The organism is Microterricola viridarii, assembly GCF_900104895.1.
In the GTDB taxonomy this organism is placed as follows: Bacteria; Actinomycetota; Actinomycetes; order Actinomycetales; family Microbacteriaceae; genus Microterricola; species Microterricola viridarii.
On sequence record NZ_LT629742.1, the window covers coordinates 1819027 to 2045251 of the forward strand.

219 protein-coding genes, 11 tRNA genes and 1 riboswitch (2 of these 231 running past the window's edge) are annotated in these 226225 nt (G+C 69.1%); of the genes, 145 read left to right on the plus strand and 85 right to left on the minus strand.

Annotation, left to right across the window (positions count from 1 at the left end):
* From BLT62_RS08230 to BLT62_RS17640, 10 genes are all read left to right on the plus strand, one after another.
* Window positions 1-310, plus strand: the 3' end of a protein-coding gene (locus tag BLT62_RS08230) for a DeoR/GlpR family DNA-binding transcription regulator (RefSeq protein ID WP_083363613.1). It extends 476 nt beyond the left edge of the window; the window shows 310 of its 786 coding nt (coding positions 477-786); the start codon falls outside the window, past its left edge; it ends in the stop codon at window positions 308-310.
* Between the two features lie 204 nt (window positions 311-514).
* Window positions 515-1675, plus strand: a complete 1161-nt coding sequence (solA, locus tag BLT62_RS08235) for an N-methyl-L-tryptophan oxidase (protein WP_083363614.1) — start codon at window positions 515-517, stop codon at window positions 1673-1675.
* Window positions 1672-2556, plus strand: coding sequence for an ABC transporter substrate-binding protein (locus tag BLT62_RS08240; protein ID WP_083363615.1), 885 nt, complete (start codon window positions 1672-1674; stop codon window positions 2554-2556). The genes solA and BLT62_RS08240 overlap by 4 nt, the downstream gene beginning before the upstream one ends.
* A gap of 42 nt (window positions 2557-2598) precedes the next feature.
* Complete coding sequence (locus tag BLT62_RS08245) at window positions 2599-3384, plus strand: amino acid ABC transporter permease (RefSeq protein ID WP_083363616.1); 786 nt, start codon at window positions 2599-2601, stop codon at window positions 3382-3384.
* On the plus strand, window positions 3377-4246 hold the full coding sequence (locus BLT62_RS08250; RefSeq protein ID WP_083363617.1) for an amino acid ABC transporter ATP-binding protein: 870 nt from the start codon (window positions 3377-3379) through the stop codon (window positions 4244-4246). Before BLT62_RS08245 ends, BLT62_RS08250 begins: the two co-directional genes overlap by 8 nt.
* A 108-nt stretch (window positions 4247-4354) precedes the next feature.
* Entirely contained in the window at window positions 4355-5443 is a 1089-nt protein-coding gene (locus tag BLT62_RS08255) for a Gfo/Idh/MocA family oxidoreductase (protein ID WP_083363618.1), read from the plus strand.
* A gap of 215 nt (window positions 5444-5658) precedes the next feature.
* Window positions 5659-6099: a hypothetical protein gene (locus BLT62_RS08260; RefSeq protein WP_156786284.1), complete on the plus strand. Its 441-nt coding sequence runs from the start codon at window positions 5659-5661 to the stop codon at window positions 6097-6099.
* A 65-nt stretch (window positions 6100-6164) separates the two neighbouring features.
* On the plus strand, window positions 6165-6416 hold the full coding sequence (locus tag BLT62_RS08265; protein ID WP_083363620.1) for a hypothetical protein: 252 nt from the start codon (window positions 6165-6167) through the stop codon (window positions 6414-6416).
* A 108-nt stretch (window positions 6417-6524) separates the two neighbouring features.
* Entirely contained in the window at window positions 6525-6842 is a 318-nt protein-coding gene (locus tag BLT62_RS08270; protein WP_083363621.1) for a hypothetical protein, read from the plus strand.
* Between the two features lie 27 nt (window positions 6843-6869).
* On the plus strand, window positions 6870-7094 hold the full coding sequence (locus BLT62_RS17640; RefSeq protein WP_156786285.1) for a hypothetical protein: 225 nt from the start codon (window positions 6870-6872) through the stop codon (window positions 7092-7094).
* A gap of 10 nt (window positions 7095-7104) precedes the next feature.
* On the opposite strand, the gene BLT62_RS08275 is transcribed toward BLT62_RS17640, so the two are convergent.
* The 4 genes from BLT62_RS08275 to BLT62_RS18325 form a co-directional block, all read right to left on the minus strand.
* Window positions 7105-7671 (minus strand): zeta toxin family protein, encoded by a 567-nt coding sequence (locus BLT62_RS08275; RefSeq protein WP_083363622.1) that lies wholly within the window; start codon window positions 7669-7671, stop codon window positions 7105-7107.
* Window positions 7672-7674: 3 nt separating this feature from the next.
* Complete coding sequence (locus BLT62_RS08280) at window positions 7675-8241, minus strand: TA system antitoxin ParD family protein (RefSeq protein WP_083363623.1); 567 nt, start codon at window positions 8239-8241, stop codon at window positions 7675-7677.
* Between the two features lie 196 nt (window positions 8242-8437).
* The gene (locus BLT62_RS08285; RefSeq protein WP_231919401.1) at window positions 8438-9349 is read right to left on the minus strand and encodes a DUF4352 domain-containing protein; all 912 of its coding nucleotides are present in this window, start codon (window positions 9347-9349) and stop codon (window positions 8438-8440) included.
* Window positions 9350-9420: 71 nt separating this feature from the next.
* The gene (locus BLT62_RS18325; RefSeq protein ID WP_269457801.1) at window positions 9421-9543 is read right to left on the minus strand and encodes a hypothetical protein; all 123 of its coding nucleotides are present in this window, start codon (window positions 9541-9543) and stop codon (window positions 9421-9423) included.
* 1148 nt (window positions 9544-10691) lie between these two features.
* Between BLT62_RS18325 and BLT62_RS08290 the strand changes: the two genes are divergently transcribed.
* From BLT62_RS08290 to BLT62_RS08310, 4 genes are all read left to right on the plus strand, one after another.
* Window positions 10692-11315 (plus strand): hypothetical protein, encoded by a 624-nt coding sequence (locus BLT62_RS08290; RefSeq protein ID WP_156786286.1) that lies wholly within the window; start codon window positions 10692-10694, stop codon window positions 11313-11315.
* 222 nt (window positions 11316-11537) lie between these two features.
* Window positions 11538-11837, plus strand: a complete 300-nt coding sequence (locus BLT62_RS08295) for a hypothetical protein (RefSeq protein ID WP_083363625.1) — start codon at window positions 11538-11540, stop codon at window positions 11835-11837.
* A gap of 148 nt (window positions 11838-11985) precedes the next feature.
* A complete protein-coding gene (locus BLT62_RS08300; protein ID WP_231919402.1) occupies window positions 11986-13191 on the plus strand; it encodes a Fic family protein in 1206 nt (401 codons plus the stop codon).
* A gap of 635 nt (window positions 13192-13826) precedes the next feature.
* Window positions 13827-14363, plus strand: coding sequence for a DUF1643 domain-containing protein (locus BLT62_RS08310; RefSeq protein ID WP_172829665.1), 537 nt, complete (start codon window positions 13827-13829; stop codon window positions 14361-14363).
* 24 nt (window positions 14364-14387) lie between these two features.
* On the opposite strand, the gene BLT62_RS18115 is transcribed toward BLT62_RS08310, so the two are convergent.
* The 17 genes from BLT62_RS18115 to BLT62_RS08390 form a co-directional block, all read right to left on the minus strand.
* Window positions 14388-14906: a hypothetical protein gene (locus BLT62_RS18115; protein WP_083363629.1), complete on the minus strand. Its 519-nt coding sequence runs from the start codon at window positions 14904-14906 to the stop codon at window positions 14388-14390.
* 208 nt (window positions 14907-15114) lie between these two features.
* The gene (locus BLT62_RS08320) at window positions 15115-15921 is read right to left on the minus strand and encodes a hypothetical protein (RefSeq protein WP_083363630.1); all 807 of its coding nucleotides are present in this window, start codon (window positions 15919-15921) and stop codon (window positions 15115-15117) included.
* Window positions 15922-16030: 109 nt separating this feature from the next.
* Complete coding sequence (locus tag BLT62_RS08325; protein WP_156786287.1) at window positions 16031-16696, minus strand: helix-turn-helix domain-containing protein; 666 nt, start codon at window positions 16694-16696, stop codon at window positions 16031-16033.
* A 107-nt stretch (window positions 16697-16803) separates the two neighbouring features.
* The gene (locus tag BLT62_RS08330) at window positions 16804-17157 is read right to left on the minus strand and encodes a hypothetical protein (RefSeq protein ID WP_083363632.1); all 354 of its coding nucleotides are present in this window, start codon (window positions 17155-17157) and stop codon (window positions 16804-16806) included.
* Window positions 17158-17191: 34 nt separating this feature from the next.
* Window positions 17192-17542 (minus strand): hypothetical protein, encoded by a 351-nt coding sequence (locus tag BLT62_RS08335; RefSeq protein WP_083363633.1) that lies wholly within the window; start codon window positions 17540-17542, stop codon window positions 17192-17194.
* Window positions 17542-18090: a hypothetical protein gene (locus BLT62_RS08340; RefSeq protein WP_083363634.1), complete on the minus strand. Its 549-nt coding sequence runs from the start codon at window positions 18088-18090 to the stop codon at window positions 17542-17544. Before BLT62_RS08340 ends, BLT62_RS08335 begins: the two co-directional genes overlap by 1 nt.
* Complete coding sequence (locus BLT62_RS08345; protein ID WP_083363635.1) at window positions 18083-18994, minus strand: metallophosphoesterase family protein; 912 nt, start codon at window positions 18992-18994, stop codon at window positions 18083-18085. The genes BLT62_RS08340 and BLT62_RS08345 overlap by 8 nt, the downstream gene beginning before the upstream one ends.
* Window positions 18995-19032: 38 nt before the next feature.
* A complete protein-coding gene (locus BLT62_RS17650) occupies window positions 19033-19914 on the minus strand; it encodes a hypothetical protein (RefSeq protein ID WP_156786288.1) in 882 nt (293 codons plus the stop codon).
* Window positions 19915-20117: 203 nt separating this feature from the next.
* Window positions 20118-20648: a hypothetical protein gene (locus BLT62_RS08350; protein ID WP_156786289.1), complete on the minus strand. Its 531-nt coding sequence runs from the start codon at window positions 20646-20648 to the stop codon at window positions 20118-20120.
* 292 nt (window positions 20649-20940) lie between these two features.
* On the minus strand, window positions 20941-21108 hold the full coding sequence (locus BLT62_RS17975) for a hypothetical protein (RefSeq protein WP_197675187.1): 168 nt from the start codon (window positions 21106-21108) through the stop codon (window positions 20941-20943).
* Between the two features lie 239 nt (window positions 21109-21347).
* Window positions 21348-21581 carry a hypothetical protein gene (locus BLT62_RS08360; protein ID WP_156786290.1) on the minus strand — a complete coding sequence of 78 codons (234 nt, stop codon included), beginning with the start codon at window positions 21579-21581 and terminating at the stop codon, window positions 21348-21350.
* 154 nt (window positions 21582-21735) lie between these two features.
* Entirely contained in the window at window positions 21736-23280 is a 1545-nt protein-coding gene (locus tag BLT62_RS08365; protein ID WP_083363638.1) for a relaxase/mobilization nuclease domain-containing protein, read from the minus strand.
* A gap of 3 nt (window positions 23281-23283) precedes the next feature.
* Window positions 23284-23802 (minus strand): hypothetical protein, encoded by a 519-nt coding sequence (locus tag BLT62_RS08370; protein WP_083363639.1) that lies wholly within the window; start codon window positions 23800-23802, stop codon window positions 23284-23286.
* Window positions 23803-24104: 302 nt separating this feature from the next.
* A complete protein-coding gene (locus tag BLT62_RS08375) occupies window positions 24105-24485 on the minus strand; it encodes a hypothetical protein (protein ID WP_083363640.1) in 381 nt (126 codons plus the stop codon).
* 135 nt (window positions 24486-24620) lie between these two features.
* Window positions 24621-25619: a DUF2637 domain-containing protein gene (locus tag BLT62_RS08380; RefSeq protein ID WP_083363641.1), complete on the minus strand. Its 999-nt coding sequence runs from the start codon at window positions 25617-25619 to the stop codon at window positions 24621-24623.
* Window positions 25619-25978, minus strand: a complete 360-nt coding sequence (locus BLT62_RS08385; protein WP_083363642.1) for a hypothetical protein — start codon at window positions 25976-25978, stop codon at window positions 25619-25621. The genes BLT62_RS08380 and BLT62_RS08385 overlap by 1 nt, the downstream gene beginning before the upstream one ends.
* A gap of 512 nt (window positions 25979-26490) precedes the next feature.
* Window positions 26491-27990, minus strand: coding sequence for a recombinase family protein (locus tag BLT62_RS08390; RefSeq protein WP_083363643.1), 1500 nt, complete (start codon window positions 27988-27990; stop codon window positions 26491-26493).
* Between the two features lie 78 nt (window positions 27991-28068).
* On the opposite strand from BLT62_RS08390, the gene BLT62_RS08395 reads away from it, so the two are divergent.
* Window positions 28069-28416: a DprA-like winged helix domain-containing protein gene (locus BLT62_RS08395; protein WP_083363644.1), complete on the plus strand. Its 348-nt coding sequence runs from the start codon at window positions 28069-28071 to the stop codon at window positions 28414-28416.
* A gap of 25 nt (window positions 28417-28441) precedes the next feature.
* On the opposite strand, the gene BLT62_RS08400 is transcribed toward BLT62_RS08395, so the two are convergent.
* Window positions 28442-29086, minus strand: coding sequence for a TetR/AcrR family transcriptional regulator (locus BLT62_RS08400; protein WP_083363645.1), 645 nt, complete (start codon window positions 29084-29086; stop codon window positions 28442-28444).
* 490 nt (window positions 29087-29576) lie between these two features.
* Here BLT62_RS08400 and BLT62_RS08405 point away from each other — a divergent pair, with 490 nt between their 5' ends.
* The 9 genes from BLT62_RS08405 (at window position 29577) to BLT62_RS08445 (ending at window position 39826) form a co-directional block, all read left to right on the plus strand.
* Window positions 29577-31238: an ABC transporter substrate-binding protein gene (locus tag BLT62_RS08405; RefSeq protein WP_083363646.1), complete on the plus strand. Its 1662-nt coding sequence runs from the start codon at window positions 29577-29579 to the stop codon at window positions 31236-31238.
* Window positions 31239-31341: 103 nt separating this feature from the next.
* Window positions 31342-32214 (plus strand): ABC transporter ATP-binding protein, encoded by an 873-nt coding sequence (locus BLT62_RS08410; RefSeq protein WP_172829669.1) that lies wholly within the window; start codon window positions 31342-31344, stop codon window positions 32212-32214.
* Window positions 32211-33023: an ABC transporter ATP-binding protein gene (locus BLT62_RS08415; RefSeq protein WP_083363648.1), complete on the plus strand. Its 813-nt coding sequence runs from the start codon at window positions 32211-32213 to the stop codon at window positions 33021-33023. The genes BLT62_RS08410 and BLT62_RS08415 overlap by 4 nt, the downstream gene beginning before the upstream one ends.
* 3 nt (window positions 33024-33026) lie before the next feature.
* A complete protein-coding gene (locus BLT62_RS08420; protein WP_083363649.1) occupies window positions 33027-34010 on the plus strand; it encodes an ABC transporter permease in 984 nt (327 codons plus the stop codon).
* 3 nt (window positions 34011-34013) lie between these two features.
* Window positions 34014-35030: an ABC transporter permease gene (locus tag BLT62_RS08425; RefSeq protein ID WP_083363650.1), complete on the plus strand. Its 1017-nt coding sequence runs from the start codon at window positions 34014-34016 to the stop codon at window positions 35028-35030.
* 100 nt (window positions 35031-35130) lie between these two features.
* Window positions 35131-37413 (plus strand): exo-beta-d-1,3/1,6-glucosidase, encoded by a 2283-nt coding sequence (locus BLT62_RS08430; RefSeq protein WP_407937561.1) that lies wholly within the window; start codon window positions 35131-35133, stop codon window positions 37411-37413.
* 55 nt (window positions 37414-37468) lie between these two features.
* Window positions 37469-38401, plus strand: a complete 933-nt coding sequence (locus BLT62_RS08435) for a metallophosphoesterase (protein ID WP_083363651.1) — start codon at window positions 37469-37471, stop codon at window positions 38399-38401.
* Window positions 38398-39315: a tyrosine recombinase XerC gene (locus BLT62_RS08440; RefSeq protein ID WP_231919403.1), complete on the plus strand. Its 918-nt coding sequence runs from the start codon at window positions 38398-38400 to the stop codon at window positions 39313-39315. The genes BLT62_RS08435 and BLT62_RS08440 overlap by 4 nt, the downstream gene beginning before the upstream one ends.
* A 55-nt stretch (window positions 39316-39370) precedes the next feature.
* Window positions 39371-39826 carry a GNAT family N-acetyltransferase gene (locus BLT62_RS08445; protein WP_083363652.1) on the plus strand — a complete coding sequence of 152 codons (456 nt, stop codon included), beginning with the start codon at window positions 39371-39373 and terminating at the stop codon, window positions 39824-39826.
* A gap of 56 nt (window positions 39827-39882) precedes the next feature.
* Here BLT62_RS08445 and BLT62_RS08450 read toward each other — a convergent pair whose 3' ends face one another.
* Entirely contained in the window at window positions 39883-40434 is a 552-nt protein-coding gene (locus tag BLT62_RS08450; RefSeq protein ID WP_172829670.1) for a murein hydrolase activator EnvC family protein, read from the minus strand.
* 264 nt (window positions 40435-40698) lie between these two features.
* Here BLT62_RS08450 and rpsB point away from each other — a divergent pair, with 264 nt between their 5' ends.
* The 9 genes from rpsB (at window position 40699) to BLT62_RS08495 (ending at window position 47329) form a co-directional block, all read left to right on the plus strand.
* Window positions 40699-41616, plus strand: coding sequence for a 30S ribosomal protein S2 (gene rpsB / locus BLT62_RS08455; protein WP_083363654.1), 918 nt, complete (start codon window positions 40699-40701; stop codon window positions 41614-41616).
* Window positions 41617-41627: 11 nt separating this feature from the next.
* A complete protein-coding gene (tsf, locus tag BLT62_RS08460; protein WP_083363655.1) occupies window positions 41628-42455 on the plus strand; it encodes a translation elongation factor Ts in 828 nt (275 codons plus the stop codon).
* Window positions 42456-42619: 164 nt separating this feature from the next.
* Window positions 42620-43336 carry a UMP kinase gene (gene pyrH / locus BLT62_RS08465; RefSeq protein ID WP_083363656.1) on the plus strand — a complete coding sequence of 239 codons (717 nt, stop codon included), beginning with the start codon at window positions 42620-42622 and terminating at the stop codon, window positions 43334-43336.
* A 41-nt stretch (window positions 43337-43377) separates the two neighbouring features.
* On the plus strand, window positions 43378-43932 hold the full coding sequence (gene frr, locus BLT62_RS08470; RefSeq protein WP_083363657.1) for a ribosome recycling factor: 555 nt from the start codon (window positions 43378-43380) through the stop codon (window positions 43930-43932).
* A gap of 8 nt (window positions 43933-43940) precedes the next feature.
* The gene (locus tag BLT62_RS08475; RefSeq protein WP_083363658.1) at window positions 43941-44960 is read left to right on the plus strand and encodes a phosphatidate cytidylyltransferase; all 1020 of its coding nucleotides are present in this window, start codon (window positions 43941-43943) and stop codon (window positions 44958-44960) included.
* Between the two features lie 38 nt (window positions 44961-44998).
* Window positions 44999-45550, plus strand: a complete 552-nt coding sequence (locus BLT62_RS08480) for a DivIVA domain-containing protein (protein ID WP_231919404.1) — start codon at window positions 44999-45001, stop codon at window positions 45548-45550.
* Between the two features lie 39 nt (window positions 45551-45589).
* Window positions 45590-46252 (plus strand): aggregation-promoting factor C-terminal-like domain-containing protein, encoded by a 663-nt coding sequence (locus tag BLT62_RS08485; protein WP_083363660.1) that lies wholly within the window; start codon window positions 45590-45592, stop codon window positions 46250-46252.
* Between the two features lie 31 nt (window positions 46253-46283).
* Window positions 46284-46583, plus strand: coding sequence for a hypothetical protein (locus BLT62_RS08490; protein WP_083363661.1), 300 nt, complete (start codon window positions 46284-46286; stop codon window positions 46581-46583).
* Window positions 46580-47329 carry an alpha/beta hydrolase gene (locus BLT62_RS08495; protein WP_083363662.1) on the plus strand — a complete coding sequence of 250 codons (750 nt, stop codon included), beginning with the start codon at window positions 46580-46582 and terminating at the stop codon, window positions 47327-47329. The genes BLT62_RS08490 and BLT62_RS08495 overlap by 4 nt, the downstream gene beginning before the upstream one ends.
* A gap of 12 nt (window positions 47330-47341) precedes the next feature.
* On the opposite strand, the gene BLT62_RS08500 is transcribed toward BLT62_RS08495, so the two are convergent.
* Window positions 47342-48406 carry an AI-2E family transporter gene (locus BLT62_RS08500; RefSeq protein ID WP_083365389.1) on the minus strand — a complete coding sequence of 355 codons (1065 nt, stop codon included), beginning with the start codon at window positions 48404-48406 and terminating at the stop codon, window positions 47342-47344.
* A 47-nt stretch (window positions 48407-48453) separates the two neighbouring features.
* Complete coding sequence (locus BLT62_RS08505) at window positions 48454-50067, minus strand: DivIVA domain-containing protein (RefSeq protein WP_083363663.1); 1614 nt, start codon at window positions 50065-50067, stop codon at window positions 48454-48456.
* A gap of 263 nt (window positions 50068-50330) precedes the next feature.
* Between BLT62_RS08505 and BLT62_RS08510 the strand changes: the two genes are divergently transcribed.
* The gene (locus tag BLT62_RS08510; RefSeq protein ID WP_156786292.1) at window positions 50331-52166 is read left to right on the plus strand and encodes a hypothetical protein; all 1836 of its coding nucleotides are present in this window, start codon (window positions 50331-50333) and stop codon (window positions 52164-52166) included.
* Window positions 52163-53149 carry a tetratricopeptide repeat protein gene (locus BLT62_RS08515; RefSeq protein ID WP_083363665.1) on the plus strand — a complete coding sequence of 329 codons (987 nt, stop codon included), beginning with the start codon at window positions 52163-52165 and terminating at the stop codon, window positions 53147-53149. Before BLT62_RS08510 ends, BLT62_RS08515 begins: the two co-directional genes overlap by 4 nt.
* A 141-nt stretch (window positions 53150-53290) precedes the next feature.
* Here the strand turns inward: BLT62_RS08515 and glgB are convergent, their stop codons facing one another.
* The 4 genes from glgB to glgX form a co-directional block, all read right to left on the minus strand.
* A complete protein-coding gene (gene glgB / locus BLT62_RS08520; RefSeq protein WP_083363666.1) occupies window positions 53291-55519 on the minus strand; it encodes a 1,4-alpha-glucan branching protein GlgB in 2229 nt (742 codons plus the stop codon).
* Window position 55520: 1 nt separating this feature from the next.
* Complete coding sequence (locus tag BLT62_RS08525) at window positions 55521-57656, minus strand: alpha-1,4-glucan--maltose-1-phosphate maltosyltransferase (RefSeq protein WP_407937562.1); 2136 nt, start codon at window positions 57654-57656, stop codon at window positions 55521-55523.
* A 61-nt stretch (window positions 57657-57717) separates the two neighbouring features.
* Window positions 57718-58215, minus strand: a complete 498-nt coding sequence (gene ybaK / locus BLT62_RS08530; RefSeq protein ID WP_083363668.1) for a Cys-tRNA(Pro) deacylase — start codon at window positions 58213-58215, stop codon at window positions 57718-57720.
* Between the two features lie 28 nt (window positions 58216-58243).
* Entirely contained in the window at window positions 58244-60307 is a 2064-nt protein-coding gene (glgX, locus tag BLT62_RS08535) for a glycogen debranching protein GlgX (protein ID WP_083363669.1), read from the minus strand.
* Window positions 60308-60326: 19 nt separating this feature from the next.
* Here glgX and BLT62_RS08540 point away from each other — a divergent pair, with 19 nt between their 5' ends.
* The 9 genes from BLT62_RS08540 (at window position 60327) to BLT62_RS08580 (ending at window position 72752) form a co-directional block, all read left to right on the plus strand.
* Window positions 60327-61544 (plus strand): cysteine desulfurase family protein, encoded by a 1218-nt coding sequence (locus tag BLT62_RS08540; protein ID WP_083363670.1) that lies wholly within the window; start codon window positions 60327-60329, stop codon window positions 61542-61544.
* Window positions 61545-61605: 61 nt separating this feature from the next.
* Complete coding sequence (gene mnmA, locus BLT62_RS08545) at window positions 61606-62715, plus strand: tRNA 2-thiouridine(34) synthase MnmA (RefSeq protein WP_083363671.1); 1110 nt, start codon at window positions 61606-61608, stop codon at window positions 62713-62715.
* A 231-nt stretch (window positions 62716-62946) separates the two neighbouring features.
* Window positions 62947-65268, plus strand: coding sequence for an NAD-dependent DNA ligase LigA (ligA, locus tag BLT62_RS08550; protein ID WP_083363672.1), 2322 nt, complete (start codon window positions 62947-62949; stop codon window positions 65266-65268).
* Window positions 65269-65467: 199 nt separating this feature from the next.
* Window positions 65468-66760, plus strand: a complete 1293-nt coding sequence (locus BLT62_RS08555) for an alpha/beta hydrolase (protein ID WP_172829671.1) — start codon at window positions 65468-65470, stop codon at window positions 66758-66760.
* Between the two features lie 9 nt (window positions 66761-66769).
* The gene (locus tag BLT62_RS08560; RefSeq protein ID WP_083363674.1) at window positions 66770-68539 is read left to right on the plus strand and encodes an alkaline phosphatase family protein; all 1770 of its coding nucleotides are present in this window, start codon (window positions 66770-66772) and stop codon (window positions 68537-68539) included.
* Window positions 68540-68635: 96 nt separating this feature from the next.
* Window positions 68636-68935, plus strand: a complete 300-nt coding sequence (gene gatC / locus BLT62_RS08565; RefSeq protein WP_083363675.1) for an Asp-tRNA(Asn)/Glu-tRNA(Gln) amidotransferase subunit GatC — start codon at window positions 68636-68638, stop codon at window positions 68933-68935.
* Window positions 68932-70476 (plus strand): Asp-tRNA(Asn)/Glu-tRNA(Gln) amidotransferase subunit GatA, encoded by a 1545-nt coding sequence (gatA, locus tag BLT62_RS08570; RefSeq protein WP_083363676.1) that lies wholly within the window; start codon window positions 68932-68934, stop codon window positions 70474-70476. The genes gatC and gatA overlap by 4 nt, the downstream gene beginning before the upstream one ends.
* Window positions 70476-71990 carry an Asp-tRNA(Asn)/Glu-tRNA(Gln) amidotransferase subunit GatB gene (gene gatB / locus BLT62_RS08575; protein ID WP_083363677.1) on the plus strand — a complete coding sequence of 505 codons (1515 nt, stop codon included), beginning with the start codon at window positions 70476-70478 and terminating at the stop codon, window positions 71988-71990. Before gatA ends, gatB begins: the two co-directional genes overlap by 1 nt.
* Window positions 71991-72137: 147 nt before the next feature.
* Window positions 72138-72752 carry a hypothetical protein gene (locus BLT62_RS08580; RefSeq protein WP_231919477.1) on the plus strand — a complete coding sequence of 205 codons (615 nt, stop codon included), beginning with the start codon at window positions 72138-72140 and terminating at the stop codon, window positions 72750-72752.
* Between the two features lie 26 nt (window positions 72753-72778).
* Here BLT62_RS08580 and BLT62_RS08585 read toward each other — a convergent pair whose 3' ends face one another.
* Window positions 72779-73552, minus strand: coding sequence for an SDR family NAD(P)-dependent oxidoreductase (locus BLT62_RS08585; protein ID WP_083363679.1), 774 nt, complete (start codon window positions 73550-73552; stop codon window positions 72779-72781).
* A gap of 225 nt (window positions 73553-73777) precedes the next feature.
* On the opposite strand from BLT62_RS08585, the gene BLT62_RS08590 reads away from it, so the two are divergent.
* The 6 genes from BLT62_RS08590 to BLT62_RS08615 all read left to right on the plus strand — a co-directional run bounded on the left by BLT62_RS08590 (window position 73778) and on the right by BLT62_RS08615 (window position 79467).
* A complete protein-coding gene (locus BLT62_RS08590) occupies window positions 73778-74827 on the plus strand; it encodes an ABC transporter ATP-binding protein (protein WP_231919405.1) in 1050 nt (349 codons plus the stop codon).
* Between the two features lie 17 nt (window positions 74828-74844).
* Window positions 74845-76029 carry an ABC transporter substrate-binding protein gene (locus BLT62_RS08595; protein WP_083363681.1) on the plus strand — a complete coding sequence of 395 codons (1185 nt, stop codon included), beginning with the start codon at window positions 74845-74847 and terminating at the stop codon, window positions 76027-76029.
* 75 nt (window positions 76030-76104) lie between these two features.
* Window positions 76105-77028, plus strand: coding sequence for an ABC transporter permease (locus BLT62_RS08600; RefSeq protein WP_083363682.1), 924 nt, complete (start codon window positions 76105-76107; stop codon window positions 77026-77028).
* 8 nt (window positions 77029-77036) lie between these two features.
* Window positions 77037-77837: an ABC transporter permease gene (locus BLT62_RS08605; protein ID WP_083363683.1), complete on the plus strand. Its 801-nt coding sequence runs from the start codon at window positions 77037-77039 to the stop codon at window positions 77835-77837.
* A 43-nt stretch (window positions 77838-77880) separates the two neighbouring features.
* Entirely contained in the window at window positions 77881-79101 is a 1221-nt protein-coding gene (gene dinB, locus BLT62_RS08610; protein WP_083363684.1) for a DNA polymerase IV, read from the plus strand.
* 9 nt (window positions 79102-79110) lie between these two features.
* Entirely contained in the window at window positions 79111-79467 is a 357-nt protein-coding gene (locus BLT62_RS08615; RefSeq protein ID WP_083363685.1) for a spore germination protein GerW family protein, read from the plus strand.
* 53 nt (window positions 79468-79520) lie between these two features.
* On the opposite strand, the gene BLT62_RS17655 is transcribed toward BLT62_RS08615, so the two are convergent.
* A complete protein-coding gene (locus BLT62_RS17655) occupies window positions 79521-79676 on the minus strand; it encodes a hypothetical protein (protein WP_156786293.1) in 156 nt (51 codons plus the stop codon).
* A gap of 48 nt (window positions 79677-79724) precedes the next feature.
* A riboswitch (TPP riboswitch) is annotated at window positions 79725-79834 on the plus strand.
* 39 nt (window positions 79835-79873) lie between these two features.
* On the opposite strand from BLT62_RS17655, the gene BLT62_RS08620 reads away from it, so the two are divergent.
* Genes BLT62_RS08620 through BLT62_RS08635 form a run of 4 tightly spaced genes read left to right on the plus strand, consistent with a single transcriptional unit; the run spans window position 79874 to window position 83364 of the window.
* The gene (locus BLT62_RS08620; protein WP_083363686.1) at window positions 79874-80515 is read left to right on the plus strand and encodes an ECF transporter S component; all 642 of its coding nucleotides are present in this window, start codon (window positions 79874-79876) and stop codon (window positions 80513-80515) included.
* 29 nt (window positions 80516-80544) lie between these two features.
* Window positions 80545-82017 (plus strand): ABC transporter ATP-binding protein, encoded by a 1473-nt coding sequence (locus tag BLT62_RS08625; RefSeq protein ID WP_083363687.1) that lies wholly within the window; start codon window positions 80545-80547, stop codon window positions 82015-82017.
* On the plus strand, window positions 82014-82796 hold the full coding sequence (locus BLT62_RS08630) for an energy-coupling factor transporter transmembrane component T family protein (RefSeq protein WP_083363688.1): 783 nt from the start codon (window positions 82014-82016) through the stop codon (window positions 82794-82796). The genes BLT62_RS08625 and BLT62_RS08630 overlap by 4 nt, the downstream gene beginning before the upstream one ends.
* Window positions 82797-82800: 4 nt before the next feature.
* On the plus strand, window positions 82801-83364 hold the full coding sequence (locus tag BLT62_RS08635; protein WP_231919406.1) for an AAA family ATPase: 564 nt from the start codon (window positions 82801-82803) through the stop codon (window positions 83362-83364).
* A 15-nt stretch (window positions 83365-83379) separates the two neighbouring features.
* On the opposite strand, the gene BLT62_RS08640 is transcribed toward BLT62_RS08635, so the two are convergent.
* The 5 genes from BLT62_RS08640 to BLT62_RS08660 form a co-directional block, all read right to left on the minus strand.
* The gene (locus tag BLT62_RS08640; RefSeq protein WP_083363689.1) at window positions 83380-84633 is read right to left on the minus strand and encodes a D-alanyl-D-alanine carboxypeptidase family protein; all 1254 of its coding nucleotides are present in this window, start codon (window positions 84631-84633) and stop codon (window positions 83380-83382) included.
* 265 nt (window positions 84634-84898) lie between these two features.
* Window positions 84899-86329: an HNH endonuclease signature motif containing protein gene (locus BLT62_RS08645; RefSeq protein WP_083363690.1), complete on the minus strand. Its 1431-nt coding sequence runs from the start codon at window positions 86327-86329 to the stop codon at window positions 84899-84901.
* Window positions 86330-86821: 492 nt separating this feature from the next.
* The gene (locus tag BLT62_RS08650) at window positions 86822-88414 is read right to left on the minus strand and encodes an ABC-F family ATP-binding cassette domain-containing protein (protein WP_083363691.1); all 1593 of its coding nucleotides are present in this window, start codon (window positions 88412-88414) and stop codon (window positions 86822-86824) included.
* Between the two features lie 92 nt (window positions 88415-88506).
* Window positions 88507-89211, minus strand: coding sequence for an organomercurial lyase (gene merB, locus BLT62_RS08655; protein WP_197675188.1), 705 nt, complete (start codon window positions 89209-89211; stop codon window positions 88507-88509).
* A gap of 27 nt (window positions 89212-89238) precedes the next feature.
* A complete protein-coding gene (locus tag BLT62_RS08660) occupies window positions 89239-90171 on the minus strand; it encodes a LysR family transcriptional regulator (protein WP_197675189.1) in 933 nt (310 codons plus the stop codon).
* 84 nt (window positions 90172-90255) lie between these two features.
* Here BLT62_RS08660 and BLT62_RS08665 point away from each other — a divergent pair, with 84 nt between their 5' ends.
* Complete coding sequence (locus BLT62_RS08665; RefSeq protein WP_083363692.1) at window positions 90256-91203, plus strand: DMT family transporter; 948 nt, start codon at window positions 90256-90258, stop codon at window positions 91201-91203.
* On the opposite strand, the gene BLT62_RS08670 is transcribed toward BLT62_RS08665, so the two are convergent.
* The 3 genes from BLT62_RS08670 to BLT62_RS08680 form a co-directional block, all read right to left on the minus strand.
* Window positions 91160-93439: a cellulase family glycosylhydrolase gene (locus tag BLT62_RS08670; RefSeq protein WP_172829672.1), complete on the minus strand. Its 2280-nt coding sequence runs from the start codon at window positions 93437-93439 to the stop codon at window positions 91160-91162. The genes BLT62_RS08665 and BLT62_RS08670 overlap by 44 nt on opposite strands.
* Before the next feature lie 166 nt (window positions 93440-93605).
* A complete protein-coding gene (locus tag BLT62_RS08675; protein ID WP_083363694.1) occupies window positions 93606-94163 on the minus strand; it encodes a phosphorylase family protein in 558 nt (185 codons plus the stop codon).
* 392 nt (window positions 94164-94555) lie between these two features.
* Window positions 94556-94628, minus strand: a tRNA-Arg gene (locus BLT62_RS08680).
* An 83-nt stretch (window positions 94629-94711) separates the two neighbouring features.
* Between BLT62_RS08680 and orn the strand changes: the two genes are divergently transcribed.
* The 4 genes from orn (at window position 94712) to BLT62_RS08700 (ending at window position 96493) form a co-directional block, all read left to right on the plus strand.
* Window positions 94712-95332 carry an oligoribonuclease gene (orn, locus tag BLT62_RS08685; protein WP_083363695.1) on the plus strand — a complete coding sequence of 207 codons (621 nt, stop codon included), beginning with the start codon at window positions 94712-94714 and terminating at the stop codon, window positions 95330-95332.
* 48 nt (window positions 95333-95380) lie between these two features.
* Window positions 95381-95456: transfer RNA gene (locus tag BLT62_RS08690), tRNA-His, on the plus strand.
* 22 nt (window positions 95457-95478) lie between these two features.
* The gene (locus tag BLT62_RS08695; protein ID WP_083363696.1) at window positions 95479-95832 is read left to right on the plus strand and encodes a metallopeptidase family protein; all 354 of its coding nucleotides are present in this window, start codon (window positions 95479-95481) and stop codon (window positions 95830-95832) included.
* Between the two features lie 7 nt (window positions 95833-95839).
* The gene (locus BLT62_RS08700) at window positions 95840-96493 is read left to right on the plus strand and encodes an IMPACT family protein (protein ID WP_083363697.1); all 654 of its coding nucleotides are present in this window, start codon (window positions 95840-95842) and stop codon (window positions 96491-96493) included.
* A gap of 100 nt (window positions 96494-96593) precedes the next feature.
* On the opposite strand, the gene BLT62_RS08705 is transcribed toward BLT62_RS08700, so the two are convergent.
* Window positions 96594-97811 (minus strand): cation:proton antiporter, encoded by a 1218-nt coding sequence (locus tag BLT62_RS08705; RefSeq protein WP_083363698.1) that lies wholly within the window; start codon window positions 97809-97811, stop codon window positions 96594-96596.
* Between the two features lie 104 nt (window positions 97812-97915).
* Between BLT62_RS08705 and nadE the strand changes: the two genes are divergently transcribed.
* Window positions 97916-98740 carry an ammonia-dependent NAD(+) synthetase gene (gene nadE, locus BLT62_RS08710; protein ID WP_083363699.1) on the plus strand — a complete coding sequence of 275 codons (825 nt, stop codon included), beginning with the start codon at window positions 97916-97918 and terminating at the stop codon, window positions 98738-98740.
* A gap of 28 nt (window positions 98741-98768) precedes the next feature.
* Here the strand turns inward: nadE and BLT62_RS08715 are convergent, their stop codons facing one another.
* From BLT62_RS08715 to BLT62_RS08730, 4 genes are all read right to left on the minus strand, one after another.
* Entirely contained in the window at window positions 98769-99611 is an 843-nt protein-coding gene (locus tag BLT62_RS08715) for a hypothetical protein (protein ID WP_083363700.1), read from the minus strand.
* A gap of 96 nt (window positions 99612-99707) precedes the next feature.
* A complete protein-coding gene (locus BLT62_RS08720) occupies window positions 99708-99977 on the minus strand; it encodes a hypothetical protein (protein WP_083363701.1) in 270 nt (89 codons plus the stop codon).
* A 77-nt stretch (window positions 99978-100054) separates the two neighbouring features.
* Complete coding sequence (locus BLT62_RS08725; protein ID WP_083363702.1) at window positions 100055-101011, minus strand: DMT family transporter; 957 nt, start codon at window positions 101009-101011, stop codon at window positions 100055-100057.
* A gap of 5 nt (window positions 101012-101016) precedes the next feature.
* Complete coding sequence (locus BLT62_RS08730; RefSeq protein ID WP_083363703.1) at window positions 101017-102024, minus strand: aldo/keto reductase; 1008 nt, start codon at window positions 102022-102024, stop codon at window positions 101017-101019.
* A 237-nt stretch (window positions 102025-102261) separates the two neighbouring features.
* On the opposite strand from BLT62_RS08730, the gene ssb reads away from it, so the two are divergent.
* The 5 genes from ssb (at window position 102262) to BLT62_RS08755 (ending at window position 106403) form a co-directional block, all read left to right on the plus strand.
* Entirely contained in the window at window positions 102262-102768 is a 507-nt protein-coding gene (gene ssb / locus BLT62_RS08735; protein WP_172829673.1) for a single-stranded DNA-binding protein, read from the plus strand.
* A 137-nt stretch (window positions 102769-102905) separates the two neighbouring features.
* The gene (locus tag BLT62_RS08740) at window positions 102906-103343 is read left to right on the plus strand and encodes a DUF6993 domain-containing protein (RefSeq protein ID WP_231919072.1); all 438 of its coding nucleotides are present in this window, start codon (window positions 102906-102908) and stop codon (window positions 103341-103343) included.
* 177 nt (window positions 103344-103520) lie between these two features.
* Window positions 103521-104003: a hypothetical protein gene (locus tag BLT62_RS08745; protein ID WP_156786295.1), complete on the plus strand. Its 483-nt coding sequence runs from the start codon at window positions 103521-103523 to the stop codon at window positions 104001-104003.
* Window positions 104004-104192: 189 nt separating this feature from the next.
* Entirely contained in the window at window positions 104193-105875 is a 1683-nt protein-coding gene (gene ettA / locus BLT62_RS08750) for an energy-dependent translational throttle protein EttA (protein WP_083363706.1), read from the plus strand.
* A 42-nt stretch (window positions 105876-105917) separates the two neighbouring features.
* Window positions 105918-106403 carry an acyl-CoA thioesterase gene (locus BLT62_RS08755; protein WP_083363707.1) on the plus strand — a complete coding sequence of 162 codons (486 nt, stop codon included), beginning with the start codon at window positions 105918-105920 and terminating at the stop codon, window positions 106401-106403.
* Here the strand turns inward: BLT62_RS08755 and BLT62_RS08760 are convergent.
* The 5 genes from BLT62_RS08760 to BLT62_RS08780 are packed head-to-tail and all read right to left on the minus strand — an operon-like array spanning window position 106400 to window position 111118.
* The gene (locus BLT62_RS08760; RefSeq protein ID WP_083363708.1) at window positions 106400-107314 is read right to left on the minus strand and encodes a DUF4862 family protein; all 915 of its coding nucleotides are present in this window, start codon (window positions 107312-107314) and stop codon (window positions 106400-106402) included. The genes BLT62_RS08755 and BLT62_RS08760 overlap by 4 nt on opposite strands.
* Window positions 107311-107997, minus strand: a complete 687-nt coding sequence (locus BLT62_RS08765) for an N-acetylmannosamine-6-phosphate 2-epimerase (protein WP_083363709.1) — start codon at window positions 107995-107997, stop codon at window positions 107311-107313. Before BLT62_RS08765 ends, BLT62_RS08760 begins: the two co-directional genes overlap by 4 nt.
* A gap of 10 nt (window positions 107998-108007) precedes the next feature.
* Entirely contained in the window at window positions 108008-109021 is a 1014-nt protein-coding gene (locus tag BLT62_RS08770) for an ROK family protein (protein ID WP_083363710.1), read from the minus strand.
* Complete coding sequence (locus BLT62_RS08775; protein WP_083363711.1) at window positions 109014-110138, minus strand: Gfo/Idh/MocA family protein; 1125 nt, start codon at window positions 110136-110138, stop codon at window positions 109014-109016. Before BLT62_RS08775 ends, BLT62_RS08770 begins: the two co-directional genes overlap by 8 nt.
* A gap of 8 nt (window positions 110139-110146) precedes the next feature.
* Entirely contained in the window at window positions 110147-111118 is a 972-nt protein-coding gene (locus tag BLT62_RS08780) for a dihydrodipicolinate synthase family protein (protein ID WP_083363712.1), read from the minus strand.
* Window positions 111119-111360: 242 nt separating this feature from the next.
* On the opposite strand from BLT62_RS08780, the gene BLT62_RS08785 reads away from it, so the two are divergent.
* From BLT62_RS08785 to BLT62_RS08815, 7 genes are all read left to right on the plus strand, one after another.
* A complete protein-coding gene (locus BLT62_RS08785) occupies window positions 111361-112977 on the plus strand; it encodes an ABC transporter substrate-binding protein (protein WP_172829674.1) in 1617 nt (538 codons plus the stop codon).
* Between the two features lie 73 nt (window positions 112978-113050).
* Complete coding sequence (locus tag BLT62_RS08790) at window positions 113051-114010, plus strand: ABC transporter permease (RefSeq protein ID WP_156786296.1); 960 nt, start codon at window positions 113051-113053, stop codon at window positions 114008-114010.
* A complete protein-coding gene (locus tag BLT62_RS08795; RefSeq protein ID WP_083363714.1) occupies window positions 114010-115974 on the plus strand; it encodes a dipeptide/oligopeptide/nickel ABC transporter permease/ATP-binding protein in 1965 nt (654 codons plus the stop codon). Before BLT62_RS08790 ends, BLT62_RS08795 begins: the two co-directional genes overlap by 1 nt.
* On the plus strand, window positions 115971-116978 hold the full coding sequence (locus tag BLT62_RS08800) for an oligopeptide/dipeptide ABC transporter ATP-binding protein (protein ID WP_083363715.1): 1008 nt from the start codon (window positions 115971-115973) through the stop codon (window positions 116976-116978). Before BLT62_RS08795 ends, BLT62_RS08800 begins: the two co-directional genes overlap by 4 nt.
* The gene (locus BLT62_RS08805) at window positions 116975-117982 is read left to right on the plus strand and encodes a Gfo/Idh/MocA family protein (RefSeq protein WP_083363716.1); all 1008 of its coding nucleotides are present in this window, start codon (window positions 116975-116977) and stop codon (window positions 117980-117982) included. The genes BLT62_RS08800 and BLT62_RS08805 overlap by 4 nt, the downstream gene beginning before the upstream one ends.
* The gene (locus tag BLT62_RS08810) at window positions 117979-119037 is read left to right on the plus strand and encodes a Gfo/Idh/MocA family protein (protein WP_083363717.1); all 1059 of its coding nucleotides are present in this window, start codon (window positions 117979-117981) and stop codon (window positions 119035-119037) included. The genes BLT62_RS08805 and BLT62_RS08810 overlap by 4 nt, the downstream gene beginning before the upstream one ends.
* Before the next feature lie 80 nt (window positions 119038-119117).
* Window positions 119118-119786, plus strand: a complete 669-nt coding sequence (locus BLT62_RS08815) for a FadR/GntR family transcriptional regulator (protein WP_231919073.1) — start codon at window positions 119118-119120, stop codon at window positions 119784-119786.
* A gap of 18 nt (window positions 119787-119804) precedes the next feature.
* Here BLT62_RS08815 and BLT62_RS08820 read toward each other — a convergent pair whose 3' ends face one another.
* From BLT62_RS08820 to BLT62_RS08830, 3 genes are read right to left on the minus strand one after another with little or no spacing between them, the layout of a single operon-like run.
* Entirely contained in the window at window positions 119805-120299 is a 495-nt protein-coding gene (locus tag BLT62_RS08820; RefSeq protein ID WP_083363719.1) for a hypothetical protein, read from the minus strand.
* 10 nt (window positions 120300-120309) lie between these two features.
* Entirely contained in the window at window positions 120310-120786 is a 477-nt protein-coding gene (locus BLT62_RS08825; protein ID WP_083363720.1) for a QcrA and Rieske domain-containing protein, read from the minus strand.
* A 50-nt stretch (window positions 120787-120836) separates the two neighbouring features.
* Window positions 120837-121712 (minus strand): acyl-CoA thioesterase, encoded by an 876-nt coding sequence (locus BLT62_RS08830; protein ID WP_083363721.1) that lies wholly within the window; start codon window positions 121710-121712, stop codon window positions 120837-120839.
* 81 nt (window positions 121713-121793) lie between these two features.
* On the opposite strand from BLT62_RS08830, the gene BLT62_RS08835 reads away from it, so the two are divergent.
* Window positions 121794-122477, plus strand: a complete 684-nt coding sequence (locus BLT62_RS08835; protein WP_083363722.1) for a hypothetical protein — start codon at window positions 121794-121796, stop codon at window positions 122475-122477.
* Window positions 122478-122490: 13 nt separating this feature from the next.
* Here the strand turns inward: BLT62_RS08835 and BLT62_RS08840 are convergent, their stop codons facing one another.
* The 8 genes from BLT62_RS08840 to pepN (BLT62_RS08875) form a co-directional block, all read right to left on the minus strand.
* Complete coding sequence (locus BLT62_RS08840) at window positions 122491-124146, minus strand: FAD-binding dehydrogenase (protein WP_083363723.1); 1656 nt, start codon at window positions 124144-124146, stop codon at window positions 122491-122493.
* A gap of 54 nt (window positions 124147-124200) precedes the next feature.
* Window positions 124201-126555, minus strand: coding sequence for an arylsulfatase (locus tag BLT62_RS08845; RefSeq protein ID WP_083363724.1), 2355 nt, complete (start codon window positions 126553-126555; stop codon window positions 124201-124203).
* Window positions 126556-126696: 141 nt separating this feature from the next.
* Window positions 126697-127143 (minus strand): globin, encoded by a 447-nt coding sequence (locus BLT62_RS08850; RefSeq protein WP_083365395.1) that lies wholly within the window; start codon window positions 127141-127143, stop codon window positions 126697-126699.
* Complete coding sequence (locus tag BLT62_RS08855) at window positions 127144-128274, minus strand: mechanosensitive ion channel family protein (RefSeq protein WP_156786297.1); 1131 nt, start codon at window positions 128272-128274, stop codon at window positions 127144-127146.
* Window positions 128275-128409: 135 nt separating this feature from the next.
* Entirely contained in the window at window positions 128410-129246 is an 837-nt protein-coding gene (locus BLT62_RS08860; RefSeq protein WP_083363725.1) for an ABC transporter permease, read from the minus strand.
* Window positions 129243-130154: an ABC transporter ATP-binding protein gene (locus BLT62_RS08865; protein ID WP_083363726.1), complete on the minus strand. Its 912-nt coding sequence runs from the start codon at window positions 130152-130154 to the stop codon at window positions 129243-129245. Before BLT62_RS08865 ends, BLT62_RS08860 begins: the two co-directional genes overlap by 4 nt.
* Before the next feature lie 143 nt (window positions 130155-130297).
* A complete protein-coding gene (gene pepN / locus BLT62_RS08870; RefSeq protein WP_083363727.1) occupies window positions 130298-132838 on the minus strand; it encodes an aminopeptidase N in 2541 nt (846 codons plus the stop codon).
* Window positions 132839-132840: 2 nt separating this feature from the next.
* Window positions 132841-135393: an aminopeptidase N gene (gene pepN, locus BLT62_RS08875; RefSeq protein WP_083363728.1), complete on the minus strand. Its 2553-nt coding sequence runs from the start codon at window positions 135391-135393 to the stop codon at window positions 132841-132843.
* Between the two features lie 211 nt (window positions 135394-135604).
* On the opposite strand from pepN (BLT62_RS08875), the gene BLT62_RS08880 reads away from it, so the two are divergent.
* Entirely contained in the window at window positions 135605-136057 is a 453-nt protein-coding gene (locus BLT62_RS08880) for an SRPBCC family protein (protein WP_083363729.1), read from the plus strand.
* Between the two features lie 11 nt (window positions 136058-136068).
* Here the strand turns inward: BLT62_RS08880 and BLT62_RS08885 are convergent, their stop codons facing one another.
* Window positions 136069-136305 carry a hypothetical protein gene (locus BLT62_RS08885; protein WP_083363730.1) on the minus strand — a complete coding sequence of 79 codons (237 nt, stop codon included), beginning with the start codon at window positions 136303-136305 and terminating at the stop codon, window positions 136069-136071.
* 52 nt (window positions 136306-136357) lie between these two features.
* On the opposite strand from BLT62_RS08885, the gene BLT62_RS08890 reads away from it, so the two are divergent.
* The gene (locus BLT62_RS08890) at window positions 136358-136774 is read left to right on the plus strand and encodes an ASCH domain-containing protein (RefSeq protein ID WP_083363731.1); all 417 of its coding nucleotides are present in this window, start codon (window positions 136358-136360) and stop codon (window positions 136772-136774) included.
* Window positions 136775-136909: 135 nt separating this feature from the next.
* On the opposite strand, the gene BLT62_RS08895 is transcribed toward BLT62_RS08890, so the two are convergent.
* Window positions 136910-138409 (minus strand): SDR family oxidoreductase, encoded by a 1500-nt coding sequence (locus BLT62_RS08895; RefSeq protein WP_083363732.1) that lies wholly within the window; start codon window positions 138407-138409, stop codon window positions 136910-136912.
* Window positions 138410-138448: 39 nt separating this feature from the next.
* On the opposite strand from BLT62_RS08895, the gene BLT62_RS08900 reads away from it, so the two are divergent.
* From BLT62_RS08900 to BLT62_RS08925, 6 genes are all read left to right on the plus strand, one after another.
* Window positions 138449-138940 carry a ribose-5-phosphate isomerase gene (locus tag BLT62_RS08900; protein WP_083363733.1) on the plus strand — a complete coding sequence of 164 codons (492 nt, stop codon included), beginning with the start codon at window positions 138449-138451 and terminating at the stop codon, window positions 138938-138940.
* 18 nt (window positions 138941-138958) lie between these two features.
* Entirely contained in the window at window positions 138959-139948 is a 990-nt protein-coding gene (locus tag BLT62_RS08905; RefSeq protein WP_083363734.1) for an Fpg/Nei family DNA glycosylase, read from the plus strand.
* 228 nt (window positions 139949-140176) lie between these two features.
* A complete protein-coding gene (locus BLT62_RS08910) occupies window positions 140177-141157 on the plus strand; it encodes a hypothetical protein (protein WP_083363735.1) in 981 nt (326 codons plus the stop codon).
* A 46-nt stretch (window positions 141158-141203) separates the two neighbouring features.
* On the plus strand, window positions 141204-141836 hold the full coding sequence (locus BLT62_RS08915; protein ID WP_083363736.1) for an FMN-binding negative transcriptional regulator: 633 nt from the start codon (window positions 141204-141206) through the stop codon (window positions 141834-141836).
* Window positions 141837-141931: 95 nt separating this feature from the next.
* Complete coding sequence (locus tag BLT62_RS08920; RefSeq protein WP_083363737.1) at window positions 141932-143296, plus strand: sensor histidine kinase; 1365 nt, start codon at window positions 141932-141934, stop codon at window positions 143294-143296.
* 9 nt (window positions 143297-143305) lie between these two features.
* On the plus strand, window positions 143306-143983 hold the full coding sequence (locus tag BLT62_RS08925) for a response regulator (RefSeq protein ID WP_083363738.1): 678 nt from the start codon (window positions 143306-143308) through the stop codon (window positions 143981-143983).
* Here the strand turns inward: BLT62_RS08925 and BLT62_RS08930 are convergent.
* From BLT62_RS08930 to BLT62_RS08940, 3 genes are all read right to left on the minus strand, one after another.
* Window positions 143980-144669 carry a hypothetical protein gene (locus BLT62_RS08930; protein WP_083363739.1) on the minus strand — a complete coding sequence of 230 codons (690 nt, stop codon included), beginning with the start codon at window positions 144667-144669 and terminating at the stop codon, window positions 143980-143982. The genes BLT62_RS08925 and BLT62_RS08930 overlap by 4 nt on opposite strands.
* A gap of 42 nt (window positions 144670-144711) precedes the next feature.
* A complete protein-coding gene (locus BLT62_RS08935) occupies window positions 144712-148599 on the minus strand; it encodes an SCO7613 C-terminal domain-containing membrane protein (protein ID WP_156786298.1) in 3888 nt (1295 codons plus the stop codon).
* 66 nt (window positions 148600-148665) lie between these two features.
* Window positions 148666-149589 (minus strand): alpha/beta fold hydrolase, encoded by a 924-nt coding sequence (locus BLT62_RS08940; RefSeq protein WP_083365396.1) that lies wholly within the window; start codon window positions 149587-149589, stop codon window positions 148666-148668.
* Window positions 149590-150444: 855 nt separating this feature from the next.
* Here BLT62_RS08940 and BLT62_RS17660 point away from each other — a divergent pair.
* Together BLT62_RS17660 and BLT62_RS08950 are read left to right on the plus strand one after the other, a co-directional pair.
* Window positions 150445-151191 (plus strand): hypothetical protein, encoded by a 747-nt coding sequence (locus BLT62_RS17660; RefSeq protein ID WP_156786299.1) that lies wholly within the window; start codon window positions 150445-150447, stop codon window positions 151189-151191.
* On the plus strand, window positions 151191-152327 hold the full coding sequence (locus BLT62_RS08950) for a DNA cytosine methyltransferase (RefSeq protein WP_083363742.1): 1137 nt from the start codon (window positions 151191-151193) through the stop codon (window positions 152325-152327). The genes BLT62_RS17660 and BLT62_RS08950 overlap by 1 nt, the downstream gene beginning before the upstream one ends.
* Window positions 152328-152632: 305 nt before the next feature.
* Here BLT62_RS08950 and BLT62_RS08955 read toward each other — a convergent pair.
* Window positions 152633-152703 (minus strand) — tRNA-Gly (locus BLT62_RS08955).
* A gap of 173 nt (window positions 152704-152876) precedes the next feature.
* On the opposite strand from BLT62_RS08955, the gene BLT62_RS08960 reads away from it, so the two are divergent.
* From BLT62_RS08960 to clpX, 7 genes are all read left to right on the plus strand, one after another.
* Window positions 152877-152953 (plus strand) — tRNA-Pro (locus BLT62_RS08960).
* A 50-nt stretch (window positions 152954-153003) separates the two neighbouring features.
* The gene (gene tig, locus BLT62_RS08965; RefSeq protein WP_083363743.1) at window positions 153004-154488 is read left to right on the plus strand and encodes a trigger factor; all 1485 of its coding nucleotides are present in this window, start codon (window positions 153004-153006) and stop codon (window positions 154486-154488) included.
* Window positions 154489-154583: 95 nt separating this feature from the next.
* Window positions 154584-155075 (plus strand): tetratricopeptide repeat protein, encoded by a 492-nt coding sequence (locus BLT62_RS08970; protein ID WP_083363744.1) that lies wholly within the window; start codon window positions 154584-154586, stop codon window positions 155073-155075.
* 119 nt (window positions 155076-155194) lie between these two features.
* Window positions 155195-155788: an ATP-dependent Clp protease proteolytic subunit gene (locus BLT62_RS08975; protein ID WP_083363745.1), complete on the plus strand. Its 594-nt coding sequence runs from the start codon at window positions 155195-155197 to the stop codon at window positions 155786-155788.
* 43 nt (window positions 155789-155831) lie between these two features.
* Complete coding sequence (locus BLT62_RS08980; RefSeq protein WP_083363746.1) at window positions 155832-156500, plus strand: ATP-dependent Clp protease proteolytic subunit; 669 nt, start codon at window positions 155832-155834, stop codon at window positions 156498-156500.
* A 24-nt stretch (window positions 156501-156524) separates the two neighbouring features.
* Window positions 156525-157295, plus strand: coding sequence for an AAA family ATPase (locus tag BLT62_RS08985; RefSeq protein ID WP_083363747.1), 771 nt, complete (start codon window positions 156525-156527; stop codon window positions 157293-157295).
* A gap of 161 nt (window positions 157296-157456) precedes the next feature.
* On the plus strand, window positions 157457-158731 hold the full coding sequence (gene clpX, locus BLT62_RS08990) for an ATP-dependent Clp protease ATP-binding subunit ClpX (RefSeq protein ID WP_083363748.1): 1275 nt from the start codon (window positions 157457-157459) through the stop codon (window positions 158729-158731).
* Here the strand turns inward: clpX and BLT62_RS18415 are convergent.
* A complete protein-coding gene (locus tag BLT62_RS18415; RefSeq protein ID WP_407937544.1) occupies window positions 158728-158928 on the minus strand; it encodes a hypothetical protein in 201 nt (66 codons plus the stop codon). The genes clpX and BLT62_RS18415 overlap by 4 nt on opposite strands.
* Between BLT62_RS18415 and BLT62_RS08995 the strand changes: the two genes are divergently transcribed.
* Window positions 158846-159961, plus strand: a complete 1116-nt coding sequence (locus BLT62_RS08995; RefSeq protein ID WP_407937564.1) for a benzoate/H(+) symporter BenE family transporter — start codon at window positions 158846-158848, stop codon at window positions 159959-159961. The genes BLT62_RS18415 and BLT62_RS08995 overlap by 83 nt on opposite strands.
* Here BLT62_RS08995 and sepH read toward each other — a convergent pair.
* Window positions 159958-161181, minus strand: coding sequence for a septation protein SepH (sepH, locus tag BLT62_RS09000; protein ID WP_083363750.1), 1224 nt, complete (start codon window positions 161179-161181; stop codon window positions 159958-159960). The two genes, BLT62_RS08995 and sepH, sit on opposite strands and share 4 nt — an antisense overlap.
* 202 nt (window positions 161182-161383) lie before the next feature.
* On the opposite strand from sepH, the gene BLT62_RS09005 reads away from it, so the two are divergent.
* Window positions 161384-161677, plus strand: coding sequence for a DUF4193 domain-containing protein (locus BLT62_RS09005; protein ID WP_083363751.1), 294 nt, complete (start codon window positions 161384-161386; stop codon window positions 161675-161677).
* On the opposite strand, the gene BLT62_RS09010 is transcribed toward BLT62_RS09005, so the two are convergent.
* The gene (locus BLT62_RS09010) at window positions 161674-162162 is read right to left on the minus strand and encodes a DUF3093 domain-containing protein (RefSeq protein WP_083363752.1); all 489 of its coding nucleotides are present in this window, start codon (window positions 162160-162162) and stop codon (window positions 161674-161676) included. The genes BLT62_RS09005 and BLT62_RS09010 overlap by 4 nt on opposite strands.
* A 38-nt stretch (window positions 162163-162200) precedes the next feature.
* Between BLT62_RS09010 and dut the strand changes: the two genes are divergently transcribed.
* The 5 genes from dut to BLT62_RS09035 all read left to right on the plus strand — a co-directional run bounded on the left by dut (window position 162201) and on the right by BLT62_RS09035 (window position 167434).
* Window positions 162201-162674: a dUTP diphosphatase gene (dut, locus tag BLT62_RS09015; RefSeq protein WP_083363753.1), complete on the plus strand. Its 474-nt coding sequence runs from the start codon at window positions 162201-162203 to the stop codon at window positions 162672-162674.
* Complete coding sequence (locus tag BLT62_RS09020) at window positions 162671-163297, plus strand: DUF3710 domain-containing protein (RefSeq protein ID WP_083363754.1); 627 nt, start codon at window positions 162671-162673, stop codon at window positions 163295-163297. The genes dut and BLT62_RS09020 overlap by 4 nt, the downstream gene beginning before the upstream one ends.
* An 11-nt stretch (window positions 163298-163308) precedes the next feature.
* A complete protein-coding gene (locus tag BLT62_RS09025; protein ID WP_231919075.1) occupies window positions 163309-164061 on the plus strand; it encodes a DUF3159 domain-containing protein in 753 nt (250 codons plus the stop codon).
* A 174-nt stretch (window positions 164062-164235) separates the two neighbouring features.
* Window positions 164236-167046 (plus strand): aconitate hydratase AcnA, encoded by a 2811-nt coding sequence (acnA, locus tag BLT62_RS09030; RefSeq protein WP_083363755.1) that lies wholly within the window; start codon window positions 164236-164238, stop codon window positions 167044-167046.
* A gap of 79 nt (window positions 167047-167125) precedes the next feature.
* The gene (locus BLT62_RS09035) at window positions 167126-167434 is read left to right on the plus strand and encodes a 4a-hydroxytetrahydrobiopterin dehydratase (RefSeq protein WP_083363756.1); all 309 of its coding nucleotides are present in this window, start codon (window positions 167126-167128) and stop codon (window positions 167432-167434) included.
* A 54-nt stretch (window positions 167435-167488) separates the two neighbouring features.
* Here BLT62_RS09035 and BLT62_RS09040 read toward each other — a convergent pair whose 3' ends face one another.
* From BLT62_RS09040 to BLT62_RS09050, 3 genes are read right to left on the minus strand one after another with little or no spacing between them, the layout of a single operon-like run.
* Window positions 167489-167953, minus strand: coding sequence for a hotdog fold thioesterase (locus BLT62_RS09040; protein WP_083365398.1), 465 nt, complete (start codon window positions 167951-167953; stop codon window positions 167489-167491).
* Between the two features lie 44 nt (window positions 167954-167997).
* The gene (locus BLT62_RS09045; RefSeq protein WP_083363757.1) at window positions 167998-168669 is read right to left on the minus strand and encodes a class I SAM-dependent methyltransferase; all 672 of its coding nucleotides are present in this window, start codon (window positions 168667-168669) and stop codon (window positions 167998-168000) included.
* A 48-nt stretch (window positions 168670-168717) separates the two neighbouring features.
* Complete coding sequence (locus BLT62_RS09050) at window positions 168718-169749, minus strand: alpha/beta fold hydrolase (RefSeq protein ID WP_083363758.1); 1032 nt, start codon at window positions 169747-169749, stop codon at window positions 168718-168720.
* A 158-nt stretch (window positions 169750-169907) separates the two neighbouring features.
* Between BLT62_RS09050 and BLT62_RS09055 the strand changes: the two genes are divergently transcribed.
* From BLT62_RS09055 to BLT62_RS09075, 5 genes are read left to right on the plus strand one after another with little or no spacing between them, the layout of a single operon-like run.
* On the plus strand, window positions 169908-170627 hold the full coding sequence (locus tag BLT62_RS09055; RefSeq protein ID WP_083363759.1) for a GntR family transcriptional regulator: 720 nt from the start codon (window positions 169908-169910) through the stop codon (window positions 170625-170627).
* A gap of 20 nt (window positions 170628-170647) precedes the next feature.
* On the plus strand, window positions 170648-171388 hold the full coding sequence (locus BLT62_RS09060; protein ID WP_083363760.1) for a BtpA/SgcQ family protein: 741 nt from the start codon (window positions 170648-170650) through the stop codon (window positions 171386-171388).
* Window positions 171385-171885, plus strand: a complete 501-nt coding sequence (locus BLT62_RS09065; protein WP_083363761.1) for an ureidoglycolate lyase — start codon at window positions 171385-171387, stop codon at window positions 171883-171885. The genes BLT62_RS09060 and BLT62_RS09065 overlap by 4 nt, the downstream gene beginning before the upstream one ends.
* On the plus strand, window positions 171882-172853 hold the full coding sequence (locus BLT62_RS09070) for a carbohydrate kinase family protein (RefSeq protein WP_083363762.1): 972 nt from the start codon (window positions 171882-171884) through the stop codon (window positions 172851-172853). The genes BLT62_RS09065 and BLT62_RS09070 overlap by 4 nt, the downstream gene beginning before the upstream one ends.
* A gap of 8 nt (window positions 172854-172861) precedes the next feature.
* Entirely contained in the window at window positions 172862-173767 is a 906-nt protein-coding gene (locus BLT62_RS09075; RefSeq protein ID WP_083363763.1) for an ABC transporter substrate-binding protein, read from the plus strand.
* Window positions 173768-173835: 68 nt separating this feature from the next.
* On the opposite strand, the gene BLT62_RS09080 is transcribed toward BLT62_RS09075, so the two are convergent.
* Entirely contained in the window at window positions 173836-175356 is a 1521-nt protein-coding gene (locus tag BLT62_RS09080) for a carboxylesterase/lipase family protein (RefSeq protein WP_083363764.1), read from the minus strand.
* A gap of 61 nt (window positions 175357-175417) precedes the next feature.
* The gene (locus BLT62_RS09085) at window positions 175418-176116 is read right to left on the minus strand and encodes a DedA family protein (protein ID WP_083363765.1); all 699 of its coding nucleotides are present in this window, start codon (window positions 176114-176116) and stop codon (window positions 175418-175420) included.
* A 187-nt stretch (window positions 176117-176303) separates the two neighbouring features.
* Between BLT62_RS09085 and dxs the strand changes: the two genes are divergently transcribed.
* Window positions 176304-178220 (plus strand): 1-deoxy-D-xylulose-5-phosphate synthase, encoded by a 1917-nt coding sequence (gene dxs / locus BLT62_RS09090; RefSeq protein ID WP_083363766.1) that lies wholly within the window; start codon window positions 176304-176306, stop codon window positions 178218-178220.
* Window positions 178221-178223: 3 nt separating this feature from the next.
* Here dxs and BLT62_RS09095 read toward each other — a convergent pair whose 3' ends face one another.
* Window positions 178224-178754 carry a dihydrofolate reductase family protein gene (locus tag BLT62_RS09095; RefSeq protein WP_083363767.1) on the minus strand — a complete coding sequence of 177 codons (531 nt, stop codon included), beginning with the start codon at window positions 178752-178754 and terminating at the stop codon, window positions 178224-178226.
* Between the two features lie 42 nt (window positions 178755-178796).
* Window positions 178797-179462, minus strand: a complete 666-nt coding sequence (locus tag BLT62_RS09100; RefSeq protein WP_083363768.1) for an NUDIX hydrolase — start codon at window positions 179460-179462, stop codon at window positions 178797-178799.
* 217 nt (window positions 179463-179679) lie between these two features.
* On the opposite strand from BLT62_RS09100, the gene BLT62_RS09105 reads away from it, so the two are divergent.
* Entirely contained in the window at window positions 179680-180654 is a 975-nt protein-coding gene (locus tag BLT62_RS09105) for an aldo/keto reductase (protein ID WP_083363769.1), read from the plus strand.
* A 74-nt stretch (window positions 180655-180728) separates the two neighbouring features.
* Here the strand turns inward: BLT62_RS09105 and BLT62_RS09110 are convergent, their stop codons facing one another.
* The 4 genes from BLT62_RS09110 to BLT62_RS09125 form a co-directional block, all read right to left on the minus strand.
* Complete coding sequence (locus tag BLT62_RS09110; protein ID WP_083363770.1) at window positions 180729-182867, minus strand: 3-hydroxyacyl-CoA dehydrogenase NAD-binding domain-containing protein; 2139 nt, start codon at window positions 182865-182867, stop codon at window positions 180729-180731.
* Window positions 182868-182880: 13 nt separating this feature from the next.
* Entirely contained in the window at window positions 182881-184095 is a 1215-nt protein-coding gene (locus BLT62_RS09115; RefSeq protein ID WP_083363771.1) for a thiolase family protein, read from the minus strand.
* 78 nt (window positions 184096-184173) lie between these two features.
* Window positions 184174-185376, minus strand: coding sequence for an HRDC domain-containing protein (locus BLT62_RS09120; RefSeq protein ID WP_083363772.1), 1203 nt, complete (start codon window positions 185374-185376; stop codon window positions 184174-184176).
* Window positions 185369-185965 (minus strand): DUF3000 domain-containing protein, encoded by a 597-nt coding sequence (locus BLT62_RS09125; RefSeq protein WP_083363773.1) that lies wholly within the window; start codon window positions 185963-185965, stop codon window positions 185369-185371. Before BLT62_RS09125 ends, BLT62_RS09120 begins: the two co-directional genes overlap by 8 nt.
* A gap of 73 nt (window positions 185966-186038) precedes the next feature.
* Here BLT62_RS09125 and BLT62_RS09130 point away from each other — a divergent pair, with 73 nt between their 5' ends.
* Window positions 186039-187232, plus strand: a complete 1194-nt coding sequence (locus tag BLT62_RS09130; RefSeq protein WP_083363774.1) for an alpha/beta hydrolase family protein — start codon at window positions 186039-186041, stop codon at window positions 187230-187232.
* A gap of 12 nt (window positions 187233-187244) precedes the next feature.
* Here the strand turns inward: BLT62_RS09130 and BLT62_RS09135 are convergent, their stop codons facing one another.
* Together BLT62_RS09135 and BLT62_RS09140 are read right to left on the minus strand one after the other, a co-directional pair.
* On the minus strand, window positions 187245-187694 hold the full coding sequence (locus tag BLT62_RS09135) for a SufE family protein (protein WP_083363775.1): 450 nt from the start codon (window positions 187692-187694) through the stop codon (window positions 187245-187247).
* A 4-nt stretch (window positions 187695-187698) separates the two neighbouring features.
* Window positions 187699-188616: a sulfurtransferase gene (locus tag BLT62_RS09140; RefSeq protein ID WP_083363776.1), complete on the minus strand. Its 918-nt coding sequence runs from the start codon at window positions 188614-188616 to the stop codon at window positions 187699-187701.
* A gap of 138 nt (window positions 188617-188754) precedes the next feature.
* Between BLT62_RS09140 and zapE the strand changes: the two genes are divergently transcribed.
* From zapE to BLT62_RS09280, 28 genes are all read left to right on the plus strand, one after another.
* Window positions 188755-189795 (plus strand): cell division protein ZapE, encoded by a 1041-nt coding sequence (gene zapE / locus BLT62_RS09145; RefSeq protein ID WP_083363777.1) that lies wholly within the window; start codon window positions 188755-188757, stop codon window positions 189793-189795.
* A 127-nt stretch (window positions 189796-189922) separates the two neighbouring features.
* On the plus strand, window positions 189923-191143 hold the full coding sequence (locus tag BLT62_RS09150) for an ammonium transporter (RefSeq protein WP_083363778.1): 1221 nt from the start codon (window positions 189923-189925) through the stop codon (window positions 191141-191143).
* 81 nt (window positions 191144-191224) lie between these two features.
* Window positions 191225-192292, plus strand: a complete 1068-nt coding sequence (locus BLT62_RS09155; protein WP_083363779.1) for an ammonium transporter — start codon at window positions 191225-191227, stop codon at window positions 192290-192292.
* Window positions 192293-192297: 5 nt separating this feature from the next.
* Window positions 192298-192795, plus strand: coding sequence for a type II toxin-antitoxin system PemK/MazF family toxin (locus BLT62_RS09160; RefSeq protein WP_083363780.1), 498 nt, complete (start codon window positions 192298-192300; stop codon window positions 192793-192795).
* 43 nt (window positions 192796-192838) lie between these two features.
* Complete coding sequence (locus BLT62_RS09165; RefSeq protein ID WP_083363781.1) at window positions 192839-193483, plus strand: SOS response-associated peptidase; 645 nt, start codon at window positions 192839-192841, stop codon at window positions 193481-193483.
* Window positions 193484-194417: 934 nt separating this feature from the next.
* Window positions 194418-195884, plus strand: a complete 1467-nt coding sequence (locus tag BLT62_RS09170) for an HNH endonuclease signature motif containing protein (RefSeq protein ID WP_083363782.1) — start codon at window positions 194418-194420, stop codon at window positions 195882-195884.
* Window positions 195885-196100: 216 nt separating this feature from the next.
* Window positions 196101-196173 (plus strand) — tRNA-Val (locus BLT62_RS09175).
* Between the two features lie 139 nt (window positions 196174-196312).
* The gene (locus BLT62_RS09180) at window positions 196313-196606 is read left to right on the plus strand and encodes a hypothetical protein (protein ID WP_083363783.1); all 294 of its coding nucleotides are present in this window, start codon (window positions 196313-196315) and stop codon (window positions 196604-196606) included.
* An 85-nt stretch (window positions 196607-196691) separates the two neighbouring features.
* Window positions 196692-196763, plus strand: a tRNA-Gly gene (locus BLT62_RS09185).
* 52 nt (window positions 196764-196815) lie between these two features.
* Window positions 196816-196886, plus strand: a tRNA-Cys gene (locus BLT62_RS09190).
* Window positions 196887-196921: 35 nt separating this feature from the next.
* Window positions 196922-196996: transfer RNA gene (locus tag BLT62_RS09195), tRNA-Val, on the plus strand.
* 70 nt (window positions 196997-197066) lie between these two features.
* Window positions 197067-197138: transfer RNA gene (locus BLT62_RS09200), tRNA-Gly, on the plus strand.
* Between the two features lie 92 nt (window positions 197139-197230).
* A tRNA-Val gene (locus BLT62_RS09205) sits at window positions 197231-197305 on the plus strand.
* 32 nt (window positions 197306-197337) lie between these two features.
* A tRNA-Gly gene (locus tag BLT62_RS09210) sits at window positions 197338-197409 on the plus strand.
* A gap of 150 nt (window positions 197410-197559) precedes the next feature.
* Window positions 197560-199527 carry a threonine--tRNA ligase gene (thrS, locus tag BLT62_RS09215; protein ID WP_407937545.1) on the plus strand — a complete coding sequence of 656 codons (1968 nt, stop codon included), beginning with the start codon at window positions 197560-197562 and terminating at the stop codon, window positions 199525-199527.
* On the plus strand, window positions 199528-200091 hold the full coding sequence (locus BLT62_RS09220) for an HIT family protein (protein WP_083363785.1): 564 nt from the start codon (window positions 199528-199530) through the stop codon (window positions 200089-200091). It begins immediately after the preceding gene.
* Window positions 200092-200129: 38 nt separating this feature from the next.
* Entirely contained in the window at window positions 200130-201209 is a 1080-nt protein-coding gene (locus BLT62_RS09225) for a DUF4232 domain-containing protein (RefSeq protein ID WP_083363786.1), read from the plus strand.
* A gap of 54 nt (window positions 201210-201263) precedes the next feature.
* The gene (gene pdxS, locus BLT62_RS09230; protein WP_083363787.1) at window positions 201264-202166 is read left to right on the plus strand and encodes a pyridoxal 5'-phosphate synthase lyase subunit PdxS; all 903 of its coding nucleotides are present in this window, start codon (window positions 201264-201266) and stop codon (window positions 202164-202166) included.
* A 9-nt stretch (window positions 202167-202175) separates the two neighbouring features.
* Window positions 202176-202769: a pyridoxal 5'-phosphate synthase glutaminase subunit PdxT gene (gene pdxT, locus BLT62_RS09235; RefSeq protein ID WP_083363788.1), complete on the plus strand. Its 594-nt coding sequence runs from the start codon at window positions 202176-202178 to the stop codon at window positions 202767-202769.
* Window positions 202766-203335 carry a DUF1697 domain-containing protein gene (locus BLT62_RS09240; RefSeq protein WP_231919077.1) on the plus strand — a complete coding sequence of 190 codons (570 nt, stop codon included), beginning with the start codon at window positions 202766-202768 and terminating at the stop codon, window positions 203333-203335. The genes pdxT and BLT62_RS09240 overlap by 4 nt, the downstream gene beginning before the upstream one ends.
* A 56-nt stretch (window positions 203336-203391) precedes the next feature.
* Window positions 203392-204150 (plus strand): YebC/PmpR family DNA-binding transcriptional regulator, encoded by a 759-nt coding sequence (locus BLT62_RS09245; RefSeq protein WP_083363789.1) that lies wholly within the window; start codon window positions 203392-203394, stop codon window positions 204148-204150.
* A gap of 10 nt (window positions 204151-204160) precedes the next feature.
* Complete coding sequence (gene ruvC / locus BLT62_RS09250) at window positions 204161-204763, plus strand: crossover junction endodeoxyribonuclease RuvC (RefSeq protein ID WP_172829773.1); 603 nt, start codon at window positions 204161-204163, stop codon at window positions 204761-204763.
* Window positions 204764-204772: 9 nt separating this feature from the next.
* A complete protein-coding gene (gene ruvA / locus BLT62_RS09255) occupies window positions 204773-205399 on the plus strand; it encodes a Holliday junction branch migration protein RuvA (protein WP_083363791.1) in 627 nt (208 codons plus the stop codon).
* Window positions 205396-206442: a Holliday junction branch migration DNA helicase RuvB gene (ruvB, locus tag BLT62_RS09260; RefSeq protein WP_083363792.1), complete on the plus strand. Its 1047-nt coding sequence runs from the start codon at window positions 205396-205398 to the stop codon at window positions 206440-206442. Before ruvA ends, ruvB begins: the two co-directional genes overlap by 4 nt.
* Before the next feature lie 75 nt (window positions 206443-206517).
* Entirely contained in the window at window positions 206518-206904 is a 387-nt protein-coding gene (gene yajC, locus BLT62_RS09265; RefSeq protein ID WP_083363793.1) for a preprotein translocase subunit YajC, read from the plus strand.
* A gap of 66 nt (window positions 206905-206970) precedes the next feature.
* Window positions 206971-208719, plus strand: coding sequence for a protein translocase subunit SecD (gene secD, locus BLT62_RS09270; protein ID WP_083363794.1), 1749 nt, complete (start codon window positions 206971-206973; stop codon window positions 208717-208719).
* The gene (gene secF / locus BLT62_RS09275) at window positions 208719-209735 is read left to right on the plus strand and encodes a protein translocase subunit SecF (protein WP_083363795.1); all 1017 of its coding nucleotides are present in this window, start codon (window positions 208719-208721) and stop codon (window positions 209733-209735) included. Before secD ends, secF begins: the two co-directional genes overlap by 1 nt.
* A gap of 39 nt (window positions 209736-209774) precedes the next feature.
* Entirely contained in the window at window positions 209775-212027 is a 2253-nt protein-coding gene (locus BLT62_RS09280) for a RelA/SpoT family protein (protein ID WP_172829676.1), read from the plus strand.
* 12 nt (window positions 212028-212039) lie between these two features.
* Here the strand turns inward: BLT62_RS09280 and BLT62_RS09285 are convergent, their stop codons facing one another.
* The 3 genes from BLT62_RS09285 to BLT62_RS09295 form a co-directional block, all read right to left on the minus strand.
* Window positions 212040-212591: a hypothetical protein gene (locus BLT62_RS09285; protein ID WP_083363797.1), complete on the minus strand. Its 552-nt coding sequence runs from the start codon at window positions 212589-212591 to the stop codon at window positions 212040-212042.
* 106 nt (window positions 212592-212697) lie between these two features.
* Window positions 212698-213930: a DUF349 domain-containing protein gene (locus BLT62_RS09290; protein ID WP_407937546.1), complete on the minus strand. Its 1233-nt coding sequence runs from the start codon at window positions 213928-213930 to the stop codon at window positions 212698-212700.
* A 124-nt stretch (window positions 213931-214054) separates the two neighbouring features.
* Window positions 214055-214846, minus strand: coding sequence for a peptidylprolyl isomerase (locus BLT62_RS09295; RefSeq protein WP_083363799.1), 792 nt, complete (start codon window positions 214844-214846; stop codon window positions 214055-214057).
* Window positions 214847-214943: 97 nt separating this feature from the next.
* On the opposite strand from BLT62_RS09295, the gene BLT62_RS09300 reads away from it, so the two are divergent.
* From BLT62_RS09300 to BLT62_RS09355, 12 genes are all read left to right on the plus strand, one after another.
* Entirely contained in the window at window positions 214944-216278 is a 1335-nt protein-coding gene (locus BLT62_RS09300; RefSeq protein WP_083363800.1) for a replication-associated recombination protein A, read from the plus strand.
* A gap of 181 nt (window positions 216279-216459) precedes the next feature.
* Window positions 216460-217089 carry a 30S ribosomal protein S4 gene (gene rpsD / locus BLT62_RS09305; protein WP_055842670.1) on the plus strand — a complete coding sequence of 210 codons (630 nt, stop codon included), beginning with the start codon at window positions 216460-216462 and terminating at the stop codon, window positions 217087-217089.
* 98 nt (window positions 217090-217187) lie between these two features.
* On the plus strand, window positions 217188-217562 hold the full coding sequence (locus tag BLT62_RS09310) for a DUF948 domain-containing protein (protein WP_083363801.1): 375 nt from the start codon (window positions 217188-217190) through the stop codon (window positions 217560-217562).
* A 48-nt stretch (window positions 217563-217610) separates the two neighbouring features.
* Window positions 217611-217808 carry a hypothetical protein gene (locus BLT62_RS09315; protein ID WP_083363802.1) on the plus strand — a complete coding sequence of 66 codons (198 nt, stop codon included), beginning with the start codon at window positions 217611-217613 and terminating at the stop codon, window positions 217806-217808.
* 69 nt (window positions 217809-217877) lie between these two features.
* Window positions 217878-220544 carry an alanine--tRNA ligase gene (gene alaS, locus BLT62_RS09320; protein WP_083363803.1) on the plus strand — a complete coding sequence of 889 codons (2667 nt, stop codon included), beginning with the start codon at window positions 217878-217880 and terminating at the stop codon, window positions 220542-220544.
* A complete protein-coding gene (gene ruvX / locus BLT62_RS09325) occupies window positions 220544-221038 on the plus strand; it encodes a Holliday junction resolvase RuvX (RefSeq protein ID WP_083363804.1) in 495 nt (164 codons plus the stop codon). Before alaS ends, ruvX begins: the two co-directional genes overlap by 1 nt.
* Before the next feature lies 1 nt (window position 221039).
* Window positions 221040-222227, plus strand: coding sequence for an endolytic transglycosylase MltG (gene mltG / locus BLT62_RS09330; protein ID WP_083363805.1), 1188 nt, complete (start codon window positions 221040-221042; stop codon window positions 222225-222227).
* Window positions 222228-222238: 11 nt separating this feature from the next.
* Window positions 222239-223108 carry a shikimate dehydrogenase gene (locus tag BLT62_RS09335; RefSeq protein WP_231919079.1) on the plus strand — a complete coding sequence of 290 codons (870 nt, stop codon included), beginning with the start codon at window positions 222239-222241 and terminating at the stop codon, window positions 223106-223108.
* Between the two features lie 5 nt (window positions 223109-223113).
* Window positions 223114-224322 carry a chorismate synthase gene (gene aroC, locus BLT62_RS09340; RefSeq protein WP_083363807.1) on the plus strand — a complete coding sequence of 403 codons (1209 nt, stop codon included), beginning with the start codon at window positions 223114-223116 and terminating at the stop codon, window positions 224320-224322.
* Window positions 224323-224344: 22 nt separating this feature from the next.
* Window positions 224345-224884 (plus strand): shikimate kinase, encoded by a 540-nt coding sequence (locus BLT62_RS09345; protein WP_331710495.1) that lies wholly within the window; start codon window positions 224345-224347, stop codon window positions 224882-224884.
* Window positions 224877-225956, plus strand: a complete 1080-nt coding sequence (aroB, locus tag BLT62_RS09350) for a 3-dehydroquinate synthase (protein WP_083363808.1) — start codon at window positions 224877-224879, stop codon at window positions 225954-225956. Before BLT62_RS09345 ends, aroB begins: the two co-directional genes overlap by 8 nt.
* 98 nt (window positions 225957-226054) lie before the next feature.
* On the plus strand, window positions 226055-226225 hold the 5' portion of the coding sequence (locus tag BLT62_RS09355; protein WP_083363809.1) for a hypothetical protein. It continues 30 nt past the right edge of the window; 171 of the gene's 201 nt are visible here — the first part of the coding sequence; it begins with the start codon at window positions 226055-226057; the stop codon falls past the right edge of the window.

Here is a 226225-nt window from a genome sequence, read left to right on the forward strand (position 1 = left end):
CAGTGTGGACGCGTTAGCCATTCGTAACTTCCAGGACTTGTACGTAGACGTTGCCTTTCTGGGCACGAACGGGGTCAGCGTTAAGAGAGGTTTGACGACGCCCGACATCGCCGAGGCGGAAACCAAACGCGCGGCGCTGCACTGCTCGAACCGGCGAGTCCTCCTCGCCGACCACAGCAAGGTCAATCGTGTTTCATTTTGCAGATACGGAGAGTTGAGCGAGATTGATCTTCTCCTGACGGACACAGGGCTCGAGGAGCACTTGAAAGAGGAGCTTTCGTCTGCGATCGGTCGGATCAAGCGGGTCTAATAGCTCCTCTCCGTCCTTCGCCGCAGCGCTTAGCTTTGTAACGTTCTGATTAACTCGTTTTTACTCTTGACTGCTTTTGGTTTCCTGTGATTTACTTTCGGTACTTCGCAACCGGAAGACTCCACTGGAGATTTTCTTCCTTCTACTGGGAAGTCGTCGCTCTTCGAGTTGACGCCGGAAAGCAAACGGTCTACGAGGAGCCATATGGACGCGAAAATTGGAGTAATCGGACTCGGGGCGGCAGGTAGCGCGGCGCTCTGGCGTCTGGCAGAGCGCGGTGCGGACGTACTGGGTTTCGAGCAGTATGAGGCAGGTCACGACCGGGGCTCATCTCACGGATACTCACGTGCGTTCAAGGAGGTCACTCCGCAGGGGCCTCAGGAGTCAGCACTCTCGCAGCGGGCCACCGGCTTGTGGCGCCAGCTCGAAGCCGAGAGCGGCGAATCCGTGTTGGAAATGACGGGAGGCCTCTCGATCGGTCGGCCAGATGGCTCCCTCATAACGGGGCTACAGCGGGTAAGCGCGGACACCGGCCTCGCACTCGAGTACCTGGATGCTGCTGATCTGCGCCGCCGTTTCCCGCAGCACCTACTGGCCGAAGGTGACATCGGGGTCATCGACCCGATGTCCGGCTTCCTCAAACCGGAACTGGCCATCCGTACTGAGTGGCAGCTCGCTCGTGAGAAGGGTGCGCGCGTGATCGCAGGAGAGGTGCTCGAAGTCATCCCCACCGAGAATTCGGTGCGAGTCGTCACGGCAGAGCGCACCTACGAAGTCGAAACCGCGATTATCGCGGCCGGCGCGTGGCAGAACACGCTCCTTCCCAACCTGCAGCTGTATCTGAAGCCGCGACGGGCGACGCTGTCTTGGTTCCGACCCAAGGCCGGGAGGGATTCGGCCTTCGCAGTGGGCGCCTTCCCGGTCTTCACTCACGAGTTCGGGGGTCAGACCGGTTGGGGTCTACCGTCGTTCGACAAATGGGGTGTCAAGATCGGGCTCGACTTCACCGAGGGCTACGAGATTGGCGACCCTGCGCTGAACCGGCCCGAGGTGGAAGCCTGGGAGCTGGAGAATGTGCAGGCGTTCGTGGCGGCAACGCTTCCCGACCTAGAGCCAGAGCCAACCTACTCTCGCGGTTGCATGATCACGATGACTCCAGACCAGGAGTTCAGCATCGGGATCCCCGCTGAGCATCCCCGACTCGTCGTCCTCTCGGCGTGCTCTGGCCGGGGATTCAAGATGTCCGCCGCAGTGGGCGACGTCGGAGCAGACCTTGCCCTGACCGGATCGACAACAGCAGATATCAGCACTTTTTCACCCGATCGATTCATCGACACCAACAACGAAAGAGATGTATTCGCATGAAGAAAATGACCAAAGTCAGCCTCAGTGCCGCGGTAATGGCGGTCACACTTCTCGCAGCCGCGGCGTGCTCCAGCGCACCGGCAGCCGTGGAGGAGTCCGCATCGAAACCGGACAGCAAGACCTCCCAGTTCGAGACCATCAAGCCAGGCGTCCTCACCATCGTGACGAGCAGTGACCTCACGCCGTTCGCATACATCAAGGACAATGAATGGCAGGGTGTCGACGTGGCCCTCGTCAAACATGCCGCGAAGAACCTCGGTCTGACCGTCGAGATCACGGCTCACGAATTCGACACCCTCATTCCGCTCGTGGCCGGCGGTCAAGCCGACCTCACCATGGGATCCATCGCCGACACCGATGTGCGACGTGAGACCGTTTCGTTCACGCTTCCCGACATCATCGGTAACAACGCCCTCATTGTTCCGAACGAATCCAAGATCGCGGATGAAGACGACGTGAAGGGTAAGAAGATCGGAATTTTGCAGGCGAGCCAGGCGCTCGAATACGCGGAGAAGTACTGGACAGAGTCGGAGATCGTGACTTTCCCGTCGAACAACGCGGCGAGGCTGGCGTTGTCAGGCGGCGGACTCGACGGCATCCTCGTCGATCCCCAGTCTGCCAAGCAGTTCACCGATCAGTTCCCCCTCAAGTTCGTTCTGTCCGCAGTGAACCCCGACGACCGCGGCGGCGCATGGATTCTGAATCAGGACGCCGACAAGCTGCGTGAAGCTCTCAATGAGGAGCTTCGGACCGCGCTCGAAGACGGCACGACGCAGAAGATCCTCGACAAGTGGAACCCGGCAGACAACTCGCAGCCGGTCATCGACTGGCTGACGGAGTACTACGAGGCAAACCCGTCGAACCTCTACTCGGAAGAGTAGGCCGACGGCCCACTTTGACGGACTGATCACAAGGACTCACTGATGAACATTATTGACAGCTTCTTCAACTGGGATCAGATATTGGCGGTCCTTCCCGACCTGATTTTGATCGGGCTACCGAATACGCTGATCCTGGCCTTCAGCGCGATGGTCCTGGGCACGTTCATCGGTATTCTGATCGCCCTTGCCAGCGTGTCCAAGCGAAAGCTCCTGCGCATCCCGGCACGGATCTACGTGGATCTGCTCCGCGGGCTTCCGGTCATCTTGACGATCTTCCTTCTCGGACAGGGTTTGCCCCTGATCGGGTTGCGGATCTTTGGAACCAGCTCATATCCGTATGGGGTCATCACTCTCGGACTGATTGCGGGTGCCTACATCGCCGAGATATTCCGGTCGGGGATCGAGGCGCTGCCAGGCGGGCAGTTAGAGGCTGCGCGGGCGTTGGGCATGTCGCACGGCAAGGCCATGCGGCTCATCGTCATTCCGCAGGGAGTGAGAAACACACTGCCCGCGCTGACGAACCAGTTCATTGCGACGATCAAGGATTCGAGTCTTGTATACCTGCTCGGGTTCACCATCTACGAGCGGGAACTGTACCGCATCGGTCAGGATGCCGCGCAGCAGACGGGCAACCTATCCGCGCTGGTCGCAGCAGGCATCATGTACCTGATCATCACCATCCCGCTGACATACATCGTGAACTACATGGACAAACGGTTCAAGACCGGCCGCCGACCGGAGACCATGATGACCGGGGAGGCCGAAGCGGCGAACCTGTCCGCACCGATTCTTCGGTCGACCGTGGCAGGCAGGGTACCCAATGAGTGAGCGTAACCAATCCATGACGGTTATTGAGGAGGCAAATGAAATGACCGACCTGCCACTGCACAGTAGCAAGCATCGCGAGTCGTCAAGCGAAGTACCAGCGGTCTCCGTGGCGGTCGTTTCGGGCAATGCGGGTGCCGGAAGCGTGCGGGTCGAAGGAGTCCGTAAGTGCTTCGGCCCAGTCGAGGTGCTCAAAGGAATCGACCTGCGTGTGGCTCCTGGGGAGGTTGTCTGTATCATCGGCCCTTCCGGATCCGGCAAGTCGACGCTACTCCGCGTGATCAACCGTCTTGAGGAGCCCGATGGTGGTCGGGTCTTTATCGATGACGAGGAGATCACCGGCAAAGGCGTTGATATCAACGCCGTCCGCAGCCGGCTGGGAATGGTGTTCCAGAACTTCAACCTTTTCCCGCACATGACCGTCCTGGCGAACGTCACCATCGCACTCCGACAGGTGAAAGGCATCAGCAAAGCGGAGGCCGAGCGGATCGCTCGCGACCGCCTGGAGGACGTTGGGCTCGCCGAGAAGGCGAATTCACGACCGGCCCAGCTTTCGGGCGGGCAGCAGCAGCGAGTGGCCATTGCCCGTGCACTCGCAATGCAGCCCGAACTCATGTTGTTCGACGAGGTCACATCGGCCCTCGACCCCGAGCTCGTCAAAGGTGTGCTTGACGTCATGACGAACCTCGCAAAAGGTGGCATGACCATGGTCGTCGTCACTCATGAAATGGGATTCGCGCGGAGAGTGGCAGACCGAGTGGTTTTCATGGACCAGGGGAAGGTCGTCGAGGCGGGAAGCCCCGAGCAGCTCTTCGACGACCCACAGTCGGATCGGCTCAAGAAGTTCCTCGCCGAGGTTCTCTAGAGCGGCGCGTGAAGCCTGTGGCCTGGACGGACTGGTCGACGAAGATCGACCAGCCCGTTCTGGCCCGATCTGCGCGTTGTTTCTGCTCTCACCTACGGTAAGGATCTCATGCCCGCTGACTCGCGCATCGTTTTCGCAATCGTCGGCAGCGGCTGGCGAGCGGAGTTCTATCTCCGCGTAGCCCAAGCGTTACCCAACCGGTTCGAAGTTTGCGGCGTGGTGGCGCGTACCGAAGAGCGCCGCGCCGAGATCGTCGGGAGCTGGCACGTGCCAGCATTCGCGACAATCGATGATTTGTTGCGCGCGCGGACGCCCGATTTCGTCGTGGTAGCTGTGGTCCGCCCTGCAGCTCCCGGTATCGTCGAAGACCTTGCGGGACGAGGAGTCCCGGTTCTCGGTGAAACCCCACCGGCGGCCGATATGCCAGCCCTGGAACGCTTGCACCAGCTCAATCGTCGTGGTTCACGCATCCAGGTAGCCGAGCAGTACCACCTCCAACCGATGCTGCTCGCTCAGCTTGCGATCGCGAAATCAGGGGAGCTCGGCATGGTGAGCCAGGCTTCCCTGTCGATCTGTCATGACCATCATGCGGTCAGCCTCGTGCGGAAGTTCCTCGATGTGGGGTTCGAAAACGCGCTGATCACGGCAAACGAGTTCGTGTCGCCCCTCGTCGCGGGACCCGACAAGGTTGGGGATCCGGACGAAGAGCGGATTGTGAAATCCAGCCGGGTGACAGCTCGTCTCGAGTACGATGGCAGGCTCGGCCTTATCGATTTTGCCAAGGAACAGTACTTTTCGTGGATCCGGGCCAACCGACTGCAGGTGAGGGGAGACCGGGGCGAGATCACGGACGAGCGCGTGGCTTCACTGACAGACTTCCGCACGCCGTCGTGGTATCCGATTGAGCGTGTTGATCTGGGACACGGCACCAATCTTGAAGGTCTCACCCTACGCGGGCTGATGGCTCGCGGCCGCTGGGTCTACACGAACGACTTCGCTCCCGCCCGCCTCACCGACGACGAGCTTGCGATTGCCTCGTGCCTCGTGAAGATGTTCGAGTATGCCGGCGGTGGGGACTCGTTTTATGGATTGGCGGAAGCGGCTCAGGATCAGTACACGAATTTGGTGATCCGCAGATCCATCACTGAGAAGCGGGCGATACGCATGACAAAGCAGGTCTGGGCTCCTTCGTTCTAGAAGGGAGCCGAACTCCGTCGGCAATGTGGTCCACCGAGCAACCTCACCTTGCGTTCGCCTTGGAAAGCGCTGGAAGCGGCATGGTTGGACCTTACTGAGTGGTTCCGACGTTGGGATCTAAGTGTCGACGAGACTGTATCGCTCTGCTTCACGAACCAGCGCGCCCGCGCATGCCAGACTGGGCATTTCTAAGGGAAGGTGGGGGAATGCGCTCAATGGTGTTCGCGGCTGGGCTGTTGGTAGCCGGGGTCGCCTTGACCGGATGCAGCTCGGGGACAGCGAGTACTGCCGATGAGGCAGAATCCGTCGACAGCTCGGAGGAATCGAGTTCGGCAGAGGCGGACGAGACCGAGGGCGCGATCCATCAGGCATGGGTCGTCTTGGGCGGCGACTACACCTACGACGAACTGAAGGACGCTACGGATATTGCGCTCATGGCCGGCGGCGAGAGTTTGACTGAATCGGCCCGACGGAGTGTCTGGGACTCGATCCTTAGTGTGAAAGACGGTCTGGTGGAGAAGGGGTATCCCGGACCAGACTCGATGGTCGTGATGCAGTGCATCCCCGACTCAATCTCGTCCCGTGGTGTGGCGATCACGGAGGCAGTTGCGTACTGCTCACTCGAAACCGCGGGGATCCCAGAATCCTTGTGGTAGCGCCTTCGCTATGAGCGTCGGCCATGGGCCGGCATGACGACCGCAGAAGCCCCTAGAATCAGCGCATGATTGCACTCGCCATAATTGGATGGGAAGCCTTGGCTTGGGGGCTTTTCTACGTCACCTGGGACAACGGAGAGGGCAGCTCAACCTGGGCTTTCATTTTCGGGGCTGCTGCCTTCATCGGCCCGATCATTTTCGTCCCGATGATGTCGAAAGTGCGGCCGAGCAAAGGGACCTACGGCGACAGGATGCGCAGAGATGCCGCGCTCGAAGAGAAGAAGCGCAAGAGGCAGCAGCGTTCCACCATTAATTGATGGACTGCAGCTGTTCCATTTTTGTTGAGTTCTCGACAAATGGAACAGATGTGTTCCATAGGAGCTCTTGCGCTTCGCCACGGCGAAACGTCGCAAAGCGTTGAACCCATGGCCACCCTCACCCCGGAGCCGCGCACAGCGCAGCGGGAGATCGTTGGCATGCTGTCCCTCAAGGGCGACATGTGGTTCCAGCCCAACGGCGAGTTCTGCATCTCGCGAGACCAGCAGGCGTCCGCGGAGCGGGGCGCGGGGATTCCGGGAGTCAGCAAGTACTTCGACACGTTGGAGATTCCGTATGTCGTTCGAGTCGAGCGTCAGACCGTCGGGAAGCGGAACATGTCGGGATTCACGCTGGCGGTGCGTTGGGACGATCCTCCCTCGCTCACACGCATCGACGACGTTCGGGCAGAGATCGAGGCGGCTTAACGGCCGCCGAGCAGTAACCTTGGCGGCATGGCCATGAATGAGGCGAAGTGGATGCGCTATCTCATCGACGCCATCTTCGTGCTCGGTGTAACGGGCGCGGTTCCCTCAGGTAGCAAGCATCCGGGGCCATGGGTCACGGCGCAGCGCGAAGCCGCTCGGAGCGGTCGGAGCTGGATGAATAGCAAGCGGCAAGCCCTGCTTGATGAGCAGTTGCCGGGATGGCGGGAGTCGCAGCCGCGATCACACGGCTGATCCGCAGCACTCAGGCGGTGAGTTCCGCCGGCGCCCAGGCTGGCCACGAGGGCGTGCCGATGAGCAGACCGTTCTGGTAGGACGCGGCGGGGCGGAAAGGTTCTCTGGCGGAGCTGTTGTCGAAGAATGTCGTGGTGTGTGCCTTAGTACGGGCCTTCGCGACGTACCCCCACAAGCGTTCGTAGCGCTCGCGGATCTTGTGTTCGGGCACGCGATGACCGCCGTCCTTCACGCGCTCGTGGACTCGGTTCACTGCGAGTTCGACGGGAACAAGGATTACGTGTAGTTCGACGAGGTATCCGAGATCGACTGCCTCGGTGACGAGCTCGAGTTTGCTGATGTGGCTGAACACGGTCTCAGTGATGAAGGATGAGCGGTTTGCCATCAATTCTGCGCGTTCGTCAGCTGCCGCCATAGAGGCATCGCCCGCATGCTCGGCCTGTGCATCCGGCCAGCGTTCCGCTGCGATCATGTCGGCGTTCACAAAAGGCAGTTTGGTTGTCGGGTCGAGAAGGTGGGAGACGTAGGTGGACTTTCCTGCGCCGTTCGGCCCGGCGAGGAGGTAGAGGATAGGCAAGTGTTACGAGTTGCTTCTCGCGCGCGCAGACGTCGGCGCGCCTGCGTCTTTCACCACGATGGTGACTTTCGATGCACTTGCGTTACGCAAGGCCCTCGATGCGGCCGAGGCTTTCACCACGCGTATCGTTCCCGATGCGCTCTTCTGCCTCGAACCGCGTGTAGCCTTTGCGGCGCCTGTGGCCTTCGGTTCTGCTTTGAGGGCTGCTTCCGCGACGCTGCCGTGCTTGACGACTCGTCCCTGGGCATCGGCCTCGGTCCATGATCGACCAGCTCTCGTGAATTCCTCGGCGAAGTTGAGGCTGGCGCGACGCTTCTCGATCTGCTCGTTCCAGCTCGCTCGAACCACGGCTTGGTCGCGCTCTTCGAGGTCGTCGTACTCGTAGCCGGCTTCTCCGGCGAGAACACGCTGAATGTCGCGGTGGTTCGTGCCAGGAGACGTCTCGAGCTCACGCCCGATCCGTGCCCAGTGGCTGAGCTGCTGCGTCGCACTGCGGCTTTCCAGCGCTCCAACGGATTTGGCGGCGTCGACGAGGTCGACGTCTACGCGCATGGGGGTGGTGGTGCTCATGACTCGATTGTAGCAAGTTGCTACAGTGCGTGGCCAGAGGTTGGGAGAGGCAAGGGCTCCGAGGCGGCCCGGCCTGGGTTACTGCCTGCCGAATTTGAGCAGCTATGGGTATGCGGCGAGGTGTGTGCGTGACCGGGCGCAGAAGCGCAACGCCCCCGGTGCGTCACCGGGGGCGTTGCTGCGTTGCTCGGAGAAGTTACTGGACTGCGACGAAGACCTTGTCGCCGAACATGCCCGGCGTGATGGCGAGGACGCCCTGGCCAGCGGTGTCGCTCGGGACCTCGAATGCGGTGTTGCCAGTCGCGGTGGCGTCGGTGTAGAGCGTGCTCATCGAGTCGATCGGGTCCGGCGCGGTGACGATCTTGTCGAGGCCGCTGACGGTGGTTCCGTCGGCCCGGACGTACTCGACAGAGACGAAGGCGGGCATCTGGCCATCAGCGTCGTCACCGATGTAGGTGGCCGAGTAATTCACGATGATGTACTCGGTACCTTCGGCCGGTGCCTCGTTGAACTGGTTGGCGCCCATGACTGCGTCGGTTGCGGCGAGCGTGACCGAGTTGACGACGACGCGCCACTCGTCGTTCTCGATTACCGAGCCGATCGGGAACGGGCTCTCGCGAGTTCCGGCGTCGGCGGCGTCCTCATCAGCTGCCGCTGCCTCGTCGCCAGCAGCTGCATCATCAGACTCCTCGACAACGGTGGTCTCACCAGCGCCGAACGATTCATCGAAAGACGCTGCGACGACGGAGAAGAAGACGGCGAACCCAACGATCGTGCCGATGATGGAGAGGATCAGCGCTGTGACGCCCATCCACTTGACCTGGCCCTTGAGGAAGAGCGAGACGAGCCCCAGAACGAAAGCGATCGGCAACAGGATCCAGCCGACGATGAGGGCGCCGGGGATGCAGGCGAAGATGAAGCCGACCGCGGCTGCGATGAGCGCGATGAGGCCGATGGTGTTCCGGCGCGGCTTCTCTTTCACGGGCTGGGCCGGCGGCCCCGGCGGTGTCTGAACGGGCGCGGCGTACTCTGGCTGCGTGAGCGGCGGTTGCTGCGGCTGAGGCGTGGTCTGCTGTGGCCCGGGAGTCGGGAGCTCTGGTGTAGCCATGTCTCGGAGTATGGCAGAGTCCTGTGACTTTGCTGAAAGACACGTCGCCTATGGTTCGGTGACGTGTAAGTTCAGCCGTCGAACGCGTCGTCGACCACTGCCAGTGCGGCGCGGCTGACGTCGTCCAGATGACCCTTGCGGATCTCGTTCATCGGGGTGTCGTTCTCGCGTCCTTCGATGGCGTGCGAGCGCAATGTCAGGCATCATGAGGTCATGATCCTTGCGCAACCGGATCCGGGCATTACTGGTGGCCCGCCGACCGGGCTTCTGGGCCTCATTGCGATCGTGGGCGGAACCGCAATCGTTCTCGCGTTGGGCTGGTTGGTCCGGGAGCGACCTGCCAAACAGCAGACGCAGCAGACGCCGCAGTCCGCGAGTTCGGGATCGCGTGTCGACGGTAACCGAGGTTGGCACCCTGCACGTCAAGCGCGGGCGCGTGAGCGGAGGAAGCGCAGGATGCAGAGCAACCCCACGTACTCGGAAGTCCAGTGGCGAGCGGCCGTGCTTGCGACTTGCTGCCCACGCTGTCACGAAGGTGTCGGAGTCCCTTGCGACCACACCTTTGATCTAGGACGGGCGTCTGACGATCACCAAGAGCGGGAGAGGGCGACACCACCAGTCGGCTCTCGCCGATGAGCTGCTCGATGATCGAGTCCTGGTTGGGGGCGCACTGTCATACCGGATGCAACACCCGGGAGAACCCGCCACCAGGATGGTGACGGGCTCTCGACTGGATAGAACAGCCCAGTCCACCACTCGCGAGTGAATGTGATGACTGCGTGGAGAGCCGCCTTATCAGCAGTCGTCACGGACCCAGGTTCCGCATGCGCGGCATCCGTGCACGTCGTCGGTCGCCTCGCCTGTCGTTGCAGCTCGACTCCTTGTCACGATGCGGGCCAGTGCCGCTTGGAGCTCCTGTTCGGCACCTTCGGCGCTGAGGTCACCGGAGCGCCTTCAGCCGTGATGTGGTCCCCGTGCGATTGCCCCAGCGTTAGTGCCAGCTTTCAGGACAGAGGGGCTCGCAGCCCGCGCCGGGCCAGCGGGCTCGATGTGTTCGCGTGGGGAGAGTGTGGTGCGAGGCATGCGTGGGCCTTCCTGGGGATTTGGTTACGGGGTGGGCGTGAGTGTGGGCGAGGTGGGCGACTGCTCTCTGCGCCCGGCTGCCCGGTGTGTGACTCGAACTGGAGGCTGGCTGGGGTCAGGGAGTCGCCATAGGCTGAAACGCTGGGGGCGGTGTCTGGTCTAAAACCAGATCCAATCTCGGGCGGAGCGCCGCGGCCGTTGCGTCGCTGTGACGCATGAGTCGGCAATTCGCGCCCTGTCCCATCAGAAAGGAACCACCGTGCGCATTCCCGTGTCCGCTCTGCTTGCTACCGCCATTGGCTCTGTCGTTCTCCTCAGCGGCTGCACTGGCCCCGTAGAGGGTGAGATTAAGCCCAAGGCCAGCGCCGAGCCGTCTACAGAAGCCACTGCCGAGGCTACGGCCGAAGCGCCGGCCGCTAAGCCGGGCACCCGCGCCAACCCGTTCCCGGTTGGCACCGCGGGCAAGCACGCTGCCGACTCTGTGTGGACGTACAGCCTCGGCGAGACTGATTCGGATGCGTGGCCCGAGATCATGGCTGCCAATGAGTTCAACGAGGCGCCGGCCGAAGGCAACGGATACATCACCGCTCCTGTGACGGTGCAGGTTGAAGACGTCGAGGCAGTGGCCGAGGGTGCTGACCCGTGGAACTCGTTCGATGTCTCGTACGTCACCGCGTCGGGCAACACGTACGACAGCGTCACATGCTCGGTGGTGCTGCCCGCTCCCGGCGAGCTGCACAGAGTTGGCTTGATGTACGGCGGAGCGCAGGCTGAATTCCTCAACTGCGCCCAGGTTCCCACTGCGGACATTCCAGGAGGCGCCTGGGTCGTCGCCTCGATGGTGTCTGATAGCAGCGTGTTCTTCGCGGGGGCGGCTTCCTAGATGGGCGTGTCACGATCGCGGAGAGCTGTCGCCGCTGCTGCGCTTTCATTGCTCACTCTCGCCGCAGTTACTTCCTGCTCGAGTTCGACCTCGAGCTATTCGGCACCCGAGTCACCGGCTGAAGCAGCTCAAGAGCTGCGTGACCAGAACGCCGAGGCCCTGCTCACCTATGTCGAAGCAGAGAGAGCCACGCTGCCACAGGTCATCGCGCAGACTCCGGGTATGTACTCTGAGGCCCGCGTTGAAGGGACAATGGAAGACTCCAATGGCGACCGCGGTCTCCCGGCCGGGACCTATTCCGTTGTGTGGTTCTATTACACCTACGCAAATTCGGTGGACTGGCCGACTGCCACCGAATTGCTCGATGCCCAGCGTCCGGCCATCGACGAACTCTGTGATTCGGCCGTCTTTCCAGCGATGAGGGCCTCGGGTCTCTCAGGGCCGGTCAGCGCCGTGTACTCCTACGATGACGGAAGAAGCGAGTTCGGGCCGATGTGGGAACACACCTGTTCCGACTATTAGAGAGGCACGCCTGAGCTGGATCGAGCCTATCGAGGGTCGCGGAACGAGTCGCTAGTCACGTGTTGAGGTGCGCATAGCCACCACTACGCCAACAAATTATTGTGGTTAGTGGGCGTAAACACCACTTAGACGAAGTAGAATCGTGGTTATGCACATCGATGTCACCAATCAGGCTTGGCCTTCGCACGGGGTTGAGACTCTGCCCTGGCGTCAGCAGGTGCGCGGTGGCACGCGCGAAGATCGGATGCTTAGTTCGGTCGACGCGACAATCCCGCCGCTGATCAAGACGCTCGACTACGTGCCGCCGCTGCCTGTGCTGCTTGCAACTGAGAAGGCCCTCCTCGCCGTCGCCCAGGCTGATACCGATGCCGAACGTCACTCCGCGGCGCTCAGCCGCTTTATGATGCGTTCGGAATCTGTGGCCTCCTCGAAGATTGAGCGCATCACCGCAACCGCGGTTGACTACGCCAAAGCGATCGCCGGCAATCGGGGCAACGCCTCTGCGGTGAGCATGGTCGCAGCCTCGTCCGCGCTGCATGAGCTCATCACGACTGTCGATGAGTGCGGGCGCTTCGAGCTTGAGCACATCACGAGCGCGCACCGCGCGCTGATGGCCGACGACCCAGACGAGGCCAGCTACGCCGGCCTTCTGCGTGACATGCAGAACTGGATAGGCGGGAGCGACTACTCGCCCCGCGATGCTCTCCATGTGCCGCCGGCGCCCGAGCGAGTCGCTGAGCTGATGACGGATCTCGTGGCCTACCTCAACCGCGACGACGTTCCGGTGATGGTGCAGGCCGCGATCGGTCATGCCCAGTTCGAGTCGATCCACGCCTTCACCGACGGCAACGGTCGCATCGGGCGCGCGCTGGTCTCTGCTGTGCTGCGTCGTCGCGGAGTCACTCGTAATGCCGTCGTTCCGCTCGCCAGTGGTCTGCTTGCCCGCCGTGACGAGTATTTTGCATCGCTTGGCGATTACCGCCGCGGCGACCCCGCGCCGCTCATTGACCTTTTCGCGCGCTCGGCGCGTGCTGCCGCCGAGTGCTCGCGTGACACCATCGCTCGCCTGAAGGCGATGCCCGATGAGTGGGCCGCAGAGCTACGCCCACGCGCCGGGTCGGCTGCCGCCGCGCTGATTCAGGCGTTCTACGACCACCCGGTGATGAGCGCTGACGAGATCGAGACCCGTTCCGGCTCAGTTGCATCCCAGGCCTACCGCGCCATCGACCAGCTCGTCGAGAAGGGGTACCTCACGGAGATCACGGGGCGCAAGAAGAACCGTGTCTGGGCTGCGTCTGAAGTGTTGGCCGAGCTCGACGATCTCGACCGGCGCATCCAAGCCGCGATGGAGTGAGGTCCGGCTCGCGGGGCTGATCAATAGCGAATCCATCGAGGCACCAGGGCTAGTTGCTCAGCTCGCTGGGGGCTCGCTTGATTACGCCACCGTGCGCGTCTGCCTCGGTCCATGATCGCCCGGCCTGTGTGAATTCTGCGGCGAGGTCTAGTCGCGCGATGCGTTCGGTGACCTGCTCATCCCAGATTGCCCGCACTGTTGCTTGGTCTCGTTCATCGAGAGCGTCGTAGCGGATCTCATTCGCGAGCACGCGTTGGATGTCGCTCTGATTCCCGGGGGTCAAGCCTCGAGCGTAGTTACTTGTAGCGAGTGAGGCTATCGGTCGGTTCCCAGACGGAGTCGATCGCTATGCGTCGTCGATCAAGCAGTGAGCAACGCGAGCGGAACGACCGCCTCGAAGAATTCGCCGAGGCGAGTGCTGTCTCCGTTGCTGAAGCCTCCGGTTGTCGTGGCTACTTTACCTTTTGCCACCTACCTACTCTACTTTTTGCGCAGGTGCGTCCAGCTGCTGAATCCTGCGAGCATGAGCGTCGGGCATGGTCCGGTGCGACCACTTCAGAAGCCCGCTCGCCGCACTATTCGTCGGAGCGCTCTCGTCCACTATGGGATAGTCGCAGGAGCAGATGGGGGACAGCGTGGATCAGAGCCAATGGGTCTATGAGCGGGCGGCCGACGGTTCGGCGCGATTCGTGCTGGGAACGGTCGGTGAGAATCCGCTCGTCTGCTTCGGGATCAATCCGAGCACCGCGACGCCGGATGCACTGGATCGTACGGTCAAGCGCGTGAGCAGTTTCGCGGCCGACAACGGCTACGACAGCTGGACGATGCTGAACGTCTACCCGCAGATCTCTACCGACCCGAAGGGTCTCGATCGCATGCACCGGGCCGATCTCAAGGCCGAGAATGAGCGGAACATCGCGAAGGTGCTGGGTGGCCGGCCGAGCGACCAGCCGCGCACTCTCCTCGCCGCTTGGGGCGGGCTCATCGAGTCCAGGGCCTATCTGCCCATGTTGCTTCGGGACATCGTGCAGCTGACTGCGGATGCTGGTTGCGAGTGGATGTCACTGGGCCAACCGACCAAGGACGGCCACCCGCGTCATCCGCTGTATGTCCGGGGCGACACGGCTCTCCAGCCGTTCAGCGCCGATCGGTTCGTGCAAGCGTCGCTCTGACGGGCGACATACCTCGAACGCTTGTCAGGGGCGCTCGACCGGCCTAATGCCCTCATTCAGTTCGATCGGGTCGCTCGAGAAGCCGGCGGCAATCGCTGTTGCGGTCTCCCGCCAGGCGGTGAGCTCGGCGATGACGAGATGCGGCTGCTCCGTAGCGAGTGACGCTCGAGCAGCGTCGACGAGGTCCTGAGCGCACGTTGCCTGGTCCTCTGGAGACAGCTCCAGCATCCACTGGAACCGGTCAGTCATTCGTGATGCGAGAGTGCCCTCGTCGTCGAGTGTGACCGTGATGAGGCCCGCTGCCAATTGCAGCGGAGCATCGCGCTCGACCAGGAGCATCGTCCCGGCTCGATGGATGAGGTTGAAGCGGCGGCCGAGCTCAGGGCCGCCGGGAGTAGCGACTTCCACGAGCGTGTTGAACCGAATGACCTTTCCCGAGGCAGAGGGTGTCACCTCGCGCACTCGGTAGCCGGTTCCGTCGTACCTGGTGATCAGGTCACCGATTCGGACATCGGCAGCGGGGAGGTGCGCGGCTTTGCTCATGCGCCAAGCATGCCCTGTCTTACGGGTGTCGTTCTGCGTTGAACCGGCGGGCGGCGCCCTTGGTCAGTGCCCACCAGACTTCAGGGCGCTGTCGGAGCCTGAGTGAAAGGGCTGTTGAGGGGTGCGCTTGATAAAGTTATCAAGGATGGGTTCCGTTGATAACTTTATCAAGCGTGCGTCTGCCCTGAGTGGAGCGCAGTGCCGGGCGTCAGTCGAATGCCACGCGCGACTTGGTAACGAACCGCTCGAGGTCGATGCGGTAGACCACGACGCCGTGCTCCGGGCACAGCCCCAAGGTCTGGCCACGTATCCAGCCTTCGAACGCAGGCAGCCGATCACCAAGGATTGCTCGGAGCTCGTCCGAGGTGATGCCGAGGGTGCAAGCTCCGGTGTGGAACGACACAGCGAATCGCTCCATAGCGGCGACATCGTCCACGGTGAGCCCTACAGTCGGTGCCGGTTCGAACATCAAGTTCGGCACAGCGAAGATCGGGTCTTCGTCGAAGTCCGACCAAGTGCGACCGATCGCGATCTCCTCATCGTCGGCCCAGATCCATGGCTGTCCTGTGGTCTCGATCCGGGCGCGGAGGGCCGTTCGTTTCCATTCCGCAGGTACAGCGCCGCGGTATCGCGGGGGCTTCTTGGCCAGCACGAATCCTCCCGACAACTTCCCGTCGAGTGCCTGCTCGATGAACGCACGCACGTTCGGTCCCCAAGTGGTGAGCCAAGCGAGCTCGACGTTGTGGGTTCTGACGAACGCGTCGAGGGCGAGGATCACTTGAGGGTCGATGTCCACCCAGTACTTGTCGCCGTGGGCGGTGCGGATGTGACGGCGTTCAAAACCGTCAGCCGCAGGCGGCATCGCCTCCTGGAGCGACTGCCCGGTCCTGCGGTTGCGCTCCCACTGGTCAACGTCGATGGTGTTCAGCACGCCGTCGACGTCGACAGCGAGCAGGATTCCGGCGCCGGGGACTGCGTCTGAGGGCAGCAGAGTTTCATGCGGCAATTCGTTCATGGTGCTTTCACCTCGCTTTCGGGGTGTGTGGCTGAGTGCCCGGGCTCAGCTCTATGCGCGGCTGCCCGGATGGTCGATGTCGGGCTCTGTCTTCGAACTCGCCGAAGCTTCACGCAACCGTTCCAGCTGCTCGAGCGATCGCTTCGAGTCGTTCCTCCTCCGGAAGCACCCCAATGAAGGGTGACATCTGTCGCATCTCCTTCGCGTGTTCGTCGTCTGCAAGCATGACGTTGATGATGTCGCCGACCGAGGCATGCGTGAGTTCGATCCACTCATCAAGGAGGGCGTGTGCTCCGCCCACCGCGTCTGGGCGCATGCGCTCGACCTGCTCGGGAACGCGCGATATGACCGCGTCACTATCTTCGATCAGGCGCTTCGCCACGGCCCGATGAAGCTCGTACGTGACGCGCTCGATGCGATGCTGGAACGGCGCGTTCGGTCGCGGACTCACGGACCGACCAGCCGGAGCAGGCGCGAGCGGCTGGTCGGCCATTCCGATGTGCTCGTCCATCAGGGCTCGTCCTGCGGTCGAGTTCCAGGGGCTCGAGCTGGCGACAACCGTGTTGGCCATGCCAAGCGATGTGAGCACAGCGAGGAGCGAGTCGATCTTCGGGGTGCCAGTGCCGGTCTCGATGTTGCGGAGCGTCTCGCGGGTGACGTGGGCTCGGAGAGCGAGCTGTGAGGCGCTGAGCCCTTGGAGCTTGCGCCAGCGGGTGATGTTCGTGCCCAGTTCTTGGAGCATCCGGGTTCGTGCTGGTGAACGTCTCGCGACCATGGGCGCACCTCCTAATTGATAGCTGTACCTGCCGAGAGTTGGTCAAGTTGTGCGGTTTAGCTACCTTCGTAGGCTGCGCCGACTTGCGGGGAACCTTGCCGGGGCGCTCAAACGTCGAGCTCTGAGAAGAGCTCATCCAGGCCGACGTGCTCTCCGTCATCCACGGCCTTTGCGTCACGGAAGTCAGCGACGTCGCGCAGCATGTCCAGTTGTTCAAGAAGCTTGAAGTCCTCGGGACCGCGCTCGACCAGGAGCGTCGTCCCTGCTCGATGGCTGAGGTTGAAGCGGCGTCCGAGCTCGGGGCCGCCGGGCGCAGCGACTTCGACGAGGGTGCTGAACCGGATGACCTTTCCCGAGGCAGAGGGCGTCGCGTCGCGCACCCGGTAGGCGGTACCGTCATGCCGGATGATCAGGTCACCGGCTAGGACGTCTACGGCGGGGAGGTGCGTGGCTTTGCTCATGCGTTCAGCATGCACTGTTTGCTCCGGCTCAGGATCAGCCACTGAAGGAGTCGTCGACGAGGGCCTGAGCGGCGTTGCCGACTTCCTTGTACAGACCCTCGCGGATCGCGTTCACAGGCGTGTCGTAGTCGAGCCAAGGGTTGGCGCCGATGAACCAGAGGCGTGCGACATGCTCGCCCTCAGCCTCGTCGACCTTCTGCCATTGCTCATAGGCGAACGCCAGTCGACGGACTGCCTCGGCGCGCGGCGCGGGGCCACCGTCCTTCGCCCACGTGTGGGAGATCTTGGTGTCCTTTGACCCGGCGAGAGTGGCGACAAGCGTGCCGCCGAGGGCGGCGTTAAGGCGTCGGGTGAGCTCGCGGACATCGAGTCGGTCGTCGGCCACTACTCGCTCTCCAACGTCGACGCTTGAATCAAGATGCCGCCGCGGAGGAACTCGACTGGGACCTGGGCTAAATCAACCGGGGAGTTGTAGCGACTAAACGGCGGCACCCAGGGAGTCTGCTGGTTGCCGTTCCTATTGCTTACCCAGTCGGGGATCGGGAGCGAGCCAGAGTTGAGACGGTACGCGCAGAGCGCGGCGATCGCGGTGTCCCAGCGCGCCGACCCAGTCGGGGCCGGCTCGGTTAGCGTGAAACTGAATCGAGTTGCGCCGGATTCAGCTGCGAGGTTTTCGTCGAGCTGGATGAAGCGGCGGAATGCCGTGCCGTCACTGTCGACGTCGGCGCGCACGAGAGCCGCGGCAATCTCCGATGCGATGAGTGCCGCGTCGCCGGGCATTGTGGGCGCATCGCGCTCAGAAAGAAGTTCGCCCAGGCTGATCCGCTCGCCGTTATCTGATGCTTTGGCTGCGCGGTACGCAGCGACGTCGAGGTGTATTTCCCGCGGTTCGGATGAGGAATCGATCACCTCAGAGAGTTCCGGCTCAGCCATCTTTTTCCTCGATCTTTGGTCTTGTCATGAACTGGGTCTCCCAGTCTCTTGTGCGCCGAACACCTGGCGGCTTCGGTGCACCATTCAGCCATTGCCAGTCCAGAGTCGACAGTTCAAGGAGAGCGAGATTCTTGGCCTGGCCGTCACGCCCGAGCGAAACCACCTGCTGGCCAGAGACGAGTCTGGTCGCATCTGCAACATGCATGTGGCCGTGAAACAGCAGCTTCGGTGCGACTTCTTCCCAGACGCGGGTGACGAGTGCACGCGACTGGATTGAGTACTCGAGCGCTTTTGGGCTCCAGCGCATCGGGTTGTTGCTGAGTACCAACTCTGTAGCTGGGGTGCCCCCGTCGATCGTTTCATGCGTGAGTAGGACATCTACAGGACCACCGCTGATGGCATGCAGTACGTCCTGTTCCGTCGGCAACTCACCGGGGAACCAGTCGATACCCGGTTTCCGCAAATCGAAGTCGACGGAGGCTGCACCGCCGAATGAAACGAGTATCCGGTTGCCAATCTCGAATCGGTAGCCGCGGGGGAGCACCTCAACTGTCGTGCTCAGCTCTACCGGCTTGCCCGGCTGCGCACTGAACTCTCTGTCGAGCCAATCCCAGTCCTCATGGTTCCCTGGGGTTACCAGTACCCGGGCAATCCCTGCCCTGTCGCACCAGAAGTCAATGGCGTCGAGGTATTTGCGACCTCGCACGCCGGACCAGATGCCGAAATCGCCAGCGTGCAAGATCGTTCTGACGCCCGAGGTCTCGCGGGCAATCGACGGGATTGCTTTGCCGATCCAGTCGGTGTTGCCGTGCCAGTCGCCCGCCATCACCACATGAGTTTCGTCGTTCGAGAACGGCAGGGCTGTGGATTGCAGCCTGTTGCTCAAGAGTTTCTGCTCATGCATGGGCCAACCCTCGTTCAACCAGATTCCTGCGGCCACGCTTAGGTCCTCTTCGCAAAGGACCAGGAATCGCGCGAGGGCCGCGGATGGTGCTCGAGCCGAACCTCAACGGAGTGGCCGCTATCGGGCATCGAGAGTTCAAAATAGGCCCTCCCTGAGTCTCCGCGTGGTGCTTCGAAGCGATCGAGGGTGAGTTGCGGTGTGAGGTGCTTGGACATCAACTCAGTCCTCAGGAACTCGGCTTGTTCTTTGGTGACTTTTTGCTCAAATGCGATTTCGATTGCGTGGCTTGATGGCCACGCTGTTCGCCAAGTGTGGGCACTCCAAGCACCTGCAGCCCGAAAGATGCCGAGCCGTCTGAGCATTTCACTTTCGATATCTAACCCGAGGGAGAGCGGATACCTCTTCTCGAAGTCGAGCTCTTGACGAGACCAGGAGTCAGGGTGGATGTCACCTAGATAGAAGGTGTGATCGCGGGGAGCGATATCGAGGTCGCTTGGTCGTACTCTTGCAAGAATTAGCTCCGCTGAAATGCCTGGACGGTATAGACGTGTCCCTGCCGGGTGAGCGCTCATTCGAAGGCCAGGGATACCGTAAATTTCGACGTCGGACGGAGGCTCTGGCGTTGATTCGTCAACGAATTTGGGAAGGATGAGCTCGCCGACATCGCCAAGTCGAGTATCTCGGCCAAGGTGAACGGTCAGACTCGAATGGCGTGGTTCGACGCTGACGATTCCGGACGAGGATTCCTGCTCTGGAGCGGGCTCGTACCAGAGTGTACCGAGCGTGCGGAGAAAGAGGCTCTCGAGCTCTCGCTGGGCAGAGGTCGGTTCCACATAGGGTGACTCAAGGGCAACTTGATAGCTCTGGCCAGTGGCCTTCGCGCGGATCCGTACGGCACGAGTTCGTTCGGTCTGAGACATGACGCTCCTAAGTGCATAATCTGCCGACTCAGCATGCTTAGGGCGTTGGAATTCAGAACGAGAAGTGGTGACGCGAGTGCGAGCTGGAGCGCTGCTCCTTCGAGGTTGAGAGATCTAGTCGGAGATCCTCACCGCAGGGCATTCACTACGCGACCCTTGCACGATCATACATCTAGCCTGCGGTCAGGCTTGGTTGGGATTGCTCACCAGTCATCAGACTCAATAAGCTGCGTCACCTCGTTGACGTCGCCTCCGTCGCGCAGCCATTCGACCGGAGTCTTGCGCCCCTCGGCGACGAGGCTTGACTGGGGTGTCGCCACGAATGCAGCAGCAATTTGCCAATGCCATCGCGGAGAGATGACGCTGAAGATTTTGGTGAGACCGGGAAGGAGATTGGTGGGCGACGCGGCGTGGAACTGCCAAGTGGGGAAGCGAAGCCGACCTGATATTTCGACCGCGTACAGGCGACCTGCGGAAACGGCAGCGCGAACGGCGTCTTCGTTCCAGCCCAGGAAGTCGGTGACGGTCTCCATCGACTCGGTTTCGAAAAGCGCCAACAGTCGACCCTCAGCGGCGCCAAGTTGCAAGCTTCCTCGGTTCACCGATGCCGAAGTCTCGGCCCACTCTTCGGTAGTAAATGCGCCCGATTCGATCAGGAAGCGCACTTCGTTCTCGGTGAGTTTTTGCATCGACATGGGCGCCATCGCAAGAAGCATGTCAGTGAGGGCGTTCACGATGAAGGTCGAGTCGCGCCCCCGGACGGGATACCGCTTCTCCAAAGCGGCGCAGGTCACCGTCCGAGACCTGCTGGCCGGGTCCTCCTTCGATGCCGTCAGAGGTGGGTGACGTAAGGCTCATGAGCAGCAGACTAGAGCAGCTTTCTCCGCCCTGATGTTGGCGTGCAAACGAGCCGCAGGGACGTTCTCTGCGTTTCCGAGCTGCAGCTTTTGCTCAGAGACGAGGAGATATGGCTTCGGGCCGCACGTCTCTTGGAGCTCCATTTTTGAGACTTCGCTCCCAACGGATTCACAGGTTGCTGCTGGCCGCGGTGCCCGGCGGCAGTTCGTCGAGGATTCGCCCGACGGCCTTCCGCTGTCGAGGTGTCATCTCGTCGATGCTGCGCTTCTCGATCGCGATCGCCCACCACACAGTGTTCTTGATGGTGCAATTTGGGCAGGTGCGTGGAGAGACCACACCCCAAGTTCCCATGTTTGGAGGGAAGTCCCAGCCTGCCTCATAGGCGCGTTGCGACTCGAGCAATTCTTCACGTCCACACGACTCGCACCAATGCACGAATGCGTCGGTCGGGGAGTCAGAATTGCGGGCAGGGTTCATGCCTCTGACCTTAGTCGTGCCTTTCGCGATGCCAGCTGAGGAACGGTTAGAACGTGACAGATCGGCGACTGCGCAGAGCAGTCAGCCGTAGGACGGCATCAGTCGATGATTCGTTTCTGCCCGAATTGCCCTGACAGTTGCAAGCACGGGGCCACGAGGTGCAGGTTCAACGCGGCGCTAGGGTCACGCTGGTGGGTGCTGTCGCTGACTCCGACCAGGAAGTCCGCATCGCCGAAGTCGCGAGCCGCATTGCAAGCCAAGGCAGGCAGGGCAAGCAAGGCAAGCAAGGCAAGCAAGGCAAGCAAGGCAAGCAAGGCAAGCAAGGCAAGCAAGGCTTGTGTTCTTGCGCCCAATTCGGTCGTGGTCGTGGGGCAGGGCCCATCACCGCGCAGTCGGTGCCCGATGTATTTGCGACGACGCTCTGGGCCGCCTGCGCGGCGACGATGCGCACGCAGGCCTCACCCCGATGCCGATCCGTGGCAGGCGTCAGTCGCCGAGTTCGGGGCCATGCTTGCTAAGCGCGGTGGCGGGCGTGGCGTCGTCGAACCACGCGGCACGTTCGAGTCTCCGCTTGCGTTGCTCAGGTGTCAGCGCTTTGCGTTCTGCGTGTTGCGCAGCCGACACCGGCGGTAGGCCTAAGCGACGGCTACGCGCGTTGATCTTGCGAAGCTTGTCTGAGTTGTCTGAGTTGTCTGAGTTGTCTGAGTCGTCTGGGGCGTCTGGGGCGGCCAAGACAGTCGTGGTGGCGTCACCCGCACCTGAGACCCAGAGAGTCGATTGGGCGACTTCCTGGGCTTCGTCAGCTTCGCCGGTATTCGAAGGCGATGGAGTGTCGGGAAGCTGCTCGGCGGACTGCGGAGGGGTGACGGCGGGCTTCTGCACCGCCGTCGCCGAAGTCTTATCCATGATGTAGTCAGCGATCATGCGTTGTGTGTTGGCCTCAGCTTGTTTGCCGACCTCCTCCAGCGCGGCCAGCATCCGCTCATTCATCGATGTCATCCGCGCCGCCGGCTTGTGCTGTGGGGTTGGCGGGACCGACGGCGACACTGTGGCAATGACAGGCACGAGCAAAGCCTGTGCTTGCACCAACGCACCATTGCGCGCCAGAGCCTCCTCCACAGCGTCCATCTCGAAGTCTGCGCCGAGCGTTGCGCACCGTCGCCGGGCGCTCGATGAGGGTTCGGCGAGTGTGCCGTCGGGCTGCTCGCGGAGCATGCCATAAGAGATTCCACGGCCCTTCTTGCCTCGCTGCTCAATGCGCACGCCGTAAGTTCGGCCGGCCTCGACGAAGCTAGCCCAGTCAGTCGCAGCAGGATCCGTAAGAGCCCGCCCGATGCAGTGCTTGAGAACTGTCGCGCTGAACGGCTCTGGATCGTGTGGAAACCCGAACTCGTCGGCGATCTCGTTGTTGACCTCCCACTGGATGTGGCGCTGGAACTCGCGAAGCTCGCTGTGCTGAACAGAGTGCGCTCTTCGCATGCCACTCGGCTCGCCGCGCTCTCGGCGCTCGGTTGCGTCAGAGAACGCCTGCTTGAGATCTGCGCGCTGCTCGAACCCTTCGGACTCGAGAACTCGCTCATGAGCTTCGACGAGGCGGGAATGCATGACGATGCTGCTGTTGAGGCTCTTGCCCGTCTTGGTTTCGATGCTGTTAATGACCAGATGATTGTGAATGCACCCGGTCTTGCCATCACGCTGAGTGACAACGAGCACTTGCCGTCCAGGGAACCTGTCTTCGGCGAGAGCCCTCCCGAGTTTTTGCGCGGTCAGCCAGGAGTCGGGTGAGTCGGGCAGGAGCTCGTCCTTGCCGAACGATTCGATCACGTGGTACGCCTGCACGTAGGCGCCGGCTTTGTCCTTGTTGAACTTCTTGCGCACATCGCGCATCTGCTTGTCAGCAACTGACACGAGCAACCCGCCGACACCGGAAGCCATGACGTATCGCTCGCCCCGCTGGTCCTTCTTGTCGGCGAGGACATAGTTGACTAGTGCAGCGCTGCTGCGCGTTGGGCTCGCCATGATGACCGCCATGGCTCAACCCTCGCCGTGGCGAGGGAACCCGCGAGCGACCAAGAGTGCGATCCTGTGCTCGATGTCATCGGGCACGGCGCGAAGCGCTGCGACGCCTTCGAGCGCTGCGGAAATCTCCGCCGCAATGACTGGGTCACCCATGTTGAGCCTTTTGGAAATCTGATTCAGATTGCCGCTCAGGTGGGCAGCATGATTGCGTATCGGGCCGAGCTCGTAGCCGAGTCGGTCGGAGATCGCGTGCAAGCCCCAGCCGGTTGAAGCTGTGCCGCTGCGCTCGATCGCAAGCGCCCTAGATTCGACGTCGGCCGCACCCAGCTTGTCGGTGATGAGCAGCCGAAGTGCCTCGCTGAAAGTGACCGCGTCGAGGTCGCGACCGCTCGTCTCGGCCAACGCTCGCCGCACGTCTTCGACCGCTCGTTCCTCATCGTCGCTGAATCTCAACGTGCGGCGCTTCGCGAAGTTGACGGCCTTCTTCCTCGGACGCTTCGGCGTCGCTTCGCTCGCCTCATCGTTCCTCGTCATCAGTCCGCCCCCTTCGCTCGGTCTCTCTTGCAGCCTGGTCCTGTGTTTCCCACGCTCCGCGAGGGTGGTACCAGCCTACAAGAGAGACGGCAAGCAGTTTATCCGTCAGACATATCGCTTCGCTCTTGTCTTCCGCACAACGGCTTGGTCAGGCCTCCGGCCCGACACCCGGGGGAGCGCTGGTGCCTCCCCCCGCCTGCGCCGGGTCCCCCCTCCGAGACGACGAAACCCCGCCGCACCGTACGGTACTGACGGGGTTTCGTCGTGCGCATCGCCACAGCCATGCTGTGACTCCTCAACGGTCATCCAATCGGGCGGAAGCCCGTCGTTTGACCGGAAGCAGTCGACGCCGCGCCAAGCGCGGTCGCCGCCTGTGGCCGCTGCTGGGACCCGGCAGCGCGCAAGTCTCGCTCGCCGACGAGCAGCGCAACTGCCTCGACAAGACGGGCGCTTCGTTTGGTCTCGTCCTTGTCGGTCGAGACCTGCACTGGTCCGTTCTTGCCCTCCCGCGTCGCCGGCTTCTCGGGTTCGATGCGGAGCATCTCGTAGAGCTCCTCGGCCGCCGCGCAGCGCGCGAACGCTGCGGTCTTCACGGACTCCTTTACTCGCCTGTCGTACGCTTCTTGCTCGGCATGGAGCTTGGCGATCTGTTCAGCTCGGATCTGCGACTTTGTTCGCCTCATGTTCGTTCCTTCGCGTCATGTGTCTGTTGTAGTGGTGAGCGGTGTGCCACACGCAGCTCTTGCCTGCGCTCAGCTCGGTCGGTTTGATGGACGCGGTCAGCTCCATTTCTCGTTTTCACGTGGTTCGGAAACTACTCACCCGCTGGCGCGCAACATGTCAGGAGCTTGCTTGCGAGCATCGGCGAGACGACGCAACACTGTCCGGTCGTTCAGGGGCTTCCCTGCCTCCTCGAAAAGCTGCGACAGAGTTGCCTTTGTCACGTCACGCCCAGTGGCGGCTCGCGAAACGATCCAATTGACCTGTCCTGCCCGGTCAGCCGGGATCGACTCCACTGCGTGCAGGCGCGCTACCGGATCCGTAGGCGTGACAACGTGAGTCGCGCCCGTAATAAGAGCGACAGTCACTGCGTCAGGTGTTGTGTCAGGGGTGACAGCAGCAGCGACAGGTTTGTCGTGGATCGCGACAGTCGCGCCAACCCTTGTCGTGCCAGTGTCGGGGGCGGTGACAGCTGCGACAGTGGCCGCGACAGCAGCGCTATTCTCTACCTTTGAGCTGACTGGTACAGGTGACGCTGGCATGACAACGTCGTCGATTGACACGAGTTTCGCGACCGGCGGTTCGGTCGGTGTCAACAGGCGCACGAGCATCTCGCTGGATAGCAGCAGCCCAACCGGTGGGATGGCACCCACGAAGATTGCGAACCCCATCGAGATGCCTTGGCTGGGGTCGTACAGGGCTGCTGTGTGCACACCGTTTCCAACAACTGACACGATGGCGAATCCCGACAACGTGACCCACGGCCACACTGTCGCACGGCGTGAACGACCGCGCCAGGCGAAGATCACGAGCATCGCGGTGACGATGCTGCCATCCACGATCAACGGCCACGCCCACGCAATACCCGCGGGAATACCCGAGCGGGACGCGAGGTCACGCAACACCTCAAACGAGAGGACGAAGGCCAGCATAGATATTCCCGCCACTAACGCCGCAGCCACAGCGGTTAGCAAACGCGGGACGCGAGCCGGAGCTGAATTGGTAGAGCTCTTGGTGGTGCCGGCAAACGTTCTCGGATCCGCCCCGCCTTCCGTGGGGTGGATTCTTGTTTCTGGGGAGTGTGAGTCTACGGTCATCACGCAGCCCCTTTGAGACGGGCCGCGATGCGGTCGCACTGCTCGTCGGAGAGCGGGCCGCTGAAGGCAAGTACGCGATTGGCCGCGATTTCCAGCTCCGCGAGGGCGGCGGTTGCTCGGTCAGTCGAGACCTTCACTCTCTCGAGCGCTTCGAGCGCGGAGAGGCGTACGTAGTACTTGATGCCGACGCGCTCGTAGGGGAGCGTGCCGTCCTTAACGCGGCGCCGGATGGTGTACATGGATCCGAAGCGGCGCTCGCCGCGCTCATTCCGGATCTCGGACGCCTCGGAGAAGTCGAGGAGGACATCCTCGGTTGGCGCTGCGAAAGGTCGCAGGTGGGTGATGGGGGCAAGGGGCATAGTCAACCTCGAAAGTGTCGAAACTTTCGAGGGACCGATTCGCCTAACCTATTACCGGTCGTCTGGCGGTCGTGCACCGACGGTGCGCGTCCTCTCGTCGAACTTCGAGGTGATGTTGCCAGTGCACTTCGAGGGTGTTCTTGCCCTTATATCATTTGGGCCGTGTCCATTATACCGAGGCACGCCTAGCTCTGCCCGAGATGTTGGTTAGTCGGCGTGTCGCTGCACTCCGGGGCAGTACCCGTTTCTCTATCTAGTCAAGAAACCTGTCACATTGTCACCCATGCGTCGGATCCCGCAAGATCTCGCAGCAGAATCGGGTGACAAGTTGGATGACGGGCGGATGACAGAGGCCGACACAATGTCACTCTCGCCATGACCCCACGGGGCTCGTTGCTGGCGAATGCGCTACGACTTTGATTCTCCGGGCGTGCTGCAGCATCTACGTCCTTATTAGCTACTCCGCGCCGGCAATGCAGGCCTGTCGCTGTGGTCCGCCGTCCAGTGATATCTCAGCCTTCGGGCAACTCCCACGCGATGCGCCGCAGCGCCCACGCGCGTTCGGTGTACTTCTCCCCGGTCTCAGGATCGACGCTGCGCACACCTCTGCTCGCCGGATTGATCGTGAGCTGAAGGCCGAGGTCAGCGATGATCCTTCGCTTCTCGAGCACCGCCAGCGCGTCCCATTTCTCGGGGAGCGACTCGGACAGTCGAATGTCGCTCAACGGAGACTCCTCCCTAATCGCAGTCAGCTTCGCTTGGGCGCGCTCCAGGCGCTCGCTCAGATCGGCGAGTTTCTCGCGGGCCTTTGCTTTATCCATCAGTCCCTCGCCCACAAGTTCCGTAACGTCATCGCGCCGCCGTTGCAGGTCGGCGATCTCATTCTGCAGAGGGAGGGCGTCGTCGCTCGGTCGCATCGCTTTCACGACGCGCTCGTCTGCCAACTTTTTCAGCACGACTGTCCTCACGAGTGCATCTACGTACTCCCCCCGGATCGACGCGCAGTGCTTGTTGAAGCAGACGTACGCGGTCGTCTTTGCGCGGGTACCATCCTCGCGAAAGACTGGCACTCGGATGGGATGGCCCTTCGCGTTCACGGTGTTCGTCCGAGCCTTTAAGTCTTGCAAGTGGGTGAACATCTGTCCGCCGCAGGTGCCGCACGAGAGCATTCCACTCATCAGATGCTTCGGCGTCACCGCCCACGAGCGCTTTCGTTTGCGGTTGAGCTTCAACTCTCTGAAATCCTTCCACTGTCGCGGCGTTAGGATCGGAGCCCACTGGATCTTCTTGCCCTCGTCGAGGTCAACCTCCTCGTCCTTGTAGCTCGAGATACCACCGTAGTGAGAGTTCTCAAGCATTCGCTGGACGCGTGAGCCTTTCCACTGTTCACCTAACAAAGGCTTGATGCCGCGTCTGTTCCAGTCCATCGCAAGCTCCCGGTAGCTTGCACCCTTGAGAACACGCTCGTAGCCCTCGAGGATGATTTCGGCTTCTTCGGGCACTTGCACGATCGTCCCGTTGACCCGTTGATAGCCGTAGGGTCGGAGGCTGAATTGCCAGTGGCCGTGCTCCGCGAGCTGTTGGTTCTTGGAAATCTGGCGAAGCCGCTTTTGTTCGCCTTCATACTGCGACCATGCAGCAACTGTTCGGGCGACTGCGCGTCCAGCGGGCGAGGACAGATCCAAGCCATTCTCCGCAGAAGTCACGAAATACACAGGGACGCCCACGTCGATGACGCGCTCCAAATCCTTCGTTAGGCGCAAGAGACGATCCTGGTGCCACGCGACAATCGCCTTCGGCTTCGCCGCGAGCATGGCCTCGAAACCTGGACGCGGTTTGCCTGTCGTCGCACTCTGGTCATTGTCGCTGTAGACATGCTCGACATTGAGATTCAGCTTCTTTGCAAGCTTTCGGCAGTCCTTCTCGTGTCGCTCGACGCCCAGTTCCTCGCCGCTGCGATCCTGTGACATACGCACGTATATAACGCAGCTTGCTTGACCAATTGTTGCCATGGCAAAAGGATATCTAAGAATAACCCTGCCGGGCACGCGGCGGCGGCCGGTCGCCCGCTCGGCGCGGTCCCCGGCCCGGTGACGAGCCCGGCCTCCGCCGGCTGCCACCGGCTGCTCCGCGACTACGACGCACGCTGTGTGACGAATGCGGCCGAGATGGCCGAGCTGCTGGAGCCGGATGCCGCGAGTCCGGAGACGAGCTCGGCGCCGGGCCCGGCCGCGGCGGGGCGCAGCCGGGTGCAGGCCGCCCCGGATCAGCTGCGCGTGCTCGACGCGCTCAGCACCCGGAGCGCGCGCGGCGTGAGCGATATCGCCGTGCGCAGCGGGATGGCGCCGAACGCCGTCATCGCCACGCTGGGCGTGCTGGAGCTGGAGGGCAGGGCGCGGGAAGACGAGCGCGGCTGGCTGCGCCGGCAGCCCGGCTAGCCGGCTAGCCGGCGCGGGGGCTGATCTAGTCCGCGTGTTCCCCGAGCACTGGCGGCCGCGGGTCCAGCACAGCGGAGACGATCGCCTCGATGGCGAATTCGCTGGCCTTCGCCAGGTCGACCTCGTCCGGCGTGAGCAGCCACTGCACCTGCAGACCGTCCATGACGGCCATGATGCTGGCCGAGGCGTGCGCGATGGCCGCCGGTGTCTCGACGCCCCGCTCGGCGCACATGACCTGGAAGGCGTGGACCGCCTCGTCGCGCAGCGTCTCGTAGCGCTGCTCGAAGTATTCGCGCGCCGGGTTGCCATCGGTCACGGACTCCGCCGACAGCACCGCATAGGCCTGCACGACGCCCGCGCGCCGCGCGTTCGCGCTGGCCGTGCGGATCAGGTGTCGGAAGAACTCGATGCCGTCCGGGATGTGCTGCTCTTCGAGATCCTCGACGTCGCTCTCATCGCGATACTTGAGAACCTCCAGGAGCAGCTGATTCTTGGACCCGAAGTGGTGCAGGATCCCGGCGTGCGTCATCTCCACATGCTCGGCGATGTCGATGAGCGTTCCGTTCGCATACCCCTTGCTGCCGAACACGTCGAGCGCGGCGCGGAGGATCTCCTGGCGTCGCGCGATCGTCTCCGGGCGTTGTCGCGGCTGTCGTTTTGTCGTGTTCATGTGTGTTCGCACTCGGTTCGGCGTAGGAGGTGGGGCTGGCCAGCGGTACGCGGCTCAAGTGTTTCCTGAGCACAGTGTATGGAGTCTGCGCAGGATTTCGGGGCCAGCGACCGTGTTCGGCGAGCCGCGAAATCCACTCTGGAGAAGATGGCTTGCCAACTTGCTGACAGGCCAGTAAGTTAAACCCTAGCGCGTTCGACACTCGATGATGAGGAGCACCATTCGTGACACCGAAGTCCGTAGTCGCGACCCAGAGCTGGGCCGCGAGCACTGCTTCCTCCCCGTGTCATCTCTGCTCATCCTCGTTTCGCGCTGTGAGTGAGTGTGCCATCGGCCCGTCCGTTGACACCGCGGTCACACGGATGGAGCCCACACAGAAGGGCGACGTCACACCTCGCGGTCACCAGGCCTGCACCATTGCGCCTGTATTCATGTTGAGTCACCGCGCGGGGGATCCGCTCCGCCGCGCCACAGCACTGAGGAGAAAGTAATGAGATTGAAGCCATCGTTGGTGGCCGTCGGATTGGCGGCCGCTCTCGTGTTGACCGGATGTGCGGCGGGGGCGGGCGGCCAGGAAGGCTCGGCCAGCTCTGCATCCCTGACGATCGCCAAGCCGGACGGGGCCATCGCCACGGAGTCGAACAACCCCTGGGTCGGCGACTCCTCCGGCCTGAAGCTCGGCTACATCAACGCGATCCTCGAGCCCCTCGGTATCGTCAACCTGATCGACCCGAGCGCGGACGTCAAGCCCTGGCTCGCCTCTGAGATCGTCTGGGCCGACGACTACAAGTCGGTCGTGCTCACCGCCCGCGACGGCGTCAAGTGGAACGACGGCGAGGACTTCAGCGCCGACGACATCGCGTTCACCTTCAACCTCTTCATGTCCAACCCCGAACTCGACACGGCCGCACTCGGCCTGACCGATGTCGCTGTGGACGGCAACACGGTGACCCTGTCGTTCGAGAACGCGATGTTCGTCAAGCAGGACAAGGTTCTGCACAAGCAGATCGTGCCCGAGCACATCTGGAAGGATGTCGCAGACCCGGCCACCTTCGAGAACCCGGAGCCCGTCGGCACCGGCCCGTACGTGTTGGAGAGCTTCAGCACCCAGAGCGTCGAGCTCACGGCTCGCGATGACTACTGGGGCGGCGAGCTCGCCGTGCCGACCCTGTACTACGTCTCCTACAACGACAACACGGCGCTGACCACCGCCCTCGCCAATGGCGACGCGGACTGGGCGCAGGCCTTCATCCCGAACGTGCAGTCGGCGTTCATCGACAAGGACCCGGAGCACAACGTGTTCTGGGCCGCCGCGGGCCTCGGCATCGACGCGATGTTCGTCAACACGCAGACCAAGCCGTTTAACGACCTCGCATTCCGCCAGGCCGTGAACCTCGTGGTCGACCGGGAGAACCACGTGCAGATCGCGCGTGAGGGCAGCGTTCCGCTGCTCAGCTCCGTCACCGGCCTGCCGACCCCGGCCGGCGACGCGTTCATCTCGTCCCAGTTCGCCGGCAAGGAGCTCTCCGTCGACGTCGACGCAGCCAAGGCCGTGCTGACGAAGGCTGGCTACACCTGGAACGGCGAGACGCTGGTCGACCCGAGCGGCGAGACCGTCACCTTCACGATCGAGGTGCCGCAGGGCTGGAACGACTACGTCACGGGCATCAGCCTGATCGCGGACTCCGTGCGCGCGCTCGGCGTCGAGGCCACCGTCAACACCCCGGATGCCGACACGTGGTGGGCGGCGAAGGGCAACGGCGACTTCCAGGCGATCCTGCACTGGACCGACACCGGGGCAACCCCGTACGACCTCTACAGCGACATCATGGATGGCCGCTGGCTCCTGCCGATCGGCGAGAGCGCCAACTTCAACTTCGGCCGCTTCGACAACGCCGAGGCGACCGCAGCCCTGGCGGAGTACGCCAACGCAACCGACGCTGACACCCGCGCGGCCGCGCTGGAGACGGTGCAGAGCATCTTCGTCGACCAGGTCCCGGCCATGCCGCTCGGCACCCGGCCGTTCATCGCCTCGTACAACACTCGCAACTTCGAGGGTTGGCCGGGCGAGGAGAACCCGTACATCCCGGCCGACCCGACCCAGCCGACGGCCGTGCTGATCCTGACCGAGCTGACCGCAGCCGGCAAGTAGGGTCCGGACGTACTCAGCGCTCCGTCTTCGGAGCCTCGGGGGTGGGGCAGCCCAGGCCGCCCCACCCCCGTGCACTCGCACCCCAGAGAAGTGGAATTGAGCAGTGACTAGCCAGAAATTGCTGACGGTCTCGAACTTCAGCGTGACCTACGACGTCGACCCGCCTGTGCAGGCGGTGCGTGATGTGTCGATCGAATTGGAACGCGGGGAGATCCTCGGCCTGGCCGGGGAGTCCGGCTGCGGCAAGACCACACTCGCCTACGGCATCCAGCGGCTGCTCAAGCCGCCCGCCGTGATCACCGGCGGTTCCGCGATCTTCCACGACAGCTCCGGCGAGGACATCGACCTGAACGCCCTGAGCGACAGCCAGATCCAGGCGTTCCGCTGGGACAAGGCGTCCATGGTCTTCCAGGGGGCGATGAACGCCCTGAACCCGGTCATGAACGTCGGCAAGCAGCTCGGCGACGTCTTCACGACCCACCGCCCGCGGATGTCGCGCTCAGAGCGCATCGAGGAGTGCGGCAAGCTCCTCGACATCGTCGGGGTCGGCCGCGACCGGTTGCGCTCCTTCCCGCACGAGCTCTCCGGCGGCATGCGCCAGCGGGTGATGATCGCCATGGCCCTCGCCCTCAAACCGCAACTGATGATCATGGACGAGCCGACGACGGCCCTGGACGTGCTGGTCCAGCGGGAGATCCTCCAGCAGATCTCCGAGTTGCGCCGCGTGTTCGGCTTCTCCGTGATCTTCATCACCCACGACCTCCCGCTGCTGTTGGAGATCTCCGACCGGATCGCGGTGATGCGCGAGGGGCGCATCGTCGAGATCAACACCGCGGCGAACATCTACCACGACCCCCAAGACGAGTACACCCGCAAGCTGCTCGCCTCCTTCCCCAGCCTGACCGGGGAGCGCGGGGACTTCGTGCGCGGTGCCCGCGGGAACCAGATCGAGAAGCAGAGCGAGATGGCGCTATGACGACGCTGGAATTCAAGAACGTCAGCAAGCGCTACCGCGTGCGCGGCTCGGGCGAGATGCTCGCGCTGGATGACGTGAGCTTCACGCTCCGCTCCGGCCAGACGCTCGCCCTCGTCGGGCAGAGCGGCAGCGGCAAGTCGACCATCGCGAAGATCCTCACCCAGCTGGAGCGCGCCTCCAGCGGGCAGATCCTGCTGGACGGCAAGCCGATCCCACGCGGCGGGCGCGCACTGCGCAGCTACCGCCAGCAGGTGCGCATGGTCTTCCAAGACCCGTTCGCCTCGCTGAACCCGTACCACACCATCCGCCACCACATCGAGCGCCCGCTGCTGCTCGACAAGGTCGTCCCGCGTGCCGACGTCGAGGACGAGGTGCTCCGCCTGCTGGAGCGGGTGCGGCTCGACCCGGAACAGACCATCGACCGCCGCCCGCACGAGCTCTCCGGCGGCCAGCGCCAGCGCGTGGCCATCGCCAGGGCGCTCGCGTCCCGGCCGTCTCTGCTCATCGCCGACGAGCCCGTCTCCATGCTCGACGTGTCGATCCGGCTCGGCGTGCTGAACCTGCTGGCCGACCTGCAACGCGAGTCGAACCTCGGCGTGCTCTACATCACCCATGACCTGGCGACGGCCCGGCACTTCAGCGACGAGATCATGGTGCTCAACCACGGCGTCGTGGTGGAGCGCGGGCCAGCCGACGACGTCATCCTGCACCCGCAGAACGAATACACCCGCGCGCTGCGCGATGCCTCGCCCGACCCAGAGAAGCACTTCGGTGCCCTGGGCTCCCCGACCACGTCCGCCAGGAGCTGATCCGTGATTTTCCTGCTTCGCCGCATTGCGTTCTACCTCTTCACCGCGTGGGCCGCGATCACCATCAACTTCTTCCTGCCGCGGATGATGAAGGGAGACCCGATCTCCGCCTATCTGCAGAAGAACCAGGGCAAGATCAGCCCGGATGCGATCGAGTCGCTGACCACCCTGTTCGGCCTCGACTCCGACCGCTCACTGTGGGAGCAGTACATCGACTACTGGCAGCTGCTCTTCAGCGGCGACCTCGGCCGGTCCTTCTCCCGCGGGCTCGCACCGGTCACCGACGTCATCGCCTCTGCTCTGCCGTGGACGGTTGGCCTCGTCGGCATCGCCACGATCCTCTCCTTCCTCATCGGTACCTCCATCGGGGCGTACATCGGCTGGCGCCGGGGGAGCAGGGCCGACCTCGTCGTCCCGTTCGCCACCTTCTTCTCCACCGTTCCGTACTTCTGGATGGGCCTGATCGCGATCGCGGTGTTCTCCTCCGCCCTCGGCTGGTTCCCGGCCTCGCACGCCTACGGCAAGGGAACGCGGCCCGGCTTCACCCCCGAGTTCATCGGCGAGGTGATCGCCCACGGGACGCTCCCCGCGCTCACGATCGTGGTCGCCTCACTGGGCGGCTGGATCCTCGGCATGCGCAACATGATGGTGACCGTTCTCGACGAGGACTACGTGACGGTGGCCCAGGCCAAGGGCCTGAAGCCCCGCCGCGTGCTTGTCAACTACGCGGCCCGCAACGCCATGCTCCCGCAGCTGTCGAGCTTCGCCCTCTCACTGGGGTTCATCGTCGCCGGCACCATCGTGATGGAGCTGGTCTTCTCCTACCCGGGCGTCGGCAAGCTCTTGCTCGATGCGACGACGGCCAAGGACTACCCGTTGATGCAGGGGCTGTTCCTCGTCATCACGCTGACGGTGCTCGTGGCCAACATCCTCGCCGACATCGCCTACGCGGCACTCGACCCACGCACACGCCAGATGGAGGCCTAGGCCATGACCTTCCCCACCACCGCACTGAACGCGGTCACGCCCCCCGCCAAGAAACCCCAGACGCGCCGCGCGGGCTGGTCGAAGCTCACCCAGTCCTTTGCGATGTTCCGCAACGGCAAGTCGATCACCGGCCTGGCGATCCTCGGCTTCTTCGTTCTCGTCGCCGTGTTCAGCGATGTCATCGCGCCCTACGGGCCGCTGGACAAGGACTTCACGGCTCTCCGCCAGCCGCCCTCCCTCACCCACCTGCTCGGCACCACCCACATGGGCGAGGATGTGCTGAGCCAGCTCATCTACGGCACCCGCGGAGTGCTGGTCGTCGGCTTCCTGGCCGGCATCATCGCCACCGTGATCGCGGTCGCGATCGGTGTGACGGCGGGGTACGTCTCCGGCGTGCGCAGCGAGTCCCTCTCCGCGCTCACCAACGTGTTCCTGGTGCTGCCCGGCCTGCCGCTCATCATCATCATCGCCTCGCAGTACGACAACCCGAGCCTGCTGCTGATCTCCGCGGTGCTGGCGATCACCGGCTGGGCGTGGGGGGCGCGCGTGCTGCGGGCGCAGACGATGTCGCTGCGCAACCGCGACTTCATCCAGGCCGCCCGCGCCAACGGGGAGCCGCTGCACCGCATCATCCTCGTCGAGATGCTGCCGAACCTCACCGCCATCATCGCCTCCAGCTTCGTCGGCACCGTCACGGCCGCCGTGCTCGGCCTGACCACACTCGCCTTCATCGGCGTCATCCCGATCACCAACCTCAACTGGGGCACGATCCTGTTCTGGGCGCAGCAGAACGGCGCGTTCCCCGACTTCTGGTGGTGGTACATCCCCGCCGGTCTCTGCATCGCGGTGCTCGGCATGGCCCTGTCCCTGATCAACTTCGGCATCGACGAGTACGTGAACCCGCGGCTGCGCTCGGCCGGCGAGCGGGCGCGCGCGCTCCGCAAGAAGGGCGTGAAGTTCACCGACAGCGTCACCGCGGTGCGGACGCCGTCCGCTGCGGAGCCAGCCCGCACCGAGTAGCACCGCACCCACCGCCTCATTAGACCGGCCAGCGCAGAGCGGCCGAAGAACGACCTCGCGCCCAGCACATGAGCCGCGCGCGAGAACTAGGAGACTGACCGTGAGCACCGACTCGCACTACCTCGACCACACGCTTCCCACCGCCGCACGGGTCGCCGACCTGCTCGGCAGGATGAGCGTCGAAGACAAAGTCGGCCAGATGCTGCAACTGGACGCGCGGGACGACCTCGCCGACCAGGTGCTGCAGAAGCACGTCGGCTCCATCCTGCACGCCTCACCGGAGCGTGTGATCGAGGCGCACGCGCTCACCGCGCGCACCCCGCTCGGCATTCCGCTGCTCGTGGCGGAGGACTGCATCCACGGCCACTCATTCTGGGGCGGGGCGACCATCTTCCCCACCCAGCTCGGGATGGCCGCCTCCTGGGACGCCGAGCTCGTCGAGCGCGTCGCGCGGGCGACGGCGGTCGAGGTCGCGGCCACGGGCATCCATTGGACCTTCTCTCCCGTGCTCTGCATCGCCCGCGACCTGCGCTGGGGCCGGATCAACGAGACCTTCGGCGAGGACCCGTTCCTGATCGGCGAGCTGGCCTCCGCCATGGTGAGGGGATACCAGGGCGACGGGCTCGCCGACCCGACCGCGATTCTCGCCACGGCCAAGCACTTCGCCGGCTACTCGGAGACCCAGGGCGGGCGGGACGCCAGCGAGGCGGACATCTCGCGGCGGAAGCTGCGCTCCTGGTTCCTGCCGCCGTTCGAGCGCGTCGCCCGGGAGGGCTGCAGCACCTTCATGCTCGGCTACCAGAGCACCGACGGTGTGCCGATCACCGTCAACGACTGGCTCCTGAACGACGTGCTGCGCGGGGAGTGGGGCTATACCGGAACGCTCGTCACCGACTGGGACAACGTCGGCCGGATGGTGTGGGAGCAGCAGGTGCAGCCGGACTACGCGCACGCGGCCGCCGCGGCCGTCAAGGCCGGCAACGACATGATCATGACCACGCCCCGGTTCTTCGAGGGAGCGCTGGAGGCCATCGAGAGCGGCCTGTTGCAGGAGGGCGACCTGGACGCTGCGGTCTCGCGCATCCTCACCCTGAAGTTCGAGCTCGGCCTGTTCGAGAACCCCCGGCACCCGGACGCCGCGCGCCAGCAGGCGGTCATCGGCAGTGCCCCGCACGCGGAGTTGAACCTCGAGGTCGCCCGACGCTCGCTGGTGCTGCTGCGAAACGACGGCATCCTGCCGCTGGATGGCGGCCTCGCCGCCGCCGACGGGCGCGCCGTCGGCACGGGCCCGGCGCGTCGCATCGCCGTGATCGGCCCGGTCGCCGACGACGCACAGAACCAGCTCGGAGACTGGGCAGGCAACTCGGGCCAGGCCGGCTGGCTGCCGGACGGCCACCCGCGCGAGATGATCACGACCGTGCTCGACGGGCTGCGCCGCTTCGTACCGCAGGACTGGGCCGTGAGCCACGCGCGCGGTGCCGACATCCTCGAGCTCGCGGTCGACCCGGAAGGCGAGTTCTTCCCCGACGGCCAGCCGCGCCCGCAGGTCGTCATCCCGGCCGAACCCGATCAGGCCATGATCGACGAGGCCGTGCGGGCGGCCCGGGACTCCGACGTGATCGTCGCCGTCGTCGGCGACCACATGGAACTCGTCGGCGAGGGACGCTCGACCGCGACGCTGGAGCTGATCGGCGGCCAGATCGCCCTGCTGGACGCGCTCGCCGCGACGGGCACGCCGATGGTCGTGGTGCTGCTGGCATCCAAGCCGCTCGTCCTGCCGCCCTCCGCGCTGGACGCCGCCGCGCTCCTCTGGGTGGCAAGCCCCGGCATGCAGGGCGGTCGGGCAATCGCCGAGTTGATCCTCGGACTGATCGAACCCTCCGGGCGCCTGCCGATCTCCTTCGCTCGTCACGTCGGGCAGCAGCCCACGTACTACAACCAGATCCGCGGGCAGCACGGCAGCCGCTACGCCGACCTCACCCAGGCCCCGGCGTTCGTGTTCGGCGACGGGCTCTCCTACACCGAGGTGGAGTACTCCGGGCTGCGGGTGCTCCACGACGAGCTGGCGCCCGGCGACGTCGTGCGGGCCGAGCTGGAGCTCCGCAACACCGGCTCGCGGCCGGCGCGGGAGACCGTGCAGCTCTACGTCAGCGACACGGTGACCTCCGTCAGCTGGGCAGACAAGGAGCTGAAGGCCTTCCGGAACGTCGAGCTGGCGCCGGGTGAGTCCCGGACGGTCGCCTTCTCGCTGCCCGTCGCGGAGTGCACCATCGTCGACGCGGCCGGCGAGCGCATCATCGAGGCCGGCCGGTTCGAGCTGCTGGTGGGGCCGTCCTCGCGGTCGGAGTCGCTGCTGCGGGCGCCGTTCACCGTCGTGGCCTAGTCGGTGGGCCGTCGTAAGGTGGTGACCGACGGCGTTCAAACGGTGAGGAGTCAGCATGACCGGCATCCAGATGGGGCAGTACCCGCCCGCGCAGTTCCTGATCGCGCATCTCAGCGACACGCACTTCCTGGGCGCGGATGCCGCCGGCAGCCCCCGGCCGCTCTACGGCCGGGTCGACACGGACAGCCAGGCCGCGGCCGCGATGCGCAGGCTCCGCGGCCTGGGGGTGCCGCTGGACGCGATCGTCGTCACCGGTGACATCGCCGACCTTGCGGAGGACGCCGCCTACCGGCGGGTGCGCGCGCTGGTCGAGCCCGTCGCGGAGGAGCTCGGCGCCGCGCTCGTCTGGGTGATGGGCAACCACGACGAGCGGTCGGCGTTCCGCCGCGAACTCCTGCGTGCGGCTCCATCCGCCGGGGACGCGCCGGTCGACAGCGTCGACGACGTCCGCGGGCTGCGCATCATCACCCTGGACAGCACCGTGCCCGGCTACCACCACGGCGAGATCACCCCCGAACAGCTGGGCTGGCTGCGCGGCGTGCTGGCGACGCCCGCCCCGCACGGCAGCATCCTGGCCCTGCACCACCCGCCGATCCCGACGCCGCTCGCGGCGATGACTGTGCTCGAGCTGCAGCAGCAACAGGCGCTCGCCGACGTCATCCGGGGCAGCGACGTCCGCGCCATCCTGGCCGGCCATCTGCACTACTCCAGCACCAGCCTGTTCGCCGGCGTCCCCGTCTCCGTCGCGGCGGCCACCTGTTACACGATGGATGTCGCGGCCGCCGACCGGGAGCTCGTCGGCGTCAACGGCGGGCAGTCGATGAATCTCGTGCACGTGTACGCCGACCGGGTGGTGCACTCCGTCGTGCCGCTCGCCGAGGCACCGGTCGTGACCCACTTCGAGGCCGGCTTCCTCGCGCGTCTCGAGGCGCTCGACGACGCCGGGCGCCGGGAGCTCTTCTCCCGGAAGACCGCCGAGCAGCCGTGAGCGCCCCCTTTGACGAGGCGATCGAGCAGTTCGCGCTCTACCTGCGGGTGGAGCGCGGCTTCTCGCCCAACACCGAGCGGGCCTACCGACAGGACCTCCGCTCGCTCGCGAGCTTTGCCGAGGCGCGCGGTGCCGCCGGGCCGGAGGGAGTCGACCTCGCGCTGCTGCGGGACTGGCTCTGGGTCGGCACCGAGGCGGGGCTCGCCCGCGCCAGCATCGCCCGCCGCGCCGCATCCGCCCGCGGCTTCACCGCGTGGCTGACCCGCACCGGCCGGGTCGAGAACGACCTCGGACTGCGGCTGCGCGCGCCGAAGCCCGGCCGCGCCCTGCCGCGGGTCCTCGCCCAGCCGCAGATGAGCGACCTCCTGGGCGGTCTGACCGCGCGGGCCGCGGAGGGCGAGCCGCAGGCCCTGCGCGACCTGGCCCTGATCGAACTGCTCTACGCCTCCGCGCTGCGCGTCTCCGAGCTCGTCGCCCTCGACGTGGACGCGCTGGACCTGGACCGGCTCACGGTGCGGGCGCTCGGCAAGGGCAACAAGGAACGGGTGGTGCCGTTCGGCGTTCCCGCGCTCTCCGCCCTCGTCGACTACCTGCGCCGCGGCCGCCCGGCGCTGCTGCCGGGGGAGGCGCCCGCCCCGCGGGCGCTCTTCCTCGGCGCCCGGGGCGGCCGGCTCGGCACCCGGGCCGTGCACACCCTCGTCGCCCGGCTCCTCGCCGATGTGCCTGGCGCGGGCCCGGCCGGCCCGCACGCCCTGCGGCACACCGCCGCGACCCACCTGCTGGACGGCGGCGCCGACCTCCGCGCCGTGCAAGAGCTGCTCGGTCACGCCAGCCTCGGCACGACCCAGATCTACACACACGTCTCGACAGAGCGGCTGCGCGAGAGCTACCGGACGGCACACCCGCGCGCCTGAGCACCTGGTCTCGGCCACAACCGCCAGGGGTTGCCGGGGGTCGTAGAGTGACCGGATGAGCTATCTCGTCGACGACTCCCGCGAACGCATCGACCCCGACTTCGTCTGGGGCGCGCTGCGCGAGGCGTACTGGGCGAAGTGGCGCAGCCGTGAGGACGTCGAGGCGCAGATCCGTGGAGCGTGGCGGGTGATCGGCGTCTACGACGAGCGCACGGGGGAGCAGGTCGGCTTCGCGCGCGCGGTGTCCGACGGTCTCGGCTTCGCGTACCTCGCCGACGTCATCGTGGCCGAGGCACACCGCGGCAACGGCCTGGGCGCGAGGATCGTGCAGGCGATGATCGACGACGGCCCCGGCGCGCACTTCCGGTGGACGCTCTTCACGAGCGACGCGCACGGCCTGTACGAGAAGTTCGGGTTCACGGACCCGGGGCCGACAGCCCTCGTGCGCCCGGCCGCCGAGCGGCCGGAGCACCCGACCCAAGCGTCGCCCTCGCCCGCACGCCCCCGCTAAGGCGCGCCGCCGAGCACGCCGTTCAGCCGCGCACGCCGTTCAGCCGCGCAAGCCGTTCAGCCGAGCGGCAGCAGCACGGCCCGCTGCAGGCCGCCGAGCAGGAGCATCGGCGACACGTACGCGCCGCGCTGGCGCACCCCGAAGTGCAGGCAGCCACCGTCGCAGTGCCCGCCCGTCGCGACGACCCCGATCCGCTGGCCCGCTGCGACCGTGTCGCCGGCGACCAGGTCGCTCTCCAGCGCCTCATAGGAGCTGACCAGCTCGCCGTCGTGGCGGATCGCGAGCACGGGCCGGTCGACGACGACGCCGGCGAAGGACACGCTGCCGGCGGCCGGGGCGAAGACGGCGGTGCCGACGGCCGCCTCCAGATCGATGCCGCGGTGCCCGGCCGCATATCGGGTCGCCGGCGCCTGGAACCCGCGCACCACGATGTGCGGGATCCCCAGCGGCCAGTCCCACCGGGCGGGCTCGCGTGCCGTGGGGTTGACAGGGCCGGAGGGCGCGTGCGCGGGCGCGGCGGGCGGGGGCGCTGGCGGGGTCGCGCCGGCGCCGAGCGCGAGCGCGGCCAGAAGCGGGATCAGCAGCACGCGGCGGGTCGAAGTGGGCATGGATCGAGCCTGTCGCGGCGCCGGAGCGCCAGGGAGCAGGCGCCCGGATCTGTGGACAAGCGCCCGGGTTGCGGCGGTGTGCAGGGGAGGCATCGATGCTGTTAGACTTTCCCGAGCAGTGCTGTGTGCACTGACTACGCGTGCCCCTCAGGCAACACTTCCCTTCGGTCCTTACTTCGTGAGAAGCGGGTCGGTCGTGTGCCGGGCACCAGGAGTGGTGATCGACCGGTCACCACGGAAACCGAGAACAAGGAGACCGCCACCATGGCCGTCGTAACCATTCGCCAGCTGCTCGACAGCGGCGTGCACTTCGGGCACCAGACCCGCCGTTGGAACCCGAAGATGAAGCGCTTCATCCTCACGGAGCGCTCGGGCAGCCACATCATCGACCTCCAGCAGTCGCTGACCTACATCGACCGCACCTACGACTACGTCAAGGAGACGGTTGCCCACGGTGGCACCATCCTCTTCGTCGGCACCAAGAAGCAGGCTCAGGGCTCCATCGCCGAGCAGGCTCAGCGCGTCGGCCAGCCGTACGTCAACCAGCGCTGGCTCGGTGGCCTGCTCACCAACTTCCAGACGGTCAGCAAGCGCCTCGCACGCATGAAGGAGCTCGAGGAGCTCGACTTCGACGACACGACCAAGGGTTTCACCAAGAAGGAACTCCTCATCAAGAAGCGCGAGCTCGACAAGCTTCACAAGTCGCTCGGCGGAATCCGCAACCTCACCAAGACGCCTTCGGCTCTGTGGGTTGTCGACACCAAGAAGGAGCACCTCGCCATTGATGAGGCGCGCAAGCTCGGCATCCCCGTCATCGGCATCCTCGACACCAACTGCGACCCGGACGAAGTCCAGTACCCGATCCCGGGCAACGACGACGCCATCCGCTCCGTTGGCCTGCTCACGCGCATCATCGCCGACGCAGCAGCCGAGGGCCTGATCCAGCGCCACCAGAAGCCCGAAGAGGGTGCAGAGGTCGAGCCTCTCGCCGCGTGGGAAGCCGAGCTTCTCCAGGCTTCTGAGACCGCCGCTGACGAGACCGCTCCTGCGCAGTCCTCCGCCGAGACCGAGAAGGTTGCCGACGTCGCGCTTGCCGCCGTCGAGGCCGACTTCGTCGAGGGTGAAGTTGCTGCGGTTGTTGCCGAGGTTGCTGCAGAAGACGCAGCCGCCGAGACCAAGTAAGGACCCCACGTATGGCTAACTTCAACATTGCCGACCTGAAGGCGCTGCGCGAGCAGCTTGGTACCGGCATGACCGACACCAAGAACGCTCTGGTCGAGGCTGAGGGCGACGTCGCGAAGGCGACCGAGATCCTGCGTCTCAAGGGTGCAAAGGGTAACGCCAAGCGTGCCGACCGCTCCACCAGCGAGGGCCTCGTCGCCGTCCAGGAGACCCCGGGCGCCGTCACGATGATCGAGCTCGCGTGCGAGACCGACTTCGTTGCGAAGAACGAGAAGTTCATCGCCCTGTCGGAGAAGGTGCTCGAGGCTGTTGCAGCCGCGGGCGCCGGCACCGTCGAGGAGGGCCTCGCGGCCCCCGTCGACGGCGGCACCGTTGCAGACCTGATCGACCAGCAGGCCGCAACCCTCGGCGAGAAGGTGGAGCTGCGCCGCGTCGTGTCTCTGACCGGCGACGCCGTTGCCGTCTACCTGCACCGCACGTCCAAGGACCTGCCGCCGCAGATCGGTGTTGTCGTCTCCTACAGCGGTGACGACGCCGAGACCGCTCGTGCGATCGCTCAGCACATCGCGATGTTCGACCCGCAGTACCTGACTCGCGACGAGGTTCCGGCCGAGATCGTCGAGAAGGAGCGCGAGATCGTCACCGAGATCAGCCGCAACGAGGGCAAGCCGGAAGCGGCTCTGCCCAAGATCGTCGAAGGCCGCCTCACCGCGTTCTTCAAGCAGGTTGCCCTGCTCGAGCAGGACTACGCTCGCGACAGCAAGATTCAGGTCAAGAAGGTACTCGAAGACTCCGGTCTGAACGTCACGGGCTTCGCCCGCTTCAAGGCCGGCGCCTAGTACGCCATGGAGGAGTCCGGATCACCTATGTGATCCGGACTCCTTTTCTGTGCCTGAACCGATTGGTTCGGGGGCCGCGGCCCGGGCTGAAGCCACGCCGCCCTGCCCAAAGCACAGCGCAACACACTAAGTTTTCAGATACGCACTCGGAAGGATCCACTCGCATGACTACGACGGAAAAGAAGCGCAGGGTTCTCCTCAAGCTCTCGGGCGAGGCATTCGGCGGCGGCTCGCTGGGCGTGAACCCGGATGTCGTCAGCAGCCTGGCCCGCGAGATCGCAGAAGCGGCGAAGACCGTTGAGGTCGCAATCGTCGTCGGCGGCGGCAACTTCTTCCGCGGCGCCGAGCTCTCCCAGCGCGGCATGGACCGCGGTCGGGCCGACTACATGGGCATGCTGGGCACCGTCATGAACGCCCTCGCCCTGCAGGACTTCCTCGAGCAGGCCGGCGCGGAGACCCGCGTGCAGTCCGCCATTTCGATGACCCAGGTCGCCGAGCAGTACATCCCGCGCCGTGCAGAGCGCCACCTGGAGAAGGGCCGCGTCGTCATCTTCGGCGCCGGCGCCGGGCTTCCCTACTTCTCCACCGACACCGTCGCCGCACAGCGCGCGCTGGAGATCTATGCCGACGTCGTGCTCGTCGCCAAGAACGGCGTCGACGGCGTCTACTCCGACGACCCCCGCACCAACCCGGACGCGCACAAGATCGAGCACATCACCTACCAGGAGGCGCTGCAGAGCGGCCTCAAGGTCGTGGACTCGACCGCGTTCAGCCTGTGCATGGACAACGGCATGCCGATGCAGGTCTTCGGCATGGCCCCGCAGGGCAACGTGACGGCGGCGATCCTGGGCTCGGACCTCGGAACCATCGTCAGCAACTGACAACAACTAAGCTTGAACCACCATTACCTGAAGGAGTCACCGTGATCGCGGATGCCCTGTCCGATGCCGCCACCCGTATGAGCAAGGCTGTTGAGGTCGCCAAAGACGACTTCGCCAGCATCCGTACCGGCCGTGCCAACCCTCAGCTCTTCCAGAAGATCATGGTCGACTACTACGGCACGCCCACCCCGCTGGCCCAGCTGGCGTCGTTGGCGAACCCCGAGGCGCGCACGCTCCTCGTCACGCCCTACGACAAGGGTGCGCTGCGCGACATCGAGCAGGCCCTGCGCAACGCCCCGAACCTCGGCGCCAACCCGTCCAACGACGGCAACGTCATCCGGGTGACCCTGCCCGAGCTGACAGAGGAGCGCCGCAAGGAGTTCGTCAAGATCGTGCGCACCAAGGCCGAGGACGCCAAGGTCGCCGTGCGCAACATCCGCCGCAAGGCCAAGGACGAGCTCGACGCGCTGAAGAGCGAGGTCGGCGACGACGAGGTGGCGCGCGGCGAGAAGGAGCTCGAAGCTGTGACGAAGACGCACGTCGACGCCATCGACGAGGCGTTGAAGCGCAAGGAAGCCGAACTGCTCGAGGTCTAGGGCTTCCCATGCAGAGTGTTCCGGATGCCGACCCATCGCCGCCCAGCGCGCCGAACGGTCGAGGGGCGAAAGCCGAGTTGCGGGCGCAGGTGAAGGCCAGGAAGGCCGAGCTGCGCGCGCAGGCGCAAGCCACCAAAGCCGATATTGAGCGTGGGCTCGATGGGGCCAGGGCGCATCTGGACGCCACCAACGAGCGGATCAAGGCCCGCACCGGGCGCAACCTCATCCTGGCGATCCTGATCGGGCTCGCGCTCGGCACGGTGACGCTGTTCAGCCTCATCGTCGTCAAAGAGATCTTCATGATCTTCGCGATCGTCCTCGTGCTGTTCGCCAGCTACGAGTTCGCCTCCGCGCTGCGTGCGGGCGGGCGGCAGGTGCCGCGCATCCCCACGGTGATCGCGGCCATGGCCGTGGTGCCCGCCGCGTTCTACGGGGGAGCGGCCGGCCAGTGGGTGTCCATCCTGCTCGGCACGCTCTTCGTCGTGCTCTGGCGGCTCGTCGAGCAGGCGGTGCCGTCCCGGCGCACGCCGGGCCCGGCGCTGCTGCCCGACCTCGGCGCCTCCGTCTTCGTGCAGATCTACGTCACCTTCCTCGCCAGCTTCGCCGTCGTGCTCGTCGGCCAGGACGGCGGCGAGTGGTGGACGCTCGCGTTCCTGATCGTCGTGATCGCGGCGGACACCGGTGCGTACGCCAGCGGGCTGATGTTCGGCAAGCACCCGATGGCGCCCGTGATCAGCCCGAAGAAGACGTGGGAGGGCTTCGCGGGCGGCGCCGTGGCGACCATCATCGCCGGTGTGCTGCTCGGCCTGTTCATGCTCGGCCAGCCCTGGTGGTTCGGCCTGATCTTCGGCGTCGCCATGCTGCTGAGCGCGACGCTCGGCGACCTCGCCGAGTCGCTGATCAAACGCGACCTCGGCATCAAAGACATGAGCTCGTGGCTGCCCGGCCACGGCGGCTTCCTCGACCGGCTGGACTCGATCCTGCCGTCGGCGGCTGTCGCCTTCGTGCTCTACCTGATTTTCGTGTGATGACCGCGAAGCGCAACGACACAGAGGAGAAAAGTTCGGTGAGTACGACCTTTCCCCGGGCCCGCCGCCCCAAACTCGGCTACAAGGTCGAGCAGGTTGAGGAGTTCCTGCGGCTCGCCCGCGCCGTCTACGACGGCACGGCCCCGGCCGACACCACGCTGAGCGCCGACGGCATCCGCCGCACCGCCTTCGCCATGGCGAAGAATGGCTATTCGACCGCGCACGTGGATGCCGCCCTGGAACGCCTCGAGGACGCCTTCGCCGCCCGCGAGCGCGAGCAGGCCGCGCAGGCGATGGGTGACGCCGCCTGGTTCCAGGAGGCCCGCAGCAGCGCGCAGGAGATCCTGAACCGGATCGCGCGCCCCGCGAAGCACCGCTTCCAGCGGGTGAGCTTCCTGACCATCGGCTACAGCGTCGAGGACGTCGACAAGTTCGCCACGCGCCTGGCCTCGTACTTCGAGAAGGGCACGCCGATCACGGTCGACGATGTGCGCACCGTGGTGTTCCGCCCGCAGCGCGGCGGCTACCGCGAGGTCCAGGTCGACATCGTGCTGGACGCCGTTGTCGACGTCATGCTGGCCGTGCGTTGATGGACTCCCGTCGCGATTCTCCGCTAGCATCGGGGGATCGTGGGTAGACACACCGGAATCCTCCAGCCCGTCCACAGCGGCATCGCGCCCAGGGCCCGCTACCAGAGACCCCGAACCCGCGGCCGTGCGGCACTGTTCAGCTTCGCGTTCACCGCCGCCGTCGCCTTCGTCCTGGTCAGCATCGTCGACCCGTACTCCGGCGCCGTCGCGTCCCCGTACTTCCAGCTCGGCGACCGCTTCGGCGGGCAGCCGGCGCAGGCCGTCGCCATCTCCGGCGACTTCACGAACACCGTCGTGCACGACAGCTATGACGCGGAGGCGCCCGCGCCGCCGCCGCCCGCCGCCGTCGAGACCGCATCCAGCTCGTCAGGCTGGGCGCCTCCCGCCGTCAGCCCGGACCCCGGCTCGGCGCAGGCCTACGCCCAGGGCGCCGTTGCCGCCCGCGGCTGGGGCTCCGGCGAGTTCGACTGCCTGGTCGCCCTGTGGAGCCGCGAGTCCGGTTGGCGGGTCAACGCCTACAACGCGTCCAGTGGCGCCTACGGCATCCCGCAGTCGCTGCCCGGCTCCAAGATGAGCTCGGCCGGCTCGGACTGGGAGACCAACGCCGGAACGCAGATCGAGTGGGGCCTCGGCTACATCAGCGGGCGCTACAGCTCGCCGTGCGGCGCGTGGGCCCATTCGGAAGAGTCCGGCTGGTACTAGGCCGGGCCCGCCCGCTGCCTAGAATGGGTGCATGCCCCGCAACAACCGCCCCTCCCGCCGTGCCTCAGGGCAGCCGGACGACGAGCAGAACGGCCTCGGCCGGCTGCTGTCGGGGTGGAAGCGCGTCGAGCAGAAGCGCGACGGCGAGTGGTGGGTGCAGCCCGTCGGCGGCTCTCAGGCCGGCAAGGTCTATCTCTGCCCCGGATGCCGGCTCGACATCACCCCCGGCGTCGCCCATGTGGTCGCCTGGCGCGCAGACGGCCTGATGGGCGACGACGCATCGCTGGCTGACCGCCGGCACTGGCACAGCCACTGTTGGAGGCTCAAATGACGCACACCGCCGAGATCGCACCGGGCTCGCCCATCCGCGGCGCCATCGAACTGCCCGCGCTCCGCGAGGAGATCGAGCTGCACACCAGCGACGGTCTGACGCTCGTCGGCGAGCTGGCGCTGCCGGTCGACCGCCCGCCCGTCGCCACCCTGGTCACGCTGCACCCGCTGCCAACGGCCGGCGGCTTCATGGACTCCCACATCCTGCGCAAGGCCGCCGCCCGGCTGCCCGCGCTGGCCGACCTCGCGGTGCTGCGCTTCAACACCCGCGGCACCTCGTCGCCGCGCGGCACCAGCGACGGCCACTTCGGCGAGGGCCTGAGCGAGCAGGCGGATGTCGCGGCGGCGATGGCCTTCGTGGCCGAGCGCGGCCTGCCGAACCCGTGGCTGCTCGGCTGGTCGTTCGGCACAGAACTGGCCATCAAGTACGGCCTGGAGCACCCCATCGCCGGGGCCATCCTGCTCTCACCGCCGCTGCACCGCGCCAGCAGCGAGGAGATCGGCGCCTGGGCGTCTGCCAGCGTTCCGCTGATCGCGCTGATCCCCGAGTTCGACGACTACCTCCGCCCGGTCGAAGCCGCCGAGCGGTTCGCCGTCGCCCCGGCCACCCGGGTGATCCCGGTCGAGGGCGGCAAGCACCTCTGGGTGGGGGAGAAGCAGACCGCGCGGGTGCTCAACGAGATCGTCGAGGCCGTCAACCCCGCCGCGGGCCCGCTGCCGGAGGTCTGGCCCGGCTACGCAGCCTGAGCGGAATGCCGCCTAGAGCGCATTCTGCCGAGGGATGACCACCTGCTTGATGATGAGCAGGATGGCGGCCGCGGTGGGGATCGCGATCAGCGCGCCGAGCAGGCCGAGCAGTGAGCCGCCGGCCAGCGCCGCGATGACGACGACCGAGGCGGGCACCGCCACGGCCTTGTTCATGATGCGCGGGCTCAGCACGTATGCCTCGACCTGCATGTAGATGATGTAGTAGATGGCCGCGACGAGCGCCGTCAGCGGCGAGCCGAGCCCGGGGATCAGGCAGACCAGCACGATGATCACCGAGCCGGTGATGGTGCCGACCAGTGGCACGAGCGAGAACGTGAACGCCAGCAGGGCCAGGACCGCCGGGAACGGCGCCTGGATGATGCTGAGGAAGATGAAGCTCAGCGCCCCGTTGACGAAGGCGAGTGTGACCTGGCCGACGACGTAGCGGCCGACGGACTGCGTGATCTGCTCGCTGAGGTCGGAGAAGCGCTCCCGCTTGCTCGCCGGGACGAGCTGGTAGAGGCCCCGCTTCATCGACGGCAGGCTGCCGGCGAAGTACAGCGTGAGGATGAGCACGATCACGACGCCGAACACGCCGGAACCGAGCACGGCGGCGAACTGGAGCACGCCGCCGAACAGGCCGGCAAGCTGGTCCGGGTTCGTGACAAAGTCGTTGACGGCCTTGGTGACCGCCGCGACGATCTCCTCGACCTGCAGGTTGGGGAACGTCTCCTGCAGCGCCGTCACCAGCTCACCCGAGAGGAAGCGTCGGGTGAGCTCCGGCACGAACTGGATCAGCTGGTCGACCTGCTGGCTGATGATCGGGATGACGGCGAAGACCACGCCCGTGAGGGCCGCCACCACGGCGCCCAGCACGCTGAGGATGGCCGCCCACCGCGGGAAGCGGTGCCGCTCCAGGAATGCGATCGCCGGGTCGAGGCCGAGCGAGAGGAACAGCGCGGCCCCGACATAGGTGAGGATCGTGGAGAGGGAGGCGATCGAAGAGAGGATCAGGATGCCGAGGCCGACGCCGAGCGTCGCCACCAGCCCCAGCCGAAAAGCGTTCTGGATCCTCATCGGCTCCGCCATCACCCGCACCCCCATCGATGGCGGCGAGCCGGAGGTTACTCCGTGTCTGACGCCACCTGCTCAGCCTGCTTCAGCACACCGCGCAGGCTCTCGAAGTAACCGGCGACGGCGTCGCGCTCAATCCTAATCTGGGAGAGGCGGTCCTCGGCGTCCGCCACGAGCGCCTTGGTGCGCTCGGTGGTCTCGGCCAGGCGCGCCGCGGCGGTCGCCTCGGCGTTGCTGATGCTGCGGGCGGCCGTCTCCTCGGCGTCCTCCAGGATGGCGCGGGCCTCGTCGCGGGCGCCGTTGCTCAGCCTGTTGGCCTCCGCCCGGTTCTCCGTCGCCCGGCTGATCGCCTCGGCGAGCTGGGCGTTGGCGTCGTCCAGGAACTTCTGGGTCTGGGCGACGGCCTCCTGGTGGCGCTGCAGGTGATCCTGCTCCGCCTCGTCCCGGCGGGCCTTCAGCTCGACGTCGAGGTCAATGCGGGCCTGCTCGATCTCGCGGCGCATCTTCTGCACCTCGTGGCCGGTCTTCTTGCGGCTGGCGGTCAGCTGGTTCTCCAGGTCGATGCGGGCCTGCTCGGCATCCGCTTCGAAGTCGGCACGGGCCTGCTCCTGCTCGAGGGCCAGGTCGGCGCGGGCCTGCTCGGTGTCACCGTCGTGGCGGGCGCGGGTGCGCTCCAGCTCGTGGCTGAGCTTGAGGCGGGCGGTCTCGATCTCGCGGGCGAGGTCGGTCTTCTCCTGCTCACGCGTCTGCGCGATGTCGGCGCGGCTCTGCTCCAGCTCGCGGGCGAGATCGGTGCGACCCTGCTCCAGCTCGATCGCCAGTCCGGCACGGGCCTCGGTGATCTCGGCGGCGAGGGCCTGCCGGGATTCCGCGCTCTCGCGCTCCAGGTCCAGGCGGGCCTGCTCGTTGTCGCGGGCCAGGTCCAGGCGGGCCTGCTCGGTCTCGCGGGCGAGATCTGCGCGGGCCTGGTCGAGTTCGAGGGCGACCTCCGAACGGGTCTGCTCCGTCTCCTGGGCGAGCCCGGCGGCGGCGGCGCGGGCCTCGGAGGCCTCCCGGTTGGCGACGACGACGACCTCGGCGGCCTCGCGCTCCGCCTCGGCGCGGATGGCGGCGGTCTCGCGCTTGGCGGTGGCGCGGAGCTCGGCGGCCTCGGTGGCGACGGCGCCGCGGATGGCGGCGGCATCCCGCAGCGCCTCCTGGGTGATGAGCTCCTGCTCGTCGTGCACGCGGGCGACGATGTCGTCGGCCTCGAGCCGGGCGGCCTCGAGCAGGCGCGCGGCCTTGGCCCTGGCGTCGCTCACGGTGCGCTCGGCCAGCGATGCGGCCTCCGTGCGCAGCTTCTCCACCTCGCCGGCAGCGGAGCTGCGCAGCTTCTCGGCGTCGATGTCGGCCTGGGCGATGAGGCGGGTGGACTGCTCCTCCGCCACGCGCAGGGTGTTCTCCAGCTTGGTGCCGAGGCCGGAGAACGTCGGGCTGCCGACCTCTTCCAGCTCGGCGGAGAGCTCGTCGATGCGGATGCCGAGGCGCTTGATCTCCTTGGCGGCATCCACGCCGTGCGCATTCGACTTGATCAGGTCACGGCGCAGGCCTTGGATGGCCTTGTCGACCTCGTCCTTGTCGTAGCCCCGGAATACCTGGGTGAACTCGGTCTCGTCGGTTGCCACGATCGCTCTCCTTATAAGTCGGTCAGAGCAGCGCAATGAGGATCACGCTGCGAGCCTCACTGATTTTAGCGGCATTTTCTGGGGGTTGCCGACGGCCACACAGCACTATTGGATGGCTGGTTGGGGTTGCTTTCAGCTAGTACCGATAGTCTCAAATGTCTTTGGCTGTTGCCATTTCGACCTGTGAGCGGCGCATTCGCGCTGTTGCACGGCGCCCCCGCGCCTGTGCGGTCGTGGTTTCAGGCAACAGAAAAGGAGAGTTCGTGCGCTTTGTTCTTGCGATTGTGGCGTTTGTCGCCGCGGCCTGCATGATTGCGCTGGGCATTGCCCAGCGCACCGTTTTTCTTGAGCCGGCGAGCGTCTCTGTTGGCACGACCGTGGAGGGCAATGGCCCGTTCACCGTCATCGACAGCGACGCGCTGCTGGCACACGAGGGTGCCCAGACGGTCTCGATCCGCGGTTCCGGCGACACCTTCATGTCGTACGGGCGCACCGCCGACATCGAGGCGTGGCTCGGCGACATCGACTTCACCCGGGTGAGCTACGACGAGGACGCCAAGGAGCTCGCCACCACGGTCGTGCGCGGGCAGACGGTCAACCCGATGGACCAGGCCCGCGTGCCAGAGGTGAACTCGAACGGCCTCCCGGCCACCGCGCCCAACCCCAACCCGCGCGGCTCTGACCTCTGGCTGGAGGAGTGGTCGGGGGAGAACTCGATCTCCGCCACCGTCAACGTGCCGGACGGCATCTCGGTGCTGGTCGCCACCGACGGCACCGCGCCCGCCCCGAAGAACATCCGCCTCTCCTGGCCGCTCGACAACTCCACGCCGTGGGCCGGACCGCTGATCGCCGGCGGCGCCCTGCTGCTGCTGGTCGGCCTGGTTCTCTACCTGTTGGCGCTGCTGCACCTGCGCCGTTCCCGCGGCCCGCGCCGCAACCTGCCGAAGGGCCCCAGGATGCCGAAGCTGCCCCGCGCGCCCAAGCCGAAGATGATCAAGGCCAACCAGATCACCGGTGCCCAGCGCAAGTCGATCGGGCGGTCCTCCCGCATCGCCGTCCTGCCCGTTCTGCTGATCTCCGGCCTCGCGCTCTCCGGTTGCTCCGCCTCGTTCTGGCCGGACATGTCGGCCCCGTCCACCGCGTCGGCGACGCCGACACCGGACGTGACCGCTGCGCAGGAGGAGTTCGACGAACTGCCGCCGCCCGCCGTCACCGTGCCGCAGCTGGAGCGGATCGTGCGCAACGTCGCCGTCACCGCCAACGAGGCGGACAGCACGATGAACGCCGAGCTGTTGCCCGCGCGCTTCACCGGTCCCGCACTGCTCGAGCGCCAGATGAATTACCAGATCCGGGCGGGCTTCCCCGAGCAGGCGCTGCCGGCCCCGATCCCGGCGTCGCCGCTGGAGATCATCCTGCCGCAGCAGAACTCGAGCTGGCCGCGCACGGTGCTGACCGTCATCCTGAACGAGGAAGACCCGACCATCGCGCCGATGACGCTGGTGCTCACGCAGAACAGCCCGCGGGAGAACTACCAGGTCGAGTACGCGATCACCCTGGCCGCCGACGCCGTCTTCCCGGAGGTCGCGCCGGCCAGCATCGGCGCCCCGCCGGTGGCACCGGACACCAAGTTCCTGGTGATGGAGCCGGACAAGCTCGCTGCCGCCTATGGCGACGTGATCCTCAAGGACACGGAGAGCGAGTACTACACGCTCTTCGACATCGAGCACGACAGCTTCGTGCCGCAGGTGGGCGTCGCGGCCACGGCCGAGCGCCGTGCCGCGCTGCCCGCGACGACCGACCTGACCCTGACGAATGAGCCGGGACCGGGCAACACCGTCGCGCTCGGCACCATCGATTCCGGCGCCGTCGTGGCCGTCAACCTGTACCAGATGGAGAGCGCCACCCCGAACGACAACGGCACGGTCGAGTTCAAGGCCAGCCCGACGAAGTCGCTCTCCGGGGTGGAGAAGACCACGAAGGGTCTCACCTCGACCCGCAGCGACCAGTTGTTGTTCTATGTTCCCGCCCAGGGCTCCGACGAGAAGATTCGCCTCCTCGGCTTCGCCCACAGCCTCATTGCCGCATCGGAGATCCCGTGACCAACGTTCCCCCCTCAGCAGCCAGCCTCCGCGGAGCCGTCGACCTGAGCTCGCTCGTGCAGCGGGCCAACGCCCCGACACCGGCGCCCGGCCAGGCGGCCGGCGCGCCCGGCCAGCCGGGTGCGCCCGTGCAGATTCCGAGCCTCGTGCTGGAGGCCGGCGACGCCAACTTCGGCGAGGTGCTCGAGCTCTCGCAGCACGTGCCCGTGCTCGTGGACCTCTACGCCGACTGGGCGGAGCAGAGCACGGCGCTCAGCGACGTGCTGCGCCGCGTCGTCGCGGGCCTCCGCGGCCGGCTGGTGCTGGTGCGGGTCGCCGTCGAGGCGAACCCGCAGCTGGCGCAGGCCTTCCAGGCCCAGTCGGTGCCGACCGTCGCCGCCGTGATCGCCGGCCAGCCGGTTCCGCTGTTCGCCGGCTCCATCCCGGAGGCGCAGCTGCTGGACATCGTCGAGCAGCTGCTCGAGCTGGCCGCCCAGAACGGCGTGACCGGCAGTGCCGTCGCCGCCGACGCGGGCGCCGAGGGCGTCGACGGGGCAGCGGCTGAGCCCGCGGAACCCGTCGAGGAGCCCCTGCCGCCGCTGCACGCCGAGGCGTACGAGGCCATCGAGCGCGCCGACTACCCGGCCGCCATCGCCGCGTACAAGACGGCGATCGCGCAGGATCCGCGCGACGAGCTGGCCGTGGCCGGCCTGGCCCAGGTCAGCCTGCTGCACCGCCTGACCGGGAAGACCGTGCAGCAGATCCGCACGGCCGCCGGCGCCGCACCGGACGACCTGGACGCCCAGCTCGACGTCGCCGACCTCGACCTCTCCGGCGGCCACGTCGCCGACGCGTTCGACCGGCTGCTGACGCTGTTCCCGAAGCTCGACGCCGACGGCAAGAACCGGGTGCGCGAGCGGATGCTGGAGCTGTTCGAGGTTGTCGGCACGACCGACCCGCTCGTCATCGCCGCCCGCCAGCGCCTGGCGATGCTGCTCTACTAGGCCGCTCCGGCGACCAGCCGTCGAAGCCCCGGATCCTGTTGGCTCCGGGGCTTCGCTCGTTCCTCGCTCAGCCGACGTGGGGATTCACGTTGGCTCGAGGGAGCGCCAGCGACCGAAGCCAACAGCACCGTCAGCGGGACGCTAGCCCTCGTGCAGCAGCCAGATCGCGCCGAGCGGCGGCAGGGCGATGCTGGCGGATGCCGGCCGGCCCGCCCACGGGGTGTCCACCGCTGTGACGCCGCCGAGGTTGCCCACCCCGGACCCGCCGTACTCGGCGGCATCCGTGTTGAGCAGCTCGCGCCAGCGCCCGGCCAGCGGCAGGCCGACCCGGTAGTCGCCGTGCGGCACCCCGGCGAAGTTCACCAGGCAGGCGATCGTCTGCCCGGCCCCGTCGCGGCGGAGGAACGAGACGACGTTCTCTGCGGCCGCGCCGCCGTCCAGCCACTCGAACCCGGCCGAGTCGTGGTCGAGCGCCCAGAGCGCCGGGTGTGCCAGGTAGGCCCGGTTGAGCTCCGCGACGAGGTCGAACACGCCGCGGTGGCTCGGCTGGTCCAGCACCCACCAGTCCAGCCCGCGCTCCTCGCTCCATTCCGACGGCTGGGCGAACTCCTGCCCCATGAACAAGAGCTGCTTTCCCGGGTGGCACCACATGAAGGCCAGGTAGGCTCGCACGTTCGCCAGCTTCTGCCAGTGGTCGCCGGGCATCTTGCCGAGCAGCGAGCCCTTGCCGTGCACGACCTCGTCGTGGCTGATCGGGAGCAGGAAGTTCTCGCTGAACGCGTACAGGAACGAGAAGGTGATCTCGCCGTGGTGGTGTGAGCGGTACATCGGGTCGACCTGCATGTACTGCAGCGAGTCGTGCATCCAGCCCATGTTCCACTTCAGCCCGAAGCCGAGCCCGCCGCTGACGGTGGGGGCGGTGACCCCGCCCCAGCTGGTGGACTCCTCGGCGACCATGACGATGCCGGGGTTGCGCTTGTAGGCGGTGGCGGTGACCTCCTGCAGGAAGGCGATGGCCTCCAGGTTCTCGTTGCCGCCGTGGACGTTCGGCTCCCACTCGCCGGCCTCACGCGAGTAGTCCAGGTAGAGCATGGAGGCCACGGCGTCCACCCGCAGGCCGTCGACGTGGAACTCCTCCAGCCAGAACAGGGCGTTCGCGACGAGGAAGTTGCGCACCTGGCGCTGCCCGAAGTCGAACACCAGCGTGCCCCAGTCCTTCTGCTCGCCGCGGCGCGGGTCCGGGTGCTCGTACAGCGGCTCGCCGTCGAAGTTCGCCAGCGCCCACTCGTCCTTCGGGAAGTGGCCGGGCACCCAGTCCATCAGCACGCCGATGCCGGCCTGGTGCAGCCGGTCGATCAGGTAGCGGAGGTCGTCGGGGGAGCCGAAGCGGCTGGTCGGCGCGTAGTAGCCGGTCACCTGGTACCCCCAGGAGCCGCCGAAGGGGTGCTCGGCCAGTGGCATGAACTCGACGTGGCTGAAGCCGAGCTCGTGCACGTACTCGATCAGCTGGTCGGCGGCCTCCCGGTAGCCGAGGCCCGGCCGCCAGGATCCGAGGTGCAGCTCGTAGACGCTCATCGGCCCGCTGTGCGGGTCGGTGGCGGCGCGGCGTCCCATCCAGTCGCCGTCGGCCCAGATGTGGTGGCTGCTGGCGACGACGGATGCCGTCTGCGGCGGCTGCTCGGCGGCCGCCGCCATCGGGTCGGCGCGCGTCACCCAGTGGCCGGCCGGGGTGAGGATCTCGTACTTGTACACGCTGCCGGGCTCCACCGCGGGCACGAACAGCTCCCAGACGCCGACGGCGCCGAGCCGGCGCATCGCGTGGCCGATCCCGTTCCAGCCGTTGAAGTCGCCGACCACTCGCACCGCGTGCGCGTGTGGGGCCCAGACGGCGAAGGCGGTGCCGTGAGCGCGGCCGGTCACCCCGGCGTGCTCGCGGCAATGCGCGCCGAGCACCCGCCAGAGCTCCTCGTGCCGGCCCTCGGCGATCAGGTGCAGGTCGAGCTCGCCGATCGTCGGCTGGTAGCGGTACGGGTCGTCGCTCCGCCACTCGGAGCCGTCGGAGTAGCGGGCCTCGATCTCGTAGTCGTGCGGTCCGATGATGCTGAGCCCCTGCCACACCCCGTGCCCGATGTGGTGCAGCTCGATCCGGGCGTCAGTGGAGAGCACCGCCTGCACCTCGGCGGCGAGCGGGCGGAGCGCGCGGATCACGGTGACCGGGTCGGCGATCCCGTCCGCCACGAGGTGCTGGCCGAGCACGGTGTGCGGGTCGGGGTGGCTGCCGGATGCCACGCGCTCCAGGGTCTCCTCCGGCAGGGCGGGGAGGTCGATGCCGGGGCCGGCACCGTCGGGGGACTGCTCGCGCGCGCTCATGTCAGGATCCGTTCTGGCTCGGTCGTCGCGGGGCCCGGCGCGCCTTCGGTGCCGGCGCTGCGGCATCCGCCGGCGCCTGCTGCGCCCGCACCGCCAGGATGTGCACGGGCTCGGTGAAGGCGTCCAGCCGCACGTAGTTGTGCTCGCCCCAGTTCCACAGCTCCCCGGTGACGAGGTTCTCCACCTGGAAGGCGGCGCCGGCGCTCAGGCCGAACAGTTCGGGGTCGAGGTGCACCGTGGTCTCGCGCACCGAGTGCGGGTCGAGGTTCGCCACGACGATGACGGCGTCCTCCCGCCCGTCCGGGCTGTGCGCGGCCGCCAGGTGCTTGCTGTACACGAGCACGGCGTCGTCCTCGCTGGAGTGGAAGCGGATGTTGCGCAGCTGCCGGAGCGCGGGGTGCTCCGCCCTGATCCGGTTCAGGATGCCGAGGTAGAGCGCCAGAGAGCGGTCTGCTGCGGCGGCCCCGGCGAAGTCGCGCGGCTTGTACTCGTACTTCTCGTTGTCGATGGCCTCCTCCGCGCCCGGCCGGGCGACGGACTCGAACAGCTCGAACCCGGAGTACACGCCCCAGCTGGGCGCGGCCGTCGCGGCGATCGAGGCGCGGATGGCGAACGCGGCCGGCCCGCCGAACTGCAGGTACTCGGTGAGGATGTCCGGGGTGTTCACCCAGAGGTTCGGCCGGAGGTAGTCGGCCGTGTCGGTGGCGAGGCCGCCCAGGAACTCCTCCAGCTCCGACTTCGTGTTGCGCCAGGCGAAGTACGTGTACGACTGCTGGAAGCCGACCCGGGCGAGGGCCTTCAGCGGGGCGGGGCGGGTGAACGCCTCGGCGAGGAAGACGACATCCGGGTGCTCGGCGTTGACGACGCCGAGCAGCCACTCCCAGAGCGCCAGCGGCTTGGTGTGCGGGTTGTCCACGCGGAAGATTCGGATGCCCTGGTCGATCCAGTGCCGCACGACGCGCAGCACCTCGGCCCGGATGCCGCTTGGGTCGTTGTCGAAGTTGATCGGGTAGATGTCCTGGTACTTCTTCGGCGGGTTCTCGGCGAAGGCGATGCTGCCGTCCGGCAGCGTCGTGAACCACTCCGGGTGCTCGGCCACCCACGGGTGGTCGGGGGAGGCCTGCAGCGCGAGGTCGAGGGCGACCTCGATGCCAAGCTCCCCGGCGCGCGCCGTGAAGGCGCGGAAATCTTCCAGCGTGCCGAGGTCCGGGTGCACGGCGTCGTGCCCGCCGGCGGCCGAGCCGATCGCCCAGGGCGAGCCGGGGTCGTGCGGGCCGGCCTGCAGCGTGTTGTTCGGCCCCTTGCGGAAGGACTCCCCGATCGGGTGGATGGGCGGCAGGTAGAGCACGTCGAAGCCCATCGCGGCCACCGCGTCGAGCCGGAGCGCGGCGGTGCGGAAGGTGCCGCTCTGCCAAGAGCCGTCCGGGCGGCGCAGCGCGCCCTCCGAGCGGGGGAAGAACTCGTACCAGGAGCCGACGCCGGCCCGCTCCCGCTCGACCCGCACGGTGCGCGGCTCTGTGCGGCTCTCCAGACCGGCCGGCGGCTGCGCGGTGAGCAGCGCGGCGACGGGGCCGCTCGCCCCGCGCTCCAGCCGCACGTCCACATTGACGCCGGTGTCCAGGAGGTCGGCGGCGGCGCTCTGCAACAGATCCTGATCGGATGCCGGCCGCCCCGGCTCCGCGGCGGCACGCTCCAGCAGTGCCGCGCCGGCGGCGAGCATCAGTTCCTCGTCGACGCCCGCGGCGATCTTGACGGCGGCGTTGTGCCGCCAGGTGGCGTAGTCGTCGGCGTAGGCGCGCACCACGTAGCTCCACGCGCCGGGCGCGTCCAGCACCAGCTCCACCTGCCAGCGGTCGGTGCCGGGGGAGACCTCGCGCATCGGATGCCGGCTCTCCGCGCCGCCCGGCCGCCGCAGCAGCAGCTCGACGCCGATCAGGTCGTGCCCCTCGCGGAACGCCGTCGCGGCGAAGGGGACCACCTCGCCGACGTACGCCTTGGCCGGCCAGAGCTCGCCCGGTTGCACCGGCGACGGGTCGAGGACGGGGATCCGGCCCACGCGTGTCGGGGCGGCGGGATCCGCGGACGGCTCTGCCGTCCTCCGGGCCGCGCTGTCGGTGGGCACGCTGTTCTTGGGCACAGTGCGACCGTAGCGCGAATCAGCCCCCGCGTGCGGAAGAAAATGTCACAATCGCGACCGGCTAGGGCCGCCCGATCGGGGCGAAGCTGCCGGAGGTGACGGTGGCCAGATCGTCCGGGCTGAGCTCGATGTCGAAGCCGCGCCGCCCGCCGGAGACGAACACGGTGTCGAACAGGATCGCGCTCTCGTCGATGACCGTCGGGTGGGCGTTCTTCTGGCCGATCGGGCTGATGCCGCCGACGACGTAGCCGGTCTTGCGCTCGGCCAGCTTCGGGTCGGCCATGACGGCCTTCTTGGCGCCGAGCGCGAGGGCGAGCGCCTTGAGGTCGAGGGTGCCGGTGACGGGCACGATGCCGACGACGAGCTGGCCGTCGGCATCCGCCAACAGCGTCTTGAACACGCGGTCCGGGTCGAGCTCGAGCTTCTCAGCGGCCTCCAGGCCGAAGTTCGTCGCGGCGGCGTCGTGCTGGTAAAGGTGCGGGGTGAAGTGGATGCCGGCCTGGCCGAGTGCCACGGTGGCCGGGGTGCCCGCCCCGCTCTCGCTCGTCTTCTTCGCCACGAATGAAACTCCTTGTCGGTGTGTGTTCTCAGTGTGCGCGCAGCAGGCGCATGGAGGTGCCGGCCATGCGCAGCACGGCGCCGGGGGCGTGGTTCTCCAGCCGGGTCGCCCCCAGGCTGTCGTCGGCGGAGTCCCAGAGCGTCTCGTACCAGCCGACGCCCTCGTGGATGGGCAGGGCGACGTCCCGCTCCGACTCGGTGGCGTGCACGACGAGCAGGATGCGGTTGAACTCCTCCTCCACCGGAGTGCTCGCCGCGAGGTACTGCAGGGTGCGCTGTTCTGGCGCGTTCCAGTCCTCCTCACTCATCGGCAGGCCGTCGGCGTCGAACCAGTCCATCTGCGAGGCGCCCGGCACGTGCTCGCCCAGCCGGGCGTAACGCTGGGGGCGGAGGGCCGGGTTCGCGCGGCGCAGGGCGATCAGCCGGGCGGTGACGGAGCGCAGCTGCTCCTGCCAGGGCTCGCGCACCCAGCCCAGCCAGCCGAGCTCGGTGTCGTGGCAGTAGGCGTTGTTGTTGCCGTGCTGGCTGCGGCCGAACTCGTCGCCGGCGGTGAGCATGGGCACCCCGGCGGAGAACAGCAGCGTGCCGAGCAGGTTGCGCATCGCCTTGCGCCGGTCTGCGAGCACCGCCGGGTCTTCGGAGGGGCCCTCCTGGCCGTGGTTGAAGGAGTTGTTGTTGTCGCTGCCGTCGCGGTTGCCCTCGCCGTTGCCGAGGTTGTGCTTCTCGTTGTACGCGGTCAGGTCGGCCAGGGTGAAGCCGTCGTGCGCGGTCACGAAGTTGAGCGAGGCGAGCGGCCCGCGCTCGCCGGAGAAGGTGTTCGAGGATCCCGCCAGCCGGGTCGCGAAGCGGCCGATGCCGCTGCCGGCCGAGCCGCTGCCGCGCTCCCTGGCGATGTCGGTGAGCCAGAAGTCGCGCATGCGGTCGCGGTAGCGGTCGTTCCACTCCGTCCAGCCGTCGGCGAAGTTGCCCGTCTGCCAGCCGTTGATGCCGACATCCCACGGCTCGGCGATCATCTTGACGCCCTGCAGGGCCGGGTCGTCGAGGATCGCCTCGAGCAGCGGGTGCTGCCGGTCGTACGCCACGTTGGCGTCGCGGCCGAGGGTGGCCGCCAGGTCGAAGCGGAAGCCGTCGATCTGCACCTCGTTCGCCCAGTAGCGCAGAGAGTCCAGCACCAGGCGCGCCGGGCCGCCGGCGTCGGAGGGGGCCGTGTTGCCGAAGTCGACCGTGTTGCCGCAGCCGGTCGTGTCGATGTACGCCCCGTGTGCGTCGACCCGGTAGTAGTTCGCGTTGTCCAGGCCGCGGAAGCTCGTGGTGGGGCCGTGCGGGCCCTCCTCGGCGGTGTGGTTGTAGACGACGTCGAGGATCACCTCGATCCCGGCTTCGTGAAGGAGCTTCACCATTCCCTTGAACTCGCGCAGCACGGCATCCGGGCCGGCCGCCTGCGCCGCCGCGGTCGCGTAGCCCGCGTGCGGGGCGAAGAAGTTCAGCGTGTTGTAGCCCCAGTAGTTGCGGAGGCCCTGCTCCAGCAGGCGCTGCTCGCTGAGCAGGGCGTGCACGGGCAGCAGTTCGACGGCCGTCACCCCGAGCTCGCGCAGGGCCGCGATGGATGCCTCGTGCGCCAGGCCGGCGTAGCTGCCGCGCAGCTCGGCCGGCACCGCCGGGTTCAGCTTGCTGAAGCCGCGCACGTGCATCTCGTAGATGACGGACTCGTCCAGCGGGGTGGCCGGCTTGACCGCGCCGTTCCAGTCGAAGCCGTCGTCGACGATGACGCTCTGCCAGAGCCCGTCCGTGCGGGAGAGCCCGCGGGCGTACGGGTCGACGAGCAGCCGGTCCCGGTCGAAGGCGTGCGGCGCTGCGCCCGGCCCGTCCGCGCGCAGGGCGTAGCGGCGCCCGGGGACGAGGCTCCGGCTGCGGCCGTGCCAGATGTCGTGGCCGCCCCTGACCATCGGGATCGACTTCAGCACCCGGCCGGGCTCAGCCTCGTCGAAGACCACGATCTCCATCGCGGTCGCGCTGGCCGACCAAACCCGCAGCTCGCCGCCGCCACTCGTGGCGCGGAAGCCCGGGCCTGCGGCGATTCTCCCGGGACTCATGCGATCTACAGTAGTGAGTATGGCTGTGTATCTGGATCACGCGGCGACGACACCCATGCTGCCGCTCGCCATCGACGCGTACGCCCATGCCATGGCACTCGTCGGCAACCCGGCGTCCATCCACTCGATCGGGCAGAACGCCAAACGGGTGCTGGAGGAGGCGCGCGAGCAGGTGGCCGCGACCCTCGGCTGCGAGAGCATCGAGGTGGTCTTCACCGGTGGGGGCACGGAGGCCGTGAACCTGGCCATCAAGGGCCTGTTCTGGGCGCGGCCCGGCACCCGAATCCTCGTCGCGGCGGGGGAGCACCACGCCACCATCGACACGGTGGAGTGGCTGGCCGCCCGGGAGGGCGCGACGATCCAGTGGCTGCCGCTGGACGAGGCCGGGCGGCTCAGCCTGCCCGATCTGGAGGCGGCGCTCGCCGAGGACCCGGAGGACATCGCCCTCGTCAGCGTGCTCTGGGCCAACAACGAGGTCGGCACCGTGCAGCCGATCACCGAGATCTCCGCCCTCGCCGCGCGGGCCGGGGTGCCGCTGCACGTGGACGCCATCGCCGCCTACGGCCAGCTGCCCATCGACGTCAGCGCCGTGCGCGCCGACTCCGGGGCGGGTGCGGGCACCGGGCTCGTGGCGCTCAGCGTCTCCGCGCACAAGATCGGCGGCCCCGTTGGCATCGGCGCGCTCGTGCTCAGCCGGAGCGCCACCATTGAGGCCCTCATCCACGGCGGCGGCCAGCAGCGCCAGGTGCGCTCCGGCACGCAGGACGCGGCCGCCGCCGTCTCCTTCGCCGCCGCGGCATCCGCCGTGCACGCCGCCCTGCCGGCCGAGTCCGTGCGCCTGGCCGCGCTCCGGGACCGGCTGGTCGCGGGGGCGCTGACGGCGGTGCCGCAGGCGGTGCTGAACGGCGCCGGCGGCGACGCCACCGTGCGGCTGCCCGGCAACGCGCACTTCAGCTTCCCGGGCTGCGAGGGCGACTCGCTGCTGTTCCTGCTCGACATGGCCGGGGTCGCCGTGTCGACCGGCTCGGCCTGCCAGGCCGGCATCCCGGAGCCCTCCCACGTGCTGATCGCGATGGGGCGGAGCGTGGAGGAGGCCAGGGGTGCCCTGCGGGTCACCCTCGGGCACACCTCGACGGATGCCGACGTCGACGCCTTCCTCGCGGCGCTGCCCGCCGCATACGCCCAGGCGGCCACCGCCGGCCACGCCGACCGGCAGACCTCCTTCGACCTGCGCTGAGCCCCGCCTGCCCGCATCCGGCCGAGGCGTTCGCCCAGAGAGCCGCGTTTACACTGGGACCATGAAGGTTTTGGCAGCAATGAGCGGCGGCGTTGACTCGGCAGTGGCGGCGGCCCGCGCCGTCGAGGCGGGGCACGAGGTCGTCGGCGTGCACCTGGCGCTCAGCCGGATGCCCGGCACCCTCCGCACCGGCGCCCGCGGCTGCTGCACCATCGAGGACTCGATGGACGCCCAGCGGGCCGCGAACATGATCGGCATCCCGTACTACGTCTGGGACTTCTCCGAGCGCTTCAAGGCCGACGTCGTCGACGACTTCGTCGCCGAGTACCAGGCAGGCCGCACCCCGAACCCGTGCATGCGCTGCAACGAGCGGATCAAGTTCGCCGCGCTGCTGGAGAAGGCGATCGCCCTCGGCTTCGACGCCGTCTGCACCGGCCACTACGCCAGCATTGTGCTGGACAAGGACGGCAACAAGGAGCTGCACCGGGCCAGCGCCTGGGCCAAGGACCAGAGCTACGTGCTCGGCGTCCTCACCGCCGAGCAGCTCGAGCACGCCTACTTCCCGCTCGGCGACACCCCGTCCAAGGCGGAGGTCCGCGCGGAGGCCGCCGAGCGCGGCTTCAGCGTCGCCAGCAAGCCGGACAGCCACGACATCTGCTTCATCCCCGACGGCGACACCCGCGGCTGGCTCGCCGACCGCGTCGGTGCCGAGACCGGCGACATCCTCGACCGCACCGGCGCCGTCATCGGCAGCCACGAGGGCGCGGCCGCCTTCACCGTCGGCCAGCGCCGGGGCCTCCGCCTCGGCATGCCCGCGGATGACGGAAAGCCCCGCTTCGTGCTCGAGGTGCGCCCCAAGGACAACACGGTCGTCGTCGGCCCGAAGGAGGCGCTGGCGATCGCCGAGATCGCCGGAAACCGTTTCACCTGGGCGGGCGTCCCGCAGCAGAGCCCCGAGACGCCGTTCGACATCGAGGTGCAGATCCGCGCCCACGCCGACCCGGTCCCGGCCGTGGCCGTTGTGCGTGACGGCGAGCTCATCGTCACCCCGGAGACGCCGCTGGACGGCGTCGCCCCCGGCCAGACGGCCGTGATCTACGTCGGCACGCGCGTGCTGGGCCAGTTCACCATCGACCGCACGGTGAGTGCCGTGCCGGTCGGCGCCGCCTAGGACGCTCGAGACCTCCCCGTCCGGAGCGGATCGGGAGGCCGACGGCGGATCGGGAGGCGACTTCTGGTCGAAAGTTGCCGCCCGATCTCCCGATTGCCGCCGCATCCGGCGTCTCTGCCGCTGGCTGGAGGGAGCGCCAGCGACCGAAGTCCTGACACGGCGTGAAAGTGGGAGGCTTTCGACGGCCTCGACTCGCTGGGCTGTGTCTGCGGGTACTCCTAGACTTGTTCTGTGAGCGAGACGGCTGAAGTTTTTGACATCGCGGACTTCGAGTCTGCCCGCGCCGAGTCGGAGGCGCTCCGCGAGCGCATCGAGCGGCACCGGATCGCCTACCACTCGGAGGGCGTCAGCCTCGTCAGCGACGCCGAGTACGACGCCGACATGCACCGGCTGGAGGCGCTGGAGCGGGCGTTCCCCGAGCTCGCCGGCCAGGACAGCCCCACCCAGCAGGTGGGCGCCGCGCTCGTGGACAGCGGCTTCCCGCCGCACGAGCACGCCGAGCGCATGCTCAGCCTCGACAACGTCTTCAGCATCGAGGAGTTCGAGGAGTGGGCAGGCAAGACGCTTGAGGCGGCCGGTCGCCCGGTGCGCTGGCTCAGCGAGCTGAAGATCGACGGCCTGGCGATCAGCCTCGCCTACCGCGACGGCGTGCTCGAGACCGCGACCACTCGCGGCGACGGCCGCACCGGCGAGGACATCACCGAGAACGTGGACTGGATCCCCGTCATCCCGCGCACCCTGCAGGGCGAGAACTTCCCGCCGTTCTTCGAGGTGCGCGGCGAGGTGTTCATCCGCACCGAGGACTTCGCCGCCATGAACGAGCGCCAGCACGAGCTGCAGGCGGCCTACGCCGCCGATCAGCGCGCCAAGGGCAAGGCGGAGGAGGAGATCACGACCCGCTACGCCGAGTTCGCCAATGCCCGCAACGCGGCCGCCGGCAGCCTGCGGCAGCGCCGCTCCAAGAAGACGGATGCCGAGCTCGCCCTCATGCGGGAGCGTCTCGGCCGCCTCTCCCTCTACCTGCACGGCATCGGCGCCTGGCCGAACCCGCCCGTCGCCGCCCAGTCAGAGGTGTACGAGCTGCTGGCCGGCTGGGGCCTGCCCGTCTCCCCGCACAGCCGGGTCTGGGACACAGCCGGAGAGGTGGCCGCGTTCATCGCCGACCGCGGCGAGCACCGCCACGACATCGAACACGAGATCGACGGCATCGTCGTCAAGGTCGACGAGCTCGAACTGCACGCTGAGCTCGGCGCCACCAGCCGGGCCCCGCGCTGGGCCATCGCCTACAAGTACCCGCCGGAGGAGGTGCACACCACGCTGCTCGACATCGTCGTCGGCGTCGGCCGCACCGGCCGGGCCACCCCCTACGCCGTGATGGAGCCGGTGAAGGTGGCTGGCTCCACCGTGCGCCAGGCCACCCTGCACAACCAGGAGGTCGTCAAGGCCAAGGGGGTCATGATCGGCGACACCGTCATCCTCCGCAAGGCCGGCGACGTCATCCCCGAGATCCTCGGCGCCGTCATCGAGAAGCGCGACGGCACCCAGCGCGAGTGGCAGATGCCCGCGAACTGCCCGGAGTGCGGCACGCCGCTGCGCCCTATGAAGGAGGGCGACATCGACCTCCGCTGCCCGAACGCCCGCGGCTGCCCCGCCCAGGTGCGCGGCCGGGTCGAGCACATCGGCTCCCGCGGCGGCCTCGACATCGAGGAGCTCGGCGAGGTCTCCGCGGCCGCCCTCACCCAACCGCTGGTGCCCGCCGTGCCGCCGCTGCCGACCGAGGCAGGGCTGTTCGAGCTGACCATCGAAGACCTGGTGCCGATCGAGGTCGTCGTGCGCGACGCAGAGACAGGCCTGCCCAAGACGGATGACGACGGCAACGTCAAGGTGCGTGCGCCGTTCCGGCGCAACCCCACCCCGGTCGAGAAGAAGTCCGGGGCAGAGCGCCTATTCGCCTCCAAGTCCGCGGCCAACCTCATCGCCGAGCTGGAGAAGGCCAAGACCAAGCCGCTCTGGCGGATCCTCGTCTCGCTGAACATCCGCCACGTCGGGCCCGTCGCGGCCCGCGCCCTGGCCGACCACTTCGGCTCGCTCGACGCCATCCGCGCCGGGACCGCCGAGGAGCTCGCCGAGGTCGAGGGCGTCGGCGGCATCATCGCCGAGTCGGTGCTGGAGTGGTTCGAGCACGACTGGCACCGCGACATCATCGACCGCTGGGCGGCCGCCGGCGTGCAGTTCGCCACCCCCGGCCACCCTGGGCCGGGCGCCGCCGCGGCCGCCGGGGGAGTGCTGGCCGGGCTGAACGTCGTCGCAACGGGCAGCCTGGACGGCTTCACCCGGGAGGGCGCCCAGGAGGCGATCATCGCCGCCGGCGGCAAGTCGGCATCCAGTGTCTCCAAGAACACCGACTTCGTGGCGGCCGGCCCCGGCGCCGGCTCCAAACTGGCCAAGGCCGAGGCGCTCGGCATCCCGGTGCTCGACGCCGACGGCTTCCGATTGCTCCTCGCACAGGGCCCGGCCGCGTTCTCACAGGCCACGGAACAACCCGAGGAATAATCACCCCCGTTCAGGGGGTGTACTGGCAGGATCAGTTCGGCCCGTCGTCGCCTACGATGATGGATAGCGTTTGCCGGAACAAGCGTCTGATTCTGAGCGCTGAGGGGACTTGCCGGGCATGCTCGCCGTCGTCATGTTCATAGCCTCGGCCAACGCTGCATTGAGCGGCGTGGCCGAGGGCTTTGTCATGCACGAACCCGTGAATGTCATTCAGAATGTTGTTTCCTCCGAGCCCGCCACCCCCCTCGATGCCGGGCTCGACCGCCGCGGGCCCGCCGCCGAGTCCCCGCGCATGGTGGCCTTCGACGAGGCGGCGCTGAACCGCATCGGCGGCATGAGCCTGCTGCGCGGTGTCTCCCAACTCAGCCCCCGCGAGATCATCCGCTATGCGGAGCGAAACCCAACCGAACTGGATGCCGTGCGCGACGCGCGCATCGCGCCGAGTGAGGTCGGGGCCTGGTGGCTCAGTACCCCGGGGCAGGCGCAGGCGGCGCTGGCCGAGGCCGCCCCACAGTTACTCGGCTCCCTGGACGGGGTCCCGGCCGCAGTCCGCGGCCCGGCCAACGAGCGCGCGCTGCAGCGGGCGATCGTCGACACCAGGGAGCGGGCGGCATCCGGCATCGGCAAGGGCGAGCGTCGAAGACTGGGCCAGCAGCAGCGCATGCTCGAGGCCATCTCCGGGGCGCTGGAGAGCAAACCGGGGGAGCCGGAGCGAACACTGCTGGAGTTCGACGAGCGGGAGTCGGGCCGTGCCGTCATCGTGATCGGCGATCTCGACACGGCCGACTACATCAGCTACCTCGTCCCCGGCATGTACTTCTCGGTCCAGCAGCAGATCCGCGACTGGACGGACACGGCCGCCTCCCTCGCCGTCGAGCAGCTGCACTGGCTGCAGGATCAGCCCCAGGGCGATGGGCCGCCCCGGGTCGCCACCGTCGCCTGGCTCGGCTACCAAACCCCAGACCTGCTGACCATCGGCAGCCTCGAGCTCGCGGAGCACGGCGCCGATGCGCTGGAATCCTCCTGGCAGGGCATCCGGGCCACCCGCGGCGAGCGGCAGCCCTACCTCACCGTCCTCGCCCACTCGTACGGCTCCACCGCCGCGCTCATCGCGCTCGAGCGGCACAGCGAGCAGATCGACGCCCTGGCCCTGATCGGCTCGCCCGGCAGCGCCACCCAGAACGCCCGCGACCTCGGCGTCGCCGGCGACAACGTCTTCGTCGGGGAGGCTCGCTGGGACCCGATCGTCGACACCGCCTTCTACGGCAGCGACCCGGGGTCGCCCTCCTACGGCGCGGTGCGGATCGGCGTCGGCGGGGGCGTCGACCCGCTCACCCAGAAAGAGCTCGCCGGGTCCGTCGGTCACAACGCCTACTTCGCCCCCGGCAGCGAGTCCCAGCGCAATCTCGCGCTGATCGGCATCGGCCGTGGCGACTGGGTCACGGATGGCGGAACGCTGCCTCCCGGCACCATGCTGGCGACGGCGCGCTAGCCTGTCCGCATGAGCGACAAAGCTCCGAAGAAGCCGGCCCGCGACACCGCGGGGCAGGAGACGACCGGCCCGTCACGCCGGCGGTTCCTGCAGGCGACGGGCATCGCGGCCGCCGGATTCGCCGTCGGCGGTGCGACGGGCGGCGCGATCGGCGCCTCCATCGGTCTGGCCGCCGGCGCTGAGCGCGACAGCGACGATTTCACGCCGCTCGACGCCCGCAGCGCGCCCGGCTTCGACCACCTCGTGGTGGTGATGGGGGAGAATCGCTCCTTCGACAACCTGCTCGGCTTCCTCTACACGCCGGGCACCCTGCCGCAGGGCCAGACCTTCGACGGGCTCGCCTTCGGCGACTACTCGAACACGGCGCCAGGCGGCACGGTCATTCCCGCGCACGTCTACACGGGCAGCACCGACGAGATCATGGGCTCGCCGTCGCCGGACCCTGGCGAGGAATACCCGCATGTGAACACGCAGCTGTTCAACCGCATCGACCCGGCGGGCAACGCCGAGAAGCCGGTCGGCGACATGCAGGCGCCCTACAACGCACCGGCCTCCACCGCGAAGCCAAGCATGGACGGCTTCGTCACCGACTACGACGTGAACTACCGCCGGCTGCAGAAGGGCAAGGCGCCGTCGGCAGACGAGCTCGGCACGATCATGGGCTCGTTCAGCCCCGAGATGCTGCCCGTGCTCAGCACGCTCGCCCAGGGCTTCGCCGTCTACGACAACTGGTTCTGCGCCGTGCCGTCGCAGACCTTCTGCAACCGCTCCTTCTTCCACGCCTCCACCTCGCACGGCTTCGTCACCAACAAGGAGGGCGGCGGCTACAAGAAGTGGCTGGACGCCCCGCCGACGCCGACCATCTTCAACCGGCTGCAGGATGCCGGGGTCGACTGGCGGGTCTACTTCGACGCCCTGCAGATGGTGTCCTTCACCGGCGTGCTGCACGCCCCCGCGCTGCAGAAGTACTGGGCCACCGGTCACTTCGCGACCATGGACGCCTTCTACGCGGATGCCGCAGCCGGCACGCTGCCCGCCTACTCCTTCATCGAGCCGCGCATGGTCTACAACCACAACGACTTCCACCCGCCGTTCGGCACGCTCAAGGAAAGCGACGTCGACGGCCAGGAGGTCATCGACAGTGCCGTCTCCGACGTGCGCGCCGGCGAGGCGCTCATCCACCAGATCTACTCGGCGGTCAGGACCAGCGCCAGCGCCCACGGCTCCAACGCGCTGAACACGCTGCTCCTGATCACCTTCGACGAGCACGGCGGGACCTACGACCACGTCGCCCCGCCTGCCGCGATCAAGCCGGACGACGGCGGGGCGGGCGAGATGGGCTTCGAGTTCGACCGGCTCGGCTGCCGCGTGCCCGCCATCGCGATCTCCGCCTACACGCGGGCGGGAACCGTGCTCAACGACGAGATGCACCACGGCGCGCTCAGCGCCACCCTCGCCAGGGTGCACGGGCTCAAGCCGCTGACCGCGCGGGACGCCGGCGCGAACACCCTGTTCAACGCCATCAACCTGCAGACGCCCCGGCAGCCGGTCAACTGGCCGACCACCAGCCCGCAGTTCCTGCCGCCGAACCCGCAGGCGGAGGCGCCGCATCCGGGCAACAGCCACAAGGACAAGCCGCTCAGCCCGCCAGCGCAAGGCCTGCTCGGCCTGCTGATCGCCAAGTACGCGCCGGCCGGCACCCCGGTGCCGAAGACATACGGGGAGGCCTACGAGAACTTGGAGAAGTACGGCAACTCCTTGTTCGGCGTGCCCAAGTAAGATTGTCCGGAGCGCTCTCACCACCGAGCGACCCCTATGAGCGAACCCCATGAGCGAAGCCCATGAGCGAACCCCACGATCGACACACGGAGACCCATGTCCGGAATCAGCGCAGAGCAGGTTGCACACCTCGCTCAGCTCGCCCGCATCGACCTGAGCCCAGAAGAGATTCTGAGCCTCACCACCGAACTCGACCAGATCGTTGACTCGGTCGCCAAGGTGACCGCCGTCGCCACGCCCGACGTCCCAGCGACGAGCCACCCCATCCCGCTGCAGAACGTCTTCCGCCCCGACGTGGTCGGCGAGACGCTCACCCTCGAGCAGGCCCTGCAGAACGCGCCGGCCCACGACGGTTCGCGGTTCAAGGTTTCGGCAATTTTGGGAGAAGAGCAGTGAGCGACAACGCCCGCGACATCATTCGGCTGAGCGCCGCAGACCTCGGCGCCCAGATCGCCTCAGGCGCCGTCACCTCGGTGCAGGCCACCCAGGCCCACCTCGACCGCATCGACGCGGTCGACGGCGCCGTCCACGCGTACCTGCACGTCGCCCCGGAGCTGGCCCTCGCCGCCGCGGCTCGCGTCGACGCCCAGATCGCCGCCGGCGAGAAGCTCGGCCCGCTGGCCGGTGTGCCCATCGCCGTCAAGGACGTGCTCGTCACCACCGACATGCCCTCGACCAGCGGATCCAAGATCCTCGAGGGCTACCTCTCGCCCTTCGACGCCACCGTCGTGAAGAAGGTGCGCGAAGCCGGCCTGATCCCGCTCGGCAAGACCAACATGGACGAGTTCGCCATGGGCTCCTCCACCGAGCACTCGGCCTACGGCCCCACCCACAACCCGTGGGCGCTCGACCGCATCCCCGGCGGCTCCGGCGGCGGCTCCGCCGCGGCGGTGGCCGGCTACGAGGCATCCATCGCCCTCGGCAGCGACACCGGCGGATCCATCCGCCAGCCCGCGCACGTCACCGGAACGGTCGGCGTCAAGCCCACCTACGGCGCCGTGAGCCGCTACGGCGCGATCGCCCTGGCGTCCTCGCTCGACCAGATCGGCCCGGTCAGCCGCACCGTCCTGGACTCGGCCATGCTGCAGGACATCATCGGCGGCCACGACCCGCGCGACTCCACCTCGCTCCGCACCGAGTGGCCCTCCATGGCGGATGCCGTGCGCGGCGCGAACGTGCAGGGGCTGAAAATCGGCGTCATCAAGCAGCTGCAGGGCGACGGCTTCCAGGCCGGCGTGCTGAACCGCTTCACCGAGGCCCTCGAGCTGCTCGTCGCCAACGGCGCAGAGATCGTCGAGCTCGACGCCCCCAGCTTCGAGCACGCGATCGCCGCGTACTACCTGATCCTGCCCGCCGAGGCATCCAGCAACCTGGCCAAGTTCGACTCCGTGCGCTTCGGCCTGCGGGTGAACCCGCAGGGCGGCGGCACCGTCGAAGACGTGATGAGCGCCACCCGCGACGCCGGCTTCGGCCCGGAGGTCAAGCGCCGCATCATCCTCGGCACCTACGCGCTGAGCGCCGGCTACTACGACGCCTACTACGGCAGCGCCCAGAAGGTGCGCACGCTCGTGCAGCGCGACTTCGCGGCCGCGTTCAGCCAGGTCGACGTCATCGCCTCGCCCACCGCGCCGACCACGGCGTTCAAGCTCGGCGAGAAGCTCAACGACCCGCTGGCCATGTACCTCAATGACATCGCCACCATCCCGGCCAACCTGGCCGGCATCCCCGGCATCACGCTGCCGGCCGGCCTGGCAGATGAGGACGGGCTGCCCGTCGGCATCCAGTTCCTCGCCCCGGCCCACGAGGACGCCCGCCTCTACAACGTCGGCGGCGCACTCGAGCAGTTGCTCGTCGCCCAGTGGGGAGGCCACCTGCTGGAGCAGGCGCCCGACCTGCTCGAACTCATCGCGGCCGCGGCCGAGGAAGGTGCCCGCTAATGGCCCGCGCAGAATTGATGGACTTCGACAAGGCGCTCGAGCTGTTCGAGCCGGTGATGGGCTTCGAGGTCCACGTCGAGCTGAACACCAAGACCAAGATGTTCTCCGAGGCCCCGAACGTGTTCGGCGCGGAGCCCAACACCGGCCTGACCCCGCTCTGCCTCGGCCTGCCCGGCACCCTGCCCGTCGTCAACGAGCAGGCCGTGCGCTACTCGATCAGCCTGGGCCTCGCGCTCGGCTGCTCGATCGCCGAGTCGAGCAGCTTCGCCCGGAAGAACTACTTCTACCCGGACACCCCCAAGAACTACCAGATCTCGCAGTTCGACGAGCCGATCGCGTTCGAGGGCTCCGTGCAGATCGAGCTCGCCGACGGCACCCTCATCGACATCCCCGTCGAGCGCGCCCACATGGAGGAGGATGCCGGCAAGCTGACGCACGTCGGTGGCTCCAGCGGTCGCATCCAGGGCGCGGACTACTCGCTGGTCGACTACAACCGCGCCGGCGTCCCGCTCGTCGAGATCGTCACCAAGCCGATCTACGGCGGCGAGCACCGCTCGCCCGAGATCGCCAAGGCCTACGTGTCGGCGATCCGCGACATCGTCGTGTCGCTCGGCATCTCCGACGCCAAGATGGAGCGCGGCAACCTGCGCTGCGACGCCAACGTGTCCCTGCGCCCGCGCGTTGCAGAGGGCGTGGAGACGCCGCCGCTCGGCACCCGCACCGAGACGAAGAACGTCAACTCGCTGCGCTCGGTCGAGCGCGCGGTGCGCTACGAGATCCAGCGCCAGGCCGCCATCCTCGCCAAGGGCGGCAGCATCACCCAGGAGACGCGCCACTGGCACGAGGACACGGGCGAGACGAGCGCCGGACGCCCCAAGAGCGACGCCGACGACTACCGCTACTTCCCGGAGCCCGACCTGCTCCCCGTCGTGCCCTCGGCCGAGCTGATCGCGGAGCTGCGCGCAGCCCTGCCAGAGCAGCCGGCCGTGCGCCGCCGCCGTCTGAAGGCCGAGTGGGGCTTCACCGACCTCGAGTTCCAGGACATCCAGAACTCCGGCCTCCTCACCGAGGTCTCCGAGACGGTCGCCGCCGGTGCGACGCCGGCCGCCGCCCGCAAGTGGTGGACGGGCGAGATCGCCCGCCTGGCGAACGCGGCAGACGCCGACGCCGCCAGCCTGATCTCGGCTGCGGATGTCGCAGCGCTGGCCGTCCTCGTCGAGGCCGGCACCCTCACCGACCGCCTGGCCCGCCAGGTGCTCGAGGGCGTCATCGCCGGCGAGGGCACGCCGCAGCAGGTCGTCGACGCCCGCGGCCTCGCCGTGGTCTCCGACGACGGTGCCCTGATCGCCGCCATCGACGAGGCCCTGGCCGCCCAGCCGGACGTGCTCGAGAAGATCCGCGACGGCAAGGTGCAGGCCGCCGGCGCCGTTATCGGTGCCGTCATGAAGGCGATGAAGGGGCAGGCCGACGCCGCCCGCGTGCGCGAACTCGTCCTGGAGCGCGCCAGCGCCTAGACCCTCTGCGCGAAACCCCGGCCCCCTCACTTTCCGGTGAGGGGGCCGTTTCGCGTCCTGCGTGTGCACGGCCCGTGTACAGAAAACCGAAAGCATCGCCGCTTAGGCTGTGCAGCACCACACGACAGGGAGAACACCATGGGATTCATGGACTGGCTTTTCGGCTCGCAGACCCCGGCTGACGCAGCGCAATCGGAGCAGCAGCGCCGGGCCGCGATCCCGCGCGAGCGGCACCCCGACGAGGTGGCGGTCGAGCGCTACCGGTACCTGCTTCGCACCGCACCGCCAGAGACGATCGAGCAGGCGCACGCCGAGGCGTTCGCCCAGCTCACCCCCGAGCAGCGCGCCCTGGTCTTCCAAGAACTGAGCGCCGGAGCCTCCCCAGGGGAGCAGCCCCGCGCCGACGACCCGCGCTCGCTCGCCCAGGCGGCCACGCGGCGCGAGCTGCAGGCGCCGGGAACCCTTGAGCGCTCCTTCTCGCCGCAGCGTGGGGCGGGCGGCCTGGGCTTCGGCGGCATGCTCGGCAGCTCGATGCTCGGCTCCATCGCCGGCGTTGTGATCGGCTCCGCCATCGCCCAGTCATTCATCCCGTCCGGGATCGGCGAGGCGACCGGCGCTGAGGGCACGGATGCCGGCACAGATGCGGGCACAGATGCGGGCACAGACGCCGGCGCGGACGGCAGCGTCGAGGCCGGCGGCGGCGGGTTCTTCGACGGTGGCGACAGCTTCGGTAGCGACAGCTTCGGCGACTTCGGCTTCTGAGCCACGCCGGCTCATTGTCGGGCGCGCTAGTCCGGGCTCATCCCGCACGTCAGGTTCAGCACCGCGCCGTTCATCGAGCGCGCACCGCCCTCGGCCAGGAACACCGCCATCTCGGCCACCTCGTCGAGCGAGGGGAGCGAACGGCTCGTGGTGAGGGATTCGAGGAACCCGGCGAACTCCTCCAGCGGCATCGGCAGGTCGGGGATGTCGCCGATCGTCTCCAGGATGCGCTGCATCCGGAGGCAGACCACCCGCACGCCGGACGGGCCGAGCTCGGCGGCGAAGGTGCGGGTGAGCGCCTCGACGGCGGAGCAGGCCGCGGCGAAGCCGCCGACTCCTGCGATCGCCACCCGGGCCGGCGAGGCTGACAACGTCAGGATCGTCCCGCCTCCCCGCTCCGCCATGTGCCTCCCCGCGGCCTGAGACGTGATGAACTGGGTGCGCAGCCAGCTGGTGGCGGGGGCGAGCGCGTCCTCGAGGCCGAGCTCGAGCAGCGGGACGCCCTGAACCAACGGGATGCTCACGGCGTTGAGCATCACGTCGATCCGGCCGGCGGCCTCGAACACGGCGTCGGCGTGGGCGTTGACGGCTGCCGGGTCGAAGGCGTCGACCTCGGCGACGTGCACGCGCGCCGGCGACTCCGCGCGAATGCGCTCCGCCGTCGCCTCGACGCTCTGCCCGCGGTGGCCGGCCAGGAACAACTCGGCGCCGTGGCGCGCGAACTGCCGGGCGACAGCCGACCCGATCGCACCGCCGGCGCCGTGCACGATGACGCTCTGCTGCTCTGTCTCCCTCGACATTCGGTTCTCCCTTTCGATGTGTGGCCGGGTGGTCGATGGCGCAAGTTGTGACTGGACCGTAACATCGCACGCCCACGGCCGGCATCCGTGACCCTATGATTTTCCTCAGAGCGGGATTCTGAGCTTTCCTCATGCGGGGCGCATCGGATCGTGCGCCTCGGCGCAGCCGCCGTGTGAGAGGGAGCGAGAGTGTCCACAGAAGCGCCGGCTATTCGCCTCAGTGAGGTGACGAAGACCTTCGGCGCGGTGAACGCCGTCGACGGGCTCAACCTGGACATCGCGGCCGGCGAGTTCTTCTCCATGCTCGGGCCCTCCGGCTCCGGCAAGACGACGGTGCTGCGCCTGATCGCCGGCTTCGAGCTGCCGACCGCCGGCACGATCGAGCTGTTCGGGCGTGACGTCACCGGCACGGCGCCGTTCGACCGGGACGTCAACACCGTCTTCCAGGACTACGCGCTGTTCCCGCACATGAGCGTGCTGGACAACGTGGCCTACGGGCTGCGGGTGCGCGGCATGGGCAAGGCCGAGCGCCGGGAGCGCGCCAGAGCGGCGCTGGAGAAGGTGCGGCTCGGGTCCTTCGGCGACCGCCGGCCGGCCCAGCTCTCCGGCGGCCAGCGGCAGCGCGTCGCGCTGGCCCGGGCCACCGTCGTCGAGCCGAAGGCGCTGCTGCTGGACGAACCGCTCGGCGCCCTCGACCTGAAGCTCCGCGAGCAGATGCAGGTCGAGCTCAAGGAGATCCAACGCGACCTCGGCATCACCTTCATCTTCGTCACCCACGACCAGGAGGAGGCGCTGACCCTCAGCGACCGGATCGCCGTGTTCAGCGACGGCAGGATCGAACAGCTCGGCACCCCGGCCGAGATCTACGAACGGCCCCGCTCGCCCTTCGTCGCCGCCTTCGTCGGCACCTCCAACATCTTCGACGACGCCCTCTCGCGCCGCCTGCTCGGGCGGCCCGGCGCGCACTCGCTGCGCCCGGAGAAGCTCTCGCTCGCGGCGGGGGAGCCGCCGGCATCCGCCGGTGGGCCGGCCACCGGGGAGCACGTCGCCGCGGGAACCATCGCCGAGCTCGTCTACGTCGGCAGCGTCACGCGCATCTTCGTCGACCTGGACGCCGGCATGAGGGTCGTGGTGGTGGAGCAGAACGACCGCCACCGCGGCATTCCAGAGGAACGCGGGCGCCGGGTGAGCGTGACCTGGCGCGACAGCGACCTGGTCGCCCTGGGACGAGCGAATGCGGCGGCACCGAACGACACCACAACCATGACGCACTGAAACGGATGGAGACGGCAATGAAGCACACCATGCCACCAACGCGGCGACGGGCGGCGCTTGCGCTGCTCGCGGCTGCCTCCCTCGCGGCGCTCACCGCGTGCGGAACGAGCGGGGGTTCCTCCGGCGGGGAGACCGCCGCGACCGAGCTCGGCGAGATGGAGGGGGCCGTGTCGATCCTCGCCTGGCCCGGATACGTCGAGGACGGCAGCAACGACCCCGCCGTCGACTGGGTCACCCCCTTCGAGGAGCAGACCGGTTGTCAGGTGACGAGCAAGACCTACGGCACCTCGGACGAGGCGTTCAGCCTGATGAAGACCGGGGACTACGACGTCGTCGCCGCCTCCGGCGATGCCTCGCTGCGCCTGGTCGCGGCCGGAACCGTCGCCCCGGTGAACACCGACCTGATCCCCAACTACGCCGGCGTCTACGACTTCCTCAAGATGCAGTCCTGGAACAGCGTCGACGGTGTCTCCTACGGGGTGCCGCACGGCTACGGCGCCAACCTGCTCATGTACAACACCGACGTCGTCACCCCGGCGCCGACCTCGTGGGACGTGGTCTTCGACAAGGGCAGCGAGTTCCAGGGCAAGGTCACCGCCTATGACTCGCCGATCTACATCGCGGATGCCGCCATGTACCTGATGACGCACCAGCCCGACCTCGGCATCGAGAACCCGTACGCTCTCGACGAGGAGCAGCTGGCGGCATCCGTCGCCCTGCTCAAGGAGCAGCGCGCGAACATCGGCGAGTACTGGTCCGACTACCTGAAGACCATCCAGTCCTTCGAATCGGGGGACACCGTCGTCGGCACCACCTGGCAGGTGATCGCGAACTCGCTGGCCGAGGGCACCCCGGCGGCGGTGACCGTGCCGTCGGAGGGCGTGACCGGTTGGTCGGACACCTGGATGATCGCGTCCGCGGCGAAGAGCCCGAACTGCGCCTACGCCTGGCTGGACTACATCGCCAGCCCGGAGGCCAACGGGCAGGCGACAGAGTACTTCGGCGAGGCGCCGTCCAACCAGGCCGCCTGCGAGTTCCGCTCAGAGGGCTCCTGTGAGGCCTACCACGCCGGCGACGCCGACTACGCGTCGAAGATCTGGTACTGGTCGACGCCGATCGCGGAGTGCCTGGACGGGCGCACCGACGTGCAGTGCACCGACTACGCCGCCTGGACGACGGCGTGGCAGGAGATCAAGGGCTGATCCACCCTCGCGCGGCGGCCGACCGGCTGCCGCGCGAGGAGCCCGACCGCACCCGTTCCGAGCGAGAGCAGCCAGATGAGTAGTGCAGCCGCCCCGACGCAACAGCGTTCGGGCGTGCCCGCGCCCCGGCACGGGCTGGCGCGGCGCGGCTCGGCCTTCTTCAGCCGGCACCCGCGGCTGCGGCTCGGCTTTCTGATCGCCGCCCCGCTGCTCTGGCTGGGCATCGTCTACGTCGTGGCCCTGGCCGCGCTGCTCGTGACCGCGTTCTGGAGCGTCGACAGCTTCACCGGCGAGATCACGCAGAGCTGGACGCTGGACAACATCATCACGGTGCTCACCGGTTCGCTCTACCAGGTCGTGACGCTGCGCACCGTGGGCGTCGCGCTGCTCGTGACGGTGATCGACGTGCTCATCGCCCTGCCGATCGCCTTCTTCATGGCGAAGGTGGCCGGCCCGCGGATGCAGCGCATCCTCGTGATCGCCGTGCTCATGCCGCTCTGGGCCAGCTACCTGGTCAAGGCGTACGCCTGGCGCAGCGTGCTCTCCCAGGACGGCATCCTGCAGTGGCTGCTCACCCCCTTCGGCGGGAGCACCCCCGGCTACGGGCTGACGGCCACCATCATCACGCTCAGCTACCTCTGGCTGCCCTACGTCATCCTGCCCATCTACGCGGGGCTCGAGCGGGTGCCGGACTCGCTGCTGGAGGCGTCCGGCGACCTCGGCGGCAGGACGTGGATGACGCTCAGGCTGGTCACGCTGCCGCTGATCTGGCCGGCGATCATCGCCGGCTCGATCTTCAGCTTCTCGCTCTCCCTCGGCGACTACCTGACGGTCAACATCGTCGGCGGCGCCAACCAGATGCTCGGCAACCTCGTCTTCACCAACGTCGGCGCGGCGAACAACCTGCCGCTGGCGGCGGCCATCGCCCTCATCCCGATCGCGATCATCTTCGGCTACCTGGCCCTCGTGCGGCGCACGGGCGCCCTGGACAACCTCTAGGAGCCCGGATGCGACTCAGCCGCCTCTCCCGCACGGTGCTCGGCGTCGTCACCGTCCTCATCCTGCTCGCCATCTACCTGCCGCTCGGAGTCGTCTTCATCAACTCCTTCAGCACGAGCCAGAGCCTGAGCTGGCCGCCGCCCGGCTTCACCCTGGAATGGTGGGGCAAGGCGTTCCAGAGCGCGGGCGCCATCGACGCCGTGCTGACCAGCGTGCAGCTCGCCATCATCGCCACGATCGTCTCGCTCGTGCTCGGCACCCTGATCTCGTTCGCGCTGCAGCGCTTCGCGTTCTTCGGCCGCGACACGGTCAGCCTGCTCGTCATCCTGCCCATCGCGCTGCCCGGCATCATCACGGGCATCGCCCTGAACAACTTCTTCCGCACCATCCTCGGCGTGCCGCTCTCCATCTGGACGGTCGTCATCGCCCACGCCACCTTCTGCATCGTGACGGTCTTCAACAACGTGATCGCGCGGCTCCGCCGGCTGGGCACCAACTTCGAGGAGGCCTCGGCCGACCTCGGCGCCGGCATCTGGACGACATTCCGGCTGATCACCTTCCCGCAGCTGCGCTCGGCCCTCTTCGCCGGCGGGCTGCTGGCCTTCGCGCTCAGCTTCGACGAGATCATCGTGACGACGTTCACCGCCGGCTCCGGGGTGACCACCCTGCCCATCTTCATCCTGAACAACATGTTCCGGCCGAACCAGGCGCCCATCGTCAGCGTGATCGCCGTCGTGCTGGTGCTCGTCTCCATCGTCCCCATCTACATCGCGCAGCGGATCGCGGGGGCGGAGCGGGACGACCGCTGAGCGCGCCGGGCCGGGTGTCAGCGGCGGGCGGTACCCTCGAGAGGTGAGCAAACAAGACGGTTCGACGCGGCAGGTGAGCGCCGCCGACGCCGACGACTCGCGCACCCCGTTCCTGCACGTCGATCTCGACGCCTTCTTCGCCTCCGTCGAGCTGCTGGACAACCCGGCGCTCGCCGGCAAGCCCGTCGTCGTGGGCGGGCTGGGCCCGCGCTCCGTGGTCTCCGCCGCCAACTACGAGGCCCGCCGCTACGGCGTGAACTCGGCGATGCCGATGGCGCTCGCGCTGCGCCGCTGCCCGAACGCCGTCGTCGTGCCGGTGCGGATGGCCCGCTATGCCGAGCTCTCCCGGCAGGTCATGAGCATCTTCGACGACATGACGCCGCTGGTGGAGCGCCTCGGCATCGATGAGGCCTTCCTCGACGTCTCCGGCGCCACCAAACTGCTCGGCTCGCCGCGCACCGTCGCCCAGCTGCTCCGCGCCCGGGTGCTGACCGAGACGGGGCTCACCTGCTCGGTGGGCGTGGCCTCGACGAAGTTCGTCGCCAAGCTGGCCTCCGGCCGCTCCAAGCCCAACGGCCTGCTGGTGGTTCCGGCCGACGAGACGCTGGAGTTCCTACATCCGCTGCCCATCAGTGCGCTCTGGGGCGTCGGCCCCGCCACGGAGGCGCAGCTGAAGCGGCTGGGCCTGAACCGGGTCGCCGACGTCGCCCAGACGCCGCTCGACGTGCTGCAGGGAGCTCTCGGCCCGGCGCTCGCCCTCAAACTGCACAGCCTGGCCAACGGCATTGACCCGCGCAGCATCAGCCTCGAGCGCGAGGAGAAGAGCATCGGCCACGAGACGACGTTCAGCTTCGACGTCACCGACCAGCTCGAGATCCGGCGGGCGCTGCTGCGCCAGGCGGATGACGTCGCCGCGCGCCTGCGCCGGGCGGATGTCGTCGCGCGGACGGTCGTGCTGAAGCTGCGGTACAGCGACTTCAGCACCGTGACCAAGTCGCGCACCCTGGCCGAGCCCACCAATGTGGGCCGGCGCATCTACGAGGAGGCCCTCGCCGCCTTCGACGCGCTCGGCGCCGCCGGCAAACGGGTGCGATTGATCGGGGTGCGTGCGGAGCAGCTCGGCGCGGGCGGCGGCAGCCTCGGGCTGTGGGACCCGGACGAGGAGTGGCGGGAGGCCGAGCTCGCCGTCGACGAGGTGACCGCACGCTTCGGCAAGGGCATGCTGCGCCCGGCCGCTCTAGTCAAGCCGCCGACTGCGGGGTAGCGTATCCGCATGAGCAATATTGCTGTGCAACTTGCCGAATCTGTCCGAAATGCCGGAGCCTCCACGGTCTACGGCGACCCCGTCGAGGTCGACGGGCAGGAGATGGTGCCGGTCGCGCTGGCTTGGTACGGCTTCGGCGGCGGCGGTGGCGAGATGCAGTCGAAGAACTCTGTCGCGCCCGGGCCAGGGGACGAGGCCGGCGGCGGTGGTGGCGGCGGCGTCTCGATCCCGATCGGGGCCTACATCAAGCGCGACGGCGTGCTCCGCTTCGAACCGAACGTGATTGCCCTTCTGGCGGTGGCGACACCGTTCGTCGGCGTCTTCGGTTGGGCGGTGTCGCGGTTCATCAAGGTGCTCAAGCACTAAGACCCGGCGACACTCCGCTCTGCGCCCCTCCCCGCATCATCTCGATGCGGGCGCTAGCGGCGGCGCCACAGCTGCCACAGCGCGCTGAGCCGATCCGAGAGGGGCACGCGCACCGGGAGCCCAGCCGCGAGGCGGCGGCGCCGGCGGAGCGAGAGCCAGAGCAGCACGAGCATCAGCGCCGCCAGCGGCAGCAGAATCAGAATGCCCATGCTCTGATGCTAGCGGCGGTACCGGCCACGCCCGCTCGGGCTATACTCGGTGACGAACACGGGAGTCCGGTGAGCCGGGCTGAGAGGAAGCTGATCAAGCTTCGACCGTCGAACCTGATCTGGATCATGCCAGCGCAGGGAGGCCGAAACAATCTCATACCCGTGCCCTCTTTTCACCGATCGAAAGGGCACGAACAGTGCATGCAACACTCGCACCACAGAACACCTCCAACACGAGCGGAACGGCGCCGGCGCGCATCGGCAACTGGCGCGTCGTCGACATCGTCGTCGCCAGTGTGCTCGGCGTCGCCGCCGGCGTCGTCTTCTGGGCCTGGGGGCTCGCCTGGGAGACCGTCAGCTCCCCGCTGAAGGCCGCCCTGCCCGGCGTGCAGGCCGGCCTCGCCGCCGTCTGGCTGTTCGCCGGCGTGCTCGGCGGCCTCGTCATCCGCAAGCCGGGCGCGGCGATCTACACCTCCACCCTCGCCGCCGTCGTCTCGGCCCTCGTCGGGACCCAGTGGGGCGGCTTCCTCACCATCGAGGCCGGCCTGGTGCAGGGCCTCGGCGCCGAGCTGATCTTCCTGCTCTTCCTCTACCGCCGCTGGACCCTGCCCGTCGCGATCCTGGCGGGGGCGAGCGCCGGCCTCGGCATGGCGATCAACGACCTGCTGCTCTGGTACCCGGGCGCGGCCACCCAGTTCCTGCTCATCTACACGGTCTCCGCCATCATCGGCGGCGCGGTCATCGCCGGCGCGCTGTCCTGGTTCGCCGTGCGCGGGCTTGCCGCCACCGGCGCGCTCAGCCGCTTCGCCTCCGGCCGCCAGGCCCGGATCGCCGCGTAGGGCGTGGGACGCAGGGCGTAGGCACAAACATGGCAGTGCAACAGGGCGCGGCGCGCGTCGACGTGCAGGGCTGGGGCTGGCGGCATGCCGGGCGCAGCTCCTGGGCGGTCAGCGACGCCGAGTTCACGATCGAGCCGGGGGAGCGGGTGCTGCTGCTCGGCGCGTCCGGCGCCGGCAAGTCGACCCTGCTGCACGGCCTCGCCGGCGTCCTCGGCGGCGACGAGGAGGGCGAGCACCGCGGCTCCCTGTCGATCGACGGGATGCCGGCCGCCGCTGCGCGCGGCCGCAGCGGGCTCGTCCTGCAAGACCCCGACTCGCAGGTGATCCTCTCCCGCGTCGGCGACGACGTCGCCTTCGGCTGTGAGAACCTGGGCCTCGCCCGGGAGGAGATCTGGCGGCGCGTGGCCGAGTCCCTGGATGCGGTCGGCCTCGACGTGCCTCTGGATCGCAGCACCTCCGCCCTCTCCGGCGGGCAGAAGCAGCGCCTCGCCCTCGCAGGCGTGCTGGCGATGCGCCCCGGCCTGCTGCTGCTGGACGAGCCGACCGCGAACCTCGACCCGCACGGCGTTGCCGAGGTGCAGCACGCCGTCACCCGTGTGCTCGCCGACCGCGGGGCGACGCTCGTCGTCGTCGAGCACCGGGTCGAGGTGTGGCTGCCGCTCGTCGACCGGGTGATCGTGCTCGCCGCCGACGGCGGCGTGCTGGCCGACGGCGAACCGGGCCGGGTGCTCCGCGAGCAGGGCGCGAGCCTCGCCGCCGCCGGGGTGTGGGTGCCCGGGCACCCGCCGGCCGTGCCGGAACGGCGTCGCCCCGCCGGGGCCGAGGTGCTGCTTGAGGCGCGCGACCTCTCCGTGGCGCGGATGCCGCGGCATCCGGTCGCCACCGGCATCGAGCTGGACGTGCGCGCCGGCCGGGCCCTGGCCCTCACCGGGCCGAACGGCGCAGGCAAATCCACGCTCGCGCTCACCCTGGCCGGGCTGCTGCCGCCGGCCGGCGGCACGCTGCAGGCCAGCGCCGGCCTCGCCGCCGGCGCCGGCCCGTCCCCCATCCGCTGGAAGTCGCGGCAGCTGCTCGGCCGCATCGGCACCGTCTTCCAGGATCCAGAGCACCAGTTCCTGACCGCCCGGGTGCGCGACGAGCTCGCCGTCGGGCCGAAGGCCCTCGGCCGGAGCGCCGCCGAGATCGCGGCCGTCACCGAGGAGCTGCTGCAGCGGCTGCGCCTCAGCCGCCTCGTCGACGCCAACCCCTTCACCCTCTCCGGCGGCGAGAAGCGCCGGCTCTCGGTCGCCACCATGCTGGCCGCGAAACCCTGCCTGCTGGTGCTGGACGAGCCGACCTTCGGCCAGGACGCCCGCACCTGGGCGGAGATGCTCGCCCTGCTCTCCGAGCTCGTCGAGGAGGGCCACTCGGCGCTTGCCGTCACCCACGACGCCGCCTTCGTGCACGCCCTCGCCGACGAGGAGTACGCGCTCACCGCCGCGGAACAGGCGGTGCCGCGATGAGCGTGCTCGCCCCCGTCGCCACCGGCAGCGCGCTCGGCCGGCTCAACCCCGTCGCGAAGATCGCCGCGACCATCCCGATCACGCTCGCCCTCGTGCTCACCCTGGACTGGGTGTCCGCCACCGTCGCCCTGCTGCTGGAGATCGCGCTGCTCACCGCCGGCGGCCTCGGCCGCGTCGTCTTCAGCGCCCGCACCCTCCCGGTCTGGCTGGCCGCCCCGCTCACCGGCTTCAGCATGGTGCTCTACGGGCAGGCGTCCGGCGAGACCTACTTCCAGTTCTGGCTGATCCACGTGACAGAGGGTTCGCTCGAGATCGGCTTGGCCACCTGCATGCGGGTGCTGGCGATCGCCCTGCCCGCAGTGGTGCTGTTCATCACCATCGATCCCACCGAGCTCGCCGACGGGCTCGCCCAGGTGGCGCGGCTGCCCAGCCGCTTCGTGCTCGGCGCCCTGGCCGCGCTCCGCCTGGTCGGCCTGTTCATCGACGACTGGCGCAGCCTGCAGTTGGCCCGGCGCGCCCGCGGGGTGGCCGACCGCGGCCTGCTGCGGCGGCTGCTCGGCCAGGCCTTCGCGCTGCTCGTGCTCTCCATCCGGCGCGGCAGCAAGCTGGCCACCGCCATGGAGGCGCGCGGCTTCGGTGGCGACACCCCGCGCAGCTGGGCCCGTCCCTCTGTGTTCGGCGGCGCCGAATGGGTGGCCATCGCCCTGGGCTGCGCCGTCGCGGCGGTCTCCGTCGCCGTGGCCGTCGCGACCGGAAGCTGGAACTTTGTGCTGCGCTGAGGCCGTGCCCGCCGAGCCCGTGCCCGCCGAGCCCGACATCACGGCGGTGCTCGCGGCCATCGCCGACGCCCCGCGCAACGCCGTCGTGCTGATCGACGGGCCGAGCGGCTCCGGCAAGAGCACCTTGGCCGACCGGCTGCTGGCGGCTTGGCCGACGGAGGCCGCCCCACAGTTGCTCCGGTTGGACGACGTGTACCCCGGCTGGGGCGGGCTCGCCGCCGGGGCGGAGCAGATGCGCACCGGGCTGCTGGAGGCGCGCGCGGCCGGCCGCCCGGCCGGGTGGCGGCGCTGGGACTGGGCCAGCCTCGCCCCCGCCGAATGGCACGAGGTGGCCACGGACCGGCCCGTGATCGTGGAGGGCTGCGGCGCCCTGGCCGGCGACGCGGCGGCGCACGCCGACGTGACGGTCTGGGTGAGCGCCGACGACACCGTGCGCAAGCGCCGGGCGCTGGAGCGGGACGCGGGCGGCTTCGACGCCCACTGGGACGAGTGGCAGGCGCAGTGGGAGCGCTACGAGGCCGCCGAACACCCGCGGGGCCGCGCCCAGTTCGTGCTCGAGGCGGCCTGAGCCCCCGAGTCCGCGCTAGGAGCCCTGCACCTCGGCGAGCAGCGCGGTGATCATCGGCACCGGGTTGAGCAGGCGCCAGGCCGGCCCCGGGTCGGTGATGGCCCGGTCCAGCTCCAGTCGGGAGCGGTGCTCGCCGCCCGGAGTGCTCACGCTGACGCTGCCGACGATGCGGCCCAGCTGGGCGGTGCTGAGCTCGTCCAGCTCGACCAGCAGGCTGGCATCCTGAGCTGCCCAGGCCCGCCGGCTCTGCGCCGTGATCGCGACGGCGGATGCCGTGGCGCCCCACGGCGCGGTGAACTCGCCGTATCGCTCGCCCTGCGCGATCAGCGGCACCGTGCCCGCGCCCGCGACGGCGCTCTCCATCAGCGCGCGCACATCGGACTCGAGGGTGTCGTAGCCCGGTGAGCCGAGGAACACGGCCGAGAAGGCGAGCGGCTCGCCGCCTGGCTCCGGCGCCGGCACGCTCGCGGTGAACAGCAGGCAGACGCCCGCCTCATCCGTGTAGCTGCGCGAAATTCCGGTGATGCCCTCCTCCGCCAGGTAGGCGGTGGTGTTGCTGACGCCGCGGTTGTTCACGAGCGCCGACGGCGGGTTCGCCAGGATCTCGGCGATCGCCGGCTCGGCCTGCACCAGCGCGGCCAGGCGGGTGACGTCGGCGGCGGTGCCGCGGCTGTCGGGGGAGAGGCCGGTGGCGTCGGCGACGGTGATGCCGTCCAGGCCCTGCTTCTTGAGCCAGGCGGATGCCGCGGCGAGGTAATCGTCGACGCTGCCGTAGGCCCAGCGGGCGAGCGTGTCGGCGTGGTTGTTGCTGGAGCCGAGGATCAGGGCCTGCAGCATCTCCCGCTGCGTCCACTGCTCCTTCGGGAACACGACGACGGTGCGGGCCCCGCCGCCGCTGTAGTCGATGTAGTCCTGGTAGTCCGGGGTGCCGATGGTGTGCGCCTCGCCGCTCTCGCCGGCGGCCAGCGGCTTCGCGTCGAGCACGACGAGGGCGGTGACCAGCTTGGCGATCGAGGCCAGCGGCAGTGCCTCGGTGCTGCCGCCCTGGGCGAACGGCGCGGTGTCGCCGGCCAGGATGACGGCGCTGGCGCCGTCCGCGGCGAGCACGGGTGCCGCGGCATCCGTCTGGCCCGGCAGCTCGCTCACCGTGGTCGCACTGGCGGCGGGCAGCGGCCCGAGCAGCGTGGCCGGGGCGTACACACCCACCGCGAGGATCGCCACCGTTCCCGCCAGCACCCCGAGGAACCGCCCCACCCTGAATTTCGCCATGTCCTCAGGCTATGCGCCGCCCGGCGGATGCCGCGGAGCGCGCGCCGTGGCATCCGCCAAACGGGCTGCAGTGGCGGCAGTCGGGCGGGGTTTCCGGGTGTGCGCGGATGTTGAGACGGGCCGCCGCGCAGTCAGCGCTGTGGCTACACGCTGCCTCGCGGTTAGCGTGGCGCGCCACCTCACGTTGGCTAGAGGGAGCGCCAGCGACCGAAGCCCTGAGCGTGTGCCTGATCGGTTTGGACGGGTTTCGTTCTGGCCGAAGCTCCTACTCGACGAGCACGGGCTGGCGCTCGCGCTGCCGTTCGAGGAGGTCGGCGAGCTGGGTGCGGGACTTCGTGGATCTTCGCCACGGCGTCTCGGCGTCGGTGCGTCCGTTCCGGAGCCAGGGTGGCGGTTTCACGTGTGGGACGCCGTCGATCATCAGGATCCGCCAGCCGCTCGTCTCAATCGTGCGGTGGTGGAACCAGCAGAGGAGGACCCCGTTGCAGACCTCGGTCTCTCCGCCGTCTCGGTACGCGATCACGTGGTGGATCTCCGACCAGGCCGCCGGGATGGAGCAGCCGGGGATGATGCAGCCGCCGTCGCGGAGGCTGATCGCCCGCCGCTGCTGGGCGTTGAACACCCGGTCGGTGCTGCTCAGGCTGACCAGGCGCCCGTCGCCGTCGATCAGCACGTGCTGCTGCCCGCCCGCACACACGAACTGCTCGACCGCCCGCAGGGAGATCGGGGCCTCGCAGCCCTCGATGAAGCCGGCGCCGCTGCCGGCGGCGAGGTCGGCCTGCCGCACGGAGACGAGCACGGTCGGGGCGGCCCCGCCCATCGTCGGGGCCGCGGCACTGCGGGCGGCGCCGTCGATCAGGCTGGCGAAGACGTCGTGGCGGGCCTGCGCGGTCGCCCGCGGATCCTTCGGCTGGTCCGGGTCGGCATCGTTGAAGGTGGGCTTCGAGCGCGGGCTCAGGTAGGCGTTCAGCAGGGTCTCGAACTTCGCGTCGACCTCCGGCAGCAGCGCCATCTTGCGGTGCACGAGGCCGTCCCGGGTGAGCCCGCCGCTGATGCCGCGGGCGGCCATGGCCCGCTCCTCGGCCGGGATGCTGCCGTCCTCGTCGAGGACGTTCTCCCAGACGCGGGCCTGGCCGCGGACCTCGTCGGCCGCGAACGGCAGCGCGGACTCGAGGGTGGGGCCGGTGGCGGCGGCGACGAGGGCGGTCTCGGCGAGCTCGACGTTGAGGTCGCCGACCCGGCCCCGGATCGGGTCCAGGGTGTCGACGATGGCCAGGGCGCTGTCGTAGCCGAGCGAACCGGCACGGAGGCCCTCGGCGACCTGCTCGAAGCGGGCGGGCATCGTGTCGCCGGTGAGTGCGACCCGTGCGCGGGTCGCCGCCCCGAGCCGCATCCGCTGGGTGATCGTCCGCTCGGACGCGAGCGTGGTCCGGGCGAGGAGTTCGACCCCGTTGCGGCAGCCCTTCTTGGCCGAGAGGCGGTCGTCGCCGAGCTCGCGGCGGGAGCGGGCGCCGACCTCGCCGGCCAGGCGCACCCGCCAGGAATCGACCAGCATGCCGACCCTCTCTATGGCAGCCGTCAGCTGCAGGAGCGGGTCGTCGTGCAGCAGCCGTTCGTCCACCCCGGCCAGCGCCTCGGCCAGCCCGAGGTGGGCGGCGGCGACCTCTTCTGTGGCTTCCGGGATGGCTGTTCGCATACCACAATTCTACGGAAGAATGGGTGCCCCAAACGGATTAAATCCCTGATGTGGATAACTTTTCGGCGTGTCAGTGGGGTGCGGTAGCGTCGGAAGTGGCACCGTGTTCGGGCTGGAAACCGGGCTTCGGTCGCTCGTACCTCGCTCCCTCAGCCGACGTGGGGAGAGGTGCGCGGGAGATGCACGCTGGCTGGAGGGAGTGCCAGCGACCGAAGCCCTGACACGGCGTGAGGCTGGCGACGGTCGCGGAAGACTCAACCAGCGGTGTTCATCCGGGTGGTCGGGCTGGAAACCGGGCTTCGGTCGCTCGTTCCTCGCTCCCTCAGCCGACGTGGAGAGAGGGGCCCGGCGCGACGTGGGCCGAGGCGCCTGTCGGCGTGGGCGCGGGGAGGGGAGCTCGGTAGGCGTGGGCGCGGGGGTGGGCCGCGCCGGCAACGGGGCCCGGCCGGCGGGCCGCGCCGGCTACGTGGCCCGGCCGACGGGCCGCGCCGGCTAGGCGGCCCGAACGGCGACCGCGCTGGGAGCGGCGGCATCCGCCCCGAACACCAGGTAGCGGTTGGCGATCTTCTCGCTGAAGAAGCGGTCGTGGCTGACGGTGACGATGGCGCCGGGGAAGTGCACGAGGGCGCGCTCCATCACCTGGGTGCTGGACATGTCGAGGTGGTTCGTCGGCTCGTCCAGCAACAGCACGGAGGCGCCGGAGAGCAGGCACTGCGCCATCGCGACGCGGGCCCGCTGGCCGCCGGAGAGGGCGCCGATCTTCTGCTTGAGGTCGGCCTCGGAGAACTGGAACATGGCGAGGAACCGATTGACCGACTTGCGGGTGGCGGAGAAGGCGAGGCTGCCGGGCAGGGCGTTCACGGCGTGGCTGACGGTGTCCTCCGGGTCGAGCTCGTCGAGCATCTGGTTGTAGGAGACGATGCTGACGCCGCCGGCCCAGTTGACCTTGCCGGCATCCGCCCTCTCCTCGCCGGTGAGCACCTTGAGCAGGGTGGACTTGCCGCTGCCGTTCGCGCCCAGCACGACGTAGCGGTTGCCGCGGCGGATCTCGAAGCTCAGGTCCTCGAACAGGGTGCGGTCGCCGTAGGACTTGCCGATGCCCTCCACCCGGCAGAGCACGTCCTTCACATGCAGGGCGCGGTAGATCTCGGTGATGATCTCGTCGACGGGGCGCGGGGCGCGCGACTTCTTGACGGATGCCAGCTTCCGATCGAGCCCCTTGCTGCCTGCCTTCGCGGCCTCCCGCCGGTCGGCGATGCCCTCGGACTCGAAGGCGAGCAGCTCGGATTCGTGGACGAACTGGGACTGCAGGTTCTTCAGGCGGAACTGCTTCTGCACGACGTACTCGCCGAAGTTACCCGGGTACTCGTGCAGGTGGAAGTTCTCCAGCTCGATGATGCGGGTGACCACCGAGTCCAGGAACTTGCGGTCGTGCGAGACGATGATCGCCGCGCCGCGGAAGTCGCGGAACCAGGATTCCAGCCACTCCACGCCGGCGACGTCGAGGAAGTTCGTCGGCTCGTCCAGCAGCAGCACGTCGGGGCGCTCGAGCAAGATCTTGGCCAGCGCAGCGCGGTTGCGCCAGCCGCCGGAGAGCTGGTCGATCGGGCTGGTGCGGTGTGCCTCGTTGAAGCCGAGGGTGGTGAGCGCAGTGTCGATGTGGCGCTTGTAGTCCCAGCCGTCGACGTGGTCCATCTGCTCGAACAGCGCGGCCTGCCGGTGGATCAGGCGATCGAGCTCCGCGGCATCCGGCCCGGCGGCGATGGCGGCGTCGATCTCGGCCAGCTCGGCCTCGATCTCGGCCACGTGCGCGAACAGGCCGTCCAGAACCTCGAGGATGGTGGCGCTGCCGTCCAGCTCGGAGAACTGCGAGAAGTAGCCGATCTTCACGCCCTGCTCGAGCGTGACGGTGCCGGTGTCCGGGGTCACCTGCTCGAGGATGAGCTTGAGGATGGTGGACTTGCCGGAGCCGTTCTTGCCGATCAGGCCGATTCGCTCCCCGGTGTCCAGGCGGAGGAAGGCCTCGCGCAGGATCTGGGTGTTCTCCAAGCGGACGGCAACATCGTGCAGCCTGATCAGGCTCATGCGGGGGCTCCAGCAGTTGGGGCGCGCGGTCTGGCCGCGCAGAAAAGGTCGCCTTCGACTCTAGACGCGCGAGACAGCCCCGTTCGCCAGTCCTAGCCCTCCGCGCCAGCGCCGAGTCCCCAGAAGGAGCCGCTCAGGCCGACACTGCGGAAGTAGTCGGCGGCCTGTGTGGGCTCCCGGCGCTCGTACGGCGTGTCCAGGCGCCCGTCGTACCAGTGGGCGGCGAGGCGCCAGAGAGTGGTCAGCGAGAGCACGGAGCCGCGGGTGTTGCCGGTGCGCTCCAGCCAGTGGGCGATGCACTGCTCGGAGCAGAAGATCTGCTGGTTGGCGCAGGCGTGGGCGGCATCCGGCCAGATCCGGTCGACCGGCACGAGGAAGTGGGCGAGCTGATCGCCGACCGGCGGGGCCTCGTTCGTGACCGTCCAGGCGTGGGCGGTGGAACAGGCCGGGCAGGTGGTGGCGACGAGCACCGCGGGGGAGCCGGGAACCAGGTTCGGGATCGCGAAGGCGTCCCAGGCGCAGCCGCCCCACCAGAGGGTGCGCGGTCCCATCACCGAGAAGCGGAAGGAGCGGGTGGCGAAGGGGTGTGCCAGCACGACCTCGCCGCCGTCCAGCACGACGTGGTGGGCATCGGCGAGCTCGGCCAGTGCCCCCTCGTACTCGGCCGGGGTCAGGCCGAATTCGGCGGCGAGCGCGTCGCGGGTCTGCAGGGTGCCGTGTTCGGCGAGCTGCATGTAGATCGCGTGGCGGAGGCGTTCGGCGCGGGGGCTGATCGGCATGGCGGTCTCCTTCGGCATGGCGGTCTCCTTCGTGTGGGGGTGTGCTCAGCGCCGCAGCCGGGCGCGCTCGGCAAGGCGGTCGGTCGCCGCGTCCTCGATGACGGCGGCGATGCGACGGATGCCGGGTTCGGCGGCGGAGGGGGCGCGGACGGCAATGGCGATGCTGCGCTCGATTGCGGCATCCGGGCGGACCAGCTCGACGCCGTCCGGCACCCGGTCGACGGTGAGGTCCGGGACGAGCGCGACGCCCATGCCGGCGGCGACCATCTCGAGCTGCACGCCGAAGTCCAGGGACTCGGCGACGACGCGCGGGCGAAAGCCGGCCAGCCCGCAGGCCCGTTCGACCATGTCGGCGCAGGTGTAGCCGGCGGCGGGGACAACCCACGGGTGCGCGGCGTAGTCCTCCAGCCGCGTCGAGGGCGGTGCGGCATCCGGACCCCCGGAGCGGCGCACCGCGAGCCAGACGGGCTCCCGCCCGATGGTGCGGGTCGTCACCCCGCGCGGCAGCTCGCGCGGCACATTCGAGTAGGCGTGGATGAGGGCGAGGTCGACCGCGCCCGTGTGCAGCGCGGCGAGTGCCTCGTCGGGCTCGTCGGTGCGGACCCGGAGGTCGAGCGCCGAATCCCCCTCGGTGATGAGCCTGCGGCAGGCGTCGGCGAGGATCGTGCGGGCGGCGGAGGGGAAGGCGCACAGGGTGTAGCGGCCAACCGTGCCGCTGCGGAGGGCGTCCAGCTCCAGCTCGGCGAGGGTGATCCGGTCGAGGATCTCGTGCCCGTGCGCCGCCAGCGCCCGGCCGGCCGCGGTGAGGGCGACGCGGCGGCCCTGGCGCTCGGTCAGCTGCATGCCGAGTTCGCGCTCGAGCGCGCTCAGCTGCATCGAGACGCCGGGGGCGGTGAGGCTGAGTTCCTCCGCGACGGCCGCGATAGTGCCCAGCCGCTCGAGGGCGGAGAGCATCCGGAGCTTGCGGACGTCGATCACGGCACCCCTCCCATAAGCATTGCTGAGGTATTAAGTCAGAACAATTCAATTGTGCTGCCGTGTTCAGTTTGCCAGCATGGGGCCATGAAGGTCAACGCCCCCGGGGGTCATCGCGCACTGTTCGCCGGTCTGCTCGTCGTCGTGCTCTGGGCAAGCGCCTTCCCGGCGATCCGGGTGGCCGCGCCGGAGCTCGGCGTGATCGGGTTGTCCTTCGCCCGCCTGCTGGTCGCCACGCTCGCCCTGCTCGTGTTCGCCGCGCTCGCCCGGGCCCGGATGCCGCGCGCCCGCGACCTCGGCTGGATCGCCGCCTGCGGCTTCTTCGGGATGACGGCGTACCAGCTGCTGCTCAACTGGGGCGAGCTGCACGTCCCGGCCGGCACGGCGAGCATCATCGTCGCGGCGGCGCCCCTCGTCTCGGTCGCGGTCGCCCGGCTGCTCTTCAGCGAGCGGATCAGCGCGGTGACGATCGTGGGCAGCGCCATCGCGCTCGCCGGGGTCGCCTTCGTCTGCCTGGCCCGGGCGGGCGTCTCGCTGTCGGCATCCGTCTGGATCGTCGTCGCCGCCATGGTGGTGCAGGGCGTGTACCACCCGCTGCAACGGCCGTTGCTGCAGCGGTACACGAGTGTGGAGGTCGCCTGTTACGCCATGGTGGCGGGAACCGTCATGACGCTGCCGTTCGTGCCGCTCGGCTGGGAGGAGATGCTCGGTGCGGGGGCCGGGCCGTGGCTGGCCGCTGTGTACCTCGGCCTGCTGCCTTCCGCGCTCGGCTTCGTGCTCTGGGCGTACGCCGTCGCCCGCATGCCGGTGGCGGTCTCCACCTCGCTGCTCTACCTGGTGCCGCCCGTCGCGGTGCTGATCGCGTGGCTGTGGCTCGGCGAGCTGCCGATCCCCGCCGAGCTGCTGGGCGGCGCCGTGGTCATCCTGGGCGTGCTGATCATCGCCCGGGCGCCGAGGCCGGCGCCGAGGCCGGCCGCCGCAGCCCCGGCCGCTAGCGGGTCGACAACGAGTACTCGCCCCCGGCGCAGCCCGTGACAATCCAACCGCCGGGCACCGCGGTCGCCTCGATATCCGTGATGCCCGTCGCCTCGACCGCGGGCTCGGCCGTGCCAGGCACCCAGACGCGCAGGCCGCAGCTGCGCGCGTCGGTGCGGCCGGCCAGTTGGACGGCCGCACCCTCCGCCTCAAGCGCGGTGAGCGTGCCGGGCGCCTGCTGCGGGTAGGCCCGGCTCAAGACCTCGAGCAGGTCCGCCTTGGGCGGCGCATCCCCGCCGGTCGCGCAGTCCTGCATCATCAGGGCGTTGCCGAACTCCTGGATGCCGTTCTGCGGGTCGCCGCAGGCCTGCTTCCACACCCAGTAGGCGCTGCCGAGCAGGTGGGCGTCCTCGGCATCCGCATAGCGGGTCAGCCGGGCCAGCACGTCGGCGTCCTCGCCCCAGTAGCCGTACTCGCCCGACCAGAGCGGGGCGTCGTACTCGGCGGCGACGCGCTGGGCCAGGTCGAACTGGCGCTCCAGGCCGACGATCGGGGGGATGCCGAGGCTGCGGTCCATGGTGATCGACTCGGCGTACAGGTGTGGGGAGAAGACGATGTTGCGGTCTGTCGTGAAGCCGGCGGACGGGCCGGTGTCGAAGCCGAGGCCTGACCAGAAGATGCTCGGCTCGACGAACACGATCTGCGGGGCGCCGGCCGCGCGGATCTGCTCGATCGCCTTCCCGTAGAAGGCGCCGAGCATGTGCGAGGTCGTCACGGGCGCCGTCTCGCCGAACCCCGGCTCGTTGAGCAGATCGAAGCCGGCCACCATCGGCTCGTCGCGGAACTCTGCGGCCAGCGTGCCCCACGTCTCGGCGAGGGCGCTCTGCACGCCGTCGGTGTCGAAATAGAAGTTCTGGAACGCCCGGTTGCCGGCGGGGGAGATATCGCGGCCGGTGAACTGGCAGCGCGGTGCGGCATCCGTGATCGTCGCCCACTCCGGTGCGCCGTCATAGCCCCACATGGTCTCGGTGCCCGGCCGGCACGCGGTGCCCTCTGCGGTGGCGCCGTTCCACCAGCCGTCCTGGTGCATGTCGAGCACGGTGTAGATGCCGTTGTCGGCCGCCCAGCCCACCGCGTCACGGATCTGCGCGAGGTACGCGGGGTCGAGGGTGCCGCGCTCGGGCTCGAGAGCCGACCAGGAGATGTTCAAGCGGGACACGGTGAAGCCGTACTCCGCCATCCCGGCGAAGTCGGCCTCCGTCAGCGGGGTGGTCGCCGGCACCTCGGGGCGCGGTTGGTAGAAGTCGACGAGGTTGTTCACGTTCACCCCGCGCAGCAAGACCTGGTTGCCGGCTCCGTCAGCGATGGCGGATGCCTCGGCACGCAGCATCCCGGCCGGCGGTGTCGCCTCGGCGCTCGCCGCAGACGCTGTGCCCACGCTCGGCAGCACCAGCGATGCGGCCAGTGCGAGCACAGCGACCGAGGCGGCGGCGATCAGCGGGACCCGGGACGAGCGCGCCGCGCCGACCCGGTCGGTGACGACGGCGCCGATGCCCACCGCCCAGCCGGCGCAGGCGCCGAAGGCGAGCCCGTCGGCGACCGCGATGTAGGCGGCCATCAGCGGCCACATGTCTCCGGCGAAGCCGCCGTCCGCGATCAGCCCGATCGTGGCCTGCACGACGCCGACCAGCCCGCCGGCGAGGAGCGCGGCCAGCCAGCCGCCCAGCACGCCGGGCACCCGCGTGCGCATCCAGCGCAGGCAGAGGGCCGTGGCGGCGGCGATGAGCAGCATGGCGACGATCACCGAGAGGATGCCGCGGTCGGGGCGCGCCGCGGGGATGCCGGGGGCGTACACGGCACCGGTCCACCACAGCCCGGCCAGCAGCGGGGCGAGCGCGGCGAACAGCACAGCGGGCGGCCAGACCAGGCCGGGCGCGAGGGTGCGGGGCTTGCGCGGGCCGCCGAACAGACGGGTGAGCGCGGCGACGATGAGCGCCGCGGGGATCGCCTTGCCGGCGACGAAGCCGGCCGCGTAGCCGGCGGCGGCCAGGTCCCCGGTCATGACGAGCGTCGTGGCGGCCTGGGCCAGGAGCACCGCCAGCACGATGCCGGCGGTGTGCGTCCAGAAGCGCTCACCGGCGCGCGCGGTGGCCCACCAGAGCACGCCGAGCAGCACCGGCACGAACACCAGGTATGGCGCGAACGTCCACGCGCCGGCGGCGAGCGAGGGGAGCGCCCCCGACCAGCCCACCAGCGCGAGCAGGCCCGTCGGATCGGCGGCGGCCTGGAGCGCCACCAGTGCCAGCATGGTTGACAGGGCGACTACGGGACGTCGAACCGATTTCATGACACTCCATCGTGACAAGCTTCTGGTGGCGGGACAGCCCGTTCAGCATCAGCCACACGCTCGCGCGTGTCAAATCCAAGCGGTGCTCGGGTTTATCGGGCGGATGCCCGTTGGATCAGACGCCGTACTCCTCGCGCACCGTCTCGCGCAGCTGCTCGCTGCACGCGGCCACGGTGGCGCGCCAATCCGTGATGGCGCCGTCCTTCGCGCGGTCGGAGACGGACTTGAGCACGCGGATCGGCACGCCGAACTGATTGGCCACCCAGATGTACGCGTACGTCTCCATGTCGACGAGCCCGGCGCCGAGCGGGAGGATGACGCCGACGGCCTCCTCGTCGTCGACGAAGTGGTCGCCGGTCGCGATCGTGATGCCCTCGCGGCCGGTCTCGACGCGGGCCGGCAGGGACACGTGCTGCCCCACGATCCCGTCGACATCGGTGACGTCGTGCTGGATGGCGGCATCCACGTCGTACACCCTGGACGTGAGGAGGGGGTTGATCGCGCCCGCGGTGCCGACCACGAGGATCTCGTCGTAGTCGCCGGCGTCCAGCGCACGGGTCAGCGCGAAGGTCGCCTGCAGCTTGCCCGGGCCGGTGACCAAGCGGTCGAAGCCCGGGAGCTCGGCGGGGAATGCGGTCAGTTCGGCCTCGAGGGCGGCAACAAGAAGTTTCACGCTTCCATTGTCGCCTGACTGAGTGAAGTGCCACCGCGAAAGGGTTTCAGAGGCGTGCCCCCCCCGGCAGGATTCGAACCTGCGACCAAGAGATGAGAAGCACCGCGGGTGGGCGGTTCAGAGGGTGCCCCCGGCAGGATTCGAACCTGCGACCAAGAGATGAGAAGCACCGCGGGTAGGCGGTTCAGAGGGTGCCCCCGGCAGGATTCGAACCTGCGACCAAGAGATGAGAAGCGCCGCGGGTAGGTGGTGTCAGTGGTGCCCCGGCAGGATTCGAACCTGCGACCAAGAGATGAGAAGCACCGCGGGTAGGTGGTGTCAGTGGTGCCCCCGGCAGGATTCGAACCTGCGACCAAGAGATGAGAAGCACCGCGTGTGGGGGTTGTGAGGGGTGCCCCCGGCAGGATTCGAACCTGCGACCAAGAGATTAGAAGGCTCCTGCTCTATCCCCTGAGCTACGGAGGCGCACCATGACTACGATACCGCAGCAGCCTCGGCGCAATTGCAAGCGGGGGAGGGTGTCGGTTCGCCTCGGTAGACTCAAGCCCATGACGAATGCGAGCGACCGTCTGGTCTGGATCGACTGTGAAATGACGGGCCTCGATCTCGAGGTCGACGAACTGGTAGAGATTGCGGTGGTGATCACCGACTACGACCTGAAGGCCGTGGACGAGGGTTTCAGTATCGTGATCAAGCCCGACGACTCTGCGATGGAGTCGATGAACGATTTCGTGCGCAACATGCACACCACCTCGGGGTTGATTGAGGAGATTCCGCAGGGCGTGAGCGTCGCGGAGGCCGAGTATCAGGTGCTGGAGTACGTGCTCAAGCACGTTCCCACCGAGCAGAAGGCTCCGCTGGCCGGCAACACCATCGGCACCGACCGGGCGTTCTTGGCCAAATTCATGCCGCGCCTGGATGGACACCTCCACTACCGCAACGTCGACGTCTCCTCAATCAAGGAACTTTCGCGCCGTTGGTTCCCCCGGGTGTACTTCAACGCGCCGAAAAAGGACGGTGGACACCGGGCTTTGGCAGATATTTTGGAATCAATTCGAGAGCTGGAATATTACCGACGCGCCGTGTTTGTCGCGGATCCTGGGCCCACGACGGAGCAGGTGCAGGCGGTGTCGGCGAGCGTTGTGTCCGATTTCGCTCCGCGGATGTAATACACTCATTGAGTTGCCTTCTTCGAGTTCGCGAGAAGCAGGCGCATGGTGGGTATAGCTCAGCTGGTAGAGCGCCTGGTTGTGGTCCAGGAGGTCGCGGGTTCAAGCCCCGTTACTCACCCCAAGTTGTTTCAGAAGGGCATCCGATGCCAGTCGAGATGAGCGAAGAGGACTTCGAAGCCCTCGTCGCAGATGAACTCGATCTGCTCCCGGATGACATGATGGCCGGCCTGGAGAACGTGCAGTTCTCGGTCGAGGATCGCGCAGAAGACGGCTCGATGAGCCTGTTCGGCCTGTACCACGGCATCGCTTTGACGCACCGTGGAAACTACGGATTCGGCGAGCTGCCGGACCTCATCACGATCTACCGTGACGCCCACCTCGCCCACTGCAACGACATCGACGAGTTGCGAGACCAGATCCACGTGACTTTGGTGCACGAGATCGGCCACTTCTACGGCATGGACGACGACCAGCTGCACGAGCTCGGCTGGGGTTAGGCACCGGATGCCGGACCTCACGCTGCGCGGCGGAGTCGGTGCCCGCATCGACACCGAGATCGAGATCAAACGCTCGCGCTTCCTCTGTCGGCTGGTCCGCGTCGAGGATGAGGCGGCCGCGCGCGCCGAGATCGACGCGGCCCGCCGCGAGGAGTGGAACGCCAGGCACCACTGCTCGGCCTTCGTGCTGGGCCCGGCATCCGCCCCCGACCAGGTGCGCCGCTCGAACGACGACGGCGAGCCGTCCGGCACAGCGGGCCGTCCCATGCTGGAGGCGCTCAGCGGCCGCGAGTTCATCGACACCGTCGCGGTGGTCAGTCGGTACTTCGGCGGCGTCCTGCTGGGCGCTGGCGGCCTCGTGCGCGCCTATTCGGATGCCGTGCTCGCCGCCGTCGACGCGGCGCATGCCGAGGACGCCGTGGTCGCGCGTGAGCGGCGCGAGCTCTACACGCTGGCACTCGCGCACGCCGACGCCGGCCGGATCGAGGCCGAGCTGCGCCAGCGGGGCGTGAACATTCTCGGAACCGAATATGGCAGCCGCGCCGTCGTGAAGCTGAGTGGCCCGGACGAGGCCGCGCTGCGCGCTATCGTTGCCGGTGTCACCGCCGGTGGAGGCCTACTCGAGTCCGCCGGGTACGAGCTGATCGACGTCGAGCTCTAGCCCGCCCCATCCGCGGCGCGGCCCCCTCCAGCCGGCGGGATCCTCCGATGGCCGCCCGGCGGCCGGAGCACACGACTACTCCGCCCAGCAGTCAGCGGCCCTACGCTTCCTCCGCCACGGCCTCCTCGTCCGACGGGCGGGCCGTGTAGTCGCGGGAGCGCTTGCGCAGCGCGAGACCGGTGAGCGGGAACAGCAGCACCGAGAACATCCCGGCGGCGACGAGGGCAGCCGCCGTGCCGGAGTCCAGCGCACCCGTGTCGATGCCGATCGCGGTGACCGCAACGATGATCGGCAGGCCGGTCGCCCCGAACAGCAGCAACGCGCCTCGATCGGCGAGGGTGCTGCCGCGCGGGGCGGCGAGCGTGCTCGGCAGGCCGCGGACGACGAGCAGCGCCAGCACGAAGATCGGCAGCAGCAGAAGCGCCTGCGGATCACCGATGAGGCCGTCCAGATCGAAGGTGACCCCCGTGTTGATGAAGAAGATCGGCACCAGGAAGCCGAAGCCGATGGCCTCGATCTTGGCCTCGACCAGTGTGGCGTCCGCTTCCGGCGCCCCGGTGAGCAACACCCGGTAGAGCACCCCGGCCGCGAACGCGCCGAGCAGCATGTCGATGCCGAGCGCCACGCTCAGCCCCACGAGTGAGACGAGCACCAAGATCACGAGGCGCACCGCGAACTGGCCGCTGGTGTGCAGCGTCGCAGTGATCAGGGCGTGCATGCTCCGGCCGGCACCGATCGCCGCCAGCCAGATCGCGGCCCCCGTGATGAGCGCGAAACCGATGAGCACGATGGTGGCGTGCAGAGGAGTGGTTCCGGAGAGGAACAGCGTGATCGCGAGCAAGGGGCCGAACTCGCCGACGGCCCCGACCGCGGTCGTCGCGATCCCGAACGGGGTGCGCAGCTCACCGGCATCCCGCAGCACCGGCATGATCGTGCCGAGCGCCGTCGACGTCAGCGCGATGCCGATGAACACGCCCGCACCGACGGTGGGCGAGAACAGGATGCCGGCGGCGACCCCGACGGCGAGCGAGAGCAGCCAGCCGAGCCCAGCCCGCATCATGGGGCGGCCGGCGATGCGGGCGAAGTCGATCTCGTTGCCCGCGAGGAAGAACAGCATGGCCAGGCCGAAGTCGGCCAGCGTCTCGGTGAAGGGGCCCGGCTGCACCCAGCCGAGCAGCGACGGCCCGAGCAGGATGCCGAGGACGATCTCGAACACCACCAGGGGGATCTTGACGAATCGCCCGAGGCCCCGGCCGAGCAGAGGTGCGGCGACGGCGATCGCGGCAATCAGGATCAGCGAGGGGATTGAGATGTCCATTCGGCTCCTGCCTGCAGCGCTCGCACGGCGCGTTCTGCAGGCGATGATAGCGAAGCGCGCCTTCCGTGCGCAGCCCCGCGCGGCTCGCGCGGTAGATTCGACGCATGCACGCGCTTCAGTCTCAGATCATCGCCGAGCTCCACGTGAGCCCGAGCATCGACGCCGCCGCCGAGATCCGCCGGCGCATCGAATTCCTCACCGCATACCTGCGCCGCACCGGCGCGCGCGGTCTGGTGCTCGGCATCAGCGGCGGTCAGGACTCCACGCTCGCCGGCCGGCTGTGCCAGCTCGCCGTGGACGAGATGGCCGCGGATGGCGGGGACGCCCCGGTGTTCGTCGCCGTGCGCCTGCCCTACGGCGTGCAGCGCGACGAGGACGACGCCCAACTGGCGCTGGAGTTCATCCAGCCGGCGCAGACCGTCACCTTCAACATCAAGGGCGGCGTCGACGGTATCCAGGACGAGTACGCCCGCGCCCTCGGCGAGCCGATCAGCGATTTCAACAAGGGCAACGTCAAGGCCCGCATGCGCATGATCGCGCAGTACGCGATCGCCGGAGGGCACGGCTACCTGGTGGTCGGCACCGACCACGCCGCCGAGGCCGTCACCGGCTTCTTCACGAAGTACGGCGACGGCGGCACCGACCTGCTGCCGCTGGCCGGGCTGACCAAGCGGCAGGGGCGTGCGCTGCTCGAGCACCTCGGCGCGGCGGAGCGGCTCTACCTCAAGCCGCCGACGGCCGACCTGCTCGATGAGACCCCCGGCCAGACCGACGAGGCCAACCTCGGGCTCAGCTACACCGAGATCGATGACTATCTCGAGGGCAAGCAGGTGTCGGATGCCGCGGCGGCCGCGATCGAGGGCCGCTACCTGGCCAGCGAGCACAAGCGCCGCACGCCGGCATCCCTGTTCGACGAATGGTGGCGCTAACGCCCCAGAGCGCCCCGCGCGGGCGCGGCTACGCCTCGGGCGTTGCCGGTGACGACGGCGCCGGCGGGAACAGCGCCGGCGCAGCGTGCGACGGTGCGGCCTGCGTCGGTGCGGCCGGTGTCGGTGCTGCCTGCGTCGGCGAGACAGGGGCCGGTGCGGCCTGAGCCAGCGGGAACAGCGACGCGCTCTGCTGCGCGGGCATCGGCTCGGCCGCGGCGGGCTGGCGCAGCGCGTCCACGTCGGCGAGCAGTTTCTGGGTGTCGACGGGCTCGTTCGGCACCGGCGGCTGAGCGAACAGGGGCGAGTTGTACTGGGCCCGGTGCTGCTGGGCGACCCAGGCGTCCTGGTCGGCGAGCAGTGTGCGATCGCTCTCGGTGGTGGTGCTCTTCCACTGCTCGAGGTCGCTGGCGAAGGCCTTGCGGGCGCGGCTCGGCTTGGCCTGCCACTCGATCAGACGGTCGCGGAACTCGGTGACCGCCGGCTCCGACTGGTAGCCGAAGGTGGCCGACGCGCGCTTGAGCTCGTGCAGGCGGTGCGCCGCCCAGTCTGCTGCAACGCCCGAACCGCGGATCGGCAGCATCCGCACCTGGATGTCAGCCTGACCGACGGCCCGGTCCGAGAGCACCTGCTCCTGCGGGGTGAGCGAGTTCCACACCGAGGCCTCGACCGACGCGTCGACGAGGGCGGCGATCGCGGCGATTTTGATCTCGGTGTTGCGCTGGGCGATGACCCGCTTCATCGCGCCGCGGGCGATCCAGGCGGCGAGGAGGCCGGAGGCGAGGAGAGCGATCGCGATGACGGCGGCGGTGAAAAGCACCGGTTGCGCGTCCGCGGAGAAGAACCAGTCAGAGAAATCTGTCAACCACTGCATGTGCGGCACTCTACCGGCGTGCGGCGAGGCCGAGGGGGAGTCGTCCCGGCGCGCCTCAACTCGGGCTCCGGATGCGCCGATATCGAGCGTGGCCGGTCACCGGAAGCAGTCGGCGGCGGCCACCGCGGTGCCGAAATCGCCGAGTGTGCTGTGCCGCACACCGTCGGAGTGCAGCGCGCGTGCGGTGAAGCGTGGCTCGGCACCCGCATCCTGTGAACACAACTCGATCTGCCCGAGGATCGTGCCGCGCACGGATGCGACGCGCCAGAGGCCTCCGCGCACCGGGAGGAACTCCAGGCCGGCGACGCTGACGCCCAACGGTGTCGCGGGCGGACGAATCAGTGTGCTGGTGCTGTTGTGTGCCATGGTGCCCCTTCGCCTTCTGCCGTCGGTGTGCCGCGTCTGCGGTGTGATTCACACGGTAGACGGCAGCACCGACACGGCTATCTGGCGTGCGGTGCGGGGGCCAGGAGTGCAGCGGCGGCCAGCTCGGGGTCGACGATCTTCTCGGCTCGCGCGGTCTGCGCCAGCACGATCCCGGCCGCCACGATCGCGACGCCGATCAGCTGCGCCAGGTCCAGCGCCTCGCCGAGCCAGAGCCACGCAACGGCGAATGCGAACAGCACCTCGGCCGAGGAGGTGATGCCCGCCGCGGTGGCCGTCAGGTGCTTGAGCGCCAGGAAGGAGAGCAGGAACGCCACGAAGCTGCCGACGACGGCGGTGACCGCGAGTGGCATCCACACGGGAAGCACGATCGCCGCGAGCGCACCGCCCAAGGAGACGGGGGAGCCGAGCAGCGCGACATCCATCTCCCACCACCCGCTGAAGGCGAGCCAGAACAGGGTCGCGAAGCCCATGGCCCAGAATGCCACGGCCAGCGGGGAGCTGGCGGTCAGCTGTCGTTCGCCGACGAGGAAGTAGACGGTGAGGCTGGCGGCGGCCGCGAGGGCGAACAGCACGCCGGGCACGGACACGGTGCCGCTGCCGATCTGTGCCACCAGGGTCAGCCCGACCAGCACGAGGGCGATCGCCAGCCAGAGGCGCGCCTTCACCCGCTCCTTGAACACGACCCGGGCGATCACAGCCACCGCGACGACGGCGAGGTACTCCAGCAAGAGGGTCAGCCCGACGGGGAGCATCGTCAGCGCCACGGCATAGAACCACTGCAGCAGTGCGACGCCCACGACACCGAGGAAGGCCAGAACGCCCAGCTGGCGCCATCCGATGCGGAACGCCGAGCGGTCGCTGATGAGCAGCCAGACGCCGGCGATCACCGTCACGGTGAGCACGCGCACGAAGGTGAGCTGGGCCGGGGTCACCCCCGCCTCCAGCACAACCTTGGCGAGGGACCCGTTCGCTCCGAACAGCAAGGCCGCGAGGAGCGCGTAGAGGTAGCCCACCGGGTTTAGCGCAGGCCGGTGCCGTGCACGGCGAACGGCTCGATCGCCGCGATCTCCTCGGGGGTGAGAGGCGCCGCATCCAGTGCCGCCACGTTCTGCTCCAGCTGGGTGACGCTGCTCGCGCCGATCAGCGCGCTGGTCACGCCGGGCTGGCGCAGCACCCAGCTGAGCGCCAGCTGCGCCAGCGACTGCCCACGGCCGGCAGCGATCTCGTTCAAAGCGCGGGCGCGCTCCAGGTAGACCGGGCTGATCTGCTCCGGATTGAGGAACCGGCTGGTCGCGGCGCGCGAGTCGGTGGGGATCGCGCCGTCCAGGTACCGGTTGGTCGCCAGACCCTGCGCGAGAGGCGAGAACACGATGCAGCCGGCGCCCACCTCCTCCAGAACGGGGAACAGCCCGTCTTCGACATGGCGGTTGAAGATCGAGTAGCTCGGCTGGTGGATCAGCAGGGGCACCTTGTGGGCGGCGAGGGCGGCCGCGGCGGCCCGGGTCTGCTCCGGGCTGTAGTTGGAGACGCCGACGTAGAGGGCCTTGCCCTGCTGCACGGCGGTCGCAAGCGCCCCCATGGTCTCTTCGATCGGGGTGTTCGGGTCGGGGCGGTGCGAGTAGAAGATATCGACGTAGTCCAGGCCCAGCCGTCCGAGGCTCTGGTCGAGCGAGGAGAGCAGGGTCTTGCGGGAGCCCCATTCGCCGTAGGGGCCAGGCGCCATGTCGTAACCGGCCTTGCTGGAGATGATCATCTCGTCGCGGTGGCCGCGGAAGTCCTCGGCGAAGATCCGGCCGAAGTTCGTCTCGGCCGCTCCGGGGGGAGGGCCGTAGTTGTTGGCGAGGTCGAAGTGGGTGATGCCGAGGTCGAAGGCCCGGCGCAGCACGGCACGCTGCGTCTCGATGGGGCGCTCGTGGCCGAAGTTGTGCCACAGCCCGAGCGAGATGGCCGGCAGCAGGAGGCCGCTCCGCCCGGATCGGTTGTACCGCATCGTGTCATACCGGTTGTCTGCTGCGACATAGCTCATGGCATCACTCTAGGGGCAGAGAACCCGCCGTTCGCGCTTCGTGTCGCCCTTGTTGTGCACAGCCGGTCCCGGCGGGGCCGCAGTGCACAGATTGCACGTCCCCGGCTGCCGGGGCGCGCCGGCGGCGCACACTCGATGCATGTGGTCACGGCCCGGATGACGGGCACGAGCGCCGGAGCCGTGGCCACAGCCCGCGCAGCGGCGACGGGCGGCACACGAACCGAGAGGACGATTCCCATGCGTGAATCGAATGACATCATCACCGTGCTGGGTGTGATCGGAAACGACCCGGAGGAGAAGGTCACGCCGAGCGGCGTGCCTCTGATCAAGTTCCGGATGGCGTCTACCCAGCGCAAGTACGACAAGAACACGAACACCTGGTCCGACGGCAACACCAACTGGTACACGGTGAGCGCGTTCCGCGGCCTCGCGAAGAACGCCATGGCGAGCCTGCACAGGGGCGATCCCGTCGTCGTGACCGGGCGGCTGCACCTGCGTGCCTGGGACACCGGCGAGCGGCGCGGCACGTCCATTGACCTGGAGGCAGACGTGATCGGGCTGGACCTGCAGTGGGGCACGGCCAGCTTCCGGCGCACAACCAGGGCCCTGCCCCTGGACCAGGGGCAGCCGAGTACCGGAGACAGCGACGGCTCCACGGCCGGCGAGGCGACAGAGCCTCCGGCTGAGCACTGGTCGGTTCCGGGTGCGGAGCGGGTGAGCGAACTGGAGGCGACCCCGTTCTAGCCGGTGTCGGCTCGCCCATAGACTCGTTCGCAGTAGTGAACCCGTCAGAGAGGCGAGAGATGTCGAGCGAGAGTTCCGCCACCGGCCGAGCGATGCCGCGGAGGCCGCGGCTGTTGTTCGCGACACTGGCAGCGTCCATGATGCTCGCGCTCGCCGCATGCTCCTCTCCCGCGCCGGCCACCCCGGCCCCGACGCAGACGGCCAGTCCGGCGCCGAGCGCGACGGAGGAGCCGGTCGAGCCACTCGTCTTGCTCCCGGACGGCACAGCCCAGGACAACCTCGCCTACTTCGACTCGATCGCGGCCGCGGTGCTCGCCGCCAACCCCTCGGCGGGCGGGGAGGCGTTCATCAACGCCCTGGTCGCCGGTGGCTTTAGCAAGGCCGACATGGAGGTCGGCTTCGACCGGACCTCCGTCGACCTGGCCGCCGACTCCGTGCCGTGGGCCGTTCGGTTCAACGGGGAGTGCTTGCTCGGCCAGTTCGGCCCGTCCAGCGGCGGCTACCAGAGCGCGGTCACGGCGATGCTCTCCACGGGCAGTTGCCTGATCGGCTCCACCCGGGCCATCGACTGGTAGCAATCGGGCAGGCCAGCCCATAGACCGGCGCGGCTCGCGGGACTAGCGTGAAATCCATGCGAAGCAGAGCCCCCGGGGCGGACGGCCATGGCTGGCGAGCCTGCCGATCCGCCTGAGAAATCAGTCACGCCCGGCTCCGGCTGGCTCGATCGGGCCGCGCAGAGCAGCGTCCGATCGGTGGAAGCCGTCGCCGGCGTCTACGCGACCGAGTACGCCATCTACGGCACGGTGCTGGTCAGCGCGCTGATCGCGGTCGGATGGAACTACGACACCGATCTCGAAGTCTTCTTCTTCACCCTCGGCACCGTCGGCGTCTTCTGGCTGGCGCACATCTACTCCGCCGTCGTCGCCGTGCACGGCTCGCCCGACGCCGCCCATCGGAAGCTGTGGGTGTTGGTGTTGGACTCCGCCCGCCACTCCATCGGCATGGTGCTCGCGATGCTGGTGCCGGCCGCCTTCCTGCTGCTGTCCGCGGCCGGGGTGCTCGACGAGTACGTCGGCTACTACATCGCCCTCTGGGCCGGCGTCCTGACGCTTGCCGCACTGGGTTTCTGGAACTCGGTGAAAAGGCGCAGGGGATGGCCGCGGCGAATCCTCAACGCGGCAATCACGGCGTCGCTCGGCGTCGGCATCATCTGGTTGAGCGCCATCGTGCACTGACGATCAGCCTGGCACCGGTTTTGCCGGTATCCTCGACCGTAGCGTCGAATTGCCAGCCCTCACGCTCCGCGAGGGCGCAGAGGTCGGCATTCAGGCCCTCGAAGCACGTCGAGACTGCGCGTTATCGCGCGAACGATGAGCGTCGTGCACGGCGCGGGGCCCAGGCATACAGAGAATTTAGGAAAAATAGTGGCTGAATACATCTACTCCATGGTTCGCGCCCGCAAGGCGGTGGGCGAGAAGCTCATTCTCGACGACGTCACGATGTCGTTCCTGCCCGGCGCCAAGATCGGCGTCGTGGGCCCGAACGGTGCCGGAAAGTCCACCATCCTCAAGATCATGGCCGGGCTGGACACCCCGAGCAACGGAGAGGCCAAGCTGACGCCGGGCTACACCGTCGGCATCCTGATGCAGGAGCCGGTGCTGGATGAGACCAAGACCGTCCTGGAGAACGTGCAGGAGGGTGTCGGCCCGATCAAGGCCAAGCTCGACCGCTTCAACGAGATCTCGCTGGCCATGGGCGAGCCCGACGCCGACTTCGACACCCTGCTCGCCGAGATGGGTGTTCTGCAGGAAGAGATCGACCACGCCGACGCCTGGGACCTCGACTCCCAGCTCGAGCAGGCCATGGACGCGCTGCGCTGCCCGCCGGCCGACGAACTCGTCACCCACCTCTCCGGCGGTGAGAAGCGCCGCGTCGCACTCTGCAAGCTCCTGCTGCAGAAGCCCGACCTGCTGCTGCTCGATGAGCCCACCAACCACCTCGACGCCGAGAGCGTCCTCTGGCTCGAGCAGCACCTCAGCCAGTACCACGGTGCCGTCCTCGCCGTCACCCACGACCGGTACTTCCTCGACCACGTGGCCGAGTGGATCGCCGAGGTCGACCGCGGCCGCCTCTACCCCTACGAGGGCAACTACTCCACCTACCTGGAGAAGAAGCAGGCCCGCCTGGAGGTGCAGGGCAAGAAGGACGCCAAGCTCTCCAAGCGCCTCGCCGACGAGCTCGACTGGGTGCGCTCCAACGCGAAGGGCCGTCAGACCAAGTCGAAGGCCCGCCTCGCCCGCTACGAGGAGATGATGAACGAGGCCGAGCGCACCAGGAAGCTCGACTTCGAGGAGATCGTGATCCCCGTCGGCCCGCGCCTCGGCTCGCAGGTCATCGACGCGAAGAACCTGAAGAAGGGCTTCGGCGAGCGAATCCTCATCGACAACCTCACCTTCACCCTGCCGCGCAACGGCATCGTCGGCATCATCGGCCCGAACGGCGTCGGCAAGACCACGCTGTTCAAGACGATCGTCGGCCTCGAGCCCCTCGACAGCGGCGACCTGAAGATCGGCGAGACGGTCGACATCTCCTACGTCGACCAGAGCCGTGGCGGCATCGACCCGGAGAAGAACCTCTGGGAGGTCGTCTCCGACGGGCAGGACTACATCGTCGTCGGCAAGACGGAGATCCCCTCGCGTGCCTACGTCTCGCAGTTCGGCTTCAAGGGGCCGGACCAGCAGAAGAAGGCCGGCGTGCTCTCCGGTGGCGAGCGCAACCGCCTGAATCTGGCGCTGACCCTCAAACAGGGCGGCAACCTGCTGCTCCTCGATGAGCCGACAAACGACCTCGACGTCGAGACCCTCGGTAGCCTCGAGAACGCGCTGCTCGAGTTCCCCGGCTGCGCCGTGGTCATCACCCACGACCGGTGGTTCCTCGACCGCACCGCGACGCACATCCTCGCCTACGAGGGCACGGAGGAGGACCCGGCGAACTGGTACTGGTTCGAGGGTAACTTCGAGGCGTACGAGGCCAACAAGGTCGAGCGCCTGGGCGCGGATGCCGCCAAGCCGCACCGTTCCACCTACCGCAAGCTCACGCGCGACTAGTCGCCGGCTGAGCACGACGACGCCTGGGGCATCGAGGTTCCGATGAGATTGCATGTGCCGATCCGGCTGCGCTGGTCGGACCTCGATGCCTACGGGCACGTCAACAACGCCGAGATGCTGCGCCTCCTGGAGGAGGCGCGCATCCAGGCGTTCTGGGCGGATGACGCCGATCTGGGCGGCCAGGGCGCCGTCGGCGCCAGCACCGCCGTGCTGGACGCCCGGCCGGGCGCGGCCACGCTCAGCCTGATCGCCCGGCAGGAGATCGAGTACCTGGCGCCGATTCCCTACCTCCGTGCGCCGCTGGACGTCGAGCTGTGGATCGGCAACCTGGGCGGCGCCAGCCTCGAGGTCTGCTACCAGGTCTGGTCGCCGGAATCCACCGAGGCGCAGACGCTCTACACCCGTGCGGCGACGACGATCGTGCTCGTGGACGCGGTGACCGAGCGGCCGCGGCGCATCAGCGCAGAGGAACGGGCCGCCTGGACTCCGTACCTGGAGGACCCGGTGCAGTTCGCCAAGCGCCGCTAGCGACGACTCGGCAGCACGAGCTGGTGCGAGCGCACCGTGTCGACCACCTGGTCGATGGAGTTCTCGCCGTGGTGCGGGGACAGCTTGAGCCCGAGCCACTCCACGCCGGCCGCCGCCTCGAGCGCGGCCTGCACGCGCTCCGCGGTGAGGATCGAGCCCTCCACGCCGCGGCGGTCGAACGGCAGGTGTGCGTCGACCCAAGCTGGGCCGTACGCACTGGACCTGGGCGACACGCTGGAGAAGGCGAGCCCGGCCAGCAGGCCGGACTCCGCTGCCGTTCGGACAGCGCCCGCGACGGCATCCGGGTCGCGCAACTCGATCGCTGAGCGCGCCCAGTTCAACCACAGCTGAACGGGGGCGGCCGAGTCGCGGATCGCCCGGATCTCCTGCTCGAGCGAGAGGAATCCCTTCTCGAACGCGTGCGTGCCCGTGTCGCTGTCGCAATGCTCCAGCAGCAACTCGGCGCCCTGCCAGTCCCAGGAGGCGATCTCGGTCAGCGAGCGCTCGAGGGCGAGCGCCGTGCCGCCTCCGCGGGGCGCACTGTGCAACTCGACGAAGAGCACCGGACCGATGCCCCTGCCGTGCAGAACGGCGACGTCGTCGCGCAGGCGCGCCATGTCCTCGAGCGCCGCACGGCGGCCGTCGGCGTCGGGCGAGGCCAGGCCGTAGCGCTGGCTCTCCCCGCTCCGGCGCATCACGAACGGCAGCGGGGTGATCGCGAGGCCGATGCCCCGCGGGAAGGCGCGCAGCATCCAGTCGTCGTCGTGCGGGTGGATGCGGCCAAGCCAGGGGATCTCGATCGCGTCCACCCCGGGGAGGGCGCTCAGCCGGCCGAGGAACTCCTGCTCGACCGCCTCGTCCCAGTGCGCGTGTGCGGGGGAGAGCGTGTAGGAGCTGACGAGGAGCCTCATGCGCTGGCCACGGCGGCGGCGAACCAGGAGGTGATCGTGGACGGGTGCGTGATGGCGGTGCCGACGACCACCGAGTCCGCGCCCGCCTGCAGGGCTGCGGCCGCGTGCGCCGGTGTGTGGATGCGTCCCTCGGCCACGAGCACCGCCTCCGGGAGGGCGGCTCGGATCTCCGCGATCAGCTCCAGGTCTGGTCCGTCGACCTTCTCGCGCTCGCCCGTGTAGCCGGAGAGCGTGGTGCCGATGATGTCGGCCCCCGCAGCGGCCGCGGCAACGGCGTCGCCGAGGCTGCCGCAGTCGGCCATGACGAGGGCGCCGGACTGCGTGTGGATGCCCGCGACGGTCTCGGCGACGTCGAGGCCGTCCGGACGGGGGCGGCGCGTGCCGTCGATCGCGACGACCGCGGCGCCCGCCTCGGCGACGGCCAGCGCGTGTCTCAGCGTCGGGGTGATGAACACGCCGTCGCTCCCGTCCTTCCAGAGCCCGATGATGGGCACGTCCAGACGTGCGCTGCCGAGTCGGATGTCGCCGATGCCCTGCAGTCGAATGGCCGCGGCGCCGCCGGCGACAGACGCCTCGGCGATCTGCACCATGGTCTCCGGGTGGCGCATCGGCTCTCCGGGGTAGGCCTGCGCCGAGACGATGAGGCGGCCGCGCACGGCGGCGAGGAAGTCTTCGATGGTCATGGTGGTCCTTCTAGCTGAGGGGGCGGTGGGGCGGGGTGTCGACCTGCGCGAGGAGCTCGAGCCAGAGGCGCTCGTCCCAGAGCGATGCGGCACCCCGGCAGGCGGCGGCCGCGCTGCGGCCGAGGAGCAGGTCGACCCCGCGGGTGCGGGGGAGCAGCTCTGCACGGGCGGCACGCTCGAAGGGCTGCCACCAGAGCGGGCCGATGCCCGGCACGCCGCCGGAGAGGACGACGTTGTGCGGGTCGAGCGTGTTCACGAGACCGCCGACGAGCTCGCCGACGGTGCGTGCCGAGCGCTCAATGGCGTCGCGCGCGCGCTGCTCGCCGGCGCCCGCCCGCTCGACGATGGCGGGGCCGTCCAGCGCCTCGCCGCCGGAAGCGAGGTAGTTCGCCGCGATGCCGGTGCCGGAGCCGCTGCCCTCCGCATGGCCGAGCGCGCCGCAGGAGCAACGGATGCCGGCGGCGGCCGGGGTCGGCACGTGGCCGATGTGCCCACCGACGGAGTGCGCGCCGAGCAGCGGGACGCCGCCGACCAAGAAGCTGCCGCCGATGCCCGTGCCGACGGCCACGAGCAGCGTCGAGTGCGCAGTGGGGATGTCCAGCGCGCGCTGCTCGCCCAGGGCGTGGGCGTGGACGTCGTTGATGACGCGCACGGGGAGCCCGGTGGCCGCGGTGACCCGCTCAGCGAGCGCGGTCCCGCGCCAGCCGGGAATCGCCTCCGTCGCGTCGAGGATGGCGCCCGTGGCGATGTCGACGACTCCGGCCGATCCGATGCCGATCGCGTCGACGTCTGCCGCGGCGTGATCGGCCTGCAGGGTCGTGCGCAGCGACTGGGCGAGCCCGATGACGGCGGCGACGATCAGGTCGGCGCCGGCCGGAGTGGGCGTGCGGGCCTCGGCGAGCACCTCGCCGGCCCCCGAGAGCAGGGCGCCGGCGATCTTCGTGCCGCCCAGGTCGATGCCGATGTGGAACGGGCGCCGCGCTGACAGCAGCGCGGCGCCCGTTCCGAGGGGGGAGTTAGACATTCGCGGGGGCGCCCGCGGTGATGTCGGTGACCGCCGCCTTGCGGCCCTCGCGCTGCGAGAGCATCATGGCGTCGGCCGTGGCCAGCGAGGCGAGGGCCGCGCTGCCATCGGTGAGTGAACGGAACTCCTCGCGGACCTCCCCGCCGCGCATGAGCGCGTGGAAGTAGTCCGTCTCCTCCTCGAGGATGCCCGCCATCCACAGCGGGACGTCGGCGTTGGGCGTGCCGAACAGCGCGCTCGCGTCGCGCTCACCGCGGTTGTAGAAGGCGGCGCGGCTCTCCTCCTCCTCCGGCGTGCGGTGCAGCGGGAAGCGCTCGACGCGGTCGGGGGTGCGCAGCTCGCAGCCGTCGCCCTGCATGCCCAGCCGGATCGCGCCCTGCGTGCCCTCGATGAGCACGTAGTGCTCGGTCCAGCGGAACGCCGAGCCGTACTCGATCGCGGCGAAGCGCGTGCCGTCGTACTCGAGGAGCGCGGCCAGCACGTCGTCCTCGCTGCCCTCGCCGACGCCGCGGTGGGCGACGTTTCCGCCGACCATCGTGACGGTGCTGGCCTCGCCGAGGAGCGAGAGCACGAGGTCGAGCTCGTGGATGTGGTGGTACAGGTGGCCGCCGGAGAGCGCCTGCTGCTTCTTCCAGCTGGAGCCGTCCCGCTGGCCCTCCCAGGTGTTGCGCACGGCGCGGCAGAACACGATGTCGCCGATGGCGCCCTCCGCGATGAGCTCCTTCGCGCGGCGCACGCCGCTCATGAAGTGCGTGACGTGGCCGACCATGAACAGGGAGCCGGATGCCTGCGCCGCCTCGACCATGTTGACGGTGTGCTCGTAGGAGAGCGCGACCGGCTTCTCGCAGAACACGGCCTTGCCGAGGCGCGCCGCCTCGACGACCTGCTCGTGGTGCGCCCAGTTCGGCGAGGCGACGATGACGGCGTCGACGTCGTCGGCCGCGCAGAGCTCCTTCCAATCGGCGTAGACCGTCGCACCGAACTCGGCGGCGAACGCGTCACCGGTGAGCGGGTCGAAGATGGCGGTGATCGTGGCGTCGTCGTGGCGGTTCAGCGCGCGCACGAGCGCCTTGCCGAGGTATCCAGCGCCGATGAGGCCGTATCGAATGGTGGACATCGCTGTTCCTATTCTGCGAGGAGGCCGGTGGAGACGAGGATGCCGCGGATGCGCGCGGTCTCCTCAGCGTTGAGGGAGAGCATGGGCTCGCTCATGCGGTTGTTGTCGATGACGCCGAGCAGCGCGAGCGCGGTCTTGAACGCGCCGAGGCCGGCCGCTCCGCCGGACACGCGCCCGGGGGTCGGTGCGAAGACGATCTCGAACAGGCGAGCCAGGCGGTCCTGCTCGGCCCTGACCGACGCCCAGTCCCCGGCGCGGGCCGCCTCGTGCATGCGCACGTAGCCGGCGGGGTCGACGTTGGCGAGGCCGGGGACGGCGCCGTGCGCGCCTCCGAGCAGTGCGCCGTCGACGACGACCTCGTGGCCGGTGAAGACGCGGAAGTCCGCCAGGTGGGCGGTCGCGAGCAGGAGCTGGCGGAAGGAGACGTCGTCGCCGGAGGAATCCTTGACGCCGGCGATGACGCCGTCCTCCGCCAAGGCCGCCAGGAAGGCGGGGGAGAGCTTGCGGTGCGTGCGCACCGGCACGTCGTAGGCGTAGAGGGGGAGCGCGAGGGCTTCCTTCACGGAACGGAAGTGGCTGGCCACCTCGTTGTCGTCGGAGATCGCGTAGTACGGGGTCGTCACGACGAAGCCCTCGATGCCGCGGTCGAGGAGCCGGCGGCCCTCGTCGATGACGCGGTTCGTCGTCTGCTCGTTGACGCCGGCCAGCACGGGCACCCGGCCGCGCACGGCGGCCACCGTCGCGTCGGCGACAACGTCGCGCTCGGCGTTGGTGAGGTAGGGAACCTCGCTGGAGGAGCCCAGGATGAACAGGCCGCTGACGCCGCCGTCGATGAGGTGGTCGACGACCCGCGCCAGCGAGGCAGTGTCGATGTTCCCCGCAGCGTCGCGGGGGGTGATGACGGGCGGGACGATTCCGCTGAGCGCCGTCGTTGGCGCGTTGTCGGTGGTCGTTTCGGTGGTGCTGAGAGGGGTGCTCACGGTGCTCCTGGTCTGTCCGCGCCCTGGCCACAACGTAGTGATAGGACGTGGGATGTCTGGTCGTAGATTTCAGAGTATGGCAAACGGCCGAGTCGCGAGTCAAGGGTCGGCTTCGTTATTTTTCGTTACCGAGATCGATGTTGACCACCGCAGGGATTTTCACTACGGTAGGCATCCTACGAAGACGTGGGACGTCCTATGTGGGCTCTCTTGGGTACTTCGCGATCGAAAGGAACGAGCAGTTGGACAATAACAATTGGGCGGGCAAAGATGCTCGCCGGTTCAAGCGCATCGCCATGGCGACCGTCGCCGTCGGATCCGTTGCGCTGATGACCGCGTGCAGCGGCCCGCAGTCCAGCACCAGCGTTGGCGTTGAGGAAGCCGCAGGGCACATCGAAGTTGCCATCGGATACAACAACAACAGCTCCTGGGACCCGCTGAACACCGGATCCGCGTTCGCCATGTCGGCGCAGAACCACATTTACGAGGGCCTGTGGGATTCGTCCCCCGTCGACCGCACGCCGTTCGCCGCACTCGCGAGCGCCCTGCCGGAGGACACCTCCGCGCTCGAGTGGACCGTCGACCTCCGCGAGGGCGCGGCCTTCAGCGACGGTGAGCCCGTCACGGCAGACGACGTCGTCTTCTCCGTCAACCGCGTCCTGAACCCCGACAAGCCCGTCATCACGAGCGCCTTCTTCAACAGCTGGCTCGACTCCGCAGAGAAGATCGACGAGGACAGCGTCAAGCTGACGCTCAAGTACGGCTTCCCCTACGCGCTCGACCGCTTCTCGATCCTCAAGATCATGCCCGCGCACGTCTTCGAGGGCCAGGCCGATGAGTTCTATGCCGACCCGGCCAACGCCGTCGGCTCCGGCCCGTTCAAGATCTCCGGCACCGAGCCGACCTCCTTCACCGCGTTCGAGACCAACGAGAACTACACCGGCCCGCTGGCGCCGAAGGTGAGCTCGATGCAGTGGAACGTCTCCGTCGACGCCGCCGCACGCACCAGCCTCCTCACCTCGGGTGTCTCCGGTGTGCCGATCTCGGACAACATCCCGCAGGACGCCATCGACACGCTGAAGGGTGCCGGCCTCACGGTTGAGGCCGCGGACAGCATGAACATGCTGGGCCTCGCCTTCAACACCGCCAAGGCGCCGTTCGACAACAAGTACGTCCGCCAGGCGCTGCGCATGGCCATCGACTCGCAGAAGCTGATCGACGTGTCGATCGCCGGACAGGGCACGCCCTCCTCCAGCTTCCTGCAGGAGTCCAGCCCGTACTACACCAAGGCGGCCACGCAGTTCGACTACAACCCGGAGAAGGCGAAGAAGATGCTCGCCGACGCCGGCGTGACCGACCTCAAGCTGACGCTCCTCTCCACCAACATCTCGTGGACCGCCGCCGCGGTCAACGCGATCAAGCAGGACTGGGACGCCGTCGGCGTCGACACGACGCTCGACGTCGTCGAGACCGCCACCTTCAACTCGCGGGTTGCCGCGGGCGACGCCGCCGACGTGCTGACCTTCTCGGGCAACCCGAACCAGTTCGGCACCGACGCAGACCTGAACGTCCGGTGGTTCTACTCCACCACCAACACCTTCATGCTGTGGAACAAGTGGGCGGAGACGCCCGAGTACGGCGCGCTCAACGAGCTCCTCACGGATGCCGAGCAGGCCGACTCGGCCGAGGTCACCGATGCGAAGATGAACGACGCGCTCGACGTCATCGCCGAGGAGGCCGTGATCTACCCGGTCATGCACATGAAGCTGTTCACCGCATGGGACCCGAAGAAGGTTGAGGGCCTGAAGGCGCTGAACATCCCCGGTGTCTACATGATGGACGCGAAGCTCGTCGACTAATCCCCACCCCCTCAGCGGGGCGCCGGCCCACCCGGCGCCCCGCACCCCCTCATACCAACGAAGGTAGGAATCTGTGACCGTCGTGCTCAGAATGATCGGCCGACGACTGCTCGGGCTCATCCCACTCATGCTGGGAATCGTCCTGTTCGTCTTCACCATCATGCAGTTCTCGTCGACCGACCCGGCCGTCGCCGTGTTCGCCGACGCCCCCGTGAGCCCGGAACAGCTCGAACAGTTCCGTGAGGAGCACGGGCTCAACGACCCCTTCTTCGTGCGCTACATCGGATTCCTCGGCCTGCTCGTCACCGGGAACCTGGGGAAGAGCCTGGCGACCGGCCAGGAGGTGACCGGCCTCATCGCCACGGCGCTGCCGCTGACCCTGCAGCTGACGTTCCTCGGCCTCATCATCGCCGCCGTCATCGCATTCGCGCTCGGAACGCTCTCCGCGGTGTACCGCGACCGCTGGCCGGACCACGTGATCCGCATCACCACCCTCGGCGGCGTCGCCGCCCCGTCCTTCTGGGTGGCGCTCCTGCTCGTGCAGTGGCTGTCGATCAACCTCTCCATCTTCCCCTCGAGCCGCTACGTCAACCCCAACGACTCCATCGTCGGCTGGATCATGACCATGACGCTCCCGGCGCTCGCCCTCGCACTCCCGCTCGCCGCTCAGCTGACCCGCATCGTGCGCACCTCCATGGTGGAGGAGCTGGACCGCGACTACGTCCGCACCGCCCGCGGCGGCGGCCTGCACCCGTTCGTCGTGGTCGGCCGCAACGTGATGCGCAACGCCCTGATCAACCCGCTCAACGTCCTCGGCCTCCGCATCGGCTACCTCCTCGGCGGTGCCGTCGTCATCGAGCAGATGTTCAACCTGCCCGGCATGGGCCAGCTCATGATCGAGGCCGTCAAGAACAACGAGCCGGCCGTCGTGCAGGGCGTCGTCCTCACGATCGCCCTCGGATTCGTCGTGGTGAACCTCCTCGTCGACGTCCTCTCCCTCCTCGTCAACCCGCGACTGCGAACGAGCCACTGATGCGCAAGAACCTCGCCCTCCGCCTCTCCCAGCCCGGCCGAATCGGCCGCCTCAGCATCGGCTCGTGGATCGCCATCGCCGTGCTCGCGTTGATCATCCTCGCGGTGATCTTCGCGCCCCTGCTCACCCCCTACGACCCGAACGCGCAGACCGTCGCGCCGGACAAGGGCCCCAGCCCCGAGCACCTGCTCGGTCTGGACAGCCAGGGCCGCGACATCCTCTCGCGCCTGCTCTACGGCGGCCGCTGGTCGCTCGCCATCGGCCTGGGCGCGACCGGCATCGCCCTCGTGGCCGGCGCGGCCATCGGCGCGTTCGCGGCCACCAGCAGGCGTGCCGTCGACGAGTTCGTGATGCGCGTGCTCGACGTGATCATGGCGTTCCCCGGCATCGCCCTGGCCGCCGTGCTCGTCGCGGTGTTCGGGCGCGACGTCGTCGTGCTGATCCTCGCGATCGCCTTCCTCTACACGCCCTCCATCGCCCGCATCGTGCGCGCCAACGTGCAGGCGCAGTACGAGGAGGACTACGTCAGCGCGATGCACATCATCGGTGCGCGCCGCGTCTACATCATCGTCAAGCACGTCGCCGTGAACATCGCGGCCCCGATCCTCGTCTTCGCCACGGTGATGGTCGCCGACGCGATCGTGTTCGAGGCGTCGCTGTCCTTCATCGGGGCCGGCGTGCAGCCGCCGAACCCGTCCTGGGGAAGCGTCATCTCCGATGGCAAGAACCTGCTGCTGATCGGCGGCTGGTGGGCGACACTGTTCCCCGGGCTTATCATCTTCGTGACCGTGCTCTGCCTGAACCTCCTCGCCGAGGGCCTCACCGACGCCATCGCGGCGCCGTCCTCCCGCTCCAGCAAGGCCAGCGCCGCCGCCGCCCAGGTGGAGAGCGCAGAGGTCGAGCGCGGCAGCGCGGCCATCATCACCGACATCCCCGGCCTCCGCGAGGCGGGGGAGCGGATCCGCCGGCGCACGAACAAGGAGTTCACGGGGGAGCCGGTGCTCGCCATCGAGGGCCTGACGATCTCCTTCCCCGATCGCCACAACGGCGTCAACGTCGTCAACGACATCGGCTTCTCCGTGCGCCCCGGCGAGGTGCTCGGCCTGATCGGCGAGTCCGGCTGCGGCAAGTCCCTGACCAGCCTCGCGATCATGGGGCTGGAACCGCGCGGCGCCCAGATCGGCGGCAGCATCCGCTTTGCCGGGCGCGAGCTCAACGGCATGAAGGCGCGCGATCGGCGCGCGCTCATGGGCACGGGCATGTCGATGATCTACCAGGACGCGCTCAGCTCGTTGAACCCGGCCATGACCATCAGGCAGCAGATCACCCAGCTCACCAGGCGCGGCGGGCACCGCACGCCGGCCGAGCTGCTCGAACTGGTCAACCTCGACCCAGAGCGCACACTGGGCGCCTACCCGCACGAGCTCTCCGGCGGCCAGCGGCAGCGCGTGCTCATCGCCATGGCGCTCTCCCGCGACCCGAAGCTCATCGTCGCCGACGAGCCGACCACGGCGCTGGACGTCACCGTCCAGGCCCAGGTCATGCAGCTGCTCATGCGGCTCAAGGACGAGCTCGGCTTCGCCCTGATTCTCGTCTCGCACGACCTGGCGCTCGTCTCGGACATCGTCGATCGCGTGGTGGTCATGTACGGCGGCCAGATCGCCGAGTCCGGCAAGATCGCCGACGTCGTCGGCGCGCCGGAGCACCACTACACCCGCGGGCTGCTCTCGGCCGTGCTCTCGCTCGAGGCGGGCGACACGGAGCTCACCCAGATCAAGGGCGTCGTGCCGTCGCCGGCCAACTTCCCGATCGGATGCCGCTTCTCTGACCGCTGCCCGGCAGCCACCGCGCTCTGCCGCACCACCGACCCGCAGCTCTCCGGCGAGAGCGGCACACACGAGGTCGCCTGCCACTTCCCCGCCCGCACCGTCGAGGGCGCCGCCCGAGAGGAGATCTCCGCATGACCGAGCCTGTTCTCAAACTGAGCGATGTGCACGTCCAGCACCGCATCAACGGCAGCAAGCTGCTGCAGAAGGACACCGTCTACGCGCTGACCGGGGCCGACCTCAGCCTGCACGCGGGGGAGACCGTCGGTGTCGTCGGCGAGTCCGGCTGCGGCAAGTCCACCCTCGCCAAGACGATCGTCGGCCTGCAGAAGCCCACCATGGGCGAGATCAGCTTCCGCGGCCGCTCGCTCTGGGCGATGACGAACGCCGAGCGGCGCACCGAGTTCGGGCGCAACGTCGGCATGATCTTCCAGGACCCGTCGACGGCGCTGAACAGGCGCATGGCGGTGAGCGATATCCTGCGCGACCCCCTCGTCGTGCACAAGGTCGGCGACACCGCCTCGCGGGAGGCACGCGTGCGGGAGCTGATGGACTTGGTCGGTCTGCCGACCAGCGCGGCCGACGCCCTGCCGACGCAGCTCTCCGGAGGCCAGCGCCAGCGCGTCGCCATCGCCAGGGCCCTCGCCCTCGGCCCGGCCGTGCTCGTCGCCGACGAGCCGACGAGCGCGCTCGACGTCTCGGTGCGCGCCCAGATCTTGAACCTCCTGCTCGACCTGAAGAAGGAGTTCAACCTGGCGATGCTCTTCATCTCGCACGACATTCAGACCGTGCGGCGCATGAGCGACCGCATGGTCACGATGTACCTCGGGCGCATCGTCGAGGAGGCCCCGGCCGAGGCGGTGCCCGGTTCTGTCCGGCACCCGTACACGGAGGCGCTGTTGTCGGCGACCCCGAGCCTGATCGAGGACATTGAGCCGATCACCCTCGACGGCCCCGTGCCGTCGGCGGTGCGCCCGCCGTCCGGCTGCCCGTTCCGCACCCGCTGCTGGCGGGCGACGGAGGCGTGCGCGGTCGAGATGCCTCCCGCCGTCCGCTTCCTCGAGATCCCGACGCACACGGCGCGCTGCTTCCACCCCCTGGACGTCGGCGAGGCGCTCGTGGGCAGCGGGGCCGCCGTATGAGCGCCCCGATCCGGGTCGCGGTCGTCGGCACGGGCTCGATCGCCCGCGAGCACGTCACCGCCCTCGCCTCCATCCCCGGGGTGGAGGTCGCCTTCGTGTGCGGCTCCGACCTCGCCCGCGCCGCGGCCGTGGCCTCCCTCGCGCCCGGCGCGGAGGCCACGACCGACCTGGCCCGCCTGCTGGCGGACCCGAGCATCCTCGGGGTCGACGTCTGCAACGCGACCCCGCAGCACGCCGCCTCGACGATCAGCGCGGGGCGGGCGGGCAAACACGTGCACGTCGAGAAGCCCGCCGCGCTGACAATTGCCGACTTCGACGCGATGGTCGCCGCGACAGAGGGCAGCGGCACCAGCCTGATGGTGGGCCAGACCGTGCGCTTCCAGCCCGCGGTCGCCGCCCTCGCCGAGCGCGTCCACGCCGGTGACATCGGCACGCCGCGGCTGGCGCACGTGAGCTGGTACACCGGCTACGTGTGGCCGGGCGGATGGCGCGGCTGGCAGCTCGACCGGGAGAAGTCCGGTGGGCACCCGGTGCACAACGGCACGCACAGCCTCGACGTCGCCGTCTGGCTGATGGGCCGGCGGCCGGTGCGCGTGTTCACACGCTCCTTCCCGAGCTTCGCCGCCGACATGCCCGTCGACGACTCCTTCCACATGACGGTGCGGTTCGAGGACGGCTCGCTGGCGACGCTGGAGATCTCCTACGCGCTGGCCGAGCCCGGTGACATGTTCCGCCGCATCATGGTCGCCGGAACCGCCGGCAGCATCGAGCACTCCACCGACAGCGAGCCCCGCCTCCGGGCCCCGGGGGTGCGCACCGCCCCGGCATCCGTTGAGGGCGCCATGCGTCTGCAGCTCGCCCACTGGATCGAGCTCATCAGCGGGCGGGCCGAGCCGATCGTCACCACCCCGCAGGTGCGCGCCGCGCTGCGCACGGCACTGGCCGCCCAGGAGTCCCTGGACACCGGCAGGCCCGTCGACATCGTCTGGGAGGATGACAAATGATCACCGTCGGGTTCCTGTCGGCCGTGCGCCACGCCGACTCCTACATCGACATCTTCGCGAACGACCCGCGCGTGCGGGTCGTCGGCGTCAGCGAGTACGCCGACGCGGCCGAGTGGAAGCTGGCCGACTCCCGGCGCATCGCCGAGCGCTACGGGGTCCCCTTCCTCAGCCCGGACGAGCTCCTCGCCGACCCGGACTGCGACGTCATCGTGGTGTGCAGCGAGCCCACCCGCCACGCGGAGCTCGCCATTCGGGCGCTGCAGGCAGACAAGCACGTGCTCATCGACAAGCCGCTCGCCGTCACCACGGCGGAGGCCGACGCGATCATCGAGGCCGAGCGGGCCTCGCGCGGCACGGCGACGGTCATCAACCGGCTGCACTCGCCCGCGATCCGCAGGCTCCGGCGCTGGGTCGACGAGGGCCACTTCGGGCTGCCGCGCCACGTCGACATCGAGTGGTTCGCCTCCGGCGCGTTCTTCTCCACCTCGGTGGAGCGCCCGGAGCTGGTCACGGATGTCGCGCTCTCCGGCGGCGGGGAGATCCTCAACTTCCTGCTGTACCCGATCGACTACCTGAGCCACCTGACCGGACTGCAGGTCGTCGAGGCCTACGCCGAGGCGTCCACGCTGTTCCAGAGCACGCACGCCGAGGCCGGCGTCGAGGACACGGCCGTCGTCTCGCTGCTGCTGGAGCACGGCGTCACCGCCACGATCACGCTGGGCCGCGTCGCGTCCGCCCCCGGGCACGGCCCCGTCTCGTCGAGCGTGCGGCTGATCGGCTCGCGCGGGTTCGCCACGGCCGACGACGACCAGCCGGCGGTCAGCATCTTCGGCACCGACGGGGCGCAACGGCGCAGCACCATCGGCGGGGCCAGCTCCGAGGCGATCGTGCGCTCGTTCCTCACGGCCTACATCGACCGCCTCGAACTGGGGGCGGCACCGGAGTACACCGTGCGTCAGGCTCGAGAGACACTGCGCGTCGTCGAGGCGTGCGCCGAGGCCGCGCGCACCGGCTTGCCCACTATATTGATTCACAAGCAACCTGAGGAGGGTTAGCCATGGCACAGGACAGTGCCCCCGCGCGGCCGGCGAGCCTAGGAGCTCAGCGCAGACTGCGGAGCCTGCAAGGCGACATCATGGACCTGATCTTGGACCGCAACCTCGATGTCGGCGACCCGATGCCGACCGAGGCCGAGCTGTGCACGGCGCTCGGCGTCGGCCGCAACACGGTGCGTGAGGCCCTCAAGGTGCTCCAGGCGTTGGGCGTCGTGGAGATCCGCCACGGCTTCGGCACCTTCGTCGCGGCCGCCGGCTTCGAATCGCTGGCCTCGAGCCTCGCCTTCCGCGGCCGGCTCTCGCTCCGACACGGCGGGCACGAGGCGATGGAGCTCGCCGACGTGCGGCAGGCGCTCGAGGCCGGGCTCATCGGGATGGCCATCGACCGGATGACGTCGGAGCACCTCGAAGAGCTCGAGAGGCTCGTCGAGGAGATGGAGGGGCTCGCCGCGGCGGGCACGAACTTCTCCGTCGCCGACCAGGAGTTCCACCGGCAGCTGTACACGCCGCTGCACAACGAGCTGCTGACCAACCTGCTTGACGTCTTCTGGAGCGCCTATGCGCAGATCCACCGCGAGACGGGCTTCGAGGTCGCCAGCCTGCAGGACAACGCCCACCAGCACCGGCTCATCTTCGAGGCTGTCCGGGACAAGGACAAGGAGTTGGCCGCCCGCCGCGTCAGCTCGCACTTCGACGGTATCCGCGACCACCTGAACGCCCTGACCGGCCCGGCCCCCGTCGCCCCGTAGCGGGCGGGGCGCCGCGCCCTAGCGAAGCGGCTGCTCGCTGAAGCTGCCGTCCCAGAGCGCCCGCGCTCCCGACTCGCCGATCTGCACGACGACGACGGTGGAGCCCACCGCCGTGACCAGCGCGGCGACCACGCAGGCCGCCCAGACCAGGCGGCGGAGCAGCCGCGCGTCCGGGGCGGTGCGCGGTGCGAGCAGGCGGAACCACGCCCACTGCAGCACGGCGACGGCGGCCAGCGCGATCACCCACCCCAGGAGGGTGGTGCCGAGGCTTGCGTGCACCGCGATCAGCGGGGCCTCACCGACCCGCGCCTGCAGCCATTCCCCGGCGTTCGTCGTGATCGGCACGAGCACCACGAGCGCCAGCGCGAACACGGGCGGCACGACCCCGAGCCAGCGGCGGGCAGCCGGCCAGACGGCGGCAGCGAGCACGGCCAGCGCGGTGACCGGCACGAGCACGACGACCAGGTGCACGATCAGGACGTGAACGGGCAGCCCGTTGAAGACGTAGTCCATTCGGTCGGTCTCAGCCGGCCTTGATCGAGTCGCCGTCGACGGTCACCGGCACCGGCGTGAGCGGGCTGAGGGCCGGGCCGTTCAACACGTCCCCGGTCGCGGCATCGAAGCGCGAGCCGTGGCACGGGCAGTGGAACTCCGTCTTGGCCGGGGCCACGATGCACTGCTGGTGCGAGCAGACGGCGCTGAACGCGACGACGTCCCCGGCGGTCGGCTGGGCGACGAGCAGAGTCGCGCCGGCCACGGTGACGGAGATGCTGTCTCCGACCGCGACGGCGCTGAGCTTGGCGATCTCGGTGCCGCTGGCCGGGGGAGTCGCCGAGGCGGAGCCGCCTAGAGCCGGCGCGCTGGGCTGGCCGGCGTCGCCACCGCCCGTTCCGTTGCCGCCGGCCGGGGCGCAGCCGCTGAGCGCGAGAGCCGCCGCGGCGACTCCGGCCCCGCCGAGGCCCACAAAGGTGCGCCTGGCCATGTCAGTCGAGTCGTTCATGCACTGTCTCCTCGTCGCTGGATGGGTCACGTGGGAATGACACTAGCGCCTCAGCGCGCTCTGTCCGGGACCCGCACCATGCCCTCTTGGGCGACGGTCGCCAGCAACACACCGCTGCGCGAGAAGATGCTGCCGCGGGAGAGCCCGCGCCCGCCGCTGGCGCTCGGGGAGTCCTGCACGTAGAGCAGCCAGTCGTCGACGCGGCCGAAACGGTGCCACCACATCGCATGGTCGAGGCTGGCGATCTTGAGGCCCGGGGTGCCCCAGGCGATGCCGTGCCCGCGCAACACGGGCTCCAGGATCGAGTAGTCGCTGGCGTAGGCGAGCGCGGCGCGGTGCAGGTTGGGGTCGTCGGGCAGCCGGCCCATCGCCTTCATCCACACGGCCTGGTGCGCCGTGCGTTCGCCGTCGACGCTCAGGTAGATCGAGGAGGGGATGTGGCGCACGTCGAAGGCGCGCTCGGCCGCCCAGAACCGGGCCACGTCGTTGTCGATGCCCTGCAGCACCTCTGCAGTCGTCGGCAGGCTCTCCGGCTCCGGCACGTCGCTCGGGATCTCGATCTGGTGGTCGAGCCCGGCGTCGACATCCTGGAACGAGGCGATCATCGAGAGGATCGGCACGCCCTCCTGGTAGGCCTGGGTGCGCCGGGTGGAGAACGAGCGCCCGTCATGGATCCTGTCCACCGAGAACGTGATGGGCAGCCGCACGTCGCCGGGGCGGAGGAAGTAGGCGTGCATGGAGTGCGCGACCCGGTCGTCCGGGACGGTGCGCATCGCGGCGGTGATGGACTGCGCCAGCACCTGGCCGCCGAAGATGCGGCCGAGCGGCATCCATTCGGAGGGGCCGGTGAAGATGTCCTCGCTGGTGCGGGCGCCGGTGTCGGTGAGATCGAGTGTGCTGAGAAGGCCTTCGATGAGACTGCTCATGCGTGCTCCTTTGTGGTGCGCCCGGAGTGGGGGTGGCCGCGGCAGGAATAGCTACCGTCTCTTAGGTAGTTTAGACAGGAGATGACTGAGTCCTTTTCCCTCGTCGACCGCTACGCGCTCGGCGACCTGCAAACCTACCTGGCCCGGGCCGGGCGTGTCGAAGACGGCTCCGTCCGGCTGATTGCGGCCGGCGGGGTGCTCGCCGCGTACACGGCGATCTTCTACCCGCGCGGCATCCTCGATGAGAGCCCGACCGTGCTGGGCCTGCGCACCTTCGCCCTCGCCGACGCGCCGATCTTCGACGCCGTCGTGCCGGCGCGCTCCCTGCTCGAACGGCTGGCGCGCGCGGAGGCGACGATCGGCACCGGCGAGGATGCCGGGCCCGTTCCGCTCTCGCTTCCGCACCAGGTGAGCACCGTCACCTGGGCGGGCATCTCACCGCCCAAGAGCGGCTGGCACGGCCAGGAGCCCGCGGATGCCGCGCTGTTGGAGTCCGTCGCCAAGGCAGGCATCGACGAGGTGGCGGCCGCCGTGCCGAGCGGCGTGGGGGAGCAGATCGTGCAGCGGGTGCGCACCGAGGTGTGGGGCCGCCCGATCGAGGGCCTCGAGCACGTGCCGGCCGGGGCGGCCTTCGCCGCCCTCAGCCTCGGCTTCCTGGCCGGCGGCGAGCCGGTGCAGGTCTTCGAGACCGGGCCCTGGACCCGCCTGAGCACGAGCCGCGGTCACGTGCTGGTGCGCCGGAAGCCCTGGACGCTCCGCTCCTAGCTCGCCCTCCCGCTCAGCGGGGCAGCGCCGCGACCGCGCGCCCGGCCTGGCGCCCGCTGAACAGGCATCCGCCGAGGAAGGTGCCCTCCAGCGCGCGGTAGCCGTGCATGCCGCCGCCGCCGAAGCCGCTGGCCTCGCCGACCGCGTACAGCCCGCCGATGGGCTCGCCCGCGGCATCCAGCACCTGCCCGTCGAGGTTCGTCTGGATGCCGCCGAGGCTCTTCCTGGTCAGGATGTGCAGCTTGACGGCGATCAGCGGCCCCGCCTTCTGGTCGAGGATCTTGTGCGTGCTGGCCACCCGGATCAGCTTGTCGCCGCGGTAGTTGCGCGCCCCGCGGAGCGCCGTCACCTGCAGGTCCTTGCTGAAGTCGTTGTCGATCTCGCGGTCGCGCGCCTCGACCTCCGCGCGCACCCCTGCCGCGTCGATGGGGACGTCGGGGGTGAGCGCCTGCATGCCGGCGAGCAGCTCGTCGAGCGTGTCGGCCACGACGAAGTCGACGCCGTTGCGCTTGAACGCCTCGACCGGGTCGGGCGCGCCGGGCGCGACCCGCTTGGCCAGCAGCTTCACGTCCTTGCCGGTCAGATCCGGGTTCTGCTCGCTGCCGGAGAGCGCGAACTCCTTCTCGATGATCTTCTGCGTCAGCACGAACCAGCTGTGGTCGTGCCCGGTGGTGCGCAGGTGCTCCAGGGTGCCGAGCGTGTCGAAGCCGGGGAACAGGGGGACGGGCAGGCGCTGGCCGCGCGCGTCGAACCAGAGCGAGGACGGCCCGGGCAGGATCCGGATGCCGTGCAGCGGCCACACCGGGTCCCAGTTCGTGATGCCCTCGGTGTAGTGCCACATCCGGTCGCCGTTGATCAGGCGGGCGCCCGCCGCCTCGGCGATGCCCAGCATCCGGCCGTCGACGTGGGCGGGAACACCGCTCAGCATGTGCTCCGGAGGGGTGCCGAGCCGGGCCGGCCAGCTCTTCCGGACCAGCTCGTGGTTGCCGCCGATGCCGCCGGAGGCGACGATGACCGCGGGCGCCCGGTGCTCGAACGCTCCGACCACCTCCCGGCTGCTGGACTCGCCGCGGGCGGCGCTGCTCGGGGCGAGCACGCTGCCGCGCACGCCGACGACCCGGCCGTCCTCGACGATCAGCTCGTCGACCTGGTGCCGGTGCTTGGCGGTGACGAGCCCGGCCTGCACGCCGTCCCGCACGCGGGCGATGAAGGGCGCAAGGACGCCGGGGCCGGTGCCCCAGGTGATGTGGAAGCGGGGCACCGAGTTGCCGTGGCCCGTCGCCGTGCCGCTGCCGCGCTCGGCCCAGCCGACCACGGGGAAGAAGCGCACCCCCTTGGCGTGCAGCCAGTCCCGCTTCTCATTCGCGGCGAAGTCCAGGTACGCCTCGGCCCAGCGGCGCGGCCAGGCGTCCTCCTCGCGGTCGAAACCGGCGGTGCCCGCCCAGTCCTGCCGGGCGAGCTCCGCGGTGTCCTTCACGCCCATCCGCCGCTGCTCGGGGGAGTCGATGAGGAAGAGCCCGCCGAAGCTCCACCAGGCCTGCCCGCCGAGGGATGCCTCCGGCTCCTGCTCGAGGATCAGCACCCGCTTGCCGGCCTCCACCAGCTCGGCGGCGGAGACGAGCCCGGACAGCCCGGCTCCGATGATGATGGCGTCGACGGTCTCTGGCATCGCGGTGTCTCCCTCGTCACAGTGTGTGTTCCCACCGTAGTGGCGAGCGCGTCTTCACTCGCGCATCAACATCGCCTGCGCCTCGCGTTCCAGGTCGAGGTAGGGCTCGCCGCTGACATCGACGCGCACCCGGTGCAGCGTCCCACCGGTGAAGCGCCAGGGCGCGCTGCCCGGGTAGTCCTCGGTCACCGGGGCGCCGCTGTCGCGGCCCACCGTGAGCCCCTCGCCGGCGATGGAGAACTTGCCGGGCTGGGTCTTGATGCGTCCCGATCCGAGCATCTTGTCTCCGCAGAACAGGCTGAGGATGCCGGTCGCGACGCCGGGGGCGTCCTCCCCGTCCTTGGCGAATGACGCGCCGACGATCAGCTGCTCGCCGACGGGCAGGTCCTCTGTGGCGTCCACCCGCTGCTCGACGATCCCGACGAAGTTGTTCGCGTAGTGCAGGCGGCCGCCCTTGACGTACAGCGCGTGCCCGCCGAAGCGGGACCCCTGGGCGAACAGCACGCCCTCAGCGCCCTGGCTCAGGTCGACGAGCGCGCCGATGGAGAAGGAGCGGTTGCGGAGGTTGACGGACTGCGACTCCGGCACGTCCGCTGTCCCGGGAAAGTAGACGTAGCGCTCCCGTGCCCCCGCGAGCACGGGGCGCGGGGTCAGCATGATCTCGAGCGCCGAGCGGTCGTCGAGCGGGAACGCCTGGTTGGCTCCGGCCTCGGCGAACCACAGCGAGATGAGCTCCTGCAGCTTCGCCGGCTGCTCCTGTGCCAGGTTGTGCGTCTCGGCGCGGTCCACATCGGTGTGGTAGAGCTCCCACTCGTCGTCTCCGAAATGGCTCCAGCCGCTCAGCGTCGGGTGGGTGGTGATCGCCTTCCACCCGTCGTGCCAGATCGCCCGGGAGCCGAGCATGGAGTAGAACTGGGTGCGCCGCGTGGTCGGGGACTCAGCGGCGTCGAAGGAGTAGCGCATGCTGACCCCGTCGATCCGGCTCTGCTCGTGGCCCTTGATGTGGCTCGGGGCCTCGACGCCGAGAACGTCGAGCACCGTCGGGACGATGTCGATCGCGTGGTGGTACTGCTCCCGCAGCTCGCCGCGGGCGCTCATGCCGGAGGGCCAGGAGATGATGCACGGGTCGCAGATGCCGCCGTTGTACTCGTAGCGCTTCCACATCTTGAACGGGGTGTTGAAGGCCATCGCCCAGCCGTTCGGGTAGTGGTTGTAGGTGCGCACGCCGCCGAGCTCGTCGAGCATGGCGAGGTTGTCGGAGATGTCGTCGACCAGCCCGTTCGCGAACTTCATCTCGTTCACCGAGCCATTCGGGCCGCCCTCGCCGCTCGCGCCGTTGTCGGAGACGACGATCACGAGCGTGTTCTCCCGCTCGTCGATCGACTCCAGGTAGTCGAGCACCCGGCCGATCTGGTGGTCGGCGTGCGAGAGGAACCCGGCGTAGACCTCGGCCATCCGGCTGAACAGGCGCTTCTCGTCCGCGCTCAGGGAGTCCCACGGGCGGGTGTCGTCCATCACGGGGAACGGGATGCCGGTGCCGCTCTGCCTGGTTGTGGAGGTGCCGAGGGGGTTGACCGGGGGGAGCTCGGTGTCCGCCGGCACGATCCCGAGGGACTTCTGGCGGGCCAGCGTCTCGGCGCGCATCGCCTCATACCCGGCGTCGAAGCGCCCGGCGTAGCGGTCGGCCCACTCCTTGGGCGCGTGGTGCGGGGCGTGGGCCGCCCCGGGGGCGTAGTAGAGGAAGAACGGCTTGTCCGGCGCGATCGCCTTCGCGTCCCTGATGAACTCGAGCGCCTTGTCGGTGATGTCCTCGGAGAAGTGGTAGCCCTCCTCGGGGAGCCGCGGCTGATCCGTCGGGTGGTTGTCGTAGACGATGTCCGGGTACCACTGGTTCGTCTCGGCGCCGAGGAAGCCGTAGAAGCGCTCGAAGCCGCGCCCGCTCGGCCAGTTCCGCCTGGTCGACGCGACATTCATCTCGTCGTCGGGGCAGAGGTGCCATTTGCCCACGATGTAGGTGTTCCAGCCCGCCTCGCCGAGGATCTCGGAGAGCATCCCGTTCGCCGGCGGGATCGTGCCGCTCGCATTCGGGAAGCCGATCGCCGCCTCGGTGATGCACGCCATGCTGTTGTTGGTGTGGTTGCGCCCGGTGAGCAGGCACGACCGGGTCGGCGAGCACAGCGCGGTGGTGTGCCACTGGGTGTAGCGCACCCCGTCGGCGGCGACCCGCTCGATGTTCGGGGTGTCGATCGGACCGCCGTAGGCGGACATCGCCGAGTACCCGACATCGTCGAGCACGATGTAGACGACGTTGGGCGAGCCGGGGGGAGCCTTCACAGGCTCGAACGGGGTCCAGTCGGGCTCTGAGTCCCGGATGTCGATGCCAACGGTTCCACGGAATTGTGCGGCCACGGTGCCACTCCTGCCAGCTCGGGTCGTCCGGCTCGCTCGGCATGTGGGGCGGTCGAACGGGGTGTGCGCAAAACACATGCCGCCGCTCAAGCTACGCCGTGGCGTACGTCACCGCAATGGGGGACAGGACGCCGGCCGGGGTCACTCCTCGAAGGTGTTCACCAGGGAGTGCGCCGCCCGCTGCAGGTAGTCCCACAGGGTGGCCTCATGCAGCGGAGAGAGCTCGAGCGTGTCGAGCGCGTCGCGCATGTGGGAGAGCCAGCGGTCCCGCGCGTCCGGGTTCACCTTGTAGGCCACGTGCCGCATGCGCAGGCGCGGGTGGCCGCGCCGCTCGCTGTACCTGCCGGGCCCGCCCCAGTATTGCTCGAGGAACTGGGTGAGGCGTTCGGCGGCCGGGCCAAGGTCGTCCTCCGGGTACATCGGCTTGAGCACCGGGTCGCCGGCCACGCCGCGGTAGAACTCGGCGACGAGCTTCTCGAAGGTGGGCCGTCCGCCGACCTGCTCGTAGAAGCTGACGAGGGCGGCCTCGCCGTGCTCGCTGCTGCGCAGGTGCACGGGGCTGGCGGGGAGGTTCTGTTGCTCGGTCATTCAGGCGTCCGGTTTCGTGCTGCTGGGCTTGCTGGGCTTTCTGGGCGGGGTGGTGGGCGGGGTGCTGGGGGGAGTGGTGGGCTGCGCGGGGGCGTTCTTGCGCGGCCGCGGCGCCCGGGGCGCGTGCGGCGCCAGGTTCTCGACAATCTTCACCGGGCGGGTGCGCGGCGGGTGGGCTCCCTTCACGCTGGCGGCGCTGTCGAAGCCGCTGAGCACGATCGAGTTGAGCGCGGGGAGCTTGATGCCCGCGGCATCCAGCGCCGCCTTCAGCCGGCTGCGCAGCTCGCGGGAGACGTCGTCCTTGGCCACGGTGCGCGTCTTGGCCACCAGACGGATGACGAGGGCGTCGTCCGAGATCGACTCCAGCCCCCACACCTCGGGCTTCTCCAGCATCCGGGAACGCCACCGGGTGCTCGTGGCCATCTCGGTCGCGGTGCTGAGCAGCAGCGCCTCGACGGCCTCGATGTCGGTGTCGTAGGGCACGGCGAGGTCGATGATGACGCGCGCCCAGCCCTGTGACATGTTGCCGACGCGCAGGATCTCGCCGTTGCGCACGAACCAGAGGGTGCCGTTGACGTCGCGGATCTGCGTGATGCGGATGCCGACGGCCTCGACGACACCGGTCGTCGGGCCCACGTCGACGACGTCGCCGACGCCGAGCTGGTCCTCCATCACCATGAACAGGCCGTTCAGGGCGTCCTTGACGATGTTCTGCGCGCCGAAACCGAGGCCGGCACCGACGGCTGCGGTGAGCAGCGCGAAGGAGCCGAGCACCGTCTGGTCGATCTGGTTGATGATCAGCAGCACCGTGACCGTGAAGATCGTGACGTTGATGATGTTCGTGAGCACAGAGCCCAGGGTGCGGGTGCGCTGCACGAGCCGGACGGCGGCCAGCGGGGAGGCGGCGGCGATCGCCTGGGTGTCGTCGACGTTCTGGGTCTTCTTGACGCCGGAGACGATCTGGCGCACGACGCGCTGCACGACGAAGTGCAACGCCCAGCGGATGACGAAGGCGAGGACGATGATGATCGCGATGTTGACCAGCGTGCCGAGGAACGTCCGCGGATCGTTCGCCAAAAAGTCGTTGATCCCCTTGAAGAATCCGCCGACGGCCGCCCAGAAGTCGTTCATAGGGTCTCAGTCTACCGAGCGGCACTTGGCGCCAGCTGGGCGGCACGCCCGCAGCCCGCGGTGCCAGGCACAGAGAATTCTCCCCCGGCTGCCGAAGCCTGGCAGCCGGGGGAGAAGTGGTGGGCCGGGAGGGTGTCAGGCGTCCCGGCGCTTGAGGGAGAGCGCGGCGCCGACGACGGCCGCGGCGACCCAGGCCAGCACGATGAGCAGGTTCTTCAGCACGGCGTCGGGCTCCCCGCCGCCGACGCTGGGGTCGAACAGGCCCATGCCGGCGACGGAGAGCAGGTACGGGATGAGATCGCTCGCCCACTCGGCCGGGATCATCTGCAGCACGGTCGGCAGCAACAGCAGGATGCCGAGCGCCGCCGCGATGCCGCCTGCGCTGTTGCGCAGGATGGTGCCGAGGCCGAGCGCGAACAGGGAGATCAGTGCGAGGTAGAGTGCGCCGCCGAGCAGTGGCAGGAACACCTCGGGCTCCGCGAGGCTTGCGGTCACCCCGTGGGAGGCGAAGACCGCCGAGGCGATGAGGAACGCGCCGACACTGCCGAGCAGGCCGACGACGAAGGTCGACACGAACAGCACGATGGCCTTGGCCGCCAGGGCGGGCAGGCGCCGCGGCACCGCCGTCAGAGTGGAGCGGATCATGCCGGTGGTGTACTCGCCGCTGATGACGAGCACGCCGAGCACGGCCACGACGAGCTGGCCGAAGAACACGCCGAAGGTCGAGGCCATGAGCAGCATCCTGAGCTGCTCGTCGGCCGATCCCGATGCGGCCTGGTCGATGTAGTCGGTCATGCTGGTCGACATGACGAGGGCCATGCCGAGCGAGATCGCGAACACGAGCAGGTAGGACCAGACCGTGGAGCGGAGGCTGCGCAGCTTGATCCACTCCGAGCGGATGACGCCGCCGAAACGGAGGCTTCCGCCCACGGTGGACAGAGCGGTTGTCGGGGTGAGGGTGGCGGTGCTCATCGGGTGGCCTCCGTGCGGTATTCGACGGCATCCTGGGTCAGGGCCATGTAGGCCTCCTCGAGGGAGGCGTTCTGCGGGGTGAGCTCGTGCAGCACGAGGGAGTGGGCGGCGGCGAGCTCGCCGATCTGCGCGGCGGCGACGCCGGTGACCTGGAGCAGGCCGTTCTCGGAGCGGAGCACCGCGACATCCGGGGCGGAGAGCAGCTCGGCCAGCTGGCTGGCGTGCGGGGTGCGCACGGTGACGCTGGCGAGCGAGGCCCCGGCGACGATGTCGGCGACGGGCGCATCGGCGATGATCTGGCCGCGGCCGAGGACGATGATGTGGTCGGCTGTCTGCGCCATCTCGCTCATCAGGTGTGAGGAGAGGAAGACGGTGCGGCCCTCGGCTGCGAGGCTGCGCACCAGCTGGCGCACCCAGAGCACGCCCTCCGGGTCGAGGCCGTTCACCGGCTCGTCGAGGATGAGGGTGGCGGGGTCGCCGAGCAGCGCGGCGGCGATGCCGAGGCGCTGGCCCATGCCGAGGGAGAAGCCCCCGACGCGCTTCTTCGCCACGGACTGCAGGCCGGTCAGCTCGATGACCTCTTTCACGCGCTTCGCACCGATGCCGTGCGTCGCGGCCATCGCGAGCAGGTGGTTCTCGGCGCTGCGGCCGGTGTGCACCGCCTTGGCGTCCAGCAGGGCGCCGACCTCGCGCAGCGGCGCTGCGTGCGCGGCGTACGGCTTGCCGTTGACGCTCACGCTGCCGGCGCTCGGCCGGTCGAGGCCGACGATCATGCGCATGGTGGTGGACTTGCCGGCGCCGTTCGGGCCGAGGAACCCGGTGACCTGCCCGGGGCGCACGGTGAAGGAGATGTCGTTGACGGCCGTCTTGGCGCCGTAGCGCTTGCTCAGGCCTTCTGCTGTGATCATGCCTCAACGCTACGAGGCGACGGATGCCGGGCACATCGGTCCACGGAATGGTGCCGTGTACTCCCGAGGGATGACATCCGGCGGCGTTGGCTTCGGTCGCTGGCGCTCCCTCGAGCCAACGAGGGAGCGCCAACGGGTGCCGGCTAGGCGCGGTCGCGCTCCTGCGCGGCGAGGGCGCGCTCCACGCGGGAGAGCTCCTCCACCACGATGCGGCGGAGCGCGGGCGGGCCGTCGTTGCCGGCCAGCCAGGCCCGGGAGGCCGCCACCAGCTCCGCGTTGGCCAGCGGTGCAGGGTAGAGCCCGCGGATGATCGCGGCCGCCATGTTGTAGCTGCGGGTCGACCACACCTCTTGGAGCATCGCGAAGTACGGCTCCAGCTGCGGCGAGAGCAGCTCGCTCGGCCGCGCCCGGCGCCATCCCAGCGCGTAGGCGCGCACGTAGTCGTTGGACAGGCTGGTGTCGGTGGCGGCCGCCGTCCACGCGGCGAGCTTGCCGGCGGCATCCGGCATCGCGGCCTTCGCCGTGATCGCCGACTGCCGGCCCTTGGCGGTGTCGTCGGTGGCGAGCACGTCGTCGATGTCCTCGGCCGCGGCCCGGCCGCCGGCCGCGAGCGAGATGACGATCTCCCAGCGCAGCTCGGTGTCCACGGCGAGGCCGGGCAGCAGCGCCTCGCCGGCCAACAGCTCGACGAGGACGTCGAGCTGGCCCGGCGCGGAGGCGATGGCGATGAAAGCCCGCAGCAGCTGCAGCTGGGCGTCCGAGCCGGCGTCGGCCGACTGGGTGAGCGCCCAGAGGGCGTCCCCGGCCTCCACGACGGTCTCGGCCCGGTGCTCCGGCGCCACGTACTGGCCGAGCACGAGCTCGAGCAGGCGCAGCGACAGCGCGCGCTGCGCCGACTGCGTCTCCGCTGAGATGTTGCGCAGAACCAGCTTCACGAAGTCGCGCGGGCTGGCCTCGGCATCTCGCGTGGCGTCCCAGACGGCGCCCCAGATCACGGCGCGGGCCAGGGGGTCGGCGATCTCGGCGAGACGGTCGATGGCGACCGCGTGCGAGGCGGCGTCCAGCCGGATCTTGGCGTAGGCGAGGTCGTCGTCGTTGAGCAGAACCAGCTCGGGGCGGGCGAGCCCGACGAGCTCGGCCACCTCGGTGCGGTCGCCGTCGACGTCGAGCTCGACGCGGTGGGCGCGCACCAGCGCGCCGTCGACCGTGTTGTAGAAGCCGATGGCGAGGCGGTGCGGGCGGATCGTCGGCTGTTCGGATGCCGCGGACTGCAGCACCGCGAAGCCGGTGATCGTGCCGTCCGGCGTCGTCTGGATCTCGGGCCGCAGCGTGTTCACCCCGGCCGTCTCCAGCCACAGCCTCGACCACTCGGTGAGCTCGCGGCCGCTCGTGACCTCGAGCTCGTCGAGCAGGTCGCGCAGCGTGGCGTTGCCGCCGGCGTGCTTCTGCAGGTAGGCCGAGATGCCCGCGTAGAAGGCGTCGAGGCCCACCCAGGCGACGAGCTGCTTGATGACGGAGGCACCCTTCGAGTAGGTGATGCCGTCGAAGTTCACCTCCACGTCCTCCAGGTCGTTGATCGTGGCGACGATCGGGTGGGTGGAGGGCAGCTGGTCCTGCTCGTAGGCGTGCGTCTTCTCGGTGGAGGCGAACGTCGCCCAGGAGTCGGCGTACTCGGTGGCGCTGGCGGCCGCGATCGTCGACGTCCAGGTGGCGAAGGACTCGTTCAGCCAGAGGTCGTTCCACCACTTCATGGTGACGAGGTTGCCGAACCACATGTGCGAGAGCTCGTGCAGCACGACGAGCGCGCGCTGCTCCTTGCGGGCATCCGGCACCTTGGAGCGGAACAGGTAGCCCTCGTTGAAGGTGACCGCGCCGACGTTCTCCATCGCGCCCCAGTTGTACTCGGGCACGAAGATCTGGTCGTACTTCTCATACGGGAAGCCCACGCCGTAGCTGGCCTCGTAGTAGGCGAGGCCCTGCCGGGTCTTCTCGAACATCACCTCGGGCTCGACGGCCTCGGCGAGGGATGCCCGGGCGAAGAGCCCGAGCGGGATGGTGCGGCCGTCGGCGGTCACCGCCTCGCTGTGCCACTCGCTGTACGGGCCGGCGATGAGCGCGGCGATGTACGTGGAGATGTGCGGGCTGGGCGGGAAGGCCCACTCGGCAGCGTCCCCACGCGGGGACGGGGCCGGCGTCGTCGAGTTGCTGATCACATGCCAGTCGGCCGGCGCGACGACCGTGAACCGGTAGCTCGCCTTGAGGTCGGGCTGGTCGAAGCAGGCGAACACGCGGTTCGCCTCGGCCACCGCGAACTCCGTGTACAGGTAGGGCTTGCCATCCACCGGGTCGGTGAAGCGGTGCAGGCCCTCGCCCGTGTTCGTGTATGCAGAATCTGCTACAACGTGAAGCTCGTTCACGGCTTGCAGGCCGTCCAGGCGGATGCGGAGGCCGTCGCTGACGGCCGACGGGTCCAGGGCGACGCCGTTCAGCGTCACGCTGTGCACCGCGCGAGTGTTGGCCTCGATGAAGCTCGAGGAGCCCGGCTCCGCTGTGAAGCGCACCGTGGTCGCACTGCCGAAGAGCTCCTCGCCCCGGGTCAGGTCGATCTCGATCTCGTAGTTCGGCTCACGGATGACGGCCGCGCGCTCGACGGCCTCGACGCGGGTGAGGTTCGACTCGGCCACGGCTAGACCGCCGCCGCTGCGTCGACCGCCTGCGCGGCGAGGGCCCGCTCGACGCCGGCCAGGTTCTCGCCGACGAGGCGGCGGAGGGCCGGCACATCGGGGTTCGCGTCCAGCCAGGCACGGGTGGCCCCGGCCAGCTCGGCGCTGGCCAGCGGCGCCGGGTAGAAGTCGACGACGAGGGTCTCGGCGATGGCGTAGGAGCGCTCCTGCCAGAGCGACGCGATCGCCGCGAAGTACGGCGCGACGAGAGCCTCCAGCGTGGCGGGGTCGTTCGTGTGCAGCAGTCCGAGGCCGGTGTGGCGCACGATCATGTTCGGCGCGGAGTCGCTCTCGACGAGGGCGTTGAACGCGGCGAGCTTGGCCGCGGCGGTCGGCACGGTGGCGCGGGCGCGCGCGGCGGCCTGGGCCCCGTTGGCGGTGTTGTCGGCGGCCAGGGCCGCGTCGATCTCGCCGGCGCCGGCCGCGCCGTTCAGCACGAGGCCCTCCAGCAGCTCCCAGCCGAGGTCGGTGTCGATCTCCAGCCCGGCGAGGGCGATGCTGCCGTCCCGCAGCCCGGACAGCGCCTGCACGTGCGCGGGCGTCGAGGCGAGGCTGGCGAAGGCCTTGACGAGCTGGAACTGCAGGTCGCTGCCGGCTGCGGCATCCTGCGCCAGGCCCCAGAGGGCGTCGCCGACGCTCTCCACGGTCGCGGCGCGCTTCGCCGGGGCCACGTACTGCTTGGCGGCGAGTGCCAGCTGGCCGAGCACGGTGCGCACCGTGGTCGACTCGGTCTCGGCTCCGATGTTGCCGAGCACGAGGCGCACGAAGTCGCTCGCCGGGCTCTCGCCGTCGCGGGTGGCGTCCCACACCGAGCCCCAGACCAGCGAGCGGGCCAGGCCGCTCTCGAAGGCGGAGAGGTGCTGCAGGGCGACCGCGTGCGAGTCTGCGTCGAGCCGGATCTTCGCGTAGGCGAGGTCGTCGTCGTTCAGCAGCACGAGGTCGGGGCGGGTGAGGCCGACGAGCTCGGCGACCTCGGTGCGCTCCCCGGCGACATCCAGCTCGACGCGGTGCGTGCGGCGGAGCACCCCGCCGTCGAGCGCGTAGAAGCCAATCGCCAGGCGGTGCGGGCGGATGGTCGGGTAGTCGGCTGCCGCGGACTGCAGCACGGCGAAGCCGGTGATGGTGCCGTCATCCGTGGTCTGGATCTCGGGGCGCAGCGTGTTGACGCCGGCCGTCTCCAGCCAGAGCTTCGACCACTCGGAGAGGTCGCGGCCGCTGGCCGTCTCCAGCTCGCTGAGCAGGTCGACGAGCTCGGTGTTGCCCCAGGCGTTCTTCTTGAAGTAGGCGGCGACGCCGGTGAAGAAGGCGTCGATGCCGACCCAGGCGACGAGCTGCTTGAGCACGGAGCCGCCCTTGGCGTAGGTGATGCCGTCGAAGTTGACGAGCACGTCCTCGAGGTCGTTGATGGTGGCCACGATGGGGTGCGTGGAGGGCAGCTGGTCCTGGCGGTACGCCCAGCTCTTCTCCATGACGGCGAAGGTGGTCCACGCCTCGGTCCACTCCGTGGCCTCGGCGGTGGCGATGGTCGATGCCCACTCGGCGAACGACTCGTTCAGCCAGAGGTCGTTCCACCACTTCATCGTGACCAGGTCGCCGAACCACATGTGGGCCAGCTCGTGCAGGATCGTGACGACGCGGCGCTCCTTGATGGCGTCGGTCACCTTGGAGCGGAACACGTAGCTCTCGGTGAAGGTCACCGCGCCGGCGTTCTCCATCGCGCCCGCGTTGAACTCGGGCACGAACATCTGGTCGTACTTCTCGAACGGGTAGGCGTAGTCGAACTTCTCCTCGAAGTAGGCGAAGCCCTGGCGGGTCTTCTCGAAGATGTAGTCGGCGTCGAGGAACTCAGAGAGCGAGGCGCGGCTGAACACGCCGAGCGGGATGGTGCGGCCGTCGCGGCTGGTCAGCTCGGAGCGGACGACGCTGTACGGGCCGGCCACGAGGGCGGTGATGTAGCTGGAGATGCGCGGGGTGGGGGCGAACGCCCACGTGGACGCGCCGCTCCCGGCGTCCGTCGGCTCCGGCGTCGGGGAGTTGCTGATCATCTGCCACGCCGCCGGCGCGGTCACGGTGAAGCGGAAGCTCGCCTTCAGGTCGGGCTGCTCGAACACCGCGAACATGCGGCGGGAGTCGGGCACCTCGAACTGCGTGTACAGGTAGACCTCGCCGTCGACGGGGTCGACGAAGCGGTGCAGGCCCTCTCCGGTGTTCGTGTAGAGCGCGTCGGCGACGACGCTCAACACGTTCTCCGCGGCCAGGTCGTCGAGCTGGATCCGGATGCCGTCGCTCACCGCGGCCGGGTCGAGGGCGACGCCGTTCAGCGTCACCGAGTGCACGTCGGCCGTGATCGCGTCGATGAAGGTCGAGGTGCCGGCCGTCGCGCTGAAGGCGACGGTGGTCTCGCTGCGGAAGCGCTCCGACCCGGTGGTGAGGTCGAGGGTGACGTCATAGCTCTCGACGCGAATGAGCGCTGCGCGCTCCTGTGCTTCGACGCGGGTCAGGTTTTCTCCGGGCAACGGTGCCTCCTGTGGCATATCGGGTGAGACGGATCTTTGTCTCGAATGTGGTGGATTGTGTCCAGCAAACAAGCCTAGTAGCGGGGCGCGCTCGGTGGCCATCAACCGCTTGACGCTGAACGGCGCGCGGCGCACACTGGGCGTGAACGACCGCCTGGCCGCTCGTCCCCACAGCCCAGATCAAGACACCACCGTCTGCAAGGGAAGAGTCATGCCCACCATCGAGGAGAGCGTCATCATCGCCCGACCGCCCCAGGAGGTGTTCGACTTCGTCTCCACCCCAGCCAACACCGCGGTCTGGGATTCCTCCGTCGTCGCGTCAGAGCAACAGGGCGACGGCCCGTTCGCCGAGGGCACCCGCACGCGCGGCACCAGCAAGATCATGGGCCGCCGCTTCGACTGGACCGTGGAGGCGACCGAGTACGACCCGCCGAACCGCGTCACGAACACCTCGGTGGAGGGGCCGATGAGCTTCGTCGTCACCAGCTCCGTCGAGGCCGTCGACGGCGGCAGCCGCTACACCTACCGCATCGATGCGGCCTCCGGCCTCGGGGGAGTCTTCGGCCGGATGGCCGACCCCTTCATCCAGCGGGCGCAGGCGCGCACGGTGCGGGCGAACCTGGAAACGCTCGCGGAGCTGCTGGCGGAGCACCCGGCTGGGTAAGGGCGGGCTGCTCAGATCTCCGCGCGCGGGCGCCGGCGGGGCGGGGCTGGCGGCACCTCTTTCGCGGCGACGACGGCATCCAGCGGCACCGTCTTCAGGCCGTCGCGCGTCTCGATGACGCACGCCTCGGCGGTGCGAGAGCGGAGGAAGCCGAGCGCGTCGCTCAGCTTGCAGTTGTCGATGCTGCGGCGCACGACGACGCGGGTTCCGAGCGGCGCGGTCGTCAAGAAGTGCACCGGATCAGCCATGCTTCCACTCTACGTGGCCGTCTCGCTGGGCCGCCGTCACTAGGCTGTCGGCATGAGCTTCCCCACCGTCGACGGCCTCCGCACCATGGAACTCGGCTACCCCGGCCCCTCCCGCACGTTCCTCAACGACTGTGTGCTGAACGGCAGCAAGCGGGCCACCGCCGGCCTGCTCAGCGAGTACGTCGAGGAGAACGAGCCGTGGGAGCACGTCGGCGAGCGCATGGTGCTGGTCGATGACGACACGCAGCCGCTCGGGCTGATCGAGGTCACCCGGGTCGAGGAGACCACCTTCGCCGCCGTGACCTGGGAGTTCGCCGACACCGAGGGCGAGGGCTACGCCGACCTCGCCGAGTGGCGCTCGACGCACCTCGACTTCTGGGCGCGCGGCGGAGAGACCGTCACCGACGACACCCCGGTGCTCTGCATCTACTTCGACCTGCTCCCCAGCGCCGGCGAGCCCGCTGCGTAGCTGCTGCCGGCATCCGCCCGCCCCGGCGCCCGAGGCGACCGCGCGCTGTGCGCCACTTCGGCGGCTTCTGCGCCACACTAACCGGCGCAGATGCCACTCAACTGGCGCAGAGCGGCATCCGCGGCTCGGCAGCAGCTACCAGTTGGAGGGCTTGTAGTCCTTGAGGAAGACGCCGAACAGTTCCTCGCCGGCCTCGCCGCGCACGATCGGGTCGTACACGCGGGCCGCGCCGTCGACCAGGTCGAGCGGGGCGTGGAAGCCCTCCTCGGCCAGGCGCACCTTCGTCGGGTGCGGGCGCTCGTCGGTGATCCAGCCGGTGTCGACGCTGGTCATGTAGATGCCGTCCTCGGTCATCTCGCGGGCGCTGGTGCGGGTGAGCATGTTCACGGCCGCCTTGGCCATGTTCGTGTGCGGGTGGCCGGGGCCCTTGTATCCGCGGTCGAACACGCCCTCCATCGCGGAGACGTTGACGACGTAGCTGCGGCCACTCGGAGCGGCGGCCATCGAGGCGCGCAGCCGGCTGACCAGCAGGAACGGCGCGGTCGTGTTGCAGAGCTGCACCTCGAGCATCTCCAGCGGGTCGACGTCCTGCACCTTGTCGGTCCAGCTGTTCTCATGGTGCAGGTCGGGCAGCAGCCCGCCCGCGTCGATCGCGGTGCCGGCGGCCAGGCGGTCCAGCGAGCTGGAGCCGGGCGCCAGGGCGAGCGCGGTGAGGTCGTCGGCGGTGAGCGCGCCGGCCCCGGCGGCGGCGGCGAGGATCGGGTGGCTGGAGACGGAGGCCGCCAGCGCCAGCGGGTGCTGGTCGCTGGTGTGGCCGAAGCTGACGATCTCGGGCAGCTCGCCCTCCGGCAGCGGCGAGCTCTCGGCCTCGACGATCGCCGAGTAGGCGCCGGGGGAGCGGCGCACCGTCTGGGTGGCGTTGTTGATCAGGATGTCGAGCGGGCCCTGGCCGGCGACGTCGTCGGCGAGGGCGACGACCTGGGCTGGGTCGCGCAGGTCGATGCCGACGACGCGGAGGTTGTGCAGCCAGTCTGCGGCATCCGGCATGGCGGCGAAGCGGCGCACGGCGTCCTTCGGGAAGCGCGTGGTGATGGTGGTGTGCGCGCCGTCGCGGAGCAGCCGGAGGGCGATGTACATGCCGATCTTCGCGCGGCCGCCGGTGAGCAGGGCGCGCTTGCCGGTCAGGTCGGTGCGGGCGGTGCGCTTGGTGTGGTTCAGCAGTGCGCAGTTCGGGCAGAGCTGGTGATAGAAGGCGTCCACCAGGGTGTAGCGCTGCTTGCAGATGTAGCAGGCGCGGGCCACGAGCAGCTCGCCGGCGATCGGGGCGTCGGTGGCGCTGGAGAGCTCGTGCCCCTGCGTCTCGTCGTCGATCCGACTGGGCGCCCCGGTCGCGGTGGCGGCGATGACGGCCTTGTCGGCGTCCTGGATGCGGGCCCGCTTGATCGCGCGGCGCGACACTTTGACCGATTTGAACATCTTCGCCGTCGCGTGGCGCACCGTCAGGAAGTCCGGGTCCTCCTCATCGACATCGCTGAGGGTGGCGAGTACGCGCAGTGCGATCGCGAGCTCCTCTGGATCGATGCGCGCGGCATCGGTGCGGACAGGCTCGTGCTCGGGAGATGGTGCGGAGGGCATCCGCGAATTCTACCGCGCGAAGCTGAATAGACTGCTGTGATGCGCATCCACATCGCCACCGACCACGCCGGACTCGACTTCAGCACGCACCTGATCTCGCACCTCGGCGCAGCCGGTCACGAGGTCATCGACCACGGGCCGACCGGCTACGACGCCCTCGACGACTACCCCGCGTTCTGCATCAACGCGGCCCTCGCGGTCGCCCATGACCAGTCCCAGGGCCTCGACGCGCTCGGCGTCGTCTTCGGCGGCTCGGGCAACGGCGAGCAGATCGCCGCCAACAAGGTCGCCGGCATCCGCGCCGCCCTCGCCTGGAACCTGAGCACGGCCCGGCTGGCCCGCGAGCACAATGACGCCAACGTCATCTCGATCGGCGCCCGCCAGCACACCATCGAGGAGGCGACGAGCTTCATCGACGCGTTCATCGCCGAGCCCTTCTCCGGCGACGAGCGCCACGCGCGCCGCATCGCGCAGCTCGCCGAGTACGAGAGCACCGGCGACATCGCCGGCAAGAACGTCGACCAGTACTAGTCCGAGCGGGTCTGCAGCATGCCTGAGGGTCACTCCGTCCATCGCATCACGCGCCAGTTCGCCCGCAACTTCGTCGGGCACCGTGTAGCCGTCTCCAGCCCGCAGGGCCGCTTCGCCGAGGGCGCGAGCATGCTCGACGGCCACGTGATGACGGATGCCAAGGCCGTCGGCAAGCAGATGTACCTCGAGTTCGACAACGGGCTCTGGCTGCGCGTGCACCTCGGCATGTACGGCGCGTGGGACTTCGCGGGTGAGATCCAGATGGATGCCACCATCGCCTCCGCCAACGGCCGGATGGGCCAGACGAACCAGGCCGGGACGATCCTGGACGGCCCGATTCATGACGTCGACGGCGAGAACTCGCTGCACTCCATCGGGGCCCCGCGCCGCACCCGCGTGCGCATGGCGGAGTCCGAGAAGGAGAGCGACGCCCTGCTGACGTTCCCGCCGGAGCCGATCGGGCAGGTGCGGGTGCGCCTGCTGAGCGACACGGTGTGCGCCGACCTCCGCGGGCCGACCGCCTGCGAGGTGCTCGACCCGGCACAGGTCGACGCCATCATCGCCAAGCTCGGCCCGGACCCGCTGCTGGACGACAGCCAGGCCGCAGAGGACCGCTTCACCGCCGTCGTGCGCAAGAAGCCGACGCCGATCGGCCTGCTGCTGATGGACCAGAACGTCGTCGCCGGCATCGGCAACGTCTACCGGGCCGAGATGCTCTTCCGGGCCGGCCTCAACCCGCACACGCCGGGCAAGCTGGTGCCGGAGGATACGGTGCGCGCCCTGTGGCGCGACTGGGCGCACCTGCTGAAGATCGGCGTCGAGACCGGGCAGATGATGACGATGGACAACCTCGAGGGCGAGGATTACGTCAACGCGATGGCCAACCGGGCCGACCGGCACTGGGTGTACAAGCGCGAGGGGCTGCCCTGTCGGGTCTGCGGAACCCACATCACGCTCGAGGACTTCGGGGCGCGCAAGCTCTACTGGTGCCCCAACTGCCAGCGCTGAACTGAGGAATATTCACAGGCTTTTCGCTGAATTCCCGGTCAGGCGGATTAAGAGCGCGCGCATCGGGAATTGGCACGAGTTTGTGATCGCTCTCTCAGATTGCGGCACGTAGTGTCGCCGAGTCGTCGCACCCCAGACGGGGGCCACTGACGACTCCATCTGAGAGGAAGAGTTGTGATTCGCAACGCCCAAAAATGGCTTCGCCGCCACCCGAGGACGACCGGAACCGTGAGCGCCGCAGTGCTCGCCCTCGTCGTCGCAACGACCGTTGGCGTTGGCGCCACAGCTGCCGAGGCCGAGACGCGCAACACCTCCGCACGCACGCACACCGCCGACTCCCACCGCGGCCACGGGCCGGTTGCTCAGAAGTCTGAGAAGTCGGAGAAGTGGAAGAAGTCGCACAAGTCGCACGCGCACGGCAACAAGAAGCCCAGCGCGGCGCCGAAGCCGCCCGTCGAGGCAGCCCCGGCCCCGACGACGCCCCCGGCCACGGCCCCGACGACGCCCCCGGCTGCCGAGGTCGCACCTCCCGCCGCAGGCGGCTCCGGCGCCAGCACCTACCCGCTGCACACCGGCATCGTGGCCACCACCTTCTGGGTCGGCGAGATCTTCGACGCGAACGCCGAGGACGGCAGCCAGATGCTCTCCACCTATGACGCCAACTGGTTCGCCAATTACGGCGGCTGCGACGGCGTCACCAGCCAGGGCACCTGCACGACCGAGAAGCGCGTCGCAGCCAACGGCTTCTTCCCGTCCTCGATGACGCCCAAGCAGAACCCGTTCTACCTGGACCTGCCCTACGACGACGTCAACGACAAGACCGGCTTCGCGAACCGCGGCTCGGTCATCCCCTGGGCGAACGACCCGGCTTACGCCGGCCGCGCCGGCGACGCCTCCATCAGCCTGATGAAGAACCGCTGGGTGAAGCTGATGAAGGACGGCCAGACCTGCTACGGCCAGATCGCGGATGCCGGCCCCGGCGAGTACCACGACTCGGCCTACGTCTTCGGCTCCAACGACGCCCGCCCGGCCAACGCGCGCTACGGCGGCGCCGGCATGGACGTCTCGCCCGCGCTGAACGGCTGCCTGAACTTCGCCGAGCTGGACGGCGACTCCGATGTCGTCGACTGGCAGTTCGTCGAGGCCGCCGACGTTCCCGCCGGACCGTGGCTGACGGTGTCCTCGAGCGACAACAAGGTCATCAACTAGCACCAGCCTGCCTGGCGGTCGGCCCGCCGGGTGAGATGCTGGAGCCATGCGCCAGAATCCGAGCTTCGCCCTCGTCAGCGATGCCGCCGTCAAGCGGCTCATCCGTGAGAACCCGTGGGTCACCATGGTCAGCCACACGGATGCCGGCGAGCTGGTCGCCTCGCACTATCCGGTGATCCTGGATGAGGCGGAGGAGGGCATCGTGCTGCTCAGCCACGTCGGCCGCCCCGACGAGGCGCTGCACGAGCTCGGCCGGCACGAGCTGCTCGTGATCGTGCAGGGCCCGCACGGCTACATCTCACCCGGCTGGTACGACGCCAAACCGGCGGTGCCGACGTGGAACTTCATCGTCGCCCACCTGCACGGCACCCCGGAGCTGCTCGGCGACGCCGAGAACCTCTCCGTGCTGGACCGGCTCGTCGACCACTTCGAGGAGCGGATGCCGGAGCCGCGCCGGATGAACGGCACCGAGGCGAACGCGGCATACGCCGCCCGCATCGTCTCCGGCACGGTCGGGTTCCGGATGCGGGTCGACCGGTACACCGGCAAGAACAAGATGAGCCAGAACCGGCCGGCCGAGACCGTGGAGCGGATCATCCACGAGCTCGAGCACGGCGAGCACTACGCCAGCCCCGAGCTGGCCCGCGAGATGCGCCGCAGCCGCGGCGAGGCGGTCTGAGCGGTGGGGCGGAGTCTCGTGGTAGGGATAACCCCCGCACGGTTCCGGTTGCCAGCTGGCTGGGTGAGCCGGCGGCGGATCGGCAGAATCGAATCATGACCACGATCAGCACGACCCCCAGCAGCACGCCAGGCACCGTGCGCACCCGCACCAGCTATGGCACGCTCTGGGCCACCGCGCCCCGGGAGCTCGGCTTCCTGCTGCCCAACCTGCTGGTCGCGGTGCTCAGCCTCAGTGTGCTCTCCACCCTCTTCTTCACCGGCATCGGCATGATCGCGATCTTCGTCGGCCTGTTCATCGTCGTCGCGACCCTCTACACGGCTCGCGGCTTCGGCGCGCTGGAGCTGGTGCGGCTGCGCTGGGCCGGGCGGCCCGAGATCACGCGCCCGCGCTGGGAGAAGACGGAACAGGGACCCGGCTTCTGGCGGGCAACGCTCGGCCCGCTCATCGACGGCCACTACTGGCTGTATCTGCTGCACGGCATGATCGTCCTGCCCATCATCGGCATCCTCAGCTGGACGGTGACCATCGTCTGGGTCGCCATCGGGCTCGGCGGGGTCACCGGATGGATCTGGGACACGATCTGGACCGACTCCGGCGACGACCTCCTGCTGCACCGGGTGATCCTGGACTGGGCGTTCCCCGGCAACGATTGGGTGGTCGACCCCGCACTCGCCGAGAACCTGCTCATGGTCGCGGTCGGGCTGCTGTTCCTGGCCACCCTTCCCCTCGTCACCCGCGGGCTCACCCTGCTGCACGACGCCATCGCCCGCGGCATGCTCTCGGCCTGGCGCTCCGACGCGCTCAGCCGGGAGGTGGCCTCGCTGGCCGCCTCCCGCGGCGCGGCGCTCGTGGCAGAGGACCAGTCGCTGCGCCGGCTGGAGCGCGACATCCACGACGGCCCGCAGCAGCGCCTGGTGCGGCTGCAGATGGACCTGGCCAGCGCGGAGCGCAAGCTGGAGAGCGACCCCGATTCCGCCAAGGCGATGCTCGTCGAGGCCCGCAGCCAGGCGCGCGACACCCTGGAGGAGCTGCGCGCCCTGTCCCGCGGCTTCGCCCCGCCCATCCTGCAGGACCGCGGCCTCATCGCCGGGCTGGAGTCACTCGCCGCCCGCAGCACCGTCCCCGTCTCGTTCGAGCTGGCCCTGCACCCGGACACCCGGCTGGCACCCGAGATCGAGCGCAGCGCTTACTTCGTGGCCGCCGAGCTGCTGACGAACGCCGCCAAGCACTCGGGCGCCACCGCCATCCGGCTGCACCTCGCCGCCCGGCAGAGCGAGGGCCAGGACTGGCTCGACCTCTGGGTGATCGACAACGGGCGCGGGGGAGCGGCGAAGCGGGCCGGGCACGGCCTCGCCGGGCTGGAAGACCGCCTGAACGGGCTGCGCGGCGTGCTGTCGATCGACAGCCCGGTGGGCGGACCGACCGCGGTGGGCGCGCACATCCCGCTGCCACGTTAATCTGGACGGGTGACCCTCACCCCCGATGCCGCGGCATCCGCCCCCGCCCTGCGCCTCGTGCTCGCCGAAGACTCCCTGCTGCTCCGGGAGGGGCTGGTGCGCCTGTTCGATGAGGCCGGCTATGACACCGTCGCCGCCTACGGCGACGCCGACAGCCTGCTCGCCGAGGTCGACCAGCTGCGCCCGGACCTGGCCGTGCTCGACGTGCGGATGCCGCCGACCTTCCGCGACGAGGGGGTGCGCGCGGCCATCGAGCTGCGCCGTCGGCTGCCCGGCATCGGCATCCTGCTGCTCAGCCAGTACGTCGAGGGCAGCTACGCGCACGAGCTGCTCTCCAGCGGCTCCGGCGGCATGGGCTACCTGCTGAAGGACAGGGTGGCCTCCCTCGACGAGCTGCAGGATGCCGTCGCCCGGGTGAGCGCGGGCGGCACGGTGCTCGACCCGCAGGTGGTCCGCGAGCTGCTCGCCCGCCGGGCCGACCCGCTGGACGCCCTCACCCCGCGCGAGCGCGAGGTGCTCGAGCTGATGGCCGAGGGGCGCACCAACGCCGGCATCGCCGAGCGGCTGTTCATCGGCGTCGGCGCCGTGGAGAAGAACGTGACCGCCATCTTCCAGAAGCTCGCCCTCGACGACTCCGGCTCCGACCACCGCCGGGTGCTGGCCGTGCTCGCCTTCCTGCAGCGTTAGCGGGCGGCGCCCGGGGTCGGCGAGACGGGGTGCACGTCGCGCCACACCCGGAAGTAGCCGCGACCGCCGAGCCCGGCGGAGATGCCCAGATAGGCCAGGCCCACCCCGAAGCCGAGCAGGTAGAGCGCCCACGGCGGGGCACCGAGCAGGCCGCCGAGGGCGGCGGCGAACAACCCGGTGAGGGCCGCACAGACCGCGGCGATGAAGATCATGCTGCTGCCGATGACATGGCTGAAGTCGCTGCGCCGGCCGAGCCAGTAATAGGTCTGCTGCGAGCCGGCCTGGTCATCGTGGCTTGAGGCCATCAGATAGGGCTCGATCCCGGGGTCGAGGGCGAGGTAGGCGGCGCGCAGCCGGTTCATGGCGAGCACGTACATCAGATCCTCGTGTGCCACGTTGAGCACGCGCACATTGGTCAGCGTCCCGATCACGCAGAGCACCCCGAGGATGACCACCGCGAACAGCCGGAAGTCGGCGTTGAACGTGCTGGCCTGGCCGACGAGGGCGATGCTGAGCAGGCTGGCCGAGGTCAGCGTCAGGAAGATGCTGATGCGGGTGAGCACCTCGCTCTGGGTGGTGCTGCGCGAGGCGAGCAGGCTCCAGTGCTCGGTCGCCAGCAGCTGTGCGCGAACCGGGGCCGATGCGGCTGATAATCCCTCTGGCGGCTGGGCCGCCTGGTCAGGCATGCAGCCATTGTCCACCAGCGGCCGCGTGATTGCGAGCGGTCGCTAGCGCAGTGAGCCGACCGTCGCCACGGCCGCCTTCAGGTTCGCCACCCGCTTCTCGTAGCGGGCCGCCACCGCGATCAGGAGCACCCCGCCGGCGCCGAACCAGAGCCACCAGAGGGTCGGGTTGTAGAGCGCGGACAGCCACGGCCAGAGCTGGGCGAGGCCGTGCAGCAGCACGACGATCGACCCGAGCACGAACGGAGCCTGCAATCGGCTGACGAGGCCGACAAGCAGCACCGCGATCGCGACGATGCCCAGCCCGACCACCCGCCAGAGCGGGGAGTGCACGTAGTCGGCCAGGAGCGAGGGCACGAGCAGCAGGGCGAGCCCGCCGCCGAGGGCCGGCCAGCTGCGCGCCCCTGGCGTGCGGGACAGGTGCAGGATGCCGCTGCCGATCCACGCGGCGGCCACGGGCACGGTCACCCACTCGAACGGAACGGCGGCGCCGTCCCCGGCCGAGCGCGCCAGGAACACCGTCGCGGCGAGGGCGGCCAGGCCGAGGGCGAGCGGCGCGAGCCAGCCGGCCAGCGCGGGGCTCCGCAGCCAGGCGAGCAGCACGTGCGCCGCGCCGAGCACCGCCACCACGGTGACGGCCCGCACCGCCGCGGCGCCGGAGGCGTCGGGGCTGGCGGCGATGGCCGCGCACTCGAGCAGGCCGGCCCCCACGAGCGGCACGGCGACGAGCACCGTCGTCAGCCGGCCGGGCTGATCGCCGTTCGCGAGCGCGGCGGCGAGCAGCACGGCCGCGCCGACGGCGACCCAGAACTCGAACAGTCCGGAGACGGTGCCTGGCGCTCCGGCCAGCGTGCTGAGCGCGCGGGCGCCGGCGGCCACCGCCACACCGAGGCCTCCGGCGCCGATCAGCGCCAGACGCAGCAGCGGGCTGGGCGGCGGCGCGCCCCAGGCTCCGGTCCGCGAGTCGTCGGGCCGCCAGTCGTCGGGCCGCCAGAGCACGGCGCCGAGCAGGATGACGCCGCCGATCGAGATCGTGAGGATCGGGCGCAGCAGGCTTCCGTCGGCCCCCGCCACCGCGGAGGGCAGCAGGGCGATCAGCAGGCCGGCTGCCGTGATCCCCGCAACGGCGCTGCCGGGGGCGTCCTCGCGCTGCCCGAAACGGGCGATGAGGGCGGCGACCGCGAGCAGGGCGGCGGCCAGCGGCAGCGCGTACGGCTCGGGCGCGGTGACGCCGGCATCCGTCAACCCCAGCCAGAGCCCGGCCGTCGCCAGGAGCAGGGCGAGCCAGCCCAGTTGGTGCCGCCGGGTGCGGGCGTTGAAGAGTCCCGCGCCGTCGACGGCGGCCAGCAGGGCGCCGACGGCGGCGACGAGGAGCACGAGCCAGTGCGCCGGAGCCTCCAGCGTCGCGAGCACCCGCCCGGCGCCGAGCAGCAGCACCAGGCCGCTGCCGGCATCCGCCAGCGCACGGTCGGTGCTGCTCGGCGGCGCGCCCAGGCGGAGCGCGCCCCGCTGCCAGGCCAGCGCGGCGGCGAGGGCGAGAACGCCGAGCGCGCAGGCCCACCAGTCGAGGGCTGCGGCATCGATGTCCGCGCCCGCGCCCCGGGCGGCCTCCACGGCGAACATGCCGGAGAGCCAGACCAGCGGGGTCGCGGCCACGAGGGCTGCGCGGCGGCCGAGCGTGAGCGTGCGGTTCGCCCCGAGCCCGACGAGCAGCAGGCAGGCGGCGGCGGCGAGCAGTGCGCCCAGCGCGGCCGGCACGGGGGAAAGAAGCACGGGGGAGGACGTGCTGGCGCTCGGCCAGACGGGCAGCGGCGCGACCACAACGACGCCGACCGCTGCCGTGGAGGCGAGTGCCCACGCGCGGTCCACCGCTGCCGCGAAGCGGCCGAGCGGCAGGCTGAATGCGACGAGCAGCAGGCCGCAGGCCAGAACGAGCAGGGCCCGGGTGTCGACCACCTCGTGCGGGGCGAGCCCGGCCGATGCGGCGACGGCCGTCGGTGCGGCGGCCGTCGTGCCGAGCGCCCAGAGCGCGGCGGCCGCCAGCAGCAGGGGGCGCTGCAGCGGGGTGCGCGGCTGCATCTCCCGGCTGCCGACGAGCAGGCAGAGGACGGCGGCTGAGCCAACCAGCCAGAGCCACAGCGCGTCGAAGGAGAGCAGGTAACCGGCGACCGCGTTGACGCTCAGGGTGGCGAGGGCGAGCGTGCGCAGCCCCGGGAGCCCGGCGGTCCGCGCGCGCAGGGCGGGCACGGCCTGGCTGCAGAGGGCGCCGGCCGCGATCGCCAGGTAGCCGAGCGATGCCGCTGCGACCCAGGGGAGCGCCACCGCACACGCCATGAGGGCGGCGACGAGGACCGCTCCGAGGATGACGGCGCGCGCTCGGACCAGACCGAATGCCGCCCAGGCGGCGACGGTCATGGCGGCGCCGCCCGCGAGCAGCAGCGCGGCCTGGCGGACGGCGTCGCCCGGGGACTGGGCGCCGGCCTGGGGCACCCAGAGGGTGAACCAGGGGGCCAGCGGTGAGCGGTCGAAGAAGGCCGTGACCAGGAGCCAGCCCGCCGCCAGCAGCGCCGCTCCGGTGGGCAGGGCCGCGCCGAGCAGCGCGCCGCCCAGGACGTGGCGCCGCGCGGGATCCGGCGCGCTGGTGCGCACCACGTCCAGGGCCAGCAGCAGCGCGATGGCGATCAGCACCGGCCAGAGCACCCAGTCGAGCGCGGAGGTGGCACGCACGCCCATGTCGATGGGGATGGCGGCGGCGGTGAACCCGGCGGCCACGCCGAAGCCGATGGCGGCGGCACGGTCGAGGCCGGCCGGGCGGCGGGCGCTCAGCAGCGCCTGCCCGGCGCACACGACGGCGAGGGTGCCGAGGCTCCAGAGCGGCGCGGCCACCTGGCTCCGCTCGGTGAGCAGTCCGAAGGCGAAGGCCGCTGGCAGCATCGGCGCGGCGAGCAGGAGCACGATGGCGCGCTCGACGAGCAGCGGCTGGGACGGCGTCATCCGGCGCCCGATGCGCGGCGCGAGCAGCTGCACCAGGCTGGAGACGATGACGACGATCGCGACCAGCCAGAGGCGCGCGAAGCCGGTTGTGGCCTGGTCGAGCGGCGCCCCGAGCACCCAGCCGAGCAGGCCCGCGCCGACCGGCACGGCGGCGAAGCCGGCGACGCTGCCGGCCCGCATGCCGGTGACGCGGAACCAGGCGAGGAGGAGCGGGGCGCTCACCAGCAACCCGATCGCCCAGTACAGGGCGGGATCCGGCAGATCGGCGTCGAACAGGCCGGTGGCCTGCACCGCCCACAGGTCGAGATACACCAGCAGCACCGCGAGCACGGCGACGCCCTGCGCCGTCGAGTGCATCCGGAAGCGGGCCAGCAGCGAGACCCCGACGAACATCAGCAGGGTGAGCAGGGCGACGGTCACCGCGCGGAACGCCAGGCCCGCCACGAACCAGGCGACGATGAGGAAGAAGACGAGCGCGACCGCGACGAGGCCGACGCCGACGACGAGCAGCAGCATCTGCACGCTGGAGCGGCCACCGCGCGCCGACGTGGCGGGAGTGGGCTGGGCGGGCACCGGCTGCGGGGGAGTCTGCTGGGCGGGCGTCGGCAGAGGATAAGCGGGCGGGGGCACCGCGACGGCGGGCGCAACCGCCGCGGGTGCAACGACCGCGGGTGCAACGACCGCGGGTGCCCGAGACGACTCCGCCCGGATCAGCCGGATCACCTCGGAGCGGTACTCGAGCCGCTCGGCCGCTGCCCGCGAGGCGCGCAGCAGCTCATCGGCCAGCGGGCTTCCGAGGTCCAACTGGCAGCCGGAGCAGACGGTGCCAAACAACGGCGTGAAACACGAGGGGCAGAGTTGCCGGTCGCGCAGCTGGGCGGTACTCTGCGGCCAGGACGGCTCGATCCCACCCGCACGCATGCCCGCATCCGCCGTCATCGGTAGCCCCCACCTGGCCCGCGACCGTTCGCAGGCGCAACGGGCCCCAGCATACTGGCCGGTGCCCTAGCTGTCGGGGAGGTCCTGGTCCGTCGCCGGCGGGTGCGACGCGCCCCGATGAATTTCGTATGCCCGAGCCTCCCCGGGCGAGTCGGGATCGTCGGTGATGGCCTCGTCGGCCATGAACTGGCGGATGACGTGTGCCAGCTCTCCCGGGTGGCTGAAGTTGATCGCGTGTGCGGCGCCCTCGATCACGACGAGCAGCACCTGGTTGTCGGTGTGCCGGGCGACCTCCTGAATCCGACGCGGGCTCGGCATCAGCGGATCCCGGCTGCCGACGACGGCCAGCGTCGGAATCGTCAGCCCCAACAATCGTTCGAGCGACGGGTACCGGGTGAGGGAGCGGAACATCTTGACCGTGCTCGGCACGCCGAAGCGCAGGTAGTCCGGTGCCGCGATGCCCATCATTTCGCGCGGCTCACGCTTGCCGTCGATCGTCAGCTGGCTGATCGCGCGGGTGAGCGGCTGGTTGTGCAGGCCGCCGGCGGGGGAGACGAGGATCGCCCGATCGATGCGCTCCGGGAACAGGTGGGCGAACTCCAGGATCACCGGGCAGCCCATCGAATTGCCGACGAGCGTCGCCGATCTCACGCCGCGATCGTCGAGGAATCGCGCGGCGACGCGGGCGAGGCCGGGCACGTCGAGCGCCTTCGCCGGCTTGCCGCTCAGCCCGTAGCCGGGCAGGTCCGGCACGAAGGTGTGGAAGTCGTCCATCAGACGCTCCGCCGTCGGCAGCAGATAGCGGCCGGAGAGACCGAAGCCGTGCAGGTGCAGCATGACGGGCGCATCCGGCGGCACGGGGGATTCCCGGTAGAACATGTCGATTCCGTCGACCGTCGTCCACCGCTCGGCCAGCCGGGACGCGGGGTGCCGCGGAAGCCGCCTCGGCTCGCGGCCGGTCGGGCTCGGATCGGCTGAACTGGATGGCATCATCGCTCTCCTCCCCGCGGAGGTCCTGCTCGCCGCCACCGCCGCGACGATCGGCCTGTACCAGCAATCTTCCCGCGCCGGTGGGTGCTGTCAAGGCTTGGGCCCGGCTGTGTCGGTTCCGGTCCGACGAGCAGCCGTCATCGTCACTGCCGCGCTGATGTCCGGTCGGCGCAGACTCGCGTTCGCGTTGGCGGCCTTCATCCTGTGGAGTGCCAATGAGCTGGCTAAAGGAAGGATCGGATACTAGATGTTGCGCCGTCTCAGGGGACGTCCCAAAGCTCGCCTTCGCCCGAGTGTTGCTGGTACCCCTCTTTGGCAGCATTGCTGACTTCGCACTGCACGTGCTCCCGCTCGCTAGGTGGTGTGGCCGGCCCCGGCGGGCGTCGTGCTCGCCAGCACCCCGCTCTGCCCGTCCTCTATCTCGTCGTTCGAAGTTGATCCTCCTCTAATCCGGTAGCCCGGATGCACGGTTCTGACCGAAACGGGCGAGCAGGTCGCGTGCTCTAGATCGGATGTGGACATCGGCCCGGGCTGTCCCAGCTACTACGAGCGTTTCGCCGCCGACTGGACAGGCTCCAGCCCCTCTGGGTAGGACTGCCGAGACCACGACATGCACAATATCCTCCGTAGGTCTCATACACACTGCGTGGTTGAAGTCGCTGAGGAGAGTGTTCGGTCGCAGCCACCAGAACTGGCTGCGACCGAACACATTTGCGTGGCCCAGCGCCGTAGTCACGCAAACGATTCAAGTGCTCGGTTCCAAAGATTCAGGGACGAGGATGGAAACTTGGTAGTTAAGACACGCTGTGTCCTGTAATGCAACTCAATGCCGGATCACGTGGATAGATTAATCAGATGTCAACTGCTTGGGCAATTTTTGCCGCCTGTGAATCCGCTGTCGAAAATGAAGTTCGAACTTCTAGAGCTCAGAATGACAAGGAGTTTCATTTCCAGAACTGGGTTCGCGCTCGAATCGTTGAATCCGGGCATTCGATCTCTGGTGAGGGACGAAACCGATACCCAGACTTCGAAATCGAAGCGCACGACGAGGCATTCGAGGTGAAGGGCATAACTGTGGGTAGTCGTGAGAACGACTTTGACTCAAACAGTGCTCTCCCATCCGGCGAATACAAAGGCAAGCGAGTTTTCTACGTATTCGGGCGGTATGAAAGCGTCCTCCATGGCGGGGACGCTCCAAACGTGCTCGACGTCGTGATAGCTGACGGAACGTTTTTGAATGCGGGGCCCGGCTTTCTCGCTGATAACAAGAGTCTCCGCGTTCTTGGCAGCTATGGCGACATTCTGTTCCGGGATCGGAAGATGTACGCGCCCCATACGCCGTACAAGTTGTTGAGTGGGCTTCGCGGTCATTGCACGCTCATCATGCCCGCGAGTGAGAGGCCGCCGGCGGCCGGCTTCGTCGAAGTTGGACGATTCTCGCGCACAGAGGCCGATCGGGTCCTGACCGCCTACCATGGTGATCTGAAGGCGAATACGCTCGTCGGTGACTTTGACGCTAATTTGACCGGTGGGATGGAGCATCCATTCGTGGCGTATAGGACGGTGCGTGGCAACACGACGGTGGGCGTAGAATTGATCTGATGACATACAACATGCTCGGAATGTTCAGCGGTGCTGGGGGACTGGACCTCGGCTTTGAACAGGCTGGATTTAAACATGTTGGGTCGATGGATTGGGATCCGTGGTCTGTGGCAACGCTCAGGACGAATCGGCCCGCATGGCATGTCGACCAGGCTGATGCGCGCGAGTGGGAATTCAACGAGGAGGTTGACGTCTTAGTTGGCGGACCGCCGTGTCAGGGCTACAGTCTCGGCGGTCTGCGGAAAGCGACGGACGATCGGAATGACCTTTACGAGCAGGTCTTGCGAGTTGCGAAGGCGACTCGCCCGCGCGCCATTGTTATTGAGAATGTGCTAAATCTCCGTACGCTTCTTCACCCCGAGACTGGTCGTCGTTTTAGTGATCAGATTGCGTTTGATCTCACAGAGCTTGGGTATGAAGTTTTCCACAACGTATTTCGCGTCGATGGATTCGGTGTGCCACAAACTCGGCGTAGATGGATTTTTGTCGCTTTTCGTGGCGGGGCGCCAGCGGGATACCATTTGCCGCTTCCGGGCACAAACGAGACCGTCGGTCCTTGGTTAAGTGATCTCGGAAATGGTGGCGGTATAGGGCTTCCAAATCATGCGCCATCCTGGACGTTCAAGAGCTCTGTCCATACTGCTACCGGCGAGCCGTTTGACGTGGACGAACCTGCGGTGATTGCGAGGTTCTCGAGGACAGCGAGTGATGGGAACCCTATTCGACGGTTCGATCAGCCGTTTCCGGCGGTAGACACGGCGACAGTGTGGGGCTGGGCGCAAGGCAATGTTGTCGCAAAGAAATTCGACAAGGATCGACTTGCCGGCAAACACATCCGTAACCCGGACGCCACTGTTAAACTCTGGCGGGTATCCGCAAGCCGGCTGCGTACTATGACCGCCCGTGAACTTGCACGACTTCAGACGTTCCCCGACGACTGGGAGTTCATTGGCGGGGGTGCGCTTCGAGATATCCAGATGCAGGTGGGCAACGCTGTGCCGGTGGAGTTTGCGCGCCGAGTAGGAGACTCCGTTCGCACTGCGCTAGAAGCTCAAGACGAAAATCGAGCCTTCCTTGCATCTGATGGGGCTTCGGTGCCACTTGTATTCCCGGGTTGGGACCCGATCACCGCCTAGCTTGATTCGTCCGGCGAACGGATTCGTTCGTCTCCGGGAGCGCAGGAGTTACGAACTCCTTCCCGGATGCGAGCGACCTTCAGCATTCTCGCGATCAGCGCTCTGTACTCGAGCGTCTAGCCAACGCAAGGTTGGGTTGAATTCGCATTTGTGTGCGGCACTGAGGCCCGGTCGCCAAATTGGAGTTGACAGGATAGCGCGGGGGTGCGTCGCCGCCAGACGGCTTGCGAGGAAATCGAACGCGGCGGCGCTGGGCCTTCCGGCTTTGGATGTTGCAACCACGGATGCCGTAGCGCTAATCAGAGAGGGGATGACGGGAATCGAACCCGCGTGATCAGTTTGGAAGACTGAGGCTCTACCATTGAGCTACATCCCCGTGACCTACAGCTGCAGGCACTTGGACAATGTTAGTACAGGTTTTGGGGTGCTTTGTACGCACGCCTGGGCAAAGCTGGTTGAATCGGTGCAGTAGACTTGCGGAGGTCTTTCCACTCGGGTGCAAACTTGCATGTTGTGGCCGGGAAGACATTACGGGTTGCGGCACTGACTCGGGGCGTAGCTCAGCTTGGTAGAGCGCTCGGTTTGGGACCGAGAGGTCGCAGGTTCGAATCCTGTCGCCCCGACCACGTCGTGAGACATCCCAGCAGAACTTTTGACGTCTAGGAGAATTGCCACAATGCCAAACACTTCGGTTGAAATGCTCAGCCCGACGCGCGCCAAGCTGACCATCTCGGTTTCGCCCGAAGAGCTGAAGCCCAGCATCACCCACGCTTACGGCCACATCGCCGAGCAGGTCAGCGTTCCCGGCTTCCGCAAGGGCAAGGTTCCGCCCGCGATCCTCGACCAGCGCGTTGGCAAGGGTGCCGTCATCGAGCACGCCGTCAACGAGGGCCTCGACGGTTTCTACCGTCTCGCCGTCGCCGAGCACGACCTGCGCCCGCTGGGCCGCCCCAACGCCGACATCGTCGAGTGGCCCTCCGACAAGGACTTCTCGGGCGACCTGCTCCTCTCGATCGAGGTCGACGTGCGCCCCGAGCTCACGCTGCCCGAGCTCGCCGGCATCGCCATCACGGTGGACGCCGCCGAGATCTCCGACGAGGACGTCGACGCCGAGCTGGAGAAGCTGCGCAGCCGCTTCGGCACGCTCATCACGGTCGACCGCCCCGCCAAGACCGGTGACTTCGTCACCATCGACCTCACCGCCAAGATCGGCGACGACGAGGTCGACAACGCCAGCGGCATCTCCTACGAGGTCGGCTCCGGCGAGCTCATCGAGGGCATCGACGAGGCCCTCGACGCGCTCTCCGCCGACGAGACCACCACCTTCGAGTCCAAGCTGCTCGGCGGCGACCGTGAGGGCGAGACCGCTCTCATCACCGTCACCGTCACCGCGGTCAAGGAGCGCGAGCTCCCCGCTGCAGACGACGACTTCGCTCAGATCGCCAGCGAGTTCGACACCATCGCCGAGCTGCGCGAGAGCCTCGTCAAGCAGGTCGAGGGCAACAAGACCTTCGCTCAGGGCGGCCAGGCACGCGACCTCCTCATCGACAAGCTGCACGAGCTCGTCGAGGTTCCCGTTCCCGTCTCCCTCGTCGAGGACGAGGTGAACCGTCACCTCGAGGGTGAAGGCCGCCTCCAGGACGACGAGCACCGCGCAGAGGTCACCGAGTCCAGCGAGAAGACCTTCCGCACCCAGATCCTCCTCGACGCGATCGCCGAGGCCGAAGAGGTCAAGGTCAGCCAGGACGAGCTCTCGCAGTACCTCGTCCAGGGTGCAGCCCAGTACGGCATGAACCCGGCCGAGTTCGTTCAGATCCTGAGCGAGAACGGCCAGATCCAGGCCATGGTCGGCGAGGTTGCCCGCAACAAGGCCCTCGCGATCGTCCTCGGCAAGGCTGTCGTCACCGACGCCAACGGCAAGACCGTTGACCTCGCCGAGTTCACCGCCGTCGACAACGGTGAGGACGAGGCAGAGGCCGAGGCCGAGAAGCCCGCCAAGAAGGCTCCGGCCAAGAAGGCTCCGGCCAAGAAGGCTGCCGAGAAGAAGGCTTCCGACGAGGAGAAGGCTTCCGACGAGGAGCCGGCCGCGAAGAAGCCGGCCGCGAAGAAGCCCGCCGCGAAGAAGGCCGCCAAGGCCGACGACGCCGAGGCTGCCAAGTAGTCACACGCTTGTCCTGAACGAGGGTCGGATGCCGCTGGCATCCGGCCCTCGTTCTGTTCCGCCCCTTGTTCCACCCCGAGCACCCAGGAGATCGCATGGACCGCCGTACCGAGTGGCAGGCGCGCGTCGACGCCGTGTGGGCCGACGCCGCGCTGAACAACGCCGAGGTCATCGACCGCATCGACGAGCTGGCCGCCGACTGGCCGGAGGACGACGCGCTGTCCCTGTTCCAGACCGCGGGCGCCCGCGACTCCGCCGGCCTCGAGGCGCAGGCGGCGCCGCGCTACGAGAAGGCCCTGGCCCTCGGCCTGCCCGAGTCGGAGCGCGCCCAGGCCACCATCCAGCTGGCCAGCACGCTGCGCAACCTCGGCCGGGCCGACGAGGCCATCGCGCTGCTCCGCGCCGAACTGGCCGAGCGGCCGGCCGGCGAGTATGCCGGCGCCGCGACCGCGTTCCTCGCACTGGCGCTGGCCGACACCGGGAACGCGCAGGAGGCGACGCAGCTGGCCGTGCTCGCCCTGGTGCCGCACCTGCCCCGCTACCAGCGCAGCGTGGCGGCCTACGCCAGGGCCCTGACCGCGCCCTGACGGGCCGCCCCGTTCGGGCGCGCGGGGGACTCGCGATCTGCCCACGGCGAACACCGCCGTTCCCGGGCCGTCGCTCCGATAGATTCGTCATACCGCGTTAACTGAAACGGAGCGACAACATGGCTGAACCTCTGGTAGCCACCAGCGTTTTTGATCGACTGCTGAAGGACCGCATCATCTGGCTCGGTTCCGAGGTGCGCGACGACAACGCCAACGAGATCGCCGCCAAGCTCTTGCTGCTGGCCGCCGAAGACTCCAAGCGCGACATCTACCTCTACATCAACTCGCCCGGTGGCTCGATCACGGCCGGCATGGCCATCTACGACACCATGCAGTTCGTGCCGAACGACATCGTCACCGTCGGCATCGGCATGGCGGCGTCCATGGGGCAGCTGCTGCTCACCGCCGGCACCAAGGGCAAGCGCTACATCACCCCGAACGCCCGGGTGCTGCTGCACCAGCCGCACGGTGGCTTCGGCGGCACCTCCAGCGACATCCAGACGCAGGCACAGCTCATCAACGACATGAAGCGCCGCCTCGCCGAGATCACCGCTGCGCAGACCGGCAAGTCCGTCGAGCAGATCAACGCCGACGGCGACCGCGACCGTTGGTTCGACGCCGAGCAGGCCCTCGAGTACGGCTTCGTCGACCACATCCGCGAGTCCGCCCTGGATGTCACCGGCGGCGGCGGAACCGAAACCGAAACCAAATAGGCCCCCGAGCATCGACAATTCGAGCAGAAACGAAGAGACGACTATGACGACCCCCAGCTTCGGTGGCACCGCATTCTCCAGCATGCAGGCACCCGGCTCCCGCTACATCCTGCCCACGTTCGAGGAGCGCACGGCCTACGGCTACAAGCGCCAGGACCCCTACGCCAAGCTGTTCGAGGACCGCATCATCTTCCTCGGCGTGCAGGTGGATGACGCCTCCGCCGACGACGTGATGGCCCAGCTGCTCGTGCTCGAGAGCATGGACCCCGACCGCGACATCCAGATGTACATCAACTCGCCCGGTGGCTCCTTCACCGCAATGACGGCCATCTACGACACGATGCAGTACATCCGCCCGCAGGTGCAGACCATCGTCCTCGGCCAGGCGGCCTCCGCCGCCGCCGTGCTGACCGCCGCCGGAGCCCCCGGCAAGCGTCTGGCACTGCCGAACGCGCGCATCCTGATCCACCAGCCCGCCGTCGGCGAGGCCGGCCGCGGCCAGGCGTCCGACATCGAGATCCAGGCCAAGGAGATCCTGCGCATGCGCACCTGGCTCGAGGAGACGCTGGCCAAGCACTCCAACCGCGACGCCGCCCAGGTGAACAAGGACATCGACCGCGACAAGATCCTGAGCGCCGACGAGGCACTCGAGTACGGCCTGATCGACCAGGTGCTCACCTCGCGCAAGAGCCTCGCGGCCCTCACCAAGTAGACCCCGCACAGCTCGGCGCACTGCATGAACGCGACGGGGGACTGGCTGCACGACCGCCGGCCCATCCGTCGCGTTTCTGCGCTGCGGGACGCTGCGGTGGCGGATGCCGAGACCGATGGCGGCGAGTGGCCGGCGAGCATCCCGGCGATCGCCGCGGTGCTCCGCGACGGGCTCGACTTCGGCCCAGGCGTCACCTTCCTCGTCGGCGAGAACGGCAGCGGCAAGTCCACGCTGCTGGAGGGCATCGCCATGGCCGCCGGCCTGCCGCCGGAGGGCGGCAGCAGCAACGGATCGCACACGACGCGCCCCACGGAGTCCCCGCTGGCCGACTGGCTGCAGATCGAGCGCGGGCCCGGCGCGCCGCGCGGCGGGTTCTTCCTCCGCGCAGAGACCATGCACGGCTACTACAGCTATCTGGAGTCGCTGGACGGCAGCCCCGATCGGCACCTGCACTCGCTCAGTCACGGCGAGTCGTTCAACGACCTGCTCGACAACAAGCTGAACCACCCCCGCTACGTCACCGGGCTGGCCTGCCTGGACGAGCCGGAGGCCGCGCTGTCCTTCGCGTCCACCCTCAACTGGATGGTGGGGCTGCGCGACATGGTCGAGCGCGGCAGCCAGGTGATCTGCGCGACGCACTCGCCGGTGCTCGCCGCGCTGCCCGGGGCGCGCATCCTGGAACTGGGAGACTGGGGCATCCGCGAGGCGAACTGGGAGGGGCTGCAGCTCGTCGGGCACTGGCGCACGTTCCTGGACTCGCCGGATCGCTACCTGCGCCACCTCTTCGCCGATTGAAAGGCGACGGACGCTCAATTTCGGGCAACCGGTCCGAGAAACTGCGGGCGTCGCTCGCCGCGATGTCGGCATCACAGGATAGGCTCGGAACACGTTCTGGAACACTCGTTTCGAGACACGAGTGGCAAGACACGAATTCAAGTCGCTGAGGAGGCGGACGGATGGCACGCATAGGTGAAAGCGCCGATCTGCTCAAATGCTCCTTCTGTGGGAAGAGCCAGAAGCAGGTCCAGCAGCTCATCGCTGGGCCCGGCGTCTACATCTGCGACGAGTGCGTCGAGCTCTGCAACGAGATCATCGAGGAGCGCCTCGCCGAATCCGGCGAGGAGGCCACCGGCGACTTCGAGCTGCCCAAGCCGAAGGAGATCTTCGGCTTCCTCGAGGAGTACGTGATCGGGCAGGAGCCCGCCAAGCGCGCCCTGGCCGTCGCCGTCTACAACCACTACAAGCGCGTGCGCGCGCGCAGCGCCATCGGGCCGGCCGACGTCAAGGACGACATCGAGATCGCCAAGTCCAACATCCTGCTGATCGGCCCGACCGGCTGCGGCAAGACCTACCTCGCGCAGACCCTCGCCAAGCGCCTCAACGTGCCGTTCGCGGTCGCGGATGCCACCGCGCTGACCGAGGCCGGCTACGTCGGCGAGGACGTCGAGAACATCCTGCTCAAGCTGATCCAGGCCGCCGACTACGACGTCAAGCGGGCAGAGACCGGCATCATCTACATCGACGAGGTCGACAAGATCGCCCGCAAGGCAGAGAATCCGTCGATCACACGCGACGTCTCCGGCGAGGGCGTGCAGCAGGCGCTGCTGAAGATCCTCGAGGGCACGGTCGCCTCGGTGCCGCCGCAGGGCGGGCGCAAGCACCCGCACCAGGAGTTCATCCAGATCGACACCACGAACGTGCTGTTCATCGTGGCGGGCGCCTTCGCCGGCCTGGAGGAGATCATCTCCTCCCGGGCGGGCAAGAAGGGCATCGGCTTCGGCGCCCCGCTGCACTCCAAGGGCGACGACGTCAACCTGTTCAGCGAGGTGCTGCCGGAGGACCTGCAGAAGTTCGGGCTCATCCCCGAGTTCATCGGCAGGCTCCCCGTCGTCACCACCGTCAGCCAGCTCGACCAGGCGGCGCTCATGGAGATCCTCACCAAGCCGAAGAACGCCCTCGTGCGCCAGTACCAGCGCATGTTCGAGTACGACGGCGTCGAGCTCGAGTTCGAGGAGTCGGCGCTGGAGGCCATCGCGGACCTCGCGGTGCTCCGGCAGACCGGCGCCAGAGGGCTCCGCGCCATCATGGAGGAGGTGCTCGGGCCGATCATGTTCGAGGTGCCCTCCAGCGAGGAGGTGGCGCGAGTGGTTGTCACCCGGGCCGCCGTGCTCGAGAACGCCGCACCCACGATCGTCCCGCACAAGGTGCGCCGCCAGGAGAAGTCGGCCTAGCCCGACCGCTTCAGAGCCAACGCTTCACTGACGAAGGGCACGGGCATCCTGCAACCCATCTTCGCCGGCATCGTCGCCGCGATCACCGGATTCGCCAGTTCCTTCGCCCTGGTCATCGCCGGGCTCGTCGCCGTCGGGGCCAGCGACGAACAGGCCGCATCCGGCCTGTTCGCCCTCTGCCTGGCGGTGGGCGTCATCTGCGTCCTGCTCCCGTGGCTGCTGAAGGTCCCCGTCTCCTTCGCCTGGTCGACGCCGGGCGCCGCGCTGCTGCTGGCGGCGGGCGCGACGACGCAGAACTTCGCCGCAGCAGTGGGCGCGTTCCTCGTCTGCGCGGCGCTCATCGTGCTGTGCGGGCTCTGGCCGCTGCTCGGCCGGCTGATCACCCGCATCCCGAAGTCCCTCGCGGGAGCGATGCTCGCCGGCATCCTGTTCCCGATCTGCATCGCGCCGGTCACCGCCGCCATCGAGCAGCCGCTCGTCGCCGTGCCGATGATCCTCGTCTGGCTGCTGCTCAGCCGGCTCGCGCCCCGCTGGGCCGTGCCGGCCGCCATGCTGGTGGCTGCGGTCGGCATCGCCGCGATCGCGGGGCCTGCCGCCCTCAGCGGGCAGTCCGCACTTCCCCGGCTGGAGTTCGTCGCCCCCGTCTTCGAGCCCGCCGTCATCGTGAGCCTCGGCATCCCGCTCTTCATCGTCACGATGGCGGGCCAGAACGTGCCGGGCTTCGCCGTGCTCTCGACCTTCGGATACACCGTCGCGCCGCGCACGGCGCTGCTCAGCACGGGCCTCGCCTCGGCCGGGGCGGCGCTCTTCGGCGGGCACGTGATCAACCTGGCCGCGATCACCGCGGCGTTGATGGCCAGCCCGGAGGCGCACCCGGAGCGCTCGAGGCGCTGGGTGGCCACCGTCAGCTCCGGCTTCGTCTACCTGGCCCTCGGCGTCGGGGCGGGCGTGGCGGCGGCCCTGGTGGCGGCTGCACCGCCGGTGATCATCATCGCCGTGGCTGGATTGGCCCTGCTCGGCGCGCTCGTGACCGCCGTGTCGAACGCGCTCGAGGTCGCCGAGCAGCGCATCAGCGCGATCGCGACGTTCCTGGTGACGGCATCCGGCGTCGCGATCGCCGGCATCGGATCGGCCTTCTGGGGCCTCCTGGTCGGCGGCGTGTTCCTGCTCTGGCTGGTGCCAGCGGTGCGCACGCCGCAGGCGCAGCGCGAGCCGGCGCTGCGGCCCTAGGCCAGGTCGTCGTCGGTGCGCGCGCCGAAGACGATCTCGTCCCAGCTCGGCATCGACGCCCGGCCCTTCTTGGCGCGGGCCGCGGGTGCGGCCGGGGGCACGGCAGAGACCACCGCGGGGGCCGCTGCGGGCTCGGCGGCGGTCGGCACCGCGGTCGGCACGGGGCCGGTGGGCGCGGCCGGCGACGGGACGCCCACCGGCTTGCTGACGGCTCCCCAGAGCCGCAGCGTCGGGTTGGACGGGGCCTCGTCGGAGCTGTCGCCGGGGGCGGGCGTCTGCGACGCCTCGGTCGAGACGGCCGGCACCTCGATCCGGGGCGCGGCCGGAACGGCGGTCGGCCCGGTCAGGGTCTGGCGTGGCTCGGCCACGGTCGAGGAGGCGGCCTCGCGTTCCCCGCGCCGACGGCGCAGCGCCTCGAGCAGGTCGGCGGTCTCGCTGAGCGAGGTGGCCGGCTCGTCGGCGCGTTTGATGGCGGCCTTGCTCGCGGCGGGGCTGGAGGAGGCGGCCCGGCCGTACGCCATGGGCTCCAGCTGGGAGACGACGTCGCCGGGATCGTCGCCGATCAGCGGGTCGCGGAACGAGAACGCGCCGCTGTCGAAGCGCGACTCGTCGATCGTGGTGTCGTGGCCGACGGCGCGCAGCCGGGGGATCAGTGAGCCGCTGATCTCGCCCTGCTGCGAGAGCGTCACGGCCTCGGAGTTCAAGGGGGAGAGGGTGAGCTTCTTCGGCTCGAAGGCCCAGCGCGCGTCGTGGTCGATTCCGTCGGCGGTGAAGGCGAGCTTGATGACCCAGCCGCCGGCCGGCTCCTTCCAGCTGGCCCAGCGCTCACCGTGGGCGCCGAGGGCGGCGAGGCGCTCCCGGATGACGGTGCCGAAATTCATCGGGTCGTCGGCCGGCTCCGGGTCGATCGCCGTGTGCACGGGAACGCCGAGCGCCGAGGACACCATGTGCTCGCGTTCGGCGACGACGGGGCCCTCGAAGCGCTGGATGTACTCCAGCGAGGCCCCGGTGACGGCGGCGACATCGTCGGCGGACATGCCGGAGCGGATGTAGGCCTGCACCTCGCGGGGCGAGAGCTTGGGGCTGTTGGAAGCCTCGGGCTGTGCCTGGCGCAGCCGCGATTGCAAGACATCGTCGATGACGATGCGAAAGCGGTCGCCCTCGTCTGAGGCGACGAGAAGCGCCCCGTTCTCGACGCCGATTACCTTGAGTTCCTGCATTGCGTTGAGCCCTTTCGCGCTGGCTATCGCTGCCAAGGATGCCACGCGAGAGGGCCAATTCCGGGGAATACGCTGGGCGTGCCGGAAGTTCTGTAGGAATGGCGGCCAGATCGGCGAACGAGGGTTTGCTATTCCCCGCACTTTGTTGCAAACTATGGCCGCCGATTTTTGTTCTGGCGGCTGTAAATGGAAGTGGATGGGTATGGCAACGGATTACGACGCACCTCGAAAGACAGACGATGATTCTGACTCGATCGAGGCGCTGAAAGAACGAGTACCCGACAAGATGTCGGGCGTCGTTGATGTCGAAGACGCGGACAACCCTGGTGGCTTCGAACTGCCGGGCGCGGATCTCTCCGACCTCGATCTCGACGTCGTCGTGCTGCCCCCGCAGGCAGACGAATTCACCTGTGTGAGCTGCTTCCTGGTGAAGCACCGCTCGCAGATCGACCACGAGTCCAAGCTCGGACCGATCTGCCTGGAGTGCGCAGCCTAAGCAGCGGGCGAATCAGTTTCTGGCCGTCGTGATCGATTGATCGCGGCGGCCAATTCTGTTGGGCGGCGGCTGGAGAGCAGCCAGTACGGGGTGGGGTCGCTCGGGTCGTTCAGCTCGACGCGGACGACCGGCTTCACCCAGCCGCGGATGAGCAGCCAGGCCCGGGCATCCAGTCGCGGGCCGCGTTCGGCGAAAGCCTCGGCACCTTCACAGCTTGTGGCCGGCCCCAGTGCGTCGACACCAATGCTGGCGCGGCCGGCGGTGAGCCGGTCGGCCGTCAGGGTGATGCGCGGGGAGGCGAGCAGCAGCAGCGCGACGCATCCGGCATAGAGGATGAGGGCGGTCACGATGCCCGCCGTCACGCTGATCGGGGCGAGCACGAGGATGCTCGCGGGGATGACCAGCGCCGTGGCGATGAACATCCACGGGTTCGGCCAGAGCCGCTCGTCGTAGACGGCGGACGCGGTGTCGAGGTTTTCAGGCATGTCTCTATTCGATCAGAGTTCTGCACTACCCTCGACACGTGGCTGAAAGCGTTGAAGTATTGATCACGGCATCCGTGCTGCCCCAGTACGCCCACCCGGGCGATGCGGGAGCCGACCTGCACTCCGCGGAGGAGGTGACCCTCGCCCCGGGCGAGCGCGCCCTCGTCGGCACCGGTGTGTCGATCGCTCTGCCGGCCGGATTCGCCGCATTCGTCGTGCCGCGCAGCGGCCTGGCCGCCAAGCACGGCATCACGATCGTGAACAGCCCGGGCACCGTCGACGCCGGCTACCGCGGCGAGATCAAGGTCGCTCTGCTCAACACCGACCAGAGCGCACCCTTCCAGATCGCCCCCGGCGACCGCATCGCACAGCTCATCATCATGCCCGTGACCCGGGCGACCTTCATCCCCGTCGAGACGCTGCCGGGCAGCGCGCGCGGCGAAGGCGGCTTCGGATCGACCGGCACTGCCGCCATCGGCAGTGGCACCCCAACTTCAGGAGGCATCGCGTGAGCGACGTTGAGAACATCGGCGACCTGCCGGTGGAGCACCCCAAGTCCGCACCAGAGGACCGCGCAGAGAACGGTCCGCTCGACGACAGCGAGGCGAACCCCGTTCGCCCCTACGTCGACCTCGGCGGGGTCAAGATCCTTCCGCGCGAGGGCCTGCACCTCCGCCTCGAGATCGAGGAAGAGAGCAAGCGCGTCGTGGCGATCGGCCTCGACTACGCCAACTCCACGCTGCAGGTGCAGCCGTTCGCCGCGCCGCGCTCGAGCGGCCTCTGGCACGAGATCCGCGGCCAGATCTCCGAGCAGATCGCGCGCCAGGGCGGAACGACCACCCTCCGCGAGGGAACGTTCGGGCCCGAGCTGCTCGCCCAGATCCCCGTCGCGGCCGGCTCCGGCACGGCCGGTGGCACGCGCCTCGCCCGCTTCGTCGGCGTCGACGGCCCGCGCTGGTTCCTCCGCGGCGTCATCGCCGGTGAGGCGGCGGTCAACCCCGACGCCGCCGCAGCCGTCGAGGAGCTGTTCCGCAGCATCGTCGTCGTGCGTGGCACCACGCCGATGCCGCCGCGCGACCTGATCCCGCTGCGCATGCCCGCGTCACCGGCATCCGACGCCCCGAGCAACGTCTGACCCGCGGGACAGTGGCTGCCCCAGAGGACCAGCACGGCGACGAGCCTCGTGAGCACGAGCCGCTCGAGCCGGTGGCCAGTTTCGGCAGCCAGCTCGCCGACGCCGCCCGCAAGGCGGGGCTCGGCAAGCTGGCCGAGGACGAGCGGCTCTCGCCGCGCGACATGCTCGCGGCGCTCGGCGGCATCCGCGGCCTGGCCGAGACGATCCTGCCCGGCCTGGTGTTCCTCATCATCTACACCTTCAGCCAGGAGCTGAGCTGGGCGCTCGGCGTCTCCGTCGGCCTCGCCGTCGTCTTCACGGCGCTCCGCATCGTGGGCAAGACGCCCGTCATGCAGGCCGTCGCCGGCCTGATCGGCGCCGTCGTCTCGGCGGCACTCGCGCTCTGGACGGGGCGCGGCGAGGACAACTTCGTCCTCGGGCTCATCACCAACGCGGTCTACGCGATCGCGCTGCTCGTCTCGATGCTGGTGCGCTGGCCGCTGATCGGGCTGGCCGTCGGCTACCTGATGGGCGACGGCCTGGCCTGGCGGGAGAACAAGCGCCGCTTCCAGGCGATGCAGCTGCTCACCGCCTGCTGGTTCGGCCTGTTCGCGCTGCGCCTGCTCGTGCAGGTGCCGTTGTACTTCGCCGGCAACGTCGAGGGCCTCGCCATCACCAAGCTGCTGATGGGCGTCCCGCTCTACGCGCTGCTGCTGATCTTGTCCTGGCTCATCGTCAAGGCGATCTACGCCAAGCCCGCGGATGCCGCGGCGCGGCGCCCCTGAGTGACCCGTCCCTCCTGCTAGAGTTATCTCGACATCGAGATAAAATCTTCCGCCGAATCAGCCCTGACCGGTAGAGCCGACTTAGGCTAACCTTGCTGGCAGAACGCGCAGTGCGGCCGCGAAGATTGAAGATATGCCGCGCATTTGGCGGCGCCCAGCAAAGGAGACGGCCACGTGTCTGCAGTAAATAGCTTTGGAGCAAAAGACACCCTCCGGGTCGGTGAGACCGACTACGAGATTTTCCGTGTCGACACCGTCGCCGGCTACGAGAAGCTCCCGTTCAGCCTCAAGGTGCTCCTGGAGAACCTCCTCCGCACCGAGGACGGCGCGAACGTCACCAAGTCGCAGATCGAGGCCCTGGGGTCCTGGGTCCCCGAGTCCGAGCCGGACACCGAGATCCAGTTCACCCCCGCCCGCGTGATCATGCAGGACTTCACCGGTGTTCCCTGCATCGTCGACCTCGCCACCATGCGTGAGGCCGTCGCCGCCCTCGGTGGCGACCCCAACAAGATCAACCCGCTCGCCCCGGCCGAGATGGTCATCGACCACTCCGTCATCGCCGACCTCTTCGGCACCGAGAACGCGCTCGAGCGCAACGTCGAGATCGAGTACGAGCGCAACGGCGAGCGCTACCAGTTCCTCCGCTGGGGCCAGACCGCGTTCGAGGACTTCAAGGTCGTCCCGCCCGGAACCGGCATCGTGCACCAGGTCAACATCGAGTACCTGGCCCGCGTCACCATGACCCGCGAGGTCGGCGGCGTGCTGCAGGCCTACCCCGACTCTTGTGTCGGCACCGACTCGCACACGACGATGGTCAACGGCCTCGGCGTGCTCGGCTGGGGCGTCGGCGGCATCGAGGCCGAGGCGGCCATGCTCGGCCAGCCCGTCTCCATGCTCATCCCGAAGGTCGTCGGCTTCAAGCTCACCGGCGCCATCCCCACGGCCGTCACCGCGACCGACGTCGTGCTCACGATCACCGACATGCTGCGCAAGCACGGCGTCGTCGGCAAGTTCGTCGAGTTCTACGGCGAGGGCGTTGCCTCCGTGCCGCTGGCCAACCGCGCCACCATCGGCAACATGAGCCCGGAGTTCGGCTCCACCGCCGCCATGTTCCCGATCGACGACGTCACGCTCGACTACATGCGCCTGACCGGCCGCGACGCCGAGCAGATCGCCCTCGTCGAGGCCTACGCCAAGACGCAGAAGCTCTGGCACGACGCCAGCGCCGAGCCCGTCTTCAGCGAGTACATGGAGCTCGACCTCTCCACCGTCGTCCCCTCCATCGCCGGCCCGAAGCGCCCGCAGGACCGCATCGAGCTCAGCGTCTCCAAGTCGGCCTTCGAGAAGGACCTGCTCAACTACGCCGATGTCGAGCACGACCTGGTCGACCTCGAGATCTCCGAGTCCTTCCCGGCATCCGACCCGCCCGCGAACACGCCGGAGAGCGAGCACAGCCAGCACCACCACGTGCACCACAGCCACGCCCCCGCCTCGGCCTCCAAGCCGACCGCGGTGTCGCTGGCGAACGGCGAGAACTTCGTGCTCGACCACGGCGCCGTTGCCATCGCCGCGATCACCTCGTGCACCAACACCTCGAACCCCTCGGTGATGCTCGCCGCCGGCCTGCTCGCCCGCAACGCGGTCAAGAAGGGCCTCAAGGCCAAGCCGTGGGTCAAGACCACGCTGGCTCCCGGCTCCAAGGTCGTCACCGACTACTACGCCAAGGCCGGCTTGACCGAGGACCTCGAGGCGCTGGGCTTCTACACCGTCGGCTACGGCTGCACCACCTGCATCGGCAACTCGGGCCCGCTGCTCGACGAGATCTCGGCTGCCATCAACGAGCAGGACCTCGCCGTCACGGCCGTCCTCTCCGGCAACCGCAACTTCGAGGGTCGCATCAGCCCCGACGTGAAGATGAACTACCTGGCCAGCCCGCCGCTGGTCATCGCGTACTCCATCGCCGGCTCGATGAACTTCGACTTCGAGGTCGACGCCCTGGGCCAGGACCAGGACGGCAATGACGTCTTCCTCAAGGACATCTGGCCGGACGCCGCCGAGGTGCAGGCCACGATCGACACCTCGATCAACGAGGGCATGTTCAAGACCCAGTACGCCGGTGTCTTCGAGGGTGACGAGCGTTGGCGTTCGCTGGAGACCCCCGCCGGTGCGGTCTTCGAGTGGGACGAGAAGTCGACCTACGTGCGCCGCCCCCCGTACTTCGACGGCATGACGATGGAGACCACCCCGGTCAGCGACATCCAGGGTGCCCGCGTCCTGGCCAAGCTGGGCGACTCGGTCACCACCGACCACATCAGCCCCGCCGGCAACATCAAGGCCGACAGCCCCGCCGGCCAGTACCTCGTCGAGCACGGCGTCGAGCGCAAGGACTTCAACTCCTATGGCTCGCGTCGCGGCAACCACGAGATCATGATCCGCGGCACCTTCGCCAACATCCGCCTGCGCAACCAGCTGCTGGACAACGTGGAGGGCGGCTACACCCGCGACTTCACCCAGGAGGGCGCACCGCAGTCGTTCATCTACGACGCCAGCCAGAACTACCAGGCCGCCGGCATCCCGCTGGTGATCTTCGGTGGCAAGGAGTACGGCTCCGGCTCCTCGCGTGACTGGGCGGCCAAGGGCACCAGCCTGCTGGGCGTCAAGGCCGTCATCACCGAGAGCTTCGAGCGCATCCACCGCTCCAACCTCATCGGCATGGGCGTCGTGCCGCTGCAGTTCCCGGCCGGCGAGAGCTGGGCGACGCTCGGCCTCGACGGCACCGAGTCGGTGTCGATCCTCGGCCTCGAGGGGCTGAACAACGGCACCACCCCCAAGACGGTTCGCGTCGTCGCCACCCCGACCGAGAACTCGCCGGCCGGCAAGGCCGTCGTCGAGTTCGACGCCGTGGTGCGCATCGACACCCCGGGTGAGGCTGACTACTACCGCAACGGCGGCATCCTGCAGTACGTGCTGCGCTCGCTCGTCTAAGCGAGAACGCACCACCGACGGCCGGTCCCGACAGGGACCGGCCGTTGTGCTTTCGGCACGCCGGGCGCAGCATGGAGGCATGCCCGCACACCACTCACTGCTGCTGCCCAGCGACACCGCCGACGCCCTCGCCGGGACGGCGTTCACACACAAGCCGGGGAAGCTGGAGGCGGAGTACCAGACCGGCGACTTCTCCGGCGCCGTGCGCCTGTTGGACGCCGTCGCCCAGGTCGCCGCCCGGCTCAACCACCACCCCGATGTGCGACTCGGGTACGGCCGCATCGCCTTCGAGCTCAGTTCGCACGACGCGGGCGGGGTGACGGAGCGGGACGTCGCGCTGGCGCTGCGGATCCAGGCCCTCGCGGACGCCGCGGGCCCCCCGGCCTGATCGCGTGCTGGGCGCGGGCCCGATCGGCGGGTGCGCTGCCCCGCCGTGTCGGGGCTACGCCCGCTGTTCGGCGCTCAGGTACGTGGTCGGCACCTCGAGCACCGCGAGCGTGCACCTCGAGATGCAGACCAGGCGATCCTGGTCGTCGGCGATCCGCACCTCCCAGACCTGGGCCCGCCCGCCACGGTAGATCGGGCGGGCGACCCCGGTCACCCACCCCTCCGCCACGGGCCGGAGGTGGTTCGCGTTGATCTCCATGCCGACGACATGGAAGCGTGCGCGATCGACCGCCAGGAAGCCCGCAATCGACGCGAGCGTCTCCGCGAACGCGACGGACGCGCCGCCGTGGAGCATCCCGGCTGGCTGGGTGGTCCGCGAATCGACGGGCATCCGGCCCTGCAGGGAATCAGGCAAGACCGCGGTGACCTCGATTCCGAGCGTCTCGATGAGGGTGCCTCGCCGCATGGCGGTGAGGACGTCGGGTGGGACCTCGCCGTGCCAGATGGGTGGGGTGTTCATCATGGATTCCTTTCATGGGTGGCGGTCGGCCGCCGGCCCGGGGGTCAGGCCCGCGCGATGCCGGCGATGTGGGTGTTGAACGGGAGAAGCGGGGTGTGCACCCGGTAGTGCCTGATCGTGACGCTCGCGAACCCGGCGGCGCGCACGGCGGACTCCAGATCGCGTTGGCACGAGCAGCCCTCGAACGCCCAGGCCCACGGTCGGCGCAGGAGCCGTTGTGCGGCATGGGTGGGTGTGCCCCGGCGGGCGGCGACGTGTTCGAGGAAGCGGAAGCTGCCTCCCGGGCGCAGGATGCGCCGGATTTCGGTGAGCACGGCCACCGGGTCCTGCACGGAGCAGAGCACGAGCGAGGAGATCACGGTGTCGACGCTGGCCTCGGGGAGGCCGGTGTTCTCGGCCATGCACTCGTGCAGGTCGAGTCGCACCTCGCTGCGGCGGGCGGCGGCGCGGAGGGGGCCGTGCATGTAGCGGTTCGGCTCGAAGGCGACGAGGGTGCCGCCGGCCGGGAGGTAGCGGAGGTTGGCGCCGACGCCGGACCCGATCTCGACGACCTCCCGCGGGAGCCCGCCGAAGACGCGTCGCTTCTGCCGGCGCAGGCTCCACTCCAGGTACGGGTCGATCAGCCAGAAGAAGGCGGCGTTGAACCGGCCCCGGCCGGCGTGCAGCTCGAACCCGGTCGATGCCGGGGTGGCGGTGGGTGTGGCGCTGATGCTCATGTCACCAGCGTGCCGGACTCCGTTCGCGCCGTCAGGCGTGGAACTACCTCAGTTCGCCGAGCCCGGCCGGTCGCGCTGCGCGACGTACCACGCGGCAATCTGGGCGCGCGACCGGAAGCCGAGGCGCAGGCGGATCCGTTCCACGTGCCCCTCCGCCGATCGTTCGTCAATGCCCAGCCGTGCGGCGATCTCGCGGTTGGTGCACCCCTCGCTGATCAACGCCGCGACCTCGTCCTGGCGGGCCGTCAACGCCCGGGCGCCGCGCCGCGGCGCCGGCAGGCCGAGAAACCGGCGGACCGACCCGACGAGCGCGGCGGTGTCGCCCACGTACGGCAGATGGGAGCGGCCGGGCAGCACGACGAGCTGCGCACCGGCGATCCCTGCTGCGAGTGCCCTCGCCTGGGCGACGGGAGCGGCCCGGTCGCGGTCCCGGTGCACCACCAGTGTCGGGGCGTGCACGAGGGGGAGCAGGCTGCTGACGTCGAGCTCGTAGCTCAGCGCCAGGAGCGCTCGCGCCGTGGTGGCGGTCGCGCAGGCGCGCTGGTAGCGGCCGAACTCCCTGCGCGTCGCGTCATCGGCGTCCGGCGCGAAGATCTCGGTCAGAACGTCGGACCCCAGCCCCCAGTGCGACTCGACCAGCCCCAGGACGTGTTCCCGGGCGCTGGGCGGGGAGATGTCCGCGCCGGACACCCAGCCGCCGTAGAGCACCAGTCGTCGGACGGCGCCGGGGTGCGCCGCCGCCCACGCCACGGCGACCAGCGCCCCCAGTGACGTTCCGACCAGGTCGAAGGGCTCCGCGTCGAGGGTTGCGACCACCGCGGAGAGCTGTTCGAGCTCGTACGCCAGCGACGGCGGCCGGGCCGAGGGCGCCGACAGCCCAGATCCGGCGCGGTCGTAGCGGACAAGCCGGCAGCCCTGCGCGAGGCTCTCATAGTAGGCCCGCTCTGCAGGCAGCTCCCAGCTCAGCTCCAGATGGCCGAGCCAGCCCGCGACATACACCACCGGCCGGCCGGCGCCGATCGAGGCGTACGCCAGTCCGGTGCCGTCGGTCGTCGTCACCCGGGCTCTCTCCTGCTGCACGCACCCAGTGTGAGCGCCGAGTCTGGCAAATCGGGGCGGAACCGTGCTGCCGCCGAGCTCCTCCGTCCCGGAAGCGCGAGGCCCGGCCGCACACCCGTCTTGCCCCGCACACCCCGTGATTGTATGGTCGTCTATACAAGCACACGAGGGAGGCAACAATGGCTGCACAGGACTACCTGCCGCTGTACGCGCAGATCGGGCGCCATGTGCGCTCGCTCATCCTGAACGGCGAGCTGCTCGACGGTGAGGCCATCCCCTCTGAGCCCTCGCTCATGGAGACGTTCCAGACCACGCGCGGCACGGTGCGGCAGGCCATCGGCGAGCTCGTCACCGAGGGGCTCGTGCGCCGGGTCCAGGGCAAGGGCACCTTCGTGCAGTTCCGCCCGATGACGCACAGCATCTGGAACTTCGGCGGCTTCAGCGACACCATGCGCGGCCGCGGCGGCATCCCGATCTCCCGCGTCGTCGAGCACGAGGTCATCGAGGCGGGCGGCACGCCGCAGCTGCGCCTGGTGCGCCTGCGCGGCGTGCGCATCGCCGAGACGGAGAGCATCTTCTCTCTGGACACCTCACACCTCTCGCTCGAGCTGTTCCCGGGGCTCGACACCCTCGACTTCGAGAATGCCTCGCTCTACGACACGCTGCGCGCCCACTACGGCGTGCACCCGTCTCGCACCGAGATGACCCTCAGCACCGTGATCCCGGACGCCGCCATGTGCGCCGTCCTCGGCGAGACGCGGGCCGCTCCAGCCCTCGTCACCCTGCATGGCGCCGCCTTCGACCAACACGACCGCGAGATCGAGCAGATCGAAATCGTCTACTCGTCCACGGTCCAATTCAACATTTCCACCACGCTGCCGGCCGCGCGCCAGGCCTGAGACCCATCGGGACCCACCACATGACTTCCAGACGCACCGCCTTCCTCGACCGCCTCGCAGCGGCCCCCGTCGTTCTCGGCATGGTCCACCTGAAGGGTGAGACCGCCGAGGAGAAGCTCGACATCGCCCGCCGCGAGATCGAGACCCTCTACAGCAACGGCGTCGACGCCGTCATCGTGGAGAACTACTTCGGCACGCCGGACGACGTCGAGGCGGTGCTGCGCGTGCTGCAGCAGGAGCGCCCGACGGCCTGCTACGGCGTCAACGTGCTCGACGACGACGAGCGCGGCTTCGTGCTGGCCGGGCAGTACGGCGCCAGCTTCGTGCAGCTCGACTCGGTCGCCGGCCACCTCGGCGCCGAGGACGAGCCGGCCTTCGCCGAACGGCTCGCCGGCTGGCGCGCGTCGACGGATGCCGCGGTGCTCGGCGGCGTGCGCTTCAAGTACCAGCCCTACCTGAGCGGCAACGACTTGGGCACCGACCTCGGCCTCGGCCGGGAGCGGGCAGACGCCATCGTCGTGACCGGAGAGGGCACCGGCATGGAGACGAGCCTCGAGCGCATCCGCGAGTTCCGCGGCATCCTCGGCGAGTTCCCCCTCATCGTCGGCGCGGGCATCACCGCGGCCAACTGTGTGGCCCAGCTCGAGGACGCCGACGGAGCGATCGTGGGCAGCTTCCTCAAGGACACCCGCAAGGATGACGGCGATGTGCTGGCCGCGCACGTCGCGGAGCTCACCGCCATCGCGCACGGTGCCCGATGAGCCCGCAGACGCGCACGCTGACCGCCGAGCCGCTCAGCGCCGACTCCTTCGCCGCCTTCGGTGAGTACCTCGACCTCGGCGCGGGCGGTGAGCGCGTCATGACGACGCTCGGCGACGGCTGGACCGACCGCCGCTCGCTGCACGCGGTGCTGGAGACGCCCGGCCACCTCGGGTTCACGCTCGGCGCCGCCGCCCCCTTTCAGGTCACCGGAATGGAGCGCCACCACCACACCCGCGAGGTGCTGCTCTGCGCCGCCGAGCCCGTCGTCGTCGCCGTCGCGGCCACCGCCGGCGAGCGGCCGGACGCCGCCGACCTCCGGGCGTTCCTGCTGCAGCCGGGCGACGTCATCGTGCTCGCCGAGGGCATCTGGCACACGGCCTGCCACGGCGTCGGGAAGCCCGCGCACTACTACTGGATGGCGACCGCCGACGACAGCATCGCCGACGACTGGGTGCTGCCGACCGGGGCCGCGGTGACCGTGCAGGCCGCCGCATGAGCCCCCAGAGCACCATCTTCATCGGCGACGTCGCGCTCGACGAGTACTTCACGGCCGAGAGCTGGCCGGCCCTCGGCGACAAGGCCTGGCTCGACCCTCTGCCCGCGGTCGTCGGCGGCATGATCGCCAACGCCGCCTGCGTGCACGCCGCGCTGGGCGCGCCCACCCGCTTCGTGACCGCCATGAACGACGGGGCCGTCAGCCAGCGGCTGCTCGCCGACCTCGAGCAGAGCGGGGTGGACACCGCGCTCTGCCTCGTCGACAACGAGCTGGCCGACTCGCGCTGCCTGATCTTCCTCGCAGGGGGCCAGCACGTCGTGCTGACGCCGCGCATCGGTGACCAGCGCTTCGAGCTGGACGCCGCGCGAATGGACCTGCTCGGCGCGGCCCGCAGCGTCTACAGCTCGATTGGCGACCTGCGCCGCCTCCGCCACGGCGCGCTCGGCCCGGCCGAGATCCTCCGCGCGCTCCGCGCCGCCGGCACCCGGATCGTGCTCGACCTGGACGTGGCCGACCTCGAGCCGGGCGACCTCGAGCTGATCGGCACGGTCGACCTCCTCTTCGTCAACCGGATCGGCTTCGAGCGCCTCCGCTCCGGCCGGAGCGCCGCCGACTGCGCCGCCGCCCTCCTCGCCGGCGGCCTGTCCCACCTCGTGGTGACCCGCGACGCCGACGGCTGCATCGTCTACTCCGGCTCCGAGCCCATCGAGGTCGCCGGCCTCGCGGCCGCCGTGCTCGACGTCACCGGCGCGGGCGACGCCTTCTGCAGCGCCTTCCTCTTCGCCCTCGACCGCACCGCGGATGCCGGCCTCGCCGCGCTCTTCGCCAACGGCGCCGGCGCCCGGGCCACCGAGGCCCACGGCGCCCGCTCCGGCGCGGCATCCGTCGGCGAGGTCCTCGCCTACCTCGCCGCCGCCGGCACCGACATCGAACCCCTCTCCACAGCACTCACAGCAGAATCACACTAAGGAGCACCATGACTTCCGTTCGCCCCGCACGCCGCCTGCTCTTCGTGGCGGCCGCGTCCCTCCTCGCGGTCAGCCTCGTCGGCTGTGTCCAGAACGCGCCGACCACGGCCGCCCCGACCGGCGACGCGGTCGTCGTCGGCGCCGACGACGCCGTCACCGCCCTCGTCCCGGCCGCGATCGCCGAGAGCGGCGCGCTCCGCGTCGGCGTCAACCTGACCTACTCGCCGAACGAGTTCAAGACGGCGGAGGGCGCCCCGACCGGCTGGGCCATCGAACTGATGGACGCCATCGGCGCCAAGATGGGCCTCGAGGTCGAGTACCAGGGTGCGGCCTTCGACAACATCCTGCCCGGCGTGATCGGCGGCAAGTACGACGTCGGACAGGGCTCGTTCACCGACACGAAGGAGCGCGAGAAGATCGTCGACTTCGTCAACTACTACTCGGCGGGCACCCGCTGGGCGGCCGCGGCCGGCAGCACGCTGAACCCGGACGACGCCTGCGGCCTCGTCATCGCGGCGGGCGCCACCACCTACCAGGAGACCGACGACATCCCCGCCCGCTCCGAGGCCTGCGTCGCCGCCGGCAAGGCGCCCATCAGCATCCTCAAGCTGGAGACGCAGGACGACATCACCAACGCCGTCGTGCTCGGCCGCGCGGCCGGCTTCGCCGCCGACTCGCCGGTGACCGCCTACGCCGTCTCCGCCACGCAGGGGAAGCTCGAGCTGATCGGCGAGCAGTACGACTCCGCGCCGTTCGGCTTCGCCGTCGCCAAGGAGTCCGGCACGCTGGCCCAGGCCGTCGAGGCGGCCGTGCAGTCGATCATCGACGACGGCAGCTACGGCGCGATCCTCGCCAAGTGGGGCGTCGAGGACGGCGCCGTCAGCACGGCCGGCATCAACGGCGCGCTGTTCTAAACCCACAGCTCCCGATTGCAGAAAGGGCCGGCCCCGACGGGGCCGGCCGTCTCTGTTGCCAAGGGCACTCAGCGCCAGCGGGCGCGCTCGTCCTCCCGCGGCGCCAGCACGACGGCATCCGCGGCCCCGTCCCACACCTTGACCGGGCGCTCGGGCGACCAGGCCGGCCAGCCGGGGTCGCCGGTGGCGGCGAAGCGCACCCAGGCCGCGTGCATGTCGGTGGCCAGGCGCCGGGGCGCGCCGGGGCCGGCCATCGCGACGGCCTCCTCGCTGCCGACGTTGTCGAAGACGAAGCCGAGCTCGAGCGCGTGGCAGGCGCCCAAGCCGTCGACGGGGGAGCGCCAGGCGAACTCGTAGACGAAGCTCGGCGCCGCGCCCGGCACCCGCAGCCGGGCATCCGCGAGCTTGTTCAGGGGGATCCGCAGCAGCAGGTCGGTCGCCAGCGCGCCGAACAGCTCGCCGCGGCTGGCGCCCGGCCGGTTGCGCCGGTACAGCCGCACGGTCCTGGGCGAGATCCCGAACTTCGCCATCGCGACGGCGATGTGTGCCCTGCCGATCTTCGCGAGCAGCCCGGTCGGGATGAACCAGAGCCGGTACTCCTCGGTGTTCGCGCCCATCAGCACGGGGATGCCGGAACCGGCCCCGCCCGTCAACGCGGTCATCGGATGCCGCGGCACGGTCTCGGTGCCGAGGGTGAGCGCGAACGCGGGGCCGCCGGTGATCGGGGTCGTGCCGGCCGTGGCCCGGCGCTGGGCGTCGAGGAGGCGGGCGGGGGAGAGCTCGGCGAAGGCGGCGCGGAGCGGGGCCACGCCGAGCAGCTTGGCCATGCGGCGGGTCACCGTGCCCGCGGTCTTCGCCGGTTTCGCGTCCGGCGGGCCGCTCTGCATGATGGCGCGGTCGAAGAGGCTCGCGGCGTCCGGCCGCGCCAGCAGGGCGGCGATCGTGATCGCGCCGGCCGACTCGCCCATCACGGTGACCCGGCTCGGGTCGCCGCCGAACGCCCAGATGTTGCGGCGCACCCAGCGCAGCGCCGCGATCTGGTCGGCGAGGCCGAGGTTCGCCTCGCCGTCGGCGAAGACGGAGAAGCCCTCTGCGCCGAGGCGGTAGTTGACGCCGATGAAGATGACCCCGTCGCGGGCGAAGCGGGTGCCGTCGTAGGCCTCCAGGGCGTTGCTGCCGCGGCTGAGGGACCCGCCGTGGATCCAGACGATGACCGGTGCGAGGGCGGCGTCGCGCCGCTCCGGCGCCCAGATGGCCAGGTTCAGGATCTCCTCGCCCGGCACGCTCACACTGCCGAGGAACCGCTCCATGCCGCCCCCGTAGGGCAGCTGCGGCGCCGTCGCCCCCGGTGTGGTGCAGTCCCGCTCGCCGGGCCAGGAGGGGACGGGCTGCGGCGGCCGGAAGCGCAGGGCGCCGAACGGCGCTGCCGCGTACGGCACGCCGAGGAAGCGGCGCACCCCGCCTGCCAGGCTGCCCCGAATGCGGCCGGACTCCGTGTCCACGCCGACGTCTGAGGCCTCGCTGCCCCGGGGGACGTCGGTGCTCTCTGGGTCGTCGGTGCTCTCTGGGACCTCTGTGCTCTCTGGCATCTCGCTCCTTCGCGATCCGGTGGGATCACTCTGTCACAGGACGGCGTGAGAGCGGGCGACCTCAGCGCGCGGCGAGCTCGTCTGCGGCCGGCTCAGCCGGGGCCGCTGCGGCCGAGCTCCGGCGCTTGGCGAGAGTCGCGCGGGCCGCCTTGCCGAGCTCGAGCAGGATCGGGATGCCGGAGATCAGGATGATCCCGATGATGAAGAACTCGGAGTAGCGGGCCACGAACTCGATCTGGCCGAGGAAGAAGCCGACCAGGGTGAGGCCGACGCCCCAGAGGAACGCGCCGATCAGGTTGAAGGTGATGAAGGTGCGGTAGGGCATCCGGCCCACGCCGGCCGCGACGGGCACGAAGGCGCGGAACACGGGCAGGAAGCGGGCCAGGATGATGGCCTTGCCGCCGTGCTTGTCGAAGAACGCGTTCGTGCGCTCGACGTTGGCCGGGTTGAAGAACCGGCTCTGCTCGCGCTTGAAGATGGCCGGGCCGGCCTTGCGCCCGAGGTAGTAGGCCAGCTGGTCGCCCGCGAATGCGGCGACGAAGATGACGGATGCCGTCACCCAGATGGGGAACTGGACGAAGCCGGTCGCGGTCAGCAGGCCGACGGTGAAGAGCAACGAGTCGCCGGGGAGGAAGGAGAGCACGATGAGTCCGGTCTCGGCGAACACGACGGCGGCAACACCCAGCAGGATGAAGGGGCCGAACCAGTGGACGAGCCAATCGGCGTCGAGGAAGTCGATTCCGAGGAGGGTGGGCTGCATGGAGGGGCTGTTCCTTTCGGGTGGGCGCGAGTGCGCGGTCCGCCGATCGACGCTAGCAGAGGGCGTCTGTGCAAACAGTGGGCGGCAGCGGAGGACTCGGCGCCGAATGCGGGGGTCACAGCGCGATACGCGTAAACTCGATGGGTACCGCCGATGTGAGGCGGTCGCTTCTGAAAGGCGGTAGGGCGTGAGCCTTCTCGAGACGATCAAGGGTCCGCGAGACCTCGACGCACTCTCGAAAGACCAGCTCGTGCAACTCGCCGCAGAGGTGCGGGAGTTCTTGGTGCAGAACGTCGCCAAGACGGGCGGGCACCTGGGACCCAACCTGGGCGTCGTCGAGATGACGATCGCGATGCACCGCGTCTTCGACTCCCCGCGCGACGCCATGGTCTTCGACACCGGCCACCAGTCCTACGTGCACAAGCTGCTCACCGGCAGGCAGGACTTCAGCACGCTGCGCCAGCGCGGCGGCCTGGCCGGCTACCCGCAGCGCTCGGAGTCCGAGCACGACATCGTCGAGAGCTCGCACGCCTCCAGCTCGCTGAGCTGGGCCGACGGCATCTCGCGCGCGTTCAGCATGACCGGGCAGAACGACCGGCACGTCATCGCCGTCGTCGGCGACGGCGCGCTCACCGGCGGCATGACCTGGGAAGCCCTCAACAACATCACAGACGACAACGCCCGTCGCCTGATCATCATCGTCAATGACAACGGCCGCTCCTACGCCCCGACCATCGGCGGCATGGCCCGCTTCCTCAACACCGTGCGCACCCGCAAGAGCTACCGCGAGCTGTACATGTCCAGCCGCAAGGCCTTCGACAAGATGGGCGGCCCCGGCCGCGCCGTCTACCGCGGCGTGCGCGGCGGCCTGCACGGCTTCCTCAGCCGCTTCTCCAACAACGAGGCGCTCTACTCCAACCTCGACATCAAGTACATCGGGCCGGTGCACGGCCACGACCTGGTGGCGATGGAGGAGGCGCTGCGCCAGGCCAAGGGCTACGGCGCACCGGTGATCGTGCACACGATCACCGACAAGGGCCGCGGCTACGAGCCCGCCCGCCAGGACGCCGCCGACCAGTTCCACGCGGTCGGCCAGATCGACCCGGAGACGGGGGAGTCGCTGGACTCCTCCTCCGTGGCCTCCTGGACCTCGGTCTTCGCCGACGAGATGGTGCGGCTCGCCGCCGTCAACGAGCGGCTCGTCGGCATCACCGCCGCCATGCTGCGCCCGACCGGCCTGCACCGCATGGCCGAGCGCTTCCCCGAGCGGGTGCTGGATGTCGGCATCGCCGAGCAGCACGCCGCGACCTCCGCCGCCGGCCTGGCGTTCGGCGGCATGCACCCCGTCGTCGCCGTCTACGCCACCTTCATCAACCGGGCATTCGACCAGGTGCTGATGGATGTCGCGCTGCACAAGGCCGGCGTCACCTTCGTGCTGGACCGGGCCGGTGTCACCGGGCCGGACGGCCCCAGCCACCACGGCATGTGGGACCTCGCCATCCTGCAGGTCGTCCCCGGCATCCGCCTGGCCGCCCCGCGCGACGCGACCCGCCTGCGCGAGGAGCTCGCCGAGGCCGTGGCCGTCGACGACGGCCCGACCGTGCTGCGCTTCCCGAAGGGCAGCGTCGGCGTCGAGTTCGAGGCCGAGCGGCGCACAGAGGACGGCGTGGACGTGCTGCGCGAGTCGGCCACCAGCGATGTGCTCCTCGTCGCCGTCGGCCCGATGGCCAGCGTGGCACTCGAGGTCGCCGATCTGCTCGCCGAGCAGGGCATCGGCGCGACCGTCATCGACCCGCGCTGGGTCGTCCCCGTGCCGCGGAGCGTGATCGAGCTCTCCCGCGGGCACCGACTCGTGGTGAGCATCGAGGACGGCATCAAGGTGGGCGGCATCGGCACCCGCATCCGGCAGGACCTGCGCGGCGCCGGCGTCGAGACCGCCGTGACGGAGCTCGGCCTGCCCGACGAGTTCATCGACCACGCCACCCGCGGCCAGATCATGTTCGACATCGGGCTGACGGCACCGCAGATCGCCGGCGACATCGCCGCGATGTTCGCCGGCAGCAAGGTGCCGCATGTCGGCCCGCCGAAGAAGTCAGAGGGCTAGGCCCTAGCCCCGTCCGACCCGGTAGCGCAGCTCGATCGCGCCGCCGGGGAACGGCGTCGTGCCCGTTGCGGTGAGCGCCGTGGTGCTGGCCAACGGCAGCAGCGGCCGGCCCGCGCCGAGCGCGATGGGCATGATCGTGACCAGCAGCTCGTCGAGCAGGCCGGCATCGGCGAACTGGGCCGCGACGTTGCCGCCGCCGATCACCCAGACCTGCTTGTCGCCCGCCGCCGCAACCGCCGCAGCGTGCACCTCGGCGATGGGGCCCTGGGCGAAGCGGATGTCGGCCCCGTCGATCCCGGGCATCTCGCGGTGCGTGAGCACCCAGGCTGGCATCGTGTAGCCCCAGCCTGAGGCGTCGTCGAGCAGGAACTGGTACGTGTCCGCACCCATCACGACCGCCCCGATGCCCGCCAGGAAGCGCTCGTAGTGGGCGCCGAACTCCTCGAAGCCGAACTGCAGCAGCCAGTCGATCGAATTGTCGCGGTCAGCGATGAACCCGTCCAGGCTGCAGGCGACGTAGTACTGAGTAGTCATGCACCCAGCCTAGAAGGGGCCTCCGACATCGGCGAGGGGGCATCAGCTGTCTGGCTGCACGACCCGGTCTTGGTCCCAGGGCTCGGCCCAGCCCAGCTCGTCGAACAGGCGCGCCAGCACGAGCGCGGTGAAGCCCCAGACCAGGCGTCCGCCGACGGTGAATGCCGGCATCCGATACTCCCCGTGCACGGTCACTGCCCTGTTCGCCGGGTGCACCAGCTCGGCGACGGGAACGCGGAACACCTCCACCGTCTCGGCATGGTCGATCGCGACGACCTCGGAGGGCCGGGTCCACCAGGCGAGCACCGGGGTGACGAGGTGGTTGCTCACCGCCAGCGGGATCTCCGGCAGGGTGCCCAGGGTGCGCACCCCTCCCGGGTCCACACCCGTCTCCTCGACGGCCTCACGCAGTGCGGCCGCCGTCGCATCGGCGTCGGTCTCGTCCAGCCGGCCGCCAGGGAAGGCGATCTGCCCGGGGTGGCTGCCGAGTGTCGAGGCGCGCCGCACGAGCAACACGTCGAGATCCTGCGGCACCCGGCCGCCCGTTGCCGCCGGCACGTCGTCGAGCACCCCGAAGAGCACCAGCACGGCGGCGTGCCGAGCGTGGCCGGCATCCGGCAGGCTGCGAATCCGGGTGGAGCTCCAGTCCAGGCTGCGCGCGGCCAGCGCCTCGAGATCCGCGAGGGGGCCGTCGGGGGAAGGGTGCATGCCCCCAGCCTAGGCAGGAACCGTCGCGGCGTGCGCGAGAGTGGCGGCAGGCGCGCCGACGCCGGGCGCCCTCCGGACGCGGGCGTACTCGCGAGGTTGCTGGGTGTTGCTGCCCTGCCCTTGACCGGCGCCGCCGCCGCGGGTTTAGGTAGCGGTGTGCGAGGGTGCATGCGGGATCACCCTGGCGCGGTTCGCGAACAGGACGGGGAGTCCAGCCATGAAGCACATCACGTTGGGAAGCGCCGGGCTCGAGGTCGGCCGGATCGGCCTGGGCTGCATGGGGATGTCGGCGTTCTACTCCGGTGCCGGCTCCGACGAGGCGGAGTCGATCCGCACCATCCACCGCGCAATCGACCTCGGCGTGACGCTGTTCGACACGGCGGAGATGTACGGGCCGCACCTCAACGAGGAGCTCCTCGGCCGGGCGCTGGCCGTCCGCCGCGACGAGGTCGTGCTCGCCACCAAGTTCGGGCTGGTGCGCAGGCCGGACGGCAGCCGCGGTTACGACGGCAGCCCCGCGAATGTGCGCGCCTCCGTCGAGGGGTCGCTCCGGCGCCTCGGCACCGATCGGATCGACCTCTACTACCAGCACCGCATCGACCCGGCCGTGCCCATCGAGGAGACCGTCGGGGCGCTGTCGGAGCTCATCACCGCCGGCAAGATCCACCACTACGGCCTCTCGGAGGCGTCGCCGGAGACGATCAGGCGGGCGCACGCCGTGCACCCGGTGACGGCGGTGCAGATGGAGTACTCGCTGTGGACGCGCGACCCCGAGCACGCCGTCCTGCCGGTGCTGCGCGAGCTGACCATCGGGCTCGTGCCCTACTCGCCGCTCGGGCGCGGCTTCCTGACGGGTGCGATCCGCTCGATCGACCAGTTCGACGAGGACGACTTCCGGAGGCACAGCCCGCGCTTCATCGGCGACAACCTGGCGGCCAACCTGCGCATCCTCGAAGAGGTGGATGCCGTCGCCGACGAGATCGGTGCGACGCCGGCGCAGGTGGCCCTGGCCTGGCTGTTGGCCCAGGGCGATGACATCGCGCCCATTCCCGGCACGAAGCGCGTCTCACGGCTGGAGGAGAACGTCGCGGCCGATGCCCTCGTGCTGAGCCCGGAGCAGCTCGGGGCGCTGACCGCGATCGAGGCGCCGAAGGGCAACCGCTACGCCGACATGTCGCCGCTGAACGGTTGAGAGGCTGAACGGCTGAACGGCTGAACACGCAGAGGGGCCCGACCACACCGTGATCGGGCCCCTCTGCGTGGCGGTTAGTTGCCGACGCCCCGAATCTCGGGGTCGTGGAACGTGGCGCCGAACACGCGCCGGCTGGCGCCGACGCGGTCCAGGTATGGCGTCGCCCCGCCGGCCTGGAACGGCCAACCGGCACCGAGGATCAGGCAGAGGTCGATGTCCTCGGCCGCGGCCACCACCTTCTCGTCCAGCATCAGCTTGATCTCGCCGGCGAGCTCGTCCTCGACGCGGCGCAGGATCGTCGCCTCGTCGACGGGCGTCGAGCCCACGCTCATCAGCTTCTTCGCCTCCTTGGTGAAGTCGGTGACCTTGCCGGCCTTGTTCTTCTCCACCACCTGGGACAGCTGGGAGAGTTTGTGCATGTTCTCCGAGGCGTAGAAGCGCTCCGGGAACTTGTCCACCATGGTGTCCTGCACGTGGGCGGCGACCGCCCAGCCGACCAGGTCGATCAGCTCGAATGGGCCCATCGGCAGGCCGATCGGGGCCAGCGCCCGCTCGACGACCGGCACCGGGGTGCCCTCGTCGACGGCGCGCGCCGCCTCGCCCATCACCTTGGCCAACAGGCGGTTCACGACGAAGCCGGGGGCGTCGGCCGTGAGCACGGCGCTCTTGCGCAGCTTGGCCGCGGTCGCGAACGCCGTCGCCAGCGTGGCGTCGTTCGTGGCCGGGGCCTTCACGATCTCCAGCAGCGGCATCACGGCCACCGGGTTGAAGAAGTGGAAGCCGACGACGCGCTCCGGGTGCTCGAGCTTCTCGCCGATCCGCTCGACCGAGAGGGAGGAGGTGTTCGTGGCGAGGATCGTGGTGGGCGAGACGTGCTTCTCGACCTCGGCGAACACCTGCTGCTTGACGGCGAGGTCCTCGAAGACGGCCTCGATGACCCAGTCGCAGTCGCTGAAGTCGGCCTTGTCGGTGGTGCCGGAGACAAGGGCGCGCAGCCGGTTGGCCTCGTCCGGGGAGATGCGGCCCTTGGCCTCCAGCGCGCCGATCTCCTCGGCGATGTAGGCGAGGCCCTTGTCGACGCGGCCCTGGTCGAGGTCGGTGATGACCACGGGCACCTGCAGGCGGCGCACGAAGAGCAGCGCGAACTGGCTGGCCATGAGGCCGGCGCCGATGACACCGACCTTCGTCACCTTCTGGGCGAGCGCCCTGTCCGGGGCGCCGGCCGGGCGCTTGGCCCGCTTCTGCACGAGGTTGAACGCGTAGATGCTGGCCTGCAGCTGGTCGCTGATGATGCGATCGGCCAGGGCCTCGTCCTCGAGCGCGAAGCACTCCTCCTTGGTGCCGTTCTTGGCGGCCTTCAGCAGGTCGAGGGCGGCGTAGGGCGACTGCGGGACGGTGCCGATCTTGCTCTCGAGCATCTTGCGGGCGATGCCGATGGCGGCATCCCACTTGACCAGGCGCTCGATCTTGCCCGGCGCGTTCTTGCGCTCGACGGTGACCGTGCCGGAGAGCACCCCGTCGGCCCAGCGCAGCGAGTCCTCGAGGAAGTTCGCCGGGGCGAACATCGCGTCGGCCATGCCGAGCTCGAATGCCTGCGGGCCCTTGAGCATGCGGTTCTGCTTGAGCGGGTTCTCGATGACGACCTTGAGGGCGTTCTCGATGCCGATCAGGTTCGGCAGCAGGTAGGTGCCGCCCCAGCCGGGGATCAGGCCGAGGAACACCTCGGGCAGCGCGATGGCGGGAACCGAGCTGTCGATCGTGCGGTAGTCGGCGTTCAGCGGCAGCTCGGTTCCGCCGCCCAGGGCGAGGCCGTTGATGAACACGAAGGACGGGACGCCGAACGTGGCCTGCTTGCCGAGCACGTAGTGGCCGAGCTGGGCCATCTGCAGCCCGACGGCGCGACTCGGGATCTCGTTGATCTTGGAGAGGTCGGCGCCGGCCGCCAGGATGAAGGGCTTGCCGGTGGTGGCGACGGCGTGGATCTCGCCGCGCGCGGCGCGCTCGGTGAGCGCGTCGTAGGTGCGGCCGAGCTCGAGCATGGTCTTCGGGCCCATGGTGTTCGGCCGGGTGTGGTCGCGGCCGTTGTCGAGGGTGACGAGGGCGAGCACCTTGCCGCTCGGCAGCGGCACATCGCGCACGTAGGAGTGCGAGACGACCTCGTCCGGGTCGAGGGAGGCGATCAGCGAGAAATCGATCTTCGAGTAGTCAGTCATGTGTGCTCCCGCCTTAGTTCGCTGCGTTGGTGTGGGTGGGGCCGGTGTAGTGCGGGTTCTCCCAGATGACGGTGCCGCCCTGGCCGAGGCCGACGCACATCGCGGTGAGGCCGAAGCGCACCTCCGGGTGCTGCTCGAACTGACGGGCAAGCTGGATCATCAGCCGCACGCCGCTCGCGGCCAGCGGGTGGCCGATGGCGATCGCGCCGCCCCAGGGGTTGACCCGCGGATCCTCGTCGTCGATGCCGAAGTGGTCCAGGAAGGAGAGCACCTGCACAGCGAACGCCTCGTTCAGCTCGAACAGGCCGATGTCGGTGATGCTGAGGCCGGCCTTGCGGAGCGCCTTCTCGGTGGAGGGGACGGGGCCGAGGCCCATGATCTCCGGCTCGACGCCGGCGAAGGCGAAGCTCACCATGCGCATCTTGGCGCGGAGGCCGAGCTCGGCCGCGGTCTCGGCGCTGGCCAGCAGGCTGGCGGTCGCGCCGTCGGTCAGGGGGGAGGCGTTGCCCGCCGTGACCCGGCCGTGCGGGCGGAACGGCGTCTTCAGCGTGGCCAGGCCCTCCATGGTGGTCTCGGGGCGCATGCCCTCGTCCTGCGTGGCGAGGCCCCAGCCGGCATCCGTGCGCAGGGCGACCGGAACGAGGTCGGGCTGGATGTCGCCGGCGGCGTAGGCGGCGGCGACCTTCTGCTGGCTGCGCATGCCGAAGCGGTCTGCGCGCTCCTTGGTGAGCTGGGGGAAGCGGTCGTGGATGCGCTCGGCCGTGTTGCCCATGTTGAGCGCGTCGGCGCTCACCAGCCGCTCCGCGAGGAAGCGGGGGTTGGGGTCGGCGTTCATGCCCATCGGGTGGCGGCCCATGTGCTCGACGCCGCCCGCGATGACGAGGTCGTACGCACCGAAGCCGATGCCGGAACCGAGCGTCGTCACCGAGGTCATCGCGCCGGCGCACATGCGGTCGATCGCGAAACCGGGCACCGACTTCGGCAGGCCGGCCAGCAGCGCGGCCGTGCGGCCGAGGGTCAGGCCCTGGTCGCCCTGCTGCGTCGTGGCGGCGATGGCCACCTCGTCAATGCGGTCCTTCGGAACGCCGGGGTTGCGCTCGAGCAGCCCGATGATCGCCTTGACCACGAGGTCGTCGGCCCGGGTGTTCCAGTACATTCCCTTTTCGCCTGCTCGCCCGAACGGGGTGCGAACCCCATCCACGAACACGACATCAGTTCTCTCGGCCACTTTGCCTCCATCGTTCAGATCGACTCTGAGTTGATCCTAGGGAGTGCCCGGGGCGGCCCCGGAATCGTTTGCCGGTTCCTACGAGGGGGCTTCGGACGATTCGAGCAATGATTGGTGGGCTTCTACAAAGGCGTCACTGATTCTCTGTGCACAAGCGTCAATCTGCCACGGGCGCGCGCCGAGGTCGCGCAGCGCAGCGGCGAGCGAGTCGGGGTCGACGGATTCCGGGGGAGTCCAGGCCAGCCGCCGCAGGTACTCGGGGGTGAGCAGGTTCTCCAGCGGGATGTTCAGCTCCTCCGACACCTCGGCCAGGGCGCCGCGGGCCGCCTTCAGGCGCAGGTCCGCCTCCGGGTTGCGCTCCGACCAGGCGCGAGGAGGCGGCAGGGTGTCGTTGCTGGCGCGCACCGCGGGCAGCTCGGTCGCGTTCAGCCCGCGCTCGACGGCCTCCCACCAGCGGGCGATCTCGCTGCGGCTGGCCCGCCCGGTGAACTCGCGGATGTCGGAGAGGGCCTTGCGGCTGCGCGGCATCGCCTTGACGACGGCGAGCAGCGAGGAGTCGGGGACGAGCCGGCCGGGAGCCGTGTCGATCTCCTGGGCGTAGGCGTCGCGGGCGAGCCAGAGCTCCCGGGCGACGGCGAGGCTGCGGCGGTCGCGCACGCCGTGGATCCCGGAGAGACGGCGCCACGGCTCGGCGGCGGCCGGCTTGGCCTCCTTGGTCAGGACGGCCGCGAACTCCTGCCGGGCGATCTCCTCCTTGCCGGACTCCTCGAGCAGCTTCTCCAGCGAGTCGCGCAGGTCGACGAGCAGCTCCACGTCGAGGGCGGCGTACTCCAGCCAGGAGGCGGGCAGCGGGCGGGTGGACCAGTCGGCGGCCGAGTGTTCCTTGGCCAGGTGGATGCCGAGCTGCTGCTCGATCACGGTGCCGAGGCCGACCCGGGCGAAGCCCAGCAGGCGGGCGCAGAGCTCGGTGTCGAAGATCGTCGCCGGGTCGAGGCCGACCTCGCGCAGGCAGGCGATGTCCTGGCTGGCGGCGTGCAGCACCCATTCGACGTCGGCGATGACGGCCTGCAGCTCCTCGAATCCGCCGATGGCCGGCGGGTCGAACAGGAACACGCCGGCGCCGCGGCGGAACACCTGGATCAGGTAGGCGCGCTGCGAATAGCGGAAGCCGCTGGCGCGCTCGGCGTCGATGGCGATCGGGCCGGTGCCGGCCGCAATCAGCTCGACGGCCTCGAGGTACTCGGCCCGCGTGTCGATGACGTGGCGCTGCGGTTCAGCCACGGTTGTGTCGTTTCGGTGTCAGCATGCTCACGCCTTCCATTGTCGGGGGCAGCCCGGCGAGCATGCACAGGAGTTCACCCCAGCCTTCGACGTGAGGAGCAACGTTGTGATCGCGTGGCGTCCAGGACGCGCGCAGTTCGATCTGGGCGCCATCGCCTTGTGCAGAGAGCTCCCCGAAACCGGTGGAGAGAATTTTGGTTGCCGTGCCGGATGCCGCGGAGTATTCCGCCCCACGGGCGTCGAGCGCGTCGACAAGCCATGACCATGCTACGTCGGCGAGGAAGGGGTCGAGGCCAATCTCGGTCTCCAAAGGCGCCTGGGCGAAGCAGACGACACGGAACCGCCCACCCCATTCCTCCGGCTCCGACGGGTCGTAGAGCAGGATGAATCGGCCCGTTCCGAAGTCGGAGTCGCTGCCGTGCCGGGAGGGCGAGACATCCGCAGCCAGGGCAAGCGCGTGCGGCGCCAGGCTGCCTGGCGCCGGGATCTCGGTGACGATCAACTCCGGGCGGGTCGCGGCCCGACGTGCCGCGTCGATTGCCGCTTGGAACTCCGGCGGGAGGTGGGGCTCAGACGGTGATTCGGGCACGAGTGCAGACTAGAGTTTTTTCAGGGCGCTGTCGGTGAGGCACGCCGCACGATGTGGCTGACGGGGAATTCGCATGGATGCACACGGAACCGGGGGGAATGTGCGGGGTGGGCGTGCCCTCCGCCGCTGGCTGATCGGTGGTGGAATCGCACTGGGCGCCACCGTGCTCGCCGTCGGCGCCGCGCTGGCCGCCGTGGTCGCCGTCTTCGCCCGCACCGTGGTCACGCCGCCGCGCGGCAGGAAGGACGAGCTGCGCATCCTCGACGCCAACCTGGCAGATGCCACCATCGTCCTCGCCGCGGACAACGACACGGTCGTCGACGGCCGGTACGGCCTCTGGTTCAGCGCCGACCAGGGCCACGCCCGCGTCGGCGAGGTGCTGCGGCGCTCCGAGTCCACCGTGACCCGGCGGCTGCTCGGGGTCGACTTCGGCCAGCTGGCGCTGGCCTCGGAGGGGCGGTGGAGCGGCTGGTTCTACCTCGGGCCGTGGGAGTTCGAGCTGCCATACGAGAACGTCACCGTGCCGACGCCGGTCGGCCCGGCCCCCGCCTGGTGGGTTCCGGCGGCCGAGCCGAGCACCCGATGGGTGGTGCAGGTGCACGGCCGCGCGGTGCGCAGGCAGGAGTGCCTGCGCGCCATCCCCGTCTTCCACGAGGCGGGCATGCACAGCCTCATCGTCTCCTACCGCAACGACGGAGAGGCGCCGGAGAGCCGGGACGGTCGCTACGGCCTCGGCGACACGGAATGGCAGGATGTCGCCGCCGCCCTGCGCTTCGCGCGCGAGCACGGCGCACGCGACATCGTGCTGATGGGCTGGTCGATGGGCGGCGCGATCGCCATGCAGACGGCGCTCAGGGCCGAGGAGCGCGATCTGCTGCGCGGGATCGTGCTGGAGTCGCCGGCCGTCGACTGGCACGACATTCTTCACTTCCAGGGGGCCGGCTACGGGCTGCCGCGCGCCGTCAACAGCGCCGCGATCCAGACCATCTCCTCCCCGTGGGGGCGCGCCGTCACCGGCCTCGAGCAGCCGATCGACTTCGAGCGCCTCGACATGGCGGTCCGGTCGGCGGAGCTCACGCTGCCGATCCTGCTCATGCACAGCGTGGACGACGGCTTCGTCCCGATCGCGGGTTCCCGCGAGCTGGCGGCGGCCCGTCCGGACATCGTCACCTTCGAGGAGTTCGCGCGCGCCCGGCACACCAAGCTCTGGAACTACGACCCGGAGCGGTGGAACGGGGCGATCCGCTCCTGGCTGGCCGCGCTCTAGCCCGCGAGCGCTCTAGCCCGCGAGGGCGAGGCGGGCGCGGATCTGGCGCTTGGTGCGGCCGAGCATGCCCGTCATCCCGCGGATCCGCAGCGGCGAGACGGCCTGGGTCAGGCCGAGCGTCTGCGGGAAGTCGTCGGGCACGGCGAGCACCTGCTCGGCGCTCAGGCCGGACAGGCCCTGCGCCAGGATCGACGCGAAGCCGCGCGTCGTCGGCGACTCGGCCGGGGCCGTCGCGTACAGCTGCACGGCACCGGCGTCGTCGACCTCGACGAAGAGGAAGACGGGGGACTGGCACTCCTCGACGCGCTCGAACAGGTCAGGGTGGTCCTGGTAGCGCTCGGGCAGCTCGGGCAGCTCGTTCGAGAACTCGAGCAGAAGCTGCAGCCTGTCGCGCTGCTCGAGGGCGAGGAAGTCGTCGCGAATCTCGGCCAGTTGTTCCGGGAGCTCTGCAGTCGTGGTCACCCGACTATTTTGCCACGCGTGTGTGCGGAGCGGGCGCGCTGCCGGGCTCGGCGCCCTGGGCGATCGGTGCGCGCACGGCGCTGCCCCACTCCGTCCAGGAGCCGTCGTAGTTGCGCACGCCCTCGAAGCCGAGCAGGTGCGTGAGCACGAACCAGGTGTGGCTGGAGCGCTCCCCGATGCGGCAGTAGGTGATGACGTCGTCGCCCTCGGCGAGACCCGCCTCGCCCTGGTAGATCGCCTCGAGCTCCGCGCGGCTCCTGAACGTGGCGTCCGGGGCGGCCGCCCGTGCCCAGGGCACGCTGGCCGCGCTCGGGATGTGGCCGGCGCGCAGTGCGCCCTCCGAGGGGTAGCCGGGGATCTCGGTGCGCTCACCGGTGTACTCCTCGGCGGAGCGCACATCGATCAGCGGGTTGCCGAAGTGCGCGAGCACGTCCTCCTTGAAGGCGCGCAGGGTCACGTCGTCCCGCTCGATGACGGGGTACTCGACGGATGCCGGGGCCGGGGCCTCCGTGGTGAGCTCGCGCCCCTCCGCGATCCACAGGTCGCGGCCGCCGTCGAGCAGCCGCACGTCCTCGTGGCCGAAGAGCGAGAAGATCCACAGGGCGTACGCCGCCCACCAGTTGTTCTTGTCGCCGTAGAGCACGACCGTGCTGTCGCGGCTGATGCCCTTCTCGCCGAGCAGGCGGGCGAACTCCTCGCCCTGCACGAAGTCGCGCAACACGTGGTCGTTCAGGTCGGTGTGCCAGTCGATCTTCACCGCGGTGGGGATGTGCCCCATCTCGTAGAGCAGGATGTCCTCGTCGCTCTCCACGACGACCAGACCGGGCTCGCCGAGGTGGGCGGCCAGCCACTCGGTGGAGACCAGCCGTTCGGGGTGCGCGTACTCGGCGAACTTCGAAGCGGTGTCGTTGTCGACGGGCATGGTGGCCTCCTGGCTGGCGCCCTGGCGGGCGAAAGAATGTGGGGGAGCAGATTAGGCTGGATGCCTGTCCACACCCCCAAATCTACGCGTCCTCGACTGAGCGTGCGCGTCTCCACAGCAGAAACGGCACGCGCGCGCATGCAGAGCTCCACCGCACTTCGTCTGATCGATCGTTCGCCGAGCATCACCGGCAGCGAGATCGCCGGTGGTCTCGTGCCGCCGCCCCAGTTCGCGCACGCCTCGTTCGAGTCCTACCGTCCCGACGCCGACTACCCCTCCCAGGCGGGGGCGATCGAGCACCTCAAGGAGTTCGAGGGGGTCTGGCGCGCCCAGCGCCCCGGCGGCTTCTTCTCGCGCAACCGCAAGCCCAAGGCTGCGCTGCCCGGCATCTACCTCGACGGCGGCTTCGGCGTCGGCAAGACGCACCTGCTCGCCTCGCTCTGGCACGCGGCGCCCGGCCCCAAGTACTTCGGCACCTTCATCGAGTACACGGCGCTCGTCGGGGCGCTCGGCTACGCCGAGACCGTGGCGCTGCTGCGCGGCACCCAGCTGATCTGCATCGACGAGTTCGAGCTGGACGACCCGGGCGACACGATGCTGATGACCCGCCTGCTCGGCGAGCTGATGGCCACGGGCACCCGCGTGGCCGCGACATCCAACACCCCGCCGAACTCGCTCGGCGAGGGCCGCTTCGCCGCCTCCGACTTCCTCCGCGAGATTCAGGCGCTCTCCTCCAACTTCATGACCGTGCGCATCGACGGCCTCGACTACCGCCGCCGCAACGTCGAGGGGCGGGCCACGACAGTGGAGGATGCCGCGCTGGCACACATGGTCGGAACGATGGCCGAGCGCGGCAGCGCGGTCAGCTCCGACAGCTTCGACGAGCTGATGGCGCACCTGGCGACGGTGCACCCGTCCAAGTACATCAAGATGATCCGCGGCATCGACGTGATCTCCCTCACGGGCGCGCACGTGCTGCACAACCAGACCGACGCGCTGCGCCTCGTCGCCTTCATCGACCGCGTCTACGACGCCGAAATCCCCATCATCGCCAGCGGCACCCCGCTCAGCGAGGTCTTCGACGACGACATGATGGGCGGCGGCTACCGCAAGAAGTACCAGCGCGCCATGTCCCGCCTGATCGCGCTGACCACGGGGGAGCTGCCCCCGCACGACTGAGCGCGAAACACGCCCGTTACGCGCGGCCGGCATTCGTAACGCCACTGAAACACGAGCGGCACTCTCGCCGAAACCTCCGAGGGCCACTGTGGGCACGTCCCCAATGGAAACTTCGAGAGGTGCAATCATGGACACAGGCAGCATTGCTTGGGCGATCACGGCAACGGCACTCGTGCTGTTGATGACGCCGGGCGTCGCATTCTTCTACGGGGGATTGGTCAAGGCCAAGAGCGTCGTCAGCATGATGATGATGAGCTTCGGGGCACTCGGGCTGATCAGCGTGCTGTGGATCCTGTACGGGTTCAGCATGAGCGCGGTCGACGCTCCGACCGACTTCGCCGGCAACCCGTTCGCCGACTTCGGCCTCGGCTCGCTCGCGACCGGCGAGACCTCGAACACCGACCTGCTCGGCGCCACGTTCGGGGCGACCTTCGCGATCATCACCGTCGCGCTGATCTCCGGGGCGATCGCCGATCGGGCCAAGTTCGGCGCCTGGATGATCTTCGCCGGCATCTGGGCAACCCTGGTCTACTTCCCGGTCGCGGCCTGGGTGTGGGGCGGCGGCTGGATCATGGAGCTCGGCAACACGCTCGGCCTGCCCGGCGTCATCGACTACGCCGGCGGCACGGCGGTTCACATCAACGCCGGAGCGGCGGCGCTCGCCCTGGCACTCGTTCTCGGCAAGCGCGTCGGCTTCCAGAAGGGCATCACGAAGCCGCACAACGTGCCGCTGGTGCTGCTCGGCGCCGCGATCCTCTGGTTCGGCTGGTTCGGCTTCAACGCCGGAGCCGAGTGGCTGAACGGCCTCGCCAACGTCGGCCTCATCGTCGTCAACACGCTGGGCGCCACCGCCGCCGCCATCCTCGGCTGGATGGTCGTGGAGAAGGTCAAGGACGGCAAGGCCACGGCAGTGGGCGCGGCATCCGGTGCGGTCGCCGGCCTCGTCGCCATCACCCCGGCCTGCGCCAACCTCGAGCCCGGCTGGGCGCTGCTGCTCGGCGTGCTCGCCGGCGCCGTCTGCGCCCTCGCGGTGGAGCTCAAGTTCAAGCTCGGCTTCGACGACTCGCTCGACGTTGTCGGCATCCACCTGGTCGGCGGCATCATCGGCACCGTCTACCTCGGCTTCTTCGCGATCGACACCGGCCTGTTCACCGGCGGCGACCTCGGCCAGCTCGCGGTCCAGGTGATCGCGGCCGCCGCGGTGTTGCTCTACTCCTTCGCGGTGGCCTTCGGCCTCGGCTTCGCCATCGAGAAGACCATCGGCTTCCGCGTCAAGAACGCCGACGAGGTGGCTGGCATCGACACCGTCGTGCACGGCGAGGAGGGCTACGCGCTGAGCGAGCTCTAGACGACGTCGGCCCCTGCAGCGCGCCCGCTAGGGTGTTCTGCAGGGGCCTTCTCGTGCGCCCGGCGCCCGGAGAGGACCGCAGTGAACTACGACGATCCCGGCTTCGTTCTGGCCTTCGCGGCGTTGCTGCCGGTGCTCGCCGCCGGCCTCGCGCTGCTCGGCGGGCTCCGCATGCAACAGCTACCCTGGGTCGCCGCCGCTGCCGCCCTCGTGCTGGCGCTCTGGGCGCTGGCCGGCGCCCAGAGCGTGCTCGGGGCCGACGCCTCGCCCGGGCTGAGCATCTTCTACGGTATGACGGTCGCGTTGACGGCGGTGCAGCTCGGTGCCGTGATGCCCCGCGAGACCGCAGCAGCCGGCGGCAGGGTGCCGCTCATCGGCTGGCTCGTCTTCGTGGCCGGCTGGACCCTGATCGTGGCGTTCCCCGTGGCCGGGTGGACCCTCAACCTCGTCGACGGCTGGCTGGTCGTCGGCCTCGGACTGCTCGACTTCGGCGGCGCCGCCCTGCTGTTCCTCGGCACCTCGGCGGCCGGCCTGGGCTGGCTGCTCGTGGCCAGGAACCGGGGGCCGATCGTGGCCGTGGCCGCGCCGCGGCGGGCCGTGCTCACGATCGCCGCCCTGTGGATCGGCTTCTTCGCGGTGACGGTGGGCTCCGAGGCGGTGCCGGATGCCACGGCGCTCGGCGCCGCGGCAAACACCGTCGTCGCGCCGCTCTGCGCGGCGCTGGCCTGGGCCGTGGTCGAACGCATCCGGCACCGCCGCTTCAGCCTTGACGGGGCGGTGCGCGGGGTGTTCGCCGGGCTCGTCGCCATCTCGGCGGCGGCCGACGTGCTCAGCCCGTTCTGGGCCGGGGTGCTCGGCCTGGCGGCCGGCGCCGTTGCGTCGGCCATCGCCGGCCCGCGCGGCTCGGTGTTCGGGCTGCTGCTCACCCAGTTCGCCGCGGCCGCGCTCGGGCTCGTCTTCATCGGGATCCTCGGGGACGGGGTCGGCGGGCTGTTGACCGGCAGCTGGATGCAACTGGGCACGCAGTTGTTCTCCATCGCCGTCGTGACCGGGTTCGCGTTCGCCTTCGCCGCGACGCTCGCCTTCGTCATCCGCCGGGTCAGTGCGCAGCTGGTCTGGCTGCGCGAGCGTCCCGAGCTGGCCAAGTAGGCGCCATGGCCGCGTTCACGAGGCTCTGGTCGGCGCTGCGCGGCGCGCTCCGGGCCAGCCCGCGCACCGACGGGGAGGCATCGCCGGGGCGGTACGGGAGGGAGGCGACGAGCGAGGTCGACCCGCGCACCGTCGGCCGGGTGCGGATGAGCTACAGCCCGAGCACCGACGGCAACCCGGATCCGGGCGAGATCGTCTGGACGTGGGTGCCCTACCAGGAGCACGACGGCCGCGGCAAAGACCGCCCCGTGCTCATCGTGGCGAGCGGCCGGGGCGGGGCCCTGCTGGCCGTGCAGCTCACCAGCAAGGGCCACGACGGCGACCCGGACCAGCTGGCGATCGGCTCCGGCCCGTGGGATTCCAGCGGCCGGGCGAGCTGGGTGAAGATCGACCGGGTGTTCCGGGTCTTCCCGTCCGGGATGCGCCGGGAGGGGGCCTCGCTTGACCGGCGTCGCTTCGACGCGGTGGCGTCCGCCCTGCGCGCCCGACACGGCTGGAGGTAACCCGGGGCTGTGCTCCGTCGGTCGGTGGGGTTAGCCTGAGCGCATGTGTGCGAGCTACGGACTGGAAACGACCCCGGAAGAGCTGGACGAGCACTTCGCCTTCGACGAGCGCGGCCGCAACGACGCCGTCGTCGACTGGTTGGCGCAGAACGCCGGCACCGTGGTCAAGCCGACGGGCCCGCGCGCGCTGAACCTCAACCCGTTGGTGCGCGAGCGCCTGCTCGACGGTGAGGCGGTGCGCCGGGTGGACTTGGCCTGGTGGCAGCTCTGGGTGGGCGGCCAGCGGCCGAAGTTCTCGACCATCAACGCCCGCAGCGAGAACCTATTGAAGGGTGCCTGGCTGGGGCCCGCGCGGGCGCGCCGGGCGCTCGTGCCCGTCACTCACTACTTCGAGAAGGGGCGCCGCTTCGACCTCGGGGGAGAGCTGTTCAGCCTGGCCGCGATCTACAACGTCGATCGCTCCGACGCGGCGGGCACGGATGACGGCTGGGTGGTGTCCTACGCGATCGTCACCAGGCCGGCCGCCAGCCACGTCGAGGAGATTCACGACCGGATGCCGCTGATCGTGCCGCCCGCGATGTACGCGGACTGGCTCGCCCCCGACGTCACCGCAGACGCCACGCTCGTCGGCGCCACGGTCGCGGCCTCGAACGAGCTCGCCGACGCCGTCGTCCCGCACGCCGCCTGAGCCGCGTCGCGCCGTATCGGGGCCCGGGGGACCCGACCTCGCCAGCCTGCCCTCGCCTCCTCCGCCTCGCCCCACGTCGGCTGAGCGTCTCTCCCCACGTCGGCTGAGCGAGGAACGAGCGAAGCCCCGGAGCCAACCTGACACGGCTGCTCGTGTGCGCACCAGCGCCGCACGAACCCCGGGTGGCGTTCCCGTCGGATGCCGCAGGCGACTGTTCCCCGCCGGCTCCCGGGCTTCGGGGGCTGCGCTGCTCGTTCCTCGCGGCGCGGCCCCCTCCAGCCGACGTGCGGGGGAGCCGTCCGTGGCATGCGGAGGGCTGCCCGGCCTCCTCTCCACGTCCCTCCCCGCGTCGGCTGAGCGAGGAACGAGCGAAGCCCCGGAGCCAACCCGCCACGGCTGCTCGTGTGCGCGTCAACGCCGCACGAAGCCCGGGTGAGGTTCCCGTCGGATGCCGCAGGCGCCTGTTCCCCGCCAGCTCCAGGGCTTCGGGTGCTGCGCTGCTCGTTCCTCGCGGCGCGGCCCCCTCCAGCCGACGTGCGGGACACGTCTCGCACCTTTCCGTTGGTCGAGTAGGCGCGCCAGCGCCGTATCGAGACCCGGCGACCCAATCTCGCCAGCCTGCCCTCGCCCTCCTCCGCCCCGCCCCACGTCGGCTGAAAGCCCCTCCTCACGGCGGCTGAACGATCTTCCCCGCGTCGGCCAAAACTCCCTCCCCGCATCGGCTGAACGTCTCTCCCCAGGTGGGCTGAGCGTCTCTCCCCACGTCGGCTGAGTGAGGAACGAGCGAAGCCCCGGAGCCAACCCGCAACACTCGCCCGCGAGGGCCTGCCCGAAAGGTCACGATCAGGTAACGACGGCGGAAGTTGTCCACATTGGCCCCGATTCGGGCCTGTTTTCGCCTCGGAGTGTCAGTGGTCGGTGAGACGCTTCAGTCATGGAAACGCAGCCGCCGCAGGCCCCCGCAACCGGGTTCGACCCGCTGCTGGATGCGGACCTGGCCGAGCTGTCCTTGGGTGCTTCCGCGGAGTGTGTTCTGCAGGCGGAACGCTACCGGCGGATCGATTCCGCCGTGCGCCGGGCGGTGGCGATCGCCGACCCGCTCGGCGGCCGGCCGTCCCTGGACGAGCAGTTCGCGAGGCGCAGCATCACCGCCGAGCTCGCCCTGATCCTGCGCGTGCACGAGCGGACCATGGTCGGCCTGATCTATGAGGCCGGGCAGCTCTGCGGCCCCTTCGCCAACACGCTGGCCGAGCTCTCTGCCGGGAGCATCACCGTGCGGCACGCGCGGGAGATCCTCGCCGGCGCCGTCGTCCTGCCTCCCACCCTGCACGCCCGCTTCGAGCGGGAGGCGCTCGGCAAGGCCCGCACCATGAACGTGTCCGCGTTCCACCGGGCGGTGGCCCGCCTCCGCGACCGGCTGCACCCCGACGCCCTCGCCGACCGCGCGGCCCGGTCCCGGGCGGACCGCCGTCTGGTGTTCGAACCGGACGCCGACGGGATGGCCTGGCTGCACCTGTATCTGGAGGCGGAGAAGGCCCTCGCCATCAGCACCCGGGTGGGCGACCTCGCCACGGAGGCGCAGAAGGAGGCGGCCGAGGCCGGCGAGCTGGGGACAGACGTGGTGGCAGCAGACGAGGCCGCAGGCGAACTGACCGACGACATCCTGAGCGCGGGCACCCACGCTCAGCTCGAGGCCGACATCGCCGCCGAACTGCTGCTCGGCCTCCCCGCCCAAAACACGGAGGACGGCCAGACCCACATCCCGACGCTGGCATTCGCCCGCCCGGAGGTCTTCGTCGCCGTCCCGAAACTCACCATCGGCATCGACACCCTCATCGGCACCTCGGAGGAGCCGGCCGAGCTCCACGGCTACGGCCCGATCGACGCCGACACCGCCCGCCGGCTCGTCGCGCAGGCCCCCACACTGCACCGCATCCTCACCGACCCGCTCGACGGCACCCCGCTGCAGCTGGACCCGACCCAGTACCGGCTGAGCGCGTCGCTCCGGCGCTGGATCCTCTACCGGGACGAGACCTGCCGTTTCCCGGGCTGCACCCGCAAGGCGGAGCGCTCCGAGACCGACCACACCCGGGCATGGGAGGACGGCGGGCAGACCACCGAGGAGAACCTGGCGGTGCTCTGCAAGAAGCACCACCGGCTCAAGCACAACTCCCGCTGGCGGGTTCAGCAGACCGGCGGCGGAAACCTCAGCTGGACCTCCCCGCGCGGCCGCGAGTACACGACGACCCCGTCCCGGATGCAACATGCACCACCGCGACCGCCGACCGGCCCACCGGAGCCATCCGTGTCGCAGGTTTCGATAGGCTCCAACGGCGGGGGAGAACCAGCGGGGAGGCGGGCCATGACCGGTTCAACCCGCGAAGTGGCGCCGCCGTTCTAGAACCTCGTACCGCCGGGCCTGTGGTGCCGACAGCGGCTTCGGTCGCACGCTCCCTCCGGCCAGCGCGAAACCAGCGTGTGGACGGGCCGGAGCCCTCTCTGCCGCACCCCGAAACGCCGGGGCGCACGCTCGATGTGCATTGAGGCACCGGCGTCGGCTAGTATCGGTAATCGCGATCACGGCACGTTGGTGAGAGCGAAAAACAGTTCCAGAAATGGGCGATTGGCGCAGTTGGTAGCGCGCTTCCTTCACACGGAAGAGGTCATCGGTTCGAGTCCGGTATCGCCCACACACAGCCCCCGGCCTCGGCCGGGGGCTTTTTTGTTGCCCCGGCGCGGAACGTCGCGTAACGCTGCGGGGCGCGCCGAGCGGACCCAGCGCGCCGAGCGGACCTAGCGTGCCGGCAGGCGGCGGAGTATCTTGCCCACATGGATGAGGACACGAACCGCGCCCCGGAATCCGAAGTCAACGACGCGGCGGCAGAGAACGCAGCGGCCGCAGCAGCCGGTGAAGCCGACGCCGCCGCAGCAGCCGCTGTGCGGGCAGAAGCCGAGGCTGCCGCAGAGGAGGAGGCCGAGGAAGACGCGGAGGAGCGCGAACTGGCCGAGCGGGTGGAGCGGGACCCGCACGCCGGCTTCAACGGCTTCTTCCCCGGGGAGGGCCAGCTGCACGAGATTGGCGGGTTCTCAAGCCCCGCGCGGCACCACGACGGCGATGATTGAACACGCCCGGGTTTCGCCGGTTTGGTGATCGAGAGATCCATCGGTTAGAGTTTCTGACGTCGCAGAAATGCGGTGAAAAAGAAATGCGGATGTGGCGCAGTGGTAGCGCATCACCTTGCCAAGGTGAGGGTCGCGAGTTCGAATCTCGTCATCCGCTCGAGTGAAGCCGAGCAAGCCAGTTTCGGTAACACAGGTGGGGAACCCACAATGGTGGCGTGGCCGAGAGGCGAGGCAGCGGCCTGCAAAGCCGTCCACACGGGTTCGAATCCCGTCGCCACCTCGTAGCACTCCACCCCCAAGCAACACCCCAGAAATGGGCGATTGGCGCAGCGGTAGCGCGCTTCCCTGACACGGAAGAGGTCACTGGTTCGATCCCAGTATCGCCCACCAAGTGAAGCCCCCGGACCGCCGGGGGTTTTTGCTTGAAGCACAGGTGTAAGATCCTGGGCAGCAACACAATGCGGATGTGGCGCAGTGGTAGCGCATCACCTTGCCAAGGTGAGGGTCGCGAGTTCGAATCTCGTCATCCGCTCAGAAACATGAAGAGCCCACCAGGAGATCTGGTGGGTTTTTTGTGGCTCACGGGCGCTCTCAGCCCGCGAGTACAGGCAACACCCCAGAAATGGGCGATTGGCGCAGCGGTAGCGCGCTTCCCTGACACGGAAGAGGTCACTGGTTCGATCCCAGTATCGCCCACCACGCATCGCAGGAGCGTGTGGCAGCAACACAATGCGGATGTGGCGCAGTGGTAGCGCATCACCTTGCCAAGGTGAGGGTCGCGAGTTCGAATCTCGTCATCCGCTCAGAAACGCAGCAGGCCCGTCAGAGAAATCTGGCGGGCCTTTTTCGCGCCCGCGGCACAGCCCAGGCGGCATTTGACCGCGTCCGACGGCGCTAAAGTTGATGAGTCCGCGAATTCGCGGGCATCAATCAATTTTTGGGAGTGGATGAAGGTGGCTGACGGCTTCGAGCTTTTCACCGACCGGTCCGTTGTCGCGATGCGCGTCAACGGTGAGCTGAAAGACCTCGCCACGCAGACTACGACCACCGACGTCGTCGAACCGGTGACGATCGACTCCCCTGACGGCCTCAGCATCCTGCGCCACTCGGCGGCCCACGTGCTCGCCCAGGCCGTGCAGTCGATCAACCCGGAGGCCAAGCTCGGCATCGGCCCGCCCGTCACCGACGGCTTCTACTACGACTTCGACGTCGCAGAGCCGTTCAGCACGGCCGACTTCAAGGGCATCGAGAAGGCCATGAGCCGCATCATCCGCCAGGGCCAGCGCTTCGTGCGCCGCGTCGTGACCGAAGATGAGGCCCGCGCCGAACTCGCCGACGAGCCGTACAAGCTCGAGCTCATCGGGCTCAAGGGCGGTTCGGATGCCGGTGCGGACAACGAGAACGTCGAGGTCGGCGGCGCCGAACTCACGATCTACGACAACGTCGACCCGAAGACGGGGGAGACGGTCTGGAAGGACCTCTGCCGCGGCCCGCACCTGCCGAGCACCCGTCTGATCGGCGAGGGGCACGCTCTCATGCGCGTCGCCGCCGCCTACTGGCGCGGCTCCGAGAAGAACAAGCAGCTGCAGCGCATCTTCGGCACGGCCTGGCCGAGCAAGGACGAGCTGCGCGCGTACAAGGAGCGCCTTGAGGAGGCCGCCAAGCGCGACCACCGCAAGCTCGGCGCAGAGCTCGACCTCTTCAGCTTCCCCGAGGAGCTCGGCAGCGGCCTGCCCGTCTTCCACCCCAAGGGCGGCATCATCCGCGCCGAGATGGAGAACTACTCGCGCTCCCGACACGTTGAGGAGGGCTACTCCTTCGTCAACACGCCGCACATCACCAAGGGCAAGCTCTACGAGGTCTCCGGGCACCTCGACTGGTACCGCGACGGCATGTTCCCCCCGATGCACATCGACGCCGAGATCGCCGAGGACGGCACTGTGCACCGCGAGGGCCAGGACTACTACCTGAAGCCCATGAACTGCCCGATGCACAACCTGATCTACCGCTCCAGCGCGCGCTCCTACCGCGACCTGCCGCTGCGCCTGTTCGAGTTCGGCAGCGTCTACCGCTACGAGAAGTCCGGCGTCGTGCACGGCCTCACCCGGGTGCGCGGCATGACCCAGGACGATGCCCACATCTACACGACGCGCGAGAAGATGCGCGAGGAGCTCACCGGCACCCTGAACTTCGTGCTCAGCCTGCTCAAGGACTACGGCCTCGACGACTTCTACCTCGAGCTCTCCACCAAGGACCCGGAGAAGTTCGTCGGCAGCGATGATGCCTGGGAAGAGGCCACGGCCACGCTGGCCGAGGTGGCCGCGGAATCCGGCCTCGAGCTCGTCGCCGACCCGGGCGGAGCCGCCTTCTACGGCCCCAAGATCTCGGTGCAGGCGCGCGACGCCATCGGCCGCACCTGGCAGATGTCCACGATCCAGCTGGACTTCAACCTGCCGGAGCGCTTCGACCTCGAGTACACCGCCCCCGACGGCAGCCGCCAGCGCCCGGTGATGATCCACCGCGCCCTGTTCGGCTCGATCGAGCGCTTCTTCGGCGTGCTCACCGAGCACTACGCCGGCGCGTTCCCGGTCTGGCTCTCCCCGGTGCAGGTCGTCGGCATCCCCGTCGCCGAGCAGTACGCCGACTACCTGGGCGACGTCATCGACCAGCTCAAGAAGGCCGGCGTCCGTGCCGAGCTCGACCTCTCCGACGAGCGCATGCAGAAGAAGATCCGCAACCACACCATGGCCAAGGTCCCCTTCCAGCTCATCGTCGGCGAGGAGGACCGCGCCAACGGCAGCGTCAGCTTCCGCTTCCGCGATGGCACGCAGGAGAACGGCGTGCCCGTGGCCGACGCCATCGCCCGCATCACGAACGCCATCACGACCCGTGCCCAGGTCACCTCGCAGGGACAGATCTAAATGACGGATCCAGGGGCGCCGGCCGGCGCGGTACCGGTGGAGAACTCCAGCGAGTTCGCCGCCGCGCCCGATGCCTTCCAGCGCCTCTGGACCCCGCACCGCATGGTGTACATCCAGGGTGGGCAGCAGCCGGCCGAGCACGAGTGCCCGTTCTGCGTCGCGCCGAAGCTGGACGATGAGAAGTCGCTGATCGTCGCCCGCGGCACCCACGCCTACGCGCTGCTCAACCTCTACCCGTACAACAGTGGCCACCTGCTGGTCTGCCCGTACCGCCACATCGCGACGTACGACCAGGCCACGCCGGAGGAGGTCGCCGAGATCGGCGAGCTCACCCAGATCGCCATGCGGGTCATCACCGAGGTCTCGCACTGCGACGGCTTCAACCTCGGCATGAACCAGGGCAAGGTCGCCGGCGCCGGCATCGCGGCCCACCTGCACCAGCACATCGTGCCGCGCTGGGAGACCGACGCGAACTTCTTCCCCATCATCGCCGGCACCAAGGCGCTGCCGCGCCTGCTCGGCGACGTCCGCCAGGAGATCGCGGAGGCGTGGCCGAAGGCCTGACCGCCGCCCGAATCTGGCGCCTGCGCTAGAGTCGGCGGATGCCTCGCCGCCCAGCACCGCTGACAGCCCTGCTCGTCGCGCTGCTCTGGGTGGCCAGCGACGCCGTCGCCCAGTTGGGCCTGGCGACGTCGGACCTGGTGCTGCGCACCCTCGTGCGCGCCGTCGCGCCCGACACCATGACAGTCGCCGTGGCCGCGCCCTGGCCGCAGGGTGCGCTGGCGGGCGCGGTCTGGGCGGCCGCCGTCGCCTGCGCCTACCTGCTGGTGCAGGGCCTGCTCCACCCCGATCGCAGCCGCAGCGGCTTCGCCGCCGGCTGGTTCGCCGTCATCGCGGCCGGGGCGCTCGTGCAGGGCGTGCTCGCCGTCGGCCTGGCCGCGATGGGCTGGCTCGACCCGAGTGCGCGCGCCGCGTTCTCGGTCGAGCCGGTGCAGGCCGCCGCCTACTGGGGCCTCGTCTGGGGCTGGCTGCCGGCGCTCCTGCACGCCCGCCTGCAGGCCCGGCGCCCGCGCGCCGCACGGCGCCCCGCCACGGCCGCCGTGGCCGCCCCGGCCGTGGCCGTGGCGCTCGCGCTGGTCGCCCTCCTCGCCCTGGTCCCGGCCGGCGAGGACGCATGGCACCGCGCCCTGGCCGCGGAGGAACCGGCCCCGGAGCCGGTGCCCACGGGCACGCCCGTGCCGGAGATCGCCCCGGGCGAGTGGCAGCTGGACCCGGAATGGTGCACGGAGAACCAACTGAGCCTAGCTGCATCCGAACCCGACGCCGCCGCGGGAAGCCGGGGGATGAGCGTCGTCGCGACGAACGTGAGCCAGGCCCCGTGCGTGCTCGACGGATACCCCGACGTGGCCTTCAGCGATCAGGAGACCGGCCTCGTCGACGTCCGGATCCAGCACGGCTCGTCCATGGGCGGCACGGATGTCGGCCCGGTGCGCCTGCTGCTGGGCCCCGAGGAGCAGGCGGTCGCCTCGATCGCGTGGCGGGCGATGCCCACGGACGGGCTGGCCACGGCCGACTGGCTGCACCTGGCGCCCTACCACGGCGGACTCCGCGAAATGCTGGCGTTCTGCAGCGACGTGACGGGCGGCGAGGTCGTCGTCGGGGCGTGGCGCAGCGCGACATGAGGCGGCAGCCGTCATGGCGCGCAACCACCCACGGCCACGGAATAGGATTGGGCCATGACTGAGAGCACTTCTACCGAGCAGTTCGGCTCCAGCCGCGTCAAGCGCGGCCTCGCCGACATGCTCAAGGGCGGCGTCATCATGGACGTCGTCACCGCAGAGCAGGCCCGTATCGCAGAGGACGCCGGCGCTGTCGCCGTTATGGCCCTCGAGCGCGTTCCCGCCGACATCCGTTCGCAGGGCGGTGTTGCCCGCATGAGCGACCCCGACCTGATTGAGGCAATCAAGGCCGAGGTGTCCATCCCCGTGATGGCCAAGGCCCGCATCGGCCACTTCGTCGAGGCTCAGGTGCTGCAGGCACTCGAGGTCGACTACATCGACGAGTCCGAGGTGCTGAGCCCGGCCGACTACGTCAACCACATCGACAAGTGGGGCTACAACGTTCCCTTCGTCTGTGGCGCGACCAACCTCGGTGAGGCCCTGCGCCGCATCAACGAGGGCGCGGCGATGATCCGCTCCAAGGGCGAGGCCGGCACCGGCGACGTCTCTGAGGCGACCAAGCACATCCGCAAGATCAAGAGCGAGATCGCCCAGCTCAGCTCGATGAGCAAGGACGAGCTCTACGTCGCCGCCAAGGAACTGCAGGCTCCGTACGCGCTCGTCGCAGAGATCGCCGAGACCGGCAAGCTCCCCGTCGTGCTGTTCACCGCCGGTGGCGTCGCCACCCCGGCCGACGCCGCGATGATGATGCAGCTCGGCGCAGACGGCGTGTTCGTCGGCTCCGGCATCTTCAAGTCGGGCAACCCGGCGCAGCGCGCGGCGGCCGTCGTCAAGGCCACCACCTTCTACGACGACCCCGCGGTCATCGCCGAGGTGTCGCGCGGACTCGGTGAGGCCATGGTCGGCATCAACGTGTCCGACCTCGCCGCACCGCACCGCCTCGCAGAGCGCGGCTGGTAACGCAGCACGATGACAGTTGGCGTTCTCGCCCTCCAGGGTGATTTCCGTGAGCACGCAGACGTGCTCCGCACCCTGGGGGCGGACGTCATCCACGTTCGCCGTCCGGAGGAACTGGCCGTCGTCGACGGACTCGTGATCCCGGGCGGCGAGTCCAGTGTGATGGACAAGCTGGCCCGCTCCTTCGGCCTGGCCGAGCCGCTGCGCGCGCGCATCCGCTCCGGCCTTCCCGTCTACGGCACCTGCGCCGGGCTGATCATGCTCGCCGACAGCGTGCTCGACGCGATCGTCGGGCAGGAGAGCCTCGGCGGCCTCGACGTCGTCGTGCGCCGCAACGCCTTCGGCTCGCAGACGCAGTCCTTCGAGACGGACCTCGACATCCCGGCCCTCGGCGCTGACCCGGTGCACGCCGTCTTCATCCGCGGCCCCGTCGTCGAGTCCGTCGGTCCGGCCGCGACCGCCCTGGCGACGCTGGCCGACGGCCGCGTCGTCGCCGTGGAGCAGGGCAACCTGCTCGGCACCAGCTTCCACCCGGAGATCACGGGGGAGCACCGCTTCCACGAGTACTTCCTGTCCAAGGTGCGCGCCCGTACACTCGCGGCATGACCACCAGCGGCATGACCACACCCGGAGCGACCCGCTACGTCGCGCTGCTCCGCGGCGTGAACGTCGGCGGCGTCACCATCAAGTCCGCAGACCTCGCCGAGCTGTTCCGCTCGCTCGGCTTCGCGAATGTGAAGACGGTGCTGGCCAGCGGCAACGTCGTGTTCGACGCCGACTCCGATCCCGCGGATGCCGGGGCGACCGCCGCGCTCAAGGCCCGCATCGAGCAGGCCCTCGCCGAGCGCTTCGGCTACGACGCCTGGATCGTGCTCGAGACCCTGGAGCGCGTGCACCAGGTCATCGACGGCTTCCCGTTCGACGCGCAGCGGGAGGGCTGGCATCCGTATGTCCTGTTCAGCTCCTCGGCCGGCTCCCTCACCGAGCTGCTCGAGGCCGCCCCCGGCCTCGACCCCGCCGACGAGAGCGTCGTCGCCGGCGACGGGGTGCTCTACTGGCACTGCCGGCGCGCCGTCGGCATCGACAGCCCGTTCAGCAAACTCGCCGCGCGCACCCGCTTTCGCAGCACAACCACCAACCGAAACCTCCGCACCCTGCAGAAACTCGCCTAGGCCCCCACTGTCCTAGACTGGTCAAGCAGATTTCAGCGAGCACACTCAGGAGACTCATGTCCGGGCATTCCAAATGGGCAACGACCAAGCACAAGAAGGCCATCACCGACTCGCGCCGGGCGAAGGCCTTCGCCAAGCTGATCAAGAACATCGAGGTCGCCGCCAAGATGGGCGGTGCGGACCTCTCGGGCAACCCGACCCTCGTCGACGCCATCCAGAAGGCCAAGAAGACCTCGGTCCCCAACGACAACATCGACCGCGCCGTCAAGCGCGGCGCCGGCCTCAGCGGTGAGTCGGTCGAGTACACGACGATCATGTACGAGGGCTACGCACCCAACGGCGTCGCCATGCTGATCGAGTGCCTCACCGACAACAAGAACCGCGCGGCCGCCGAGGTGCGCACCGCGGTCAGCCGCAACGGCGGCACCATGGGCGACCCGGGCAGCGTGGCGTACAACTTCCACCGCAAGGGCGTCATCGTCGTCTCCAAGACCGACGACCTCACCGAGGACACCATCCTGGACGCCGTGCTCGACGCCGGCGCAGAGGAGGTCACCGACGAGGGCGAGACCTTCGAGATCATCACCGATCCGAGCGACATGGTCGCGGCCCGCGTCGCCCTGCAGGAGGCCGGCATCGACTACGACTCCGCCGACTCCGCCTTCGTGCCGACGCTGAAGATCGAGATCGACGCCGAGACCGCGACCAAGGTGTTCCGCCTGATCGACGCCCTCGAGGACCTCGACGACGTGCAGAACATCTACACCAACTTCGACCTGACCCCCGAGGTCCAGGCGGAACTCGAGGCGCAGTAACACCATGGCCGTGCGTGTGCTCGGCATCGACCCCGGCCTCACCCGCTGCGGTGTCGGCGTCGTCGATGTCGAGCCCAACCGCACGGCCAGGCTCGTCGATGTGACCGTCATCCGGTCCTCGCCGGACGAGCCGATCGAGAAGCGCCTGCTCACCGTCGCCACCGGTCTGATCGAGCTGCTGGACCGCCACCAGCCGCACGCCGTGGCGATCGAGCGCGTCTTCGCCCAGCACAACGTGAGCACCGTGATGGGCGTCGCCCAGATCAGCGGCGTCGCCCTCTTCCTCTCCGCCCAGCGCGGCCTGGCCGTCGGCATGCACACGCCGAGCGAGGTGAAGGCCTCCATCACCGGCTACGGCTCGGCCGACAAGGCCCAGGTGGGGGCGATGGTCACCCGCATCCTCAAGCTCAGCGAGCTGCCGAAGCCGGCGGATGCCGCCGACGCCCTCGCCATCGCGATCTGCCATGCCTGGCGCACGGGCGTCAGCGGCGGCACCCTGCCGAGCGCGGCCGGCGCCCGGGCCTCGGGTCTCACCCCCGCGCAGAAGGCCTGGCGCGCCGCGGAGGCCGGCACCCGCATGTCGGCGGCGCCCCGTGGTCTGAAGGCCCCGTAGTCTGAAGCGGTGATCTCTTCCGTTCGTGGCCTCGTGCTCTCCGCCCTCGGGTCAACCGTCATCATCGAGGTCGGGGGAGTCGGCCTCGCCGTCAACGTCACCCCGGCCACCGCACTCGCGGCCCGCATCGGGCAGGAGCTGCGCCTGCACACCACCCTGGTGGTGCGCGAGGACGCCCTCACCCTCTACGGCTTCGACAGCCCCGACGAGCTGGCCGTCTTCGAGCTGCTCACCGGCGTCACCGGCGTCGGCCCCAAGTCGGGCCTCGGCGTGCTCGCCGTGCTCAGCCCGGACCAGGTGGCCCGGGCGGTCGCGGATGACGACGACGCGGCATTCCGGAAGGTCAGCGGCATCGGGCCCAAGACCGCGAAGCTCATCGTGCTCTCGCTCACCGGCAAGCTCGCCGTGACCGCCGCCAGCGCCCCCGCACTGGGCCGGCTCGCGCCGGCCGGCGTCGGCGAGAGCGTGCTGGCCGCACTGGTCGGCCTCGGCTGGTCGGAGAAGGTGGCCGCGCCCGTCGTCGAGCAGACGCTGGCCGAGGCCGGCGACGCCGACAAGGGCTCCGTCGCCGTGCTGCTCCGCCTCGCCCTCGGCAAGCTCGGGCCCGCCCAGCACACGATCGGCGGCCGCGCGTGAGCTTCGACGACACGCCCGCGGAGCTGCTGGCCCCCGAACTGGAGTCGGAGACCGAGCTCGCCTTCGAGGGCGCCCTCCGCCCGTCCTCCCTGGCCGAGTTCGTCGGCCAGGTCAAGGTGCGCGGCCAGCTGCAACTGCTGCTCACCGCCGCGACCATGCAGGGCCGCACCCCCGACCACATCCTCTTCGCCGGCCCGCCCGGCCTCGGCAAGACGACGCTGGCCATGATCGTCGCGCACGAGGGCAACCGGCCGCTGCGCATGGCCAGCGGCCCGGCCATCCAGCACGCCGGCGACCTCGCCGCCGTGCTCAGCTCGCTCGTCCCCGGCGAGGTCCTCTTCATCGACGAGATCCACCGGATGGCGCGCTCCGCCGAGGAGATGCTCTACCTGGCGATGGAGGACTTCCGCATCGACATCATGGTGGGCAAGGGCGCCGGCGCCACCTCCGTGCCGCTCGAGCTGGCCCCGTTCACCCTCGTCGGTGCCACCACCCGGGCCGGGCTGCTGCCGAACCCGCTGCGCGACCGCTTCGGCTTCACCGCCCACCTCGAGTTCTACGGCGACGAGGAGCTGGAGCGGGTGCTCAGCCGGGCCGCCGCCCTGCTCGGGCTGGACATCGACAAGGCGGCGATCGCCGAGATCGCCGGCCGCTGCCGCGGCACCCCGCGGATTGCCAACCGGCTGCTGCGCCGCGTGCGCGACTATGCGCTGGTGTACTCGACCGGGACGGGCACGGCCGATGTGCACGCCGTGCGGGCGGCCCTCGAGCTCTACGACGTCGACGCGCTCGGCCTGGACCGGCTGGACCGGGCGGTCATGGAGATCATCCTCAGCCGCTTCGACGGCGGGCCGGTCGGGCTGAACACCCTCGCCGTCTCGGTGGGGGAGGAGGCCGAGACGATCGAGGCCGTTGTCGAGCCATTTCTGGTTCGCATCGGACTGTTAACGCGCACCCCGCGGGGACGCGTGGCGACGGCCGCCGCCTGGCAACACTTCGGCATGCAGCCGGCTGCGGCCCGCTCCATGCAAGATGACCTATAATTCAAGCTGGCTCACCAAGTGCCGCCCTCGACTGAGGCGGGCGTACAGCCGCAAATCGGAAGGTTTTCCAACTTTATGGATCCGTTGACAATGATCATGCTCGCCGTTCTCGCGGTGCTCATCTTCTTCATGTTCCGCAACAGCCGCAAGCGCCAGAAGGATGCAGCTCAGCTGCAGACCCAGGTCGTTCCCGGTGCCAAGGTCATGACCAACTCCGGTTTGTTCGGAACGATCCTGTCGATTGACGACGAGGAGAACGAGGTCCTCCTCGAGTCCACCCCCGGCACCGTTCTGGCCCTGCACCGCCAGACCATCGCCCGCGTGGTCACTCCGGTCGAGGCCGTTGCCACCGCAGAGAGCGTCGTCGACGAGGCCGCTCCGGAGTTCGGTGAGCGCATCGAGGACGCCGGCACCGATTCCGGCGACGTCGACGGTTCCGCCGACAAGAAGTCGAACGACTAAATAGTCCGTTTTCCGTGCCCACGCCAATGATGGCGTGGGCACGAACGTAGAAAGCTGAGTTCCGCGGTGGCAAAGTCGACCCCGGTCAAGAAAGCCTGGCGTAGCCTCTCCTGGCTCGCCGTCATCATTGTTGGCCTGTTTGCCATCAACGCAGCAGGCGTGATGTGGGGCGGTGGATCGTGGACGCCGAAGCTCGCACTCGACCTCGAGGGCGGAACGCAGATTATTCTCGCCCCGAAGACCGAGAGCGGCCAGACTGTCTCGCAGGAGCAGCTTGACCAGGCGGTGACGATCATTCGCCAGCGCGTGGACGCCTCCGGCGTCTCCGAGGCGGAGATCAGCACGCAGGGTGGGCAGAACATCGTCGTCGCCATCCCCGGCGAGCTCGACGATGAGACCCGCAACCGCATCCAGTCCTCCTCGAAGCTCGAGCTGCGGCCCGTCCTCGTCGCGGGAACCCCCACGGACCAGTCCGTCGGTGGAGACACCGCGACCCCCGAGCCCAGCGCAGAGCCGACCCCCGCGGCCACCCCGAGCGTCACGCCGAGCAACGGCAGCGACCTCGCCTGGGTGACCCCGGAGCTGCAGGCCCAGTTCGAGACCTTCGACTGCGCCTCCACCGAGGCAGACACAGCCAACGCGGCGCCCGCCGACCAGCCGCTCATCACCTGTGACGACACCGGCACAGTCAAGTACATCCTCGGCCCGGTCGAGGTCGAGGGCGCGAACATCTCCGACGCCACCGCCGGCATGGAGACCACCCAGTCCGGTGCCAGCACCGGCCGCTGGGTCATCAACCTCGTCTTCGACGGCCAGGGCACCAAGGACTTCGCCGAGGTCAGCACTCGCCTCTTCGGCCTGAAGTCGACGCCGCCGCTGGACCAGTTCGCCTTCGTGCTCGACGGCCAGGTGCTCTCCGCCCCGCAGATGAACGGCATCATCACCGACGGCCGCCCGTCCATCTCCGGAAACTTCACGGAGGCCAGCGCCAAGGCCCTCGCCGACCAGCTCAAGTTCGGCGCCCTGCCGATCAGCTTCACCGTGCAGAGCTCCGAGACGATCTCCGCCACACTCGGCAGCTCGCAGCTGCAGAGCGGAATCATCGCCGGTATCTTCGGTCTGATCCTCGTCATCATCTACACACTGTTCCAGTACCGCCTGCTCGGCATGGTGACGATCGCGTCCCTCGTCGTCGCGGCGATCATGACCTACATCACGATCACGATCCTGTCCTGGACGCAGGGCTACCGGCTGTCCCTGGCCGGTGTCGCCGGTCTGATTGTGGCCATTGGTTTCACCGCGGACTCGTTCATCGTCTACTTCGAGCGTGTGCGCGATGAGCTCCGCGAGGGGCGCATCCTCACCTCGGCCGTCGAGGCCGGCTGGAAGCGCGCCGTGCGGACGATCTTCGCCTCCAAGGCCACCAACCTGCTCGCGGCCGTCGTGCTGTACCTGGTCGCGGTCGGCAGCGTGCGCGGCTTCGCCTTCACCCTCGGTGTGACGACGATCATCGACGTCATCATCGTGATCATGTTCACCCACCCGATGCTGCAGCTGCTCTCGCGCACCAAGTTCTTCTCGAGCGGCCACCCCTGGAGCGGTCTCGACCCGCAGGCGCTCGGCGCCGTCTACCGGGGGCGCGCGGAGTTCCGCAAGCCCGCGGCATCCCTCGACCCGAAGAAGGCCGCGTCCAGCGCCCGCGAGGCAGGCAAGCGCCAGACCATCGCCGAGCGCAAGGCCGCTGAGCTCGCCGCCGCGAGCCACGGCGCCTCCACCGGCGGCGACACCAAGACCACGGAAGGCAAGGAATCCTGATGGCCAACCGCATGGCTACCTTCGGCAACGACCTCTACACCGGCAAGCGCTCCTTCAACTTCGTGGGCAAGCGCAACACCTGGTACATCATCATCGGCGCGCTCGTGCTCGCCGCCATCCTGATCCCGATCGTCAAGGGCGGGTTCAACTTCGGCATCGAGTTCCGCGGCGGCTCGCAGTTCGTCGTCACCAGTGTCGCGGACGCCAGCCAGGAGCCGGCCATCGAGGCCGTCGCCTCCGTGGTCCCCGAGGCCGTCGCCCGTGTCAGCACGGTCGGCGACAGCGGCGTGCGCGTGCAGACCGACCAGCTCACCCAGGAGCAGACCAGCGAGGTCGCCACCGCCCTCGCCGAGGCCTATGACGTGCCGGTGAGCGAGGTCGCATCCTCGTTCATCGGCCCGGTCTGGGGCGCGGACATCACCAGGCAGACGATCCAGGGCCTCATCGTCCTGCTCGTGCTCGCCGCCGTCGGCATGGCGCTCTACTTCCGCACCTGGAAGATGTCGCTGGCCGCCATCGGCGCCCTGCTCGTCGACCTCATCGTCACGGTCGGCATCTACGCCGCCACCGGTTTCGAGATCACGCCGGCCGCGGTCATCGGAATCCTGACGATCCTGGCCTACTCGCTGTACGACACCGTCGTGGTGTTCGACAAGATCCGCGAGAACACGACAGAGGACGCCGTCAAGTCCAAGCACACCTTCGCCGAGTCGACGAACCTCGCCGTCAACCAGACCCTGGTGCGCTCCATCAACACCAGCGTCGTGGCCGCCCTGCCCGTCGCGGCGATCCTGTTCTTCGGCGCGTTCGTGCTCGGCGCAGACACCCTGCGCGACATCTCGCTCGCCCTGTTCATCGGCATCCTCGTCGGCACCTGGTCCACGGTGTTCCTCGCCGCCCCGCTGTACTCGCAGCTGCGCGAGGGCGAGAAGGACGTCGTCAAGCACGACAAGCAGGTGCTCGCGGCCCGCGAGAAGGCCGCGGCCGCTGCAGCCGCCGACGCCGTCACGGCGTAGGCTGACCGAGCGCATGGCACGCAGGGAGGAGATGAGATGATGAGCGATTCCACGTCGTCCACCGCCTCCCTGCGCCGCCTTGTGCCCCGCATCTTCTCGAAGGCCCAGCCGGCCGGCGCCGTCGACACCCTGGTGCGCACGGTGCGCATGCACCACCCCAAGGCCGACCTCGCCGTCATCGAGCGGGCGTACACGGCGGCCGAGCGCGCGCACAGCGGGCAGAAGCGGCGCAGCGGCGAGCCTTACATCACGCACCCGCTGGCCGTCGCCCAGATCTTGGCCGACCTCGGCATCGGCTCCAAGACCGTCGCAGCGGCGCTGCTGCACGACACGGTCGAGGACACCGAGTATACGCTGGAGCAGCTGCGCGCCGACTTCGGCGACGAGATCGCCATGCTCGTCGACGGCGTGACCAAGCTCGACAAGGTCAAGTACGGCGACTCGACGCAGGCCGAGACCGTGCGCAAGATGATCGTGGCGATGTCCAAGGACATCCGCGTGCTCATCATCAAGCTCGCCGACCGCCTGCACAACGCGCGCACCTGGGGCTTCGTGCCCGCGGAATCGGCCGCCCGCAAGGCGACAGAGACGCTCGAGATCTACGCCCCCCTGGCCCACCGACTCGGAATCCAGGCCATCAAGTGGGAGCTGGAAGACCTCTCCTTCGCCGTGCTCTACCCCAAGCTCTACGCCGAGATCGAGTCCCTCGTGCGCCAGCGCACGCCGCAGCGCGAGGAGTTCGTGCAGCAGGTCATCGACGCCGTCAACGAAGACCTGCGCGCCTCCAAGATCCGCGGCCAGGTCGTCGGCCGGCCCAAGCAGTACTACTCCATCTACCAGAAGATGGTGCTGCGCGGTCGCGACTTCGACGAGATCTACGACCTCGTCGGCATCCGCATCCTGGTGAACTCCGTACGCGACTGCTACGCCGTGCTCGGCGCTATCCACGCCCGCTGGACGCCGCTGCCCGGCCGCTTTAAGGACTACATCGCCACCCCCAAGTTCAACCTCTACCAGTCGCTGCACACCACCGTGCTCGGCCCGGAGGGGCGCGCCGTCGAGCTGCAGATCCGCACCCAGGAGATGCACCAGCGCGCCGAGTTCGGCGTCGCAGCGCACTGGAAGTACAAGGAGCAGATGGCCACCGGCAAGGCCGGCAGCTCCGCCCTGCAGAGCGACACCGACATGGCGTGGCTCGCCCACATCTCCGACTGGCAGGCCGAGACGGCCGACCCCGGCGAGTTCCTCGACTCCCTGCGCTACGAGATCGGCGCCAAGGAGGTCTACGTCTTCACGCCCAAGGGGCGCGTCATCGGCCTCCCGGCCGGCGCGACCCCCGTCGACTTCGCGTACGCCGTGCACACCGAGATCGGGCACCGCACCATGGGGTCCAAGGTCAACGGCCGCCTGGTGCCGCTGGAGACCCCGCTGACCACTGGCGATGTCGTCGAGGTGTTCACCTCGAAGAACCCGGACTCCGGGCCCAGCCAGGACTGGCTGAACTTCGTCAAGAGCCCGCGTGCGCGCAACAAGATCCGGCAGTGGTTCACCAAGGAGCGCCGCGACGAGGCCATCGAGCAGGGCCGGGACGCCATCGCCCGCGCCATGCGCAAGCAGAACCTGCCGCTGCAGAAGTTGATGAGCCAGGACTCCTTCGCCGAGGTGGCCGCCCAGATGAAGTACGTCGACGTCTCCGCGCTCTACGCGGCCGTCGGCGAGGGACACGTCTCCACGCAGTCCGTGCTGGAGAAGGTCGTCGCCGCCGTGCAGGCGGTCGACGACTCGGAGGGCCCAGAGCTCTCCCTGCCGGTCAAGGGCCGCACCCAGCAGCTGCGCAGCAGCGACTCCGGCGTGCTCGTGCGCGGGGCGCCGGACATCCTGGTCAAGCTGGCCCGCTGCTGCACCCCGGTGCCGGGTGACGAGATCGTCGGCTTCATCACGCGCGGCTCCGGTGTCTCCGTGCACCAGGCCAACTGCCACAACGTGCAGTCGCTGCTGAACGAGCCGGAGCGGATGATCGAGGTGGCGTGGGCGCCGACCTCCAAGAGCCTGTTCCTGGTGCAGATCCAGATCGAGGCGCTGGACCGGGCCGGGCTGCTCTCCGACGTCACCCGGGTGCTCTCCGAGCACCACGTGAACATCCTCTCCGCCAACGTCTCCACCTCCAGCGACCGGCTGGCGCTCAGCCGCTTCGTCTTCGAGATGGGCGACACCACCCACCTCGACCGCGTGCTGAACGCCGTGCGGCGCATCGACGCCGTCTACGACGTGTACCGCGTCAGCGATGGCTAGATTCAGCGACGGCTAGGCGCCGAGCAGGTCCAGCCGGCGCTCCGCCAGCGCCCGATTCGGCAGCGGCGGGCGGCGCCGCAGCGCCGAGCGCGCCGCGGCGGGGGAGAGCCCGGCACGCGCGCCCAGCGCGGACGCCGCGGAGAGCGCCTCCGCGTCCCCGAGCGCATCGTCCAGCAGCAGGTCGACGAGGGTGCGCGCCGCCGACGTCACCGGGCAGCCGCCGAGCAGCTGGAGCTCACCGGGGGAGATCGCGACCTGGCGCAGGGCGAGCCTGCTGCTGCGGCGCGGCCGTGCCCCCACCCCGGTGGGCAGCGCGAACTGTCCCAGCGCGGGAGGATCCTCCACCGCGCCGTGCAGCCAGGCGGCGCTCAGCCGCTCCGCGAAGGCGTGCTCCGGGCGCAGCGCGAGCAGGACGGCCGCGCGTGCCGACGGGAACGGCGGCAGGTCGACCGGGCAGTACTGCTCCGCCAGCGGGTAGAGCTCCCCGTCCAGGCGGGCGGCGCTGAGCTCGGCGATGGAGAGCCCGGCTGGACCGGGACTCGGAGCGGAGGTGGACGAGTGCATGCCCCCAGACTGACGCGGCGCGCCCCGTCGAAACGAGGCGCGCCGCAATCTGTGGAGCGTTGCCATCCCGCGTCCTGCTGTGCACAACACGGGGGAGGCGGAAGGGTTAGCCCCCGATGGCCTTCAGCCAGGTGCGCTTCGTCTCGAGCTCCTCGCTCGCGGCGGCGGCCGCCTTCGCGTCGCCGGACGCGGTGGCCGCGGCGATCGTGGCCTCCAGCTTGGCGATGGCGTCCTCGAGCTGCCCGGCCAGGCCCTCGGCGCGTGCCTTGGTCTCCGGGTTGTCGCGCTTCCAGTGGTCCTCGTCCAGCACGCGCACGTGGTTCTCGACCTTGCGCAGGCGGTCCTCGATCGACTTGACCTGCTCGCGCGGGACCCGGCCGATCTCGTCCCAGCGGCGCTGGATGCCGGTGAGGGCGGCGCGCGCCTTGACCCGGTCCTTCTCGGACAGGATCGGCTCGGCCTCCTCCAGCAGGGCCTGCTTCGCGGCCAGGTTCTCCGAGAACTCCTCGTTCTCGACGGCGTCGACCTCGGACTTGGCCGAGTACAGCACGTCGCCGGCTGCCTTGAACCGGGCCCAGAGCGCGTCATCCTGCTTCTTGCCCGCACGGCCGGCGAGCTTCCACTCGTCCAAGAGCTTGCGGTAGGCGGGGATGCCGTCGGCACCCTTGCCCGCCAGCGCCTCGGCCTGGTCGATCAGGGCCTGCTTGCGGCTGCGGACATCCTTGTGCGCGCTGTCCAACTCGGCGAAGAACGCCTTGCGGTGCTGCTCGATCGTGGTGCGGGCGGCACGGAACCGCTTCCACAGCTCGTTCGCCTCGGCCTTGGGCAGGCGCGGGGCGTCGTGCTGGTGGGCCTGCCAGCGGGCGAAGAGGGAGTCCAGCGTCGCGGTCGCCTGCTTCCACTGGGTCTTGGCCGGGTCGCCGGCCGCCAGTTTCTCGGCCTCCTCGACGATCTGCGTGCGCTCGGCGACGGCTGCATCGATGGCGGCCTTCGTCTCTGCGCTCTGCTGCTCGGTGAGTTCCGAGACGGCGCCCCCGAGCTTCTCCAGCCGGGCCTTCAGCGCGGCGAGGTCGCCGACGGCGTTGGCGCCCTCGACGTTGGCGCTGATCGACGCGACCGCCTTGGCGATGTCGGACGCCGGTGCACCGCGCTTGGCGCGCTGCTCGAGGAGCGTCACCTGCCCGGCCAGGTCGACGAATTTACGTTCGAAGTACGCCAGAGCTTCCTCTGGAGTGCCGTCGGGGTACTGACCAACCGCGCGCTCACCGGATTCCTCGCGAACGAAGACGGTGCCCGTCTCGTCGACGCGCCCCCACGGTTGCTGATCTGCTTGAGCCAAGAGCCTCATCCTTGCTGAATGCCTGGGCCGCCAAATGGTGCGGCCATACCCGCCCCAGCCTATTCCACTTATGCGGGGCAGGCGGGGCGCTCTTCTATAACTGTTACGTGCGGCGGCTGTGCGCCTACTGCAGGGTGAAGCCGGTGATCGTCGTCGGCACGGCCGGCGCGCCATCGGAGAGGCCGCCCTTCACGCCGGCGTCGGTGATCTGCTCCTTCAGCTGGTCCAGGCCACTGGTGACGCGGCCGAGGACGGTGTAGCCGCCTGCGGCGTCCGAGCCGATGGTCGTGTCGCCGTAGACGATGAAGAACTGGCTGCCCATGCTGTACCCGTTGCCGGTGCTGCGCGCCATCGCGATGGTGCCCTCCGGGTAGACGTTGTCGGCCGGGGCGTTCTCGATCGGGCCGTAGCTGTAGCCGGGCCCGCCGGTGCCGTCGCCGGACGGGTCCCCGCACTGCAGAACGTAGAAGCCGCCGTCGGTGAGGCGGTGGCAGCTGACACCGTTGTAGAAGCCGCCCTCGGCCAGGCTGATCGTGGAGGCGACGGCCTGCGGTGCCGCCGCGCCGTCCAGCTCGATCCCGAGCTCGACGTCGTTCAGGGTGAGCGTGCCCGTCCAGGTGCGGCCCTCGGCGAGGGAGGCCGGCGGCACGTCACCGATGTTCGTGCCCGCCTCCGGCGTGTCGGTCGGGGCCGGCGTGGCCGAGTCGGTCGGCGTGGGTACCGCCGTGCCCGGCCCGCCGTTGAAGAAGAGCAGCTGCGCCCCGACGGCGAGGACCAGGATCACCACGAGGGCGATCGCCGCGATCCAGTTGTCGCGCGCGCGACGGGTCGTGCGGCGCTCGTGCACGGCCTGGCGTGCCTGGTACGCACGCAGGCGTGCCCGTGCTTCGCGGTCCTGCTTCGGGTTCGAGGCCACACTGCTCCTTCAAGATGATGCGCGGGGGGTGATCCTCAGGGGATCAACCATGAACTCTACGCAAGCCGTGTCGCCAGCGCCAAGTACGCTGGGTGGCATGGTGAATTCGGGTCCCGGTCTGCGCTCTGGCGCGACCCCGCTCGCTGTGCGCATGCGCCCCAAGTCTTTGGACGAGGTGGCCGGGCAGCGGCATCTGCTGACCCCCGGGTCGCCGCTGGTCGCGCTGGCCAGCGACAAGACGGGGGAGAAGGGCTCGGTCTCCGTCATCCTCTGGGGTCCGCCCGGCACCGGCAAGACGACGCTCGCCCAGGCGATCGCCCACTCCTCCGGGCGCAACTTCGTCGAGCTCTCCGCCGTCACCGCGGGGGTGCGCGACGTGCGCCAGGTGATGGAGCAGGCGATGACCAACCGCGACCTGTACGGCACCTCCACCGTGCTCTTCCTCGACGAGATCCACCGCTTCACCAAGGCCCAGCAGGACGCCCTGCTGCCCGGCGTCGAGAACGGCTGGGTCATCCTGGTCGCCGCGACGACCGAGAACCCGTCCTTCTCCGTCATCTCCCCGTTGCTCTCCCGCTCGCTCCTGCTCACGCTGGAGCAGCTGAGCGACGAGTCCCTCGGCGTCGTCGTCGACCGCGCGGTCAGCGACCCGCGCGGCCTCGGCGGGCGCTTCACCCTCGAGGACGACGCCCGGTCGGCCATCATCCGGCTGGCGTCCGGCGACGCCCGCCGCGCCCTCACCGCGCTGGAGGCGGCATCCGTCTCCGCCGTGACCAGCGCAGAGGGCGAGGCGCAGCCGGCGATCACCGTCGAGCTGGTCGCGCTGGCCGTCGACCGGGCGCTGCTGCGCTACGACCGCAACGGCGACGAGCACTACGACGTGATCAGCGCCTTCATCAAGTCGGTGCGCGGCTCCGACGTCGACGCCGCCCTGCACTACCTCGCGCGCATGATCGAGGCCGGAGAGGACCCGCGGTTCATCGCCAGGCGCATCATTGTCTCCGCCTCCGAGGACATCGGCCTGGCCGACCCGCAGGCGCTCGTCGTGGCGATCGCCGCCGCGGACGCCGTGCAGTTCATCGGCATGCCGGAGGGGCGTATCCCGCTGGCGCAGGCCGTCATCCACCTGGCGACGGCCCCCAAGTCGAACGCGGCATACATGGGCATCGACGCCGCCATCGCCGACGTGCGCGCCGGCAAGATCGGCCGCGTGCCCAAACACCTGCGCGACGCCCACTACCCGGGCGCCAAACGGCTCGGCCACGGCAAGGGCTACAAGTACCCGCACGACGAGTCCGTCGGCGTCTCCACCCAGCAGTACCTGCCGGACGAACTGCGCGGCAGCCGCTACTACAGCCCGACCGAGCATGGCAACGAGCGGGAGATTGGCGCGCGCCTGGCGAAGATCCGCCGCATCATCAACGGCGACTGATCGCTGTGTTAGGCTATCCGAGGCCTAAAGCCTGTTTTTCGCGCGCGGCTGCTGCGAATCACAGGGCTTAAGGGGCAGGAGCTGTAGCCGCTCCGGACCCCGCGGCTGACCCCTCTAACTTTGCCCGGGCGCAGCGCGCCCGCGGTACTTCATTGTTTGAGAATCATTTCGAAAGGAAACCGTGTCTACTAAGTCACGTACCCGCAGCAAGACCCGCCTCTCGCGCGCGCTCGGCATTGCCCTCACCCCGAAGGCAGCCAAGTACCTCGAGAAGCGCCCCTACGCTCCCGGTGAGCACGGCCGCACCAAGCGCAAGCAGGACAGCGACTACGCCGTTCGTCTGCGCGAGAAGCAGCGTCTGCGCGCCCAGTACGGCATCCGCGAGAAGCAGCTCAAGATTGCCTTCGAAGAGGCTCGTCGCACCAAGGGCCTGACCGGTGAGAACCTGGTTGAGATCCTCGAGACCCGTCTGGACGCCCTCGTCCTGCGTGCCGGCTTCGCCCGCACCACGGCACAGGCCCGCCAGATGGTTGTGCACCGCCACATCCTCGTTGACGGCCAGCTCGTCGACCGCCCCTCGTTCCGCGTGAAGCCGGGTCAGCAGATCCACGTCAAGGCGCGCTCCGAGGGCACCGAGCCGTTCCAGGTTGCAGCAGCCGGCGGCCACGTCGACGTCCTGCCCAAGACCCCGGCATACCTCGAGGTCGAGCTCGACAAGCTGCAGGCGCGCCTCGTGCGTCGCCCGAAGCGTGCCGAGGTCCCCGTGACCTGTGAAGTACAGCTCGTCGTGGAGTACTACGCGGCTCGCTAGTCGTCGTTGAACTACGCTGGAGGGCGGATCATCTTCGGATGGTCCGCCCTTCTTCGTTAAGCCTCACTCTGTAGGCCCACCCCATTGGATGGTGATCAATGTCTCTCGGAGACGTAGCTGGACTCCTGGCGGCCGGCGCCTTCGCGGTGCTCGTCGCACTGCTGGCAATCCCGCTGGTCAAACTGGGCGGGGTGCTGGACCAGACGCGCCAGTCCATCCGCGAGACCACCGAGGGCGTCACGCCCCTCCTCGAGGAGACGGCGGTGACGCTGCAGGAGACCAACAAGCAGCTCGCCCGCGTCGACGTGATCACCTCCAACGTCGCCGACGTGACGGGCAATGTGTCGGCACTCGTGGCGCTCTTCGCCGCAACCGTCGGCGGCCCGCTGATCAAGCTGGCCGGCTTCTCGGCCGGCGTGCGCGCCGCGTTTCGCACCGCGCGTCCGCGCACGGGCGGCACGCGCCGCGGCTGACGCACTACTGTTGTCAACGAACTCTCGGATCACAAGGAGCCTCTTCGCATGAAAAACCTACTGTGGCTGATTCTCGGAATCGCGGGCGGATTCGTCATCGCGCACCAGATCAACAAGACCCAGGAAGGCCATCGGTTCTTCACCGAGGTCGACGCCAAGGCCCGTGAATTCGGGGCGGCCGTCGCCGACGGGTACCACCAGCGCGAGGCCGAACTGCGCAACGCCATCGACGAGGTGCTCGACTAAGCTCGGGCAACTCTCGCACCACCCATGCGCCGGACTCGGCGCTTCGACACACTACGTACTACGGGACCCATGCAGACTGCAGAAATTCGCCGGCGCTGGCTTGACTACTTCGGAGAGCGCGGTCACACCGTCGTGCCCTCCGCCTCCTTGGTGAGCGACGACCCCACCCTCCTGTTCACCGTCGCCGGCATGGTTCCCTTCGTGCCGTACCTGACCGGCCTGGTGCCCGCGCCGTTCCCGCGCGCCACCAGCGTGCAGAAGTGCATCCGCACCCTGGACATCGAAGAGGTCGGCAAGACGCCGCGCCACGGCACGTTCTTCCAGATGAACGGCAACTTCTCCTTCGGCGACTACTTCAAAGAGGGCGCCATCGGCTACGCCTGGGAGCTGCTGACCAGCTCGGAGGCCGACGGGGGCTACGGCTTCGACGAGAAGGACCTCTGGGTCACCGTCTACAAGGACGACGACGAGGCCGTCGGCTACTGGCGCGCCCTCGGCCTGTCGGAGGAGCGCATCCAGCGCCTCGACAAGGACACCAACTACTGGCACACGGGCCAGGCCGGCCCGGCCGGCCCCTGCTCGGAGATCTTCTTCGACCGCGGCCCCGCCTACGGCATCGACGGCGGCCCGGCCACCGACGACGACCGCTACGTGGAGATCTGGAACCTGGTCTTCATGCAGTACCTGATCAGCGATGTGCGCGGCAAGACCGAGTTCACCATCGTCAAGGAACTGCCGAACAAGAACATCGACACCGGCATGGGCCTGGAGCGCGTCGCGTTCCTCAAGCAGGGCGTGCAGAACTTCTACGAGATCGACCAGGTCCGCCCGGTCCTCGACCGCGCGGCAGAGCTCTCCGGACGCCGCTACGGCGCCGACCACGAGGACGACGTGCGGATGCGCGTCATCGCCGACCACGTGCGCTCCTCGCTCATGCTGATGAGCGACGGCGTCACGCCCTCCAACGAGGGGCGCGGCTACATCCTGCGCCGCCTGATGCGCCGCACCGTGCGCGCCATGCGCCTGCTCGGCGTGGACGCACCCAGCTTCCCGGAGCTGTTCGCGGCCTCCCGCGACGCCATGAAGGATGCCTACCCCGAGGTCGAGCGCGACTACTCCCGCATCGCGCAGAGCGCGATCGGCGAGGAGGAGACCTTCCTCCGCACGCTCGCCGCCGGCACCACGGTGCTCGACCTGGCGCTGAACAAGACCAAGGCCGCCGCCTCGCCGCAGCTGGCCGGCGACGCCGCGTTCCTGCTGCACGACACCTACGGCTTCCCGATCGACCTCACCCTCGAGGTGGCGGAGGAGGCGGGCCTGACCGTTGACCGCGCCGCCTTCGACGCCCTGATGGCCGAGCAGCGCGCCCGCGCCAAGGCCGACGCCAAGGCGAAGAAGACGGCCCTGGCCGACCTCTCCGTCTACGGCGAGTTCCGCGCCCACGGCGAGACCGTCTTCACCGGGTACACGTCGCTCCAGACGGAGTCCACGATCCTCGGCCTCATCGTCGGCGGCCACTCCGTCAACAAGGCCGTCGCCGGCGAGATCGCCGAGGTCATCCTCGCCGAGACCGCGCTGTACGCCGAGTCCGGCGGGCAGGAGGCCGACACCGGCCTCATCGTCGGCCCCGGCTACGAGCTCGAGGTGCTCGACGTGCAGAAGCCCGTCAAGGGCCTGATCAGCCACAAGGTGCAGGTGCGCTTCGGCGAGGTCGGCGTCGGCGACGCCGCCACCAGCGTCGTGGACGCGGACAACCGCCGCGGCGCGCAGCAGGCGCACTCCGGCACGCACATCATCCACGCCGCCCTCCGCCAGGTCCTCGGCCCGAACGCGCACCAGTCCGGCTCCTACAACAAGGCCGGCTACCTGCGTCTGGACTTCTCCTGGAACCAGGGCCTCTCGGCCGCGACCCGCAGCGAGATCGAGGAGATCTCGAACAACGCGATCCGCGACAACCTGCCCGTGGTCACCCGCGAGATGGCCCTCGACGAGGCCCGCGAGCTCGGCGCCATGGCGCTGTTCGGCGAGAAGTACGGCGACCGCGTGCGCATGGTCGACATCGGCGGCCCGTGGTCGCGCGAGCTCTGCGCCGGGACCCACGTCGGCTCCAGCGCCGAGATCGGCATGATCAACCTGATCAGCGAGTCCTCCGTCGGCTCCACCAACCGCCGCGTCGAGTCGCTCGTCGGCATCGAGGCGTTCCGCGACCTCGCCGCAGAGCGGGCCCTCGTCACGCAGCTCACCAGCTCGCTGAAGACCCCGCGCGAGCAGCTTCCCGAGAAGGTGTCCGAGCTCGTCGCCAACCTCAAGGCGGCCGAGAAGAGGATCGCCGAGTTCGAGGCGAAGGCGCTGGGCGAGAAGGTTCCCGCGCTCCTGGCGAAGGCCGCTCGCAATGACGGCCTCACGATCGTCGCCGAGAACCTCGGCACTCTCTCCTCCGCCGACGAGGTGCGCAACCTGGTCAACCTGGTGCGCGAGCGCCTGGGCGGCGAGGCGGCCGTTGTCGCCCTGGCCGCCGAGGTCGGCGGCAAGGCCGTCGCGATCGCCGCGACCAACCCGCCCGCCCGCGAGCTCGGCGTCAAGGCGGGTGCCCTCGCCAAGGAGATGGCGGGCATCCTCGGCGGCGGCGGCGGCGGCAAGGACGACCTGGCCCAGGGCGGCGGCGTCGACGTGAGCGCGATCCCGCGCGCACTCGAGGCCGCGCGCACGTCCGCAAGCGCGGCGGCTCGGGCATAGTGCGGCAGGGGGTACGGCTCGGCGTCGACGTCGGCAAGGCGCGCGTCGGGCTGTCCCGCTCCGATCTGCACGGCATGCTGGCCACGCCGGTGGAGACGGTCCCGCGCACCCTCGGCGCGGCGGTCGAGGCCGGCGCGGCCCCGACCGCCGACCTGCAGCGCATCGCGGCCGTGCAGGCCGAGCTGGACGCGATCGAGGTCGTCGTCGGCCTGCCGCTGGCGCTCTCCGGCGCCGAGACGGCATCGACGGCGGATGCCCGGCACTTCGCGATCGCACTGGCGGCCGCCCTGCCGGTGCCCGTCCGCCTCGTCGACGAACGCCTCTCGACCGTCTCCGCGACCTCGGCGCTGCGCGCCTCCGGCAAGAAGGCCAAGTCGCACCGCCCGGTGATTGATCAGGTCGCCGCGGTTATTATTTTGCAACACGCGCTCGACTCCGAGCGGGGGACGGGCACCGCCCCCGGGACCGTACTCAGCCTGAACGAAGGACTCTGACTTGTCATCACTTCCCCCGGCTACCCCCGACGACGCGGGCGCCAGGCCCTCCTTCGACGAGGTCTTCTCTGTGCCGGGGCCAGCCGAGGCCTCCGGGCTCCGTCCGCGCCAGGCGAAGGGCCGGCGGGGCAGGCGCGGACTCGGCTGCCTGGTCGTGCTCGTGGTGCTCGCCGGTATCGTGACGGCCGGGTTCTTCCTGTTGCAGGGGCCGATCCAGCAGATCATCGCCGCGGCATCCGGGCCGGAGGACTACCAGGGCAGCGGGACCGGCGAGGTCGTCGTCATGATCCATGAGGGCGACATCGGCTCCGACATCGCCACGACGCTGCACGACGAGGGCGTCACGAAGAGCTTCGACGCCTTCTACCAGCTGCTGCTGAAGCAGGCCAGCACCCACGTGTTCCAGCCCGGTGCATACAAGCTCGCCACGGGGATGAGCGCGCAGGCGGCGCTGGACGCGCTCATCGACCCGGCGAACAAGCTCGAGCAGACGGTCGTCATCCCGGAGGGCACCGTCGCCGCCGACGTCTACCAGCTGATCGCAGAGGGCACCTCGATCCCGCTCGAGGAGGTGCAGGCGGCCGCCGCCGACGTTGTCTCCTTCGGCCTGCCGGCCGAGGCGACGACGCTCGAGGGATTCCTGTTCCCCGCGACGTACACCTTCACGCCGGGCATCGGCGCGCACGACGCCCTCGCCACGATGGTGAACCGCCAGTTCCAGGCGCTGGACAGCGCCGGCGTCGCCCCGGAGGACCGCTGGAAAACCATCGTGCTGGCCTCGCTGATCCAGAAGGAGGCAGGCCTCCGCGACGACTACTACAAGGTGTCCCGGGTGTTCCTGAACCGGCTGGACCCGAACCTGTGGGAGAGCGGGCTGATGCAGTCCGACGCGACCGTCGCCTACGGCACCGGCAACACCCACCGGGTCTCCACGACCGACGCCGAGCGCGCCGATGCGGCCAACCCGTACAACACCTACGTGCACCCCGGCCTGCCCGTCGGTCCCATCTCGAACCCCGGCGACCTCGCCATCGACGCGGCGCTGCACCCGGCCGACGGCCCGTGGCTGTTCTTCGTCACCTGGAACCTGGACACCGGCGAGACGATCTTCTCCTCCACCGTCGACGAGCACGACGCCGCCGTCGCCAAGTGGCTGGACTGGATGGACGAGCACCCGGAGTACCAGTGAACGCTGTACCCGTGAGCGCTGTGCCCGCGAGCCAGCCTGCTCAGAACCGGCTCGCCGTGCTCGGCTCGCCGATCGCGCACTCCCAGTCGCCGGCCATCCACGCCGCCGCCTACACGGCCCTCGGGCTGGACTGGGGCTATGACCGGGTGGAGCTGACCGAGCCGGAGCTCGCCGGATTCCTGGCCGCGCGCGGGTCGGAATGGCGCGGCTTCTCGCTCACCATGCCGCTGAAGACCGAGGCGTTCGCCCTCGCCGACGAGCTCGACGACGCGGCGCGCGCGACCGGCGCCGTGAACACCCTGCTGTTGACGCAGTCGCAGGGCGGGCGTCGGCTGCTCGGGTTCAACACCGATGTCGCCGGCATCGTCAACTCGCTCGCCGAACACGGGGTTCAGCAGGCCGGCAGCGTCACCATCCTGGGCGGGGGAGCGACGGCCGGCTCCGCGATCCTCGCCGCCGCCGAGCTCGGCGCCCACAGCGTGACCGTCGCCGTCCGCACCCCGGCCAAGGCGGCCGGCCTGCAGCGGCAGGCCGACGCGGTCGGCGTGGCCCTGCGCATCGTGCCGCTGGAGGGCGCCGTCGCCGCGGCATCCGCCAGCGACCTGCTGCTCAGCACGCTGCCAGGCGGCAGCGACACCGGACTGGTGTTCGAGCCCGGAGTGATCGGCGCCCTGCCGCTCTACGACGTCGCCTACGCGCCCTGGCCGAGCGCGCTCGGCGCGCAGTGGCAGGCGGCAGGCGGCCAGCTGATGTCCGGGCTCGGGATGCTGCTGCACCAGGCCCTCGTGCAGGTGCGCATCTTCGTCTCCGGCGACCCGCACGCCCCGCTGCCGGACGAGGCCGGCGTGTTCCGGGCGATGGTCGCCGCTGTGGAAGGATAGACACCATGCTGCGTTGGCTCACCGCCGGGGAATCCCACGGCCCAGAACTCATTGCCGTGATCGAAGGACTGCCCGCGGGCGTCCCGATCGCGTTGGACGACATCCGTGCCGACCTGGCGCGCCGCAAGCTCGGCTACGGCCGGGGCGCGCGCATGAAGTTCGAGCAGGACGAGCTGAACATCTCCGGCGGTGTGCGCCACGGGCAGAGCCTCGGCAGCCCCGTCGCCCTGCGCATTGGCAACTCCGAGTGGCCGAAGTGGAAAGACGTCATGAGCGCAGAGCCCATCGACGAGTCCAAGCTGGGCCGCGGCCGCGGCGCGGCGCTCACCCGCCCGCGTCCGGGCCACGCCGACCTCGTCGGCATGCAGAAGTACGACTTCGACGAGGCCCGCCCGGTGCTCGAGCGCGCCAGCGCGCGCGAGACCGCCGCCCGCGTCGCCCTCGGCGCCGTCGCCCGCTCCTTCCTCTCCGAGCTCGGCATCCGCCTGGTCAGCCACACCCTCTCCATCGGCCCCGTGCGCGTTCCGGAGGGCAGCGCGCTGCCGACCCCGGATGACGTCGACGCCCTGGACGCCGACCCGCTGCGCTGCTTCGACCCCGCCACGAGCACGCTCATGGTGGCCGAGGTCGACGACGCCCACAAGGAGGGCGACACCCTCGGCGGCGTCGTCGAGGTGCTCGCCTACGGCGTGCCGCCGGGACTCGGCTCCTACGTGCACGGCGACCGGCGCCTGGACGCGCAGCTCTCGAGCGCGCTGATGGGCATCCAGGCGATCAAGGGCGTCGAGGTCGGCGACGGCTTCCTCACCACCACCCGCCGCGGCTCCCAGGCTCACGACGAGCTCTTCGTCGACGGCGGCGAGATCGTGCGCGCCAGCGACAAGGCCGGCGGCATCGAGGGCGGCATGAGCACCGGCACCCTGCTCCGGGTGCGCGCCGGCATGAAGCCCATCGCGACCGTGCCGCACTCGCTGCGCACCGTCGACGTGGCCACCGGCGAGGCGGCATCCGCCCACCACCAGCGCTCCGACGTCTGCGCGGTCCCCGCGGCCGGCGTCGTCGCGGAGGCGATGGTCGCCCTCACCCTGGCCAACGCCATGCTGGAGAAGTTCGGCGGCGACTCAATCGGGGAGACCCGGCGCAACCTGGACGGATACCTGGCCGCCATCCCGAGCCGTCTGGCCACCGGAAGCGCCAGCCGCGCCGTTGACTAGCGCGGGGGCGGGGCGAGAGCCGGTGCTGCCGCTCGTCTTCATCGGCCCGATGGCGGCGGGCAAGTCCAAGATCGGGCGCCTCGTCGCCCGCGGGCTCGACGTGCCGTTCCGCGACACCGACAAGCTGGTCAGCGCCGTGCACGGGCCGATCCCGGAGATCTTCGCCGCGCACGGCGAGGCGGAGTTCCGCCGGCTCGAGCGGGTGGCCGTCCGCGACGCGCTGGCCGAGGACGCCGTCGTCGCGCTCGGCGGGGGAGCCGTGCTGGATGCCGCGACCCAGGCCGAGCTGGCCGGGCACACCGTCGTGCTGCTGACCGTCAGCCGCGAGGCCGTCGGCCGCCGGCTCTCCGGCGGGAGGCCGCTCCTCGACAGTGACGGCGATGCGGACGCGGCCGTGGAGCGCTGGGCGGCGATCGCCGCGGCGCGCACGCCCATCTACGAGTCGCTGGCGACCGTGACATTTGACACCTCCGCTCGGCCGATCTCGCACATCGCCGATGACATCGTGACCTGGGCGCGGCAGCGCGGCCTGGGCAAGGAAAGAGAAGCACAGCGTGACTGAATCGACCACCACCATCCGCGTCGGCGGCGAAGCGCCATACGACGTGCTCGTCGGCCACGACATCCTGGACGGCATCGCCGCCCACCTCGGCACGAAGACCAGCAAGGTGCTCATCGTGCACAGCGCCACGGTCGCCGCCAAAGCCGCAGCGCTGCGCGAGAAGCTCGCCGAGCACTACCAGGTGCTCCTGGCCGAGATCCCGGATGCCGAGACGGGCAAGCGCATGGAGGTCGCCGCCTTCTGCTGGCAGGTCATGGGTCAGGCCGACTTCACCCGCAGCGACGCCGTCATCGGCTTCGGCGGCGGGGCCGTCACCGATGTCGCCGGATTCGTTGCCTCCACCTGGCTGCGCGGCGTCACGCTCGTGCAGGTGCCGACATCCGTCGCCGGAATGGTCGATGCGGCCATCGGCGGCAAGAACGGCATCAACACCAACGAGGGCAAGAACCTGGTCGGCACCTTCTACGAGCCGAGCGCCGTGTTCTGCGACTTGGACACCCTGGACACGCTGCCGCACAACGAGGTGCTCGCCGGGTTCGCCGAGGTCGTCAAGGCCGGCTTCATCTACTACCCGGAGATCCTGGACATCATCGAGGCCGACGTGGCGCGCGTCACCGATGTGGCCACGCCGGAGTTCCGCCGGGTGCTGGAGCTCTCCATCGACATGAAGAGCCGCGTCGTCGCCGAGGACCTGCGCGAGAACGGGCTGCGCGAGATCCTCAACTACGGCCACACCCTCGGCCACGCCATCGAGCACGCGGAGCGCTACCAGTGGCGCCACGGCGCGGCGGTCGCCGTCGGCATGGTCTTCGCCGCCGAGCTCGGCCGCCTGACCGGGGCTCTGAGCGACGAGATCGTCGACAGGCACCGCAGCATCCTCTCCTCGCTCTCGCTGCCGATCACCTACCCGGTCGGACGCTGGAACACGCTCCTGGCCACCATGCAGCGCGACAAGAAGGCGCGCGGTGCGATGATGCGCTTCATCGTGCTGGACGACCTGGCCCGCCCCACCGTGCTGCAGGGGCCGGACACCAGCCTGCTCTTCGCCGCCTATCAGGAGGTCGGCAACTAGCACCGTGCCGAGCGCGCCGGTGCGGGCCGGGCGGCACTTGCCGCCGCCGCCCGGGTGTGCTGAGCTGGGGCAGGATCTCTCGCCACGAGGAGGACACGATGGGCTCGGACTCTCGATCACGCGTCATCGTCCGTGAGGGGCAGTGGGGCGTCTTCGCCTTCCTGGCCTACATTGGGGCGGCGATCTACTTCGTGTCCGTCTCCGACGGCTCCTTCTGGGGCGTCATCCTGGGGCTGCTGCAGGCGATCGTCTGGCCGGTCTACGTCGTC

Coding starts and splice junctions, on each gene's coding strand:
- BLT62_RS08820 (WP_083363719.1), bottom strand. CDS start 120,299: ATGGACTACGTCTTCAACGGGCTGCCCGTTCACGTCCTGATCGTGCAC.
- BLT62_RS08380 (WP_083363641.1), bottom strand. CDS start 25,619: ATGACCGTAGACTCACACTCCCCAGAAACAAGAATCCACCCCACGGAA.
- BLT62_RS08770 (WP_083363710.1), bottom strand. CDS start 109,021: ATGTCTAACTCCCCCCTCGGAACGGGCGCCGCGCTGCTGTCAGCGCGG.
- BLT62_RS09075 (WP_083363763.1), top strand. CDS start 172,862: ATGACTTCCGTTCGCCCCGCACGCCGCCTGCTCTTCGTGGCGGCCGCG.
- tig (WP_083363743.1), top strand. CDS start 153,004: ATGCCAAACACTTCGGTTGAAATGCTCAGCCCGACGCGCGCCAAGCTG.
- BLT62_RS08730 (WP_083363703.1), bottom strand. CDS start 102,024: ATGAGCTATGTCGCAGCAGACAACCGGTATGACACGATGCGGTACAAC.
- BLT62_RS08765 (WP_083363709.1), bottom strand. CDS start 107,997: ATGACCATCGAAGACTTCCTCGCCGCCGTGCGCGGCCGCCTCATCGTC.
- gatC (WP_083363675.1), top strand. CDS start 68,636: ATGTCCGGAATCAGCGCAGAGCAGGTTGCACACCTCGCTCAGCTCGCC.
- BLT62_RS08600 (WP_083363682.1), top strand. CDS start 76,105: ATGAGTAGTGCAGCCGCCCCGACGCAACAGCGTTCGGGCGTGCCCGCG.
- pdxS (WP_083363787.1), top strand. CDS start 201,264: ATGACTGAGAGCACTTCTACCGAGCAGTTCGGCTCCAGCCGCGTCAAG.
- BLT62_RS08495 (WP_083363662.1), top strand. CDS start 46,580: ATGACGCACACCGCCGAGATCGCACCGGGCTCGCCCATCCGCGGCGCC.
- BLT62_RS08715 (WP_083363700.1), bottom strand. CDS start 99,611: ATGCAGTGGTTGACAGATTTCTCTGACTGGTTCTTCTCCGCGGACGCG.
- pyrH (WP_083363656.1), top strand. CDS start 42,620: ATGACTACGACGGAAAAGAAGCGCAGGGTTCTCCTCAAGCTCTCGGGC.
- ssb (WP_172829673.1), top strand. CDS start 102,262: ATGCGTGAATCGAATGACATCATCACCGTGCTGGGTGTGATCGGAAAC.
- BLT62_RS08340 (WP_083363634.1), bottom strand. CDS start 18,090: ATGGCTGAGCCGGAACTCTCTGAGGTGATCGATTCCTCATCCGAACCG.
- BLT62_RS09160 (WP_083363780.1), top strand. CDS start 192,298: ATGGCCGCGTTCACGAGGCTCTGGTCGGCGCTGCGCGGCGCGCTCCGG.
- BLT62_RS18115 (WP_083363629.1), bottom strand. CDS start 14,906: ATGAGCAAAGCCGCGCACCTCCCCGCTGCCGATGTCCGAATCGGTGAC.
- BLT62_RS08930 (WP_083363739.1), bottom strand. CDS start 144,669: ATGCCTGACCAGGCGGCCCAGCCGCCAGAGGGATTATCAGCCGCATCG.
- BLT62_RS08905 (WP_083363734.1), top strand. CDS start 138,959: ATGCCTGAGGGTCACTCCGTCCATCGCATCACGCGCCAGTTCGCCCGC.
- BLT62_RS08720 (WP_083363701.1), bottom strand. CDS start 99,977: ATGGCACACAACAGCACCAGCACACTGATTCGTCCGCCCGCGACACCG.
- BLT62_RS08665 (WP_083363692.1), top strand. CDS start 90,256: ATGAAGGTCAACGCCCCCGGGGGTCATCGCGCACTGTTCGCCGGTCTG.
- BLT62_RS08850 (WP_083365395.1), bottom strand. CDS start 127,143: ATGACCGAGCAACAGAACCTCCCCGCCAGCCCCGTGCACCTGCGCAGC.
- BLT62_RS08800 (WP_083363715.1), top strand. CDS start 115,971: ATGACCGAGCCTGTTCTCAAACTGAGCGATGTGCACGTCCAGCACCGC.
- BLT62_RS08985 (WP_083363747.1), top strand. CDS start 156,525: ATGAACGCGACGGGGGACTGGCTGCACGACCGCCGGCCCATCCGTCGC.
- BLT62_RS08975 (WP_083363745.1), top strand. CDS start 155,195: ATGGCTGAACCTCTGGTAGCCACCAGCGTTTTTGATCGACTGCTGAAG.
- BLT62_RS09070 (WP_083363762.1), top strand. CDS start 171,882: ATGAGCCCCCAGAGCACCATCTTCATCGGCGACGTCGCGCTCGACGAG.
- BLT62_RS08795 (WP_083363714.1), top strand. CDS start 114,010: ATGCGCAAGAACCTCGCCCTCCGCCTCTCCCAGCCCGGCCGAATCGGC.
- BLT62_RS09060 (WP_083363760.1), top strand. CDS start 170,648: ATGACTTCCAGACGCACCGCCTTCCTCGACCGCCTCGCAGCGGCCCCC.
- BLT62_RS08560 (WP_083363674.1), top strand. CDS start 66,770: ATGAGCGACAAAGCTCCGAAGAAGCCGGCCCGCGACACCGCGGGGCAG.
- BLT62_RS08630 (WP_083363688.1), top strand. CDS start 82,014: ATGAGCGTGCTCGCCCCCGTCGCCACCGGCAGCGCGCTCGGCCGGCTC.
- BLT62_RS08390 (WP_083363643.1), bottom strand. CDS start 27,990: ATGGCAACAATTGGTCAAGCAAGCTGCGTTATATACGTGCGTATGTCA.
- BLT62_RS08595 (WP_083363681.1), top strand. CDS start 74,845: ATGAAGCACACCATGCCACCAACGCGGCGACGGGCGGCGCTTGCGCTG.
- BLT62_RS09245 (WP_083363789.1), top strand. CDS start 203,392: ATGTCCGGGCATTCCAAATGGGCAACGACCAAGCACAAGAAGGCCATC.
- BLT62_RS08695 (WP_083363696.1), top strand. CDS start 95,479: ATGCCAGTCGAGATGAGCGAAGAGGACTTCGAAGCCCTCGTCGCAGAT.
- BLT62_RS08895 (WP_083363732.1), bottom strand. CDS start 138,409: ATGCCCTCCGCACCATCTCCCGAGCACGAGCCTGTCCGCACCGATGCC.
- rpsB (WP_083363654.1), top strand. CDS start 40,699: ATGGCCGTCGTAACCATTCGCCAGCTGCTCGACAGCGGCGTGCACTTC.
- BLT62_RS08980 (WP_083363746.1), top strand. CDS start 155,832: ATGACGACCCCCAGCTTCGGTGGCACCGCATTCTCCAGCATGCAGGCA.
- BLT62_RS08950 (WP_083363742.1), top strand. CDS start 151,191: ATGACATACAACATGCTCGGAATGTTCAGCGGTGCTGGGGGACTGGAC.
- BLT62_RS08920 (WP_083363737.1), top strand. CDS start 141,932: ATGACCACGATCAGCACGACCCCCAGCAGCACGCCAGGCACCGTGCGC.
- BLT62_RS08880 (WP_083363729.1), top strand. CDS start 135,605: ATGCCCACCATCGAGGAGAGCGTCATCATCGCCCGACCGCCCCAGGAG.
- BLT62_RS09035 (WP_083363756.1), top strand. CDS start 167,126: ATGCCCGCACACCACTCACTGCTGCTGCCCAGCGACACCGCCGACGCC.
- BLT62_RS09150 (WP_083363778.1), top strand. CDS start 189,923: ATGGACACAGGCAGCATTGCTTGGGCGATCACGGCAACGGCACTCGTG.
- BLT62_RS09170 (WP_083363782.1), top strand. CDS start 194,418: ATGGAAACGCAGCCGCCGCAGGCCCCCGCAACCGGGTTCGACCCGCTG.
- BLT62_RS09100 (WP_083363768.1), bottom strand. CDS start 179,462: ATGCACCCTTCCCCCGACGGCCCCCTCGCGGATCTCGAGGCGCTGGCC.
- glgB (WP_083363666.1), bottom strand. CDS start 55,519: ATGAGCGCGCGCGAGCAGTCCCCCGACGGTGCCGGCCCCGGCATCGAC.
- BLT62_RS17660 (WP_156786299.1), top strand. CDS start 150,445: ATGTCAACTGCTTGGGCAATTTTTGCCGCCTGTGAATCCGCTGTCGAA.
- BLT62_RS09220 (WP_083363785.1), top strand. CDS start 199,528: ATGACGGATCCAGGGGCGCCGGCCGGCGCGGTACCGGTGGAGAACTCC.
- alaS (WP_083363803.1), top strand. CDS start 217,878: ATGCAGACTGCAGAAATTCGCCGGCGCTGGCTTGACTACTTCGGAGAG.
- BLT62_RS09080 (WP_083363764.1), bottom strand. CDS start 175,356: ATGCCAGAGAGCACAGAGGTCCCAGAGAGCACCGACGACCCAGAGAGC.
- BLT62_RS09165 (WP_083363781.1), top strand. CDS start 192,839: ATGTGTGCGAGCTACGGACTGGAAACGACCCCGGAAGAGCTGGACGAG.
- BLT62_RS08830 (WP_083363721.1), bottom strand. CDS start 121,712: ATGAGCAGTCTCATCGAAGGCCTTCTCAGCACACTCGATCTCACCGAC.
- BLT62_RS08330 (WP_083363632.1), bottom strand. CDS start 17,157: ATGAGCAAAGCCACGCACCTCCCCGCCGTAGACGTCCTAGCCGGTGAC.
- gatB (WP_083363677.1), top strand. CDS start 70,476: ATGGCCCGCGCAGAATTGATGGACTTCGACAAGGCGCTCGAGCTGTTC.
- BLT62_RS09045 (WP_083363757.1), bottom strand. CDS start 168,669: ATGAGCATCAGCGCCACACCCACCGCCACCCCGGCATCGACCGGGTTC.
- BLT62_RS08345 (WP_083363635.1), bottom strand. CDS start 18,994: ATGCATGAGCAGAAACTCTTGAGCAACAGGCTGCAATCCACAGCCCTG.
- BLT62_RS08400 (WP_083363645.1), bottom strand. CDS start 29,086: ATGAACACGACAAAACGACAGCCGCGACAACGCCCGGAGACGATCGCG.
- BLT62_RS08625 (WP_083363687.1), top strand. CDS start 80,545: ATGGCAGTGCAACAGGGCGCGGCGCGCGTCGACGTGCAGGGCTGGGGC.
- BLT62_RS08585 (WP_083363679.1), bottom strand. CDS start 73,552: ATGTCGAGGGAGACAGAGCAGCAGAGCGTCATCGTGCACGGCGCCGGC.
- BLT62_RS08645 (WP_083363690.1), bottom strand. CDS start 86,329: ATGCGAACAGCCATCCCGGAAGCCACAGAAGAGGTCGCCGCCGCCCAC.
- BLT62_RS08700 (WP_083363697.1), top strand. CDS start 95,840: ATGCCGGACCTCACGCTGCGCGGCGGAGTCGGTGCCCGCATCGACACC.
- BLT62_RS08540 (WP_083363670.1), top strand. CDS start 60,327: ATGGCTGTGTATCTGGATCACGCGGCGACGACACCCATGCTGCCGCTC.
- solA (WP_083363614.1), top strand. CDS start 515: ATGGACGCGAAAATTGGAGTAATCGGACTCGGGGCGGCAGGTAGCGCG.
- BLT62_RS08280 (WP_083363623.1), bottom strand. CDS start 8,241: ATGAGCACCACCACCCCCATGCGCGTAGACGTCGACCTCGTCGACGCC.
- BLT62_RS09085 (WP_083363765.1), bottom strand. CDS start 176,116: ATGCAGCCCACCCTCCTCGGAATCGACTTCCTCGACGCCGATTGGCTC.
- BLT62_RS08935 (WP_156786298.1), bottom strand. CDS start 148,599: ATGACGGCGGATGCGGGCATGCGTGCGGGTGGGATCGAGCCGTCCTGG.
- BLT62_RS09040 (WP_083365398.1), bottom strand. CDS start 167,953: ATGAACACCCCACCCATCTGGCACGGCGAGGTCCCACCCGACGTCCTC.
- BLT62_RS08445 (WP_083363652.1), top strand. CDS start 39,371: ATGAGCTATCTCGTCGACGACTCCCGCGAACGCATCGACCCCGACTTC.
- BLT62_RS08840 (WP_083363723.1), bottom strand. CDS start 124,146: ATGCCAGAGACCGTCGACGCCATCATCATCGGAGCCGGGCTGTCCGGG.
- BLT62_RS08270 (WP_083363621.1), top strand. CDS start 6,525: ATGGCCACCCTCACCCCGGAGCCGCGCACAGCGCAGCGGGAGATCGTT.
- BLT62_RS08385 (WP_083363642.1), bottom strand. CDS start 25,978: ATGCCCCTTGCCCCCATCACCCACCTGCGACCTTTCGCAGCGCCAACC.
- BLT62_RS08260 (WP_156786284.1), top strand. CDS start 5,659: ATGGTGTTCGCGGCTGGGCTGTTGGTAGCCGGGGTCGCCTTGACCGGA.
- BLT62_RS18415 (WP_407937544.1), bottom strand. CDS start 158,928: ATGACGCCCACCGCCAGGCAGAGGGCGAACAGGCCGGATGCGGCCTGT.
- merB (WP_197675188.1), bottom strand. CDS start 89,211: ATGCCGAAGGAGACCGCCATGCCGATCAGCCCCCGCGCCGAACGCCTC.
- BLT62_RS08885 (WP_083363730.1), bottom strand. CDS start 136,305: ATGGCTGATCCGGTGCACTTCTTGACGACCGCGCCGCTCGGAACCCGC.
- BLT62_RS09280 (WP_172829676.1), top strand. CDS start 209,775: ATGAGCGATTCCACGTCGTCCACCGCCTCCCTGCGCCGCCTTGTGCCC.
- BLT62_RS09140 (WP_083363776.1), bottom strand. CDS start 188,616: ATGCCCGTCGACAACGACACCGCTTCGAAGTTCGCCGAGTACGCGCAC.
- BLT62_RS09240 (WP_231919077.1), top strand. CDS start 202,766: ATGACCACCAGCGGCATGACCACACCCGGAGCGACCCGCTACGTCGCG.
- BLT62_RS09130 (WP_083363774.1), top strand. CDS start 186,039: ATGGATGCACACGGAACCGGGGGGAATGTGCGGGGTGGGCGTGCCCTC.
- BLT62_RS08865 (WP_083363726.1), bottom strand. CDS start 130,154: ATGATCACAGCAGAAGGCCTGAGCAAGCGCTACGGCGCCAAGACGGCC.
- BLT62_RS08300 (WP_231919402.1), top strand. CDS start 11,986: ATGCACATCGATGTCACCAATCAGGCTTGGCCTTCGCACGGGGTTGAG.
- nadE (WP_083363699.1), top strand. CDS start 97,916: ATGCACGCGCTTCAGTCTCAGATCATCGCCGAGCTCCACGTGAGCCCG.
- BLT62_RS08705 (WP_083363698.1), bottom strand. CDS start 97,811: ATGGACATCTCAATCCCCTCGCTGATCCTGATTGCCGCGATCGCCGTC.
- BLT62_RS09065 (WP_083363761.1), top strand. CDS start 171,385: ATGAGCCCGCAGACGCGCACGCTGACCGCCGAGCCGCTCAGCGCCGAC.
- BLT62_RS08265 (WP_083363620.1), top strand. CDS start 6,165: ATGATTGCACTCGCCATAATTGGATGGGAAGCCTTGGCTTGGGGGCTT.
- BLT62_RS08755 (WP_083363707.1), top strand. CDS start 105,918: ATGAGATTGCATGTGCCGATCCGGCTGCGCTGGTCGGACCTCGATGCC.
- BLT62_RS09010 (WP_083363752.1), bottom strand. CDS start 162,162: ATGCCTGAAAACCTCGACACCGCGTCCGCCGTCTACGACGAGCGGCTC.
- BLT62_RS08250 (WP_083363617.1), top strand. CDS start 3,377: ATGAGTGAGCGTAACCAATCCATGACGGTTATTGAGGAGGCAAATGAA.
- BLT62_RS08295 (WP_083363625.1), top strand. CDS start 11,538: ATGTACTCTGAGGCCCGCGTTGAAGGGACAATGGAAGACTCCAATGGC.
- BLT62_RS08915 (WP_083363736.1), top strand. CDS start 141,204: ATGCGCCAGAATCCGAGCTTCGCCCTCGTCAGCGATGCCGCCGTCAAG.
- BLT62_RS08615 (WP_083363685.1), top strand. CDS start 79,111: ATGAGCAATATTGCTGTGCAACTTGCCGAATCTGTCCGAAATGCCGGA.
- BLT62_RS08325 (WP_156786287.1), bottom strand. CDS start 16,696: ATGGTCGCGAGACGTTCACCAGCACGAACCCGGATGCTCCAAGAACTG.
- BLT62_RS08740 (WP_231919072.1), top strand. CDS start 102,906: ATGATGCTCGCGCTCGCCGCATGCTCCTCTCCCGCGCCGGCCACCCCG.
- clpX (WP_083363748.1), top strand. CDS start 157,457: ATGGCACGCATAGGTGAAAGCGCCGATCTGCTCAAATGCTCCTTCTGT.
- tsf (WP_083363655.1), top strand. CDS start 41,628: ATGGCTAACTTCAACATTGCCGACCTGAAGGCGCTGCGCGAGCAGCTT.
- BLT62_RS09055 (WP_083363759.1), top strand. CDS start 169,908: ATGGCTGCACAGGACTACCTGCCGCTGTACGCGCAGATCGGGCGCCAT.
- sepH (WP_083363750.1), bottom strand. CDS start 161,181: ATGCAGGAACTCAAGGTAATCGGCGTCGAGAACGGGGCGCTTCTCGTC.
- BLT62_RS08640 (WP_083363689.1), bottom strand. CDS start 84,633: ATGGCGAAATTCAGGGTGGGGCGGTTCCTCGGGGTGCTGGCGGGAACG.
- BLT62_RS08500 (WP_083365389.1), bottom strand. CDS start 48,406: ATGAGGATCCAGAACGCTTTTCGGCTGGGGCTGGTGGCGACGCTCGGC.
- BLT62_RS08650 (WP_083363691.1), bottom strand. CDS start 88,414: ATGAGCCTGATCAGGCTGCACGATGTTGCCGTCCGCTTGGAGAACACC.
- secF (WP_083363795.1), top strand. CDS start 208,719: ATGGCCAACCGCATGGCTACCTTCGGCAACGACCTCTACACCGGCAAG.
- BLT62_RS09180 (WP_083363783.1), top strand. CDS start 196,313: ATGGATGAGGACACGAACCGCGCCCCGGAATCCGAAGTCAACGACGCG.
- BLT62_RS08405 (WP_083363646.1), top strand. CDS start 29,577: ATGAGATTGAAGCCATCGTTGGTGGCCGTCGGATTGGCGGCCGCTCTC.
- mnmA (WP_083363671.1), top strand. CDS start 61,606: ATGAAGGTTTTGGCAGCAATGAGCGGCGGCGTTGACTCGGCAGTGGCG.
- BLT62_RS08815 (WP_231919073.1), top strand. CDS start 119,118: ATGGACCTGATCTTGGACCGCAACCTCGATGTCGGCGACCCGATGCCG.
- BLT62_RS08365 (WP_083363638.1), bottom strand. CDS start 23,280: ATGGCGGTCATCATGGCGAGCCCAACGCGCAGCAGCGCTGCACTAGTC.
- BLT62_RS09105 (WP_083363769.1), top strand. CDS start 179,680: ATGAAGCACATCACGTTGGGAAGCGCCGGGCTCGAGGTCGGCCGGATC.
- yajC (WP_083363793.1), top strand. CDS start 206,518: ATGGATCCGTTGACAATGATCATGCTCGCCGTTCTCGCGGTGCTCATC.
- BLT62_RS08890 (WP_083363731.1), top strand. CDS start 136,358: ATGAGCTTCCCCACCGTCGACGGCCTCCGCACCATGGAACTCGGCTAC.
- BLT62_RS09095 (WP_083363767.1), bottom strand. CDS start 178,754: ATGACTACTCAGTACTACGTCGCCTGCAGCCTGGACGGGTTCATCGCT.
- BLT62_RS08805 (WP_083363716.1), top strand. CDS start 116,975: ATGAGCGCCCCGATCCGGGTCGCGGTCGTCGGCACGGGCTCGATCGCC.
- BLT62_RS09300 (WP_083363800.1), top strand. CDS start 214,944: ATGGTGAATTCGGGTCCCGGTCTGCGCTCTGGCGCGACCCCGCTCGCT.
- BLT62_RS17650 (WP_156786288.1), bottom strand. CDS start 19,914: ATGTCTCAGACCGAACGAACTCGTGCCGTACGGATCCGCGCGAAGGCC.
- glgX (WP_083363669.1), bottom strand. CDS start 60,307: ATGAGTCCCGGGAGAATCGCCGCAGGCCCGGGCTTCCGCGCCACGAGT.
- zapE (WP_083363777.1), top strand. CDS start 188,755: ATGCAGAGCTCCACCGCACTTCGTCTGATCGATCGTTCGCCGAGCATC.
- BLT62_RS08320 (WP_083363630.1), bottom strand. CDS start 15,921: ATGAACGAATTGCCGCATGAAACTCTGCTGCCCTCAGACGCAGTCCCC.
- BLT62_RS08375 (WP_083363640.1), bottom strand. CDS start 24,485: ATGAGGCGAACAAAGTCGCAGATCCGAGCTGAACAGATCGCCAAGCTC.
- pdxT (WP_083363788.1), top strand. CDS start 202,176: ATGACAGTTGGCGTTCTCGCCCTCCAGGGTGATTTCCGTGAGCACGCA.
- BLT62_RS08475 (WP_083363658.1), top strand. CDS start 43,941: ATGCAGAGTGTTCCGGATGCCGACCCATCGCCGCCCAGCGCGCCGAAC.
- BLT62_RS08415 (WP_083363648.1), top strand. CDS start 32,211: ATGACGACGCTGGAATTCAAGAACGTCAGCAAGCGCTACCGCGTGCGC.
- BLT62_RS08810 (WP_083363717.1), top strand. CDS start 117,979: ATGATCACCGTCGGGTTCCTGTCGGCCGTGCGCCACGCCGACTCCTAC.
- BLT62_RS08835 (WP_083363722.1), top strand. CDS start 121,794: ATGACTGAGTCCTTTTCCCTCGTCGACCGCTACGCGCTCGGCGACCTG.
- aroC (WP_083363807.1), top strand. CDS start 223,114: ATGCTGCGTTGGCTCACCGCCGGGGAATCCCACGGCCCAGAACTCATT.
- BLT62_RS08435 (WP_083363651.1), top strand. CDS start 37,469: ATGACCGGCATCCAGATGGGGCAGTACCCGCCCGCGCAGTTCCTGATC.
- BLT62_RS08775 (WP_083363711.1), bottom strand. CDS start 110,138: ATGTCCACCATTCGATACGGCCTCATCGGCGCTGGATACCTCGGCAAG.
- BLT62_RS08825 (WP_083363720.1), bottom strand. CDS start 120,786: ATGAACGACTCGACTGACATGGCCAGGCGCACCTTTGTGGGCCTCGGC.
- orn (WP_083363695.1), top strand. CDS start 94,712: ATGACGAATGCGAGCGACCGTCTGGTCTGGATCGACTGTGAAATGACG.
- BLT62_RS08255 (WP_083363618.1), top strand. CDS start 4,355: ATGCCCGCTGACTCGCGCATCGTTTTCGCAATCGTCGGCAGCGGCTGG.
- BLT62_RS08240 (WP_083363615.1), top strand. CDS start 1,672: ATGAAGAAAATGACCAAAGTCAGCCTCAGTGCCGCGGTAATGGCGGTC.
- BLT62_RS08490 (WP_083363661.1), top strand. CDS start 46,284: ATGCCCCGCAACAACCGCCCCTCCCGCCGTGCCTCAGGGCAGCCGGAC.
- BLT62_RS08450 (WP_172829670.1), bottom strand. CDS start 40,434: ATGCCCACTTCGACCCGCCGCGTGCTGCTGATCCCGCTTCTGGCCGCG.
- BLT62_RS09005 (WP_083363751.1), top strand. CDS start 161,384: ATGGCAACGGATTACGACGCACCTCGAAAGACAGACGATGATTCTGAC.
- BLT62_RS08425 (WP_083363650.1), top strand. CDS start 34,014: ATGACCTTCCCCACCACCGCACTGAACGCGGTCACGCCCCCCGCCAAG.
- BLT62_RS08580 (WP_231919477.1), top strand. CDS start 72,138: ATGGACTGGCTTTTCGGCTCGCAGACCCCGGCTGACGCAGCGCAATCG.
- BLT62_RS09315 (WP_083363802.1), top strand. CDS start 217,611: ATGAAAAACCTACTGTGGCTGATTCTCGGAATCGCGGGCGGATTCGTC.
- BLT62_RS17655 (WP_156786293.1), bottom strand. CDS start 79,676: ATGGGCATTCTGATTCTGCTGCCGCTGGCGGCGCTGATGCTCGTGCTG.
- BLT62_RS08970 (WP_083363744.1), top strand. CDS start 154,584: ATGGACCGCCGTACCGAGTGGCAGGCGCGCGTCGACGCCGTGTGGGCC.
- BLT62_RS08860 (WP_083363725.1), bottom strand. CDS start 129,246: ATGAGCACCGCCACCCTCACCCCGACAACCGCTCTGTCCACCGTGGGC.
- BLT62_RS08855 (WP_156786297.1), bottom strand. CDS start 128,274: ATGAACGACTTCTGGGCGGCCGTCGGCGGATTCTTCAAGGGGATCAAC.
- BLT62_RS08900 (WP_083363733.1), top strand. CDS start 138,449: ATGCGCATCCACATCGCCACCGACCACGCCGGACTCGACTTCAGCACG.
- BLT62_RS09310 (WP_083363801.1), top strand. CDS start 217,188: ATGTCTCTCGGAGACGTAGCTGGACTCCTGGCGGCCGGCGCCTTCGCG.
- BLT62_RS09225 (WP_083363786.1), top strand. CDS start 200,130: ATGCCTCGCCGCCCAGCACCGCTGACAGCCCTGCTCGTCGCGCTGCTC.
- BLT62_RS08285 (WP_231919401.1), bottom strand. CDS start 9,349: ATGGCTACACCAGAGCTCCCGACTCCCGGGCCACAGCAGACCACGCCT.
- BLT62_RS08940 (WP_083365396.1), bottom strand. CDS start 149,589: ATGCCATCCAGTTCAGCCGATCCGAGCCCGACCGGCCGCGAGCCGAGG.
- BLT62_RS08760 (WP_083363708.1), bottom strand. CDS start 107,314: ATGAGGCTCCTCGTCAGCTCCTACACGCTCTCCCCCGCACACGCGCAC.
- BLT62_RS09110 (WP_083363770.1), bottom strand. CDS start 182,867: ATGACTGACTACTCGAAGATCGATTTCTCGCTGATCGCCTCCCTCGAC.
- BLT62_RS08245 (WP_083363616.1), top strand. CDS start 2,599: ATGAACATTATTGACAGCTTCTTCAACTGGGATCAGATATTGGCGGTC.
- BLT62_RS17640 (WP_156786285.1), top strand. CDS start 6,870: ATGGCCATGAATGAGGCGAAGTGGATGCGCTATCTCATCGACGCCATC.
- BLT62_RS08370 (WP_083363639.1), bottom strand. CDS start 23,802: ATGACGAGGAACGATGAGGCGAGCGAAGCGACGCCGAAGCGTCCGAGG.
- BLT62_RS08605 (WP_083363683.1), top strand. CDS start 77,037: ATGCGACTCAGCCGCCTCTCCCGCACGGTGCTCGGCGTCGTCACCGTC.
- BLT62_RS09285 (WP_083363797.1), bottom strand. CDS start 212,591: ATGCACTCGTCCACCTCCGCTCCGAGTCCCGGTCCAGCCGGGCTCTCC.